The organism is Mesorhizobium sp. WSM4821, from assembly GCF_055901555.1.
The window spans coordinates 6625484-6856169 of the sequence record NZ_CM148371.1; the positions used below are offsets into that span (position 1 = coordinate 6625484).

Annotated in this window: 199 protein-coding genes, 7 pseudogenes and 1 riboswitch (2 of these 207 cut by a window edge); of the genes and pseudogenes, 113 read left to right on the forward strand and 93 right to left on the reverse strand. The window is 63.3% G+C overall.

Features of this window, described 5'->3' with window-relative positions:
* Both AC0NID_RS32405 and AC0NID_RS32410 read left to right on the forward strand, forming a co-directional pair.
* Positions 1–61: the 3' end of an SRPBCC family protein gene (locus AC0NID_RS32405; protein WP_473454286.1), read on the forward strand. Its footprint begins 425 nt before the window's first position; only the last 61 of its 486 coding nucleotides appear in the window; its start codon lies beyond the left edge, outside the window; its stop codon occupies positions 59–61.
* A 1027-nt stretch (positions 62–1088) separates the two neighbouring features.
* Positions 1089–1495: pseudogene (locus tag AC0NID_RS32410) on the forward strand (type II toxin-antitoxin system VapC family toxin).
* A 15-nt stretch (positions 1496–1510) separates the two neighbouring features.
* Here AC0NID_RS32410 and AC0NID_RS32415 read toward each other — a convergent pair.
* Genes AC0NID_RS32415 through AC0NID_RS32445 form a run of 7 tightly spaced genes read right to left on the reverse strand, consistent with a single transcriptional unit; the run spans position 1511 to position 8138 of the window.
* Positions 1511–2506, reverse strand: a complete 996-nt coding sequence (locus AC0NID_RS32415) for a 2-dehydropantoate 2-reductase (protein ID WP_473454287.1) — start codon at positions 2504–2506, stop codon at positions 1511–1513.
* 2 nt (positions 2507–2508) lie between these two features.
* Positions 2509–4041 (reverse strand): acyl--CoA ligase, encoded by a 1533-nt coding sequence (locus AC0NID_RS32420; protein WP_473454288.1) that lies wholly within the window; start codon positions 4039–4041, stop codon positions 2509–2511.
* Complete coding sequence (locus AC0NID_RS32425; protein ID WP_473454403.1) at positions 4034–4732, reverse strand: fumarylacetoacetate hydrolase family protein; 699 nt, start codon at positions 4730–4732, stop codon at positions 4034–4036. Before AC0NID_RS32425 ends, AC0NID_RS32420 begins: the two co-directional genes overlap by 8 nt.
* A 2-nt stretch (positions 4733–4734) precedes the next feature.
* The gene (locus AC0NID_RS32430) at positions 4735–5490 is read right to left on the reverse strand and encodes an ABC transporter permease (protein ID WP_473454289.1); all 756 of its coding nucleotides are present in this window, start codon (positions 5488–5490) and stop codon (positions 4735–4737) included.
* Positions 5491–5496: 6 nt separating this feature from the next.
* Positions 5497–6300: an ABC transporter ATP-binding protein gene (locus AC0NID_RS32435; protein ID WP_473454404.1), complete on the reverse strand. Its 804-nt coding sequence runs from the start codon at positions 6298–6300 to the stop codon at positions 5497–5499.
* 1 nt (position 6301) lies between these two features.
* Positions 6302–7129 (reverse strand): ABC transporter permease, encoded by an 828-nt coding sequence (locus AC0NID_RS32440; protein WP_473454290.1) that lies wholly within the window; start codon positions 7127–7129, stop codon positions 6302–6304.
* A 13-nt stretch (positions 7130–7142) separates the two neighbouring features.
* On the reverse strand, positions 7143–8138 hold the full coding sequence (locus AC0NID_RS32445) for an ABC transporter substrate-binding protein (RefSeq protein WP_473454291.1): 996 nt from the start codon (positions 8136–8138) through the stop codon (positions 7143–7145).
* Between the two features lie 177 nt (positions 8139–8315).
* Between AC0NID_RS32445 and AC0NID_RS32450 the strand changes: the two genes are divergently transcribed.
* The 7 genes from AC0NID_RS32450 to AC0NID_RS32480 all read left to right on the forward strand — a co-directional run bounded on the left by AC0NID_RS32450 (position 8316) and on the right by AC0NID_RS32480 (position 15414).
* Positions 8316–9008: a FadR/GntR family transcriptional regulator gene (locus AC0NID_RS32450; protein ID WP_473454405.1), complete on the forward strand. Its 693-nt coding sequence runs from the start codon at positions 8316–8318 to the stop codon at positions 9006–9008.
* A gap of 205 nt (positions 9009–9213) precedes the next feature.
* Entirely contained in the window at positions 9214–10371 is a 1158-nt protein-coding gene (locus AC0NID_RS32455; protein WP_473454292.1) for a fumarylacetoacetate hydrolase family protein, read from the forward strand.
* Between the two features lie 78 nt (positions 10372–10449).
* Positions 10450–11244 (forward strand): SDR family oxidoreductase, encoded by a 795-nt coding sequence (locus AC0NID_RS32460; protein WP_473454293.1) that lies wholly within the window; start codon positions 10450–10452, stop codon positions 11242–11244.
* A 239-nt stretch (positions 11245–11483) separates the two neighbouring features.
* Positions 11484–12416, forward strand: coding sequence for a substrate-binding domain-containing protein (locus AC0NID_RS32465; protein WP_473454294.1), 933 nt, complete (start codon positions 11484–11486; stop codon positions 12414–12416).
* Positions 12417–12540: 124 nt separating this feature from the next.
* Positions 12541–13527, forward strand: coding sequence for an ABC transporter permease (locus AC0NID_RS32470; protein ID WP_473454295.1), 987 nt, complete (start codon positions 12541–12543; stop codon positions 13525–13527).
* 3 nt (positions 13528–13530) lie between these two features.
* Entirely contained in the window at positions 13531–14325 is a 795-nt protein-coding gene (locus AC0NID_RS32475) for an ATP-binding cassette domain-containing protein (RefSeq protein WP_473454296.1), read from the forward strand.
* Positions 14326–14391: 66 nt separating this feature from the next.
* Positions 14392–15414, forward strand: coding sequence for a LacI family DNA-binding transcriptional regulator (locus tag AC0NID_RS32480; RefSeq protein WP_473454297.1), 1023 nt, complete (start codon positions 14392–14394; stop codon positions 15412–15414).
* 162 nt (positions 15415–15576) lie between these two features.
* Here AC0NID_RS32480 and AC0NID_RS32485 read toward each other — a convergent pair whose 3' ends face one another.
* Entirely contained in the window at positions 15577–15930 is a 354-nt protein-coding gene (locus AC0NID_RS32485; protein WP_473454298.1) for a hypothetical protein, read from the reverse strand.
* Between the two features lie 89 nt (positions 15931–16019).
* Here AC0NID_RS32485 and AC0NID_RS32490 point away from each other — a divergent pair, with 89 nt between their 5' ends.
* Positions 16020–17690, forward strand: coding sequence for a winged helix-turn-helix domain-containing protein (locus AC0NID_RS32490; protein WP_473454299.1), 1671 nt, complete (start codon positions 16020–16022; stop codon positions 17688–17690).
* 489 nt (positions 17691–18179) lie between these two features.
* Here AC0NID_RS32490 and AC0NID_RS32495 read toward each other — a convergent pair whose 3' ends face one another.
* Positions 18180–18770: a TetR/AcrR family transcriptional regulator gene (locus AC0NID_RS32495; protein ID WP_473454300.1), complete on the reverse strand. Its 591-nt coding sequence runs from the start codon at positions 18768–18770 to the stop codon at positions 18180–18182.
* A 256-nt stretch (positions 18771–19026) separates the two neighbouring features.
* On the opposite strand from AC0NID_RS32495, the gene AC0NID_RS32500 reads away from it, so the two are divergent.
* The 4 genes from AC0NID_RS32500 (at position 19027) to AC0NID_RS32515 (ending at position 24797) form a co-directional block, all read left to right on the forward strand.
* Positions 19027–19284 (forward strand): hypothetical protein, encoded by a 258-nt coding sequence (locus tag AC0NID_RS32500; RefSeq protein ID WP_473454301.1) that lies wholly within the window; start codon positions 19027–19029, stop codon positions 19282–19284.
* Complete coding sequence (locus AC0NID_RS32505; protein ID WP_473454302.1) at positions 19278–22454, forward strand: efflux RND transporter permease subunit; 3177 nt, start codon at positions 19278–19280, stop codon at positions 22452–22454. The genes AC0NID_RS32500 and AC0NID_RS32505 overlap by 7 nt, the downstream gene beginning before the upstream one ends.
* A gap of 16 nt (positions 22455–22470) precedes the next feature.
* On the forward strand, positions 22471–23628 hold the full coding sequence (locus AC0NID_RS32510) for an efflux RND transporter periplasmic adaptor subunit (RefSeq protein WP_473454303.1): 1158 nt from the start codon (positions 22471–22473) through the stop codon (positions 23626–23628).
* Between the two features lie 308 nt (positions 23629–23936).
* Positions 23937–24797: a DUF4118 domain-containing protein gene (locus AC0NID_RS32515; protein WP_473454304.1), complete on the forward strand. Its 861-nt coding sequence runs from the start codon at positions 23937–23939 to the stop codon at positions 24795–24797.
* 76 nt (positions 24798–24873) lie between these two features.
* Here the strand turns inward: AC0NID_RS32515 and AC0NID_RS32520 are convergent, their stop codons facing one another.
* Positions 24874–25776: a LysR substrate-binding domain-containing protein gene (locus tag AC0NID_RS32520; protein ID WP_473454305.1), complete on the reverse strand. Its 903-nt coding sequence runs from the start codon at positions 25774–25776 to the stop codon at positions 24874–24876.
* A 101-nt stretch (positions 25777–25877) separates the two neighbouring features.
* Here AC0NID_RS32520 and AC0NID_RS32525 point away from each other — a divergent pair, with 101 nt between their 5' ends.
* From AC0NID_RS32525 to AC0NID_RS32535, 3 genes are all read left to right on the forward strand, one after another.
* A complete protein-coding gene (locus AC0NID_RS32525) occupies positions 25878–26666 on the forward strand; it encodes a HalD/BesD family halogenase (protein WP_473454306.1) in 789 nt (262 codons plus the stop codon).
* Positions 26667–26770: 104 nt separating this feature from the next.
* Positions 26771–27508 carry a GntR family transcriptional regulator gene (locus tag AC0NID_RS32530; RefSeq protein WP_473454307.1) on the forward strand — a complete coding sequence of 246 codons (738 nt, stop codon included), beginning with the start codon at positions 26771–26773 and terminating at the stop codon, positions 27506–27508.
* Positions 27509–27583: 75 nt separating this feature from the next.
* Positions 27584–28690 carry a mandelate racemase/muconate lactonizing enzyme family protein gene (locus AC0NID_RS32535; RefSeq protein ID WP_473454308.1) on the forward strand — a complete coding sequence of 369 codons (1107 nt, stop codon included), beginning with the start codon at positions 27584–27586 and terminating at the stop codon, positions 28688–28690.
* A gap of 165 nt (positions 28691–28855) precedes the next feature.
* Here the strand turns inward: AC0NID_RS32535 and AC0NID_RS32540 are convergent, their stop codons facing one another.
* Positions 28856–29560 (reverse strand): GntR family transcriptional regulator, encoded by a 705-nt coding sequence (locus AC0NID_RS32540; RefSeq protein ID WP_473454309.1) that lies wholly within the window; start codon positions 29558–29560, stop codon positions 28856–28858.
* Between the two features lie 115 nt (positions 29561–29675).
* Between AC0NID_RS32540 and dctP (AC0NID_RS32545) the strand changes: the two genes are divergently transcribed.
* From dctP (AC0NID_RS32545) to AC0NID_RS32585, 9 genes are all read left to right on the forward strand, one after another.
* Positions 29676–30701, forward strand: a complete 1026-nt coding sequence (gene dctP, locus AC0NID_RS32545) for a TRAP transporter substrate-binding protein DctP (protein ID WP_473454310.1) — start codon at positions 29676–29678, stop codon at positions 30699–30701.
* Positions 30702–30850: 149 nt separating this feature from the next.
* Positions 30851–31939: an SMP-30/gluconolactonase/LRE family protein gene (locus AC0NID_RS32550; protein WP_473454311.1), complete on the forward strand. Its 1089-nt coding sequence runs from the start codon at positions 30851–30853 to the stop codon at positions 31937–31939.
* A gap of 97 nt (positions 31940–32036) precedes the next feature.
* Entirely contained in the window at positions 32037–32558 is a 522-nt protein-coding gene (locus AC0NID_RS32555) for a TRAP transporter small permease subunit (protein WP_473454312.1), read from the forward strand.
* A complete protein-coding gene (locus AC0NID_RS32560; RefSeq protein ID WP_473454313.1) occupies positions 32548–33864 on the forward strand; it encodes a TRAP transporter large permease in 1317 nt (438 codons plus the stop codon). Before AC0NID_RS32555 ends, AC0NID_RS32560 begins: the two co-directional genes overlap by 11 nt.
* A gap of 10 nt (positions 33865–33874) precedes the next feature.
* Positions 33875–34048, forward strand: a complete 174-nt coding sequence (locus tag AC0NID_RS32565; RefSeq protein ID WP_473454314.1) for a hypothetical protein — start codon at positions 33875–33877, stop codon at positions 34046–34048.
* Between the two features lies 1 nt (position 34049).
* Positions 34050–35786 carry an L-arabinonate dehydratase gene (araD, locus tag AC0NID_RS32570; RefSeq protein WP_473454406.1) on the forward strand — a complete coding sequence of 579 codons (1737 nt, stop codon included), beginning with the start codon at positions 34050–34052 and terminating at the stop codon, positions 35784–35786.
* Between the two features lie 63 nt (positions 35787–35849).
* Positions 35850–36575, forward strand: a complete 726-nt coding sequence (locus AC0NID_RS32575; RefSeq protein WP_473454315.1) for a ribonuclease activity regulator RraA — start codon at positions 35850–35852, stop codon at positions 36573–36575.
* A gap of 421 nt (positions 36576–36996) precedes the next feature.
* Entirely contained in the window at positions 36997–38319 is a 1323-nt protein-coding gene (locus AC0NID_RS32580) for an NAD(P)H-dependent oxidoreductase (protein ID WP_473454316.1), read from the forward strand.
* Between the two features lie 20 nt (positions 38320–38339).
* Positions 38340–39836, forward strand: coding sequence for a xylulokinase (locus tag AC0NID_RS32585; protein WP_473454317.1), 1497 nt, complete (start codon positions 38340–38342; stop codon positions 39834–39836).
* Here AC0NID_RS32585 and AC0NID_RS32590 read toward each other — a convergent pair.
* A complete protein-coding gene (locus AC0NID_RS32590) occupies positions 39833–40795 on the reverse strand; it encodes a sugar-binding transcriptional regulator (protein ID WP_473454318.1) in 963 nt (320 codons plus the stop codon). The genes AC0NID_RS32585 and AC0NID_RS32590 overlap by 4 nt on opposite strands.
* A 446-nt stretch (positions 40796–41241) precedes the next feature.
* Between AC0NID_RS32590 and AC0NID_RS32595 the strand changes: the two genes are divergently transcribed.
* The 8 genes from AC0NID_RS32595 to AC0NID_RS32630 all read left to right on the forward strand — a co-directional run bounded on the left by AC0NID_RS32595 (position 41242) and on the right by AC0NID_RS32630 (position 51218).
* Positions 41242–42225, forward strand: a complete 984-nt coding sequence (locus tag AC0NID_RS32595; protein WP_473454407.1) for an ABC transporter permease — start codon at positions 41242–41244, stop codon at positions 42223–42225.
* A gap of 151 nt (positions 42226–42376) precedes the next feature.
* A complete protein-coding gene (locus AC0NID_RS32600) occupies positions 42377–43315 on the forward strand; it encodes a sugar ABC transporter substrate-binding protein (protein WP_126039425.1) in 939 nt (312 codons plus the stop codon).
* A 40-nt stretch (positions 43316–43355) separates the two neighbouring features.
* Entirely contained in the window at positions 43356–44858 is a 1503-nt protein-coding gene (locus tag AC0NID_RS32605) for a sugar ABC transporter ATP-binding protein (RefSeq protein ID WP_473454319.1), read from the forward strand.
* Between the two features lie 149 nt (positions 44859–45007).
* Entirely contained in the window at positions 45008–45772 is a 765-nt protein-coding gene (locus AC0NID_RS32610) for an SDR family oxidoreductase (RefSeq protein ID WP_473454320.1), read from the forward strand.
* An 8-nt stretch (positions 45773–45780) separates the two neighbouring features.
* Positions 45781–46566, forward strand: a complete 786-nt coding sequence (locus AC0NID_RS32615; protein ID WP_473454321.1) for an SDR family oxidoreductase — start codon at positions 45781–45783, stop codon at positions 46564–46566.
* Positions 46567–47103: 537 nt separating this feature from the next.
* On the forward strand, positions 47104–48078 hold the full coding sequence (locus tag AC0NID_RS32620) for an ABC transporter substrate-binding protein (protein ID WP_473454322.1): 975 nt from the start codon (positions 47104–47106) through the stop codon (positions 48076–48078).
* A 75-nt stretch (positions 48079–48153) separates the two neighbouring features.
* On the forward strand, positions 48154–49239 hold the full coding sequence (locus AC0NID_RS32625) for a quaternary amine ABC transporter ATP-binding protein (RefSeq protein ID WP_473454323.1): 1086 nt from the start codon (positions 48154–48156) through the stop codon (positions 49237–49239).
* Complete coding sequence (locus AC0NID_RS32630) at positions 49236–51218, forward strand: ABC transporter permease (RefSeq protein WP_473454324.1); 1983 nt, start codon at positions 49236–49238, stop codon at positions 51216–51218. Before AC0NID_RS32625 ends, AC0NID_RS32630 begins: the two co-directional genes overlap by 4 nt.
* A gap of 353 nt (positions 51219–51571) precedes the next feature.
* Here the strand turns inward: AC0NID_RS32630 and AC0NID_RS32635 are convergent, their stop codons facing one another.
* From AC0NID_RS32635 to AC0NID_RS32645, 3 genes and pseudogenes are all read right to left on the reverse strand, one after another.
* Entirely contained in the window at positions 51572–52435 is an 864-nt protein-coding gene (locus AC0NID_RS32635) for a ferritin-like domain-containing protein (RefSeq protein WP_473454325.1), read from the reverse strand.
* 158 nt (positions 52436–52593) lie between these two features.
* The gene (locus AC0NID_RS32640) at positions 52594–53319 is read right to left on the reverse strand and encodes an RNA polymerase sigma factor (protein ID WP_473454326.1); all 726 of its coding nucleotides are present in this window, start codon (positions 53317–53319) and stop codon (positions 52594–52596) included.
* 51 nt (positions 53320–53370) lie between these two features.
* Positions 53371–53511, reverse strand: a pseudogene (locus AC0NID_RS32645) (mechanosensitive ion channel family protein); the annotation flags it as partial.
* A gap of 77 nt (positions 53512–53588) precedes the next feature.
* Between AC0NID_RS32645 and AC0NID_RS32650 the strand changes: the two are divergent.
* Positions 53589–54188 (forward strand): hypothetical protein, encoded by a 600-nt coding sequence (locus tag AC0NID_RS32650; RefSeq protein WP_473454327.1) that lies wholly within the window; start codon positions 53589–53591, stop codon positions 54186–54188.
* 667 nt (positions 54189–54855) lie between these two features.
* Here AC0NID_RS32650 and AC0NID_RS32655 read toward each other — a convergent pair.
* Entirely contained in the window at positions 54856–55677 is an 822-nt protein-coding gene (locus AC0NID_RS32655; RefSeq protein ID WP_473454328.1) for a class I SAM-dependent methyltransferase, read from the reverse strand.
* Between the two features lie 14 nt (positions 55678–55691).
* Positions 55692–56468 (reverse strand): methyltransferase domain-containing protein, encoded by a 777-nt coding sequence (locus AC0NID_RS32660; protein ID WP_473454329.1) that lies wholly within the window; start codon positions 56466–56468, stop codon positions 55692–55694.
* A gap of 199 nt (positions 56469–56667) precedes the next feature.
* Here AC0NID_RS32660 and AC0NID_RS32665 point away from each other — a divergent pair.
* Positions 56668–57123, forward strand: a pseudogene (locus AC0NID_RS32665) (LysR family transcriptional regulator); the annotation flags it as partial.
* Between the two features lie 25 nt (positions 57124–57148).
* A pseudogene (locus AC0NID_RS32670) lies at positions 57149–57598 on the forward strand (class I SAM-dependent methyltransferase); the annotation flags it as partial.
* A gap of 64 nt (positions 57599–57662) precedes the next feature.
* On the opposite strand, the gene AC0NID_RS32675 reads toward AC0NID_RS32670, so the two are convergent.
* The 7 genes and pseudogenes from AC0NID_RS32675 to AC0NID_RS32705 all read right to left on the reverse strand — a co-directional run bounded on the left by AC0NID_RS32675 (position 57663) and on the right by AC0NID_RS32705 (position 64754).
* Entirely contained in the window at positions 57663–59462 is a 1800-nt protein-coding gene (locus tag AC0NID_RS32675) for a cation:proton antiporter domain-containing protein (RefSeq protein WP_473454330.1), read from the reverse strand.
* A 982-nt stretch (positions 59463–60444) separates the two neighbouring features.
* Positions 60445–60549, reverse strand: a pseudogene (locus tag AC0NID_RS32680) (3-keto-5-aminohexanoate cleavage protein); the annotation flags it as partial.
* Positions 60550–60561: 12 nt separating this feature from the next.
* Positions 60562–60993: a type II 3-dehydroquinate dehydratase gene (locus AC0NID_RS32685; RefSeq protein ID WP_473454331.1), complete on the reverse strand. Its 432-nt coding sequence runs from the start codon at positions 60991–60993 to the stop codon at positions 60562–60564.
* Between the two features lie 4 nt (positions 60994–60997).
* Positions 60998–62299 carry a TRAP transporter large permease gene (locus tag AC0NID_RS32690; protein ID WP_473454332.1) on the reverse strand — a complete coding sequence of 434 codons (1302 nt, stop codon included), beginning with the start codon at positions 62297–62299 and terminating at the stop codon, positions 60998–61000.
* Entirely contained in the window at positions 62296–62814 is a 519-nt protein-coding gene (locus tag AC0NID_RS32695) for a TRAP transporter small permease (RefSeq protein ID WP_473454333.1), read from the reverse strand. Before AC0NID_RS32695 ends, AC0NID_RS32690 begins: the two co-directional genes overlap by 4 nt.
* Positions 62815–62891: 77 nt before the next feature.
* Entirely contained in the window at positions 62892–63878 is a 987-nt protein-coding gene (gene dctP, locus AC0NID_RS32700) for a TRAP transporter substrate-binding protein DctP (protein ID WP_473454334.1), read from the reverse strand.
* 48 nt (positions 63879–63926) lie between these two features.
* Entirely contained in the window at positions 63927–64754 is an 828-nt protein-coding gene (locus AC0NID_RS32705) for a shikimate dehydrogenase (protein WP_474033487.1), read from the reverse strand.
* Positions 64755–65010: 256 nt separating this feature from the next.
* Here AC0NID_RS32705 and AC0NID_RS32710 point away from each other — a divergent pair, with 256 nt between their 5' ends.
* The 3 genes from AC0NID_RS32710 to AC0NID_RS32720 all read left to right on the forward strand — a co-directional run bounded on the left by AC0NID_RS32710 (position 65011) and on the right by AC0NID_RS32720 (position 68911).
* On the forward strand, positions 65011–65697 hold the full coding sequence (locus tag AC0NID_RS32710; RefSeq protein ID WP_473454336.1) for a TetR/AcrR family transcriptional regulator: 687 nt from the start codon (positions 65011–65013) through the stop codon (positions 65695–65697).
* Between the two features lie 85 nt (positions 65698–65782).
* Positions 65783–67675: a bifunctional sugar phosphate isomerase/epimerase/4-hydroxyphenylpyruvate dioxygenase family protein gene (locus AC0NID_RS32715; protein WP_473454337.1), complete on the forward strand. Its 1893-nt coding sequence runs from the start codon at positions 65783–65785 to the stop codon at positions 67673–67675.
* Positions 67676–67882: 207 nt separating this feature from the next.
* Complete coding sequence (locus AC0NID_RS32720; RefSeq protein ID WP_473454338.1) at positions 67883–68911, forward strand: serine hydrolase domain-containing protein; 1029 nt, start codon at positions 67883–67885, stop codon at positions 68909–68911.
* 6 nt (positions 68912–68917) lie between these two features.
* Here AC0NID_RS32720 and AC0NID_RS32725 read toward each other — a convergent pair whose 3' ends face one another.
* Together AC0NID_RS32725 and AC0NID_RS32730 are read right to left on the reverse strand one after the other, a co-directional pair.
* On the reverse strand, positions 68918–69103 hold the full coding sequence (locus tag AC0NID_RS32725; RefSeq protein WP_473454339.1) for a hypothetical protein: 186 nt from the start codon (positions 69101–69103) through the stop codon (positions 68918–68920).
* Positions 69104–69512: 409 nt separating this feature from the next.
* A complete protein-coding gene (locus tag AC0NID_RS32730) occupies positions 69513–70022 on the reverse strand; it encodes a superoxide dismutase family protein (RefSeq protein WP_473454408.1) in 510 nt (169 codons plus the stop codon).
* A gap of 348 nt (positions 70023–70370) precedes the next feature.
* Here AC0NID_RS32730 and AC0NID_RS32735 point away from each other — a divergent pair, with 348 nt between their 5' ends.
* Complete coding sequence (locus AC0NID_RS32735) at positions 70371–70778, forward strand: VOC family protein (protein WP_473454340.1); 408 nt, start codon at positions 70371–70373, stop codon at positions 70776–70778.
* 68 nt (positions 70779–70846) lie between these two features.
* Here the strand turns inward: AC0NID_RS32735 and AC0NID_RS32740 are convergent, their stop codons facing one another.
* Positions 70847–71623, reverse strand: coding sequence for a sulfite exporter TauE/SafE family protein (locus AC0NID_RS32740; protein ID WP_473454341.1), 777 nt, complete (start codon positions 71621–71623; stop codon positions 70847–70849).
* Positions 71624–71995: 372 nt separating this feature from the next.
* Between AC0NID_RS32740 and AC0NID_RS32745 the strand changes: the two genes are divergently transcribed.
* Positions 71996–73144, forward strand: coding sequence for an alpha-hydroxy acid oxidase (locus AC0NID_RS32745; RefSeq protein WP_473454409.1), 1149 nt, complete (start codon positions 71996–71998; stop codon positions 73142–73144).
* An 85-nt stretch (positions 73145–73229) separates the two neighbouring features.
* Here AC0NID_RS32745 and AC0NID_RS32750 read toward each other — a convergent pair whose 3' ends face one another.
* From AC0NID_RS32750 to AC0NID_RS32770, 5 genes are all read right to left on the reverse strand, one after another.
* Positions 73230–74744, reverse strand: a complete 1515-nt coding sequence (locus tag AC0NID_RS32750) for a malonate--CoA ligase (RefSeq protein ID WP_473454342.1) — start codon at positions 74742–74744, stop codon at positions 73230–73232.
* Complete coding sequence (locus AC0NID_RS32755) at positions 74744–76165, reverse strand: malonyl-CoA decarboxylase (RefSeq protein WP_473454343.1); 1422 nt, start codon at positions 76163–76165, stop codon at positions 74744–74746. Before AC0NID_RS32755 ends, AC0NID_RS32750 begins: the two co-directional genes overlap by 1 nt.
* A complete protein-coding gene (locus tag AC0NID_RS32760) occupies positions 76162–77478 on the reverse strand; it encodes a TRAP transporter large permease (RefSeq protein WP_473454344.1) in 1317 nt (438 codons plus the stop codon). The genes AC0NID_RS32755 and AC0NID_RS32760 overlap by 4 nt, the downstream gene beginning before the upstream one ends.
* Positions 77475–78041, reverse strand: coding sequence for a TRAP transporter small permease subunit (locus tag AC0NID_RS32765; RefSeq protein ID WP_473454345.1), 567 nt, complete (start codon positions 78039–78041; stop codon positions 77475–77477). Before AC0NID_RS32765 ends, AC0NID_RS32760 begins: the two co-directional genes overlap by 4 nt.
* 70 nt (positions 78042–78111) lie before the next feature.
* Positions 78112–79059 (reverse strand): TRAP transporter substrate-binding protein, encoded by a 948-nt coding sequence (locus AC0NID_RS32770; protein ID WP_473454410.1) that lies wholly within the window; start codon positions 79057–79059, stop codon positions 78112–78114.
* A 173-nt stretch (positions 79060–79232) separates the two neighbouring features.
* Here AC0NID_RS32770 and AC0NID_RS32775 point away from each other — a divergent pair, with 173 nt between their 5' ends.
* Complete coding sequence (locus AC0NID_RS32775; RefSeq protein ID WP_473454346.1) at positions 79233–79907, forward strand: GntR family transcriptional regulator; 675 nt, start codon at positions 79233–79235, stop codon at positions 79905–79907.
* Positions 79908–80163: 256 nt separating this feature from the next.
* Here the strand turns inward: AC0NID_RS32775 and AC0NID_RS32780 are convergent, their stop codons facing one another.
* Positions 80164–80766, reverse strand: a complete 603-nt coding sequence (locus tag AC0NID_RS32780; RefSeq protein ID WP_473454347.1) for a TetR/AcrR family transcriptional regulator — start codon at positions 80764–80766, stop codon at positions 80164–80166.
* Between the two features lie 198 nt (positions 80767–80964).
* On the opposite strand from AC0NID_RS32780, the gene AC0NID_RS32785 reads away from it, so the two are divergent.
* The 3 genes from AC0NID_RS32785 (at position 80965) to AC0NID_RS32795 (ending at position 83779) form a co-directional block, all read left to right on the forward strand.
* A complete protein-coding gene (locus AC0NID_RS32785; RefSeq protein ID WP_473454348.1) occupies positions 80965–81678 on the forward strand; it encodes a response regulator in 714 nt (237 codons plus the stop codon).
* Positions 81679–81785: 107 nt separating this feature from the next.
* Complete coding sequence (locus AC0NID_RS32790) at positions 81786–83279, forward strand: ATP-binding protein (RefSeq protein WP_474033379.1); 1494 nt, start codon at positions 81786–81788, stop codon at positions 83277–83279.
* Positions 83280–83467: 188 nt separating this feature from the next.
* Entirely contained in the window at positions 83468–83779 is a 312-nt protein-coding gene (locus AC0NID_RS32795) for a hypothetical protein (protein ID WP_473454350.1), read from the forward strand.
* Positions 83780–84039: 260 nt separating this feature from the next.
* Here AC0NID_RS32795 and AC0NID_RS32800 read toward each other — a convergent pair whose 3' ends face one another.
* Positions 84040–85398 carry an NAD(P)-binding domain-containing protein gene (locus tag AC0NID_RS32800; protein ID WP_473454351.1) on the reverse strand — a complete coding sequence of 453 codons (1359 nt, stop codon included), beginning with the start codon at positions 85396–85398 and terminating at the stop codon, positions 84040–84042.
* Between the two features lie 258 nt (positions 85399–85656).
* On the opposite strand from AC0NID_RS32800, the gene AC0NID_RS32805 reads away from it, so the two are divergent.
* Entirely contained in the window at positions 85657–86379 is a 723-nt protein-coding gene (locus tag AC0NID_RS32805) for a helix-turn-helix domain-containing protein (protein ID WP_473454352.1), read from the forward strand.
* A gap of 149 nt (positions 86380–86528) precedes the next feature.
* On the opposite strand, the gene AC0NID_RS32810 is transcribed toward AC0NID_RS32805, so the two are convergent.
* From AC0NID_RS32810 to AC0NID_RS32835, 6 genes are all read right to left on the reverse strand, one after another.
* On the reverse strand, positions 86529–87566 hold the full coding sequence (locus AC0NID_RS32810) for an RNA polymerase subunit sigma-70 (protein WP_473454353.1): 1038 nt from the start codon (positions 87564–87566) through the stop codon (positions 86529–86531).
* 43 nt (positions 87567–87609) lie between these two features.
* Positions 87610–88290, reverse strand: a complete 681-nt coding sequence (locus AC0NID_RS32815) for an SDR family oxidoreductase (RefSeq protein WP_474033380.1) — start codon at positions 88288–88290, stop codon at positions 87610–87612.
* A gap of 196 nt (positions 88291–88486) precedes the next feature.
* Positions 88487–89527 (reverse strand): heme-dependent oxidative N-demethylase family protein, encoded by a 1041-nt coding sequence (locus tag AC0NID_RS32820; protein ID WP_473454354.1) that lies wholly within the window; start codon positions 89525–89527, stop codon positions 88487–88489.
* Positions 89528–89536: 9 nt separating this feature from the next.
* Positions 89537–90502, reverse strand: a complete 966-nt coding sequence (locus tag AC0NID_RS32825; RefSeq protein ID WP_473454355.1) for a PDR/VanB family oxidoreductase — start codon at positions 90500–90502, stop codon at positions 89537–89539.
* Complete coding sequence (locus AC0NID_RS32830) at positions 90499–91095, reverse strand: dimethylamine monooxygenase subunit DmmA family protein (protein WP_473454356.1); 597 nt, start codon at positions 91093–91095, stop codon at positions 90499–90501. The genes AC0NID_RS32825 and AC0NID_RS32830 overlap by 4 nt, the downstream gene beginning before the upstream one ends.
* Positions 91096–91109: 14 nt before the next feature.
* Positions 91110–92243: an aminomethyl transferase family protein gene (locus tag AC0NID_RS32835; RefSeq protein ID WP_473454357.1), complete on the reverse strand. Its 1134-nt coding sequence runs from the start codon at positions 92241–92243 to the stop codon at positions 91110–91112.
* Between the two features lie 168 nt (positions 92244–92411).
* Here AC0NID_RS32835 and AC0NID_RS32840 point away from each other — a divergent pair, with 168 nt between their 5' ends.
* From AC0NID_RS32840 to AC0NID_RS32895, 12 genes are all read left to right on the forward strand, one after another.
* Positions 92412–93809 carry an ammonium transporter gene (locus AC0NID_RS32840; protein WP_473454358.1) on the forward strand — a complete coding sequence of 466 codons (1398 nt, stop codon included), beginning with the start codon at positions 92412–92414 and terminating at the stop codon, positions 93807–93809.
* Positions 93810–93832: 23 nt separating this feature from the next.
* A complete protein-coding gene (locus AC0NID_RS32845) occupies positions 93833–94051 on the forward strand; it encodes a hypothetical protein (RefSeq protein ID WP_473454359.1) in 219 nt (72 codons plus the stop codon).
* Positions 94052–94183: 132 nt separating this feature from the next.
* Positions 94184–95080, forward strand: coding sequence for a class II glutamine amidotransferase (locus AC0NID_RS32850; protein WP_473454360.1), 897 nt, complete (start codon positions 94184–94186; stop codon positions 95078–95080).
* Positions 95081–95084: 4 nt separating this feature from the next.
* The gene (locus AC0NID_RS32855) at positions 95085–95828 is read left to right on the forward strand and encodes a GltB/FmdC/FwdC-like GXGXG domain-containing protein (protein ID WP_473454361.1); all 744 of its coding nucleotides are present in this window, start codon (positions 95085–95087) and stop codon (positions 95826–95828) included.
* Positions 95829–95834: 6 nt separating this feature from the next.
* Positions 95835–97163, forward strand: a complete 1329-nt coding sequence (locus tag AC0NID_RS32860; RefSeq protein ID WP_473454362.1) for an FMN-binding glutamate synthase family protein — start codon at positions 95835–95837, stop codon at positions 97161–97163.
* A 39-nt stretch (positions 97164–97202) separates the two neighbouring features.
* Positions 97203–98510 carry a type III glutamate--ammonia ligase gene (gene glnT / locus AC0NID_RS32865; protein ID WP_473454363.1) on the forward strand — a complete coding sequence of 436 codons (1308 nt, stop codon included), beginning with the start codon at positions 97203–97205 and terminating at the stop codon, positions 98508–98510.
* Positions 98511–98601: 91 nt separating this feature from the next.
* On the forward strand, positions 98602–99855 hold the full coding sequence (locus AC0NID_RS32870; protein ID WP_473454364.1) for a sarcosine oxidase subunit beta family protein: 1254 nt from the start codon (positions 98602–98604) through the stop codon (positions 99853–99855).
* A gap of 16 nt (positions 99856–99871) precedes the next feature.
* Entirely contained in the window at positions 99872–100147 is a 276-nt protein-coding gene (locus AC0NID_RS32875; RefSeq protein WP_473454365.1) for a sarcosine oxidase subunit delta, read from the forward strand.
* Positions 100147–103131, forward strand: a complete 2985-nt coding sequence (locus AC0NID_RS32880) for a sarcosine oxidase subunit alpha (RefSeq protein ID WP_473454366.1) — start codon at positions 100147–100149, stop codon at positions 103129–103131. Before AC0NID_RS32875 ends, AC0NID_RS32880 begins: the two co-directional genes overlap by 1 nt.
* Positions 103124–103750: a sarcosine oxidase subunit gamma gene (locus tag AC0NID_RS32885; protein ID WP_473454367.1), complete on the forward strand. Its 627-nt coding sequence runs from the start codon at positions 103124–103126 to the stop codon at positions 103748–103750. Before AC0NID_RS32880 ends, AC0NID_RS32885 begins: the two co-directional genes overlap by 8 nt.
* Before the next feature lie 126 nt (positions 103751–103876).
* A complete protein-coding gene (locus tag AC0NID_RS32890; RefSeq protein WP_473454368.1) occupies positions 103877–106246 on the forward strand; it encodes a DUF1989 domain-containing protein in 2370 nt (789 codons plus the stop codon).
* Positions 106247–106525: 279 nt separating this feature from the next.
* Entirely contained in the window at positions 106526–108235 is a 1710-nt protein-coding gene (locus tag AC0NID_RS32895; protein WP_473454369.1) for an APC family permease, read from the forward strand.
* A 160-nt stretch (positions 108236–108395) separates the two neighbouring features.
* On the opposite strand, the gene AC0NID_RS32900 is transcribed toward AC0NID_RS32895, so the two are convergent.
* The 4 genes from AC0NID_RS32900 to AC0NID_RS32915 all read right to left on the reverse strand — a co-directional run bounded on the left by AC0NID_RS32900 (position 108396) and on the right by AC0NID_RS32915 (position 115289).
* On the reverse strand, positions 108396–109889 hold the full coding sequence (locus tag AC0NID_RS32900; RefSeq protein ID WP_473454370.1) for an aldehyde dehydrogenase family protein: 1494 nt from the start codon (positions 109887–109889) through the stop codon (positions 108396–108398).
* 84 nt (positions 109890–109973) lie between these two features.
* Positions 109974–113120: an efflux RND transporter permease subunit gene (locus AC0NID_RS32905; protein WP_473454371.1), complete on the reverse strand. Its 3147-nt coding sequence runs from the start codon at positions 113118–113120 to the stop codon at positions 109974–109976.
* 353 nt (positions 113121–113473) lie between these two features.
* A complete protein-coding gene (locus AC0NID_RS32910) occupies positions 113474–114607 on the reverse strand; it encodes an efflux RND transporter periplasmic adaptor subunit (protein ID WP_473454372.1) in 1134 nt (377 codons plus the stop codon).
* A 73-nt stretch (positions 114608–114680) separates the two neighbouring features.
* A complete protein-coding gene (locus AC0NID_RS32915; protein WP_473454373.1) occupies positions 114681–115289 on the reverse strand; it encodes a TetR/AcrR family transcriptional regulator in 609 nt (202 codons plus the stop codon).
* 183 nt (positions 115290–115472) lie between these two features.
* Here AC0NID_RS32915 and AC0NID_RS32920 point away from each other — a divergent pair, with 183 nt between their 5' ends.
* Together AC0NID_RS32920 and AC0NID_RS32925 are read left to right on the forward strand one after the other, a co-directional pair.
* Positions 115473–115826 carry a VOC family protein gene (locus AC0NID_RS32920; protein WP_473454374.1) on the forward strand — a complete coding sequence of 118 codons (354 nt, stop codon included), beginning with the start codon at positions 115473–115475 and terminating at the stop codon, positions 115824–115826.
* Between the two features lie 206 nt (positions 115827–116032).
* Positions 116033–116887 (forward strand): PhzF family phenazine biosynthesis protein, encoded by an 855-nt coding sequence (locus tag AC0NID_RS32925; protein ID WP_474033381.1) that lies wholly within the window; start codon positions 116033–116035, stop codon positions 116885–116887.
* A 241-nt stretch (positions 116888–117128) separates the two neighbouring features.
* Here the strand turns inward: AC0NID_RS32925 and AC0NID_RS32930 are convergent, their stop codons facing one another.
* From AC0NID_RS32930 to AC0NID_RS32940, 3 genes are all read right to left on the reverse strand, one after another.
* Positions 117129–117737: a YkgB family protein gene (locus tag AC0NID_RS32930; protein ID WP_473454376.1), complete on the reverse strand. Its 609-nt coding sequence runs from the start codon at positions 117735–117737 to the stop codon at positions 117129–117131.
* Between the two features lie 26 nt (positions 117738–117763).
* Entirely contained in the window at positions 117764–118192 is a 429-nt protein-coding gene (locus tag AC0NID_RS32935) for a YybH family protein (RefSeq protein ID WP_473454377.1), read from the reverse strand.
* 306 nt (positions 118193–118498) lie between these two features.
* The gene (locus AC0NID_RS32940) at positions 118499–120139 is read right to left on the reverse strand and encodes an acyl-CoA synthetase (protein WP_473454378.1); all 1641 of its coding nucleotides are present in this window, start codon (positions 120137–120139) and stop codon (positions 118499–118501) included.
* Between the two features lie 291 nt (positions 120140–120430).
* Between AC0NID_RS32940 and AC0NID_RS32945 the strand changes: the two genes are divergently transcribed.
* The 3 genes from AC0NID_RS32945 to AC0NID_RS32955 all read left to right on the forward strand — a co-directional run bounded on the left by AC0NID_RS32945 (position 120431) and on the right by AC0NID_RS32955 (position 123878).
* A complete protein-coding gene (locus AC0NID_RS32945; RefSeq protein WP_473454379.1) occupies positions 120431–121396 on the forward strand; it encodes a sugar-binding transcriptional regulator in 966 nt (321 codons plus the stop codon).
* Positions 121397–121479: 83 nt separating this feature from the next.
* Entirely contained in the window at positions 121480–123534 is a 2055-nt protein-coding gene (locus tag AC0NID_RS32950) for a bifunctional aldolase/short-chain dehydrogenase (RefSeq protein WP_473454380.1), read from the forward strand.
* Positions 123535–123620: 86 nt separating this feature from the next.
* Entirely contained in the window at positions 123621–123878 is a 258-nt protein-coding gene (locus AC0NID_RS32955) for a type II toxin-antitoxin system RelB/DinJ family antitoxin (RefSeq protein WP_473454381.1), read from the forward strand.
* Positions 123879–123993: 115 nt separating this feature from the next.
* On the opposite strand, the gene AC0NID_RS32960 is transcribed toward AC0NID_RS32955, so the two are convergent.
* A protein-coding gene (locus AC0NID_RS32960) for an IS630 family transposase (RefSeq protein ID WP_474033382.1) occupies positions 123994–124937 on the reverse strand; the annotation gives its coding sequence in 2 pieces (ribosomal slippage) (positions 123994–124601 and positions 124601–124937; 945 coding nt in all).
* A gap of 42 nt (positions 124938–124979) precedes the next feature.
* On the opposite strand from AC0NID_RS32960, the pseudogene AC0NID_RS32965 reads away from it, so the two are divergent.
* A pseudogene (locus tag AC0NID_RS32965) lies at positions 124980–125105 on the forward strand (type II toxin-antitoxin system YafQ family toxin); the annotation flags it as partial.
* A 213-nt stretch (positions 125106–125318) separates the two neighbouring features.
* On the opposite strand, the gene AC0NID_RS32970 reads toward AC0NID_RS32965, so the two are convergent.
* The 3 genes from AC0NID_RS32970 to AC0NID_RS32980 all read right to left on the reverse strand — a co-directional run bounded on the left by AC0NID_RS32970 (position 125319) and on the right by AC0NID_RS32980 (position 129018).
* Positions 125319–126374 carry a substrate-binding domain-containing protein gene (locus AC0NID_RS32970; protein WP_473456620.1) on the reverse strand — a complete coding sequence of 352 codons (1056 nt, stop codon included), beginning with the start codon at positions 126372–126374 and terminating at the stop codon, positions 125319–125321.
* Positions 126375–126435: 61 nt separating this feature from the next.
* Positions 126436–127455 carry an ABC transporter permease gene (locus AC0NID_RS32975; protein ID WP_473456619.1) on the reverse strand — a complete coding sequence of 340 codons (1020 nt, stop codon included), beginning with the start codon at positions 127453–127455 and terminating at the stop codon, positions 126436–126438.
* A gap of 36 nt (positions 127456–127491) precedes the next feature.
* Positions 127492–129018: a sugar ABC transporter ATP-binding protein gene (locus AC0NID_RS32980; RefSeq protein WP_473456618.1), complete on the reverse strand. Its 1527-nt coding sequence runs from the start codon at positions 129016–129018 to the stop codon at positions 127492–127494.
* A 138-nt stretch (positions 129019–129156) separates the two neighbouring features.
* Here AC0NID_RS32980 and mtnK point away from each other — a divergent pair, with 138 nt between their 5' ends.
* The 3 genes from mtnK (at position 129157) to AC0NID_RS32995 (ending at position 132669) form a co-directional block, all read left to right on the forward strand.
* Positions 129157–130428 carry an S-methyl-5-thioribose kinase gene (gene mtnK / locus AC0NID_RS32985; RefSeq protein ID WP_473456617.1) on the forward strand — a complete coding sequence of 424 codons (1272 nt, stop codon included), beginning with the start codon at positions 129157–129159 and terminating at the stop codon, positions 130426–130428.
* Positions 130425–131519 carry an S-methyl-5-thioribose-1-phosphate isomerase gene (gene mtnA / locus AC0NID_RS32990; RefSeq protein ID WP_473456616.1) on the forward strand — a complete coding sequence of 365 codons (1095 nt, stop codon included), beginning with the start codon at positions 130425–130427 and terminating at the stop codon, positions 131517–131519. The genes mtnK and mtnA overlap by 4 nt, the downstream gene beginning before the upstream one ends.
* Positions 131520–131841: 322 nt before the next feature.
* Positions 131842–132669: a phosphogluconate dehydrogenase C-terminal domain-containing protein gene (locus AC0NID_RS32995; protein ID WP_473456615.1), complete on the forward strand. Its 828-nt coding sequence runs from the start codon at positions 131842–131844 to the stop codon at positions 132667–132669.
* A gap of 181 nt (positions 132670–132850) precedes the next feature.
* Here AC0NID_RS32995 and AC0NID_RS33000 read toward each other — a convergent pair whose 3' ends face one another.
* Entirely contained in the window at positions 132851–133591 is a 741-nt protein-coding gene (locus AC0NID_RS33000; RefSeq protein WP_473456614.1) for a hypothetical protein, read from the reverse strand.
* A gap of 61 nt (positions 133592–133652) precedes the next feature.
* Positions 133653–135398, reverse strand: coding sequence for a polysaccharide biosynthesis/export family protein (locus tag AC0NID_RS33005; protein WP_473456613.1), 1746 nt, complete (start codon positions 135396–135398; stop codon positions 133653–133655).
* A gap of 362 nt (positions 135399–135760) precedes the next feature.
* Between AC0NID_RS33005 and AC0NID_RS33010 the strand changes: the two genes are divergently transcribed.
* The 7 genes from AC0NID_RS33010 (at position 135761) to apnL (ending at position 143486) form a co-directional block, all read left to right on the forward strand.
* A complete protein-coding gene (locus AC0NID_RS33010; protein WP_473456612.1) occupies positions 135761–135916 on the forward strand; it encodes a hypothetical protein in 156 nt (51 codons plus the stop codon).
* 397 nt (positions 135917–136313) lie between these two features.
* Positions 136314–137255, forward strand: coding sequence for a substrate-binding domain-containing protein (locus tag AC0NID_RS33015; protein WP_473456611.1), 942 nt, complete (start codon positions 136314–136316; stop codon positions 137253–137255).
* A gap of 89 nt (positions 137256–137344) precedes the next feature.
* Entirely contained in the window at positions 137345–138004 is a 660-nt protein-coding gene (locus tag AC0NID_RS33020) for a DUF2291 family protein (RefSeq protein ID WP_473456610.1), read from the forward strand.
* Complete coding sequence (locus AC0NID_RS33025; RefSeq protein WP_473456609.1) at positions 138001–139557, forward strand: sugar ABC transporter ATP-binding protein; 1557 nt, start codon at positions 138001–138003, stop codon at positions 139555–139557. The genes AC0NID_RS33020 and AC0NID_RS33025 overlap by 4 nt, the downstream gene beginning before the upstream one ends.
* On the forward strand, positions 139550–140614 hold the full coding sequence (locus AC0NID_RS33030; protein ID WP_473456608.1) for an ABC transporter permease: 1065 nt from the start codon (positions 139550–139552) through the stop codon (positions 140612–140614). The genes AC0NID_RS33025 and AC0NID_RS33030 overlap by 8 nt, the downstream gene beginning before the upstream one ends.
* Positions 140614–141651: a Gfo/Idh/MocA family protein gene (locus AC0NID_RS33035; protein WP_473456607.1), complete on the forward strand. Its 1038-nt coding sequence runs from the start codon at positions 140614–140616 to the stop codon at positions 141649–141651. Before AC0NID_RS33030 ends, AC0NID_RS33035 begins: the two co-directional genes overlap by 1 nt.
* Positions 141648–143486, forward strand: coding sequence for a D-apionate lactonase (gene apnL, locus AC0NID_RS33040; RefSeq protein ID WP_473456606.1), 1839 nt, complete (start codon positions 141648–141650; stop codon positions 143484–143486). Before AC0NID_RS33035 ends, apnL begins: the two co-directional genes overlap by 4 nt.
* Here the strand turns inward: apnL and AC0NID_RS33045 are convergent, their stop codons facing one another.
* Complete coding sequence (locus AC0NID_RS33045) at positions 143487–144200, reverse strand: transcriptional regulator NanR (RefSeq protein ID WP_145713607.1); 714 nt, start codon at positions 144198–144200, stop codon at positions 143487–143489.
* Positions 144201–144342: 142 nt separating this feature from the next.
* On the opposite strand from AC0NID_RS33045, the gene oiaX reads away from it, so the two are divergent.
* The 9 genes from oiaX (at position 144343) to dhaL (ending at position 154643) form a co-directional block, all read left to right on the forward strand.
* A complete protein-coding gene (gene oiaX / locus AC0NID_RS33050) occupies positions 144343–145593 on the forward strand; it encodes a 3-oxo-isoapionate-4-phosphate decarboxylase OiaX (protein WP_473456605.1) in 1251 nt (416 codons plus the stop codon).
* 4 nt (positions 145594–145597) lie between these two features.
* Positions 145598–146932 carry a four-carbon acid sugar kinase family protein gene (locus AC0NID_RS33055; protein WP_473456604.1) on the forward strand — a complete coding sequence of 445 codons (1335 nt, stop codon included), beginning with the start codon at positions 145598–145600 and terminating at the stop codon, positions 146930–146932.
* A gap of 169 nt (positions 146933–147101) precedes the next feature.
* Complete coding sequence (locus AC0NID_RS33060; protein ID WP_473456603.1) at positions 147102–147986, forward strand: helix-turn-helix domain-containing protein; 885 nt, start codon at positions 147102–147104, stop codon at positions 147984–147986.
* 151 nt (positions 147987–148137) lie between these two features.
* A complete protein-coding gene (locus tag AC0NID_RS33065) occupies positions 148138–148797 on the forward strand; it encodes a 2Fe-2S iron-sulfur cluster-binding protein (RefSeq protein ID WP_473456601.1) in 660 nt (219 codons plus the stop codon).
* Between the two features lie 3 nt (positions 148798–148800).
* Entirely contained in the window at positions 148801–149787 is a 987-nt protein-coding gene (locus tag AC0NID_RS33070) for an FAD binding domain-containing protein (protein WP_473456600.1), read from the forward strand.
* 9 nt (positions 149788–149796) lie between these two features.
* Positions 149797–152085, forward strand: coding sequence for a xanthine dehydrogenase family protein molybdopterin-binding subunit (locus AC0NID_RS33075; protein WP_473456599.1), 2289 nt, complete (start codon positions 149797–149799; stop codon positions 152083–152085).
* Between the two features lie 128 nt (positions 152086–152213).
* A riboswitch (FMN riboswitch) is annotated at positions 152214–152360 on the forward strand.
* 76 nt (positions 152361–152436) lie between these two features.
* Positions 152437–152910 carry a 6,7-dimethyl-8-ribityllumazine synthase gene (locus AC0NID_RS33080; RefSeq protein ID WP_473456598.1) on the forward strand — a complete coding sequence of 158 codons (474 nt, stop codon included), beginning with the start codon at positions 152437–152439 and terminating at the stop codon, positions 152908–152910.
* Positions 152911–152979: 69 nt separating this feature from the next.
* On the forward strand, positions 152980–153993 hold the full coding sequence (locus AC0NID_RS33085) for a dihydroxyacetone kinase subunit DhaK (protein ID WP_473456597.1): 1014 nt from the start codon (positions 152980–152982) through the stop codon (positions 153991–153993).
* Positions 153994–154004: 11 nt separating this feature from the next.
* Entirely contained in the window at positions 154005–154643 is a 639-nt protein-coding gene (gene dhaL, locus AC0NID_RS33090) for a dihydroxyacetone kinase subunit DhaL (protein WP_473456596.1), read from the forward strand.
* Positions 154644–154741: 98 nt separating this feature from the next.
* Here dhaL and derI read toward each other — a convergent pair whose 3' ends face one another.
* The 3 genes from derI to AC0NID_RS33105 are packed head-to-tail and all read right to left on the reverse strand — an operon-like array spanning position 154742 to position 156750.
* Positions 154742–155185: a D-erythrulose-4-phosphate isomerase gene (derI, locus tag AC0NID_RS33095; protein ID WP_473456595.1), complete on the reverse strand. Its 444-nt coding sequence runs from the start codon at positions 155183–155185 to the stop codon at positions 154742–154744.
* A 29-nt stretch (positions 155186–155214) separates the two neighbouring features.
* Entirely contained in the window at positions 155215–155943 is a 729-nt protein-coding gene (locus tag AC0NID_RS33100; RefSeq protein ID WP_474033488.1) for a triose-phosphate isomerase, read from the reverse strand.
* A 39-nt stretch (positions 155944–155982) separates the two neighbouring features.
* Positions 155983–156750, reverse strand: a complete 768-nt coding sequence (locus AC0NID_RS33105) for a DeoR/GlpR family DNA-binding transcription regulator (protein WP_473456593.1) — start codon at positions 156748–156750, stop codon at positions 155983–155985.
* 278 nt (positions 156751–157028) lie between these two features.
* Here AC0NID_RS33105 and fba point away from each other — a divergent pair, with 278 nt between their 5' ends.
* A complete protein-coding gene (gene fba, locus AC0NID_RS33110) occupies positions 157029–158093 on the forward strand; it encodes a class II fructose-bisphosphate aldolase (protein ID WP_236387851.1) in 1065 nt (354 codons plus the stop codon).
* 44 nt (positions 158094–158137) lie between these two features.
* Here the strand turns inward: fba and AC0NID_RS33115 are convergent, their stop codons facing one another.
* The 10 genes from AC0NID_RS33115 to AC0NID_RS33160 all read right to left on the reverse strand — a co-directional run bounded on the left by AC0NID_RS33115 (position 158138) and on the right by AC0NID_RS33160 (position 169951).
* A complete protein-coding gene (locus AC0NID_RS33115) occupies positions 158138–159079 on the reverse strand; it encodes a sugar phosphate isomerase/epimerase family protein (RefSeq protein ID WP_473456592.1) in 942 nt (313 codons plus the stop codon).
* Positions 159079–160596: a glycerol-3-phosphate dehydrogenase gene (locus AC0NID_RS33120; RefSeq protein WP_473456591.1), complete on the reverse strand. Its 1518-nt coding sequence runs from the start codon at positions 160594–160596 to the stop codon at positions 159079–159081. The genes AC0NID_RS33115 and AC0NID_RS33120 overlap by 1 nt, the downstream gene beginning before the upstream one ends.
* A gap of 48 nt (positions 160597–160644) precedes the next feature.
* Positions 160645–161685 (reverse strand): 2-hydroxyacid dehydrogenase, encoded by a 1041-nt coding sequence (locus tag AC0NID_RS33125; RefSeq protein WP_473456590.1) that lies wholly within the window; start codon positions 161683–161685, stop codon positions 160645–160647.
* 10 nt (positions 161686–161695) lie between these two features.
* On the reverse strand, positions 161696–163249 hold the full coding sequence (locus tag AC0NID_RS33130; RefSeq protein ID WP_473456589.1) for an FGGY family carbohydrate kinase: 1554 nt from the start codon (positions 163247–163249) through the stop codon (positions 161696–161698).
* The gene (locus tag AC0NID_RS33135) at positions 163249–164373 is read right to left on the reverse strand and encodes an ABC transporter ATP-binding protein (protein WP_473456587.1); all 1125 of its coding nucleotides are present in this window, start codon (positions 164371–164373) and stop codon (positions 163249–163251) included. The genes AC0NID_RS33130 and AC0NID_RS33135 overlap by 1 nt, the downstream gene beginning before the upstream one ends.
* Complete coding sequence (locus AC0NID_RS33140) at positions 164370–165488, reverse strand: ABC transporter ATP-binding protein (protein WP_473456586.1); 1119 nt, start codon at positions 165486–165488, stop codon at positions 164370–164372. The genes AC0NID_RS33135 and AC0NID_RS33140 overlap by 4 nt, the downstream gene beginning before the upstream one ends.
* A gap of 5 nt (positions 165489–165493) precedes the next feature.
* Positions 165494–166351, reverse strand: coding sequence for a carbohydrate ABC transporter permease (locus AC0NID_RS33145; RefSeq protein WP_145713548.1), 858 nt, complete (start codon positions 166349–166351; stop codon positions 165494–165496).
* 9 nt (positions 166352–166360) lie between these two features.
* Positions 166361–167284, reverse strand: coding sequence for a carbohydrate ABC transporter permease (locus AC0NID_RS33150; RefSeq protein ID WP_145713545.1), 924 nt, complete (start codon positions 167282–167284; stop codon positions 166361–166363).
* A gap of 202 nt (positions 167285–167486) precedes the next feature.
* Positions 167487–168932, reverse strand: coding sequence for an ABC transporter substrate-binding protein (locus AC0NID_RS33155; RefSeq protein WP_473456585.1), 1446 nt, complete (start codon positions 168930–168932; stop codon positions 167487–167489).
* 44 nt (positions 168933–168976) lie between these two features.
* Positions 168977–169951 carry a sugar-binding transcriptional regulator gene (locus AC0NID_RS33160; protein WP_473456584.1) on the reverse strand — a complete coding sequence of 325 codons (975 nt, stop codon included), beginning with the start codon at positions 169949–169951 and terminating at the stop codon, positions 168977–168979.
* A gap of 287 nt (positions 169952–170238) precedes the next feature.
* On the opposite strand from AC0NID_RS33160, the gene AC0NID_RS33165 reads away from it, so the two are divergent.
* From AC0NID_RS33165 to AC0NID_RS33225, 13 genes are all read left to right on the forward strand, one after another.
* Entirely contained in the window at positions 170239–171282 is a 1044-nt protein-coding gene (locus AC0NID_RS33165; protein ID WP_473456583.1) for a substrate-binding domain-containing protein, read from the forward strand.
* A 37-nt stretch (positions 171283–171319) separates the two neighbouring features.
* On the forward strand, positions 171320–172585 hold the full coding sequence (locus AC0NID_RS33170) for an ABC transporter substrate-binding protein (protein ID WP_473456582.1): 1266 nt from the start codon (positions 171320–171322) through the stop codon (positions 172583–172585).
* 73 nt (positions 172586–172658) lie between these two features.
* The gene (locus tag AC0NID_RS33175) at positions 172659–173504 is read left to right on the forward strand and encodes a carbohydrate ABC transporter permease (RefSeq protein WP_473456581.1); all 846 of its coding nucleotides are present in this window, start codon (positions 172659–172661) and stop codon (positions 173502–173504) included.
* Positions 173501–174343 carry a carbohydrate ABC transporter permease gene (locus AC0NID_RS33180; protein WP_473456580.1) on the forward strand — a complete coding sequence of 281 codons (843 nt, stop codon included), beginning with the start codon at positions 173501–173503 and terminating at the stop codon, positions 174341–174343. The genes AC0NID_RS33175 and AC0NID_RS33180 overlap by 4 nt, the downstream gene beginning before the upstream one ends.
* 21 nt (positions 174344–174364) lie before the next feature.
* Complete coding sequence (locus AC0NID_RS33185; RefSeq protein ID WP_473456579.1) at positions 174365–175405, forward strand: ABC transporter ATP-binding protein; 1041 nt, start codon at positions 174365–174367, stop codon at positions 175403–175405.
* Between the two features lie 41 nt (positions 175406–175446).
* On the forward strand, positions 175447–176727 hold the full coding sequence (locus tag AC0NID_RS33190) for an amylo-alpha-1,6-glucosidase (protein WP_473456578.1): 1281 nt from the start codon (positions 175447–175449) through the stop codon (positions 176725–176727).
* Positions 176728–176979: 252 nt separating this feature from the next.
* A complete protein-coding gene (locus AC0NID_RS33195) occupies positions 176980–178380 on the forward strand; it encodes an SWIM zinc finger family protein (protein WP_473456577.1) in 1401 nt (466 codons plus the stop codon).
* 305 nt (positions 178381–178685) lie between these two features.
* Entirely contained in the window at positions 178686–179816 is a 1131-nt protein-coding gene (locus AC0NID_RS33200) for a DUF5691 domain-containing protein (RefSeq protein WP_473522295.1), read from the forward strand.
* A 20-nt stretch (positions 179817–179836) separates the two neighbouring features.
* Positions 179837–180916 (forward strand): ATP-binding protein, encoded by a 1080-nt coding sequence (locus tag AC0NID_RS33205; protein WP_473456576.1) that lies wholly within the window; start codon positions 179837–179839, stop codon positions 180914–180916.
* A 6-nt stretch (positions 180917–180922) separates the two neighbouring features.
* Positions 180923–183190 (forward strand): DUF5682 family protein, encoded by a 2268-nt coding sequence (locus tag AC0NID_RS33210; RefSeq protein ID WP_473456575.1) that lies wholly within the window; start codon positions 180923–180925, stop codon positions 183188–183190.
* Positions 183183–184421 carry a VWA domain-containing protein gene (locus AC0NID_RS33215; protein WP_473456573.1) on the forward strand — a complete coding sequence of 413 codons (1239 nt, stop codon included), beginning with the start codon at positions 183183–183185 and terminating at the stop codon, positions 184419–184421. Before AC0NID_RS33210 ends, AC0NID_RS33215 begins: the two co-directional genes overlap by 8 nt.
* Before the next feature lie 245 nt (positions 184422–184666).
* Positions 184667–186085, forward strand: a complete 1419-nt coding sequence (locus tag AC0NID_RS33220) for an FAD-binding oxidoreductase (protein WP_473456572.1) — start codon at positions 184667–184669, stop codon at positions 186083–186085.
* Entirely contained in the window at positions 186082–189552 is a 3471-nt protein-coding gene (locus tag AC0NID_RS33225; RefSeq protein WP_473456571.1) for an indolepyruvate ferredoxin oxidoreductase family protein, read from the forward strand. The genes AC0NID_RS33220 and AC0NID_RS33225 overlap by 4 nt, the downstream gene beginning before the upstream one ends.
* A gap of 22 nt (positions 189553–189574) precedes the next feature.
* Here AC0NID_RS33225 and AC0NID_RS33230 read toward each other — a convergent pair whose 3' ends face one another.
* From AC0NID_RS33230 to AC0NID_RS33245, 4 genes are all read right to left on the reverse strand, one after another.
* Entirely contained in the window at positions 189575–191734 is a 2160-nt protein-coding gene (locus AC0NID_RS33230; protein ID WP_473456570.1) for an acetate--CoA ligase family protein, read from the reverse strand.
* A gap of 3 nt (positions 191735–191737) precedes the next feature.
* Positions 191738–192559 carry an enoyl-CoA hydratase/isomerase family protein gene (locus tag AC0NID_RS33235; protein WP_473456568.1) on the reverse strand — a complete coding sequence of 274 codons (822 nt, stop codon included), beginning with the start codon at positions 192557–192559 and terminating at the stop codon, positions 191738–191740.
* Between the two features lie 69 nt (positions 192560–192628).
* The gene (locus AC0NID_RS33240; RefSeq protein WP_473456567.1) at positions 192629–193558 is read right to left on the reverse strand and encodes a pseudouridine-5'-phosphate glycosidase; all 930 of its coding nucleotides are present in this window, start codon (positions 193556–193558) and stop codon (positions 192629–192631) included.
* Between the two features lie 13 nt (positions 193559–193571).
* Complete coding sequence (locus AC0NID_RS33245) at positions 193572–194681, reverse strand: carbohydrate kinase (protein ID WP_473456566.1); 1110 nt, start codon at positions 194679–194681, stop codon at positions 193572–193574.
* 275 nt (positions 194682–194956) lie between these two features.
* Here AC0NID_RS33245 and AC0NID_RS33250 point away from each other — a divergent pair, with 275 nt between their 5' ends.
* The 5 genes from AC0NID_RS33250 to AC0NID_RS33270 all read left to right on the forward strand — a co-directional run bounded on the left by AC0NID_RS33250 (position 194957) and on the right by AC0NID_RS33270 (position 199831).
* Positions 194957–195922, forward strand: a complete 966-nt coding sequence (locus AC0NID_RS33250) for an isopenicillin N synthase family dioxygenase (RefSeq protein WP_473456565.1) — start codon at positions 194957–194959, stop codon at positions 195920–195922.
* A 66-nt stretch (positions 195923–195988) separates the two neighbouring features.
* Complete coding sequence (locus AC0NID_RS33255) at positions 195989–197026, forward strand: ABC transporter substrate-binding protein (RefSeq protein WP_473456564.1); 1038 nt, start codon at positions 195989–195991, stop codon at positions 197024–197026.
* A gap of 101 nt (positions 197027–197127) precedes the next feature.
* The gene (locus AC0NID_RS33260; protein WP_473456562.1) at positions 197128–198189 is read left to right on the forward strand and encodes an ABC transporter ATP-binding protein; all 1062 of its coding nucleotides are present in this window, start codon (positions 197128–197130) and stop codon (positions 198187–198189) included.
* Positions 198186–199052 (forward strand): ABC transporter permease, encoded by an 867-nt coding sequence (locus tag AC0NID_RS33265; protein WP_473456560.1) that lies wholly within the window; start codon positions 198186–198188, stop codon positions 199050–199052. Before AC0NID_RS33260 ends, AC0NID_RS33265 begins: the two co-directional genes overlap by 4 nt.
* Entirely contained in the window at positions 199049–199831 is a 783-nt protein-coding gene (locus tag AC0NID_RS33270) for an ABC transporter permease (protein ID WP_473456559.1), read from the forward strand. Before AC0NID_RS33265 ends, AC0NID_RS33270 begins: the two co-directional genes overlap by 4 nt.
* A 4-nt stretch (positions 199832–199835) precedes the next feature.
* Here AC0NID_RS33270 and AC0NID_RS33275 read toward each other — a convergent pair whose 3' ends face one another.
* The 11 genes from AC0NID_RS33275 to AC0NID_RS33325 all read right to left on the reverse strand — a co-directional run bounded on the left by AC0NID_RS33275 (position 199836) and on the right by AC0NID_RS33325 (position 213611).
* A complete protein-coding gene (locus tag AC0NID_RS33275; RefSeq protein ID WP_473456558.1) occupies positions 199836–201350 on the reverse strand; it encodes an SRPBCC family protein in 1515 nt (504 codons plus the stop codon).
* A 9-nt stretch (positions 201351–201359) separates the two neighbouring features.
* Positions 201360–201797, reverse strand: a complete 438-nt coding sequence (locus AC0NID_RS33280) for an SRPBCC family protein (protein ID WP_473456557.1) — start codon at positions 201795–201797, stop codon at positions 201360–201362.
* A gap of 77 nt (positions 201798–201874) precedes the next feature.
* Positions 201875–204061: a flotillin family protein gene (locus AC0NID_RS33285; protein ID WP_473456555.1), complete on the reverse strand. Its 2187-nt coding sequence runs from the start codon at positions 204059–204061 to the stop codon at positions 201875–201877.
* A 79-nt stretch (positions 204062–204140) separates the two neighbouring features.
* On the reverse strand, positions 204141–206369 hold the full coding sequence (locus AC0NID_RS33290) for a Tm-1-like ATP-binding domain-containing protein (protein WP_473456554.1): 2229 nt from the start codon (positions 206367–206369) through the stop codon (positions 204141–204143).
* Entirely contained in the window at positions 206362–207147 is a 786-nt protein-coding gene (locus AC0NID_RS33295; RefSeq protein WP_473456553.1) for an ABC transporter ATP-binding protein, read from the reverse strand. Before AC0NID_RS33295 ends, AC0NID_RS33290 begins: the two co-directional genes overlap by 8 nt.
* Before the next feature lie 27 nt (positions 207148–207174).
* Positions 207175–208419, reverse strand: a complete 1245-nt coding sequence (locus AC0NID_RS33300) for an ABC transporter substrate-binding protein (protein WP_473456552.1) — start codon at positions 208417–208419, stop codon at positions 207175–207177.
* A gap of 35 nt (positions 208420–208454) precedes the next feature.
* A complete protein-coding gene (locus AC0NID_RS33305; protein ID WP_473456550.1) occupies positions 208455–209501 on the reverse strand; it encodes a branched-chain amino acid ABC transporter permease in 1047 nt (348 codons plus the stop codon).
* Entirely contained in the window at positions 209498–210514 is a 1017-nt protein-coding gene (locus AC0NID_RS33310) for a branched-chain amino acid ABC transporter permease (RefSeq protein ID WP_473456624.1), read from the reverse strand. Before AC0NID_RS33310 ends, AC0NID_RS33305 begins: the two co-directional genes overlap by 4 nt.
* A 47-nt stretch (positions 210515–210561) precedes the next feature.
* Positions 210562–211902, reverse strand: a complete 1341-nt coding sequence (locus AC0NID_RS33315; protein ID WP_473456548.1) for a metal-dependent hydrolase family protein — start codon at positions 211900–211902, stop codon at positions 210562–210564.
* Between the two features lie 54 nt (positions 211903–211956).
* Positions 211957–212736 carry an alpha/beta fold hydrolase gene (locus AC0NID_RS33320; RefSeq protein ID WP_473456547.1) on the reverse strand — a complete coding sequence of 260 codons (780 nt, stop codon included), beginning with the start codon at positions 212734–212736 and terminating at the stop codon, positions 211957–211959.
* On the reverse strand, positions 212733–213611 hold the full coding sequence (locus tag AC0NID_RS33325) for a fumarylacetoacetate hydrolase family protein (protein WP_473456546.1): 879 nt from the start codon (positions 213609–213611) through the stop codon (positions 212733–212735). The genes AC0NID_RS33320 and AC0NID_RS33325 overlap by 4 nt, the downstream gene beginning before the upstream one ends.
* Positions 213612–213817: 206 nt before the next feature.
* On the opposite strand from AC0NID_RS33325, the gene AC0NID_RS33330 reads away from it, so the two are divergent.
* From AC0NID_RS33330 to AC0NID_RS33345, 4 genes and pseudogenes are all read left to right on the forward strand, one after another.
* On the forward strand, positions 213818–214489 hold the full coding sequence (locus AC0NID_RS33330) for a FadR/GntR family transcriptional regulator (protein ID WP_145713435.1): 672 nt from the start codon (positions 213818–213820) through the stop codon (positions 214487–214489).
* Between the two features lie 240 nt (positions 214490–214729).
* The gene (gene murQ, locus AC0NID_RS33335) at positions 214730–215653 is read left to right on the forward strand and encodes an N-acetylmuramic acid 6-phosphate etherase (protein WP_473456545.1); all 924 of its coding nucleotides are present in this window, start codon (positions 214730–214732) and stop codon (positions 215651–215653) included.
* Between the two features lie 10 nt (positions 215654–215663).
* Positions 215664–215848 (forward strand): annotated as a pseudogene (locus AC0NID_RS33340) (esterase); the annotation flags it as partial.
* A 27-nt stretch (positions 215849–215875) separates the two neighbouring features.
* Positions 215876–216991: an anhydro-N-acetylmuramic acid kinase gene (locus AC0NID_RS33345; RefSeq protein WP_473456543.1), complete on the forward strand. Its 1116-nt coding sequence runs from the start codon at positions 215876–215878 to the stop codon at positions 216989–216991.
* A gap of 52 nt (positions 216992–217043) precedes the next feature.
* Here the strand turns inward: AC0NID_RS33345 and AC0NID_RS33350 are convergent, their stop codons facing one another.
* Complete coding sequence (locus tag AC0NID_RS33350) at positions 217044–217469, reverse strand: GNAT family N-acetyltransferase (RefSeq protein ID WP_473456542.1); 426 nt, start codon at positions 217467–217469, stop codon at positions 217044–217046.
* A 156-nt stretch (positions 217470–217625) separates the two neighbouring features.
* Positions 217626–218810, reverse strand: coding sequence for an MFS transporter (locus AC0NID_RS33355; protein ID WP_473456541.1), 1185 nt, complete (start codon positions 218808–218810; stop codon positions 217626–217628).
* Positions 218811–218858: 48 nt separating this feature from the next.
* Between AC0NID_RS33355 and AC0NID_RS33360 the strand changes: the two genes are divergently transcribed.
* Positions 218859–219398, forward strand: a complete 540-nt coding sequence (locus tag AC0NID_RS33360) for an Lrp/AsnC family transcriptional regulator (RefSeq protein WP_473456540.1) — start codon at positions 218859–218861, stop codon at positions 219396–219398.
* Between the two features lie 69 nt (positions 219399–219467).
* Here the strand turns inward: AC0NID_RS33360 and AC0NID_RS33365 are convergent, their stop codons facing one another.
* Genes AC0NID_RS33365 through AC0NID_RS33390 form a run of 6 tightly spaced genes read right to left on the reverse strand, consistent with a single transcriptional unit; the run spans position 219468 to position 223840 of the window.
* Positions 219468–220727 carry an ABC transporter substrate-binding protein gene (locus AC0NID_RS33365; RefSeq protein WP_473456539.1) on the reverse strand — a complete coding sequence of 420 codons (1260 nt, stop codon included), beginning with the start codon at positions 220725–220727 and terminating at the stop codon, positions 219468–219470.
* Positions 220728–220780: 53 nt separating this feature from the next.
* Complete coding sequence (locus AC0NID_RS33370) at positions 220781–221209, reverse strand: DUF4440 domain-containing protein (protein WP_473456537.1); 429 nt, start codon at positions 221207–221209, stop codon at positions 220781–220783.
* A complete protein-coding gene (locus AC0NID_RS33375) occupies positions 221206–222261 on the reverse strand; it encodes an aldo/keto reductase (protein ID WP_473456536.1) in 1056 nt (351 codons plus the stop codon). The genes AC0NID_RS33370 and AC0NID_RS33375 overlap by 4 nt, the downstream gene beginning before the upstream one ends.
* The gene (locus AC0NID_RS33380; RefSeq protein WP_473456535.1) at positions 222258–222617 is read right to left on the reverse strand and encodes a TIGR04076 family protein; all 360 of its coding nucleotides are present in this window, start codon (positions 222615–222617) and stop codon (positions 222258–222260) included. The genes AC0NID_RS33375 and AC0NID_RS33380 overlap by 4 nt, the downstream gene beginning before the upstream one ends.
* Positions 222618–223106 carry a DUF3830 family protein gene (locus AC0NID_RS33385; protein ID WP_473456534.1) on the reverse strand — a complete coding sequence of 163 codons (489 nt, stop codon included), beginning with the start codon at positions 223104–223106 and terminating at the stop codon, positions 222618–222620.
* Complete coding sequence (locus AC0NID_RS33390) at positions 223103–223840, reverse strand: GntR family transcriptional regulator (protein ID WP_473456533.1); 738 nt, start codon at positions 223838–223840, stop codon at positions 223103–223105. The genes AC0NID_RS33385 and AC0NID_RS33390 overlap by 4 nt, the downstream gene beginning before the upstream one ends.
* 126 nt (positions 223841–223966) lie before the next feature.
* Here AC0NID_RS33390 and AC0NID_RS33395 point away from each other — a divergent pair, with 126 nt between their 5' ends.
* From AC0NID_RS33395 to AC0NID_RS33415, 5 genes are read left to right on the forward strand one after another with little or no spacing between them, the layout of a single operon-like run.
* Positions 223967–224767, forward strand: a complete 801-nt coding sequence (locus AC0NID_RS33395; RefSeq protein WP_473456532.1) for an ABC transporter ATP-binding protein — start codon at positions 223967–223969, stop codon at positions 224765–224767.
* Entirely contained in the window at positions 224764–225531 is a 768-nt protein-coding gene (locus AC0NID_RS33400; protein WP_473456531.1) for a branched-chain amino acid ABC transporter ATP-binding protein, read from the forward strand. The genes AC0NID_RS33395 and AC0NID_RS33400 overlap by 4 nt, the downstream gene beginning before the upstream one ends.
* Positions 225528–226436 carry a branched-chain amino acid ABC transporter permease gene (locus AC0NID_RS33405; protein ID WP_473456530.1) on the forward strand — a complete coding sequence of 303 codons (909 nt, stop codon included), beginning with the start codon at positions 225528–225530 and terminating at the stop codon, positions 226434–226436. Before AC0NID_RS33400 ends, AC0NID_RS33405 begins: the two co-directional genes overlap by 4 nt.
* Complete coding sequence (locus AC0NID_RS33410) at positions 226433–227416, forward strand: branched-chain amino acid ABC transporter permease (RefSeq protein WP_473456623.1); 984 nt, start codon at positions 226433–226435, stop codon at positions 227414–227416. The genes AC0NID_RS33405 and AC0NID_RS33410 overlap by 4 nt, the downstream gene beginning before the upstream one ends.
* Complete coding sequence (locus tag AC0NID_RS33415; protein WP_473456529.1) at positions 227413–228711, forward strand: NAD(P)/FAD-dependent oxidoreductase; 1299 nt, start codon at positions 227413–227415, stop codon at positions 228709–228711. Before AC0NID_RS33410 ends, AC0NID_RS33415 begins: the two co-directional genes overlap by 4 nt.
* Positions 228712–228776: 65 nt before the next feature.
* Here the strand turns inward: AC0NID_RS33415 and AC0NID_RS33420 are convergent, their stop codons facing one another.
* The 3 genes in view from AC0NID_RS33420 to AC0NID_RS33430 are tightly spaced (at most 8 nt apart) and all read right to left on the reverse strand, a layout consistent with a single transcriptional unit that may run on beyond the window.
* Positions 228777–229613 (reverse strand): GNAT family N-acetyltransferase, encoded by an 837-nt coding sequence (locus tag AC0NID_RS33420; RefSeq protein WP_473456528.1) that lies wholly within the window; start codon positions 229611–229613, stop codon positions 228777–228779.
* Positions 229614–229618: 5 nt separating this feature from the next.
* Positions 229619–230365 carry an aspartate/glutamate racemase family protein gene (locus AC0NID_RS33425; protein ID WP_473456527.1) on the reverse strand — a complete coding sequence of 249 codons (747 nt, stop codon included), beginning with the start codon at positions 230363–230365 and terminating at the stop codon, positions 229619–229621.
* Positions 230366–230373: 8 nt separating this feature from the next.
* Positions 230374–230686 carry the final stretch of an ABC transporter permease gene (locus tag AC0NID_RS33430; protein WP_473456525.1) on the reverse strand. 506 nt of this gene lie beyond the right edge of the window, so the window shows 313 of its 819 coding nt (coding positions 507–819); its start codon lies beyond the right edge, outside the window; the stop codon is at positions 230374–230376.

Consider the following 230686-nt stretch of genomic DNA (forward strand, 5'->3'; position numbering starts at 1 on the left):
CTTTTATGACGGCTGGGGCACCGTGGCCGACCAGCTTGCGGAATATGTCAGGACGATATGAGGCGGCGACCTCGCTTTCGTGGCCGTTCAGCCGCCAGCGCCCGAGCTTCTTATACAGATCCTGCCGGATAAGACTGTGGATCAGCACAAAATCACACACAGCCCAGCTGATCGGTTCGAGGATCCGTTCACGAACTCTGGGAACTCGACCTCGTCACGGAGCAGTGTAACGTGCGGCTCGATGGAATTCGTTACCAAAGGCTCAACGGGCTGTCGGCAATGACGGCGGTGAGGTTGCGTCAGAATGCCTGCAGCGACGGCGCGCCATGCTGCAGCGCAGAACCAACGCGCCACCTCCAAAAGCCGACAAGCGATCAAAACTCGCATTGAAAGGTTTTGCCGTGATCCTTGAGCCAATGCGGCAAGCGATTTCGACCAGGCAGCCCGGCAGCCCATGATCGCGGAGCCCAACACATATCCAAGCGTTCTGTTTGAAACAGTCTTCCTCGCAACCCAACGCTTGTCCGCCAGGAGGCGGCCCGGCGGCCAAGCGTGGCGGCGATCGCGCTTTCAACAGGGATGGCAAAAAAACCGGTCATTCCGATGCCGGTCCATCTCGTTCCAGCGGAAGAGGTCCAATTCCGAATTGCGGCAGCTCGTTCATAGCTATCCCTCTCCGGCATCAATCGGAAAATGCGCAAACGCCTGCAAACCGGTTCGTTGAGTGCAACCTGCCGGCCCCATGGGCGGATAGTCGGGGAAGTCCGGCGCTGGAACGTAATGCACTTTTGCATTACATTTCAGACACCCAACCAGGAGGTTCTGCCATGACGATACTGACCGTAACGGCACGAGGGCAGGTCACTTTCGGAAAGATGTGCTCCACACCTCGGCATCAAGCCGGGAGAAAAAATTGAACTGGATTTGCTACCGGATGGCCGGGCAGAGCTGAAGGCATCAAAGCCGAAGGGATCGTTTCGGGACCTTCATGGCTTCCTGAAAGGAAAGACGAATGGCCAAGTTCTCACTATTGAGGAAATCAATGAGGCAATCGCCGATTCCGGTGCGGCCGTCGGGGCCGGCAAGCAATGAAAATCACGGCTGATGCGAATGTTCTGCTCCGCGCCTATGTGGCTGACGATGCCAAGCAGGCGAGTGCCGCAATCGAGCTGCTGGCGCGTGCGGATATCGTGGCTGTAAGCTTACAATCACTCTGTGAATTCACGTGGGTCTTGGCCCGCCAATATAAGACTGCCTGTGAGGACATTTCCGCCGCGATCCGTGCCCTGCTGAATACGGAAAATGTCGTGGTCAATCGGCCCGCAGTTGAAGCTGGTCTATCGGTCTTGATGCTGGTGGTGATTTTGCTGATGGTGTGATTGCCTATGATGGTAGCTGGCTGGGCGGGGAAGTCTTCGTTTCCTTCGACAGAAAGGCTGTGAGGCTTCTTTCTTCACAAGGGCGTTCCGCCCGCCTCTTAAAGGCGAGCGCCTGACGACTCGTGTCTATATCAGATAGCAGCCGCGATCAGATAGCAGCCGCGCTCGATGGCGAGGCGGCGCACCAGCGCCAGCACGCTGTCGATGGTGGGCGTCGGCTGGCCGGTCAGCCGGCCAAGCTCCTGGACCGCCGTCACCAGTGCGTCGATCTCCATGGGACGGCCGCGCTCTAGATCCTGCAGCATCGACGTCTTGTGCTCGCCGACGTCGGCGGCACCCTTGATGCGGCGGTCGACCGCTATCGGGAAACGGACGCCGAGGCTTTCGCCGATCGCTTGCGCCTCCAGCATCATGGCGCGGGCAAGCGTGCGGGTTGCTTCGTCGGCTGCGATTGCCGCAAGCGTGCTGCCGGTCAGCGCGGAAATCGGGTTGAAGGAGAGGTTGCCCCAGAGCTTCACCCAGATTTCGCTGCGGATGTCGTCGCGAACCGGCGCCTGCAGCCCCGCCGCAACCATCTCCTCGGCAAGCCGCGTGACGCGTTCGCTCTTCTCGCCCGAAGGTTCGCCAAGCGAAAAACGCTTTCCCTCTATATGGCGGACCAGGCCGGGCGCATCCACCTCGGCCGCGGGATAGACGACCGAGCCGATGACGCGGTCAGGTCCAAGCCGGTCCCAGATGACGCCACCTGGATCCACTGCTTGCAACCGTGTGCCTTCGAGCGAGCCGCCGATCTTGTGGAAATACCACCACGGCACGCCGTTCTGCATGGTGACGACGGTCGTCCCCTCGCCCAGCAGCGGCGCGATCTGGTCGAGCGCTGGTGCAAGCGAATGGGCCTTGAGCGCCAGCACGACATAGTCCTGGACGCCTAGCTCCTGCGCCTGCGCGGCCGCCCTGACAGAGGCGATGGATTCATGACTGTCCTCGATCAGGCGAAGCCCGCCCGCCCTGATCGCGTCGAGATGCGCGCCGCGCGCCACGATCGACAGATCGACCCGGCCGGCCATGGCAAGTTTGGCCGCGAGATAGCCGCCGATCGCGCCGGCGCCAAAAATGGTGATTCGCATCACTATCCAAGCCCGGGTTTGGCAAGACCGAGTTTGGTCGCGAGACCGATGCGCTGCAGCTTGCCCGTCGCGCCCTTCGGGATTTCGTCCAGGATCAGGACAATGCGCGGCACCTTGAAGTCGGCAAGCCGCATCGCGGCAAAGCTGCGGATGTCGCCTTCGGTGGCGGCCATGCCCTCGCGCAGCACGATCGCAGCCGCGACCTCCTCGCCGAGCTTGTCATGCGGCGTGGCGAAGGTGACGACCTGCGCCACCGCCGGATGGTCCATCAGCACGTCATCGACCTCGAGCGGCGAGATCTTCTCGCCGCCGCGGTTGATGATCTCCTTGAGCCGGCCGGTGACGCGCAGATAGCCGTCTTCGTCGAGCACGCCCTGGTCGCCGGTATGAAACCAGCCATGGGCGAAGGCCGTGGCATTGGCGTCCGGATTCTTCTCGTACCCGGCGGTCACATTGGGCCCGCGAATGACGATCTCACCGGTCTCACCCGGCTTCAGCATTTGCCCGTCCGGCGCCATCACCGCCACCTCCGGCCCGGCGGCGCCACCGACGCTGCCCGGCTTGCGCAGGCCCGGCGGCAGCCGGTTCGAAGCCATCTGGTGCGCGGCCTCCGTCATGCCGTAGGATTCGATCACCGGGCAGGCGAAGGTCGCCTCGAGCTCTGCCATTACCTGCGGCGGCAGCGATGCCGAGGACGAGCGGATGAAGCGCAAAGGCGCCGCCGCCAGCGCATCGGCATTGCGCGCCGCGCGCGGCAGGATCGCCTGATGCATGGTCGGTACGGCCGTGTACCAGCTCGGCCGCGCCTCGCTGAGCCAATGGAAGAAGCGCAGCGCGTTGAAGCCCGGCGTGCAGAAGACGCTGCCGCCGGCAGCGAGCGAAGACAGCACCGCCGCGATCAACCCATGGATGTGGAACAGCGGCATGATGTTGAGGCAGCGATCGCCTGCCGTCAGGCCGAGTGTTGCGCCAATATGGGCGGCCGAGGCGGCAAGATTGGCATGGCTGAGCGGCACCAGCTTGGGCCGCGACGTGGTGCCGGACGTGTGCAGCAACAATGCAATGTCGCCATCCTCAGCCAGTCCGGACAAAACCGACGGGCCAACCGGTTTGCCCTCGATGCTGAAGGCGCCGGCCGGCGCGCCATCCTGCGCGACGAGCCTCAGCACTGCTATGCCCAGGCGCTCGGCAACAGCCACTGCGGGGCCAGTTTCGCCCTCGGCAACGAGGATCGCCTTCGCGCCGATATCGCTGAGATAAAAATCGAGCTCGTCGGCCCGATAGGCCGGGTTGAGCGGCGCCGTCGAAGCGGCGGCCGCCACGGCGACAAAGGCCGTCGCCATCTCCGGGCCGTTCGGCAAAACGATGGCGACGCGGTCGTCGCGGCCGAGGCCGAGCGCATTGAGCCGCGCAGCCGTTTCGAAGATCAGGCGGCGCAGTCCGCCGTGAGTAAGCGTGATCCGGTCGGGTGCCGAAATCGCCGGCGCGTCGTCCGCTCCGGCAGCAAGCCGTTCAACGATCGAGGCTTCAGACAACGCGAACCTCTATGTCGCCGACGCCATCGATATGACCGCGAAGAACATCACCGCGAGTGACCGCCCCGACGCCGGCCGGCGTGCCGGAAAGAATGATATCCCCCGGCATCAGCGTGAAAAGCCCTGACAGATAACTGATCATTTCCGAAACTTTCCAAATCATCTGGTTGAGGTCGCCGGTCTGTTTTCGCTCGCCATTGACGTCCAGCCAAATCGCTCCCTGGCCGGGATGGCCGATCGAGCTTGCCTGAACCAGTGGCGTGCATGGCGCCGATGCCTCGAAAGCCTTGCCGACCTCCCATGGACGGCCCATGTCCTTCGCCTTCGCTTGCAGGTCGCGCCGCGTCATGTCGAGACCTACGCCATAACCGAACACGCAGTCCAGAGCCTTTTCGACCGGGATATCCGTACCGCCGCTTTTCAGCGCCACGACCATTTCGATCTCGTGATGGACATCGGTGGAGGCTGGAGGATACGGAAATTTTCCTGTCGTATCGAGATTGTCGGGGTTCTTCTGGAAGAAGAACGGCGGCTCCTTGTTGGGGTCGTGTCCCATCTCGACTGCATGCGCGGCATAGTTCCGCCCGACGCAGTAGACCCGATGCACCGGGAACAACTTGTCGGTTCCAGCCACCGGGATGCCCGGGATCACAGTCGGTTCGATGACGTAGCTTGAGGTCGTGCCGTGCATGTTCACTGTCTTGCTCCTGCATAATATTCGACTTTGGCTTCGGCCCGTTCGATCAGTTCGGCAACCAGCAGGGCGAAGGCAAAAAGGATGATGGTAAGGGCCCAGAATTCGGCCATTCGGAAATTTCGCGAGAAGGTCTCGAACAGCGCGCCGTAGCCGACGATGGCGACGAGCAACTGGCCGATGACGACGCCCTTGACGCCGCGGATGAGGCCAAGGCGGATGCCGGCAAGGATCTCCGGAAGCGCTGCCCAAAGGATGATCTTGGTATAAAGCGCCGGGCGCGATGCGCCATAGGAACGCGCCATTTCGATCAGCGACGGCGAGATGTGGCGGACCCCGGCGCGGGTGTCGAGAACGATGATCCAGATCGCAAACAGGAACACCGCCGCAACGATCGTCTTCTCGCCGAAGCCGAACAGGATCATCAGCACCGGGACGATCGCCGAAAGCGGCGCGCTTGAAAAGATGTTGACCCACATGCCGAGCAGGTCGTCGGCGATCTTGACGCGTCCCATCAGGATGCCCAGCGGCACGCCGATCACGATCGACAGGGCCATGCCCATGGCGAAGGCGCGAAGGGTCGTGACCGTGGCGCTCTGCCAGGACGGGGTCTGCACGAGATCGACCGCCGCAGCCAGCACCTCGCTAAAGGGCGGCAGCATGAAGACAAGGTCCAGCCGGCCGACGATTTCCCATACGACGCACCAGACGAGCAGGGACGCCATCATCGGTATGCGGTATCCAAACAACGTCATGGCCGATCATTCCACATATTGCTTCAGCCCCTGCCATATCTCCTCGACGGTATCGAGATAGTGCCTGTCGCGGTGAATGCGCTCCGGATCGCCGGAGCGGTCGATTGCCGGTTCGATGATCTGCGAAACCCTGCCCGGCCGCGGCGACAGCAAGACGATGCGGTCGGAGATGTAGACCGCCTCCTCGATCGAGTGCGTGACGAAGATGAAGGTCTTGTTCTGGTTGGTGCGCAGCCGGATCAGGTCCTCCTGGAACTTGCGCCGGTTCTGCTCGTCGACTGCCGAAAACGGCTCATCGAGGAGCAGGACGTCGGCATCGACCGACAATGCCCGAGCCAGGCCGACGCGCTGGCGCATGCCGCCCGACAGTTCGTGGGGATATTTGTCCTCAAAGCCGGCGAGGCCCACCTCGGCGATATAGCGGCGGGCGGTCTCCTCGCGCTCGGCCTTGCTGGTGCCGCGCAGTTCGAGGCCGAAGGCGACGTTGCGCGTCACGGTCGCCCAAGGCATCAGCGCGAAGTCCTGGAACACGAAAGCGCGTTCGGGACCTGGTGCGCTGACGCGCTTGCCGTTGATCGCGACGGTTCCGCCATCGGCCCGTATCAGACCCGCTATGATCTTCAACAGCGTCGTCTTTCCGCAACCGCTGGGTCCGAGAAGGCTGGTCAGCTTGCCCCTTGGAAAGTCGAGGTCGATGCCGCGCAGGGCCTCGACGTTGCCGTAGGCCTTGGAAATTCCCCTCACCTCGACGATTGAATCGATCGGTGCGGGAACCGGAGACGGTCCGTTTCGCAATGCGGTCGCGCCCATATCAAGCACCTCTACTCTCCGGCCTGAAAACACGGACTTCCACCCACTGCAGAAAGACAAGCGTCAGGGTGGAAAGCGCAATGATCGAGGCAATTGTTGCGTACATCTCGGCATAATCTGCGCGCGAGCGGTGGAACGTGATGAGGTCGCCGATGCCGGTCGGGGTGATCAGCAGTTCGGCGAGCACCACGCCGACGAACCCGGCAGCGACACCGAGGCGCAAACCGGCAAAGATCACCGGGCTGGCGTCGGGAAGAATTATCTTGGCAACGGTCTGCCAACGTGTGCCCAGGAACGATCGGCACATGACGAGCAGCGACTCGTTGACATTGCGCACGGCCTTGTAGGTGTTGAGCACGATGACCGGCAGCGCCAGGATCATGACGGCGAGCGTCTTTGCGGTCATGCCGATCCCGTAGACGAAGGTGACCATCGGAATGAAGGCGGCGACGGGCGCGGCCTGAAGCACGATGAACACTGGGATCATCAGCCATTCACCGGTGCGCCACAGGCCACAGATCGTGCCGAGGCCGACACCGAGGAACGCCGACAGGACGACGCCAAGCACCAGCGGCTGCAGTGTCGAGAGATAGGCGGATGCCAAGCTCCCGTCGGCGAGCAGTCCGAAAAACGCGACGATCGTGTCGGAAAAGGTTGGGAAGGCGAAGCTGACGGGAATGCGACCGGCGACCTCCCAAATTCCCGCGAAAAGGGCGATCGACACAAGCCTGAGCAAGATTGGCTGGTCCCACAAAGCGCCCGTTGCACCGCGATTGGAAAGAGGAGCGAGGCCGGCAGCCTCGCCGTCGGTTCTGATGCTTAAGGCCATCCGGGCAGGCCGCCTATTTCTTGCCGAGCTTGGCGACAGCGCGGTCGAGTACCGAGACATCCCAGAAGTCCTCGACCTTGAGGCTCGCGGGATCGCCTTCGATCTGGCCGGCAACGCTGAAGAAGGCAAAGTCGTCGGCGGCCGCATCCGCTCCGCCGCCATTCAGCGCAAGACTGCCGGCTTCCGCGGTTTCCTTGTAGTATTCGGTGATTTCGCCATCCGCCTCCGCGCCGAGATCCGGCAGGAGTTTGTATTTGTTGCGGAATTCGACCGCCACGGTCGGGTTCTCGGTTATTTCGCGCGCGGTCTTCATCAGTTCCTCGACCAGGATGTCGACGTCGGCGGCATTGTTCTTCAGATAGTCCGCGGTCGCGAAAAGCGCTTCGTCCGAGGCGCCGAGATCCTCGACCGGCAAGACGATGAACTTGCCGGGGGCTTCGGCCTCGAGCGCACGTCTGTTGGCTGCATCGACGATCGACGCCTTCAGCGTCCCCTGGAGCAGCGCATTGCGGCGAACCTCGGAACCCGGGACATAGCTGATGTTGCCGAGCTTGATGCCGTGATTTTTGGCCATCAGGAGCATGACCGCCTCGGTGCCGGAGCCGCGCGCCTGAACGGCGACTTCCTGCCCGTCAAGATCCTTCCATTCCTTGTAGAACTCGCTGTTGACGACAGGAAAGAAACGCAGCGTCGATATCTGCGCGAAAATGCGGATCGGCACGCCCACTTTCTGGATCAGCGTATAGGGCGCGCCGATGCCGACATCGGCCTGGCCGCCGACAATCGCCTGCGCAGCCAGGTCCTCGTCGTTCAGCACGATGAGTTCGACATTCACGCCGCGCTCCTTGGCGCGCTCTATCGCGGCGAGTGTCTGGATGGATTCGATCCCGGGAAGGTCGCCGAATGCGATGCGCATGTCGCCGGCACTTGCGGCCGCAAAGGGCGCCGCACTTGCCAAAACCGCGGCGAAGGCGGCGGCAAAGATGGTACGTCTGGATACGCTGGCCATTTGTCATTCCTCCCGTTTCTTGTAACCATTGCCTTAATTGGTTAAGCTCACAGAGCAGATTGGTCAAGGAGAAACTGCGCTATGTCGGACGCCCGAGCCCGAAAACTCGGCAGTTGACGGTTTCCACTAATCGTTTTAACACCGACAAAGGGAAAACATATGCGAATTGGTTAAATGATGGACGATCCCGGCAATGGCGGCCACGCCGCCCTGGTTCAGCTTCAGGCCTACCTCGCCCAGATGGACCATTCCGGGGAAACGCGGCTGCCTGCCGAGCGGGAGCTGTCCGAGAGCCTCGGCGTTTCGCGCGGCGATCTGCGCAAGGCGCTGGCGGTGCTCGAGAAAGACGGTCGCATCTGGCGTCACGTCGGCAGGGGCACCTTCGTCGGCAGCGGACCGGTCGAGGAGACGATCGGCATTTCCGAAATCGCCGGGCGCACCAATCCGGCCGACGTGATGCGTGCGCGTCTCATCATCGAGCCCGAGATCGCACGCGAGGCGGCGCTGCACGCCACGCTGTCCGACATCGCTGCGATGCGGCAATCGCTGGTGCAGACGCGGGAAGCCGGCACATGGCGGCAGTATGAGAACATCGACAATCTGCTCCACCGGCAGATTGCGCAGGCGAGCCGCAACAATGTGCTGCTCGGGCTGTTCGATGTCCTGAACGCCGTGCGCCGGACCGTGGTCTGGGGACGCCTTCGCTCAGAGGGCGCCCGCCCGCCGGCAGACCATCACAGCTTCGGCGACCATGAACGGATCGTCGAAGCGATAGCCGAGCGCGACCTCGGCGGCGCTGCCGCGGCGATGCGTCTGCATCTCCAACAGGTCGAGCGGCGCCTGATCCCTGTCCGCGAAGCCGCCGAATAGTTTCGGACTGGCCACACTGCAGCGCCGCGGTCGTTTCGGTGCGGCCGGTGCGAAATGCAGCGGAGGGGCTCGACCTCAAGGAACGGGATAGACCTTTGGCGGGAATTTGTTGAAAGTGCCGCCGCCGCCGGCCAGCTTTTGGCGAGCCATGGGTCCGGCGGCGACGACCGTCGCAGCAGAACAAGACAGCAGAGGACCGCAAGCCATGACCAACACCACTCTCCTGCCCGATGAGGGCCTCTTCATCGGCCGCGCCAGGACAAGCGATACGTCCCATCCGCTGGTGGTCTCGGTGCGCGACGGGACGGTGTTCGACATCACGTCGAGCATGGCACCAACTGTGCGCGACGTCTGCGAAATGCCGGACCCGGCAGGTTACGTCCACGCTGCCGGGGGCGAACCGATCGGATCTCTTGACGCGATCGCCGCCAACAGTTTCCAGGCCGCGCGCGATCCGCAAAAACCATACCTGCTTTCTCCGGTCGACCTGCAGGCGGTCAAGGCGTCGGGCGTCACCTTCGTCGTCAGCCTGCTCGAACGGGTCATCGAGGAGCAGGCGCGCGGCTCGGCGGAGAAGGCGGACGCAATTCGCGCCGACATTGCCGGGCTGATCGGCCACGATCTGTCCAAGCTCAGGCCCGGCTCGCCGGAGGCGATGGAGATCAAGGCGAAGCTCATCCAGCGCGGCGCCTGGTCGCAATACCTGGAAGTGGGTATCGGCCCCGATGCCGAGATTTTCACCAAATGCCAACCGCTGGCATCGGTCGGCTTCGGCGCCGACGTCGGCTTGCATCCGGTTTCCACCTGGAACAACCCGGAGCCGGAGATCGCCATGATCGCCGCCAGCAGCGGCAGGATCGTCGGCGCGACGCTGGGCAACGACGTCAATCTGCGCGACGTCGAAGGGCGTTCGGCGCTGTTGCTCGGCAAGGCCAAGGACAATAACGCCTCGGCGGCGCTCGGCCCGTTCATCCGACTGTTCGATGCAACATTTTCCATCGATGACGTGAAGCAGGCCATCGTGCGCCTGAAGGTCGAGGGCGAGGACGGGTTTTCGCTGGAGGGCGCCAGCTCGATGGCCGAGATCAGCCGCTCGCCGGAAGAGCTGGTCGCCGCCGCCATGGGTCCGCATCACCAGTATCCGGACGGCCTGGCGCTCTATCTTGGCACCATGTTCGTGCCGTCGAAGGATCGCGGCGAAAAGGGCAAGGGTTTTACGCACAAGGTCGGCGACATCGTCACCATCTCGTCGGAGAAGTTCGGCGCCCTGGTCAATCGGGTGCGGCTGTCGCCCGACTGTCCCCATTGGACCTACGGCGCCAGCCATCTGATGCGCGACCTCGCCAGGGCCGACCTCATCTAGTCCCCCAGCCTAACATCCGATAGATTTCTAAAATTCCCTGATTGGAAATACCTGCTCGTCGGCATCCGGGAGAGTCCATTGATCGTCGCTCTTGAGGGCAAGACCCTTGTCGTTACCGGCGGAACGCAAGGGCTTGGAGAGACCATCGCCCGGCTGGCCTCAGCCGGCGGCAGCGAAGGGATCGCCATTGTCGGCCGCAATGCCGAGCGTGGCGGACGCATCGTCGACGAGCTTTCACGACCAGGCCGGCCCGTCGTCTTCATCCAGGCCGACCTTGCAGATCCGGCCGCGCCTGCAGCCGTCATGGCGGAAGCGATCAAAAGACTCGGCCGCATCGATTGTCTGGTGAACGCCGCCGCTCTCACCGACCGGGCCTCGCTGGAAACTGGCACAATCGACGACTGGGACAGGTTGTTTGCCGTCAATGCGCGTGCGCCGTTCTTCCTCATGCAGGCGGCCGTAGCCGACATGAAGACACGGCGGGCGGCGGGCGCTATCGTCAACATCCTGTCGGTGAATGCGCATTGCGGTGCGCCGGACCTTGCAATCTATTCCGCCACCAAGGGCGCGCTTTCGACCCTGACCAGAAACATTGCCAACGCGCATCTTTCCGATCGCATCCGCGTCAACGGCATCAACATGGGCTGGGTAGCGACACCGGCCGAACAAGAGATGCAGGCGCGCACGCTGGGCAAGGGCGAAAACTGGGCAAAGATCGCCGCTGCCGGCCTGCCGCTTGGTCGATTGCTGACCATGGACGAAGTCGCCCAGCTAACGCTGTTCCTGCTCAGCGACGTCTCCGGGCTGATGACCGGATCGCTGATCGACCTGGAGCAATCCGTGCTCGGCGCGCCGCCGCGCGGTATTGCATGACGGTTGCAATGCCGATCGTCAGCCTGACCGGAAAATTATCACCCAAACTGATGCAATCTGATGGGAGCGCTGATGGCGCCTCGGGTTGCGCCAACTACCACTGGCAGATGGAGGCTTGCCTTACGTCGAAAAAGCGGATGCTCTGACGCATCCAGATCGGCGCTGGCAAGAAATACGAACGGGGTTTGCCGTGATCGTCGTCCGAGGTGGAGGAGTTTTTTCAAATGGGAGGAAATCAAATGCTGACAAGGCTACGACTATTCGTATTCGGCCTGATCGTGGCGCTGGCCATTCCGGCGGCCGCACAGGCCAAGACCTTCTACTGGATTTCGCATGGCGGCCCGGCCGATCCGGTCTGGACCTACTTCCTCGCCGGCGCCAAGCAGTGGGCGACGGACACCGGCAACACCGTCAACACCTCGTTCCACAATGGCGACGTGGCGTCCCAGCAGGAAGCTGTCCGCGCGGCCATCGCCGCAAAGGCCGACGGCATCACCACCACCAGCCCCGACCCGGGCAGCCTTATCGAGATCGTCAAGGAGGCACGGGCGGCAAACATCCCGATCATCAACTTCAACACGCCCGATCCGAAGGCGGATTTCAACGCCTATGTCGGCGGCGACAACGTGACCTTCGGCAAGAACTGGGCGCAGTATCTGGTCGACAAGGGGCTGGTGAAGAAAGGCGATTTCGTCTGGATGCCGGTCGAAATCCCCGGCGCCACCTATGGCGTCCAGGAAGAAGAGGGCATCAAGAGCGTGTTCGAGCCGCTCGGCATCACCTATGAAATCACCGAAGCCACGCTCGACCAGGCCGAAGCGATCAACCGCATGGTCGACTACCTCACCGCCAACAGGGCCAAGGTCAAGGCAATCATCGGCCTCGGCGATCTGGTGACCGGCTCGATCAAGCGGGTGTTCGACCAGGCCGGCATTCAGCCAGGCGAAATCCCGGTCGTGGGCTGGGGCAACTCGCTCGACACCACCCAGGAGGTGCTGACCGGCTACGTCAATGCCGGGCAATGGCAGGATCCGCAGGCGACCAGCTATGTCGCGCTCTCGCTCGCCAATATGGCCGCCAGCGGCATTCCGCCCGGCTTCGACGTGATCACCGGCGCGCTCTACGAAAAGGACACCGCGCAGGTCTACGACGACATCTTGTCCGGCAAATAAAACCGCGATCGGGATGATTGCGGCGGTGCTGCCGCAGCGATCATCCCCATCAATCCGCCGAGCCTCGAAACCCGCTTGATGCGGCGCTGGGTTCCGGCCAATTCCATCCTATCGCGGGGTCAACGTGGAAAATCGCTCCATCATCCAACGCTCGATCGCGAGGCCGGAATTCGGGCCCTTCGTGCTGCTCGTTGTCGAACTCGCCGTGTTCTGGGGATTAAACCACGACTTCCTGTCGCCGCAGAACATCAGCAACATACTGGCCTTCACGGTCGAACTCGGCCTGATTGCGCTGGCGATGACGCTGTTGATGACATCAGGCGAATTCGATCTCTCGGTCGGATCGCTGTTCGGCTTCTCGCCGGTCTTGATGTGGACGCTCTTCAACAGCGGCCTCACCTCGCTGGAAGCCGGCTTCGTCGTGGCCTTGCTGACTGCCGCCTTCATCGGGCTGGTCAATGGCTGGTTCGTGACGCAGCTCAAGATCCCGTCCTTCCTGGTGACGCTCGGCATGCTGCTGGTGGTGCGCGGCACCGCTCTGTTCGTCACCAACGGATTTCCGCAGCGGACCTGGAGCGCCGAAGGCAGCTGGCTCGCCGAGGCGCTGGTCGGCGATTTCTTTATCGGGCCGTTCCGCATCTACATGTCGCTGTTCTGGTTCATCGCAGCCGCGATCGCCCTCGGCTACGTTCTGACGCAAAGCCGGACCGGCAACTGGATCCAGGCGGCCGGCGGCAACCCCAGCGCGGCAAGGGCGCGCGGCGTCAATGTCAGCGGCGTCAAGATCGGCCTGTTCATCCTGTCGTCGATCATGGCTTCGCTGGCCGGCATCATCAGTTCGCTGCGCACCTCGGCGGCCAACCCCAACAGCGGCACAGGTTACGAGCTCGAAGTCATCGCCATGGTGGTGATCGGCGGCACGGCACTGACCGGCGGTCGCGGCACCATCATCGGTACCGTACTCGGCATCCTTATCCTGCGCGTGATGCGCAACGGTATCGTGCTGATCGGCGTGCCCGGCCTTGCCTACAACATCTTCATCGGCGCGATCATTCTCGGCATGATGGCGCTCCATTCCTGGCTGGAACGCCGACATCAGGCGGGGACTTGAACCATGGCTGAACCGCTTGTCCGCATGAGAAACATCCGCAAGTCCTACGGGCGCGTGCAAGCGCTGGTGGACACCAATTTCCATGTCAACGAAAGGGAGATCGTCGGCCTGCTCGGCGACAATGGCGCCGGCAAGTCGACGCTGATCAAGGTGTTGTCGGGTGCAGTTCCACTGACCACCGGCGACATCTTCATCCGCGGCAGGAAGGTGGACTTCCGCAGCACCAGCGACGCCATCGCCCACGGCATCGAAACGATCTACCAGGACTCGGCACTGGTCACGCAATTGTCGATCGCGCGCAACCTGTTCCTCGGGCGTGAGCCGATCAAACCGCCGCGTTTCCTCAACCGGATGGACCAGGAGGCGATGAACGTCGTCGCCCGCGATCTGCTCAAGCAGGTCGGCATCTCGAAGAACATTCCGCCGACCACGCCGATCGGCTCACTCTCGGGCGGCGAGCGGCAGGCGGTGGCGATCGCGCGCGCCATGCATTTCGACAGCGACCTCATCATCCTTGACGAGCCGACCAACAATCTCGGCGTCGCCGAGACGCAAGGGGTGCTGAGCTTCGTGCGAAGCGCCCGCGATTCGGGCCATTCCTGCATCTTCATCGCCCACAACATCCACCACGTCTTCCAGGTGGTCGACCGCATCGTCGTCATGCGCCGCGGCAAGGTGGTGGCCGACGACATCGACCCGAAGAACACCAGCGTCGCCGAGGTCGAACGGATCATCACCGGCATGTCCGACGAGGAGATCCACGAGGCGATCGTGCAGGGCAAGCAATCGCAGGGCTGAGGGCGGGCGCAAGCCGGTTGGCCGCATGTCTGGCACAGGATCGCATCAGCTCCTATGACTGTGACAATGAAAGCCACCGTTGCGGACATCGCCAAAAGCTGCGGGCTGTCGACCGCGACGGTCGACCGGGTGCTGAACAACCGGCCGGGCGCAAGTGCGGCAAACCGGCAGCGGGTGATGGAGGCGGCCAAGCAGCTCGGCTATTTGCCGGTCGTGGATCAGGTTACGCTGCCCTCGCGGCCAGCGCATCTCGAGTTCTTCCTGCCGATCGGCTCCAATGCCTTCATGATGGACCTGGCAAATCATATCGAGGATTATGCGGCGCGCCTGCCGCTCGTCGCCTCCTGCCGGATCCACAAGCTCGCCGGCATCGCGCCGAGCGCGTTGCAGACGGCCGTCGAAAACCTCTCGCTCAAGGCAAACGGCGTCGGCGTCATCGCGATCGACCATCCAAGAACGCGCAACATCCTGCGCGAGATCGTCGAGGCCGGCATCCGCCTGGTCACGCTGGTGTCGGATGTTCCGGGCGCACCGCGATCGGCCTATGTCGGCATCGACAATCGCGTGGCCGGGCGCACCGCGGCCCTTTTGATGGGGCGCTTCCTGGGCGGACGCCCCGGCCATCTGGCAATGGTCGTCGGCTCACGCTCCTATCGCGGGCACGAGGAGCGCGAAATGGGCTTTCGCTCCGTGCTCAGCGAGGAGTTCCCCAAGCTGACCGTCACCAGCGCCGTCGAGATCAACGACGAGCCTGACATCAGCTACACGGCGACGATGCAGGCGCTGCACAACGAGCCGGAGCTGCTCGGCATCTATTGCGTCGGCGCCGGACGCTCCGGCGTGGCGAAAGCGCTGCTGGAAGCCAGGCCGCAAAGGAAGCCGGTGTTCATCTGCCATGACCTGACAAAGGCGACGCGCGGCTATCTCGTCGACGATCTGCTCGATGTCGTCATCGACCAGAATGCGCGGCTGATCGCCGAGCAGTCTGTCATTCGCCTGCTCGGCTCGATCGCATCCTCGGCGCCCTATTTGACGCGGAAATTCATCGAACCCCGCCTGATCTTTAGGGAAAACGTCCCGGTACAGTGATGCCGCGCAAAGGGACGTCACTCTGCCCCGCCTGGCCGGCGACGAGAACGACTGATTGCCGGCCAGTCCATCGAGATCAGTTGCACCGGCGTTAAATACTCAATTGGCGCGTCGGACTTAGGTTCGATCAGTGGCCAAACGCGCATTGCGGTTGGGCGGCGGTCAGGATGGTCCGCGTGTGTCACGCCGAATGACTGGCACGAAGAGGTACCCGACGGCGCGTTCGTGCATCAACAACAGCGCCTTCGTCGTGTCCATATCGGGGGTCGCGGCCGATCGCGTGCAGAGATAGAAGTCGTCACTAGTGCTCAGGATTATGCGAGGGTCGCCTTCGCTGACTTGCTCCCTGAGGCTGGTGACATAGAAACCGTCGGGATTGGGACGGACGTCATCTTCTGACGCAACCTCGTTGCCATGGTCTGGGCCACAGAACCTTGCGATGCGGGAATCCGCCTTTGCAACCGTTTGATTTGCTAAAAGAAGAGCGAGAGCGATGACGAGCTTGGTGCTTTTCATGTTATCCTCCTTTCCAATCCGGTGCTGTTGGGATCAGTTGGACGCGACGACCGAATTGGCTGCGCCAGGAAGCGCGCCAGGAGGGTGAAATGTCCCGAACGGCTTCTGAAATTGAGCCGAAATCTGCTGAAACGATCACGTTCGGCGGTTTTGTCTTTCTTGCGAAAAGCAGAGAACTCCGAACCGTCGAAGGCAAAGCGGTCAATCTGCGCAGCCAGACTGCCGAGGTGCTCTCCTTGCTCACTTCGCGACCGGGCGAGGTCGTGTCCAAGGATGCGCTGATGCAGGCGGTCTGGCCCGATACCTTCGTGACCGACGACAGCCTTACTCAATGCATTGCCGATATTCGCCGCGCGTTGGGGGACCACAGGCACGTGATCGTGGAGACCCTCCCAAAGAGAGGTTACCGGCTGAATGCCGATTCATCGGACTCAGCAGGGTCGACCACCATTGCCGGCGTAGGGCCTTCGCGAGTGCGATCCCCGCGCCGTAGCTTCGTCCTTGGGACACTCGTTCTCGTTGCGGCAGCGATCGGCGCATACTACGGCGCGGATATATGGCGAGCCACTCCAATTCCTTCGAGCGACATGTCGAGGATCGCGGTGCTTCCCTTCGAGGACTTCAGTACTGGTGAGGATAAGGGATATCTCAGCGATGCCGTCGCCGAAGGGATCATCACCGAGCTGGCACGGAGCAAGACTTACACCGTCATCGCCCGGAACTCGAGCTTCAGGTACCGCGGCCATCCGACTGATGCCAGGCAGATCGGAGAAGAACTCGGCGTCGACTACCTGCTCGAAGGCAGCCAGCAGAAGATCGGAGACCGGCTGAAAGTGACCGCCCAGTTGCTGAACGCGCATGACGGATCGCATGTCTGGGCCAACACCTACAACCAGGAGATTGGCGATCTTTTCGTGGTCCAGGAACTGATCATCCGCACTCTTGCGGATCGGGTCGGGCGCAGGATCGAGCGACCCTTGCCACAGAGCGATGCCGCGCAGGTCAGCGCGCTCCGCTATGTCATGATGGGGTTTGCCGAGCTCGAAAAAGATAACTCCGCCGCTGGGAACGAGCTACTGCGGCAGTTCAGCCTCAAGGCGATCGAAGCGGATCCGAACGCCCAGTTCGGCTATATCGGAATGGCCTTCCACTATCGCAATGACGCGGTTTTCTGGCACAAGCAGGAATACAACCCCGACGAGGCGTTGAAGCACGCCGCCGAATACGCCGACAAGGCTCTCCATCTCGCTCCGGACGATGCCAACGCGCATTATGCCCGCGCCAAAATCCATACCGAAGCCGGAGAGATCGAGCAGGCCATTGCGCGGTACGATCAGGCGATCGCCCTCAATCCCAGCGCCTCGAATGTCCTCGCCGCCAGTGCATCCCCGCTGCTGAATGTTGGCCGCACCGACGAAGCTATCGATCGGATCAAGCAGGCCATGGGCATCGATCCTTTCCACCCTGAATGGTACCACTGGGACATGGGCTGGGCGCTCTGGGAAAAGAACGATTGCGAGGCCGCGCTGACGGCGATGCGGAAAATGTCCAGAATCCCGAGCGGCGCACACCGAATGCTTGCGGGAATCCACGCTTGTCTGGGAAACAAGCGAGAGGCAAAGGAAGCGCTTGCGGTTTTTCTCAAAGACTCGCCCGGCGACTCCATCAGCAAGCAACGCAAGCAGTGGGGGAAGATGTGGGCCGCTCCCAGCCTCGAGCGCTGGATCGAACACATGCGTTTCGCCGGCTTGCCGGAGTGACGGCCGACCGTATGTCGCCGGGCAGAAGCCAAGTGGCGGCAAACAACCGTCGAGCCCTTTGTTTCATTGAGCGCTGGTGGCCCTCAAGTGTCATCTCCCGCAGGAAATCTCGAGGCCTTACGTCGGCGGGGCATTCTTGCGCCATGGTGCTCTCGGAGCCGAACTTCGCATGGCCGGGAGCCGAATTCAAACTGAGCACTACCTTAAAATCGGTTGATACCGCAAATCTGCACGTCTGCTATGCATCTTTCGCAGTTGCCGACTCATTGGGCAACCCGTAGTTTCGCAGGTGTCGGCCATCTACTCCTCCCAGATGCGATGCCGACGCTGAGTGCGGTACACCTCCTCCCGTGCCGTATTCGAAATCAAGCCCGCTGCCACCTCCTCCCGGCAGCGGGCTTTTTGTTTCATCGGATGACCGTTGGAAAGCGCCATGGCGATGGGCTAACGGGCAGCGCCGTGTCGCCACCCGTGCATCAACGGCGATATCTATCTGGCCGCAGCGCCCCTGAAGGACGCGATCAGGCCTTCCGCCATGCGGACGAATTGCGCGCTGGGGCCCTCGGCTCCGACGCTTTGAAGGCTGACGCGAGCGCCTTCAAGCAACAGCGACAATGTATCGGCGAGAAGTTCCGCCTGGCCGACGCCGGCCTCCCGACACAGATTCACCAGGCGGTCGCGCTGAGCCTCCTTGAGTTCCTTGATTACGCGCCTCGCCGGGTGATCGGTCTCGCTCAATTCGATGGCGGCATTGGCCATGTCGCAGCCACGACTGTCAGCATTGAGCATATCGGCAGCCTTGCGAACCCAGGCGTGCAATTGGGCGAGCTTGTCGCCAGGGTACTCAGCCTCAAATGCGTCCCACATCGCACCGGCCTTGCATGCGGTCGCTCGCAGGCACTCGATGACCAGATCGTCCTTGGACTCGAAATGACGGTAGAGCGTCATCTTGTTGGTGCCGGCGGCCTCGGTAATCGCATCGACGCCGACGCCCTTGATGCCATGCTTGTGAAACATATCCCGCGCCGTCTCCAGGATCCTATCCCGGGGGCGGATGCGTTCCACCGTGCCGTCTTCCATCGAAACCTCCTTGTTTTTCCGGTTTCCTGAAAAATCCCTGGGCACACCTCTTGACTAGGGTGTTACCGGTCTGTAACTTCCAGAATGTTACTTACTGGTAACACCTCTGTCGCCTCCCGTCAACGATTGGCATCGCCGTCAGGCCCTGCCGGAGCGGAATGGGCGAGAAAATTGCATGTCATGCGGCTTCGGCCGGTGAGAACGAAAAACGGTTCGCGATCATTTCGATGCGAATCGCAAGCCAGGAGCCGCTCCGATGTCGCAGCGCAAGGATTTGACGATCGACGAAGTTGTGAGGGATCCGATGATCCTGATGCTGATGAAGGCCGACGGCGTCGACCCGCGCTCGTTCGAGACGATGCTGCGTGGCCTGGCTGACGCGCAAGGTCGCGGCCGCAAGGCGCAGCCTCGTTTCCTGGAAGACCCGGGTCAAACTCGCAGCCGGCGGCTGTCCAGAGTGGCCAAGGCCTTTGGCGCGGCCAGAGCATCGGGCGAGGGGTACGTGTCATGGTGAATTTCTTCATCCAGCGGCCGATCTTCGCATCGTCGATCGCCATCATCATGGTGCTCGCCGGGGCGATCTGCTATTTCCTGCTGCCTGTCTCGCAGTTTCCCGACATCACCCCGCCTCAGGTCGTGGTCAGTGCCCAGTACCCGGGCGCAAGTGCGCAAGTCGTGGCCGACACCGTCACGACCCCGCTCGAACAGCAGATCAACGGCGTTGAAGGCATGACCTATATGTCGTCGTCGAGCTCGAACGACGGCTCGTCGACGATCACCATCACCTTCGAGGTCGGCTACCCCTTGAGCACGGCCGCCGTCGACGTCCAGAACCGCGTGTCGCAGGCGGCGTCCTCGCTGCCGGCAATCGTCAACCAGGGCGGCGTGACGATCAAGAAGCAGAATCCGAATTTCGTCCTGATCGTCAACCTCACCTCGCCCGACGGCTCGGTCGATCCGGTCGCGCTCAGCAACCTCGCCTACCTGCAGGTGGTCGACCCGCTGAAGCGCCTGCCCGGCGTCGGCGACGTGCAGATCTTCGGCGAACGCCGCTATTCGATGCGCGTATGGCTCGATCCCGACAGGCTCGCCAATCTGGGCATCACCGCTGTCGACGTCCAGAACGCGATCGCCGAACAGAATGTCCAGGTCGCGGCTGGCAAGATCGGGCAGTCGCCGGCGCCCGCCGGCACCGCTTTCGAAATGCAGGTCAACGCGGTCGGCCGGCTGAGCGACCCCAAGGAATTCGGCGACATCGTGGTGCGCGCCGATGCCGCGAACGGCTCGCTGGTGCGGTTGCGCGACGTTGCGCGCATCGAACTCGGCGCCCTGCAATATTCGTCGTCGGCGTTCTTCGGCGAGGACCCGACCGTGGTGCTGGCGGTCTACCAGATGCCGGGCTCGAACGCGCTCGATCTTCAGCAGCGCGTCAAGGACAAGATGCAGGAACTGTCGGCCCGCTTCCCGAAGGGCGTCAGCTACGCCATGCATTACGATACGACCCGTTTCGTTTCGGCATCGATGCACGACGTTCTGGTCACGCTCGGCGAGGCGCTGGTCCTGGTCGTCGCGGTGGTGTTCATCTTCCTGCAGAGCTGGCGCACCACGATCATCCCGACGATCGCGATTCCCGTGTCGCTGGTGGCCACGCTCGTCGTCATGTACATGTTCGGCTTCTCGCTGAACATGCTCAGCCTGCTCGGCATGGTGCTGGCGATAGGCCTCGTCGTCGACGACGCGATCGTCGTCGTCGAGAATGTCGAACGTCAGCTGGAGGCCGGCCTCAAACCGCTGCCCGCCACGCGCGCGGCGATGGCCGAGGTCACCGGTCCGATTATCGCAACGACCGCGGTGCTGATGGCCGTGTTTGTGCCGGTCGCCTTCATACCCGGCGTTTCCGGCAGGCTCTACAACCAGTTTGCCCTGACGGTCGCGATCTCGTTCGGCATCTCCGCCTTCGTCTCGCTGACGCTCACCCCGGCACTCAGCGCCGCCTTCCTGCGCCATCGCCCGGCAACGCAGTTCGTGTTGTTCCGCTGGTTCAACACGGGCTTCGAACGGCTGTCGCACGCATATGCCAATGGTGTGCGCATCCTCATCCGCCTGCGCTGGATCATGCTCGGGCTGTTCGCGGCCGGACTTGTCGCGACCTATTTCGTCTGGCAGCGCCTGCCCTCGACCTTCCTTCCTGTCGAGGACCAGGGCTATTTCTTCGTGGTCATCCAGTTGCCGGATGGAGCATCGCTGGAACGCACCGACGCGGTGGCCCGCAAGGCACGCGACATCCTGCAGAACACGCCCGGCGTCGATATCGTCGGCTCGATCAGCGGCTTGAACTTCCTCACCAATGCCGCCCAGTCGAACTCGGCGGTGGAATTCGCCATCCTGAAGCCATGGGACGAACGCGGCCCCGACCAGAGCGCCTCCAAGCTCGTCGCCGACGTGCGCTCGAAGCTCATGGAACTTCCCGAAGCCTTCGCGCTGAGCTTCGATCCGCCTTCGATCCCGGGCATCGGCACGACCGGCGGCTTCGAATTCCAGGTCGAGGATCTGACCGGCCGCGGCAGTGTTGCGCTCAACGACGCGACGCAAGCCGTGCTCGCCGAAGCGCGCAAGCAGCCCGAGCTCAATCCACAGCAATTGTTCTCGTCATTCTCGACCTCGACGCCGCAGTTCAACTACGACCTCAACCGCAACAAGGCGAAGCTGCTCGGCCTCAGCCTGCCCGACGTGTTCAACACGCTACAGATCTATCTCGGCTCGCTCTATGTGAACGACTTCAACCTGTTTGGCCGCACCTTCCGGGTGACGATCCAGGCCGACAAGGATGCGCGCGCGGGTGCTGCCGACATTTCGCGGCTTTATGTGCGCAATGCCTCCGGCGGCATGGTGCCGTTGAGCACGCTCGGCAAGCTGGTGCCTATCGTCGGTCCCGAAACGGTCCCGCATTACAACAACAATGCGTCGGCCCTGATCAATGGCGGTGCCGCACCCGGCTTCTCCTCGGGCCAGGCGGTCGCGGCAATGGAACGTGCGGCGGCCGTCGCACTGCCGAAGGATTTCGGCTACGAATGGACCGGGATCACCTATCAGGAGCTCAAGGCAGGATCGATCGCCTCTATTGTCTTCGGCCTCGCCATGGTGTTCGTCTTCCTGATCCTCGCCGCTCAATATGAGAGCTGGGCCATGCCCTTCATGGTTCTGCTTGCGGTGCCGCTTGCCCTGTTCGGTGCTTTTGTCGCCTTGTTGATGCGCGGCATGCAGATCGACGTCTATTCGCAGATCGGCTTCGTCATGCTGATCGGGCTGGCGGCGAAGAACGCCATTCTGATCGTGGAGTTTGCCCGGCGCCGGCGCGGGGAAGGCCTCAGCATCGTCGAAGCCGCAATGGAAGCGGCGCGCCTGCGGCTGCGGCCCATCCTGATGACCGCCTTCGCGTTCATCCTCGGCGTGGTGCCGCTGATGTTGTCCACGGGTGCTGGTGCAGCGAGCCGGCAGTCGATCGGCACCACCGTCTTTGGCGGCATGGTCGCGGCGACGATCCTGTCGCTGGTGTTCGTGCCGATCTTCTATGCGGTCATCGAACAACTGCGCGAGCGCGGCAGCAAGAGCGAGCCCGTTTCCGAACCAACTGAACCCGTTGCCGAACCTGCTTTCGAGCGATTGGCCGAAGCGGCCGAATAGGACTGGAGACTTGATCATGCGTAAATGGAAAATCGCGTTGGGAGCGGCTGTTGCCGTCGGGGCGATCTCGGTGGCCAGCGTCCACTTGCTCGACATGGGCAATTTCGGGCTCAATGCCGGCACGGCAGGGGCGGCGACGCCCGAACCCGCGGCGTTTGTCATGCCAGTGCCGGTGGTGAGCGTCGTCAAGAAGACGATCCCGATCTATCTCGATTACGCCGCCCGCACCGAGCCGATCCGCAGCATCACGCTGCAGGCGCGCGTGCCGGGTTATCTGCAGGAGCAGGTCGCGCCCGACGGCAGCGATGTCCAAAAAGGCGACCTTCTCTACAAGATCGCTCCGGAGGATTTCCACGCTGCCCTCGACCAGGCGAAGGCTCAGGTCCAGCGCGACGAAGCAACGCTCGAATATGCCCGTTCCAGCCTTGGCCGCGGCACCGAGCTCGCCAAGAGCGGATACATCGCCAAGGATGCGTTCGACCAGCGCACCAGCACATTGCGCGAGGCTCAGGCCTCGCTCGCCGTGAATCAGGCGGCTGTACGGACAGCCGAGCTCAATCTGAGTTATTCGGAAATCAAGGCGCCGTTCGCCGGGCGCGTCGGCCGCAACCAGGCCTCGATCGGAACGCTGGTCAGCGTCGCCGGCACGGTGCTCAACACGCTGGTGCAGCTCGATCCCATCTATGTCACCTTCAACCCGAGCGAAACGGATCTGGCCCAGATCGAGGAAGCCCGCGCGACCGGGCCCATCGATGTCGACGTCCTGCTTCCCGGCGAGACGGAACCGCGCCAGAGAGGTCAGCTCACCTTCATCGACAACACGGTCGATCATTCGACCGGCACCATCACGGCACGGGCGACCATCGGCAACGCCAAGTTCAGGCTGCTGCCGGGCCAATATGTTCGCGTGAGGCTGCACATCAAGCAGCAGCCCGATGCACTGATGGTGCCGCAGACGGCGTTGGGATCGAGCCAGCTCGGCAAGTACGTCTACGTCGTCGGCAAGGGCAACACCGTCGACCAGCGCATCGTTTCGCTCGGGCCGACCAATGGCGACCTGGTGGCCATCTCGAGCGGCGTATCGGAAGGCGACAAGGTGATCACCGGCAACCTGCAGAAGATCGGCCCGGGAATGCCGGTCTCGCCGCTGCCACAAGAGAAACCGGCAAGCTGATAACCCCCATCAGACCCGGTCCTGCGGCGCCCTCGGCTCCCACGCCAAGGGCGCCGTTTTGCTGAGCAGCGCGACGAGCCCGGCAATGTCGGCACGCTCGGCCTTAACTGACAGCATGAAGGCGCAATAGGGCTGGCCAAGACATCGGAGGGCGCTGCAGGGTTAATAAGATTCCTATTTCATGCAGCTCACGCACGAATGGAATTTTTATGCGCGTTGGCCCACATTTGCGTCATGCGGCGGCCCGCACAGCTTGCGCCAGCGAGCGGTCGCGTAGGATGGCACGCAATAGGCTGGGAGTTGCACCAATGGCCGATGTTAGATCGAAGCTGCAATGGGACACCACACTGTTGCCGGATGCCGGTCCGCGTTTGGGCTTGGCACCATTGGAGGCTCCAGCTGCGGTACGCTACCTTGCTGCGTTTGCATTGACCGCCTTCGCGGCGGTCGTGGCTGTCGGTGTCGACAGCCACGTGGCGATTCCGAACATCTCCCTCATATTTGTGGTGCCGGTGACCATAGCGGCCGTTGGCTTGGGCTTGGGGCCCTCCCTCTTTTCGGCGATACTTGGCGCTCTCGCCTACAATTTCTTTCTCACCGAGCCTCGCCATACGCTGATCGTCAACGACCCGGCGAACGTCTGGGCTATCGGACTGCTTTTTGTCATCGGGCTTATCGTGAGTGCCGTTGCCTTTACCTCCCAGCGCAGGGCCACTGATGCGGCGCTCCTGAGAAGGCAGGTGGCGGTGCTGCAAGGCTACAGCCGCGACGTCGTGGCGGCCGACGGTGCGAAAGCGATCGTCTCGATCACTGCCCAGGCACTTGCAGCACTCTTCCGGGTTCCTGTCGTCGTCATTCTCGTTATTGAGGGCAAGATGGTCTCCATCGAGAGAGTCGGCGACATAGAGCCCCAGGAGGCCGAGATCGAGGCAGCGCGATCATCGTTGGCCACGGGTCTTGTCTCGCCCGCCGGCGTCTACCCGGCGTTGGCCTCGCGCTTAGACTTTTGGCCTGTGACGACGGCAGTGGGCCCGGGTGCCGCCATTGGAGTCGCATTCGACCCCGATGAACGTCCGCCGGCGCCGGCCACCTTAGTCGACATCGTGGGGCGTTTTTTAGCCCTGGCTCTTGAACGAACGTCCCGGGGTGACCGCCATACCCGGCCGTAAGTTAAACCCATGGCTACAGCAAAAGCTCCGCAAACCTCCAGGCCATTGGTGCAGCCATTTGACCGATTTTTTGAACCTAGGGCGCCGTCCTGCCGAGGAGTTCGACAAGACCGGCCACATCGGCACGCTCGGCCTTTGCCGAAGGCATGAAGGCGCAATAGGGTTGCCCGAGCCGGACCGACACCGACGACAGCACGGTCAGCCGGCCCGCCTCCAGATCGGCGCGGGCCATGACTCTCTGGCCAAGGGCTATCCCAAGACCCAGCCGGGCCGATGTGATCGCCAGGCTGGATAGTCCGACGCGCCGCCCGTGCGACGGGTCGGGGGAGCGATTGTCGCCCGATGCCGCGAACCAGTCCGCCCATGTCGGATGCGAGGCATAGTTCGGACCCCAGTTGGTGTGGATGAACAGGCTCTCGTGCATCTCCGCCAAGCTGGACGCCCCATCGCCGTATCTCTGCCAGAAGTCCGGCGCGCAGACCGGCAGGACGTCGTCATGGACGAGACGGACCATCCTGAGCGTCGGATAGTGATAGTCGCCATAGGAGATGCGCAAGTCGATGTTCTGGCGCACGACATCGACCGGATCGTCCTCGACCCGGACGTCGATCGCCATTTGCGGGAAGGCATCGAGAAGAACGGCCAGCCTGGGCGCCAGCCACAATTCGGCCAACGAAAACGGCACGCTGACGACGAGACGCGTTCTCAGGCCGCCTTCCAGCATGCGCCGCCCGATCGCCGCGATGTCGCCCAGGGCACGCGCCGTCTGTGGATAGATTGCGTGGCCGGCATCGGTCAGCGCGATGCGGTTGCCGCTGCGCACGAACAGCTGCTTGCCGAACCAGGTTTCGAGATTGCGGACCTGCTGGCTGACCGCCGCTGACGAAACGCCGAGTTCGGTGGCGGCCAAGGTGAAGCTGCCGGCGCGCGCCGCGACCTCGAAGGCCCTGATCGCGTTCAGCGGAGGGAGCCGTTCCATGCGCGCTTTCCATAAGTTTTTCCTATGGAAGACTAATAATTTTCGGCGTTGAGAGAAAGATTTTTTTGCCGTCTTTTATGCTGCGAACCTGGGAGCATGAGATGAAAGACATTCTCGATCTGGACCGATACCCTCTCGACCGTGAAGGCAGCGCCGAATGGAAGCGCCTTGTGGAGACCTCGATTGCGGCGCTGGAAGCCGACGGCATGTTCAATCTCGAGGGTTTTCTGCGGCCCGGCGTGGCTGAACGGGCGGTGCGGGAAATCCAGCCCGTCATGGCGACGCGCTCGCACATGCACAAGCGGATGCACAACATCTACTTCAAGCCCGACATCCCGGAACTCGCTCCGGACCACCCTGCCCTGCGCAAGGTCGAGACCGTCAGCCATACGGTCTGCGCCGACCAGATTCCTGGCAGCCTCGTGCTCGCCATCTATGAGTACGAACCGCTGCTGCGCTTCCTGGCTGCGGCGATGGGAAAGACGCGGCTGCATGTCATGCAGGACCCGCTGGCGCGCACCAATGTGATGGCCTATCGCGCCGGCGAGGCGCTGAACTGGCATTTCGATCGCTCGGAATTCACCACGACGCTTCTGTTGCAGGCAGCGCAACGCGGCGGCGATCTCGAATACCGCACCGATCTCCGCTCGGACGACAATCCCAACTACGACGGCGTCGCGAGGCTGCTCGAAGGGCGCGATCCCGAGGCAAGGATCCTGCGCATGAAGGCAGGCACGCTCAACGTCTTCCGCGGCAAGAACACAGCGCATCGCGTCACCACTGTCGAAGGCGGGCGCGAACGCATGATCGCGGTGTTCTCCTACTACGAGAAATCAGGCGTGACGTTCAGCGACGAGGAGCGGGTCGGCTTCTACGGCCGGGCTGCCTGAGCCGGACCAACACTCCGCCCGGAAACTGGACGCCAGAAAACAAACCTCTTGTAAGATTGTCGACAATCTGCTTGTCTTGATCCGGTTCCTTGCGGAGTGGCCGAATGGGCAAGCTGGATTTCAGTCCGATCGCGGATACGACAAGGCGCGCCGAGATCGTGGCGCTGCTCAGGCGCGCGATTCTGACCGGCCAGCTGGAACCGGGGCAGAAGCTCAACGAACTCAGGATCGCCGAGCAGATGCGGGTGAGCCGCGCACCGCTGCGCGAGGCGATGCGCGAGCTGGTGCAGGAAGGCATCCTGACCAGCATCCCCTACGCCGGGACCTTCGTCATCGACGTGACCGCCAAGGACATCGACGACGCCTATTCACTCAACAAGGTGCTTGACGAGTTTGCCATCGAGCGGACGTGGCCGCTTCGCGGCCAGCGCTTCTTTGACGAGCTTGACCGGCGCCACGAGGCCGTGAAGCAGGCGACGCGGAACCTCGACACCACCCGCCAGATCGAAACGGCGCTGCAATTGCACGGCCTGATCCACGAATGGGCCGACAATTCGATGCTGCTGGAAACCTGGCAGCGCCTGGCCAGCCGGCTGCAAATGTACTTTGCCCTCCACCAGCGGGCGCGCAACGAACCGGTGCCTGCCGAAGACCTCCACGAGACCTATGTGCGCCTGCTGAAAGGCGCCGACAGGCGCGCCGCTCAGCGCCACGCCAGGGAGCATATCGACCTCGATTTCGAGGAACTGCTTGGCTATGCACGCAGCCGCGAACAGCGCGCTTCCAAAGGAGCCAAGGCAAATCGTGCCGGCCTGACGCGAAACCGGCCGGAAGGCGGCTGAACCGAAGGAGCCAAGCCGACAGAAGCCGCCAATTTGGCGGCTTCGTCGGGGCATCACAGACAACGGACAGAGAACGTGAAGATCAAAACCATCAAGGCCTATCATGTCGTGCAGCCCTTCGTGGACGGACCCTACCGCATGTCCAAGGGGCGTGTCGCCGACGCCTTCGACGCGGTGATCGTCGCCATCACCTCCGACAGCGGGCTGACCGGCTGGGGCGAGATGGCGCCGCTCGGCAATTTCTACTCCTCCGCCTTCGCGGCCGGCGTTCGTGCCGGCATCGTGGAAATTGCGCCGCATCTATTGGGCCAGGATCCGCGCGGGCTGGCCAGTATCGGCAGACTGATGGATACGGTGTTCAAGGGTCATCCCTACATCAAGTCGGCGCTCGACATGGCATGCTGGGATCTCGCGGCGCGCGCTGCAGACGTGCCGCTGGTCACGCTGCTCGGCGGACGCGAGGGCGAGACGGCGGAACTTTACAAGGTCGTCACCCATGGCACGGTCGACGCCATGGCGGCGCTTGCCAGGCGCATCGTCAAGGACGGGCTCCACCGGCTGCAGGTAAAGGTCGGCGGCAATGTCCATGACGACATCGAGCGCGTCACCGCAGTCGCCGCTTCGGTGCCGAAGGGCACGGTCATCTTCTGCGACGCCAATGCCGGCTGGACGCCCTATCAGGCACGCCAATTCGCCGACGCGACGCGTGCCGTCGACTACACGTTCGAGCAGCCCTGTACCACGATCGACGAATGCATGTCGGTGCGCCGCTCGCTCGACAAGCCGATGGTGCTCGACGAATCCGTTGCCTCGCTGGACGATATGCTCGACATCCACCGCAAGGGCGCGGCCGACGGGCTGACGCTGAAGATCTCGCGGCTCGGCGGCGTGACCAAGACGCGCCAGATCCGCGACCTTGCCGTCGATCTGGGCTTCATGATCACCGTCGAGGACACCGGCGGCGCCGAAATCGATACGGCAGCGATGGCGCATCTGTCGCTGTCGACGCCGGAGGAGCGCCGGCTGCACGCCATCGCCTTCCACGAATGGGTGACGGTGCGCACCGCATCGAACATGCCGCCGGTCTCGGGCAGCCACATGGGCGTCCCGGACGGGCCCGGCCTCGGCATCGACGTCGTTCCCGACCTGCTCGGCGCGCCATTCTTCGAGGTCGGCGGCTAAGATGGAGATCCGCCGCATTACCGTGGCCTAACGACGAGTACCAAGCGTCACGAAAACCTTGTCTGGCACTATCCCGAGCCGGTTCACGAGGCCGAGCGCATCAATTCACAGTCTCAGCAATGGTCAAATTCGCATAGCCGATTCGCACCTTGGCCAGCGGCAAGCTCAGAAGAACTGGCTGTGCGCCTGTCGGATCTCATCGACCTGTGCGAGGGTGCCCGAAAGATGCCGGCGGATGGCTGCCTGGGCTCCCGGCGCATCGAAGGCCTTCATCCGATCGAGGATCTCGCGATGCGCCGTGAGAATCGTTGCACCTTTGCCCGGATCCATGAGGTTGAGCTTTCGAAGCCTGTCGATATGGCCTGAGCGGGATTGGATGAGCGTCCATAAATCCGGCACGCCGGCGGCCTCGAACATCGATTGGTGGAACTGTCGGTCGAGCTGGCTGAAGCGCTCCAAATCCCCGTCGATCTTGAGAGCCGTTTCCTGCAATTGGACGATACGGCTGGCGTGGGCGACCACGCTCCGGCCCGCCTCGGTGCTCAATGATCGAACGACCTCAAGCTCGAGCGACATGCGCAGGAACTGGGTCTCCCGCGCTTGATGGAGATCGATGCGCGTCACCTCGGTGCGAGATTGCGGAACGACGGCAATCAGTCCCTCCTTTTCCAGCATCTGCAGAGCATCGCGCACCGGCGTTTGGCTGACACCATAGAACGCGGCGAGATCATTGCGCGACAACTGCATTCCCGGCCGCAGTTCCAGCGAGATGATCCGGTCGCGCAACAGGTCGTAGAGCTGATGTGACGTCGACGTCCGTTTCAGCGCACCACTGAGCGGCTGAGCGGGCAGGGCGGAAAGCAGTGTCATCTGGTCGTCCTCGATGTGGGATTCACTATAGCGCGGCGGTTGACTTGGTGAAACTAATATATTAGTGCATTTGAGAAGGAGATGGAGGTCTCCATATTTCCCATGGGAGGACAGAATGAACGTCAAACTCGCTCTTCTCGCCGGCTCTACCGCGCTCGCATTCGCGTCGACCGCACGCGCTGATCCGCTTTCAATTCAATCGTCGTTCAATGCGGGCGACTTCTCAATGCAATATCTGACCGAGACCTGGCTGCCCAAGGTTCCGGAGATGACAGGCGGCAGGATCGAAATCACGCTGACGCCGAACGCGTCGGTGGTTCCGGCGAAGGAAACGCCCGATGCGGTGGCTGCAGGGGTGATCGACGGCGACTTCACATCGGTCAACTATTTCTCTGGAATCGAGCCTGCCTTCGCGATCATGGCCGATCTTATCTCGGGTTATGACACGCCGGCACAGATGCTGGAATTCTGCAAGAATGATCGTGGCGAGGAGATCCAGCAGAAGATCCTCGACAGCGTGACCAACGGTGAGGTGAAGCTGATTGCCTGTGGCCCATACAGCCGCGAATCCCTGCCCGCGCGCATTCCAATCCGGACGTTCGAGGACTTGAAGGGCAAGAAGATCCGCGCGCCCGAGGGGCTGGCTTCCGCGATCTTCGCCTCCGCCGGCGCAAGTCCGGTTTCCATTCCCTTCTCGGAGGTCTACGGGGCGCTCGAAAAAGGGATCGTCGATGCGGCCGATGCTTCCGCCTATGTCAATAACGTCGCAACCGGTTTGCACGACGTAGCTCCCTATCCCCTCTACCCCGGCATTCATTCTATGCCGCTCATGCAGTTCACGATGAATCGCGAGCGCTGGGATGCACATTCGGCAGAAGACCAGAAGGCGCTCAAGGACTGGTGGTATGCAGCCATGGAGGACCTGACCAAGGTCGTGAACGAGCAGGACCAGGAGAAGGCTGCTGCAGATTCCAAAGGCGGGAAGATTGAGGTCATCAACTGGGCGCTGGAAGACCGCGACCAGCTGCGCGAGGTTGCCCGTGCCGAATGGCTCAAATTTGCAGAAAAGAGCGAGCTCGCCCGCGAAGCGCTGGACGCGAATCTGGCCTACATGAAAAAAATCGGCCTGCTCAAGGACTGAATGAGCAGCCTCTCCGGCCGCCCCTGGCGGCCGGAGAGGCAGCATAGGCGGCCACGCAATGGCTTTCCGTGTCTGTTGTTTCGCCGGCGGAATCTCCGAGCGGTGCGCAGGGATTCTCTCGCATGTCGAAACAGAGGAGGAAACTGGCTATGGGAATGACACGCCGGGATATTCTTTCCCTCGGCAGCGCGGGGCTCGTCGCCGTCGCTGCCGGCAACGCATGGGGGCAGTCTCTCTCATTCAAGCCGAATCTTCGCTATCCGGATCCTGCAATAGAGATCCTGGACCCAAGCTTCGCCAAGTATCGCATCTATGCATCCAGCGTGGAACAGCTCGCGTCCGGGATGCGATGGGCGGAAGGGCCGGTCTATTTCCCTAAGGGGCGTTATCTTCTTGTCTCCGACATTCCTAACAACCGCATCATGAAGTACGATGAGGTGAAGAACAGCTTCACCGTCTTCCGCTCTCCTGCCAATTTCGCCAATGGCAACACCCGCGACAAAGACGGTCGTTTGATCACTTGCGAGCATTCGGTGACGCGCCGCGTCGTGCGTACGGAAAAGGACGGCACGATCACGGTCCTGGCCGACCAGTTCGACGGCAAGCGGCTCAATGCGCCGAACGACGTGGTGGTCAAGTCGGACGGAACGATCTGGTTCACCGATCCGCTTTTTGGCATCAACGGCAACTATGAGGGTGAGCCCGCGAAGCCAGATCAGGCAACAACGAATGTCTACCGCGTCGGTGCCGATGGCAAGCTTGCCGCCATCATCACCGATCTGGTCAATCCGAACGGGCTCGCCTTCTCGCCGGATGAAAAGAAGCTCTATGTGGTGGAATGGAAGGGTACGCCCAATCGAAGCGTCTGGAGCTATGACATTTCAACCGACGGCGCGGCATCCAACAAGACGAAGGTGGTGGACGCCGCTGATTTCGGAGCGCTCGACGGAATCAAGGTGGACCGCGACGGCAACCTTTGGTGCGGCTATGGCAGCAATGGCGCTCTCAATGCGGAACCTTCCCAGGTCGACGGGCGCAAGATCTACACGCTGAAGGGCAACCCGGAACACCTCGACGGCGTGATGATCTTCAATCCGCAAGGCAAGCCGATCGGCTTCATCCACCTGCCGGAGCGCTGCGCCAATTTGACATTTGGCGGACCAAAAGGCAGCCGCCTCTACATGGCGAGCAGTCATTCGCTCTACGCGGTCTATGTCGAGACACAAGGCGCAGCATGACCAGCTCAACTGATCGTCCTGCTGGCGCGGTGAAAAGACCGACCAATCGCCCGCCGCTATGCGGCCACGCGCTACCATCGAGCGCACGGTAGGGATCATGAGACGTCTTCTTGCACGCTATGCCTCGATCATGGACCGCTTCAGCGTCTTCGTCGGGCACGGCTGCTCAATTCTGTTCTTCGCCTGCATCATCGCCTCGGCGCTCGAGGTCGCTATGCGCTATGGCTTTGATCGGCCGACCACGTGGTCGACCGAGCTTTCCATGACCCTTTGTGCGACCGCCTGGGTGCTTGCCGTCGGCTACGTGACGGAGCGCAACCGGCACATTTCGATCACCATGCTGGAGATCGTCGTCGGTCCTCGCGTCTGGCGCTTCTTTCGTCTGGTCCAGCTCCTGGCTGCCGTCGTCGCGGTGTTCTTCCTTGCGCGCGCGGTCTGGGCGCCGGCAATGAAAGTCATCGCCCGGCCCGAATATTCCGGCACGGCGATGAACTCCCTGCAGCCGAGCTACCTGAAGGTACTGCTGCTCGTGGGCTGCGTCTTCTATCTGATGCAGCTTGTCGCCAACATCATCCGCTGGTTCCAGTGCACCGAGAAGGGAACCTCCGGTGGGCATTGAATACATCACCCTGTTGATCGTCATTTCGCTGCTGGCGCTCATGGCGATCGGTATCCCGCTGGGGATCACCACGCTTCTCGTCTCGCTCGGCACGGCGATCCTTTATTTCGGCGAGCGCGCCGGCTTCTTCATCGTTTCAGCGAACGTCACCGAGGTGCTGCACAAATATGAGCTGATCTCGGTTCCGTTCTTCGTCTTCATGGCGAATATCCTGGAGCGATCCGGCATCGCGCATTCGCTGTTCGAATCGATGGCGATCATGGGGGGGCGTTTCCGCGGATCAGTCGGCGTCCAGACCTGTGTTGTCGCGGTGGTGCTGGCCGCCATGTCAGGCATTATGGGCGGCGAGATCGTGATGCTCGGCCTGATCGCACTGCCGCAGATGCTCCGGCTCGGCTACGACAAGAAGCTCGCGATCGGCATCATCTGTGCCGCCGGCGCACTGGCCACTCTGATCCCACCGTCGGTGGTGCTGATCGTCTATGGTCTTGCCGCGCAGGTTTCGATTACCAAGCTTTTTGCCGCTTCAATCGGCCCCGGATTGCTGCTTGCGTCGCTTTACATCATCTACATCCTGGTGCGCGTTCGTCTCAATCCGGCGCTTGCCCCGATCTACGACATTCCCGAGACAGGGCTACCCTTCGTAAAGCGATTGCCCTTTCTGAAAGGGGTGATCCTTCCGGCGATCCTGATCGGTGCGGTGCTGGGCGTGATCTATTCGGGGATTGCCACCGTCACGGAGGCTGCGGCCGTAGGCGCGGTGGGCGCGGTGGTGATTGCCGCAATCCGCGCGGAACTCTCCTGGATGAAGATGCGCGACGCGATGCGTCAGACCGTGCAGACGGTGGGCTCGATCATCTGGCTCGTGCTGGGCGCCGTCGCGCTCATCGGTATCTACAACCGCATCGGCGGCGGCGACTTCCTGCGCGGATTGCTGACCTCGCTCGACGTGTCGCCGATCTGGGTGATCGTGGTGATGATGCTGATCGTGATGGTGCTCGGCACCTTCCTGGAATGGATCGCGATCCTGTTCATCACGGTGCCGATTTTTGCCCCCGTCGTGGTGGATCTGGGCTTCGACCCGATCTGGTTCGGCGTGCTTTTCGCAATGAACATCCAGATCTACTACCTCTCGCCGCCTTTTGGCCCTGCCTGCTTCTTCCTGAAGTCGGTCGCCCCCAAAGAGATCAGTCTGCAGGATATCTTCGCCGCCGTGCTTCCCTTCATCGCGCTCCAGGCATTGGGTCTGATGCTGGTGCTGTTCTTCCCGCAAATCGCCCTCTTTATCCCGACATCCCTGAATTGAGGAGACCGTCATGAGCGATGAGCACGACGTCACCCGTGACCTAATGAAGGGAGACGAGGACATCTCACCTTCGGAGTTCGCTGCGGACGAAGCCATGGAGCCGGACTTCGGCAATTGGCCCGAAATCGTGGGAGTGGTCGGCACGGCCGTGCTGATCTGGTTTACTTTCGCCTTCACTGGATAGGATCATGACCCGCAGGACATACGATCAACTGCGCTCCGCGCGCTGGATGACGCCCGACGACCAGCGTTCGTTCGGGCACCGCTCACGGACCATGCAGATGGGCTACGATCCTATCGACTGGGAGGGCCGCCCGATCATCGCGGTCATCAACACCTGGTCCGACGCCCAACCTTGCCACATGCACTTCAAGGACCGGGTGGAATGGGTGAAGCGCGGCGTCCTGCAGGCGGGCGGCTTTCCGATGGAGCTCCCGGCGTTGTCGCTGTCGGAGAATTTCGTGAAGCCCACCACCATGCTCTACCGCAACCTGCTGGCGATGGAGACGGAGGAGCTTTTGCGCAGCCACCCCTTCGACGGCGCCGTGCTGATGGGCGGCTGCGACAAGACCACGCCGGGCCTCGTGATGGGCGCGCTCAGCATGGGACTGCCCTTCATCTACCTGCCCGCAGGGCCGATGCTGCGGGGCAACTACGCGGGCAAATATCTTGGTTCGGGCACCGACGGCTTCAAATACTGGGACGAACGCCGCGCGGGCACGATCAGCAAGGAGGAATGGCAGGGCATCGAGGGCGGCATCGCCCGGTCCTACGGCCACTGCATGACGATGGGCACGGCCTCGACCATGACGGCGATCGCCGAGGCTATGGGCCTGACACTGCCCGGCGCCTCCTCGATCCCCGCCGCCGACGCGAGCCATCAGCGGATGAGCACCCAATGCGGCCGCCGGATCGTCGACATGGTCTGGGAGGATCTGACGCCGACCCAGGTCGTCACCCCCGCCGCCGTGAACAATGCGGTGACGGTCGCCATGGCGACGGGGTGTTCGACCAACGCGATCATCCACCTGATCGCGATGAGCCGCCGCGCCGGGGTGCCGCTGGATCTCGATGACCTCGACCGGATCGGCCGCATCACGCCGGTCATCGCGAATATCCGTCCCTCGGGCACGTCCTACCTGATGGAGGATTTCTACTACGCCGGCGGCCTGCGCGCGCTGATGAAGCAACTGGGCGACAAGCTCGACAGCTCGGCCATCACCGTCACCGGCAAAGCGCTGACGGATGGTCTGGATCAGGTCAGGATCTGGAACGAAGACGTGATCCGGCCGCTGTCAAACCCGGTCTATCACGAAGGCTCGCTCGCAGTGCTGAGGGGCAACCTCGCGCCCGACGGGGCGGTGATCAAGCCCGCAGCCTGCGATCCGAAGTTCCATCGCCACTCGGGCCCCGCGCTGGTGGCCGACAGCTATGCCGAGTTGAAGAAAATCATCGACGACCCGGACTACCCGATAACGCCCGACACGGTGCTGGTGCTGCGAAACGCTGGGCCGCAAGGCGGCCCGGGGATGCCGGAATGGGGCATGATCCCGATGCCCAAGGCGCTTCTGAAGCTCGGCCTGCGCGACATGGTGCGCATTTCGGACGCGCGGATGTCCGGCACTTCTTTCGGGGCCTGTGTGCTGCACGTTTCCCCCGAGGCTTATGTCGGCGGTCCGCTGGCGCTTCTGGCGACCGGCGACATGGTTGAGCTCGACATTCCGAACCGCAGTCTGAACATGCTGGTCTCCGACGAGGAGCTTGCGGCCCGACGCAACGCCTGGACAGCGCCCACGCCACGCTACGAGCGGGGCTACGGGTTCATGTTCTCCAAGCACATTGAACAGGCCGACAAGGGCTGCGACTTCGATTTCCTCAGGACCGAATTCGGCCGGGTGGTCGATGAACCGGCGATCAACTGACACAACGCCGCTGTCCCCCGCCTGGGCTGCGGCTCCGGCTACATGAACGAAGCGAGGCCGATGATGACAGACTACGTCCTTTCCGATGAAACCCGCGCGAAGCTGATGAAGGTGTCCACTGCCTCAGTGGCGACGGCGCTCTACAAGAGGGGCCTTCGCAACCAGTTTATCCAGAACGTTCGGCCCGTGGCCTGGAAGGGCATCAACATGGTCGGTCAGGCCTTCACGCTGCGTTACATTCCGGCGCGCGAAGACCGCAACCCAATCGCCGTTTTTCGCAACGTCGACCATCCGCAGCGCGTTGCGGTAGAAACTTGCCCGTCCGGCTGGGTTCTGGTGATGGACAGCCGCAAGGATGCGCGCGCTGCCTCGGCCGGCTCCATTCTCGTCACCCGCCTTGCGGTTCGCGGCTGTGCGGGCGTGGTCTCGGATGGCGGGTTCCGGGATGCGGAAGGAATCGGCAGGCTCGACATGCCCGCTTATCACCAGCGCCCGTCCGCGCCCACTAATCTGACTCTGCACGAGGCGCTCGACATGAACCTGCCAATTTCCTGCGGCGATGCACCCGTCTTCCCGGGCGATGTGATGCTCGGCGACGGCGACGGCGTGATGGTCATCCCAGCCCATCTGGCAGACGAGATCGCCGAGGAATGCGCCGGCATGGAGAACTTTGAGGATTTCGTGCTCGAGCAGGTCCTGGACGGAGCCGCGATCATCGGCCTCTACCCGCCGACGACGCAGAAGGCGCAGGCGGACTATGCGGAATGGCGCAAGAAGACCAGCCGCTAAGCTGTTCCTGATCCCAGCGAGCATCGTGAGAATTCCGGTCCCGACGGTTGGCAAAAAGTGCCTCCTGAGGCAGCGGAGAGTTCCTTGAGAAACTTCTCTGCCTGCGGATCCGCTCCTTCAGGCTGGCTGACTAAGAAATCGCGGTCCAACCTGTAAGGGGCACAGGTCGAGCTGCCACGGTCGTCGTCAATGCCGCGGAACAGGCAGCTTTCGCCATGAGTTCGTGCGCTTCTCGTTTGGCTCGCCGGCTGCTTCGCGAACGCACCGTCCACCCACTGCCGCGTGCAGGACGATTGCATCAGAATCCGCAATTTGGATCGGGACTGCCGAATGTCGGGTTGAAATATTTTTCATTTAGAAATAGGAATGTTCAAAGTGATGGCTTCGACGCTGCGGCGCGTCAGGAACTGGAGGGAGCGACATGGCCCATCCGCAATTTGCAGCGGAACTATTGCAGCGCGCTGAAAAGCAGGGGCCGATCATCATCGGGCTTGCCGGCGCCGGGCAGATGGGCACCGACATCGTCGTCCAGGTCGCGCTGATGCCGGGCATGCGGATCGGCGCCATTTCCGAGGTCAGGCCGCAGGCGGCGATCGACGCGGCACTGCTCGCCGGCCACGACCGCTCGGACATCGTGCAGGCTGGCAACGTAGCGGCCATCGACCGCGCCATCGAGGCCGGCAAGATCGCCGTGACCGAGGATCTGCATGCGCTGGCGGCGGCCGGCCGCATCGACGTCATCATCGACGCGACGGGCAATCCCAACATCGGCACGCTGTTCGCGCTCGAAGTGATGAAGAACGGCAAGCATATCGTCATGCTCAATGTCGAAGCCGACATCACCATCGGCCGCTTCCTCAAGGAGGAGGCGCGCAAGGCCGGCGTCGTCTATACGGGCGCGGCCGGCGACGAGCCCGCCTGCACGCTGGAGATCATCGGCTTTGCCAGGAGCCTCGGCTTCAACATCATCGCCGCCGGCAAGGGCAAGAACAATCCGCTGAAGATCGACGCCATGCCCGCCGACTACGAGAAGGAGGCGGCAGAGCGCAACATGAATGCGCGCATGCTGGTCGAATTTGTCGACGGCTCGAAGACGGCGATCGAGATGGTGGCGATCGCCAACGCCACCGGCCTGGTGCCTGACGTGCCGGGCATGCACGGCCCGACCGCGACGCTGGAGGAACTGGCCAGCGTGCTTTGCCCGCGCGAGGATGGCGGCGTGCTGAATCGCAAGGGCATTGTCGATTATTCGATCGGCAAGGGCGTGGCGCCCGGCGTATTCTGTATCATCGAGACAAGGCATCCGCGCGTGCTGGAGCGGATGGTCGATCTCAAGGTCGGCAAGGGTCCGTATTTCACGATCTTCCGCCCCTATCATTTGACCAGCCTGGAAGTGCCGCTGTCGGCGGCGCGCGCCGTGGTCTATAAGCGCGCCGACATGGAGCCGCTCGACCATCCGGTCGCCGAGGCGGTGGCGGTCGCCAAGAGCGACCTTGGCCAGGGACAGTCGCTCGGCATGATCGGCGAGAACGACTATCGTGGCTTCGCCATGACCTGGGGGGATGCGCGCGCCAAGGGCGCGCTGCCGATCGGCCTTGCCGAACGCGCCAAGGTGGTCAAGCCGGTCAAATCAGGCGACTTCCTCACCTATGAAAATTGTGTACCCGACGATTCGATGGTGATAACCCAGATCCGCCGTCGTCTCGACCAGTCGGATGGACGGTTCGTTACGAACGCTGCCTGAACCGGCCGGATTTCCGCCTGATGGACGATGTCGTAATCGGGATCGACGCCTCGACGACAGCCGTGAAGGCAATTGCCTTCACGCGTGACGGCGAGGAGCTGTTCCAAGCGCGCGAGGCCTATCCACTTTCAAATCCCAGGCCCGGCCATTTCGAGCAGGATGCCGAACATTGGTGGGCGGCACTGCTTGGCGCGCTGAGCCAAATCGCCGACAAGGTCGGCGCACCACGGGTGGCAGCGATTTCCATCGCTCACCAGCGCGAGACGTTCACCCTGATCGATCATGCCGGCAAGCCGCTCATTCCCGCGATCCTTTGGCTGGACGAGCGCGCCCGTCCGCAAGTTGTCAGGCTTTCCGCCGAACTCGGCCGCGCGGCGATCCGCGACTGGAGCGGCAAGCCGCCGGACCCGACGCCGGCACTCTATGCTGTTCGCTGGCTTGCCGAACACCAGCCGCAAGCGCTCGCCGACGCCGCCGCACTCGTCGACGTGCATGGCTTCCTCGTCCACCGGCTGACCGGACGTCTCGTCACCAGCACGGCCAGCGCGGATCCGCTCGGGCTGCTCGACATCAAGACCAGCACCTGGCACCCTGAGCTCGTTGCGGCCGCGGGGCTGCGGCCGGAGCAGTTGCCGGAGTTGGTCGCGCCGGGCACGATCTGCGGCGGACTTGTCGAAAGTGCGGCACGGCTGACCGGCCTGAAGGCCGGCACGCCTGTCGTCGCCGGCGCCGGCGACGGCCAGGCGATGGGCCTCGGCATGGGCGTCCACGGCGAGGGCAAGAGCTATCTTTCGCTCGGCTCGGGCGTCGTCAGCGGCTGCTACTCCGGCAAGGTCAAAACCTCGGACGCGTTTCGGACGCTGATCTCGCCGACCGGCTCCGGCTTCATGCTGGAGACCGTGCTGCGCTCGGGCATGCAGTTGGTCGACTGGATCGTTCGCACCACCGGTTCGCCGTCGGCCGCAGCGCTGGAGAAAGCGGCGGTGGATGTTGCCGCCGGCAGCGAGGGCCTTCTGGCCATGCCCTATTGGGCCGGCGTCATGAGCCCCTATTGGGATGGTGCTGCGCGCGGCGCCATTGTCGGCCTGTCCCTCGACCACCGACCGGAGCATCTCTTCCGCGCGGTACTGGAAGGCATCGCCTTCGAGCAAGCCATCGCCAGCGAGGCGATGGAAACTCAAGTCGGCGGCAAACCGGCGGCGATGATCGCAGCCGGCGGCGGCACCAATTCGGCGCTGCTGATGCGGATCATGGCAAGCGTGCTCGAGCGGCCGCTCTCGGTGTCGCCGGTCAACGAAGCCGCAGCACTTGGCGCCGCCATGCTGGCGGCTTCGGCGATGGGATGGTTTGCCTCGCCCGAGACGGCGGCCGAGGCGATGACCGCGCCGCCGACCAGGCAGGTCGACCCGGTCGGCGAGTTGGTCGCCTGTTACCGCGTGCGCAAGGCGATCTACCGCGATCTCTATCAGGCGACGCGCGACATCCATGCTCGCCTCGAGGCGCTTGGCAAGGCTTAGCGGTTGAGCAGGCCCTTGGCCGCGTCCTCGTCGGTGACCAGGACCGAGACCCTGGTGCTGGCGAGCGCCGCCCGCATGACGGCGATCTTTTCCTGCCCCCCCGAAACCAGGACGATGTTCGGGATGTCGGACAGATCCTGCAGCGGATAGGCGCAGACCCGGCGGTTGACCTCATGGTCGACCGGGCGGCCTTCGGCGTTGATGAAATGACATAAGATATCGCCAACGGCTCCGGCCGTCTGCAATTCCTCGAGTTCGCTGGGTTTGATGAAGCCGTAATTGGCGATCGGACTGTCGTTTGAAAACGAGCCGACGCTGAGCACGGCGATGTTTGCACGCCGCGCGCGAAAAACGACGTCCTGAACACTGCGCTGGCTCATGAAGGCGTCGCGCTGCTCCGGCCTGTCGGCATAGACCGGCACCGGCAGCAGAAAGCACTCCGCACCGATTTTTTCGGCAAACTCCCAGGCGCTTTCGGTCGGATTGAGCGGCTGCGCGTGGGTGAGGCCGCCCAGCATGGAGACCACCGTCGTCCTGGCGATCGGCCGCCGCGGCAATTCGTTGATGGCGAATTTCAGCGTCCGCCCCCAGCCCAGCGCGACGACGTCGCCGGCATTCACATTGTCGGCCAGATAGGCACCCGCGGCATGGCCGATCATCAGCGGCGCGTTGCTTCGGTCGGCTGCCGACGGCACCACGACGGCCTGGCTGAGCCCGAAGCGTTGCTTCAGGGCCTCTTCCAGCACCATGCATTCGACGACGCTGTCACGAATGCGGAACTGGACGACGCCCTCCTCGCGCGCCGCGGATAAGATGCGATGCACCTTGATGCGACCAATGCCGAGGATTTCGGAAATCCTCTCCTGCGTCAGCCCCTCGACATAATAGTGCCACGCGGCACGGGCCTTCAGCTCGGCATCCGGGAAGCGCGAGGCCCTGTCATTCTCCGTCATCGCCATCTTTTGCCCTCCCGCAGTCGCCCGGATCCGTCAAGGCCATTCAGATGGCGTATCCGGCCGAGCGGTCCGAAATCGTTCTGCATGCCCAGGACTCAGGCCCAGGATAGCGTCCACAACGCGAGATGAAAGCCAAAATGGTCAACATTTACTTCGTCTTGGCCGTCTTGCCCTGCTCAAGCAGCCAAAATGAACTCGCAGGACGGGAACCGGACCTGAAACGCGGCAGTTCGTGTCTTCCGTAAGGCAAACCGCCTGGCGGCGCAAACCGGCTGGAATGATGCGGCGGGCCTTGACAATTTTCTGACGAACAGTTTAGCTGAACAAAATTGCTTATCAAAGATAAATTGTTCACAAGGGAGGCGCTTGGTGAACAAGAGTGAGCCGGCGACGCATCGCCGGACTGCTGGTGGAGGAGCAAAGTGGCTGTGAGCAACGATGCAAGCGAGTTGAAGGCCGGCCCGGGTGCTCAGGCCGCGGCGGGCGCGAAGCTTTCGGCCCTGTTCGCCGGGACCATGGGCCCGCTGATCGGGTTGGTGCTTTTGTGCCTGGTCCTGTCGCTGACCACCGACACGTTCCTGACCTTCCGCAACATCCTCAATGTGCTCGACCAGGTCACAGTGCTCGGCATCATGGCGATTGGCATGACGCTGGTCATTCTGATCGGCGGCATCGACCTGTCCGTCGGCTCCGTCCTGGCGCTCGCCGCCATGGTGATGGGCTTCGTCGCTCATCCGGACCATCTCAATCTCGGCATGTCCGCCGGCATCGTCACAGCGCTTGTCGTTGCCGGGCTTTGCGGGCTGGTTTCAGGCCTGCTGGTGACGGTCACCAAGCTGCCGCCCTTCATCGCGACGCTGGCCATGATGTCGGTGGCGCGCGGTCTCGCCAACATGATCACCGACGGCTCGCAGATCATCGGCTTTCCCGACTGGTTCACCAGCCTGTCGATCATCCGCCATTTCGGCTTCCTGTCGGTCACCGTCGGGCTGATGATCGTGCTGGCCATCATCTTCGCGATCTTCCTGAACTACCGCGCGACCGGCCGCAGCCTCTACGCGATCGGCGGCAGCGCCGAGGTCGCTCGGCTGTCCGGCATACCGGTCAAGTCGCTGACCAACTGGGTCTACGCGGCCTGCGGCGTACTGGCCGGGCTTGCCGGCATCGTGCTTGCGGCACGGCTCGATTCCGTCCAGCCGAGTTCCGGCTTCGGCTACGAACTGGACACGATCGCGGCGGTTGTGATCGGCGGCGCCAGCCTGTCGGGCGGCGTCGGTTCGATAGGCGGCACCGCGGTCGGCGTGCTCATCATCGGCGTGCTGCGCAACGGGCTGAACCTGCTCGGCGTGTCGCCCTTCGTCCAGCAGGTGGTGATCGGCGTCGTGATCGCGCTGGCGGTGGCCACCGATACATGGCGCCGGCGAGCGCAATGAAGGGTTGGGGCGCAATGGAGAGCGGGGCGCCATGAGATTCGCTTGGGATGTCCGGGCGAAAACGGATCGGTGATCCGAAACTGGGAGTTGTTCGGCCAGGGGGCGCCGCGATGCGCCGGCAGGACAGATTGAACATCAACGGAGGAAACACATGCTGACCAAACGTTCATTGCTGCTCGCTGCCGCAGCAATCATTCCGCTGCTCGGGCTGTCCGACATGGCCTCGGCCAAGGACGCCAAGAAGCTTGGCCTTGCCGTCGCCAATCTGCAGGCCGATTTCTTCAACCAGATCAAGCAGTCGGTCGAAGCCTACGGCAAGGAAAAGGGCATCGAAATCATCACCGTCGACGCCAAGGGCGATTCGGCGACCCAGGTCAGCCAGGTGCAGGACCTGATCACGCAGAACATCGATGCGCTGATCTACATCCCGGCCGGCGCCACCGCAGCCACCGTGCCGACCAAGACGGCCAAGGCTGCCGGCATCCCGGTCATCAATGTCGACCGCAACGCCGACGGCGCGCCCGGCGATACTTTCATCGCCACCAACAGCGTGGCATCGGCCAAGGCGGTGTGCGACTACATTGCCAAGCAGGCCGGCGGCAAGGGCGAGCTGATCATCATCCATGGCCAGAAAGGCACGACGCCCGAGGTCGACCGCTCGAAGGGCTGCGGCGAAGCGCTGAGCGCCTATCCCGACATCAAGGTGGTCGGCGAGCTGTGGAGCGAAGGCTGGCACCAGGACGAGGGCTTCAAGCTGACGCAGGACCTGCTGCAGTCGCATCCCGACGTGTCGATCGTCATCGGCCAGGCCGATGCGCTGGCGCTCGGCGCCGCGCAGGCGGTCAAGGTCGCCAATCCCGGCCACAAGGTCTGGGTTGCCGGCTTCGACGGCGACGTGGCGGCGCTCAAGGCGCTGAAGGGCGGCGTCTTCGACGTGACCGCGACGCAGCAGACACAAGGCATGGGCCGGCTTGCCGTCGATGCCGCGATCAAGCTGGTGGCCGGCGAAACCATTCCCGCGGAACAGCTGCAGGACGCGACGCTGACGACCAAGGACAATGTCGAGCAGTTCATCGCCAAGCACCCCTGACACCAGGCATCCCTGACGATTGACGAGCGGAACGATGTCGATGGATCCCAGCCATACGCAGACGTCCCATCCGGGGCTCTTCGTCAGCGGCCTCTGCAAGAGCTACGGACCGGTCCAGGTCCTGGCCGATGCGAGCTTCGAGGTGCGGCCGGGCGAGGTCGTGGCGCTGCTTGGAGAAAATGGCGCGGGCAAGTCGACCGTTTCGAACATCATCGCCGGCTCGACCAAACCGGATGCCGGCACCATCATCTGGCGGGGGAAGCCCTATTCCCCCGCCTCTCCCGCCGCCGCAATCGATGCCGGCGTCGGCATGATCCATCAGGAGCTGAAGCTGCTGCCGGATCTATCGGTCGCCGAGAACGTCTATGTCGGACGCCTGCCGATGCGCGCCGGCCGCATCGATCGCGCGGCCATGAATGCGCGGGCATCGGCGCAGTTGAAGCGGCTCGGCCTCGATGTCTCGCCGGAGCGCAAGGTGCGCACGCTGCGTATCGCCGCCCAGCAGCAGGTCGAGATCGCCAAGGCGCTGGCGCTCAATGCCGAGCTTCTGATCTTCGACGAACCGACGGCAGCGCTTGGCGGCGAGGAAACGGAACTGTTGTTCGAGCAGATCCGCAAGCTCAAGGCGGAAGGCATGTCGTTCATCTATATCAGCCACCGGCTGGACGAGATCGCCCAGATCGCTGACCGCGTGGTGGTGATGCGCGACGGGCGCATCGTCGCCCGGCATGAGCGCGCCGACATTCCGGTGCGCACGGTGGTCGAGCAGATGGTCGGCCGCAGCGTCGAGCGGATGTTCCCGCCGCTGGCGGAGCCGGGCAGCGAGACGTTGCTCGAGGTCGAGAACCTGTCCTCGCCGGAACGCAGTTTCCAGAATGTCAGTTTTTCGGTGCGGGCCGGCGAAATCCTTGGCATCGCCGGCCTGATCGGCGCCGGGCGCACGGAGCTGGTGCGGGCGATTGCCGGCGCCGATCCGATTTCGTCCGGCTCGGTGCGTGTCGGAGGCCAACCGGTGCACCTCAATGGCCCTGCGGCCGCGATCAAGGCCGGCGTGGTGCTGGTGCCGGAAGACCGCAAGGCGCAAGGCGTGGTGCTCGAGCAGACCATCGGCGAGAATCTGGCGATCGGCAATTTCGACCATGTGGCGCCCAACGGCTGGGTGTTTCCGAAGGCGGTGCAGAAGTTCGCCGAGGACGGCATCAGCCGGCTCGGCGTCAAGGGTCGGCCGAACCAGGCTATCAGCAAGCTTTCCGGCGGCAACCAGCAAAAGGTGATCATCGCCAAATGGATTTCGCGGCCGCCCAAGGTGTTCATCCTGGACGAGCCGACACGCGGCATCGATGTCGGCGCCCGCGCCGCGATCTACGATGTCATCGCCAATCTCGCCCGCTCGGGGATGGCGGTGGTGGTGGTGAGTTCCGACCTCGAGGAAGTGCTCGGCCTGTCGCATCGCGTGCTGGTGCTGAGCCGTGGCCGCCAGCGCGGAATTCTCGACCGCAGCGAAGCGAGCAACGTCGCCGTCATGGAACTTGCCACAAGCTAGGACAGTTCAGCGGAGCGGAAGCGGGGGAATCGGAACAAAGCGCAGCAGGTGATATCCTCCCAGGCACCGGACCGCGCGGGGGGGGCGCCAGCCAAGGCTGGCGCCCTTCATTCCCAGGCAGTACCGGCGGCTCAACAGGAAACACTTCGATGACACTATTCGAACTTCATGGGGACGTTGCCCTCGTCACCGGCGCGGGCAGCGGCATCGGGCAAGCAATCGCCATCGGCCTGGCCGAGGCCGGCGCCGACATCGCCTGTTTCGGCCATGCCTCCAAGGGCGGGCTGGACGAGACCGCGCACAGGATCTCGGCGCTTGGCCGCAAGGCACTGGTGCTCACCGGTACGGTGACTTCGGAAAGCGATCTCGCGGCGGCGGTCGAGCGCACGGAGGAGGAGCTTGGCGCGCTGAGCATCGCCGTCAACAATGCCGGGATCGCCGGAGCTGAGCCGGCCGAGACGCTGTCGCACGAAAAATGGCAGAAGCTCTACGACGTCAATGTCAGCGGCGTGTTCCTGTCCTGCCAGGCCGAAGCGCGCACAATGCTTAAGCGGCGCAAGGGCTCGATCATCAACATCGCCTCGATGTCGGGCTCGATCGTCAATCGCGGCCTAACCCAGGCGCACTACAATTCGTCGAAGGCCGCCGTCATCCACATGTCCAGGAGTCTGGCCATGGAATGGGCCGATCGCGGCCTGCGCGTCAACGTCGTCAGCCCCGGCTATACGCTGACGCCGATGAACAAGCGGCCGGAGGTCGCCGACCAGGTCAAAATCTTCGAGCGTGATACGCCAATGGGGCGCATGGCGGCGCCGGAGGAAATGGTCGGCCCGACCGTGTTCCTGGCCAGCCGCGCCTCGAGTTTCGTCACCGGCATCGACCTGATCGTCGACGGCGGCTTCGTCTGCTGGTAGGAGATAAAATGCAGAAGCGGTTCCTGGGCAAGACGGCGGTCATCACGGGCGCCAGCGGCGGCATCGGTGCGGCGATGGCCAGGCGCTTCGCGGCGGAAGGCGCGGCCGTCGTCGTCAGCGCCATCGACCCGCGCGTCGACGAGGTGGCCGCCGGCCTGAAGGCGGAAGGCGCCAAGGTCGCATCGCTGCGCATGGACGTGACGAAAAAGGACGAGGTCGCCGCCCTTTACGACCTTGCCGAACGGCAGTTCGGCCGCGTCGACATCTCCGTGCAGAATGCCGGCGTCATCACCATCGCCAGGATCGAGGCGATGACCGAGGCCGAATGGGACAAGGTGATGGCGGTGAACACCAAGGGCGTGTTCCTGTGCTGCCAGGAGGCGATCGCGCGCATCCGCAAGCATGGCGACGGCGGCAGGCTGATCAACACCGCATCCGGCCAGGCGCGCCAGGGCTTCATCTACACGCCGCACTATGCCGCTTCGAAATTCGGCGTCGTCGGCATCACCCAGAGCCTCGCCAAGGAAGTGGCCAAGGAGAAGATCACCGTCAACGCGATCTGCCCCGGCATCATCGACACGGACATGTGGGCCTACAACGACGCGGCATGGGGCAGACTGATGGGCGATTACAAGCCCGGCGAGCTGATGGCCGAATGGGTGAAGAATATCCCGATGGGCCGCGCCGGCACCGGCGAGGATGTTTCCGGCCTGGTCAGTTTCCTGGCCAGCAGCGACGCTGCCTACATCACCGGCCAGACGATCAATGTCGATGGCGGCCTGATCATGTCGTGAGAATACTCGGGCGACAGTGCGCCGTTCGAATTTCATGATGTCCCCTGTTTGAGCATCGATTATCCGAAAACCGCTTCACACTTTTCGGTCCGATCTGCTCCTAACCGAGCATCGGATTATTCGAAAACCGCTTCACGCTTTTCGGTCCGATGCTCTGGTCGCATTATCCGTTGCGCGACATGAATGTTGGTATATATAATTTCATCCCATGAAAATGGCTTCGGTGAGCCGCTGGCTTGCCCAAGCGACAGCCGAGATCATGGGAACCTTGATGGCTCGCACGTTCCTGAGCACCGCAAGACCGGCGATCGATACGCGGATCGCTGGTTGCGCGGCGACCCGTCGGCAGCCATGACGCAAACCTCCCGCATTACATTCTCATCGAATTGGGCATCGTCCCCTCTGCGCCGGCTTCAGCTCCGGCAGCATTGTTGCGCCAATGGCCTTGCGCAAAGACCGGCTTTTCCAACACAATCAAAAAAAGACGCCACAAGGGAACGACGATAACTTCCACCAGAGCTTGACAGGAGAACAGGCATGTCACTTCGGAGTATGATTTCGAGTTTATCAATGGGAGCCTTGGCGCTTGCCGCGGCAAGCGTACTGACGCCTTCGGCCCATGCGGCCGCGCCAGAATCCAACGACCCCATAAAGATCGCGCTGTTCGACTGGACCAGCGTCAATCTGAACGCAAAAATCCTCGGCGGCATTCTTGAAAAGCTCGGATACACGGTCGAGTACCCGACCGCCGATTATCTCTCGAGCCTGACCACAGGCCTCACCAATGGCGATCTCGCTGTCGCCATGGAGTTCTGGGACACGACCGCCGGCGAAGCCATGAAGGCCTCGGATGCGACCGGGCAGACCGAACGCCTCGGCGCGCTCGGGCCCAAGGCCAAGGAAGAGTGGTGGTATCCCGAATACATGAAGGAGAAATGCCCGGGCCTGCCGAACTGGGAGGCGTTGAAGGACCCGAAATGCGCCGAGGCCTTCTCGACTGCGGAAACAGCGCCGAACGGCCGCTATCTCGGTGGCCCAGTGACATGGGAAGGTTTTGACGACGAGCGTGCCGCGGCGTTGAAACTGCCCTTCACCGTCATCCATGCCGGCACCGACGCGGCGATGTTCGCCGAACTGGATTCGGCCTATCAGCGCAAGGCGCCGATCATGCTGTGGGTCTACTCGCCGCATTGGGCGCCGGCCAAGTACAAGGGCGAATGGGTCGAATTCCCCGACTATACGCCGGAGTGCTACAACGACCCGAAATGGGGTGTGAACCCCGATGAGAAGTATGACTGCGGCAAGCCGCATGGCGAGATCTGGAAGTATTCCTGGGCCGGCATGAAGGACAAGTGGCCGGTCGCCTACAAGGTGGCGAAAAACTACACGATCGATACCGATGAGCTCAACAAGATGAGCGGCGAGATCGATCTCGAAGGCAAGACGCCGGAAGACGTCGCGGCTGCCTGGATCACCGCCCACGAAGCCGACTGGAAAGCCTGGGCCGAGTGATCGTTCCGACTGGAAACAGCGAGACCCGGCCATTCATGGCCGGGTCTCTATCCAATATTCCAGAAGGACGACTGCATGGCCGATACGACTGAACAGGGGCAGCAAGCGGCAGGCACGCCAAAGGATGCCCGTCCGATAAAACTTGCCTGCCGCAACGTCTGGAAGCTGTTCGGGGCGAACGCGGCCAATTTCATCCGCCAGCGCGACGGCAAGGCCAGCATGGCGGACGTCGCTGCGGCCGGGCTGGTTGGCGCCGTGCGCGCCGTCGACCTCGAAATCCGCCAGGGCGAAATCTTCATCATCATGGGCCTGTCCGGCTCCGGCAAATCAACGCTGGTGCGCTGCATGTCGCGGCTGGTCGAGCCGACGCATGGCAAGGTCGAATTCGAGGGCAAGGATCTCCTCAAGATCTCCGATGCGGCGCTGATCGATCTGCGGCGCCACCGCATGGGCATGGTGTTCCAGAATTTTGCCCTGCTGCCGCATCTGAACGTGCTGGAGAACATCGCCTTTCCCCTAGGCATTCAGGGGCAGGACCGGCCGACGCGCGAAAAGCGGGCACGCGAGGTCATCGAGCTTGTCGGGTTGCGCGGCCGCGAGCATTTCTATCCGCGCGAGCTTTCCGGCGGCCAGCAGCAGCGCGTCGGCATCGCCCGCAGCCTCGCCACCAAACCGGAGATCTGGTTTCTCGACGAGCCGTTCTCGGCGCTCGATCCACTGATCCGCCGCGAAATGCAGGACGAGCTGATGCGGTTGCAGACCATGCTGCACAAGACCATCGTCTTCATCACCCATGATTTCGACGAGGCCATACGGCTGGCCGACCGCATCGCCATCATGAAGGACGGCGAGGTCATCCAGATCGGTACGCCGGAAGAGCTGGTGGTCAATCCGGCGACCGACTATGTCGCCGAATTCACCCGCGACGTCGACCGCGCCAAGGTGATCTCGGCGCGAAGCCTGATGCGCGCCTGCGACGCAACCGAGCATGGCGGCGTGGTCGCACCGGATGCCAAGATATCAAGTTTTTCGGCTGATATCGTCTCGGCCGGCAAGCCGTTCGCGGTGGTCAACGGCACCGGCAAGGCGATCGGCGAGGTCACGCCGCAAGCGGTGATCGATCTTCTGGCGGGCATCGAGCGCCATGGGACCAGCGCATGACGGTGACGGCAAGCACCAGCGCGGCGAGATCGCGGCCGGTTCAGATCTGGCTGGTGGTCTGGGCCTGCGCCCTTGCCGCCGTGCTTGCCGTGTTCCTGCTGCAGGACAACCTGCCCTGGGCTGTCAATTACCCGGCCGGCGCAATCGTTCCCGTCGCCGACTGGGTCAGCGCGCTGATGAACTGGGCGAAGCGAAACCTGTCCTGGCTGACGCGGTCGATCACCACGGTGCTCGGCGTGCCGCTCGACTTCGCGCTCAGCCTGCTGGCCAAGAATTTCAAGGTCGGCCATGGCGCGGACATGATCGTCTTGCCGCGCCTGTCCTGGGTCGGCGTCTGCATCGCCGCATTGCTGGCCGGACGCGCCGCCGGCGGCTGGAAGCTCGGCGCGCTGGTTGGCGGCTGTTTCCTCTACATCGCTTTGTTCGGCCAATGGACCAGCGCCATGCTGACGCTCGGGCTGATCTCCATCGCCGTGCCGTTCTGTATCATCACCGGCCTGTTCGTCGGCATCTGGGCGTGGCGCAAGCCATGGGCGGAGAGGCTGTTGATCTCCCCTGCCCTCGATCTGATGCAGACCATCCCGACCTTCGCCTATCTGATCCCGATGCTGCTTTTGTTCGGCAACAGCCCGGTGTCGGCGATGATGGCGACGGCCATTTTCGCGACGCCGCCAATGGTGCGCGCGACGATGCTGGGACTGTCGCGGGTGCCGTCCGAGATCGACGATTTCAGCGAGATGGCCGGCTGCACGGCGCGCCAGAAACTATGGCGCGTGCTTTTGCCGTCGGCGCGCCCGACGCTGATGGTCGGCGTCAACCAAGTGATCATGCTGGCGCTCAACATGGTCATCATCGCCTCGATGATCGGCGCCGGCGGCCTCGGCTACGACGTGCTTTTGGCGCTGCGCGCGCTGAAGGTCGGCGAGGCGATGGAAGCCGGCCTCGCCATCGTCGCGCTGGCGATCGCCCTCGACCGGCTGAGCCAGGCGATCGCGCGCAATCACGCGCAAGGCCATGTCTATCAGGAGGTGAGTCCGAGCTTCTGGCGCCGCTACCCCAATCTGACGCTGGCCATCGCCATCCTTGCAGCCACGACGCTCCTTGGCCTGTTCTTTCCGGCCTTGGCCGCGGTGCCGAAGGCGATGACCCTCACCACCGCGCCGCTGTGGAAGGCAGCGGTGAGCTGGATCACGATCAACTTTTTCGACACGATCGAAGCGTTCCGGGTGGCGCTGATCCTCAATGTGCTGAACCCGGTGCGCGCTTTCTGCGAGGGCTTTCCTTGGCTGGGCGCGGTGTTCCTGCTCGGCCTTGCCGGCTACCAGCTCGGCGGCCTGCGCCTGGCCGCACTGGTGGCGGCGCTGACCGTCTTCTGCGCGGTGACCGGGCTTTGGGAAAAGACCATGGCGACGGTCTATCTGTGCGGCATCTCGGCCTTCATCGCATGCCTGATAGGCATCCCGATCGGGCTGATGGCATCGCGCAGCGACCGTGTCGAGAAGATCGTCACGCCGGTGATCGACACCTTGCAGGTGCTGCCGTCATTCTGCTTCATCATTCCTGTGGTGATGCTGTTTCGGGTCGGCGACGTCACGGCGATGATCGCGACCGTCGCCTTCGCCGTGGTGCCGGCCATCCGCTACACCAATCACGGCCTCAGGCAGGTGCCGCCGGCGCTGATCGAGGCGGCAAAGGTGTCGGGCTGTACCAAGCGCCAGACGTTCCTGCGCGTGCAGCTGCCGCTGGCGCTGCCCGAGATCATGCTGGGCGTCAACCAGACGATCCTGATGGCGCTGGCGATGATCATCATCTGCGCCATGGTCGGCACGCGCGATCTCGGCCAGGAGGTGTTCATCGCGCTGTCCAAGGCCGATTCCGGCCGCGGTATCGTTGCCGGACTGGCCATCGCCTTCATCGGCATCATCGCCGACCGACTGTTCAACGCCTGGACGGCGAAAGCGCGGGCAAGGCTGGGATAGCCGGAGATGGAGGGGGGCGCGGCGAAATGTCAACGTCGCGCCAGCAGCGTCCTTGTGTGGCGCGAACGACTGGAACAGGTCAGAATCTCCGGTTCCTGGAGCTGCTGATGCTCGAAATAGCCGCTGGCTTGCCCCGGACGCTTGCCAAGCGGCCAGCCATGTCGACTGACCTTCTGCGAGACAGACGTCTCTGCCCGCCGCGTCACGTTTGTCCTGCCCGAAATGCGTCCCAAGCTGGCTTCATGCTGAAGCGCCCCATTGTGACTCTAGCTTTCTCCTCATCCTTTCCATCGCTGCAGCCGCTATAAGGCTGGTCGGGTTCCGGCGGCGCATCGTCACTCGTCGCAACTGGCTCAGGTGCTCTTGAGCGTGCCGTTCATCCCTTCCGGATGGAAGCCGCCCTTGCTCACTCCATCCTTGTCGGTGAGGTAGACGATCCGGAGCACCTCCCGCGGCGTTCTGGTGAACGCGATCGCATCGGGCGTCGACGGAACGATGTTGGCTTTGCTGTCCGCCTGAATACCTTGATCCTTATCGTCTGATCCGTCGATTTTGTCTCGGGCATCGGAGACAGCATTGGCGGCCTTCCAGGCTTCCTCTCCCTTCCGGTATAGCGTGGATCGCGCCATTCCCATGTGATAGGCCTCGACCGCCAGGATGCCTGCGGCGGCGGCGAGGAAGTCCTTGTTTTTCAGAACTGTCGCAGCACCGGCATAGGCGGTGACGCCGACATCCTCGAACAACATCCCGCCGAGAACGAAGTTCGTTTCGTTGCCGAATGGGTCGAAGTCCGCACCGAGACCAGCTGCCTCCGCAACCGCCTTGAACCCCGCATCGAAATCGATCACCGGCCGGTCGACGGCGTTGGCTCCAAGCGTCTTGCGGTAGAAGCGGACGTGCGCGAGTTCGTTTTCCGCGACTTCCTGCATGAATTCGCCGATGGCCGGCGTCTCGAACGAGACTTGCTTTCCACCGACGACCTCGCCGGGTTTCGAACCGACATCGGCTGCTTCGATGCCCGTTCCGGTGGTGCCGCGGAGGTAGTATTCAGCCTCCATGTATTCGAGGTTGAGCGCAAAGCGGAAAATGTCCTCGTCCGATATGTCCTGTGCCAATACCGGAGAAGGCCGTGCGATTCCGCCGATTGCCGCTCCGGCACCGAGTACGACGAGTCCCTGAAGCGACTGACGCCGGGATAGGTGAAGTGCGCCCTGCATGGCGGTCTCCTATGTTTTGTTGATTCAACTCCGCTGTCAGCACCGCGGCGCCGAAAGCATTTGCCTGACGATTAGATGCTGCGGGCCGCCAAAATATTCCCGCGTCCCCTACAAGAGCTCCGCGAAAGAAGCCGGCGTAATCTCGGCGTGGACGGCGTCTAGGTGCGTCGCTCAGTCGCCGCGTTCATCTGATGAGTATCTTTTCGAACCAAGCGGATCGCGAGCCGATCCAAGACTGATTGCGCGAGGCGGTCACAACGGGCGCCAGCGAAGAGAAACGTGTCCGTGAACACGGTGGCGAGCTCGTTCCGCAGCGCCTCGCGGAGCAGCCGGCGTGCGCGATAAAGGCGGGTGCTCACTGTCTGAGGTCGCAACGCCAAAAGAGAAGCCGTTTCCTCAATGCTCATTTCCTCGACATCGCGCATGACAAAGACGATGCGAAAGGGCTCTGGCAAGCCACCGACGGCTCGCTCCAGGAGGCTACGGATTTCAGCGAGAGCGGCCGCCTCTTCGGGATCAGGCTTGTGGACGCTGAACGGAGCGACCATACCTTCGATGGCTTTCACGTCGACGGTGGGCCGCCTTTTCCGGCGGCGTCCCAGCGCCTCATTCAGCGCGATCCGGGTGAGCCAGGTCGATAGCCGCGCCTCCGCGCGGAATTCGGCCAGATGGGTGAAGGCGTGGATATAGGTCTCCTGAAGGACGTCCTCCGCCTCGGTGTCGTCATTCAGGACGGCGCGGGCGACCCGGTGAAGCTGCTGATTGTGACGCTTGATGATTAACCAGAATGCGGCGGGGTCACGCTGTCGCGCGTGTTCAACCAGCCCCGCGTCGTCAAGGTCCTCGATCCTCACTGCCTCGGTGGATCCGGTCGGCTTCATCATAGGCGCTCCAGATGCATCAGCCTGCCGCTACGCGGGCGGGCGTGAGAAAGTTCACCTCAAGTTGCTCTTCGGAAACAGCACACGCCCGGGTCTCGCATTCATTCGCGCCAGCATTTCTTTGATCAAGCGTGTTTTGGTGCGCCCCGCTTCCTTCGGCGGCACGAGGTAACGCACGAGGGTCTCGAGCCAGGTGAGGACCCGGGACTAAACGAGGAGCCCCTGGACGCCTCCCCTAGTTGTGTCACTCGCGGGCGAGTCTCAGCACAAGCATGGCAAATTCGCGCGGCCGCCTTCGCCGCCCGACCCTGAACATGACGGGCGCAGGCACTCAGATCGGCTTCACTAAACTGATCGCCGATCTCGGCTGCCCGCGCCGCCGTGGCGAAGGCGGCGGCTGCGGCTCCGGATTCGATCTGCTGCTCCGCGGCTGGCAGCAGAAGACATCCTTCTTCGACGCAGGCTTTCCCTTCGCGCTGAAGCAGGCGACGGGCGCGGCCGAACCATCCGGTTGCCTGGTTTGCCTCGCCGCGAAAAGCCAAGCGGAGTCCAAGCCAGAATGCAGCTCTCGCAGCACGAACGCTGGCCCCCCGATCGATAAAGGCGTGATGGGCGCGCTCCAGAACACGAATGTAATCCTCGTCCCGGCCGACAAGGTAGGACGCCGTTGCCAGCCGTTCGAGGTCCACGACACCAAGCGAAGTCGCTTCGTCGGCAAGCGACAGGTGCCGGTAGGACTCATGCCAAGCCTTTCGACCGAAAGCCTCGCGACCAAGGGCGAGTTGATCCGACTCCTCCAAGAGGCTTCTTTTGTGCTGTCTTTGATCCGAGTCGGCCACCCGGTTTACCTCCCGAGAACGACAGAACTCTAATAGATATAGCGATCATTGGCTGCTATGGGACCTCGCAATATAGTATGCTCAAACGCCAATGACCGGAACTCACCGAAAGCGCTCAGAAGAGCGCTGTCAAAGTGGGAAATTTTCCGGACGACAGCCGTATTCGGTTGCTCTGATTGGGGGACGCTCGGCTGGACTGGTCGGCTAACTGAGTTCATCGAGCTAACTGAGTTCATCGAAAGGCCGAAACGAGGTGCCTGGGCGACAAGCGACCCACGGCAGCCAAGATGCGGCTTGGCCGTTACGCTGCCTTTGGGTCTGCGACGCGATAGCGACCATAGCCCACCTTCACGTGCAATCTCTCGTCGCACATGCGTGAGAGGTAGCAACGCGGAATTCCAATAGCGGTGAGTTCCACCGTGCGCACTTCGCCCCGCTCACGGGCCAGCGCGACAGCCCGTTCCCTCAGTGTTGGCTTATGCCCGTCAGCAAGAAGTATGGCTTCGGCGCGGCCAGGTCATTCTTGCGCATCCTCGGTACCGGAGGGGCATTCTGGCATTCTGGCGTACGGCAATCGCGAATTCATATTTCACCGTTTCATCGTACCCGGCGCGCCACCGGCTTTTCTACGGCGCGTAGGAGCCTTCGGAAACGCCCAAAGCTCTGCGAGGCAGCGAGGATCCAAGTAGCGGTGAACACTTTAATTTTTGGCGGTAACCAGGTTGGTGCTGAGCTCGAAGGCCAGTCCCGGTCCGTCGCTGTGAGACCGGACCACCAGCGCGCTGTCGCTCACGATCGCTTCGACAACGCGCTTACGCTCCTCGTCGTCTATCGTCTTGCCGGCAGCGCTCATGCCGACCAGCGCCATGGTGTTCAACTGCAGAAAAGGTTCGCCCTCCTCGAAGCGTATGGTGCGCGTGATCCTCTTCGACCGGACCTCACTAAAGCCGGCGTCGCGGAGCAGTGCCTCGATTGGGCCCGGCTCGCCAAAGCGATATCGCTGATCGGCAACCGGGCCAAGGTGTCGCTCCGCGACGCGACGGAGTTCTCGAAAGAAGGGGATTTCCTCATCGGAACGCCAGGTGGCAACCGCCAACCGGCCGCCCTGCGCCAGCGACCGCCGCATCTCTGACGCCGCAGCGGGCTTGTCGGGAAAGAACTGCAGCCCCTGCTGACAGACGACCACGTCGAACTGCTCTCCGTCACGGAGCGGCAGTGCGCCGGCATTGCCTTCGCGCCAGTCGATCTCCGGTACCGCTTTGCGCGCGACGGCAAGCATATCCGCACTGATGTCGATGCCGACGATGCATCCGGCGGCACCGAGCTGTTCCCTTGCAACGCGCGCAACGATTCCTGTGCCGCAGGCGATGTCGAGGACACGATGGCCTGGAGACAGGTTTACCACTTCGAAGGTGACTTCGGCCCAGGGCCGGAAGAGAGGACCCACGAGCCAGCGCTCGTACATCTCCGGAAAACTTGGCTGACCCATTGCGTAGCTGGGCAAGGTCGCTTTGGCTTCCATGGTCTTCTTCAATCTCAAATCGGCGCACGCAGCGGCTTGCGGGTGGTGAGGCCTGCGTAGGCGATGTGGCCAAAGAACGTTCCTGCTTCCACCCGGCGACGCGCTTCCGACTTCAATGCGGCCGCCGTCGCTTCACCGATCGTGCCTGACGAATTCAGAATATCGGCGCCTCGATCTATTACCGACAGCATATAGGCGCCGCCGCCGGTTTCCACATAGCCGTGGCTTCGGAAGTCCGCCCCTTCGAATCCGCTGGCGCGTATGAGCGATGGAAGTCGGCGCATCAGCCAGCGGTCGTTCACCGAGTTGGCCATCATGGCAGCGACGCAGGTCTGCAGCGGATCGTGATCGCCGAGCGCGACGGTCGTGGTCGCATAGTCGCCGTCAAACACCGCGAGCGAGCCGCCCGGCCGCAGCACACGGTGAGCCTCGGCGAGCGCTCGCTCTGGTCCCGGCACGTGGGAGAGAGTGGAATCGAAGATGACAACGTCGAACGTGTCATCGCCGAATGAGAGAGATCGTCCATCGGCTTCCTGGAAGGTCACGTTGGCAAGGTTGGAAGCCAATCTCTGCGCCTCCCGGATCAGCGATGCCGCCGGGTCTATGCCCACGACAGCTTTGACGTCGGGCCAGCCTGCAAGTACCCGAGTCAGCACGCCCGTTCCGCAGCCCACCTCCAGGACATGCGCCCCTGTGGGAAACTCAATGCTGGAAAGAAAGACGCGCCGCATGGCCTGTTGCTGCGGGTCGGCGCCTCGTGTCTCGAGGACGCCGGCAAGGCGCTCCTGCACTGAAGACTCAAGCTCGGCGACAGTGGCCCAGACGTCAGGCATCAGATCACCCTAACTAAATGCAAACCCCTTTGTGCCACGAGGGGGCGACCTACCCTCCGTGGTCCCAGGCAAGCATACCAACACCGCGCGCCCGCGAAAAATGCTATTGTCTCATCGGCTTGATGCCTGATGCGCATCAGAGGAATAGTCCATGGAGATGCATGAGGTCCGATACTTTCTTGCCGCGTGCGAGACCTTGAACTTCCACAAGGCCGCGGCGCGGTGCCATGTCACGCAATTGGCGCTCACAGGGGCGATCCAGAAACTGGAAGCGGAGCTTGCGTCGCATCTGTTCCGCCGGGAGCGTAATCATGTCCAGCTCACGGATTTTGGGCGTCTGATGCGACCGCATCTGGAAGCGGTCCTCGACCGCACCACAAACGCACAGCAGGTCGCGCGAAGCTTCCTCAAGCAGGAAGCCGCACCTCTGACTCTCGGTGTGATGTGCACGATCGGTCCACTCCGCTTTGTCGGGTTCCTGAACGAGTTTCGAGAGCATCATCCGGGAATCGAAGTGAGCGTCGTCGAGAGCGTTCCTTCCCGACTCAGCGAACTTCTCCTCGATGGTTCGCTCGATATCGGTCTCTTGGCGCAACCTGGCCCGTTCGATGCACGCCTAAATGCAGAGCCGATCTACCGGGAGCGGTTTGGGCTGGCCTTTCCACCCGCCACCGGTTCGAGCGGCGCACGCCTGCCCAGTCGATTTCATCGACGGATCGGCCGAGGAGATCTCGCTCGACGCCCACTCCGTCGATACCGTTGTTACAACCTGGACGCTTTGCTCGATCCAAGGCGCTGGACAGGCGCTGCGCGAGATGCGGCAGATACTCAGACAGGGCGGGCAGCTCCTCTTTATCGAGCACGGCCTATCGCCGGAGGAACCCGTTCAACGCTGGCAGCACCGACTGACGCCGATCTGGAAGCACATCGCCGGCGGCTGCCATCTCAATCGCCCGATCGGCAGGCTTGTTGAGACTGCCGGCTTTAGCATCTCGCGGCTCGAAACGGGCTATGCAAAAGGGCCTCGACCTATGGTGTACATGTATGAAGGCCGCGCCGTGCCGGAGAAGCCAAAGCGGCAACCGTAGCCGCAGGCGTTCCGTGTGTGGTCGGATTCTCTGCTAAGGGCAGAACTTCTTCATTTGACGTCTGCTAAGACCTGCCCGTCTTCCCGTTGCGGGAGGACAATCGGATCCCTCTGCGCTCTTTCCCTTCCCCATCCGGTCCTTGCAACATTCGCCGAAACTCGTCGCGCTTTTCATGGATCGAAGCAATTGCAATACCCGCCGGAACACCGATGTTGACCAGGAGAGCTTCCGATAACTGAAGGCTTGCCTCGGTCGTTTCGGGCACGGCGTCGGTGACGCCGATGCTGTAGAGCTTGGAGGCGTGTTCCGGGTCGCGCGCACGCGCGACGATGACCAGGTCTGGCCGTTCGGCGCGAGCGACGGCAACCACCGCCTCGACCGCGGTTGCGTTGTCCATGGTCACGACCAGGGCACGGGCAGAAGCGATCCCGCACCTGCGGAGCAATTCCACCTGGGTCGCATCGCCGTAATAGATCATTGCACCCCGGCTTCGTTCACGAGCGACGAGGGCTGCGTTGTTGTCTACCGTCAGATAAGTCGCCGCATGCCGGGTCAGCATCTGGCCAACAAGATCGCCCACGCGCCCGTATCCGGCGATGATTACCCTCTCGGTATTGTCCGGCACATCTGGAGCCAAGGCCGCAAGGCTCGCCTCTTCGCTTGCGCCTCTTGAGGACAGGCGTTCCGATATGCGTACCATGAGAGGGATCGCGAACATTGAAAGCGTGGTCGCGATCATTGCCGTCGCACCAGCCGACGCAGGCACGATTCCGGCAGCCATCGCGGTTCCGATTACTACAAGGGTAAATTCGCCGGCCGGGCTTAGGATGAGAGCGACCTCCCGTGCCAAATGCCGCGGAAGACCGAAGCTCAGCGCAATCGGCAAAAGCACCAGAGACTTGATCGCAATGAACGCACAAGCGGTCCCGAGCGCTGGAAACGGGTTATCGAGCAACTGAGTAAGGTCGAGTCTGGCTCCGACAGCCACGAAGAACAGCCCAAGCAGCAGGCTCTGGAAGGGCTGGATCGCTACTTCAACCTGGCGGCGATATTCCGTTTCGGCAAGGAGGAGCCCGGCAACGAACGCGCCGAGAGACATCGACAAACCACTAGCGACGGCGATCAGCCCCGTGCCGATTACGATCAGTAGACACGCGGCCAGGAAGAGCTCGTTGCTGCTTGTCGCGGCGACGAGTTTGAAGAATGGCCTTAAGACGAGGCGCCCAAGAACAATCAGTGCACCGAGGGAGGCAATTGCCGGAATGATGGCGTAAAGCGCTCCCAAGCCAACGGCGCCGTTACGCACATCAAGCAGAGCGACGGAGATTAGAAGCGGTGCGACCGCAAGATCCTGAAATAGAAGCACTGCAAATGAGGTGCGCCCCACAGCCGAGCTGAGTCGCTTGCGTTCCGCGAGCGACGGCAAAACCAAAGCGGTGGAAGAGAGGGCCAGTGAGGCGCCAAGAATAATTGAGGATACCGCCGTCTGGCCGAGCACAAATGCTATCAGACCAAGCACGATCGACGACAGCACAACCTGCGCAAGGCCCAGTCCAAATACGAGATTGCGCATTCGCGCCAGACGCTCCCACGACAGCTCCAGCCCCATCATGAAGAGGAGAAACGCTACGCCAAGTTCAGCGGGCCCAGCTATCTGTTCGGCATCGGCGATTGAAATCGCTGAAAGCCATGGTACCTCATGCGCAAGGGCCCCAAGCCCGAACGGCCCGAGAACTACCCCCGCAGTCAGGAACCCGAGCACCGGGCTTATTCTCAGGCGCATGAAAAGCGGCACGATCACACCGGCCGTCACAAGAAACAGCAGCAGATTCTTGTATGCGACGAAACTCTCGGCGTCTGTCATGAACCCTGCCCAAGAAGCCGCGAATGCGACCTGAGCCGGAAGTATCGCCTGACGCGGGCGTGAGGCAAGAGCTGCCGACCGGTACTGCTGGCCCCCGCCAGAGCACAAGTCCGCCTCTTCTGCGCCAGCGCACCTAATTCTACTCCTGTTCGCGTCGGCATCTTGTGCGTTCAAGAGCCATTCGTATCGTGCCATCAAGCCGCTTTGGGAACGGCCGCACGATAGCGGCCGTACCCACCTCACGACGATAGCGGCCGTACCCACCTCACGAGTAACCCTTCCTCGCATATGCAGGCGAGGTAGCAACGAGGAACGCCGATGTCGGTCAGGTGCTTTGTCCGGACTTAGCTCTTCTCAAGAGCGAGCCGGACGGCGCGTTCTCTCAATGTCGGCTTCGGACCACCGGCTATCGGATGCGCTCGGCACGCTCGCGGTCGCGCTTCCAAATCCTGATTTTGGGCCGTGGCGTAGTTTCGAGGGGAATCGGCAGCACATAGTTCGCGGTTTCGTTCAGCCCGGGGAGCCACCGTCCTTCCTACGCTAGGGCGCGATATCGCGCGCCAGCGTGCTAAATTTCAGGATGCGCGATCTGCTTCGCTCCGCTGCATAGGCCGGCAGGGACGCCTGCTCAAGTGCCTTCAATCACGGTCGGCAATGGCTACAGGCAGAAGCCGAAATCGAAAGAGAGGAAACTCTGCCTCAACCCCGCGAGATTGCCAGCACCGACGTTTTGACGGTCGAGGCATTGACGATGCGCACAGGCATAACCGCACAGGCCCAAGACCTCATTGACAGGCTTGGCAATGACCGCGCGGCAATGCGGGCGAGGGCAGCAACGAGGAACGGTCAGGTCTTTTGTCCGGACTTCGTCCTTCTCAAGAGCAAGCGAAATGGCTAGTTCCTCAACGTCGGGCTCGGACCCCCCGCAAGCCGGATCCGCTCGGCACGATCGCGATCACGCTTCCGAATGCTAATCTTGGGCTGTGGCTTCGATCTGTTCGGCCACGCTGATCGGCACCGCTGGATTGTCTTCCTTGCGCGGCAACGAGCTGGTGATCGCAACGGCGATGATACAGGGTTCAGACATGGCGATGCACTATCAGTCGACCTGGTCCGTGAGCCAGCGGATCGCAAGCGGATACCCCTTGGCACCAAGCCCCGCGATCACGCCGGTTGCGACCTTTGACACCAACGACCGGTGATAGATCTCCTCGCGGCGATGGATATTCGAGATATGCAGTTCAACGATCGGGCCCGGAAACATTTTGAGCGCGTCAAGCACCGGGATCGAAATAAAGCTTAAACCCGCGGGATTGATCAGAATGCCCGCGCCTTCGTCGATCGCCTCATGGACCCAGTTGACGATTTCGCCCTCAATGTTTGACTGGTGAAAACGGATCGGACGGTCGCCAGCGGCTTCACGGCACATCCCCTCGATTTCTGCGAGTGTCGTCCTCCCATAGATGTCCGGCTCGCGCATGCCGAGCCGGTTGAGATTTGGGCCGTTGAGAACGAAGATTGGCTTGGTCATGGTCCTATCCTTGATAGCCCAGCAGGCGCGGCAGCCACAGCACCAGCGATGGGAAGAAGGTGATCAGCATCAGGGCGGCAAGCATGGCGTAGAGAAACGGCATTACGTCGTGCACCAGGTCGCGCAGCGGCACCCCTGCAATGCGCGTCATGATGAACAGCAGCAGCCCGTAGGGCGGGGTGACGAGCCCGAGCATAATGTTGACGACGACCATGACGCCGAAATGCACCATGTCGACGCCGAGCACCTTCGCCGTCGGAATCAGCACCGGCACGATCACCAGCAGGATTGTCGTGCCCTCCAACACGCAGCCCAGTATCAGCAGCAGGATGTTGACGAGGATCAGGAAACTCATCGGCGAAAGATCCCAGGACTGCAGGATCACCGACAGGGACTGCGGAATGTTCTCAACAGTAACAACGTAGTTGAACACCAGGGCGCCGGCGATGAGCATGCCGATCGAGGCCGTGGTGCGGGCGCTGTTGAGGAGCGCATGGTAGAGCTGACCCAGCGTCACGCTGCGATAGATCGCGATCGAGATGAGCAGCGCATAGCCGGCGGCGACCGCCGCAGCCTCGGTCGGGGTCATCACGCCGCCCCTTATGCCAACGAGCAGAACGACCGGCAGCATCAGCGCCGGAAATGCGCGCAAGGTGATCCCCGGCAATTCCCTGAGCGGCACCGGCTTCTCGACCGGAAAGTTCTTCCGGCGCGCGTCGATGGCGACGATGATCATCTGCGTCAGGGCGAGAAGAAGGCCCGGCACGATACCCGCAATGAAGAGATAGCCGATGGATGCATCCGAGATTAGCGCATAGATGACCAGCGGAATTGACGGAGGAATGATCGGGCCAATGACGGAGGTGACGGCTGTCAGCGCAGCGGCATAGCTCGCCGGGTACTTGCCATCCTTCGTCATGAGTTGCTGCATCATCTTGCCGGTGCCGGCGGCGTCGGCGATGGCCGAGCCGGACATGCCGGCGAAGATGATCGACTGCAGCACGTTGACTTGCGCCAGGCCGCCGCGGAAACGGCCGACGACAGCGTTGCAGAATTGCAGCAGCCGGTCGGTCATTGTTCCGGCGTTCATTAACTCCGCGGCGAGAATGAACATCGGTACGGCAAGCAGAATGTAGCTCGTGTAGAGCCCGTTGAGGAGCTGCTCGGCGGACGTGCCCATGTCGAGCCCTGCAAGCCAGAGATAGAGGATCGACCCGGCGATCATCGAGTGACCGATCGGCAGGCCAAGCAAGGCCAGCGCTGTGATCGCAACGACTGATAGCGAAAAGGGACTCGCGAGATTCATACGCCGGAGCTCGCTTTCGTAGGGTCAAATTCCGCCGGTGCTTCGCCGCGGAGAGCACGCCACGCGAGCCACAGGTAGCGGGCGATCACGGCGACCACGAAAACGAGATAGATCGAGAAAAGCCAGTCGAAGCGTATCTTGAGGTAGGCGGTGCTCTCGACCTTCATGAAGGTCACGTAGTCGAAGACGGCCGGAAAGGACCGGCCGTAGAGCGCGACGAGAGCGATAGCGAAGGCGAGCGTCATTACTCGCCTTATGTCCTGGCCGACTGCGGCGTAGAGGAGATCAAAACGGATTTCCTCTTCTTCACGAACGACGAACGCTGCGCCGAACAACACAACCCAGATCCAGAGCACGACGGTGAGCTCGTTGCTCCAGCCCGTCGGCCAGTTGAGAAGGTAGCGAAAAGCAACCTGCAGCAGAAACGCGGCGAACATGGCGCCGATTGCGATGGCGATGGCGTTCTCGGCGCGCCGATAGAGCCAGCCGCTGACCTTTCTCAATCCCGGGTTCATTATGCCTCCCTGGCGGGCGTCTGGCTAAACCAGTGGGCCGGCCGGTCACAAGCGAACCGGCCGGCGAGTTGTCGCGTTCAAAGCGCGTTGATCTTGTCGAGCATCCCGGCCGGCCATTCCTTGGCCAGCTCGGAGGCAAGATATTGCTCCTGCACATGCTTGCGGAATGCTGCGACATCGGGCTCGTAGATCTTCAAGCCCTTGCCCTTCAATGTTTCAACGAGTTCTTCCTCGCGCGTCAGGTGTTTCTCGGTCGAGAAGTCGATCGCCTTGTCCGCCGCGGCCTGGACCTTTGCCTGCTTCTCGGCTCCCATCTCGTCCCACACCTTCTTCGAGATGCTGAGAAGGTCGAAACCGACGAGGTGCGAGGTGAGTACGATCTGCGACATGACCTCGTAGAACTTCATGTTCTCCACGTTGGGCAGAGGGTTGTCCTGCCCGTCGATCGCGCCTGTCTGCAAGCCGGTATAGACCTCGGCGTAGGCCATTGGCGTAGGATTTGCGCCGAGCGCCTGGCCGAGGAATTGCCAGGCGTCGCCACCCGGCATACGCAGCTTGATGCCGGCCAAGTCGGTGGGAGTCTTAATTTCCTTATCGGGCTTCAGACCGACCTGACGCATGCCGAAATAGGTGGGGCCGAGCACTCTCACGCCGAGCTGGTCCTCGGTCATCTTCTTCAGCTCCGCACCGACATCGCTGGCAAAGAACGCCTTGAGGTGCACGGCGTCACGGAACAGGTAGCCGGCGGTGACGATCGACCAGGCCGGAATCTGCTTGGAAATGTCCTGCGGCGCGATGTTGCCCATTTCGAGGTTGCCGCGCTGGATGGCGACAAGTTCGGTGCCCTGCTTGAACAGGTTGCCGCCGTAATAACCCTCGAAGGCAAATTCGTCCTTGATGGCGTCGGCGAACATTTTCATCATCTCGGCCCGGATGTCCTGTTCCGAGAACACAGCCGAGAAACGCAGCTTCGGTTTGTCCTGCGCGAACGCGGGAACGGCGGTCCCGGCGGCGAGTACGCCAGCGGCGGCCATAAACATGCGTCGGTTCATTTCAGCTTTCATGTCGATTTCCTCCCAGTGGTCTTCATGCAATTATAGGCGTCATCGCCTTCATGCGGCGGCCTCGAAGTGATCTGCCATAGCGCGGCGGTCGGCCTTGCGCCCGGTGAAGAGTTCGAACGCGCGGACGGCCTGATAGATCGCCATGCCAATGCCCGGCAGCGTTCTGCAGCCGATCGCACGGGCCGCGACCAACAACTCTGTTTCGGTCGGAAAATAGATTATGTCGGCGACCCATTTTTCGGCTGTCAAAAGAGCCGTGTCGAACGGTGTTCCGGGGTACTTCGCCATGCCCACCGGGGTCGTGTTGACGATGCCGTTTGCCATGCGCACGGCTGCGGCCGGATCCGGCCATGTCTCGACGCGACCGCCAGACAAGGCGCCCATGCGCAACGCAAGATCCAAGGCTCGACCGGGTTGGCTGTCGACGACGAACAGCCGGCCAACGCCCATTTCCATCAGCGCGTTTGCGACTGCGGCGCCGGCTCCGCCGGCGCCGAACATCACGACACTGCTCATCGATGCGCCGGCCATCGCTTCGCGAAAACTCTCCGCGAAACCCCAGCCATCGGTGTTGTGCCCTTCCTTGCGTCCGCCAGCAAACACGACCGTATTCACCGCGCCTATCGCGCGCGCTTCCGGCGACAACACATCTAGAACGGGAATGACAGCCTGTTTAAACGGATGAGTGACGTTGAGGCCCTGAAAGCCCGCAATTTGCGCCGCCGCGATCAAGTCGCCGATCGCCGCGTCCAGCAATCCGAGCCTGTCGAAATCGAGCAAAAGGTACGAATAGCCAATGCCAAGGCGCCGGGCTTCACGCTCGTGCATGCCGGGAGTGCGCGAGGACTGAATGCCGCGTCCGACAAGGCCAATCACGACCTTTTCGCTGTCGCTGCTGGCGGCGCCCTTATGCTCGTCCGCAAGACGGCAAAGGAGGTCGACAAGGCTGTCGCCCATCTCCTTAGATTCCTCCCTGTGCGGGCCGCCTCCTAGCCCACGTGCGGCAATTCTTGGATGGCCCTTGTGTTCACTCCAAGCACGCCGGTAAATGAGCCATCGTGATTTGCGAATGATGTACTAACTGGTTAGTTTAGTCAATTGCCGGCTGACGCCGGGGCGGGAACTCGACTGCATGGCCGTTATCAAGAAGGAACGAAAGCCGAAGCCGGACACGAGCACGACGCGTATCCAGGATCCTGAGGGCACGCGCCGCAACATCCTGGAGATCGCCTCCAAGGAATTTGCCCTGAACGGCTTGTCGGGCGCCCGCATAGACGAGATTGCGGCGCGTACACGCTTCAGCAAGCGCATGATCTACTACTACTTCGGCGACAAAGAGGGCCTTTACCTGCGCGCGCTCGAGAACGCGTATCGCCATGTGCGCGAGGGCGAAGCCCAACTTGATATCGAGGGCCTGCCCCCCGTGGCGGCACTGACACGCCTAGTGGAGTTCACGTTCGACCACCATCACCGACACGAGGAATTCATCCGCATGGTGATGATCGAGAACATCCATCATGGCCAATACCTCGAACAGTCGGATGCGATCCGCGACCTGAACGTAACTGCGATCGACCATATCTCTCGCATCTATTCACGCGGTGTCGAAGAAGGGGTCTTCCGGCCGGGGCTCGACGCGGTCGAACTGCATTGGCAGGTAAGCGCACTATGCTTCTTCAATGTTTCCAATCGCGCCACCTTTTCGATGATCTTCGGACGCGACTTCGGCGCGCCGGCACAACTTGAGCGGCTCAAACGCAACAGCGTAGAGATGCTGTTGCGTTTTGTCGCGAAGGACGGAGCTCCCTCAGAACGTTGAGCGTGCCGAAACTTGCGGCGCTGCCGCCGTTGCCTTAATTATGTACGAACTGGTTCGTTCATAACGGCCAGGGAGGAGAGGCGCTTTGAAGACTTCGATCGCGACGGTGTCGCTTGCCGGTGACCTGGCGGAGAAATTCGCGGCAATTTCCGCCGCGGGCTTCGACGGTGTTGAAATATTCGAGAACGATTTCCTCGCCTTTGATGGCTCACCGCGCGACGTCGGCCGTATGGCTGGTGACACAGGTCTGACCATAACGCTCTTCCAGCCGTTCAGGGACTTCGAGGGGTTGCCGGAGCCCCAGCGCAACCGCGCCTTTGATCGTGCCGAGCGCAAGTTCGACGTCATGCAGGAACTCGGCACCGACCTGATGCTGGTATGCTCGTCGGTGTCGCCGGTCTCGCTTGGCGGGATTGACCGGGCGGCCATGGACTTTCACGAGCTTGGCGAGCGCGCCGCCAAGCGCGGTCTGCGCGTCGGCTACGAGGCATTGGCCTGGGGGCGTCACGTCAACGATCATCGCGACGCGTGGGAAATCGTGCGCAGGACCGAGCATCCGAACATCGGGCTGGTTCTCGATTCTTTCCACACGCTAGCCCGCAGGATTGAACTCGGCTCCATCCGTTCGATACCCGCGGACAAGATCTTCATTGTTCAACTCGCCGACGCGCCGCTGATCGAAATGGACTTGCTCTATTGGAGCCGGCACTTCCGCAACATGCCAGGCGAGGGCGATCTGCCGGTGCGACAATTCATGCAGGCGGTCGCGGCAACCGGTTATGACGGCTATCTCTCGCTCGAGATTTTCAACGACCAGTTCCGTGGCGGGTCGGCAAAGGCGATCTCCGTCGACGGACGGCGTTCACTCGTGTGGTTGATGGATCAGGTGCGGCGTGAAGAACCGGCACTTGACATCGCTATCCCGCCAATGCCCGACCGCATCGGGGTCGGAGGAGTCGAGTTCATCGAGTTCGCGGCCGATCGCCAGGACGCCGGACAGCTTGGATCGCTGTTGTGCATGCTCGGCTTTGTCAAGGCCGGTCGGCACGTCTCGAAGGACGTCACGCTCTACCGCCAGGGCGAGATCAATATTGTCATCAATACCGAGCGGCAGGGCTTCGCCCATTCTTCCTTTGTTGTCCATGGCACGTCGGCATACGCGATGGGCCTGAAGGTCGAGGACGCCGCCGCCACGGTGGCGCGCGCCGAGGCGCTCGGCGCCGAGATCTTTCACCAGCCGGTCGGGCCGGGCGAGTTGCCGATCCCGGCGATCCGTGGCGTCGGCGGTGGACTGATCTACTTCCTCGATGCCAAGACCGACCTGGCGAAGGTCTGGGACATAGAGTTCACGCCGATTATGCCGAAAAGTTCCGGCAATGGCGTCGGCCTCACCCGCATCGATCATGTCGGGCAGACCATGGCACAGGAGGAGATGCCGAGCTGGCTGCTCTTCTATGTCTCGATCTTCAGGACGACCAAGACCCCCATGGTCGACATCGTCGATCCGGCCGGCCTCGTGCGCAGCCAGGTGATCGAAGGTCTGGACAAGCGCTTCCGCCTCACACTGAACGGCGCCGAGAGTCACCGCACGCTGGCTGGCCATTTCATCGCCGAAACCTTTGGTTCCGGCGTCCAGCATCTGGCACTCGCGACGGATGACATCTTTGCGACGGCGGCGAAGCTGCAGGCCAACGGCTTCGAACCGCTTCAGATATCGATGAACTACTACGACGACGTAGAAGCGCGCTTCGGTTTGGATCCGGAGGTAGCCGATCGCTTACGCTCAGCCAACATCCTTTATGACCGCGACGACAACGGCGAATTCTTCCAGCTCTATGCGCCGACATTCGGAGAGGGGTTCATTATCGAGTTCGTTGAACGGCGCGGCGCTTATGCAGGATATGGTGCGCTGAACGCACCATTCCGCATCGCCGCGCAAAAACGGCTGATGCGGCCCAAAGGAATGCCAAAGACATGACCGGTATGAGCTTTGCTCGCATTCATGGCGCGACGATCCACTACCGGCATCGTCCCGCAGTTGGCAGGCCGACGTCGTCTTCGCGAACTCGCTCGGCACCGATATGCGCATCTGGAATGAGGTTGAGCGAAAGCTCGCCGACGACTATAGGTTCGTTGCGTTTGACAAGCGCTATGTCTTGCCCGAAATGCGTCCCAAGCTGGGTTCATGCTGAAGCGCCCCATTTTGACTCTAGCCTTTCTCCTCAACCTTTCCGTGGCTGCTCTTGGTGCGGACGGCTTGGAGGAGCGGCTAGAAAAGCTCTTCGATGAGGCCGAGCAGCTGACGCCGCTGCACACAATTGTCGTCGCGCATGAGGGCTCGGTGGTGGCGGAGCGTGGCTATCGCGGCCACTCTCCGGCACGCCCTGCCAACATAAAATCCGCCTCCAAGTCGATCATATCCGCGCTCGTCGGCATCGCCATCGACAAGGGCGTGCTCCAAGGCACTGACCAGAAGATCGCTCCGCTTCTTCAAGTCGACCTGCCCGCAGACGCGGATCCGCGGCTCCAGGAGGTTACGATCGGCCACCTGCTTTCCATGCAGGCAGGGCTGGGTCGGACCTCCGGCCCAAACTACGGCCGCTGGGTGGCAAGCGACAATTGGGTGCGGGCAGCGCTCGCCATGCCCTTTGACGACGAACCGGGCGGTGCCATGCTCTATTCCACCGGCTCGACCCATCTCCTTTCGGCGATACTGACGCGCCGGACCGGCCGCTCAACGCTGGACCTGGCGCGGGAATGGCTGGGGCCGCAGGAGGGTTTTTCCGTCGCCGCCTGGGACCGCGACCGACAGGGCATATATATCGGCGGCAATCAGATGGCCATGAGCCCGCGCTCGCTGCTCGCTTTTGGCGAGCTCTACCGCAGCGGCGGGATGAGCCGCGGCGGACAGCAGCTCGTGCCGGCCAATTGGATCAAGCTCTCCTGGCAGCCACGCACCGCCTCCCGTTTCACCGGTGACGGCTACGGCTATGGCTGGTTCCTGCGTCAGATCGCGGGCGAAGCGGTCTTCTACGGCTGGGGGTATGGCGGGCAGATGGTCTATGTCGTGCCGGGGCGTGCGTTGACTGTGGTCATGACATCCGATGAAAACGGCCCCGCCGGCCGCAGCGGCCACCGCGACGAACTCCATGCGCTGCTCGAGCGGATCATAGAGGCGATGGAAAGCATGCGCGACGACGCGCTGGCTGACTAGAGCGAGTCAGCGGCCGGACCGCTGCCAGCCGGCGTGTTTTCCGCACAAGCCGTACTGCTTCTCGTAAAGCGGTCGCAGCAGCGACTGAATGTCGGGATCGGACACGGGCCTGCCTGCGGTTCTTGGCGATTCCTCGATCCGTCCATCGAGGGCTCGGCGCACTTCGTGCGGAAAGATGCCGTTCCGATACATCGCGCTCTCCTGGGAATGATTTCAAGGTGGAGGATTTGATTACAGTTGCAGCAACAGACCAGGCGTGGCGATCCGCTGCCGTGCCGGAATGGCTCACCTGATGAGGGCATTTTCGTCGGCAACCACAGGGCAAGCTGCGGGAAGATGATCAGCAGAATTGTTGTGTAATAGCCGAACAAGATCGCGCCGATCAGGACCAGGAAATCATGGCCGAGGTGCGAATCGCCGATGCATTTCAGCGCCTCCAACACGTCACGCGCCGGCTACCCGCCGAAAATACCGGACAGGTCCTTACCCAGTTCGCGTGCTGGAGCATCGGACCTAGAAGTGGGTACCGGCTTGGGGAAAACCGATGCTCGAACAAGAAGATTGAGCGGCGGTACGCTTCGACTTGAAAGTCCGCCGCTTCTCATTCGATAACGGCGCAGGCCTGACGTTTTCCGGCATCGCCGGCGGGTTGGCTCTTGTAGTCGTCCTGTCCGCCGTGGATCATCAACGCCTTGCCTCGTATCGCGGTTTCTCCATCATCCAGCTTGACCATGCTGTTGAAAGCCTGGGCACGCAAAACACCGTCGGCGCCGACCCGCTGATTTGGCATATCGCCTGCATGCGGGCCCTTCGCGGCGAGATATCCATGTTCGGCATCCGTCGGATTGAAGTGCCCACCTGCCGAGTCATGGCCGGTCTGATGATCGCACTTTCCAGTTTCATGAACATGGAACGCGACCCATTCGCCCGCTGGCAGTCCCGTGACCTCCAACGCTATCAGCACACCCTGCGCCGTCTCGGTCAGCGTCGCCGTTCCGTTCTTTTCGCCAGCCATGTTGACGAATTCGGCTTTCGCGGTCGCGCTGTCCTGAGCCGCTGCAGGCATCGCGACTGCCAGCGCCAAACCTGTCATTGCAAGCATTTTCCTCATCGACCTGGCCTCCGGTTGTCCAAGGAAGCCAAACAACAACGGGATCGCTTCGTTCCATTTGGGAACCGAGTTTATCTCCGGCCCGTTCCACGGATTGTAAGCGTCCGGTCTGTGCGCGTTGTTTCTGTAGTGCAAAATAGCAGCATGTCGTGTTGCTTCGTAGCTGGAGGATCTCCGGTGAATTCGAGACATTTCGAGAACACCGCGCGACGCCACCAGCAACAACCGGGCGGCCAAGACTGGTGACCAGCGGTCCTCCTTGTCGCTTGACCCGTATTGATCCTGCTCAATCCGTTCTTCAGCTGAATCGACTACAAAGCTGCGCGGGATTTGCCGAAGGACAGGGTCATGATCGATCACATGGGCATCAGTGCATGCGACTTCGAATCCTCCCGCCGTTTTTATGATGCCGCACTCACACCGCTCGGCGTCGCGACGATGATGGAAGTGACCCCCGAAGAAAGCGGCGGCTATCACGGCATAGGCTATGGGAAGAATGGTAAGCCTTTCTTCTGGCTGTCCAACGTCGTCCATCATGGTGCGACGGACGGCGCGCGCGGGACGGGCATCCACATCGCCTTTGCGGCCGAAAACCGGGCCGCCGTTGACGCCTATTACGCCGCCGCGATGGCGCATGGCGGACGTGACAACGGCCCGCCGGGCATCAGAGCACATTATCATCCAACCTATTACGCGGCGTTCGTGATCGATCCGGATGGCTTCAACGTCGAGGCGGTCTGCCACTTGCCAGAATAAGCGGGCGCTTGCGCCAAAGGATTGGCCCTCTCTGCCCGGTGCAGCAAAACCCTCAAACCCAGCAGCGTCTACACCAATTCGAAGAGTTCGGCGGTTTGCCAGCCTGCCAGCAGTATGATGAGAGCACCAACCAGCCTGAGAAGCGTCTTTTCCGCGATTGACTTCACGACCAATCCGGCAATCGGCGCTGCGATCACGCCTCCAAGGATCAAGCCGGCAACCGGGAACAGGTTTTCTGTCAGCTCTCCTGCGTCCTCCCAATGGCCCGTCAGCAACGCGAACAGGAAGGTCAGGGATACCGCGAGCGTGATGAGGAACTCGCTGGCATTTACCGTGCCGATGACGTAGCGCGGCGTCCCGCCAAAACCGAGAAGGCCCGTCGTCACCATGGGTCCCCATCCGCCACCCCCTGCGGCATCGAGAAATCCACCACCAAGTCCAAGCGGAGCTACCGCGCCTGCAGGGACCGGCTTGCTTGGGATCCGCCGGAACGAGCGGAACAGGAGCCAGGCTCCGACGAGCGCAAGGTAGGTGGTCACATACGGCCTCATGATGGCACCTTCAAACGACGTCAGCACAAAAGCGCCGAGAACGCCGCCGAGCACGCCAAACGGCATCAGCCGCCAGAAAAGTTTCCAGTCGATATTGCGGTGGTAGATGTGAGCCGAACCGGAGGCCGCGGTGGTAAACAGTTCAGCCGCGTGAACTGAAGCCGAAGCGTGTGCGGGAGACACGCCAAACCCCAGCAGCGTTGTCGAGCAAACCACGCCGTAGGCCATTCCGAGAGCCCCGTCCACGACTTGGGCTACAAACCCCACGACCGCAAAGAGAATGAAGTCTTGCATTCGGCTCTCCAACGAAAATGCCGGCCAACAAGATGCGGATCGTTTGGCGAAAGGGCGACCCGCTGCACGCAACGTATGCAATTCTGTCTTGATGCTTCAACAATTCACCAAACGCCCGTCACCAACAATGGTGGCGACGGCCGGAAAGCTGTCCGCTCGACCGACGCCTTTCCCCAAATCTTCAAGGCCATATGGTATCGTCAATTGCCGACCTTGCCACCACTTCTCCAGAGCTGGCCGACTTCCGCCCCGAGTCAACCGTTGCGGTGTCTGTCGTTTAACCAGCGTCTGTTAGCGAGAGGCATTGCGCTGCAGCCTACTATCGGGCAGGTGAGCCCCGGTCAACAGTGCCCGGGTCAACAGAGTGATGACATGCGTCTAAGGAACTGCCACAACTTCCATGACTTCCGCAGCATGGCCAAAGAGCGTCTTCCCCGACCGATCTTCAACTATATTGACGGTGCGGCCGATGACGAATTCACCTACCGGCGCAACAGGGCTGCTTTCGATGACTGCGACCTGGTGCCGAACGTCCTGCGCGGCGTGAACAACGTGGACATGTCGGTGACCGTCATGGGCCAGAAGCTGGCGATGCCGGTCTATTGCTCGCCAACGGCGCTGCAGCGCCTGTTCCACCATCAGGGCGAGCGCGCGGTGGCGGCAGCGGCGGCGAAATATGGCACGATGTTCGGCGTCTCCTCGCTCGGCACCGTCAGCCTGGAAGAGGCGCGCCAGATCAGCAATGGGCCGCAGGTCTACCAGTTCTACTTCCACAAGGACCGCGGATTGAATCGTGAGATGATGGCCCGGGCCAAGCAGGCGGGCGTGGAAGTGATGATGCTGACAGTGGACAGCATCACCGGTGGCAACCGCGAGCGCGACAAGCAAACAGGTTTCGCCATTCCCTTCAAGCTCAATCTCGCCGGCATCGCCCAGTTCGCGATCAAGCCGTCCTGGGCGATCAACTACTACACGCATGAGCAATTCCGGCTGCCGCAGCTCGACAGCCATGTCGACATGGGCGGCGGCGTGATGTCGATCAGCCGCTATTTCACGGAGATGTTGGACCCCTCGATGTCGTGGGACGACGTTGCCGAGATGGTGCAGCACTGGGGCGGACAATTCTGCCTGAAAGGCATCATGTCGGTCGAGGATGCCAGGCGTGCGGTCGAGATCGGCTGCAGCGGAATTGTCCTGTCCAATCACGGCGGTCGCCAACTCGACGGCTCGCGTACCGCGTTCGACCAGCTTGCCGAGATCGTCGATGCGGTGGGAGACAGAATCGATGTGATGATGGATGGCGGCGTGCAGCGCGGCACCCAGGTTCTCAAGGCGCTTTCGCTGGGCGCAAAGGCCGTCGGACTGGGCCGTTACTACCTCTTTCCATTGGCGGCCGCCGGCCAGGCAGGCGTCGAGCGCGCGCTGGAATTGATGCACATCGAGATCGAGCGCGGCATGAAGCTGATGGGCTGCAATTCGGTCAGCGAACTCACGCGACGGAACCTGCGCTTCCGTCAGTGACAAGCAGCTTCACCGCGCGCGCGTCCCGGCTCGTCGCAGCCGGTGAATGGGCTTGCCCAGCCGGCCGAGCTCTCCGAGAAAGGGGTCAGCCGCCGTAGAGATTCTTGTAGCGCTCGCGCAGCACGTTCTTCTGCACCTTGCCCATCGTGTTGCGCGGCAGGTCCTGGACGAACAGCACTTTCTTCGGCTGCTTGTAGCGCGCCAACCGCGACTTCAGCCCATCCAGCACCACCGCTTCATCGATCGCGGCGTCAGGCTGCTTGACGATCACGGCGGTGACGCCTTCGCCGAAATCGGGATGCGGCACGCCGATCACGGCGCTCTCGACCACGCCGGACAGCTGGTCGATCTCGGACTCGACCTCCTTGGGATAGATATTGTAGCCGCCGGAGATCACGAGGTCCTTGCCTCGGCCGACGATGTGGACATAGCCGCGATCGTCGACCAGACCGAGATCGCCGGTGATGAAAAAACCGTCGGAGCGGAACTCGGCGGCTGTCTTTTCCGGCATGCGCCAGTAGCCCTTGAACACGTTGGGGCCACGCACCTCGATCATCCCCGTCTCGCTTCGGGCCACGGTCGCGCCGGTCTCGGGGTCGACAATCCTCAGCTCGACGCCCGGAAGCGGGAAGCCGACCGTGCCGGCCACGCGCTCGCCATCATACGGGTTCGACGTGTTCATGTTCGTCTCGGTCATGCCGTAGCGTTCGAGGATGGCGTGGCCGGTCTTCTCGCTGAAAAGTCGGTGCGTCTCCGCGAGCAGCGGCGCCGAACCGGATACGAAGAGGCGCATCCCGGCGGTCGCCTCCCGCGTCAGGCCGGGATGCTGGACCAGCCGCACATAAAAGGTCGGCACGCCCATCATCGCCGTTGCGGTAGCCATCAGGCGCAACACTTCGTCGGCGTCGAACTTCGGCAGAAAAAACATCGATGCGCCGGCGAGCAGGACAACATTCGAGGCGACGAACAGTCCGTGGGTGTGAAAGATCGGCAGCGCGTGGATCAGCCGGTCGCGCCCTGTGAAGCGCCAATGGTCCCGCAGCGTCATCGCGTTCGACAGCAGATTGTCGTGCGTCAGCATGGCGCCCTTCGACCGGCCCGTCGTGCCAGACGTGTAGAGGATGGCGGCGAGGTCGTCGGGACCGCGCGCCACGTCGACGAAGCCCGCCGGCAATTCGTCGATGCCGTCGAGCAGCGAGCCGCCACCGCGACTGTCGAGCGTTTCGAGCTTCGCCCCGTGGGCTGCCGCCACCGGCCCCACGCCGGCGGCCGAGGTCGGCGGCACCACGACCAGGGCCGGTTCGGCGTCGCTGACGAAATAATCGAGCTCGGCGAGCGTGTAGGCTGTGTTGAGCGGCAGGTAGACCGCGCCGGCGCGCAGGCAGGCGAGATAGAGCATCAACGCCTCGGGACTTTTCTCGACCTGCACGGCGACCCGGTCGCCGGGTTTTATGCCCAACGCGAGAAGCCGGCCGGCAAGCCGGCCCGAGAAGTCGAGCATGTCGCCATAGGTCCACACGCTTCCGCCCGCCGTGGCGATAAAGGCCGCATCGCGCGCGGCGGCCGCGCTTTGCACGGCGTTGAACATGTGGTTGTTCATCACGTCAGTTCCCTGGTCCCCTTCCCCGCCGCCGTCCCGGCCGGCCGCTCGCGCGAAGGGGCGCGCAGCACAGCCAGCGCCCGTTGCGGCCTGTCCGCGCGCAACAGGCGGCGGATGCCCTGGGCCGCCACGACTTCGCCCCTGCCCGCGAAAGCCTCGTGATTGGTTTCGATATCATCGAGCTTGTAAAGATAGTTCACCATCAGCCCGTGTGCCTGGCGCATGCCGGAAGCCGATTTGTCGGCGAGCAAATTGATGCGCTCTAGGCGCGCGCCATTGCCGAGATGGAAGCGCGCCACCGGGTCGAGCGGCTTGCCCTGGGCGTTGCGGGCACGCAGGAAATACCAGGCGGCGGCGGCGGTAAGGACGGGCCGCACCGCCATGGTCGTGGCGGCAACCGAAGGCCAGTCCTGATCGTCCAGCGCCGCGAGCACCGCCCGATCTGTGCCATCGATCGCATCCGAGGCTTCCGCCCGCCGCTCGCGCGCCAGCCATTGCGCGAAGCCCGGAGCCGGCGACAGCGTGACGAAAGTGTCGAGCTTCGGCAGCTCCCGGCGCAGATCCTCGACCACCTGCTTGATCAGGAAGTTGCCGAAGGAAACGCCACGCAGCCCCTGCTGACAGTTGGAAATGGAGTAGAACACGGCAGTGGTGGCCTCGGCCGCGGCGATCGCCGCCCGGTCCTCGCGCAGAACGTCGGCGATCGCGGCTGGAGCGGAACGGGTGAGCGCCACTTCGACGAAGATCAGCGGCTCATCGACCAGTTGCGGATGAAAGAAAGCGAAGCAGCGGCGATCGTCGGGAGCCAGACGCCTGCGCAGCTCGTCCCAGCCGTCGATCTGATGCACCGCCTCGTAGCGGATGATCTTCTCCAGGATGTCGGCTGGCGTCGACCAGCTGATCGGACGCAGCACCAGAAAGCCGCGGTTGAACCATGACCCGAACAGATGCGCGAAATCGGCATCGACGGCGTCGAGATCCGTCTGGGCAGACTTCATCGCCAGGAGATTTTCGCGCATGCGCACCAGTGTCGCGATGCCGTTGGGAGCAAGATTGAGCCGGCGGATCAATTCCTGCCGCCTGGGCTCGGCCGCGGAATGCAGTTCCAGCAGCGCCTGCGGCGTCCTCAGGCCGCGGTAGTCGTCTATGGCCTTTTCGAGCCGCGCGGCGTCGGGCCCGAACCTTTCCAGCAGCATCACCATGAAGGCCCGGCGCTGCTCCTCGTCGAATCGCGACCAGCGGTCGAGGATGGTCTTCGCCAGAGCCATGCCTGACGCCTCGCCGTGGCTCGAAAGCAGCGTTTCGCAAATCGCCTCGACGCCGCCGGCGCCCGCCTCTTCCCTGCCGCTCGGCGACAGGAAACGGCGGCCGCGTTCGGCGATGGTCTGCAGCATGTCACCGAGAAATGAAACGCCGTTCATATCGCTGCCCCCATCATCTGGTTCGGAAGCCATGTGGCGAGGCCGGGGAAGATGCACAAGATCAGGATCGCCAGAAACATCACGAGCACATAGGGCAATGCGCCCCACAGGATCTGGCGCGTCGGAATGTCAGGCGCGATGGCGTTGATGACGAAGAGATTGAGGCCGATCGGCGGCGTGATCAGGCCGACCTCCATGTTGATGGTGAGGACGATCGCGAACCAGTACGGATCGAAGCCGGCCTGTGTGACGATCGGGAACAGCATCGGCGCCGTCATCACGATCACCGCGACAGGCGGCAGGAACATCCCGGCGACCAGCAGGAAGAGATTGATCACGCCCATCAGCACCCAACGATTGACCTCCAGATCAGCAATCGCGGCGGCGATCGACTGGGTGATGAACAGCGACGAAAGCGCGAAGGCGAACAGTTCGGCCGCCGCCATGATCATCATGATCATCACGCTCTCGCGCATCGCCGAGCCGAAGATGCCGGCGACCGGGCGGAAGCGGAACAGCCGATAGGCGACGATCACCACGACCAAGGTGAGCAGCGCGCCGGCGCCGGCCGCTTCCGACGGCGTCGCGAGGCCGCCGTAGAGCACGTAGAGCGTTCCCGCGATGATGAGCAGGAACGGCAATACGCGCGGCATACCCGACAGTTTCTCGCGCAGCGTGAACCGCATCGCGCGCGCGCCGAAGTCGTAGCCCTGGCGCTTGCAGTCGACTACCGCCCAGATCATGAACATGATTGTGAGCATCAGCCCGGGAATAACGCCGGCCATGAACAATCGTCCGATCGAGGTCTCGGTGGCGATGCCGTAGACGATCAGGGTCACGGATGGCGGAATGAGGATGCCGAGCGTGCCGCCGGCGGCGATCGAGCCGCTGGCGACAGAGGCCGGATAGCCGCGGCGGAGCATTTCGGGAATGCCCATCTTGCCGATGGCGGCGCAGGTCGCAGGCGACGAACCTGTCATGCCGGAGAAGATGGCGCAGGCGCCGATGTTGGACAGGACCAAACCGCCGGGCACGCGGTTCAGCCAGCGATCAAGCGCGGTATAGAGGTCAGCGCCGGCCGGCGACGACGCGACCGCCGCCCCCATCAGCACGAACATCGGGATCGAGACATAGGCGAGATTGGCGATGCCCGAGAACATCGTCTCGGACAGGACATAGATGACACCCGGGCCGCTCTGCAGGAACAGGGCGCAAACGGCGGCCAGGCCAAGGGCGAAGGCGATCGGCATACCCGTCCCCAGCAGCACGAACAAGGCGGCGATGATCGTCAGGCCGGCGAAAGTCGGGCTCATCGCGGGGTCTCCGTAGACGGCGAAACGGCGGCCGCGGCTTTGAGCGCCTCCGCGGGCACATGAGTTGGCGCGGGCGCAACACCGCCCGACAGCAGGACGAGGATCTGCGCCACATATTGCAGGCACAGCATGCCGAAACCTAGCGGAAGAGCCGACACCGGTATCCAAAGCGGCGGCGCCCAGACGCTGGAATGGCGCCAGCCGCCGGCCCAGGCCTCGTGGAACTGGAGCCAGCTCGCATACGCCATGATGGCGCAAAACAGCAGCCCGAGCAGGCTGGCCACGATGCGCATCGCGCGGCGGGTGCGCTCAGTGACCACCATCTCGACCACGTCGACCCCGACATGTCCGCCCTTGAGCAACACGTAAGGTGCGCCGAGGAACATCGCGCCGGTCGCGGCAAACACCACGAAGTCCGTCTGCCAGATCGTCGCGGCGCGGAACACATAACGGATGAAGATCATCTGACAGACGACGAGCATGGCGGCGATCAGCAGTAGCGTCGCGACGATCGCGAACGCCCGTGACAGACCACCGACCGACCTGATGTAGAGACGTACCATGCCAATCCTCCCAGCAATGCACGGGGCCGGCCATCCGCCGGAGAGGCGGCAGCCGGCGTGGATCGCGCTGTTACTGGACGGCAAGGGCCTTCTCGATCAGCTTGTCTCCGCCGGGGACTTTCTCGGCGAAGTTCTTGTATGAAGACTGTTTGGCGAGTTCGAGCCAGGCATCGTAGTCGGCCTTCGACATTTCAACGACTTCGACGCCCGCCTTCTTGTAGGTGTCGACCATGACCTGGTCGCCCTTGCGAACTTCCTCGTTGAAGAAGGCTTCCGCCTTCTCGCCCGCCGCGAGGATCGCCTTCTGCTGGTCGGCGTTGAGACCGTCGAATATCTTCTTCGAGATCAGCACCGGTTCGTACATGAACCACAGCGCGTTCTCACCGGGCGCCGTAAGGCATTTCGCGTGCTCATAGAGCCGATAGGATACGAAGCTAGCCGAAGAGGTGTTGGCCGCGTCGAGCACGCCGGTCTGCATGCCGGTGTAGATTTCGGATGAGGGCATGGACGAGATCGACGCGCCGGCGGCGACGAGCATCTGCTCGAAGGCCGGGCCGGCGGCGCGGATGACCTGGCCCTTGACCGTGTCTGGCGTGGTGATGCAGCCCTTCTTGGAAGCAAAAGCGCCGGACAGCCAGGCATCGGAAATCACCAGCGCCCCGGCGTCCTCGATGATCTTCTTGATGTCGGTCATGAACTCGGAATCGTTGAGCCGCGCGGCGCGGTCGAAATTGCCGACAAGGCCCGGCATCAGCGTCGCCGAGAATTCCGGATGGCGGCCGGACGCGTAGTCGAGCGGGAATGATGTCATTTCCAGCAGGCCGCGCGTGACGGCGTTCCACTGGTCATTGGGCTTGTAGAGCGAGGCGCCCGGATACACCTGGACCTCGAGCCCGACATTGGCGGCGGCCACCTCGCGGGCAATGATCTGAACCATCTCGTCGCGGATGTCGCCCTTGCCGCCTGGAAATTGATGCGAAGCCTTGAGGATCGTCTGGGCGGCGGCAACGCCGCCCATGAGGCAAGCGGCCGCGACGAGGCCCGAAATCTTCAGCACTTTCTTGATTTTCTTCACGACAACCTCCCTTGAATTCCGGACCTCCCGCCCGGTTGCGATGATTGTTTGTCGCTCTTGCGTGCAATGTCAACAGTCTTGTATACACAAACTGCTAACTGGACCCATTTATCCGCATGACCAGCAATACGTTCCACAAACTGCGCGACGAGATCGAGAATGGAATCCTCACCGGCGAATTCGCGCCCGGTGAACGCCTCGACGAGGTGCAACTCGCCACGCGTTTTGGTGTCTCGCGGACACCGATCCGGGAAGCGCTGATGCAGTTGAGCGCCATCGGCCTGGTCGAGGCCAGGCCACGGCGCGGCGCCGTCGTCGTCGACCCTGGGCCGAACCGAATTTACGAAATGTTCGAGGTGATGGCGGAACTTGAAGGCATGGCGGGAGCGATGGCTGCCCGGCGCCACACCGGGGAGGATCGCGCGGCGCTGCTGGCGAGCCATGAGCGGTGCGAGTTCTCGGCGGCGAGCGAGGACACCGATTCCTACTACTACGACAACGAAGTCTTCCACCACGCCATCTACGCGGCCAGCCACAGCACCTTCCTCGCCGAACAGTGCGCCGCGCTGCATCGGCGGCTGCGCCCTTACCGGCGCCTGCAGTTGCGCGTTCGCAACCGCGTCAAGGTGTCGATCGGCGAACATGCGGGCATCATCCAGGCGATCCTCGACGGCGACGAGGCCGCGGCGCGTCAGCGTCTACGCGACCATATCGCGGTTCAAGGCGACCGGTTCAGCGACCTCGTCTCCAATCTCAGTCGACGGGACAAGACAGCCCGGTCGCCTCAATGACGGGGTGGCCACGACCTCCCCGGATCGCCGACTGTCCGCCGAATACGGCGGGAGTGACAAGCGGCAAGCGCTTGTATGCCCAACTTCCCATGTGGCGTGAAATCGTTTGCAATACGTACAAAGGCGCCGGCGAGTGGTCGGCCGCGCTCCCAAAGTTGAGCTTCGTGCTGGCAAAGGAGACGTTGTGAAGGTCGTGAAATGGCCGATTGATAGCCAATTGGAGTTGAACCCGTCGGACGCCATTCAAGCGGTCAATCTAAAAATCCTTCGCCGCCTGCATCGCGCAGTGGATGAGCCTTGCGGTGAGTTCCCTGGATTTGCGGCCGGAAAGATCGAGTTGGCGGAAGCGCGACCATACCGGAAAGCTCATCAGCGCGGCGACGACCTCCACGGTACGCTTCGACGCCTTGGAAGGGGCCAGCGCCTCCCTGACATAGGCTTCGACGCCGGCCTCGACGGCCTTCAGGAAATAGTCGAGCGCCGGAATGAGATCGCGGTCGCGGCCTGCGAGGCCGAGTCGCAGCGCACCGCGCTGGTAGAAGGCGTCGATCTCCTCGATGAGCCTCGCTAGGCGCTCGTTGGTGCTCGTCAACCCGTCGAAGGCGGTTGCCGCGCTTTCGGGGGTCGGCGGGCGCATTTGCTGCCACACGTGACCGCCGCAGGCCTGCACGAGGTCGCCAAGCGTCGGGAAATGCCTGTAGAGCGTCGCCTGGCCGAGCCCCGCGCGTTTCGCGATGTCCGAGAAGGTCGTCGGTGCCACACCCTTCTCGTCGTGCAGTTGCATTGTGGCCCGGAGGATGCGCTCACGCGTATTGTGCCAGTCGTCGGCGCGCTTGCGCATCTTGTATTCGCGAGGCATTCGGCCCCCAATTTGACAAAAATGTAATTCCGTGAAATAGATAGTCCGCTAAATCTGCCGGGGCAACTCACTTTCTCTTGGGCCAGCAGCAAAGTTGGAAAGCAGGCGTGAACCGATCGCGGTTTTTTTCACGCACTCATGAAGCGAGCAAGGAGGATTGCCCCAGTGCTTCAGAATGCTTCCACAAGGATCGTGGTCGTGGACGACGAGCCTGACGTCCTTTCGATGGTGTCGGACTATCTCGGGCGCGGGGGCTGTCATGTGAGCCGCTGCGCGAACGGGGCCGAACTCGACCGGGCGATCGACATGGTGGCGCCGGACCTCGTGGTGCTCGACGTCAACCTGCCCGGCGAGGATGGCTTCTCGATCGCGCGCAGGCTGCGGGCGACGAAGCAGGTCCCGATCGTCATGCTGACCGCGCTGGCCGACACGATCGACAGGGTTGTGGGGCTCGAAGTCGGCGCCGACGACTATGTGACCAAGCCGTTCGACCTGCGCGAGCTCGCCGCGCGCGTGCACGGCGTGCTGCGCCGCGCACAGGCGGCCGGAGGCTGCCCGGCAGTGCCGCAGCGGCCCCAGTCAGCACGGGAGCGGCGGCAACGGAACGTCGCCTGCTTCGGCGAAGCCTTCCTCGACTTCGACGCGCGCCGCCTGATCGACCGGAACGGCGCCGACCTGCCGATCACCGCGACCGAATTCGAGATGTTGTCGACCTTCGCGCAGCACCCCAACAAGGTGCTGACGCGGGACCGCCTGCTCGGTGACTCGTTGGAGCACGGCTCAGGCTGCTGCGACCGGGCGATCGACATAAGGGTGACGCGCATCCGGAAAAGGATCGAGGTCAACCCGACCAGGCCGCAGGTCATCAGGACCGTGCGCAGCGTCGGCTACGTCTACGTTCCGCCAGCTTGAACGGCGCGAGGACAAAGCCTGCCCGCAAGCGAGGCGGCTCGCGCCTCAACGATCTCCAGCGCGACGCCGTCATCTATGCGGCGGTGGTCGATTCCGCTCTTGATGCGGTGATCGTCGTCGATGAGGAGGGGCGCGTCGTGACGATGAACGCGTCCGCCGAGACGACGTTCGGCTATTCGAAGAGCGAAGCGATCGGCCTCTCGATCAGCTCGCTGATCGTTCCCGACCACCACAAGGAGGCGCACGAGGCCGGCATGGCCCGCTACCGCGCCACCGGCGTACCGCATGTGCTCGGCCGCCGCGTGGAGATGGATGCGCGGCGCAAGGACGGCACGATCATCGCGGTCGAGCTGGCGATCACGGAAGTGAACCTACCGGACGGGCGCTATTTCACCGCCAATCTGCGCGATCTCTCCGCGGCTAAGGCGGCGGCCGCGGAAATCCAGCGACAGCGCGAGGCGCTTCACCAGAGCGAGAAGCTCGCCGCGATCGGTTCGCTGCTCGCCGGCGTCGCACATGAGTTGAACAACCCGCTGACGGTGGTGCTCGGGCAGGCGACGGTGCTGCAGGAGGAGCTTGAGGGCAACGGCTTTGCGGAATCGGCGGGCGAACGGGTCAAGCAAATCCAGGTAGCGGCGGAGCGCTGCGCACGCGTGATACGCTCCTTCATGGCGATCGCCCGCCAGCAAAAGGCAGAGAAGCGCGCGGTGGCGGTGGCGCCGCTGCTAGACAGCGCGATCGAGCTCTTGGCCTATGGGCTGAGGAGCAACGGCGTCGCGGTGTACCGTGACTATGACGAGGCGATGCCCGAGGTCTTCATCGACCCGAATCAGTTGCAGCAGATCGTCGTCAACCTGATCGTCAATGCGAACCAGGCGCTGCAGGAAGCCGCGGGCAGCCGCGCCATCGAAATTCGCACATTCGTAGGGCGCGAGGGCAAGGCAAGGATCGTCGTGGACGATAGCGGACCGGGAATTCCCGCGGCTATTCAGATGCAGATCTTCGAACCGTTCTTCACGACGAAACCTCTAGGGATCGGCACGGGCATCGGGCTTTCGATCTCGCGCGGCCTGGCCGAGTCGCAGGACGGCCAACTGGCGCTCACCGCCTCGTCGCTCGGCGGCGCGGCGTTCGAGCTGACGCTACCCCTGGCGACCGGTTCGGAGATGAAGGTCGAGGGTGTCGGCAAGGCGACGGATACGGTTTCGGATCGAGGTACCGTCGCGCTGCGGGCGATCGTCATCGACGACGAACCACAGATCGCGAAGCTGATCGCCGAGGCTCTCTCCCGCAAGGGCTTCCGTTCGGACATCGCCAGCAGCGGCGCGGAGGCGCAGGCGCTGATTGCGGACGCTGTCGGCGGCTACGACGCGGTGATCTGCGACCTGCGCATGCCGGACATGGACGGACCGGCCCTGTTCCAATGGATCAAAGCGTACCATGCCGCACTCGTCGAACGCACGTTGTTCGTGACCGGAGATGCGCTCGGCCCCGCGGCCGGGCGTTTTCTCGCCGAGTCCGGCCGTCCATTTCTCGAAAAACCGTTCACGCCGGCGGACGTCGCAAGACTCGTCACGGATTTTGGCCCGCGCGGCCGCTGAAACCATTCCGGAAACATTTGAAATGGGTCGGCCTGCGCGGCGCAATCCGCGCGATGTATTGCGGGTGCATCCTGTTTCCATCGTCAAACGACGGCGATGCGAGCGGAATGCACCGCGCACATCGAAGCTCATGGCGGATGCGAAACCTGATCCAGGCGACGTCCGCGAACCAACCAGAGGAGAATGAAATGAAACAGAGGGCCATTACTTTCCACAGCATAGGCGCTGCGATCGTCATGTCCGCGCTCGTCGCAGGTGCCGCCACCGCTGCCCAGATGAAGGCAGTCGGACCGCAGCCGGGCGACTGCAAGCGGGCCTACGAAGCCGTCAACGGCCCCTCGTTGCCCGTCGCCCAGGCCATGTGGGTCCAGTTGGTTGCCTCGAAGTACGGCAACAAGTGGGCCCAGTGGGCCGGCGCCAAGAACAAGTCGATCACGCCGCTTGGCGGTTCGCAGTTCCAGGCGCGAGCCATGCCATGCTTCTATCAGCCGGTTCCCTGAGCCTGAACGCGTGAGAATGATGGCGCGGTGAAAGCTGCGCCATCATCCATTTCGTCCAAAGGCGGTAGCGTAGCCGCTTACGCCGTCATGGGTTAAACGTGCGGCTCTACGGTCTTTTGGTATCCATCACGAACCCACGGCCATTGCGGTCGCTGTGGGTTGTTTCGCGGACCCATTGTTCCCGCAGGCCGTGCATGGCGAAGCGCCGCCATGGGTGGGTCGTGCGCTTGGCTGGAGCTCGCGGTGCGGCGAGGACGCCGCTACTCCGCCGCGACCCCCTTCACTTCGAGATAGCTCTCCATCGAATCGTCCATCGCCTGCAGCCAGGGCGTATGGTGCAGCGGCGCCATCGTGCCAGTCATCAGCGAACGGTAGGCGTTGTCGCGGAAGCCCATGATGTCTTCCACCTTGTGGTGCTCCCACTCCATGAAGGTCTGGTTGACAGCCTCGACGTCGAAGCCCGGATAGTCGGTCTGCTCCATCAGCTCCTTGGTGTAGTCGCCCTGGAACCAGATCATCTGCTCGGCGTCTTCCAGCGTTTCCTCACGCGCCCGCCATTTCCTGCCGTGTTCCGCCATCACTTCTGCCGAAGGCAGCTTTATGCGGTCCATGATGACGTCGCGCGCGAACCAGGCCTGCGCGTCGAACATGTTGAAGGTGTAGAACTGGTCCTGCATGCCGATATAGAACAGCTGCGGGTTCTTCTCCCAGACGACGCCCTCATAGAGCCCGTCCGGCCACATGCGGTTGGCGGTCTTGAGCTTCAGATCGTCGGTCAGGAACGGGAACGAGTGCAGATAGCCGGTACACAGGATGATGGCGTCGACATCCTTGGTGCTGCCGTCCTTGAAATGCGCGGTCTTGCCGACGACTTTCTGCAGCAGTGGCACTTCCTTCCAGTTGTCGGGCCATTTGAAGCCCATCGGCTTCGAGCGGTAGCTGGAGGTGATCGATCTGGCGCCGTATTTATAGCATTGCGAGCCGATATCCTCGGCCGAATAGGAGCGGCCGATGATCAGGATGTCCTTGTCCTTGAATTCCATGGCGTCGCGGAAATCGTGGCTGTGCAGGATGCGGCCGTTGAAGGTCGAAAAACCCTCGAAATAGGGAACGTTGGGCACGGAAAAATGCCCCGAGGCGACGACGACGTTGTCGAACTCTTCCGAATAGGTGACGTCGTTGGTGCGGTCATGCGCGGTGACGGTGAACTTTTTCGTCTCGTCGGAGAAGGTCACCATGCGCACCGGGCTGTTGAAGCGCACCCATTTGCGCACGCCGGATTTTTCGACGCGGCCCTTGATGTAGTCCCACAGCACGGCGCGTGGCGGATAGGAGCCGATCGGCCGCCCGAAATGCTCCTCGAACGTGTAGTCGGCGAATTCGAGGCACTCCTTCGGTCCGTTCGACCAGAGGTAACGGTACATCGAGCCATGCACCGGATCGCCATGCTCGTCGAGGCCGGTGCGCCAGGTGTAGTTCCACAGGCCACCCCAGTCGGACTGCTTTTCGAAGCAGACGACTTCCGGAATGTCCGCGCCATGGTCGGCAGCCGACTTGAAGGCTCGAAGCTGGGCCAGGCCGGACGGTCCGGCTCCGATGACGGCAACACGACTTTTCATTCCGGGCCTCCCGACCTCATTTCTCTAACGAAACAAATTTCACTGACAGGACAGTAATTCGCCGTTCAATGCTGTCAACAGCCCTTGTCGCGAAACCGCGTTTCATCAAGGTGATTTTCCAGCTAGGTCCACGGTAGCAGCCTGCGGAGCACACGAGAAATCAATCGTGGATGGCTTGCTGTGGCGGTTGCGCTTCTGTATCGGCACCGAATATGTTTACCGTGAGTGAAATAAATCCACAGAGTCCGGAGTAGCGACATGGCGAAAACAGCTTCAGACCTCAAGAATGGCGCCGGTGCCGCTCTGGCCAGGGCCAAACCGTCACCAAAGGCGGCCGAAGGACGGACGATTCGCACGCCGCTGACGCAGAACCCGCACGCCATCCGCGACACCCGCGAAAAAGTCCTCGAGGTCGCCATCGGCCGCGAGGTGCGGGCGTTCCGCAAGAAGCTCGGCATCACCGTCGCGGACCTGGCCGTCGCCACCGATATATCGCTCGGCATGCTGTCGAAGATCGAGAACGGCATCACCTCGCCATCGCTGACGACGCTGCAGGCCTTGTCGCGGGCGCTCGGCGTTCCCGTCACCGCCTTCTTCCGCCGTTTCGAGGAGGAGCGCAGCGCCGTGTTCGTCAAGGCCGGCGAAGGGCTCGATGTCGAGCGCCGCGGCACGCGAGCCGGCCACCAGTACAATCTGCTCGGCCATATCGGCTCCAACACCAGCGGCGTCGTCGTCGAACCCTATCTGATCACGCTGACCGAGGATTCAGACGTGTTTCCGACCTTCCAGCATGAGGGCATGGAGTTCCTCTATATGCTCGAAGGCGAAGTGGTTTACCGCCACGGCAGCAACCTCTATCCGATGAAGCCTGGTGACAGCCTGTTTTTCGACGCCGACGCGCCGCACGGGCCGGAAGTGCTGACAGTTCTGCCGATGCGCTATCTCTCGATCATCTGCTATCCGCAGAACAGCGCGGGTTGAGCGGATTCGGACGCAAGCGTATCCCCCTCGCCCGGCCTCCTCTTCGATCGGCTGGTCTCTTCTCGGGACGAGAAGAGCCCACCAGCGTCGATGCCTCTCTCCCGCCAGCGGGAGAAGGCGGAAGCGGCCGGATGAGGGGCATTCCAGTTCTAGAGGGCTGGCGGCAGGCCGAAGGCCGCAAACAAGCTGGGGCCGAGCGGCCCCACATAGATCGTCAGAGAAGCGATTCCACCCTCGGCGGGTTCGATCACGTGCAGAGAATGAGCTCGCCACGTAGGGTCCTGATGGGTGCGCACGTAGACTCCTACCGCCGGCTGGCCGTTGGCCCTGATGGCCACCGCGCGGAAGCCCGCAAAATTAGTCCAGATGGTCTCGAAGAAACCGCGTATCGCCCCGCGTCCTTGATACCATTCCCGCCAAGGCGGCATGCGATAGGTGGCGTCCTCACGCAAGAGATCGATCAGGCCGTCAAGATTGGCGGCATGCCAAGCCTGCATGTAACGTTCGAGCAGCAGGCCTTCTTCGGGGTTGGGCTGCGATCGACGCGTCGGACGTCCCTCAGGATATCGCGCCACGAGGGTTGCGCGAGCCCGCTGCAATGCGCTGTTGATCGAAGCTGTCGATCTGCCCAGCAATTGCGCGGTCTCGGCAGCCGACCACCCCAGGACGTCGGCAAGCAGCAGGGCGGCCCGCTGCCTGGGCGGCAGATCCTGGATCGCGGCGACGAAGGCGAGTTGCACGGCTTCGCGGGTCTCATACCGCGCTTCCGGACCTGGCTCGCTGTCTGCGAGGCCTGGAAGCTCCGCGTCCGGGTAAGGCTCCAGCCAGCCAAGCTCGGCTGCGGGCCCGCCTGCGGCCGAACCGTGGCAGGGCGACCGTCCGGGCTGCTGCAGAATTCGATGCGCCCTGGCCCGCGCCTTGAGGGCGTTGAGGCAAGTGTTGGTCGCGATTGTGTAGAGCCAACCACGAAGCGAACCCCGCCCGTCGAACTCCGACCTTGCACGCCAGGCGCGAAGAAGCGTGTCCTGGACGAGATCGTCCGCCTCGTGCAGCGAGCCCATCATGCGATAGCAGTGGAGCTTGAGCTCCCGGCGATGGGCCGCCGTGAGCTTCTCGAAGGCCAGCCGATCGAGGATCGGTTGGCCTTGCTGACGTGCCGGCTCGAGAGGTGCCTGAGCGTCTGTCATGCGGATTCTGCAGTTCCGGGTCTTGGTTTGCATTACGCGCGCCTCAGGCGGCCGGCGCAAGCCCGCTCCCGCTCACCGCGAAGGAACTGCCTTGCGATTTCCCGGTGGCGAGTGCGACCACCGCCCTTCCCACATCGGCCGGCGTCTGCATGTCGGTCATGCTCGCGAGGAAGTCCGCAGGGTGAATGCCCAGATAGGCCGCAAAGCTGTCGACGCCGGCCTTGCCCACGCCGGTCTCCGGCATGATGCGCATAGGCGCAAGCGCCATGAAGCGCAGGTCCAGGCCGAGCCGTTCCGATTCCTTCTGGCAATGACCGGCCATGAACATCTGCATGCGCTTTGCGCCGGCATAACCGCCGGCGAACGGTGGCCCCCCGGTCAAGGCTGCGCCACTGGAGATCAGAACGATCCGGGTCCCCGACTTGAGCGGACCCCGCAGAGCGGCTTTGCAAAACAGGAAAGACGCCTTGACGTCGGTTTCCCAGTTTGCGGAGAACGCCTCCCAGCTCAGTTCATGTACGGGCGCGGCGGGGGCGAAAGCGCCTGCACAGATCACCAGGACGTCCGGTTCAAGCGCGGCGAAGACCTGATCAGGCGCGGAGTCCACAGTTGCATTGACCGCGAATGTCTTCACGCCCGAAGTATCCTGAGCAAATTCCGCCAGGGCCTGTTCTCCGCGGGCGACGGCCAGGACCGTCGCTCCCTCGCTCAGCGCGGCTTCCACGATCGAGCGGCCGACACCCCGGCTCCCCCCAACGACGAAGACATTCTGACCTTGTAACGATCCCATGGACCACCTCGCTCTCCGGGCCGCTGGACCATCCAGGCGCGCCCATTGATCAGGACAACGCTGGCGGGCGGGAATCATCGGTGCGGGGTCAGAAATCCTCTCAGTTGATCGGAAGCGCCGTGCGAGCTCCTTACTCCGGCCCGAAACCGGGCGACGTCGGGCTGCCATCATCCAGCTTCGACAGCCATTCGACCAGCGTCGAGCGGTAGCGCGTCAGGCCCTTGTAGTTGGCGAGTTCCTCGGGCAGGTCGCGGATCACGCGGTGCAGGCGCCGCGCCCATTTCGGCTGCGTCACCAGTTCGTCCATCTTGATCAGATAGCAGCGGATCGGGAAGACGATGCCGTTCGAGCGCGGCAGCCGCCAGAAGCTTTGCAGCTCGACGCGCAGATGGACCTTTTCGCCGACATTTTCGGGCGTCACCGTGGTGCGGTCCGGACCCCATTTGTGATAGTTTTCCGGGCTGGTGTCGAGGCGCGGATTGATGGTCATCGTCCAGTTCAGGCGCCGCGCCGGCTTGCCTTGCTGGATGTTGGTGAGGAACTTCAGCGCCCGGATAAAAATCCCCTTCTCATGCGCCAGCGGCACCGGCGCGTGCCATTCGAAGAAGTTCATGCCGATGTCGAAATCGAGCGACCAGTCGGCCTGGGTGGTGACCATGCCGGCGTCCATCCACAGATTGCCGTCACGCTGGTCGAGGATGCAGAAATCGCCCTGGCTCTGGCGCGTGATGTATTCCATCGGCCCGTAAGGCAGCGTCGAGACATCGCCGAAGGTGAAAGTGTCGTCGATGCCGAGCGGCCGGTTGATCCAGCGCCAGCGGTCACCGTCGCGCGTCAGCGTGAAATGCTCGGGATAGCCGAGCGCCTGCTGCTCCATCAGGAGTTCGAGCAGGTCCCAGCCGGCCAGCGTCATGTGCGGCAGCGACTGGCAGCGCAGCGGATCCTCGGCAAGCACCAGGGCGCGGTCCTGCATCTCGGCGACATAGTGCTCGTCGACGTCGATCAGGTTTTCGAGCACGCTGCCCTTCGGCCCGACCACATGCGGCTCGATATTGACCGCATACATGTAGCTGTCTTCGTGGAACGGGAATGGGAACCGCCTGATGTGCTCCGGGCTGTTCCGGAATGTGAAGTCGTTACGGAACGTTTCGTTGCGAAAGGTGATCCCCAAGCTCGCCTCCTATCTTTCCAGCACCAGCGACCTGCCCTCGAAGCGCGAGACGCACGGCATGATCTTCCCGCAGGATCGATGCTCTTCCTCGCTCAGCCAGTGATCGTTGTGGATGAATTTGCCGTCATGCGAAATCACATTGGTCTCGCATTGGCCGCAGACGCCGCCGCGGCAGAGATAGGGCGGATCGACGCCGGCCGCCTCGATCGCCTCGAGCAGGCTCTGCTGCTCGCCGACGCGGATCGTCCTGCCGCTGAGGGCGAGCGTCACGTCGAACGGGGCGCCGGGCTGGGGGGCGGCGAAATGCTCGAAATGGACGGTTTCCGCCGGCCAGCCCAGGCTTGCTGCGCGATCGCGCACCCAACCGATCATGCCCGACGGGCCGCAGACGTAGAGATGCGTGCCGAGCGGCTGCGACGACAGGAGGCGATCAAGCTCGATGCGCTCGTCGCGGTCGTCGTGGTAGAGCCTGACCCGGCGGTCGTAGCGCTCCCTCAGCACATCGGCATAGGTGCCGAGCGAGGCGGTGCGGCAGGTGTAGTGCAGTTCGAAATTGCCGCCTTCCGCCGCCAGCTGCGCGGTCTGCGCCATGAACGGCGTGATGCCGATGCCGCCGGCCAGCATCAGGTGTTTTTTAGCGCGCAGATCGAGCGAAAACAGATTGACCGGGTAGCTGATCACCATTTCCAGCCCCGGCTTGACGCTCCGGTGCATGAACAGCGAGCCGCCGCGGCCGGCGTCGTCGCGGCGCACCGAAATCGTGTATTCGCCGGTATTGAGCGGCGAACCCATCAGCGAATAGGGATTGAGCCGAGTGCGATCGCCATCGCGCATCTCCACCACGACATGGGCGCCGCCGGAAAATGTCGGCAGCAGCGCTCCGTCGCGCCGGCGGAAGTGGAAGCGCGTGACCAATTCGTTGACCGGGACGACGTCGCTCACCACGACATCGAGCTTGGTGGTGCCGGTGCTCATCGAAAGATCTCCTCCGCGGGAGGAATTTCGCTGCGGTCCTCGGCGTTGATGCAGACACCCTGGAATGCCGCGAGGCGCCTGGAATAGTGGTCGCGTACCAGAAGAAGCAGGCCACAATGCGAACAGGTTGCCGGCTGCGTCGTCACGTTCTCGGTGATGCCCTTGCAGTGAACGCATTGGATGCGGCGCGCCAGCGAGCCGCGATGCTCGGTCTGAATCGAGGTATGGTCGATGCCGGCTTCGAGCGCCGCCTGCATGGCCTGGCCGATCAGCCCCTCGGTGCCGGCGAGATAGAGGCGCAGGCCCATATGCGCGTTGGCCAGCGTCTGCTTCAGCCGCGGCAAGGCGCTGGCGAAGGAAGGCCCCTGGTAGAACTGCGCCGGGTTCAGCGCTTCGAGCGTGGCGACATGTTTGCCGTCATGGTCGGGGATGAAGATGATGTGGGCGTCGGCGAAAAAGCCGGCGGGCGCCCTGGCGGCCAGGTCTGATATCGCCAGCGCTCCTTCCGCATCCGCTACGAAAAGATGGTGCTTGCCGGGCTGCGGAGACAGGGTTCCGTAGACCGGCCGGCTGATGATGCTCTTTGCTGCCATTCTCTCGGTTTGCCTCAGCCTTTCGCCGTGCGCTTGGTCTTCTTCGGATCGTCGAACGGAAGCGGCTCGGCGGTCGCGCCGATGGCGCCGCTCTGGTTGCGGATTTCGAGCCTGGTGCCCTGGACGGCACAGTCGACGTCGAGCCGGGCGATGCCCATCGACTTCTTGACCAGCGGCGAATACATGGCGCAGGTCACCACGCCGACCTTTTTGCCGTCGCGATAGACCGGCGCGCCCTCGTCGGCCGGTTCCTTGCCTTCGAGCAGCACGCCAAAGATCTTGAAGCGCTCCTTGCCCTTGAGGCGGTAGTGCTCCTCGGCGCCGCGAAAGCCTGTCTTGCCGGGGCTGACGGTGAAGTCGAGGCCGAGTTCCCACAGCGTGTCGCCGGGGCCTTCGTTCTCGAACGGATATTTCTGCGAATTGTCGTAGGGGTAGAACAAGAGGTAGCTCTCGACGCGCAGCATGTCGAGCGTGGTGAACCGGCACGGGATGATGCCGACGCTCTTGCCCTCTTCAAGGATGGTGTCCCAGATCGTGCCGGCATCCTGGCCGCGACAGAAGATCTCGTAACCGCGTTCGCCGGTATAGCCGGTGCGCGAGATCATCACCGGAAAGCCGAACAACCGCGTCTGCACGTGATGGAAATAGGCAAGTTCGCGAATGCCCGGCACATGCTTTGCCAGATAGTCGACGGCTATCGGCCCCTGCAGCGAAAGGTCATGCAGATTGTCGTCGAAGCGCAGCGAGACGTCGCGGCCCATGGCGGCGCGCTGCAACTCCTCATGGCCGGTCCCCGAACCGTGCACGACCATCCAGGCATTCGGACCGGTGCGGTAGAGGATGCAGTCGTCGGTGAATTTTCCCGCCTCGTTCAGCATGCAGGCATAGGCCGACTTGCCGGGATATATTTTCTCGACGTCGCGCGTCGTTGCCAGGTCGATCAGGTGCGAGGCATGCGGCCCGGTGATGTGCACCTTCTTCAGGCCGGATACGTCCATAAGCCCGGCCTTGGTGCGGATGGCGATGTATTCCTCGTCGGCGTCTTTGTCGTAGGTCCAGGCGGTGCCCATCCCGCTCCAGTCTTCGAGTTTCGAACCGAGCGCACGATGGCGATCCGCCAAGGTCGAAAATCTCCAGGATGCCGTCATGGACTTGCTTCTCCTCAACATGATTGCCGACGTTTCGCCGCTGCAGGGCACTGAGGGCCATGTGGCGGTCCGCGCCATATTGACTCAAAACTCCAAAAGCGCGCAATACTAAGATGCAAAAAGTTTTACTGAGAGGCAAGGAACGCAACTGAACGGAGGGGACATGAAATGGAAGGGAATCTCAACGCTCTAACGACCATTTTCACCGAATTCTACTACTGGGTGACCATCGTCATGATGTTTCTCATCCATGTCGGATTCTGCACCTACGAGGTCGGCGTGTCGCGCCGGCGCAATCACCTGAAGACGCTTATGAAGAACGCGATGGCGATCCCGCTCGTCACGGTCACGTTCTACTTTTTCGGTTGGTGGATCTATTTCGGCTTCCCCAACGGACCGGGCATCGCGGGCGGACTTGTCACGGCACCTTTCGCTGAAGCCTGGAATCCGCTGATGGGCACCCATCTGTCCGGCGTCAGTCCAGGCGAGACGGGAGTTACGCCTGCCGACGCCGCGCTGTGGCATCGACTCAACGGCGTATTCTGGGGCGCCTTCCTGCTGTTTTCCATCACGACGGCGTCGATCATCTCGGGTTCGATCATAGAACGCGCGCGTTCGGGCGCGTTCTGGATCGTCGCGGTGCTGGTCGGCTCGGTGCTGTGGATCCTCGACGCGTCCTGGGGATGGCATCCGCAAGGCTGGATGGTGAAGCTTTGGGGCTATCACGACGCCTACGCATCGGGCGTCGTGCATGCGATCGCCGGCGGAGCAGCGCTCGCCTTCCTCATCGTGCTCGGTCCGCGCATCGGCAAGTTCAAGCCCGACGGCACGCCGCGAGACATCCCGCCGCACAATGTGTGGCTGGTCACGATCGGCCTGTTCCTGATCTACACCGGATTCTGGGGTTTCTATGCCGCGTGCAACATTCCGCTGATCAGCCCGGCCACGATTGCCGGCCAGATCACCGGCGAGACCTGGACGGCGACCAACATATATCTCGCGCCAACGACGCTCTCGGCGATCACCTTCAACTTCCTGATGTCGCTGTCGGGCGGCATGATGGCCGGCTACCTCGTCTCGAAAGGCGACCCCTTCTGGACGTTCTCGATGGGGCTTTGCGGCGTCATCTCGGCCTCGGCCGGCAACGACCTTTATCACCCGATCCAGGCGCTGCTGATCGGCGCGATCGTCCCGACGATCTGCTACAGACTGCACTATTTCGTCGAACGCCGCTTCAAGATCGACGATGCGGTGGGCGCCGTTGCCGTGCACGGCTATGGCGGCTTCCTCGGGGTCGTGGTGGCGGGCTTCATGCTATGGGGACAGCCGTCCTCGCCCTATGAGGGCTTCGCGCATATCAATCCGCTCGGTAATTTCGCGGGCGCGGTGCTGATGTTCGTGCTCGGTTTCGTTCCCACCTTCGTCGTCTGCAAGATACTCAACAGCATGAACCTCCTGCGCGTACCGGCGAAGGTGGAACTCGAGGGCGTCGACTTTGCCCTCAACCATGCTTTCGAGGCGTCGGTCCGCGACGTGGGAGCCGCCGAAAAGGCCATGATGAAATAATCAACGGACAAGGAGAATTCGCAATGTCGACCAATGGAATGGAAAGCTGGGCCGTCGATCTCAAGGACGTCGGCGCGATCTACCCGTTTCAGGGCTCCGAGGTATTGATGGTCATCATCGGCCTCGTCTTCTGGATCGGCTGGCACGTCCTCCAGACGCGCCACGAGAACGCTGAAATCGAGGCCGATTTGGCCGCGGATCGCAGCGGGGAGGAAACGAGAGCGGCGATCGATCGCTATTAGATCGGAGCACGTCGCCCGGCGCCCTCGGTTACGCCGGGCGACTTGTTTAGTATGAAAAAAACTTTCATGTGAGTTGAATTTGATCCATGAAGCTGATAGCACCCAGATCATACCTCACCTCGGGAGCCTGACATGTGCGGAATCGTCGGACTTTTTTTGAAGGACAAGTCGCTTGAGCCCCAGCTCGGCTCGATGCTGTCGGAAATGCTGATCTCGCTCAGTGATCGCGGTCCCGACAGCGCCGGCATCGCCATCTATGGCGCGCCAACCGGCAACGAGGCCAAGATCACCATCCAGTCGGCAAGGCCGGAGCATGAATTCGGCAATCTTGATGCCGAACTCGCCAAGGCGATCGGAGCGCCGGTGACGGTCAGCGTGAAGTCGACGCATGCGGTCGTCAGGACCACGCCCGACAAGATCGATGAAGCGCGTGAGACCATCCAGGCGCTGCGCCCCGACATCCGTATCATGGGCGCCGGCGACGTTGTCGAAATCTACAAGGAAGTCGGCCTCCCGGAAGCCGTCGTCGATCGCTTCGACGTGCGCTCAATGACCGGCACGCATGGCATCGGCCATACCCGCATGGCGACGGAATCGGCGGTGACGACGATGGGCGCGCATCCGTTCTCGACCGGCGCCGACCAGTGCCTGGTGCACAATGGCTCGCTGTCCAATCACAACAATGTCCGCCGCGAGCTGATCCGCGAAGGCATGAAATTCGAAACCGAGAACGACACCGAGGTCGCGGCCGCCTATCTCTCCTCGCAGATGGCGCATGGCAAGAATCTCGGCGAAGCACTGGAGGGCACGCTGAGCGATCTCGACGGCTTCTTCACCTTCGTCGTCGGCACCAAGAACGGTTTCGGCGTGGTGCGCGATCCGATCGCCTGCAAGCCTGCCGTCATGGCCGAGACCGATCAGTATGTCGCCTTCGGCTCGGAATATCGCGCGCTCACCAAACTGCCCGGCATAGACAGTGCGAGGGTCTGGGAACCCGAGCCCGCAACCGTCTATTTCTGGGAGCATTGAGCTGATGCCGGCAATCAACGTTTCCAAGACCCTCGACCAGGGCCATGTCCAGAGTCAGGCGTCACGGGCCTTCGACCTGGCCGAGGTGCCGCTGCGCGAACTCAACCAGGCGCTTCACAATCTGACCCCCGGCTCGAACGAGACCGCCTGGGAAGTGCTCAACCCGAAAGGCAGCCATTCGGTCGCCGTCGGTGTCGACCAGCCGATCGCCATCGATGTCCGCGGCAGCGTCGGCTATTATTGCGGCGGCATGAACGACGGCAGCGCCATCACGGTGCACGGCTCGGCCGGGCCCGGCGTCGGTGAGAACATGATGTCGGGCTCGATAACGGTCAAAGGCGATGCGAGCCAGTATGCCGGCGCCACCGGCAGGGGCGGACTGCTGGTCATCGAGGGCAATGCGTCGTCGCGCTGCGGCATTTCGATGAAGGGCATCGACATCGTCGTCCATGGCAATATCGGCCACATGTCGGCCTTCATGGCGCAGTCCGGCAATCTGGTGGTGCTAGGCGATGCGGGTGACGCGCTCGGCGATTCCATCTACGAGGCGCGGCTGTTCGTGCGCGGCAAGGTCGGCAGCCTCGGCGCCGACTGCATCGCCAAGGAGATGCGGCCGGAGCATCTGGAACTGCTGCAGGGCCTGCTCGACCGTGCCGGCGTGACCGGCGTCAACGCGGCGGAATTCAAGCGTTACGGCTCGGCGCGCACGCTTTACAATTTCAACATCGACAACGCCGACTCGTATTGAGGCAGCATGACCTATCGCAACCCGCCGACGACGCCGCGCAAATCCGCGACCTTCGACGACTACACGCTTTCCGAGATCCGCCGCGCCGCGGCGACCGGCATCTATGACATCCGTGGCGGCGGCGCCAAGCGCAAGCTGCCGCATTTCGACGACCTTTTGGTCCTCGGCGCCTCGATCTCGCGCTATCCGCTCGAAGGCTACCGCGAGCGCTGCGACACTGGCGTCGTGCTCGGTTCGCGCCACGCCAAGAAGCCGATCGAGCTGAAAATCCCGATCACCATCGCCGGCATGAGTTTCGGGTCGCTGTCCGGTCCGGCCAAGGAAGCGCTCGGCCGCGGGGCAACGCTGTCCGGCACCTCGACGACCACCGGCGACGGCGGCATGACCGAGGAAGAGCGCGGTCATTCCAAGACGCTGGTCTACCAGTATCTGCCGTCGCGCTATGGCATGAACCCACGCGATTTGCGGCGCGCGGATGCGATCGAGATCGTCATTGGCCAGGGCGCCAAGCCCGGCGGCGGCGGCATGCTGCTCGGCCAGAAGATCTCCGACCGGGTCGCCGAAATGCGCACGCTGCCGAAGGGCATCGACCAGCGCTCGGCCTCGCGCCACCCCGACTGGACCGGGCCCGACGATCTCGAGATCAAGATCCTGGAACTGCGCGAAATCACCGACTGGGAAAAGCCGATCTACGTCAAGGTCGGCGGCGCGCGGCCCTACTACGATACAGCCTTGGCGGTGAAGTCAGGCGCCGATGTCGTCGTCATCGACGGCATGCAGGGCGGCACCGCCGCGACCCAGGAAGTGTTCATCGAGAATGTCGGCCAACCGACGCTTGCCTGCATCAGGCCGGCGGTGCAGGCGCTGCAGGATCTCGGCATGCATCGCAAGGTGCAGCTGATCATCTCCGGCGGCATCCGCAACGGCGCCGATGTCGCCAAGGCGCTGGCGCTCGGCGTCGATGCGGTGTCGATCGGCACGGCCGCACTTGTCGCGCTCGGCGACAACGATCCGCGATGGGAGGCGGACTACAACGCGCTCGACACCACCGCCGGCGCTTATGACGATTGGCATGAGGGGCGCGACCCGGCCGGCATCACGACGCAGGATCCCGAGCTTATGAAGCGGCTCGACCCGATCGCCGCCGGGCGCCGGTTGGCGAATTACCTGAAGGTGATGACGCTCGAGGCGCAGACGATTGCCCGCGCCTGTGGCAAGAACAGCCTGCACAATCTCGAACCCGAGGATCTCGTTGCGCTGACGATCGAAGCCGCCGCCATGGCCGGCGTGCCGCTGGCCGGCACCAACTGGATACCGGGGAAGAACGGCTTCTAGGATTCAAACCACCAAAAATACCGTAAGCGAGGAACTATAATGGGGAACGATCTCGCCGCATTCGCCAAAGAGAACGGCGTCAAATATTTCATGATTTCCTACACCGACCTGTTCGGTGGGCAGCGCGCCAAGCTGGTGCCGGCGCAAGCCATTGCCGACATGCAGAAGGACGGTGCGGGCTTTGCCGGCTTTGCCACCTGGCTCGACCTGACGCCGGCGCATCCCGACATGCTGGCGGTGCCGGATGCGGATTCGGTCATCCAGTTGCCGTGGAAGCCCGACGTCGCCTGGGTCGCCGCCAACTGCGTCATGGACGACAAGTCGGTCGCCCAGGCACCGCGCAACACGCTGAAGCGGCTGATCACCGAGGCGGCCGGCGACGGCATGCATGTCAAGACCGGTGTCGAGGCCGAGTTCTTCCTGATCTCGCCGGACGGCAAGGCGATTTCCGACGAATACGACACCGCGTCGAAGCCCTGCTACGACCAGCAGGCGGTGATGCGCCGCTACGACGTGATCGCCGAGATCTGCGACCATATGCTGGCGCTCGGCTGGGGTCCCTACCAGAACGACCATGAGGACGCCAACGGCCAGTTCGAGATGAACTGGGCTTTCGACGATGCGCTGGCGACCGCCGACAAGCACTCCTTCTTCAAGTTCATGGTGAGATCCGTCGCCGAAAAGCACGGACTGCGCGCGACCTTCATGCCGAAGCCATTCCCCGGCCTGACCGGCAATGGCTGCCACGCCCACATCTCGGTGTGGGACAGAGACGGCAAGACCAATGTCTTTGCCGACAACGCCATGGAACTCGGCCTGTCGGCGAAGGGCAGGAATTTTCTCGGCGGCATCATGAAGCATGCCTCGGCACTTGCGGCTATCACCAACCCGACGGTCAATTCCTACAAGCGGATCAATGCGCCGCGCACCATTTCGGGCGCCACCTGGGCGCCGAACTCGGTGACCTGGACCGGCAACAACCGCACCCATATGGTGCGCGTGCCCGGCCCCGGCCGTTTCGAGCTGCGCCTGCCCGACGGCGCGGCAAACCCCTATCTGCTGCAGGCTGTCATCATCGCCGCCGGCCTCGACGGCATCCGCTCGCAGGCCGATCCCGGCAAGCGCTACGACATCGACATGTACCAGTTCGGACACACGGTCGAGGGCGCGCCGAAGCTGCCGCTCAACCTGCTCGATGCCTTGCGCGAGTTCGACAACGACAAATCGCTCAAGGCGGCGCTGGGTGAGGAATTCTCGTCGGCCTACCTAAAGCTGAAGCACCAGGAATGGAATTCCTATGCTTCCCACTTCACCCAGTGGGAGCGCGACCACACGCTGGACATCTAGAGCATCGGACCGAAAGCGTGAAGCGGTTTTCGGATGAATCCGATGCGTCGAGAAAGGTCCTGCGTGGCGCGAGCGATCTCGGAACAGACTTATGAAATACTCGATCTTCTCGCTCGCCCGCGCCGCATTTTCCGGCCACAAGACCTGGCAGCGCACATGGCGCGACGCCAACCCGAAGGATCGCTATGACGTGGTGATCATCGGCGGCGGCGGTCATGGCCTGGCCACCGCATGGTTCCTGGCCAGTGAGTACGGCATCAGGAATGTCGCCGTGCTGGAGAAAGGCTGGATCGGCTCCGGCAATGCCGGCCGTAACACCACCATCATCCGCTCCAATTACGGGCTGCCCGGCAATACCGGCTTCTACGAGCTGTCGATGAAGCTGTGGGAGCGGATGGAGCAGGATCTCAACTACAACACGATGGTCAGCCAGCGCGGCGTCATCAACCTCTATCATTCCGACGCGCAGCGCGACGCCTATGCGCGGCGCGGCAACACGATGCGCATCAACGGCATCGACGCCGAGCTGCTCGACCTCGCCGCGGTCAGGAAGATGATGCCGTTCCTGAACTTCGACAATGCCCGCTTTCCCGTGCAGGGCGGGCTGCTGCAGCGGCGTGGCGGCACCGCGCGCCATGACGCGGTGGTCTGGGGCTATGCCCATGCGGCGAGCGCGCTTGGCGTCGACATCATCCAGAATTGCGAAGTGTCGGGCTTCGTGCGCGACGCCAACGGCAAGGTGACCGGCGTTGAGACGACGCGCGGCACAATCGGCGCCGGCAAGGTCGGCATGGCTGTCGCCGGCAGTTCGTCGCGCGTCGCTGCCATGGCGGGACTGCGCCTGCCGATCGAAAGCCATGTGCTGCAGGCCTTTGTCTCCGAGGCGATCAAGCCGCTCATTCCCGGTGTCATGACCTTCGGCGCCGGCCATTTCTATGTCAGCCAGTCCGACAAGGGCGGGCTGGTCTTCGGCGGCGACATAGACGGTTACAATTCCTACGCCCAGCGCGGCAACATGCCGGTCATGGAGGACGTCTGCGAGGGCGGCATGGCGCTGATGCCGATGATTGGCCGCGTGCGGCTTTTGCGCCAGTGGGGCGGCATCATGGACATGTCGATGGACGGTTCGCCGATCATCGACAAGACGCCGGTGGACGGGCTCTACCTCAATGCCGGCTGGTGCTATGGCGGCTTCAAGGCGACGCCGGGCTCCGGCTTTGTCTTTGCCCATCTTCTGGCGCGCGACGAACCGCATGAGGAGGCCGCAAGATTCCGCCTCGACCGGTTCCGGCGTGGCGCGATGATCGATGAAAAGGGCGTCGGCGCCCAACCAAACCTGCACTGAGGACGGCCCGGAAACCATGCGTATTGTCTGTCCCTTCTGCGGCGAACGCGAACTCGGCGAGTTCACCTGTCTGGGCGACGCCAAGCCGGTCCGTCCGGCAGCCGATGCCTCGGAAGACGAGGTATTCGACTACGTCTATCTGCGCGACAATGTCGCCGGCGAGACGAGCGAGCACTGGTATCATGGCGGCGGCTGCCGGGCCTGGCTGAAGATCGCCCGCAACACGCTGACGCATGAGATTTCCTCGGTCGAGGCGGCGGCGGGCGTTGGCGCCGCCAAGGTTGGCGCCTGATGGTTAGCCTCGCCCAGACACACCGGCTGGAGAGCGGCGGCTTTATCAATCGTTCGGCGCCGCTGAATTTCAGCTTCGACGGCAAGATCTTTGCCGGCTTCCAGGGCGATACGCTCGCCTCGGCGCTGATCGCCAACGGCGTCAAGCTGGTCGGCCGCTCGTTCAAATACCATCGGCCTCGCGGCATCCTGACCGCAGGCTCGGAAGAGCCCAACGCGCTGGTCGAACTGCGCAGCGGCGCCCGGCGCGAACCGAACACCAAGGCGACCACCACCGAACTTTATGACGGTCTCGAAGCCGCCAGCCAGAACCGCTGGCCGTCGCTGCGCCACGATCTGATGGCGGTGAACCAGCTGTTCGCGCCGATCTTCGTCGCCGGCTTCTACTACAAGACCTTCATGTGGCCGGCGAAGTTCTGGGAGGCGATCTACGAGCCGGCGATCCGCCGCGCCGCCGGCCTCGGGCGCGCGGCAGGCGTTGCCGATCCCGACCATTACGACAAGGCATGGGCGCATTGCGACGTGCTGATCGCCGGCTCCGGCCCGGCCGGGCTGGCGGCAGCGCTCGCCGCCGGTCGCAGCGGCGCCCGCGTCATCCTGTGCGAGGAGGATTTCGTCCTCGGCGGCCGCCTGCTTGCCGATGGCGGCACGATCGACGGCATGCCGGCAGCCGAATGGATTTCGCGCACGCTGGCCGAGCTCGCAGCACTGCCCGATGTCCGCATCATGACCCGCACGACGCTGTTCGGCGTCTATGACGGCGGCACCTATGGCGCGATCGAACGGGTCAACGATCACCTGCCGTCGCCGCCGGAGCACCAGGTGCGCCAGCGGCTGTGGCGGATCGTGGCCAAACGCTCGATCGTTGCGGCCGGCGCCATCGAACGGCCCATCGTCTTTGCCGGCAACGACACGCCCGGCGTGATGATGGCTTCGGCGATGCGGACCTATGTCGCGCGCTACGCGGCAACGCCGGCAAAGCGCCTCGCGCTGTTCACCAGCAATGAGGATGGCTGGCGCACGGTTGAGACAGCACTCGGTGCGGGATTGCAGGTCGCGGCGGTCGTCGATTCGCGTCCGGATGTGTCCTCCGCGCATCGCGCGCTTGCGATCAAAGCCGGCTTTCCCGTGCTGAACGGGTCCGTCGTCGGGGTCGAGGGCGGCAAGGACGGTGTCCGGAAAATAGCGGTCTCGTTGACCGGCGGGGCGCGCGCCGAGGTCGAAGCCGACGGGCTTGCCGTTTCGGGTGGCTGGAATCCGGCGGTCGGGCTGACCTCCTGTCATCGCGGCCGGCCGAAATGGCAGGACGATATTTCGGCCTTCGTGCCGGACAGTGCGCCTCCCGGCATGTTGGCCGCGGGCGCCGCCAACGGTACGTTTGTGCTTGGCGCCTGCCTGAGCCAAGGGTTTGCCGCCGGTGCGGCGGCGGCGCAGAGCGCCGGGCGCGCCGGCAATCCCGGCACGGCGCCGGTCGCCGACGACGAGACGTTTTCGCTGACCCCGCTCTGGCATGTAGCCGGCAAAGGAAAGGCCTTTGTCGATTACCAGCACGATGTCACCGCTTCGGACATCGAATTGGCACAGCGCGAAGGCTTCGAATCGGTCGAGCACCTGAAGCGCTACACGACGCTCGGCATGGCCACCGACCAGGGCAAGACCTCGAACGTCGCCGGCCTCGCCATCATGGCCGCGCTATCGGGCAAATCCATCCCCGAAACCGGCACGACGATCTACCGTCCGCCTTATGTGCCGGTCGCCATCGGCGCCTTCGCCGGGCATCACCGCGACGAGAATTTTCATGCGACAAGGCTGACGCCGTCGCATCACTGGGCCGCCGAACAGGGCGCGGTGTTCGTCGACACCGGCCTGTGGAAACGCGCGCAATGGTATCCGCGTTCCGGCGAGAAGGACTGGCTGGTCACGGTCACCCGCGAGGTCAAGGCGGTGCGCTCCGGCGTCGGCTTCTGCGACGTCTCGACGCTCGGCAAGATCGACGTGCACGGCCCGGACGCCGGCGCCTTCCTCGACCGCGTCTACATCAACACCTTCTCCAGCCTTGCCGTGGGAAAAGCGCGCTACGGCCTTATGCTGCGCGAGGACGGCATGGTCTATGACGACGGCACCACGTCGCGGCTGGCCGAGGACCACTATTTCCTGACCACCACCACCGCCAAGGCCGGCCCGGTGATGCAGCACCTCGAATTCTGCCGGCAGGTGCTGTTTCCCGAGCTCGACGTGCAACTGACGTCGGTCTCCGACCAGTGGGCGCAATTCTCGATTGCCGGGCCGAAGACCCGGGACCTGCTCAGGGAGATCGTCGATCCCGCCGAGGATTTGTCGAACGAGGGATTTCCGTTCATGGGGGCGCGGGAAGTCTCGCTTCGCGGCGGCCTCAAGGCACGGCTGTTCCGCATCTCGTTCTCCGGCGAGATGGCCTTCGAAATCTCCGTTCCGGCCCGCTACGGCGATGCGCTGGTGCGCAATCTGATGCTGGCCGGCAAACAATTCGGCGTCACACCCTACGGCACCGAGGCGCTCGGCGTCATGCGCATTGAAAAGGGCCATGTCGCCGGGCCGGAACTGAACGGCACGACGACGGCCGCCGATCTCGGCCTGGCCAAGATGATGTCGACCAAGAAGGATTTTGTCGGACGCGTCATGGCCGGACGCGAAGCGCTGGCGGCAGCGGATCGCCAGGTCGTGGTCGGCATCAAGCCGACCGACAAGACGCGCCGCTTGCGTTCAGGCGCGCATGTCATTCCGAAGGGCGAGATACCGGGTCCCGCCAACGACCAGGGCTATGTCACCTCGGTCTGCTTCTCGCCGACGCTCGACCAGTGGATCGGGCTCGCGCTTGTCGAGCGTGGCCGCGAACGCATCAGCGAGATCGTCCATGCGCACGATCCCTTGCGTGGCGAGGACTATGACGTCGAGCTGTGCAATCCCGTGTTCTACGATCCGGATGGAGGGCGCCAGCGTGGCTGAATTTTCCTGGATTTCCCGCAGTCCGCTGGAGCACGCGCTTGTTGCGGGAGCCTACGGCGCGCGTGACGTCGAGCCCGGCATTTCGCTCACGGAAGTTCGCAATTTCGACCTGATCCAGATCATGGCGCGACGCGGCAGATGGGCTGATTTGGCAAGCGCCGCCAAAGCGCGTTTCGGCGTGTCAGTTCCGGATGCGCCCTGGGTGGCCCAGGCTGAGGACGCCACGCTGATCTGGTCTGGGCCGGATCAGTTCCTCGTGCTGTCGAAGGACGGCAAACACATGGACATTTTGAGCCAGGCGTTTTCGCAATCCGCCTCGCTGTCGGACCAGTCGCATGCGCGTGCCCTGATCAGCGTCTCGGGCGCCAAGGCGCGCACCATGCTGGCCAAGCTGTCGTCGATCGACCTGCACCCGCACGCATTGCCGATCGGCGCCGCTGCCACGACCTTGATGGATCACACCAGCGTCACGCTCTGGCGCGGCAAAGACCGGACGGACGGACAGGCTGTGTTCAATCTCCTGGTTTTTGCGACCTTCGCGGAAAGCCTGTGGCACACGATGCTCGACGCGGCCGCCGAATATCGCGTCGATATCGGTCATTCCGAGGAATTCGCGTAGAGATCCGCCACGCCGGCGAGGTGCGTCACGCCGCTTCACCTTGCCAAATCCGGCCTCGCTGCCTATTCTTGCCGCTAAAATAATTTCACGTACAGGCAAACTTGTTTCTTCAGACACAGGGTCGAGATGAGCCAGTCGCCCTACCCCGCCGTCGCTGCCGGACCGCCTCGTCCGAGCCTGATCCTCAGGCCCGGCCAGATCGGGCTGCCGGCCGGCATGGAACGTTATACGATCCAGGGCAATGGCGCGGTGCTCATCGACGTCGAGGCCGGCGATACGATCAGCGTGCGCAATGTCGAAGGCGGCCAGGCTTGCGAACTTTTGGCATGGGACAAGAGCGGCACGACCGATCCCGGCATTCTCGGTGAGAAATCGAACAGCAACGCCGCCGGGATCAAGGCGCTGCTGGCCGAGGGTGACAACAGCCTCGCCGCGCTGCGCCGCGGACTGCAGCGCCGCCAGGTGCAGCTTGATCAGCCAAAGGCGGTTCGCGTGTTCGGCGGCGCAACCCCAGCCGGCACGGAACAGGGATTTAGCGTCGCCCGCGACGGCTCGATGATCATTGCCGCCCCGGGCGGGCCGATGCTGGTCGACGGCCACGACACGGCAACACCGATCAGCGTCATCGTCCGCCGTGCCACGATCCGACCCGCGGCGAAATCGCAATTGGGCGATCCGCTTGCCGATCCGGTTCTCGAATTGCGCGTCCGTTCGGCGACGGCGGAATCCTATTTCGTCAAGGCGGGCGATTATCTGCAGATCATCGATGTCGACGGACGCCAATGCACCGACTTCCAGTGTTTTTCGGCGCGCAAGCTGGACAAGGGGCGTGACCATCCGCTCGACGTGACGACAACCCGCACGCTGATGGGCTCGAGCTATCCGATGCCCGGCCTGCATTCGAAATACTACGACCAGGACATGGAGCCGCTGGTCGAAGTGGTCCAGGACACATGCGGTCGGCACGACGCATTCGCGCTCGCCTGCGCCGCCAAATATTACGACGACATCGGTTATCCCGGTCACCCCAACTGCTCGGAGAATTTCAACCGCGCGCTCTCGGACAAAGGCGTGAATCCCCGCGCGGGATGGATGGCGATCAACTTCTTCTTCAACACGGCGATCGACGCGCATGGCGTCATGGTTTCCGACGAGCCATGGTCGCGGCCGGGCGATTATGTGCTGCTGCGGGCGCTCACCGACATCGTCTGCGTCTCGTCCGCCTGCCCCGACGACACCACGCCCGCCAATGGCTGGAACCTGACCGACATCCACGTGCGGACCTATTCCGGCCAGCACAAATTCTCGCGAGCGATCGCCAGACGCATGACGCCCGATTCGGAACCGAAAATGACCCGCGAGACCGCCTTTCATTCGAGCTTTGCCAAGCACACCCGCAACTTCGTCGAGTACAGGGGCTATTGGCTGGCCAATTCATTCGCCAAAGAGGGCCCAATCGACGAATACTGGGCCTGCCGGCGGGATGCCGTCATCATGGACCTGTCGCCGCTGCGCAAGTTCGAGGTCACCGGCCCGGATTCCGAAGCACTGCTGCAATACACGCTGACCCGCGACGTGAAGAAGCTCGGCGTCGGCCAGGTCGTCTATTCCGCGATGTGCTACGAGCATGGCGGCATGATCGACGACGGCACGCTGCTCAGGCTCGGCAAGGACAATTTCCGCTGGGTCGGCGGCGATGATTTGTCCGGCGAATGGCTGCGTGAGACGGCGACAAGACTCGGCCTCAACGTGCTGGTGCGCTCGTCGACCGACCAGATGCACAATGTCGCCGTGCAGGGGCCGAAGAGCCGCGACATCCTCAAAGAGATCATCTGGACCTCGCCCCTGCAGCCGTCGATCGAGGAGCTCGAATGGTTCCGCTTCGCCGTGGCGCGCATCGGCGGCGGCAACGGCATTCCGGTCGTCGTCTCGCGCACCGGCTACACCGGCGAACTCGGCTACGAGATCTGGTGCCATCCGCGCGACGCCGAAAAGGTGTTCGACGCCATCTGGGAGGCCGGCCAGCCGCATGGCCTGAAGCCGATGGGGCTGCTAGCGCTTGACATGGTGCGCATCGAGGCCGGGCTGATCTTTGCCGGTTACGAGTTTTCCGACCAGACCGATCCCTTCGAGGCCGGCATCGGCTTCACCGTGCCGCTGAAGACCAAGACCGACGACTTCATCGGCCGCGAGGCGCTGATTCGGCGCAAGGAAAACCCGCAGAAGAAACTGGTCGGCCTCGACATCGACGCCAATGTCGCCCTCGGGCACGGCGACTGCGTCCATGTCGGCCGCGCCCAGATCGGCGAGGTCACTTCCGCCATGCGCTCGCCGCTGCTGAACAAGAACATCGCACTTGCCAGGCTTGACGTCACCCATGCCGCGACCGGCACCGAGGTCGAAATCGGCAAGCTCGACGGCCATGCCAAGCGGCTGCCGGCACGCGTCGTGCCCTTCGCCCACTACGATCCGCAAAAGACCAGACCGCGCTCCTGATCGCCACTTTCAAGAGGCATCGACCGACCTCGGCGACGGTGTCGGCTGACTGCTGACTGCTGACTGCTGACGAGTGTTTGACGCGTACGTTACAGACGTGATGTGCACAGCTTCACAAAAAGCTTGACGTGGAAGCGGGCCGAGTCAATCTTCACTGTTAAGAAAAAAAAACAACTGAGCGGAAACACCCGACGTCGGTCAAACCATGCGTCGGCGACAACGCCTTGCGAGATCGCGGCTGTCGCCGACGGGGAACATCAAAATGGGGAATGCACGCATATGAGCACGATAACCACTGTCCTGGAGCAACCTGCCGAAGGGCAGTTGCAGCGGAACATCGACTGGCGCGGCGCCTTCTGGGTGGCAAGCGGCGTACCCGCCCTTGTCCTGTTTTCGATCGGCGGCATTGCCGGCACGACCGGAACGCTGGCCTTCGCGATCTGGACCGCGTCCATGGTCATGGGCTTCCTGCAATCCTTCACCTATGCGGAGATCGCCGGCCTGTTCCCGAACAAATCCGGCGGCGCCTCGGTCTACGGCGCCACCGCATGGCTGCGTTACTCCAAGTTCATCGCGCCGCTCTCGGTCTGGTGCAACTGGTTCGCCTGGTCGCCGGTGCTGTCGCTCGGCTGTTCGATCGCCGCCGCCTACATCCTCAACGCATTGGCGCCGGTGCCGCTGTTTAGCGACGCCTCGCCGGAAGTCGCCACCTATATCGCGGCCCATGCCGGAACCAGTGCCGCCGACGCGATTGCCGCGGTGACAGCGGCCGCCACGCCGGCGATCCGCAACTGGACGCTCTACGGTCACACGCTGGGTCCGGTCTCCTTCACCTTCAACGCCACTTTCTTCATCGGCGCGGTGCTGATGCTGATCATCTTCTCCATCCAGCATCGCGGCATCCTGGGCACGGCCAATGTGCAGAAGTATATCGGCCTGTTCGTCATCATCCCGATGCTGATCGTCGGCGTCGTGCCGATCGTCACCGGCCAGATCAACTGGGCCAACTTTTCGCCGCTGGTGCCGCTGGCGGCCGCCTATGCGCCCGAGCCCGGCGCGTGGAACGTCGCCGGCTGGACGCTCGTCCTCGGCGGCATGTTCATCGCCGCCTGGTCGACCTACGGCTTCGAGACCGCCGTCTGCTACACGTCCGAGTTCAAGAATCCCGGCACCGACACATTCAAGGCGATTTTCTATTCCGGCCTGCTGTGCATGCTGCTGTTCATCCTGGTGCCGTTCACCTTCCAGGGCGTGCTCGGCTTGAACGGCATGTTGGCCACCCCGATCGTCGACGGCTCCGGCGTTGCCGATGCCTTGGCCGGCATGGTCGGCGGCGGACAGTTGATCCACAGCCTGCTGGTGATGCTGATGATCCTGGCACTGGTGCTGTGCATCATGACGGCGATGGCAGGTTCCTCGCGCACGCTCTATCAGGGCTCCGTCGATGGCTGGCTGCCGCGCTATCTCAGCCACGTCAACGAGCACGGCGCGCCGACCCGGGCGATGTGGACCGATCTGATCTTCAACCTGGTCGTGCTGGCCATCGCCTCGGCCGACGCGACGAGCTTCTTCTTCATCCTCGCCGTGTCGAATTGCGGCTACATCATCTTCAACTTCCTCAACCTCAATGCCGGCTGGATCCATCGCATCGACAACGGTCATATCGCGCGGCCGTGGAAAGCGCCGAGCTGGCTGCTCGGCCTCGGCGCCATCTTTGCCTATGTCAACATGATCTTCATGGGCGCCGGGGCAAAGGTCTGGAACCCGATGGCGCTATGGGCCGGGCTGATCACCGCTGCCCTGATCATCCCGGTGTTCTGCTTCCGGCATTACATCCAGGACGGCGGCAAGTTTCCCGATCATATGCTGGCCGATCTCGGCATGGAGGCGACCGATCTTACCGTCCGCAAGGCAGGAATCCTGCCCTATCTGACATTGATCGCCGGCGTGGTGGTGATGCTGCTGGCCAACTGGCTGTTCGTCATCTGACGTGCGCCTCCAGGGATCGAGCGCGCGATGCGCGCTCGATCCCTGGATGTTTGTTCTTGCTTTGTGCAGGCAGTTATCTATGGATTTAGGCATGGTGCTGATTTGCGCCGACGACCCGCCGCCGAGGCGGGTTTTTTGTTTCAGGGATCGGGCAGGCCACTCAATCGATCTTGATGAACACGCCCTTGATGTTGAGATACTCGTCGAGGTGCTCGGCACCGCCCTCGCGTCCGTAGCCGCTCATCTTGTAGCCGCCGAAGGGTACCGCGGGATCGATGGCGTGATAGGTATTCACCCAGACGGAGCCGGCGCGGATTTTTCGCGAGAGTTGGTGCGCCGTGGCGAGATTGCGGGTGAAGACCCCCGCCGCGAGACCATAGGGCGTGTTGTTGGCCCGCTCGACCGCCTCGTCGAGCGTATCGAAGGGCAGCACTGAGGCGACCGGTCCGAAGATTTCCTCGCGCGCGATCTTCATGTCGTCCGAAACGCCGGCAAAGACGGTCGGCGCGACGAAATTGCCGGCGGCCAGCGCATCCTCCATGAGGCGTGTGCCGCCGGTGACGAGGGTCGCGCCCTCCGCGGTGCCGGCCTTGAGGTACGAGGTGACCCGTTGCAGTTGCTTCTCCGAGACGAGTGGGCCGATCTCGGTCGCCGGGTCGATGCCGTCGCCGATCCTGAGACCCCTGGCATAGGCCGCCAGCCGCGCGACGAAGTCGTCATGGATGGAGCGTTCGACGAACAGGCGCGAGCCGGCGATGCAGATCTGGCCGGAATTGGCGAACACCGACATCGCCGCCACCGGCACCGCCTTGTCGAGGTCGGCGTCGGCGCAGACGATGACCGGCGACTTGCCGCCGAGCTCCAGCGAGACGCGCTTGAGGTTGCCGGCCGAGGCGCGGACGATCGACTGGCCGGTCGCCGTCGAGCCGGTGAAGACGATCTTGTCGACGCCCATATGCTCGGCAAGTGCGGCACCTGCTTCGGCGCCGGTGCCGGTCACGATGTTGACGACGCCTTTGGGAACGCCGGCCTCGTTCATGATGTCGGCGATCAGCAGCGGCGTCAGCGGCGCCACTTCCGAAGGTTTCAGCACGATGGTGCAGCCGGTCGCCAGCGCCGGCCCGATCTTCCAGACCGAAGCGGCCGTTGGTGCGTTCCAGGGGATGATGGCGCCGACGACGCCGACCGGCTCCTTGCGGGTGAAGGAGACGATTTCGCCGGGCAGCGAGTTCTCGATCGTCTCGCCATGCAGCGACGTCGCCATGCCAGCATAATAGCGCAGCATGCCGATGACGCGGGTGCGGTTGGCGCGGGTGCGCACGATCGGCATGCCCATGTCGGTCGTATCCGACCGACTGATCTCCTCCCAGTGCTTTTCGAAGAGGTCGGCGATCCTGAGGAGCAGCACCTGCCGCTCATAGGGCTTGAACCGGCTCCACGGGCCGTCGAAGGCCTTGCGCGCCGCAGTCACCGCCAGCTCGATATCCCCGCGGTCGCCGCGCGGCACCGTGGCGATGACCGCGCCGGTGGCCGGATTGCGGGTCTCCATGGTCCGGCCCGAGCAGGCATCGACCCAGGCGCCATCGACGAACATCTTGCGATGGCGTCCGTCGATCGGCTGGCGCGGCGCCACCGGTGCCTGAGCTATGGTCATGACGTCCTCCTCCAGCGCTCCTGCCGGTGGCGGATTTAACCCTTGGACATCACATCTGCCAACAACTCTGTTCGGCCAACAGCTCTATTCGGCCGCCAGCGGCAGTCGTGGCCTGTCGTCGTTTTCCGCCGGCTCCGGCTCGGCCGCCTGCTCCGCGTCCGCGGCCTTCTTGCGCTCCCTGCCGAAGAACAGGGCATAGCCCGCCGGAAGGACGAGGATGGTTAGCACCGTGGCGACGAGGATACCGCCCATCATGGCATAGGCGAGCGGACCCCAGAAGACGCCGCGCGAAATCGGGATCAGCGCCAGGACCGCCGTCAGCGCCGTCAGCATGATCGGCCGGAAGCGGCGGACGACCGAGCCGATGATCGCCTCGGAACGCTCCATGCCGGACGCGATGTCCTGGTCGATCTGGTCGACCAGGATGATCGAGTTGCGCATGATGATGCCGAGCAGCGCGATGACGCCGAGGATGGCGACGAAGCCGAAAGGCGCGCCGCTGATCAAAAGTGCCGCCGCCGCACCGATGATGCCGAGCGGACCGGTTGCCAGCACCAGCATCGCCTTGCCGAAATGCTGCAGCTGGATCATCAGCAGCACGACGATGACGGCCAGCATGATCGGCGCCTTGGCAGCGATAGAAGCCTGGCTTTCGGCTGAATCCTCGGCGCCGCCCTGGATCTCGATGTTGTAGCCGGGCGCCAGACCGTCGCGCAGGCCCTGCATCTCGCTGTACATCTTCATGACGACGTCGTTCGACTGCACGCCGTCCGGCAGCGTGGCGCGCACGCTGATGGTCGGTAGGCGGTTGCGCCGCCATTCGACGCCTTGCTCCAGCACAGGTACGACCTTGGCGACCTGCGACAGCGGCACGAAGCCACCGAAATCCGTCCGGATATAGACGGAGTCGACCGCCGACAGCAGGTGACGGCTCGCCTCCGGTTCGCGGGCGATGATCGAAATGGTCTCCTCGCCGTCGCGGAAATCGTCGAGCGGCGCTCCCGACATGGTCGCCTGCAGCATCTGGCGGATGCGCTGCGAGGTGACGCCGAGCGCACGGGCGCGATCCTGGTCGATCACCAGCTTCATCTCCGGCACCGGCTCCAGCCAGTCGTCGTGGACGGCGCCGAGCAGCGGATTTGCCTGGAACTTCGCCTTCACCTCGTCGGCGATGCGGCGCACCTCCTGGCGATCCGGGCCCATGACGCGCATCTGCACCGGCCAGCCCGTGGGCGGACCGAGGAACAGGCGATCGACCTTGGCGCGGATCGACGGGAAGTCCTCGGCCAGAATGGTGCGCAGCTTGACGATCAGCCGCTCGCGGGCCGGTTCGTCGTTGGCCATCACCAGAAGCTGGGCGAAGTTCGGATTGCTAAGCTGCTGGTCGAGCGGCAGGAAGAAGCGCGGCGCGCCCTCGCCGATATAGGTGGCGATGAAGCGCTTGTCGTGATCGTCCATCATCCTGGTTTCGAGCGCCTTGGCCTGCGTCTCGACTTCCTTGATGCTGGTGCCTTCCGGCAGCCAGAGGTCGACCAGGATTTCGGGACGCGACGACTGCGGGAAGAAGTTCTGCGGGATGAACTGGAACGCCCACAGGCTGGTGGCGAACGTCACCAGCGTCATGACCAGCACGATGATGCGGTGGCGCACCGACCAGCCGACGGTGGCGCGAAGCCGGCGATAGAAGCGCGTGTCGAAGACATCGTGATGGCTGCCGGCATGTTTTCGCTGCTTGAGGATCATATGACCGAGCCATGGGGTGAAATAGACCGCCACGAACCAGGACACGACCAGCGCGATGCCGACGACATAAAACAGCGTGCGCACATATTCACCGGCCGTCGAGGCCGCGAAGCCGACCGGGATGAAGCCGGCGGTGGTGATCAGCGTGCCGGTCAGCATCGGGAAGGCCGTCGAGGTGTAAGCGAAGCTCGCCGCCTCGATTTTGACCAGTCCCTCCTCGAGCTTGCGCTCCATCATTTCGACGACGATCATCGCATCGTCGACGAGCAGGCCGAGCGCAATGATCAGCGCGCCGAGCGAGATGCGCTGCAGATCGATGCCAATCTCGTACATGATGGCGAAGGTGGCGGCCAGAACGAGCGGAATGGTGATCGCGATCACCAGGCCCGAACGCCAGCCGATCGTCAGGAACGACACGACAAGCACGATCAGCAGCGCCTCGCCAAGCGCTTCCATGAACTCCGTCACCGCTTCCCTGACGACTTCCGGCTGGTCGGAAATCTGGTCGACCGAAACGCCGTGGGGCAGCGCCTCTTCGAAGCGGTGATAGGTCGCCTCGACGTCCTTGCCGACGTCGGTGACATTGAAGCCCTTGGCCATGACGACACCGACCTGGACGCTGTCGTTGCCGTTGAAACGGTATTTGCGCTGATAGGGGTCCTCGAGGCCGGAGGTCACGGTGGCGATGTCGCCCAGGCGCGTCACCTGGTTGCCGGCACGCAGGCGAAGTTCGCGGATGTCTGCCGCTTTCGTCACGTCGCCTTCGACCGAGATGCGCACCGAACGCTGGCCGGTATCGACCGAGCCCGCCGGATCGACATTGTTCTGGCCCCTGATCGCGTTCTGCAGATCGGTGAGCGTCAGGCCGCGCTGGGCAAGCGCCTTGGACGAAACGTCGATATAGATCTTTTCAGGCTGGTCGCCGATGATCACGGCCTTCTCGACGCCGGGCGTCGTCAGCAGCATGTCGCGCGCCTGGATGGCGAATTTCTTCAGCTCGGGATAGCTGTAGCCGTCGCCGCTGATCGAATGCAAGGTGATGAAAGTGTCGCCGAACTCATCGTTGAAATAGGGCCCAAGCAGCCCCTGAGGCAGCTCATTCGAGATGTCGCCGACCTTCTTGCGCACCTGGTAGAAGGCGTCCGCGACCTGCTCGGGGTTGGTGTCGCCCTTTACCTGCAAGGTGATGATGGCGCTGCCGGCGCGCGTGTAGGAACGGACGAAATCGAGATGCGGCGTTTCCTGCAGCTTGCGCTCGATCTTGTTGACGACCTGGTCCTCCATCTCCTGGATCGAGGCACCCGGCCAGACCGCCTGGACGACCATGACGCGGAAGGTGAAATCCGGGTCTTCCTTCTGGCCCATGCGCATCAGACCGAGCGCACCGGCAATGATGATCAGGCCGAACAGGAACCGCGCAATGCTCGGGTGCCCGATTGCCCAGCGCGAAAGATTGAAGGGCCGCTTTTCATTGGTGTCGGTGGTCATAGCGCCAGTCCATTTTTCTGATCGTCAGCGCACGCGCGTCGCATGCCCACGGAACTTCCGATGCTGGAGCCTTTTCCATCCCGACAGGATCGGGATGGGCTCCATCTTTCCTGTTCAAGCATGATCTTTTCCGAAAACCGGATTCCACTTTTCGGGATCATGCTCCAGGCTTCCGGGCGGCGAGGCTTTCCGAGCGGAGAGACACTCATCGCGGTGGGACGCGGGGATCGATGGCGGGGGGTTGCATCGACCTGGCGTCTCGACAATCGGCACCTGCCGCCCGGAAACCATGACCTGCTTGACCTCGCGGCTTGCGCCGATGCGATGAAAAGCCGGCTTTATTCGCTTGGCCGTCAGCGCATGCGCTTGGCGGCGTCGCCATCATCCTCCGCCGATGCGGACTGTTGCACCGCATCGCCGGTCAGCTTGACCTTCAGGTTCTCGGCCATGAATTGCGTGCCGGCGGCAACGACGATGTCGCCGGACTTCAATCCTTCGGCAACTTGCACGCCGTCGGCGGTGAACTCGGCGACCTTGATCGGACGCGCATGGACGGTCTCGCCGTTGCGGTCCACGGTCCAGACGATCTGCTGGCCATCCTTTTGAGCCAGCGCGCTCAACGGGATCGATACGCTTTGCGGATTGTTGTTGGCCGCCGAAGCTTCAATGGTCGCGGTCATGCCGAGAAGCACGCGCGGATCGTTGGGCAGGCTGACGCGAACGGCAAAGGTGCGCGACTGCTGATCGGCGCTGCCGGCGACTTCGCGGACCTTGCCGTCGAGCGTCAGCGCATCGTCGGACCAGAAGCCTGCCTTGACGTCCTTGCCCGGCTTGAACTGGGCGATATCCATTTCCGGAACGGCGATGAGCACTTCCTTTTCGCCATCGACGGCAACGGTCACAACCGGCGTGCCGGAGCCGACCACCTGACCGACATCGGCGGCGATTGATGTGACGATGCCGTTCCTGTCCGCCTTGAGGTCGGTGTAGAGGACCTGGTTTTTCGCCTGGTCAAGCGATGAGCGGGCGGAATTCCGGGTGGCGACGGCCTGATCGTAAGTGAGGGTCGCCTGTTCGAGCTGCGATTTCGACGCGAAGTGCTTGGCAAACAACTGTTCGGCGCGGCGGCGGGCAAGGTCTGTTGTCTCGACCTGCCGCTCGGCGGCCTCGAGAGCCGCCTCCGCGCTTTTGACCGAAAGGTCGTAGTCGGCGGGATCGATGCGGGCCAGAACTTCGCCCGGCTTCACGCGTTGGCCGATGTCGACCAGCCGCTCGGTGATCTTGCCGTTGATGCGGAACCCGAGATTCATCTCGGTGCGGGCGCGCACCGATCCGGAATAGGAGAGTTCACGGGTGTCATTCGCCTTGGTGATCTCGACGACCTTGACCGGCCGGACGATGTCCTTGACTTCCACTTTTTCCTGCGAGCATCCGGCGAGCCCGAGCGCCACGACGACGACCAGAGCCGGACCAACGGCCGTATTCATGATGGATTTGGACAAAGACACTTGTGTAATCCCGAAACTGGAGATGAATTGTCGAGGCCCGGCGGACCGCCGGTCATTTCTTCAAGGCCTTGATCGCAAATTCGATAAGCTCGCCCGGCATCGCCCGGTTCTCCTTGGCGAGACACTGGGCGACCATCTGCGGGTGACAGAGGGTAACGATGGCGGCGCCGAAACACCGCGAAGCGACTTCGGGGTCCTGATCGGCGAACTCGCCGGTTGCGATCCCCTCGCTGATGACCTCCGCCACCAGGCTACGGATCCTTTCGATATGCTTTTCGATGACGTGCCAATCGCGTTCGATGGCAACGACGACCATTTCGTGCACCTTCTCCTGGTCGAGCATGGTGTCGCGGGTCCACTGATGATGCGTTTGCACGTAGCGGCGAAGCCTTTCGCTGGCGGTTCCGGGACCATGGCAAGCGTCGTAGGTCAGTTGGTAGCAGGTGGCGAGCATGCGACCGCAAACGGCCTGGTGGATCTCGACCTTGGATGCAAAGAAACGATAGATATTGGCCGTCGACATGCCGAGTTCGCGCGCTATGTCGGCGACATTGGTTTTGCCGTAGCCGTAATGGCGGAACAGGCGCTCCGCGCAATCGAGGATGCGCGCTACATTCTCCTGCCGGGCCAAGTCGGCCACCGTCTCGAGGGTGTCATGCATGGTGTTTCAGTGGCTCATTACGAGTGACGAATTTTGAATTTCGTCATTCGTAATTAGAAATAAGCCTGCTGTCAACCTGTGATATGTCCGCCTGGGCGACTGGTGACATCTGTTGACACCGCTCGCCATGATCGGCTCACGGACGCCCTGCCGGGGACAGTGCATAGGGAAGGAGATCATGGGATGACCGTACTGCGCATCGTCACGAATATCGCAACGGACAGCATTCCGGATGTGCGGAAGTTCTATTCCGACCTGTTCGGGCTCGATGCCGTCATGGATCATGGGTGGCTCGTCACGCTGGCGTCCCACGAAACAACGACCCCCCAAATCAGCATCGCCAGCGAGGGCGGCTCAGGCACCCCCGTTCCCGATCTGTCGATCGAGGTCGACGACGTGGACGAGGCGTATCTTCGCGCAAACGAGATCGGTTGCAGAGTGGTCTACGATTTGACCGACGAACCGTGGGGCGTAAGACGTTTCTTCATCGCCGACCCGACCGGCAAGCTGCTCAACGTGCTCTCGCATCTTCGCTAAAGCCCGTCGGCTGAAAGGATTAATGCAACGGGCTTTGAATCTCTGTCTTTTATGCATGTCGTTGTCCCAAAACCGCTGCGCACTTTTGGGCGGCATGCATTAGAAACTGTCCAGATTTCAAGGCGAACGACTGAAACGGGCCAATTGCGGTCATCGGAGCAAACATGAGCAGAACAATCCCATTTCATTTCGTCGATGTCTTCGCGGTGGAGCCGCTGACGGGTAATTCACTTGCGGTGGTCGACGGCGGTGCCGAGTTGGCGCTTGAGCTCATGCAGAACATTGCACGTGAGTTCAACCAGTCCGAGACCACCTTCGTCCTACCGGCGACCCGGGCTGACGCCGACTGGAAGTTGCGCTCTTTCACGCCGAAAGGCGTAGAGGTTTTCGGTGCCGGCGGCCACAACACGTTAGGGGCTTGGTGGTGGCTGGCTGCAGCGGGGCGGCTCGATCTGGGCGATGGCCCAACACGGTTTCACCAACAGATCGGCGACTTGGTATATCCATTGGCCATCTGGCAAAGCCAAGGGCGACTGGAAAAGATCATTATGCAGCAAGAGGCCCCAGTGGCCGGCCGGCAGCTCTCAAATCTTGGCGCTCTTGCCAACGCACTCGGCCTTGATGCCGAAGAAATAGCGGCGGACGTCGTGCCTTGCCAGGTGGTCTCGACTGGTGCTGCCCATCTCCTGGTGCCAATCCGCGATCGCGAAGCAGTCGACCGGATTTCGCCTGATGCCAAACAGCTTTTCGACCTGCTAAACGAGGTGGGTGGGGAAGGCTGCTACGTCTTCTCGCTCGATCCACTGCAGCCCGGAACCACAGCGTATGCGCGGTTTTTCAACCCGACTGTCGGCATTTCCGAGGATCCGGCAACCGGTACGGCGGCCGGTCCGCTCGCCGCACATCTCGTTGCACACGGTCTTGCACAGCCCGGCGTAATCAAGGTCGAGCAAGGCACGGCTCTCGGACGTACCAGCATCATTGAGGTCAATGTAGATGCCGGCTCAGTGAGCGTTTCCGGGCGCGGCATTGTGGTGGCGAGCGGGGCGTTTTCGATCTAAAGGCGCGTCGCGTTTGAACGGATCCATGCAACGCGCCTTAAGTCCTTGTTTTAATGCATGTCGTTATCGCAAAACCGCTGCACACTTTTGCGCGACATGCATTAGTCGAAGGTTGCAGATCCGGTGGCCGCGCAGGCGGCGAACCTGTGCCCGTCCCACAAGGTCGCGGTAGGTGGAGCCCCGCCATTTGGCGCGGCTATGCGGATGACACGGTCTGCCGCTCGCCTTCGACTGGATTGGCTTAGGTAGCCGGTTTGTTTAACCTGTTCAGGCTTTCGCCCAGTACGACAAGCGCGATGCCGAGCAGCGCAATATCCTTGATCAGGAACTGACCGGCGGGACCGAGCGCAGGAAAGCCCAGCGCAGGCTCCCAGATCGGCAGGGCAACCATGATCGAACAGGTGACTAGGAAAATCAGGGCGGCCAATGCCCCGCCGGCCACACCGGCGCGCGCCGACCAGGGGCCGGCCATCAGGAGAAGCGCGGTCGCGATCTCCACGACGCCAAGCACATAAGAGGCACCGCCTTCACCAAATACCGGATACATCCAGGCGAGCCAAGGCGTGCCGCCGATCAGCGGCCTCAACGCCTCGATCTCAACAGAGGTGAACTTCATGCCGCCGATCATGAGAAGCGGCAGTATGACCCCGGTCAGGGCGACGATCCGTCCGGCTTTCCTGACCGCGGCGGCGTTTCGCGCCCATGGCCGAGGAAGGGTCTCGCCTTGACCTTCAGGCTCTGATGTTCTGAGAACCGGCATGAGTTTTCTCCTCCATCCGCCAATTGCACTACCCGCGTCGTAAATTGCGCCCGAACTTGTCCTTAGTGGCATGATCTGGCGGTTGGCCAATCGCCGCCGCTGTCACGGTCGCTCGATCACCCCGATTCGCTGCTCAGTCCGGCTTTGTAAGGGTACGAGTGATGCTCGTGAGCGATAATCCAAAGGTCACCTTCCTTGCGTAGTCCTGCGGTAAGCCGGAGGCGGGTTGCCGGGTCCTTTTCAAGCTCTTCGCTGGTGCCGCACCGCAGCAATGCGGTTGCAAAAGCAACCCGGTCGCCCGCCGTGACATCTAGCCGCTCGATCGCGAAAACGCCGCCCTGCTTGAAGTGCTCGAAGAACGGACCCCAGCTATCCCGGTAGGCCTCAATTCCAGTGAGTTCGTTCGGAGGTGGAACATCGAACATCAGAAAGTCCGTCGCATGATCCGCAACGATTTTCTCCAGGTCCTGCTGCTGCACAGCGTTCGCCCAACGCTCGATTAGCGCCTGGATGTGTGCCTCGGCGTCGCGCTCCGTGTTCTCCATTGGAATTCTCCTCCCGCTAGATATTCTTCCGTCGAGTTGGTTCTGTATCGAGGACGATCGGGAGGCGCTCGATCCGACACTGATTGATCTTTTTGTCCCTTCAGCCGATCCGGCTGCTGCGCGGCATGTGCTTGGACTGTCGGCTTGGGGGGAAGCGTCCAACTTCCCGTAGGTCGCGAGATCGAACGGGCGCACGCCGAATTCGGCCATGGCCCGAGCGGCTGATGCAGACACCGGCTACGGCTCCGCAGTCGACAAGTCCAAACGCAAGGGACGGAACCTTCTCGCGCGAGGATCCCGCCCGGTCTAGGCTTCCTTCGCCGTCTCCCTCAGCCTGAACTTCTGGATCTTGCCGGTCGAGGTCTTTGGGATCTCGGCGAAGATCACTGCTTTCGGCACCTTGAAGCGGGCGAGCAGCGCGCGGCAGTGCTCGATGATCCCGGCCTCGGTCGCCGTCTTGCCCGGCTTCAGTTCGACATAGGCGACCGGCACTTCGCCCCATTTGTCGTCGGGCCTGGCGACGACGCCGCAGGAGGCGACGGCTGGATGCTTGTAGAGCGCTTCCTCGACCTCGATCGAGGAGATGTTCTCGCCACCGGAAATGATGATGTCCTTGGAGCGGTCCTTGAGCTGGATGTAGCCATCGGCATGCATGACGCCGAGGTCGCCCGAGTGGAACCAGCCGCCGGCGAAGGCCTCGTCGCTCGCCTTGCGGTTCTTCAGATAGCCTTTCATGACGATGTTGCCGCGGAACATGACCTCGCCGAGCGTCTCGCCGTCGGCCGGCGTCCTCTGCATCGTCTCGGGGTCCATCACCGTCAGGTCTTCGAGCGCGGCATAGCGCACGCCTTGCCTGGCCTTCTTCGCCGCTTTCTGTCCCTTCTCCAGCCCGTCCCACTCGCCATGCCATTCGTTGACAACCGCCGGGCCGTAGGTCTCGGTCAGGCCATAAAGGTGGGTGACCGCAAAGCCCGCATCGGCCATGCCCGAGAGCACGGCTTCCGGCGGCGGCGCTGCGGCCGTGTTGAAGGTGACCGTCTGTGGAAATTGCCGCTTGTCCTCATCCCCGGCATTGATCAGCACCGACATCACCACCGGCGCGCCGCACAGATGCGTGACGCCTTGGTCGGCGATGGCATCGTAGATCGGCTTCGGCCGCACCCAGCGCAGGCAGACATGGGTGCCGGCCTGCACGGCCAGCGTCCAGGGAAAGCACCAGCCGTTGCAGTGGAACATCGGCAGCGTCCAAAGATAGACCGCGTGCTTGCCCATGCCGGCATGGATGGTGTTGGCGTAGGCCATCAGCGCCGCACCGCGATGGTGGTAGACGACGCCCTTGGGATTGCCTGTCGTGCCGGACGTATAGTTGAGCGAGATCGCGTCCCATTCGTCGTCGGGCATCGACCACGCGAAATCCTCGTCGCCGCCCGCGACAAAGTCCTCGTAGTCGAGGGTGCCGATCCGCTCGCCCTTGGGATAGGGAGCATCGGTGGCGTATTCGGGATCGTCATAATCGACGACCAGCGGCTTCACCTTGGCCAGCGCCAGCGCCTCGCTGACGATATTTGCGAATTCGCGATCGACGACAAGCACCTTGGTTTCGGTATGGTCGAGCTGGAAGGCGATGACCGCGGCATCGAGACGGGTGTTGAGCGAGTGCAGCACCGCCTTGGTCATCGGCACACCGAAATGCGCTTCCAGCATCGGCGGCGTGTTGGACAGCATGACGCTGACGGTGTCGCCCTTGCCGATGCCGCGCCTGGAGAGCGCCGAGGCAAGCTTCAGCGACCGCCGCCAGAAATCGCGATAGCTTGTGCGCTGGCGGCCATGGATGATGGCGACATGGTCCGGAAAGGTCTTTGCCGCCCGCTCCAGATAGGTGAGCGGCGTCAGCGGCTGGTGATTGGCCGCGTTCCTGTCGAGATCCTGTTCATAGGGATTGCCCATCCCGTCCTCCCCTGGCGCGTGACCCTGAAAATCGGAATCGATTTTCGGAAGGATCATGCGCAAAATCTAAGTGTTACAGCATCCTTTGCGCGTCCAAAAGGACGCGCGGCGCTGTAATGTCTGATCGGCAACTTCTGCCCACTGGCTCTCGGCCCGTCACCACCAACGATGCCACGATAGAGCGCATTTGGCACAGTGATGATCTGGATTCAGTGAGCGAAGGGGCATCGCTTGCCCTTGCCTGGTTTGACTTTTGTCGAGAGCCGTGAATAATGTCAGCAAGGAGATGGCATGGCGATCCGACCGGCAGAACAGCTTATTCACAAGGCCGCCTGGCTCTATTATGCCCACGGCCTGCGCCAGGACCAGGTTGCCAGCCAGCTCAAGATTTCGCGTGCCTCGGTCGCCATGTATCTGCGCAAGGCGCGCGAGACCGGCATCGTCAACATCTCGACCTCGACGCAGCTTTTCACCGACGATGTCATGGCGCGCAAGCTCGAAGACGCGCTGAACCTCGACACCGTCTGGATCGCGCCTGAAAACGGTCATGTCGCCGATCCGTCGATCGACATTGCGGTGCTGGCGGCCAGCGTTTTTCTCGAGCTGGTCAAGAAGGGCGACCGCATCGGCGTCGCCTGGGGCCGGACCATCTACACGATCGCCGACATCATGTCCTATGCCGATCTGCAGGATGTCACCGTGGTGCAGCTCTGCGGCAATCTTGGAGCCCCCTATTCCTACCGACCCGACCAATGCACCATGGAAATCGCGCGCCGGCTCAACGCCAAGGGGCTCAATTTCTATGCGCCGCTGGTGCTGACGACGGAAGAACTGGCGCGCGGCCTGCGCGCCGAGCCGGTGATCCGCGAGCAGTTGTCGGGTATCAGTGAATGCGACCTGGCGCTGTATTCGGTCGGCACCGTCGACGCCGACAGCCATGTCGTCAAATGCGGCGCGCTGACGACGAGCGAAATGGATGTGCTGCGCCGTGCCGGCGCTGCCGGCGTCATCGCTGGGCAGATCATCGACGCGCAAGGCAAGGCGCTCGACTGCAGCTACAACCGGCGGATCATTTCGGCGGAGCTGTCATCGCTGCGCAAGATCGAAAAGCGCCTCATGGTGGTGCAGGAGGACAGCAAGTTCGAACCGCTGGTGGCGGCGATCGCGGGCGGGCTGTGCACGCATCTCGTGGTCGGCGCACGGATGGCGCGACGGTTGCTCGACCATCCCGGACCGGCAGTGGAAAAGGTCGCCTAGAGGACACCGTTACCGCTGCGCCTTGTCATCAAGGCGTCGCGGCATTCCTGTTTCACAACAAAAGCAAATCGGACGAAACGAACATGAAGAACCTGTGGAATGACGGCGACGCGGAGAAGCTGGTTGCCGACTATGCAAAGAAGGGTGTGGCCCGCGACCTGGCGCTGCGCGTCTATACGACCAGGCTTCTGGGCGGTGAACCGCGGCTTGTCCTGCATGGCGGCGGCAACACCTCCTGCAAGACGAAAGCTGTCGACCTCGTCGGCGACGAATGGGACGTGCTCTGCGTCAAGGGCAGTGGCTGGGACATGGGCGTCATCGAGCCGCAAGGCCTGCCGGCGGTCAAGCTCGGCGCCCTGCTCAAGGCGCGGTCGCTCAAAAGGCTCTCCGACGAGGACATGGTCGCCCTGCAGCGGGTGAACCTCATCGACCCGTCTTCACCCAATCCTTCGGTCGAGACGCTGCTGCACGCCTTCCTGCCGCATAAATTTGTCGACCACACACACTCGACCGCCATTCTGGCCATCGTCGACCAGGACGACAGCGAAGCGCTGAGCAAGAAGGTCTTCGGCAGCAAGATGGGTTTCGTGTCCTACATCATGCCGGGCTTCGAGTTGGCGAAAGCGGCGGCCGATGTCTTCGATGCCGACCCGACGGTCGAAGGCCTGATCCTCGACAAGCATGGCATCTTCACCTTCGGCGACGATGCCAAGCAGGCCTACGACCGGATGATCCATTATGTGAACCTCGCCGAGGATTTCATCGCCAGCCACGGCAAGCCGCGCACCGAAAAAGTGGCCTTGCCGGCCAGGCTGGCGAAGCCGGCGGAGATTGCACCGATGCTGCGCGGCGCGGTGGCGGTCGCGCGCGGCGAAGGCCGCTTCGACCGCATGATCAGCGATTTCCGCACGTCGGACGCGATCGTCGATTTCATCAATTCGGCAAAAATCGCCGACTATGCCGGGCGCGGCGTGTCGACACCGGACCTGTCGATCCGTATCAAGACCGGACCGATGGCGCTGCCGGCACCCGACGCCGAGAAAATCGGCGACTATAAATCCGTCATCCGCAGCCACGTCGAACAATTCGTCAAGGATTACCGCGCCTACTTCGAAACCAACGACGCACTTGACGACGTGAAGCGCACGATGCTCGACCAGATGCCGCGGCTGACGCTGGTGCCGGGCCTCGGCATGTTCGGCCATGGCCGCACGCTGAAGGATGCGAGGATCGCCTCCGATGTCGGTGAAATGTGGATCGAGGCGGTGCGCGGTGCTGAAGCGGTCGGCGACTTCCGGCCGCTGTCGAAGGCCGATCTGTTCCCGCTCGAATACTGGTCGCTGGAACAGGCCAAGCTCGCCTCCAACAAGCCGAAACCGCTGACCGGCCAGGTGGTGCTGGTCACCGGCGGCGCCGGCGCGATCGGTGCCGCCACGGCAAAGCTGTTCGCCGACAATGGGGCGCACGCCGTCGTCGTCGACCTCGACGCGTCAAGGGCTGCCGAGGCGGCAAAAAAGGCCGGCAACGGTTCGATCGGCATCGGTGCCGACATCACCGATCCGGGTGAGATGCGCGCTGCGTTCGACAGGGCGGTCGCCGTCTACGGCGGCCTCGACATCCTCGTCTCGAATGCCGGTGCGGCCTGGGAAGGCCGGATCGGCGAGCTCGACGACGCCACCTTGCGCAAGAGCTTCGAGCTCAATTTCTTCGCCCACCAGTCGGCGGCGCAGAACGCGGTGCGTATCATGCTCGAACAGGGTACCGGCGGCGTGCTTCTGTTCAACACCTCCAAGCAGGCGATCAATCCGGGGCCGAAGTTCGGCGCCTATGGCATCCCGAAGGCGGCAACGCTGTTCCTGTCAAGGCAATATGCCCTCGACTACGGCGCGCATGGCATCCGCTCGAACGCCGTCAACGCCGATCGCATCCGTTCAGGGTTGCTGACCGACGCCATGATCGCCAGCCGTTCGGGCGCGCGCGGCGTATCGGAAAAGGAATACATGTCGGGCAACCTGCTCGGGCAGGAAGTGACGGCAGAGGACGTGGCACAGGCCTTCCTGCATCAGGCGCTGGCCGAGCGGACCACCGCCGATGTGACGACAGTGGACGGCGGCAACATCGCGGCGGCGCTGCGTTAATGCACGCGACGCAACTTGCCACATCAACCGCTTGCGAAATTGGCATTTCGTAGCTACATTGTGGCTCAATTTCAAGGAGTCACAACATGGCAACAGATACGGTGGTCCGCGCGCGGATCGATACGGCGACAAAGGCTCAGGCAACGGAAGCCTTGGCGGCGATGGGATTGTCCGTTTCCGACGCCATCCGCTTGCTGCTGGTCCGCGTCGCTGCCGACAAGGAGCTTCCGTTTCCGGTGAAAGTGCCGAACGCAACCACTCGAAAGGCGATGGCCGAGTTGGAACAAGGCAAGGGCAAGCGTTTCGCCTCGACCGATGAGTTGTTCAAGGATTTGGGAATCTGACGTGCTGACGCCCGTTCGCTCCGGGCAATTCCGCCGGGATGTAAAGCGTATGGAGAAGCGGGGCAAAGACCTTGGCAATTGGGCGAGCTTATACGCCTGCTAGAGCGGGATGAGATTACCTCCAGTCATATCCTGAGTTTGCGAAATAATTTGAGCACTCGACAGGTGTGACGCGGTTGAGAATCTGGCCGATGGCGTCGCAAACCGTTTCGACGGTCCGTTTTGCGGCCTTTCGCAGCCAGTGCTTGAGCTTGGCGAAGAGCTGTTCGATCGGATTGAGGTCGGGCGAGTATTTCGGCAGGAAGAAGAGCCTCGCGCCGGCGTTTCGGATCGCGCGGCGCACGGCCTTGCCTTTGTGACTGCCGAGATTGTCCAAGACGACGATGTCGCCCGGACGAAGGGTCGACGAGAGAACCTTCTCGACATAGAGGAGGAACCTCTCGCCGTTGATCGGCCCGTCGATGAGCCAAGGCGCGTCGACGCGATCCTGGCGTAGCGCTGCCAGGAAGGTCATTGTCTTCCAGTGGCCATTGGGAACTTTGGCCTTGATCCGCTGTCCGACCGGCGCCCAGCCCCTGAGCGGGGCCATGTTGGTCTTGGTCCAGGTCTCGTCGATGAACACCAGGCGGGCGGGGTCGATCCGGCCCTGATACTGAACCCACTGCGCCCGCCGGCGCGCCACATCGGGACGGTCCTGCTCGGCGGCGATCAGCGTCTTTTTTTATGCGACAGCCCCTCGGCGTGCACGAACTCCCACACCGAACGATAGTCGACCTTCAGGCCGCGCTCGCCAAGTTCGGCGACAAGCCCGCGCAAGGTGAAGGCCTTATCCCGGCAACGCTCGACCAGCCAGTCGCGCCACGCCCCCGATATCTTCTTCGGCTTATAGCCGCCGACCTGGCGGGGCTTGACGCTGCCGGTCTCCTCGAAAAGCTTCAGCCACTCGATCGCCGCGCTGTAGCTGACCCCAAAGCGAGCCGCCGCCGCACGCCGCGACATGCCCTCCTGCTTGACCGCTGCCACAACCCGTTCGCGAAGGTCCATCGAATATGATGCCATCCATGCTGGCCTCCTTCCCAGCATCGATGTTGAATCAGATCATTGCTGATTTGGGAATCCTACGACTCCTACAAATCCCATCCCGCTCTAGTCGCCGAACATGAGCTGCCGGCGACCTATAAGGATCACCCTCTGAAAGGCGACTGGAGAGGCTATCGTGACGCTCATGTGGAGCCGGACTGGCTCTTGATCTACCGCGTTGCCGGCGATGAACTACACTTGCTCGCACTGGCTCCCATTCCGATCTGTTCAACGAGTGAAGATATCTTCGGCGAAAAGTCGCCTGCAGCAATTTTGCTGCAAGCGCCTCTCAGTTCCAGTTTACGCCAATTCCACGCACCAGCTGGAGATTGGTTGGATTTGTCCGCTTATAGCAGACCGCTACTTCGCGTTCGGGTTCGGCATCCAGGCCGGCATCGCGACATCAGCATGGGCGAACTGCGGCAGCTTGGCCGAGAGGTCTTCCATGTTCTTGATGTCTTTGTCGATCAGATCCTTCTGGGTGATAAGTGTCGGCGGCACGATGACGTTGTGGCCGGGGTCTTCGCCGGCCAAGAGCTGTGCCAGAGCGCGCACCGAGACCTGGCCGACGACGGCCGGGTTGGTGGCGGCGGTTGCCGCCCAGGCGCTGTCGGGCTCGCGCATCGCTGCGATGTCGGAGGTCGAGATGTCGGCCGAATAGATCTTGATGTCCTTGTTGAATCCCGCCTCGTCGACGGCGATCTTCACGCCCTTGGCGAATTCGTCATAGGGCGCGAACATCACCTTGATGTCGGGGTTGGCGGAAAGCACCGAGCGGGCCTGGTTGGCGACGGAATTGGCGATCGGATTGTCGAGTGTGCCAAACATGGCGACTTCATTGATGCCGGCATACTTCTTCTTGACGTCGACCCAGGTCTCGTTGCGGCGGTCGAGCGGCGCGATGCCCGCGACATAGACGTAGCCGGCCTTCCAGCTCTCGCCATTGTCCTTGATCGCCTGTTCGAGCGCGAGGCGTGCAAGGTCGCGGTCGGACTGCTCGATCTGAGGGATTTTGGGGTTTTCGACATTGACGTCGAAGGCGACGACCTTGATGCCGGCGTCGACCGCGCGCTGCGCGGCTTCCTTCATCGATTCCGTCAGCCCGTGCTGGATGATGATGCCCTGGACACCGAGCGCGATGGCCTGGTCGACCATGTCTGCCTGGAGAGCTGCGTCCTGACGACTGTCGAGCACGCGCAGATCGACACCAAGCGCCTTGGCCTGCGCTTCGACGCCGGACAGATAGGCCTGGAAGAAGTCGCCGGTCGAAAGATAGCGCACCAGCGCGATCTTGACGGTGCCGGGTTTGTCGAACGGCGCCGGCTTGTCCTGCGCCATCGCCGGCACCTGCATCAGCAGCGCGGCGCCGGCAAGCCCGAGCGCTGTCTTCCCCAATAGTCTTCTTGTGATCTTCATGTCGTTTCCTCCACTTGTTGAACTCAAATTTCAGCCGGTCGAAATCCTATCTGTCGAAATCCTACCTCCTGCCCCTGCCGGAAAGGGCGAAGGTAAAGACGAGGGCAACCACGAGCACCACGCCCTTGATGAAATCCTGCGTGTAGTAGGGCGCGTTCATCATCGTCAGACCCTGCAGCAGCACGCCGACAAACACCGCGCCGACAGCCGTGCCGAAGGCGTTCGGCTTGGCGGCGCCGAGGACCGCGTAGCCGATGAGCGCCGCGGCCACTGCGTCGAGCAGGAGATTATTACCTGACGCGATATCGCCGCGTCCAAGCCGGGCCGCGAGCAAAATGCCGCCAATCGAGGCAAAAACCCCTGAAATAACGTAGGCCCAGATTTTGTATGCCTTGACAGGCGCGCCGGCGAGCTCGGCAGCCCGTTCGTTGCTGCCGACCGCATACATCATGCGTCCAAAACGCGTGTATTCGAGAAAGAACCAGATCAGCACCGCCAGCACGAGCAGGACGACGACCGATACCGGAATGAGATTGGGGATGAAGAAATCGAAGCGGTGACGGCCGAGTGCCAGGAAGGCGGCGCCGAACGTACCGTTGGCGACCGAGCCGTCGGGCATCGTCATGCCGGTGGCGATCGAGCGGCCTTCGGTCGGGATGCGCTGCAAGCCGACGAGCAGGAACATCATGCCGAGCGTCGCCAGAAGGTCCGGCACGCGCATATAGACGATCAGCCAGCCATTGATGAGCCCGACAACGGCGCCGATCAGGAGACAGGCGGCGACCGCGACGACGGCGTTCTGCTCCAGCACCACCATGACATAGGCGGCCGCCATCATGGCGCTGGTGGCGACGGAGCCGATCGACAGGTCGAAGCCGCCGACGACCAGGGTGGCGGTGACGCCGAGCGCCAGCACGCCGGTGATGGCAACCGACTGGAAGATGAAAACCGCACTCTGCGGCGAGACGAAACCGTCGGCGGCGATGGCGAAATAGCCGATCAACCCGAACAGCAGGACAATGAAGCCATAGCGGATGGCATGGTCGCGCGCGGCTGCCATCCTTACCCAACCCGAACTCATGCAATCTCCATTCCACGTCCCATTATCCGCCCGCCCTCATGCCGCGCTGTGCAGCGGCCCGCCCGCCACTTCGGCCAGCAGGCGCTCGAGATCGATGTCGGCGTTGCGATGTTCACCGACGATCGTCTGCTCCGACATCACCAGGATGCGGTCGGCGGTCTCCAGCGCTTCGTCCAGTTCGGTGACGAACAGCAGCGTCGCACGGCCGTTCGCGCTCGCCCGCAGCTTGGCTGCGATATCGCGCCTGGCGGAAATGTCGACGCCCTGGAACGGCTCGTCCAGAATGAACAGTTTCGCCGCCTGCGACATCCAGCGGGCGACCATCACCTTCTGCTGATTGCCGCCGGAAAGGGCCGACATTTCGTCCTTCTCCGAGCGGCAGACGATGCCCAGCTCCTGGATCTGCCGGCGGGCGGCGGCGCGCTCGATACGGCGCCTGAGAACGCCGAGACGCGACATCCGCTTGTGGAACGGCAGGCCGATGTTTTCCTGGATGTTGAAGTCGCCGACGATCCCGCTATCGGCCCGGTCCTTGGCGACGAGAAACACGCCGGCGGCGATCGCCTCGCCTGTCGATTCCGGAGCATAGGGCTTTCCGTTCAGCACCATGGTCCCGGACAGCGGCTTGCGCACGCCAAACAGCGTCTCGGCGAGCGCCGTCTTGCCGACGCCGACGAGGCCGGTGATGGCGACGACCTCGCCGTCGCCGAGCGTCAGCGAAATCGGCCGGGCGCCTTGTGCGATGCGCAACCCGTCGATCGTCATGACAGGCTTGGCCGAATTCCTGGCGACGATCCGGTCGAGGTGGATCTTGCGGCCGAGCATGGCGTTGACGGCGCCTTCATAATCGAGCGGCTTGCGGTCGAAAACACCTGAGATGACGCCGTCGCGCATCGAGACGATACGGTCGGCAAGCCGCCGGATGTCGGACATGCGATGCGAGATGTAGAGAATTGCGACGCCATGCTCGCGAAGCCTGTCGAGCAGCGCGAAAAGCCGGTCGGCCTCGACGCTGGACAATGAGGAGGTCGGCTCGTCGAGGATCAGCACTTTCGGCTGGTGCGCCATGGCGCGGGCTATCGCCACCATCTGGCGATCGGCCAGCGAGAGATCGCTGACCCGGGCCTTTAGGTCGATGGCCAGCCCCATGCGGTCGGCAACCGCCTTCGCCTCGCGGCGCACCCGGCCTGGATTGAACAGCGTCGGCGCGCCGCTCCCGCTCAGCCTGTCGAGCGTCAAATTGGTGGCGACGTCGAGATCGGCGACGACACCGTCATTGATGTTTTGATGGACGGTGACGACGCCGGCGCGGATCGCCTCCGCCGGCGTGTTTGGCACGAATTCCTGGGGCGCCAAGTCTTGGCCGACAAGCTGCATCGTGCCGCCGCCGCGCTCGTAGACGCCGCTGATGATCTTGACCAGGGTGGATTTGCCGGCGCCGTTCGCGCCCATCAGCACGGTCACTTCGCCGGCATGCAAATCGAGCGAGACGCCGCCAAGCACCTCGATGTGGCCAAAGGATTTCCTCAGGCCGTCCACGCGGAACACGGCATCATTGCCCATTCATTCCTCCCTGACCGTGACGCTATGGGCTATTTCAGCAATTGTCAATACGATTGACAATTGCCAGAGGGCTTCCTAGCTTGGCCCAACCGCCACGGCTCCACTATGATCGGCAGCGCAGAAGACGGGAGGGTGAGAATGAGTGGGAAATTGCCGTTCGAAGCACTGTCGGTCGAGACCTTGCCAGCACGTCTCGGCGCCAACGAGGCGCTGTGTTCGAGGATCGGCAAGGAGACAAGCCGCTGGAAGGTCCGCGAGGTCGGCGACGGCAATCTGAACTTGGTCTTCATCGTCGAGGGCGCAACGGATAATGCCATCGTCAAGCAGGCCCTGCCCTATGTTCGCCTGGTCGGCGACAGCTGGCCGCTGCCGCTGAAGCGCTCCTTCTTCGAGTATCACGCGCTGACACGGCAGGAGGCGCGGGCGCCCGGTTCGGTGCCGGCGATCTATCACTTCGACGAAGGCCAGGCGCTGATCATCATGGAGTATCTGTCGCCGCACATCATTCTGCGGCGGGCGCTGATCGAAGGTCGCCAGCTACCCAACATCGCCAGGGACATCGGCCTGTTCATGGCTCGCACCCTGTTCCGTGGCTCCGATCTGCATATGGCGACGAAGGACCGCAAGGCCGATCTGGCGCTCTTCGCCGACAATGTCGAGCTTTGCGACATCACCGAGAACCTGGTTTTCTCCGACCCCTATTTCGATGCCAAGATGAACCGGCATACCAGCCCGCAGCTCGATCGCATCGTCGCCGAGTTGCGCGCCGACCGCGACCTCAAGGTCGAGGCGCAGCGTCTGAAGCACATCTTCGCGGCCAATGCCGAGACGCTGCTGCATGGCGACCTGCATTCCGGCTCGATCATGGTCACCGACTCAGAAACGCGGATGATCGACCCCGAATTCGCCTTCTACGGCCCGATCGCCTTCGACGTCGGCATGCTGCTTGCCAATTTCTGGATGGCGTTCTTCTCGCAGCGTGGCCACGAGCAAACCGGAAAGCGCGACGCCATGCGCGCCTATCTGCTCGATGTGACCGTCGAGACGTGGTCGGTGTTCCGCACCGAGTTCTCGCATCTGTGGCGAACAGAGCGCACCGGCATGCTCTACCAGAAGAGCCTGTTCGAGGATCAGGGCGACAGGCTTGGCGCCGAACAGGCGCTCGACCACATGCTGCATTCGATCTGGACCGACATGCTGGGCTTTGCCGGCGTCGAGGTGCACCGGCGCATCCTTGGCCTCGCGCACAATGCCGATTTCGAGACCATTGCCGACGAGGATCTGCGCGCCACATGTGAGGCAAAGGCGTTGAAATTCGGCCGCCATATCGCCGTCAACCGGCGCCAGATTTACAGCATCGACGAGGTCAACACGCTGGCCGCGCTGATTGAACGGGAGAGCAGCATTTGAACGTCGGCGACCGCCACTATCGCACCATCTGGCTGAGCGACGACGAGCGTTCGGTGGAGATCATCGACCAGCGCTGGCTGCCGCATGATTTCCGCGTTGAAAAGGTCGGCACCGTAGCCGGCATCGCCACGGCGATCCGCGACATGTGGGTGCGCGGCGCGCCGCTGATCGGCGTCACCGCCGCCTATGGCGTTGCCATGCAGATGGCCGACGACCCTTCGGATGCAGCGCTCGATGCCGTCTGGGAGGTCTTGCACGAAACGCGCCCGACCGCGATCAACCTGCGCTGGGCGCTCGATGAGATGCGAAAGGTCCTGCGGCCGCTTCCGCCCGGGCAACGCACCGATGCCGCCTACCGGCGCGCCGGCGAAATCGCCGATGAGGATGTCGGCCTCAACCGCGCCATCGGCGTCAACGGGCTTGACATCATCAGGGAGATCGCGGCGCGCAAGCGGCCCGGGGAGCCGGTCAACATCCTGACCCACTGCAACGCCGGCTGGCTGGCCACCGTAGACTACGGCACCGCCACCGCGCCGATCTACCTGGCCGCTGAAGCGGGCATTCCCGTTCACGTCTATGTCGACGAAACCCGCCCGCGCAACCAGGGCGCCCAGTTGACCGCATGGGAGATGGCCGGCCACGGCGTGCCGCATACGCTGATCGTCGACAATGCCGGCGGCCATCTGATGCAGCGTGGCCAGGTCGACATGGTCATCGTCGGCACCGACCGCACCACCGCCGACGGCGACGTCTGCAACAAGATCGGCACCTATCTGAAGGCGCTGGCCGCCGCCGACAACGACGTGCCGTTCTATGTCGCGCTGCCCTCGCCGACCATCGACTGGACGGTGGGTGACGGTCTGGCCGAGATCCCGATCGAACAGCGCTCCAGCGACGAGGTCTCGCTGGTCTGGGGCAAGACCGCGAATGGCGAGATTGCGCAGGTCCGCATCTCGCCGGACACGACGCCCGCGGCAAACCCGGCCTTCGACGTGACGCCGGCGCGGCTGGTCACCGGATTGATCACGGAACGCGGCGTCGCCAGGGCGTCGCGCGACGGCCTGAAGGCGATGTTTCCCGGACGCGGCTGACCCGGCTCCCCGCATAACGTGAAACGGTAGCAGCGGACCACCGGCGAGACATCAAGACTGCCGGTCTTGCCGGTTCCCGGAAAGACCTGCCCTCACGGCTGCGCCTGCAAGACATGGGCACTCCGACCTCGATCCACGCTTATGATCCCGAAAGGCCGCTGCCAGCCGGGTGCAGCCAGCCGCGCGCCAGCGCCATGGAATTGGCCTTCTTGAACTGGTTCTCCGTCCCAATTCGGATTGCCAAGTCATGGTAGTGTGATTATACCAGTTGCTAAGGTGACGATCGGCAAGTCCGCCGTTCGAGGTCAGGAGTGACGACTAGATGACAACGATTGCGCTGTTTGGTGCCGGCGGAAAAATGGGTTACCGGTTGTCGACCAATTTTCGCGGCTCCCCCTACACGATACGCCATGTCGAGGTCAGCGAGGCCGGCCGCGAGCGGCTGAAAACGGGGCTGGGCATCGACGCGGTCAGCGCCGATGAGGCCCTGAATGGCGCCGAAGTGGTGATCCTGGCGGTTCCCGACACGCATATCGGCAAGGTGGCGGCCAGCATCGAGAGCAAGCTTGCTTCCGGTACCATGGTGGTCGTTCTCGACGCCGCGGCGCCTTTCGCCGGTCATTTGCCGAAGCGGCCGGACCTGACCTATTTCGTCACGCATCCGTGCCATCCGCCGATCTTCAACGACGAGACCGACATGGCGGCGAAGAAGGACTATTTCGGCGGCGTCAAGGCCAAGCAGCATATGGTCAGCGCGCTGATGCAAGGGCCGGAGGAAGATTTCACCAAGGGCGAAGCGATCGCCAAGATCATCTGGGCTCCGGTCATGCGGTCGCATCGCGTCACGGTCGAGCAGATGGCGCTGCTCGAGCCCGGCCTTTCCGAGACTGTCTGCGCATCGCTGCTCGTCGTCATGAAGGAGGCGGTCGACGAGGTCGTCGCGCGCGGGGTCGATCAACAGGCGGCGCTCGATTTCCTGCTTGGCCACATGAACGTGCTCGGCGCCGTCATCTTCGGCGAGACCAAGGGCGTTTTCTCGGATGCCTGCAACAAGGCCATCGAGTTCGGCAAGCCGGTGCTGATGCGCGACGACTGGAAGCGGGTCTTCGAGCCGGAAGAGATCGCGGCGAGCATCCAGCGTATCACCTGAGGCGGAAGCAACCGGAAATCATGGAAGTATTTTGAGCCGTCCGCCCCCGGGCGGCTTTTCATTTGATCGGTTTACAGCCTCAACAATGCGGTTGTGGCCCGGCATCGAGGACGGCAATCTCATGCAACGCCGGCTGATCCTGACTGATTTCTCGTGCTGGCCTTTGCGTGACCGGCGCGTCCTATGTCACCGCGGTGACCCTGCCCGCCGCATCGAGGCGACAGCCTACTCGCGCCTGCCGAACCTCGATGCCGCCCTGTCTTGCGTAGTGTATGCGCACCTCGATCCGCGCCGTGAGTGCGCCCCGACGTCGCTGGCGCAACGGACCTGCGCTTACCGCGTGAACACGTACGGCACCAAGGGGCTTCGCAGCCGACGCGATCGCCGTGCGGCAGGCGAGCACCACAGCGGGTGGGATACCGGGTTTCGCTTTCAGTGAAAGTCCCAACGGATAGCCATTGGTGATCGGCGCCAGCACGTCGCGACCAGTTTCGGAAGGCCTGAGGGCGCGTGGCAGGAAGGCGAATAGCCTCGCGGCCTTGGCCTTGGCAATGGCTGGCGTGATGCCGGCAGAACCTACGGACGGGTCGCCTGGCGTACTTCCTGGAGCGGTGCCCAATCCGGACGAATGGTCGCCCACACCGACACCTGCAGATAGGCCCCCGCTGGCGTCGCCGAGGCTGCCGCTGACGCCAAGTCCGGCGCCGAGTGATCCGCCGCCCGCGCTGACCGATCCGCCAAGGCTTGCTCCCCCTACTCCGCCGACGCTCGCACCACCCGTCACAGAGGCGCCGCTAGAGCCGACGCTCACACCAGCACTGACACCGACACCGCCAACTTTACCGCCAAGCCCCGCATCAAGAGCCGAGGCAGGGCCAATTGCCATCGCGATTGTCAATGCGGCTGCGACGTATTTATTCATTACCACTCCTCCTGCGCCATGTACTTCGGCTCACGGAAATTCCCTCAGCGATCAGCCTTCACTAGCGAGAGCCGGGCTTCGGCGGTCGCGTCGGGAGCAATGCGTCGGGAAGCGCGATGGTCGCCATTACAACAGGTCGCGACGGCTTTTTGACCTTCACTTTGTGGGTTTCCCGCAAGGGTTGACGGGCTGGTCGTGCCGCCGAGCGTGCAGACACATCTGTACGTGAAGTTGCGGTGGCCCGCGCTTTGGGAGTGCGCTTCATACGCTCGGTGCGACGCTCACCCTGGGCCTTGACGATGTCTATTGCCTTACGCGCGGCGCTGAGGTCGCGGGCCAGACCCATGGCCTTGTTGCGCTCCTGCTCCAACGCCGCGCTCAGTTTCATCGAGACGCGGCTCGCTTGCAGCTTTGCCGCGTCGCGTTCTTGGCGAACACTGTCGAGATCACGTGCGGCTGAATCTGCCCGTTCGCGTTCTAGTTCAAGTGCGTCGCCAGCTCGCTTTAAAGCCGCCTCGGCCACCTGTCGGTCCTTGATGGCCTCGGTCCGCGCGACCGCAGCCAGATTCGCGCTTGTCTTAAGAGCGTCGATAGTTTGGCGCGCCGCGCTGAGTTCGCGTTCGAAGCGCTCAGCCTTGTGCCGCTCCTCATCAAGCGCTCGCCGCGCCTCGGCCAGAGAGGCCTCCATGGAGCGACGCGCTTCAAGCACGGCGGCCTTCTCGCGGTCCGCGAGAATGGCGTTGGCCTTTAAGCCTTTGGTTTCGCGTTGCGCAACTTCCAGATCGAGCGCGAGACCTTCGGCTCTTCGCCGCTGCTCTTTTAGGGCTTGTCCTTGTCCAGCCATCATGTCGGCTACCGCACGTGCCTGCGCGCTGGCGTCGCGTGCGCCGCGCTGCATCGCGCCCAGTTCCGCTCGCGCCGCCGCCAATTCGCGGCCCAAAACCGCCTCATGGTCGCCGCCAGCCGGCTGCACGCTCTTCTTGAGCGCGTCGACTTCCCTGAGCGCCGCAAAGAGCTTCTGTTCCAGTAAGCCGCGGTCGGTCCGTACCGCAAAGAGCTTCTGTTCCAGTGCGCCACGGTCGGTCCGTACCGCATCGAGTTCCTGCATCAAGGTGGCGGCCCGTTGACGCTCCGTCGCAAGGTTCTGATTGTATCGGACGGTACCATTGCTAGCAGTCTGGCGAGCCGCAAGTGCTTCCCGGCGAGCTGCCGCAATTTCCAAACGAGCGGCCGACAGCTCGTTCAGCAGTGCATTCATCTTCAACCGTTCCCCTTCCAGAGCTTGCTGTCGCTCCGCTGCGGGCTCCGAAGTCATGTCGGAACCGCGCACGCTCGGTTGCGCCTCGACCTGGCCCTTCTCGACACCGGTGCGTTCCGAAGCCCCGGCCGAGGGGCTCTCATCGGCCGCGCCCGCCGGCGCTTCGGGCGCTTTTTGTTTGCCCGGGTGTTCCACCGAACCGGTTATGTCCGAGGACGGATCTTGAATGCGTTTGACGGTTGTATCCGCCCGTTCTTGACGGCCGCTCCTGGCTTGCAAGCGATCGGAAATCAGCTCTGCCAGCTCCTTCTCACGCAGACCTGCGGCGACAATGTTGCCGATCATTGGAAGGTCAAGCGTGCCGCTTGAGTCGATGGTGAAAGTATTGTTGAGCTGCAACGCCTCCAAAACGCCGTCGCGCAGGGCAGTCCACCGCCAAACGCGCAGTTCGATCGTGTCTCGCGGGGCAAGTTTTTCGACAGTCCTCGAGCGAGCGGTTGCCGGAGATTCCAGCATCAGGACGAGGCAGAACGAGATGAGGCATAGCATGGCGCTGCACCTCCCACCGCACATGCCATGGAATAAAGTCAGATGCCGTCGGTTACCAGAGTTTGGCGCGGGGCTGCAGGATGTCGGCTTGGCACTCTGCACATGATTCATAAATGAACCTCATCGGCAACGAGAGTCCTTGCCGCGAACGGATTCATAGCAAACCCGCGCACGCTGGCCGCGGGAAAAATGACACGGCCAAAGAGGAATACTAGCAAAGCCTGCGCGCAGCGCTGAGCACCGAATAAAGCTTAGGAGCATCTCCTCTTTTTTACTTATTTATTACGCTCCCGCCCGCGCGTTATACCTCTTACGGTGGTGGTTATCCGGCCTGGCCAGCCGCCGGCTCAGTGGACCGGCATATGGGCGACCTTCATCTAAATCGCATCCACGGGCGAAAAAGCGGCTTCGTGCTCCTCACAGGGATGCAAGCAGATGTGAAAATTGTCATCGCCAGACGGAATTACGAACCCAATATCGGTGTTGGTCGTGACTCGCTGATGGCCGCCTGGCCTTGAAATGACAACCGAGCCATCCGGGTCACCGTCGTGCTGAGAGACCCTACCCACATTCCCCACCACCAGCGCGTCGACATTCGTGATCGGCCACGTCAAGAACGAGGCAGGTATCAGGCGACGAGATCACTGTTCATCAGATACATATCATCTGAATTTGTGGTTGACTCATTATACCAGTTGGCTTAGCTGTTGAGATGGCTTTGGCCAGCCGAGGCCGGCGCGAAAATTGGGCAGGTGGCAGGTGGAGGGGCAGCCTGAGGACGGAACCGAACAGGACGATCCGCCAGGTGAGCCGGCAAATGACCGATCCGCCACACCGGACACGATCGCCTGACGAACTGGGATGCATTTCAGCCTGGCCGCGGAGGCACGGGCTTCTTTCAAAAGGGAGGACTTCATGAAACTCACTCGCAGAATGACACTTGCGGCTTTCGCCGGCATGCTGGCGCTTGGCACCGCCGTCCCCGCCTATGCGGCGGATCTCATTGCCATCATCACGCCTTCGCACGACAACCCGTTCTTCAAGGCGGAAGCCGTCGGCGCGGAAGCCAAGGCCAAGGAACTCGGCTATGAAACGCTGGTGCTGGTTCATGACGACGACGCCAACAAGCAGTCGGAACTGATCGACACGGCGATCGGCCGCGGCGCCAAGGCGATCATCCTCGACAATGCCGGCGCCGACGCCACGGTCGCCGCCGTGCAGAAGGCCAAGGACGCGGGAGTTCCGTCCTTCCTGATCGACCGCGAGATCAACGCCACCGGCGTCGCCGTCGCGCAGATCGTCTCCAACAACTACCAGGGCGCCCAGCTCGGCGCGCAGGAATTCGTCAAGCTGATGGGCGAGAAGGGCAATTTCGTCGAGCTGGTCGGCAAGGAATCCGACACCAATGCCGGCATTCGATCGAAGGGCTATCACGACGTCATCGACGACTATCCGGACCTGAAGATGGTGGCGCAGCAGTCGGCCAACTGGAGCCAGACCGAGGCCTATGCCAAGATGGAATCGATCCTTCAAGCCAATCCCGACATCAAGGGCGTGATCTCCGGCAACGACACGATGGCGATGGGCGCCCATGCAGCACTCGTCGCCGCCGGCCGCAAGGACGTCATCGTCGTCGGTTTCGACGGATCGAACGACGTGCGCGATTCGATCGCCTCAGGCGGCATCAAGGCGACCGTCCTGCAGCCGGCCTATGCGCAGGCGCAGATGGCTGTCGAGCAGGCCAACGACCTCATCAAGAACAGCAAGTCTCCGGCCGAGGAAAAGCAGCTGATGGACTGCGTCCTGATCAATGGCGACAATGCCGCCAAGCTGGAAACCTTCGCGCTCACCAACTGAGCCGGCGCGTGACATCAATCGCAAGGGACGAATCTCGGTTCGTCCCTTGCATCATTTCTCTGAGTGACCGCCATGCCGAACAAGCCGACATGCTGAACAAGCTGACGTGTCCGATCCCTGCCGTGCCGATCCTTGCGGCGGTGGTCGGCATCGGCCTGACCGCCTGCAAGATCCTGCCGACACCGTCAGCGGAAAATGGCGGCAATGCGACGGCCTTCAATGCGGACAAGATGGTCGGGGATATCTGGACCACGAAGGTCGTGCCCTATCTCCGGCAGAAGGCCGGACCATTTCCCGAGGTTCACGCCCTGGCGAAGGCCGATCCTGCCGCAGCCGGCGCCAAATACGGCAATCCAAGCAAGCAGGCGAATTCGCCGTGGACCTTCGCGGTGAGCCTGGAAGGCAAAGTGGTCGCCGCAAACACGCAATCGCGCGCGGCGACGGTCGATGTCGATGCCGACGGCGACGGCAAGGCGGATGCGCGGGTGCAGATCGGACCTGCGATGCGTGGGACCGCGCTGCGCGACAGCCTCGATTTCATCCAGTTCAACGATTTCACCAATCAGATCGACTTCGCCCAGTTCGGCAAGGCGTTCAACACCCATGCCGACAAGACGGTGCTTTCCAAGCTGCCGCGCGAAGGGCTGGAAGGCCGGAGCGCAAGGGTTGTCGGCGCCTATGCCGTGGGAAGCGGTCAGGACTTGCCGCTGGTGACGCCGGCGGAGGCAGAGATCGGGCCAAAGCCATGACTGCCGCCATCGATCACGACGTCATCCTGAAGCTGGAAGATGTCTCGAAGGTCTATTCTGGCACCGTCGCGGTCAAGCGCGCGAATTTCGAGGTGCGCAAGGGCGCGGTCAATGTGCTGGTCGGCGAGAACGGCGCCGGCAAATCGACGCTGATGAAGATCATCGCCGGCGTCGAGCAGCCGACGCTCGGCCGCATTCTCCTGGAGGGCGAGGAGGTTTCCTTCTCGTCATCAGGGGACGCGGTGAACCGCGGCATCGGCATGGTGTTCCAGGAGTTGAACCTGTTCGGCAACCTGACCGTCGCCGAGAACATCTTCGCCACGCGCGAGATCACCAACCGGTTCCGCAAGATCGACAGCAAGGAACAGGAGCGCCGCGCGGCGGAATTCCTGGAGCGGCTGGAAGCCGGCATCCGGCCCGACATGCTGGTCGAGGACCTGCGCATCGGCCAGCAGCAGCTTGTCGAGATCGCCAAGGCGGTTTCGCTCGATGCGCGCATCCTGATCATGGACGAACCGACGTCGGCGCTGAGTGCGGCGGAAGTCGAGATCCTGTTCAGGGTGATCGCCGACCTCAAGGCGCGCGGCGTGGCGATCGTCTACATCTCGCACCGGCTCGAGGAGCTGATCCGCATCGGCGACACCATCACCGTGCTGCGCGACGGGCGGATCACCGGTCAGGAGGAGATGAAAAACGTCGATACGCAGTGGATCGTGCGGGAGATGATCGGCTCGGACGCCAAGGACTTCGCCAAGGCCGACGGCCATGTTCCGGGCGAAGAGATATTCCGCGCCGAGGACATCTGCCTGCCGCGCGTCACCGGCGGGCTTGCGGTCGATCATGTCTCGCTGTCGCTGCGCGCCGGCGAGATCCTCGGCATATACGGCCTGATGGGCGCCGGGCGCAGCGAGCTGTTCGACTGCATCATGGGACGCCACGGCCATGCGACCGGAACGATCTTCATCGCCGGCAAGAAGGTCAGAGAACGCGACACGACGCGACGCATCCGGCGCGGGCTGGCGCTGATCCCCGAGGACCGCCAGCGCGAGGGGCTGGTGTCGATCCTCTCGGTTGCGAGCAATCTGACGCTGGCCAGCCTGTCGCGGTTTGTCCGTTTGTTCCACATAAGCGGTGCCAAGGAAAACCGGGCGGTGACGCAGATGGTGCGGGAACTGGCGATCAAGGTCGCCGACCCGGCACAGGAGGTCTCCTCGCTGTCGGGCGGCAACCAGCAGAAGGTGGTCATCGGCAAGGCGCTGCTCACCGGACCCAAGGTGCTTTTGATGGACGAGCCGAGCCGCGGCATCGACGTCGGCGCCAAGGCGGACGTCTTCCGCACCATGCGCAAACTGTCCCGCGACGGACTGGGCATTCTTTTCGCCACCTCCGACCTCGACGAGGTGATGGCGCTGTCCGACCGGATCGCGGTGATGAGCAATGGAAAACTGACCGGTATGTTCGATCGCGCCGAGGCGACGGAGGCGGCACTCGTCGCCGCATCGGCGCTTGGCCACGGACCGGTACCGCACACGGAGAGCCACGCCCATGACTGACATCCCGGCCAAGGCTGCTGTTGCCTCCGCCTCGAACGGCTCCGTCCTGCTGACGCTGATGAAGGCGAGAACGTTCATCGCGCTGATCGCCGTCCTGATCTTCTTCTCGATCGCGGCGCCCAACTTCCTGTCGGCCGCCAATCTGATCCTGATGTCGAAGCACGTGGCGCTGAACGCCTTCCTGGCGATGGGCATGACCTTCGTCATCATCACCGGCGGCATCGACCTCTCGGTCGGCTCGATCGTCGGCCTGTGCGGCATGGTGGCCGGCTATCTCGTGCTCAACGGGGTCGACCTGCAGATCGGCTACACGATCTATTTCAACGTGCTTGAGATCGCACTCATCACGCTGGCGGTCGGCATATTGATCGGCGCGGTCAACGGATTGCTGATCACCAAACTGAATGTCGCACCGTTCATCGCCACGCTCGGCGTGCTCTATGTCGCGCGCGGCCTGGCGCTCCTGTCGTCCGATGGCCGCACTTTCCCGAACCTCGTGGGCAAACCCGATCTGGGCACGACGGGGTTCGGCTTCCTCGGCGCCGGCCGGCTGCTCGGCCTGCCGGTCTCAATATGGATTCTGGTCGTCGTGGCACTTGGGGCGGCCTATCTGGCCAAATACACTCCGCTCGGCCGCCACATCTTCGCCGTCGGCGGCAACGAACGGGCGGCGCGGATTTCGGGCGTCAGGGTCAACATGGTGAAGATGTTCGTCTACATGTTCTCCGGCTTCTGCGCGGCGATCGTCGGCCTGATCATCTCGTCCGAACTGATGGCCTCGCACCCGGCGACCGGCGAAAGCTTCGAGCTCAACGCCATTGCCGCGGCGGTGCTCGGCGGCACCTCGATGTCGGGCGGCCGCGGCACGATCGGCGGCACCATAGTCGGCGCCTTCGTCATCGGCATTCTTTCCGACGGGCTGGTCATGATGGGGGTGAGCTCGTTCTGGCAGATGGTGATCAAGGGTCTCGTCATCATCGTCGCCGTCGTCGTCGACCAGGCGCAGCGCCGGCTGCAGAGTCGCGTGACGCTGATGCAGATGGCAAAGGCAGGCTGATGGCGGCGTCCTTCAGCGGAGCGCTGATTGGCTGCGGCTTCTTTGCCGTCAACCAGATGCACGCCTGGCGCGGCATTCCCGGTGCTGCAATCGTCGCCATCTGCGACCGCGACCCGGAACGGCTCAAGGTCGTCGGCGACCAGTTCAGCATTGCGCGGCGCTACACCGACGCGGCAGCACTTTTTGCCGGCGAGAAACTCGATTTCGTCGATATCGCCACCACCGCGCCGAGCCACCGTCTGCTTGTCGAGATGGCGGCGCGGCATCGCGTTCCGGCAATCTGCCAAAAACCGTTCGCGCCGACGCTTGCCGACGCCAAGGCCATGGTGAAGGCCTGCGCCGACGCCGGCGTGCCGTTGATGGTGCATGAGAATTTTCGCTGGCAGTCGCCCATCCAGGCGGTGCGTGCCGTGCTCGACAGCGGCGACATCGGCCCGCCCTTCTTCGGACGTATCTCGTTCCGCTCGGCCTATGACGTGTTTTCCGGCCAGCCCTATCTGGCGACAGGAAAGCGCTTCATCATCGAGGACCTCGGCATCCATAGTCTCGACATTGTCCGCTTTCTGCTGGGCGACGTTTCGGCTATTACTACGCGAACCGCTCGCATCAACCCTGACATCGCCGGCGAGGACGTCGCCACCATGCTGATAGACCACAAGAACGGCACGACGTCCGTGGTTGATTGCAGCTATGCGACCAAGCTTGCCACCGAGCCGTTTCCGGAGACGCTGGTCGAGATCGACGGCAGCGACGGCACGATCCGGCTCGAGCAGGGATATCGCCTTACCGTTACCAGCAAGAACGGCACGAGGATCAGCGACGTCTCGCCGCCGCTGCTGTCCTGGGCGTCGCGGCCATGGCACAACATCCAGGAAAGCGTCGCCGCCATTCAAAAGCACTGGGTCGATTGCCTTGCCACGGGCCGGGAGCCGGCGACCTCGGGTGCGGACAATCTCAAGACCCTGGCGCTGGTCGAAGCCGCCTATGCGGGTGCTGCGAGCCGGGAGCCGGTGCAGCTCGACGGGTTGCTGAGATGACAGCAGACGCCTTCCTCCTCTATGGCACGCCCGCGGTCGAGCCCCAACCGGTCAGGCTGCGCGCCGGCTCGCTGACCGCGGACTTCGTCAACGGCAATCTGCGCACCATCCGCCATGACGGCGTCGAAGTGCTGCGCGCCATCGCCTACATCGTCAGGGATCGCGACTGGGGCACCTACGAGCCGGCGCTCACAGACCTGACTATCGACCAGGGCGCCGAGACTTTCTCCGTCAGCTACTCGGCAAGCTGTGTCGGGCCAGAGGGAAGCCGGCTCAGCTTTCGCGCGACGATCGAGGGTTCCGCCGACGGCCAGCTGGTCTTCGACGTGAGCGCCCTGCCCGAAAGCGATTTCGAGACCAATCGCTGCGGCTTCTGCATCCTGCATCCGATCGCCGGGCTGGCCGGCAGCCCGGTGACGGTCGAGCACACCGACGGCAGCGTGGTGGAAACAAAGCTCCCGCATCTGATCGACCCCTGGCAGCCTTTCAAGGATTTGCGGGCGATCACCCATGAGGTCCGGCCTGGCGTCACCGCCGAATGCCGGATGGAAGGCGACGCGTTCGAAATGGAGGACCAGCGCAACTGGTCGGATGCGTCCTACAAGACCTATGTCCGGCCGCTCGCGCTGCCATGGCCCTATGTGCTGCCTGCCGGCGAGACGCTGCGCCAGACGATCCGCTTGCGCATCTCCGGCGAGGTGGAGGCTCCGGCTGCCGCGGCAACCGCCGAACCTGTCCGCGTCGAGCTCGGCGAAGCCGGGCCGGTGCTGCCGGATATCGGCGTGATCATCTACCCGGATGAGGCCGATGCAGCGCTTGCAAACCTGCCGATGCTGTCCGCGCTCGGCCCGCAGCAGCTGATGTTCCACTACGATCCAACACGCGGCCACGGGCTCGACGCCTTGCAGTCCTATGCCCGGCTCGCCGCCGCCTACCCGGGCGAGACGACCCTCGAATGCGTGGTTTCCGGCACGGGCGATCTCGATGCCGAGCTTTCCGGTGTCGCCGGCATGGTGCGTCAGGCCGGGCTGAAGCTTTCCGCCATCGCCGTGTCGCCTTCGGTCGACCGGCAGTCGACGCCGCCGGGCAGCGCATGGCCGCAATGCCCGCCGCTCGAAGACGTCTATGGCGCGGCGCGGCGCGCCTTTCCCGACATCCGCCTCGGCGGCGGCATGTTCAGCTATTTCACCGAACTCAACCGCAAGCGCGTTCCAAGCGGCCTGCTCGATTTCGTCACCCACTGCACCTGCCCGATCGTGCATGCCGCCGACGATCTCAGCGTCATGCAATCGCTGGAGGCGCTGCCTTTCATCACCGCTTCGGTACGGGCGATCTTCGGGGCAAAACCCTACCGGATCGGCCCATCGACGATTCCCATGCGACAGAACCCCTATGGCGGCGCGACCAAGGCCAATCCGCACAATCAGCGCATCGCCATGGCCAATCGGGATCCGCGCCATGCCGGCCAGTTCGCGGCAGCATGGACAATCGGCTATGCCGCGCGCGTCGCGCCGGCCGGGCTGGAGATGCTCACGCTTTCCAGCTTTACCGGACCGTTCGGCGTGCTGGCGTCGTCGGATGAACCGGCCGAAGAAGGTACGCCCCGGCCGATTTTCCATGCCGTGAAGGGGCTTTGCGAACTGGCCGGCCACCGGCATGTGGCGGCGAGCACAACCGACGAAGCGCGGTTGGCCGCAGTGGCCGCCCGTTCTCCCTCTGGCAAGACTGTCGTCTGGCTGGCGAACCTGACGGCGAGCGATGTGCCGGTCGATATTTCCAGGCTCGACCGACGCCAGTTTGTGATGGCACCTTACGCGATCACCCGGATCGGGTAATCAGTCGCCGGAATTCATCACATAGAGCGCGCGCGAGCGTTCGAGGTGCTTGATCATCGCCTTTTCGGCGCCTTCAGCATCCTTCTGCTCGATGCGCCCGATGATCTCTTCATGCTCGGTCAGCGTGAACTTTTCCTTGCCGGTCCAGATCAGCATTTCGGTGTGGTATTCCTTCAGCCAGCCAAGCATCGCCTCACTGACGGCAACATAGATAGGGTTGCCGGATATCGCCGCGATCTGGGTGTGAAACTTCATGTCGGCGGATATGAAGGCTTCGGAATCGCCGCGAAAGCTCCGCTGTTCGGCAACGGTCGCCCGCAGCCTCTGCACGTCTTCGGCGGTGGCCTTTTCGGCAGCTTCCCTGACCATGCCGCGCTCGAAGAAGATGCGCGCATTCTTGAGATGCTCCAACGTGTCCTTCGACGACGACAGGATGATCTTGGCCGCTCCGTCGACCTGCTTGATGATCGACTTGGCGGTCAGTTGCAGCACTTTCGCCCGCTCGCCATGCGAGATCGCGACGAGGCCCATATTGCTCAGCGCCTGCATCGCCTCGCGGATCGCCGGCCTGCCGACCTCGAAGCGCTCCATCAGTTCGCGCTCCGACGGCATGTCGTCGCCCGGCACCAATTCACCGCTGGTGATCAAGCGCTTCAACCTCAAAAACACTTCGTCGGAAAGCTTGCGCCGGACGATCGGCTCCGAACGGTTCATCGTCGCGAATCACTCCTTGGACCGAGGTCTATTTAGCATTGTCGCCATGATTCCCAGAATGCCTGCCCGAGCAGGATATTGCTTGCAATACTTATGTACTCATTATACCAGATTCTGGAGATCAGGGAATCTTTTTCGAGCTATGATCACCCTCACCTATCGCATTGAGACCTCGGCGAGCATCGAGGCGCTGGCGGCCAAGATCGCAAGCGACCAGTCGACCGGAACCTTCGTCGCGCTGGCCGGCGAGACCGAAGAGCTCAAGGCGCGGGTCGCAGCACGCGTCCTGGCGATACGGCAACTGCCGGATGCTGATCGTCCGTCTCTTCCGGAGGCCGGCGCCGGGCCCTTCAAGCGCGCGGATGTCGACATCGCGTTTCCGCTGGATGCCATCGGCACCGAACTGTCGGCGCTGTTGACCATCGCCATCGGCGGCGCCTATTCGATCAAGGGTCTGACCGGCATCCGGGTCGTCGACATGAAGCTGCCCGAGGAATATCGCGGCGCCCATCCGGGTCCGCAATTCGGCGTCGCCGGCAGCCGCCGGCTGACCGGTATAGAGGACCGCCCGATCATCGGAACGATCGTCAAGCCGGCACTAGGGCTGCGCCCGCATGAGACGGCCGCAATGGTGAGTGAGCTGATCGCCGCCGGCGTCGATTTCATCAAGGACGACGAGAAGCTGATGAGCCCGGCCTATTCGCCGCTGTCGGAACGGGTGAAGGCGATCATGCCGCTCGTGCTCGAGCATGAACAGAAGACCGGCAAAAAGGTGATGTATGCCTTCGGCATCTCGCATGCCGACCCTGACGAGATGATGCGCAACCACGATCTGGTGGCGAAAGCCGGCGGCAATTGCGCGGTGGTCAACATCAACTCCGTCGGTTTCGGCGGCATGGCTTTCCTCAGGAAGCGCTCCAGCCTGGTGATCCATGCGCACCGCAACGGCTGGGACATCCTCACCCGCCACCCCGGCCTCGGCATGGACTTCAAGGTCTGGCAGCAATTCTGGCGGCTGCTCGGCGTCGATCAGTTCCAGATCAACGGCATCGCCTCGAAATACTGGGAGCCGGACTGGTCCTTCGTCAGTTCCTTCAAGGCGGTGACCACGCCGATCTTTTCGCCTGACGATTGCGCATTGCCGGTCGCCGGCTCCGGCCAGTGGGGCGGACAAGCGCCCGAAACCTTTGCGCGAACAGGACGAACGGTCGATCTTCTCTATCTCTGCGGCGGCGGCATCGTCAGCCATCCGGACGGACCAGGTGCCGGTGTGCGCGCCGTGCAGCAAGCCTGGCAGGCGGCGGTCGATGGCGTTCCGCTGGCGGAGTTCGCCTTGAGCCACGCCGAATTGGCGCGGTCGATCGAGAAATTCGGCGACGGCAAAGCGGCCTGACGCCATGCAAAGCCTACTTCTGAGCTACTATGGCGACGACCTCACCGGCTCGACCGACGTCATGGAGGCGCTCGAGCTCGGCGGCGTGCCGACCGTGCTGTTCATACGTCAGCCGGACGAGGCCCTGCTGTCGCAATTCAGGCATTGCCGGGCCATCGGCCTGGCCGGCACCAGCCGCAGCGAGACGCCGCGGTGGATGGACACGCATCTGCGCGGCGCCTTCGGCTGGCTGAAGACACTGAACGCCGAGATCTGCCACTACAAGGTCTGCTCGACCTTCGATTCCAGCCCGACGATCGGCAGCATCGGCCGGGCCATCGAGATCGGCCGCTCGGTTTTCGGCCAAGATAGCGTGCCGCTGGTGCTCGGCGCGCCGCAGCTCAGGCGCTACACCGCCTTCGGCCATCTGTTCGCGGCCTACCGGGAAAAATATTACCGTATCGATCGCCATCCGGTGATGAGCCGCCATCCGACCACGCCGATGGATGAATCCGACCTGCTGATCCATCTGTCGCGCCAGACGGATCTCACCTTAGGGCTGATCGACCTGGCGACTCTGCAGTCGGCATCGCGATCGGCAGCGTTCGATCGCCTGATCGAAAATGGCAGCGACATCGTGCTTGTCGATGTCGACAGCCTGGAAACCCAGGCGCTTGCCGGCAAGGAGATATGGCGCGTTCACAAGCCGGACGGCACGTTCGTCGTTGGCTCTTCCGGGATCGAATATGCGCTGCTGGCCGAATGGGCGGCGAACCATGCCGTCCGTGCCGAGCCCAGCTTTTCGCCGCCGGGCGCAGCCGACCGGATCGCGGTGGTCTCGGGCAGCTGCTCGCCGACAACGGAACGACAGATCCGGCATGCTTTGACGGACGGTTTCGACGGGGTCGAGGTCGATCCGATCGGGCTGGTTTCCGAAGTCTCTGGTGAAGCAATCGCACGCGCGGTTGCCGCCGGTCGCGCCAGTCTGGAAGCCGGTCGCAGTGTCGTCCTTTACACCGCCCTCGGTCCCGCAGCCGATCGGGGCGCCGAAATCGATCGGCAGGTAGGCGCCCGCCACAAGCTTGGCCGCGGCCTCGGCGAACTTCTTCGCGCGCTGACGATCGAGCAGAAATTACAGCGCGTGATCATCGCCGGCGGCGATACATCCAGCCACGCGCTCGGCCAGATGGGCGTCGATGCGCTGACGGTGCGGATGCCACTGCCCGCCTCGCCGGGCTCTCCGCTTTGCGTCGCCCACTCGCGCATCAAGGCAATCGACGGGCTGGAGGTTGCGCTCAAGGGCGGGCAGGTCGGAACCGACCGCTATTTCTGCGCCATCCGCGATGGGCTCGGTGGTTGACCAAGAGGCGCGCTGGATTTGCCTGATCTCACGACTTCTTGAACACGGCGTCGGTTACCAATGCGCGCTACTTGTCCCACATAAACCGCCATATGCGTAGCGGCGGGGCAGCGCACAACGCTCGAGCGGGGCCGGCCGCGGCTCCGCGAGCGAACCAGCGGGTGCCGCGATGTCATTCAGACCGTTGCTTGGTGACGGACGGATTCGGAGCCAAGGGGAGAAGTCGGAACCCCTGCAATCCGCGTCGTGGGCCAGTTCCTCGATCGTTTTCGACAATCGGCGGTGGGCATGCCGGGAAGCGGAGCTCCGCTGGACAGCCCCTCACCATCTGGTCGTGCTGACCGAAGAAGGCGGAACCTCTCATACATCCATCCGGCACGAGGCAAGATCCCTCTACGACGGAATGGACCGACCCGGAGCCCTCACCTTCGTCCCCGCAGGCGCGGAAAGGCTGGGCTTCTATCGCGATGTAAACCTCTCCTATTCAGCCTTGTGGATCGATCCCGATATCAGGCTTCCTGAATGCGAGCGCCTGAAAGATTTGCCGATCCTGGTGAACAGGAAAGACGCGGTCATCGCCACGCTCCTGAGTTCGCTTCGCGACGAGATGGCACTTGGTCACAAGCCGGACACTGCCTATGTCGAGCATCTGGTCGCCCTCGTCAGCCTCCGCGTGGCGACCCTGAACCGGGAGCAACATCCGTCTCCCCGTTACGGCTGCCTCAGCCGTCGGGCGCTTGGCCGGGTTCGGGCTTACATCGATGCGCATATGAGTTCCGACATTTCGCTAAGCGAGCTGGCAGGCGTCGCGGACATGGCCGTCGACAGTTTCGCGCGTCGCTTCAAAGCGACAACCGGCCTTGCACCCTATGCCTATGTGATCGAGGAGCGCGTGCGGCGAGCGGAGGTGCTGCTGCGCGAAACCGGCTTGTCGATCGGTACCATTGCCTTTCGGCTCGGCTTTTCAAGTCAAAGCCATTTCACCACGACATTCCGGCGTCTCAGGAGCGTGACGCCTCGGGCCTATCGGGTGCATTTTTCTCCGGAATCCTGACATTGCCGCCGGTTTCTTGAAAGAAAGCCTGCGCGCGCACCCCCACCTCCCGTGTCGATGAGCGACAGCACCCGAGGGTCTGCCATCGGGTCAAGTTGCCGTTTTGCGTTCTTGTCATTGCGACTTTGTTACTGCGACCGGGAGATCATGCATGACCGAAACAGACAACAGGAGCGGGCCGACGCGTCGAACGGTTCTGGAAGGCGGGGTAGCGACCGGCGTGCTCCTGGCTACCGGTATACCGGTTGGCGCCGAGCCGGCCGACACCGTCACCGAGACCGCATTGCCCACACCGGCACCGACGATACCGATGTCCCTGCGGATCAACGCGAAGGACCTTGCCGTCGAGCTCGACCCGCGGACGACGCTGCTCGACGCCCTGCGCAACCATCTCGGCCTCACCGGCTCGAAGAAAGGCTGCGACCACGGCCAATGCGGCGCCTGCACGGTGCTCGTCGATGGACGCCGGATCAATTCCTGCCTGACGCTTGCCGCAATGCATGAAGGCGACGAGATCACCACGATCGAGGGCCTTGCCGAGGGTGACCGGCTGCATCCGATCCAGGCCGCCTTCGTCGCCCGCGATGGTTTCCAGTGCGGCTACTGCACCCCGGGCCAGATCTGCTCCGCGGTCGGTATGCTGGGCGAGGCCAGGGATGGCTGGCCGAGCCATGCCAGCGCCGACGTGGCGGCGGTTTCCGTCGCACTCACCGACGCCGAAATCCGCGAGCGGATGAGCGGCAATATCTGCCGTTGCGCCGCTTATCCGAACATTGTCGCTGCAATCCGCGACGCGACAGAGGACGCGTGAGCAATGCAACCCTTCAGTTATGAACGTGCGGCAAGTGCCGAGCAGGCAGCCGCCGCGGTCGCGGCCCGACCGGACGCGAAATTCATCAGCGGCGGCACCAACCTACTCGATCTGATGAAGCTCGAGATCGAGCGCCCTGCACATCTCGTCGACGTCAGTCGCCTGCCGCTCAATCGGGTCGAGGAGACGGCGGAAGGCGGGCTTCGGATCGGCGCCCAGGTCCGTAACAGCGACCTCGCCGCCGATCAGCGGGTGAGGTCACGTTATCCGATGCTCTCGCAAGCGCTGCTGGCAGGAGCGTCCGGCCAGATACGCAACAAGGCCTCGACCAGCGGCAATCTCCTGCAGCGCACGCGATGCCCCTACTTCTACGACCGCAACATGCCATGCAACAAGCGCGAACCCGGGGCCGGCTGCGCGGCGCTTCAGGGCTTCAATCGCATGCACGCCGTACTTGGCGCGAGCGAAGCCTGCATCGCGGTCCATCCCTCCGACATGGCGGTCGCCATGTCCGGGCTCGACGCCAGGATCGAGACCATATCTCCCGGCGGCGAGACCCGCACGATCCCGATCGGCGATTTCCATCGACTGCCCGAGGCGATGCCCCATGTGGAGACCGTGCTCGGCCACGGCGAGATGATCGCCGCGGTTACGCTGCCGCCCCCGCCACCCGGCCGGCAGGTTTACCGCAAGGTGCGCGACCGTGCCTCCTACGCCTTCGCGCTGGTGTCGGTGGCAGCAATCGTCGAGAAAAGCGGCGACCGTGTCCGAAGCGCTCGGATCGCCATGGGCGGCGTCGCCGCCAAGCCCTGGCGTGCGACGGAGGCGGAGCGCATGCTCGCAGTAGCGTCGGCGTCCGACGGCGCCTTTACCGACGCGGCCGAGGCCGCGCTCGACGGCGCAATCGGGCAGGGCGGCAATGATTTCAAGATCCCGCTGGCGAAACGGACGGTGCGGCACACGCTCGCTGCTGCCGTCGAGAGTGCGTGAGGTGACACTATGACAGAGACGAAGACCAGCGAGAACCGTCCTACCGAAACACGCAATGGCGTCATCGGGCGCCCAATCGACCGCATCGATGCTCCGCTCAAGGTGAGAGGCGATGCCACCTACGCCTACGAGAATGCGCTGGATGGCACAGCCTATGGCTATATTCTCGGCGCCGCCGTCGCCAAGGGGCGCATCGCCGAGATCGACACGGACGAAGCCGAACGGGCGCCGGCAGTGCTGCTCGTCATGACGCATCGGAATGCACCGGCCCAGCCGGATTTCGGCCCGGCGGTCACGCCGACAGTGCGCGAGGTCTTCACGCGCGCACGCCCCGCGCTCAACAGCGAGCGGGTGCGGTACTACGACGAGCCGGTCGCGCTCGTCGTTGCTGAGACGTTCGAGGCGGCACGCGCCGCCGCGGGCCTCATCAGGGTGCGCTACGACGAGGAGCCGGGCCTCTACGATTTACCAGGGCATGTCGCCGACGCCTACGCACCAAAGCGGACCAATGCCGGCTTCGAGACCGACAGCGTGGTCGGCGACTTCGAGAGCGCCTTTGCGGCGGCTCCGGTAAAGATCGATGCCACGTACCGGACGCCCTTCGAACATCACAATCCGATGGAGCCCCATGCGACGCTCGCCGCCTGGTCAGGTAACGAGCTGACGATCCATACATCGGCGCAGACCCTGGCGAACTTCCGGGCGGGGGTCGCTAGCACGCTTCGCATCCCGCCCGAGCGTGTGCGCATCGTGAGCCCCTTCATCGGCGGAGGCTTCGGTTCCAAGCTGATTGCCCATGCCGATACGATCCTGGCCGCGCTTGCGGCGCAGGTCCTGCAGCGTCCCGTGAAGATCGCGTTGACGCGACAACAGATGTTCGCCAATGCCGGTCACCGCGCGGAGATGATCCAACAGGTGCGGCTCGGCGCGGATACTGACGGGCGGCTCAACGGGATCGCACACGATGTCTGGTCGGCAACGTCCAGCTTCGAGGAGTACTGCGAGCAAACGGCAGTTTTTGCCCGCTCGCTCTACGCGGCGCCGAACCGTCTCACCCGCCATCGCCTGGTTCCGCTGGATATCAACCGCGGCGAATGGATGCGCTCGCCCGGTGAAGCTCCGGGCATGCTGGCTTTCGAATGCGCCATGGACGAGCTTGCCGAGCGGCTCGGCCTGGACCCGATCGAACTCAGGATCCGCAACGAACCGGCACAGGATCCCGAACGCGGCGTGCCGTTCTCCACCCGCAATCTCGTCGCCTGCATGGAGGACGGCGCCCGCCGTTTCGGCTGGGAGCGAAGGAACCCGACACCGGGCCGAGCCCGAGAGGGCCGGAAGCTCATCGGCTACGGCATGGCGGCGGCGATCCGTCCGAACTACATCGGCGCGGCGACGGCGCGGGTTGCGATCGACCGGGACGGTCGGGTGACGGCGCGGCTCGATATGACCGATATTGGTACCGGCTCTTATACGATCCTGACCCAGATCGCCGCGGAGGGCCTCGGCGTGCCGATCTCGTCGGTCAAAGTCGAGCTCGGCGACAGCCGCTTCCCGCGTACCGCCGGCTCCGGCGGGTCCTGGGGCGCGGCGAGCGCGGGTTCAGCGCTGCACAACGCGTGCAACGCCCTCAAGCAGCAGATCCTGGAGGCGGCGCGGTCGAGCGAGGCCTCGCCGTTGCGCGGCGCGAACACCACCGAGGCAAGCTTTGCCGACAGCCAGGTCAGGATCGGCCAGCGGTCGGCAAGCCTGGCCGATCTCACCCGGAGGATCGCTCCCAACGGGTTCGAGGCCGAAGGCTCCGTAGCCGCGGGCGCTGCCACAGAGTCATACAAGGCTTACTCGCAGCATTCCTATGGAGCGCATTTCGCCGAGGTCGCGGTCGATTGCGATACCGGCGAGATCCGCATGCGCCGGATGCTGGCCGTGATCGGTGCGGGCCGTATCCTCAATGCCAAGACCGCGCGCTCGCAAATTATCGGAGGCATGACCTGGGGGATCGGTGCGGCGCTGATGGAGCAGACGGTGCTCGACCCGCGCCACGGCCACTTCGTCAATCACGACCTTGCCGAGTATCATGTCCCGATCAACGGCGACGTTCCCGAGATGGAGGTTGTCTTCCTCGAGGAACACGACGATAAGGCCAATCCACTTGGCGCGAAGGGTCTCGGCGAGCTCGGCGTCTGCGGTGCGGGTGCGGCTGTCGCCAACGCCATTTACAACGCAACCGGGACACGAGTGCGGGAATTTCCCATCACCCTGGACAAGGTGCTGCCTGGCTTGCCCTTGATCGCCATTTGACGCTGCAAGTTGCCTCCCCTCCCTCCTTACCTCAAGGGTGACCAATGTCGGAACGGATCGCTACTTCCGCGCCATCCGCGACGGATCGGTGGTTGACAGCGCTATCCGGCGCTTCCATACAACGCCGTCAATGTTCTCAGGGCGGGGTGAAAGTCCCCACCGGCGGTAAGGGTCTTGGCCCGAGCCCGCGAGCGCTTTCCGGTTAGCCGGAGGGGTCAGCAGATCCGGTGTGATTCCGGAGCCGACGGTCACAGTCCGGATGGAAGAGAACGAACGTAAAACGGTCCGCTTTCGCGGTTCGGATTCCGTATCGTGCGTCCTGATTCTGGTTCGAAACGGAAGGATGGACCCATGAATCAGCATTCCCACAAAGATTATGAAACGATCCGCGTTGCCGTCATTCGCGCACGCTGGCACGCCGACATCGTCGACCAGTGCGTTGAAGCGTTCGAGGCGGAACTGGCGCTGCTCGGGGAGAAGCGCCTTTCCGTCGATGTCTTCGACGTGCCGGGCGCCTATGAGATTCCCCTGCATGCAAAGACGCTTGCCGAAACCGGTCGCTATGCAGCGATCCTCGGCACGGCGTTCGTCGTCAATGGCGGCATCTACCGGCACGAATTCGTCGCGGGCGCGGTCATCGACGGCATGATGAACGTACAACTGTCCACCGGCGTGCCGGTGCTTTCGGCAGTGCTCACCCCGCACAACTACCATGACAGCGCGGACCATCATCGCTTCTTCTTCGAGCACTTCAAGGTCAAGGGCAAGGAGGCAGCCAATGCCTGCGTGCAGATCCTGGCCGCGCGGGAGCGTATCGCAGCGTGAAATGTCCGTCCTTGGGTGGAAATCCCGGTAACACGCTGTACTATCTGCGGAAATAGTGAAATCGGGAGGATGCCGGTGCAGACCAAGAAGATCATCAACGACGGCAACAGAACCGTCGACGAGATGCTGGAAGGCATCCTGGCCGCGCATCCCCGCCACCTCAAAAGCACCGCGGGAAGCCCGCGCTCCATCATCGCCTGCGATGGACCGCGCCAAGGCAAGGTCGGCCTCGTCATTGGCGGAGGCTCGGGCCACGAGCCGACCTTCCTTGGTTTTGTCGGCAAGGGGCTGGCCGACGCGGCTGCCATCGGCAACGTCTTCGCCTCGCCGCCGCCGGACCCGATCCTCGAATGCGCCAAGGCAGTCAGCGGCGGCGCCGGCGTACTGTTCATGTATGGCAACTATGCCGGCGACGTGATGAATTTCGACATGGCCGCGGAAATGGCGGCGATGGATGACATCGAGGTGCGCACCGTGCTGACCACCGACGACGTCGCCTCGGCGCCGCGCGACCAGAGGCAAAAGCGGCGCGGCGTTGCCGGCAATTTCTTTATCTTCAAGGCCGCCGGCGCGGCCTGTGACCGGATGCTCTCGTTCGATGAATGCGAGCGCATCGCCAGGAAGGCCAACGCCCACACCTTCACCATGGGCGTGGCGCTGTCGCCCTGCTCTCTGCCGCAGACCCGCCGGCCGAATTTCGAGATCGGAGCGGACGAGATGGAGATCGGCATGGGCATCCATGGCGAGCCCGGCATCGCACGCGGAAAGCTGAAGACGGCCGACGAGATCACCGATGAGATGCTGGACAAGATCCTCGATGAGATGGCGCCGGCGCGTGGTGACAAGGTCGCCGTGCTCGTCAATTCGCTCGGCTCGACGCCGCTAATGGAGCTCTACATCATGAACCGCCGGGTCAAGCGAAGGCTCGATGACATCGGCGTTGCCGTCCACGCGACATGGGTCGGCAATTACTGCACCTCGCTGGAGATGGCCGGCGCCTCGGTGACGCTGATGCATCTCGACGACGAATTGCAGACGATGCTCGACCACCCTTGCGACTGCGCCATGTTCCGCGCCGGCTGAAAGCAGCATCCATGACATCCATCGACGCAGCCGATCTGAAAAGAATGTTCGATGCGATCGCGGTGGCGATCGAGGCCGACAAGGACAGGCTCTGTCAGCTCGACGGCGTCATCGGCGACGCCGATCATGGCATCGCCATGGCGCTCGGCTTCGGGGCGGTGCGCGATGCCCTGGCGCCGCTGGACCTAGCGGCGACCGAGCCGACGGTGCTCCTCAACACCGCGGCGAAATCGTTCCTCAATGCTGTCGGCGCCTCGTCAGGTCCGCTTTATGCGACGGCGTTCATGCGCGGTGCCGCCGCCGTCAAGGGCAAGGCGACCTTGGCGGGTGCCGACTTCATCGCCCTGTTCCAGGCGATGGCGCAAGGCATTCAGGATCGCGGCAAGGCCGAGATCGGCGAAAAGACGATGGTCGACGCCTGGCTGCCGGCGGCGCAAGCAGCCGCCGCTGCGCATGCCGACGGCAAGACCGTATCCGAAAGCCTCGCGGCCGCTGTTGAAGCGGCCGAACGGGGTGCCGAGGCGACCAAGGATATGGTGGCCGCCAAGGGCCGCTCGTCGCGGCTTGGCGAGCGGTCGCTCGGGCACATGGATCCTGGCGCCGCGTCGGCGGTCACCGTCATCAGTGCGATGCGGAAAAGCTTGGCTTAAAGCGCGTCGCGTCTGAATGGATTCATGCGACGTGCTTTAAGCTCTTGTTTATGCATGTCGTTATCCCAAAACCGCTGCGCACTTTTGGGCGACATGCATTAGCCCAGCTTCGCCGCATCGAGCCTGTCGATTGCCTGGACATTGCCGGCCGACGGTCCCTTCTCATCGAACTCCGATGCGAGCCATGCGTCGACGATCGACTTGGCCAGTTCCGGGCCGATGACGCGGGCGCCCATGGTGATGATCTGGGCATTGTTGGATTTGGCCGCGCGCTCTGCCGAATAGGTGTCATGGGTGAGCGCCGCGCGAATGCCGGGCACCTTGTTGGCCGAGATGGAAACGCCGATGCCGGTGCCGCAGAACAGGATGCCGCGATCGTTCTCGCCGTCGACGATCGTCTGGGCCAGCTTCTGCGACAGATCGGCATAGTAGCCCGCCTGGCTGAGGTCGCTGACAATGAGGCCGGGTTTGGTGGCCAGGTGAGCAGCGATGACGTCGAGCAGCGGCTTGCCGGCGCTGTCGGCTCCAATGGCTATTTTCATGGTCGTATCCTTTCCCTGTTCATTCGATTTCAGATCGCTGCCGAGGCGCGTTGGAGGATGTCGATATAGCCTTCCGACTGCCAAGCCGAACGACCGATGAAAAGGCCGTCGACATGCGGCTGGCCGATCAGTTCGGCGGCATTCTGCGGGTTGACGCTGCCGCCATAAAGCACCGGCGGCACGACCGGCAGGAGGTCGCCGGCGATTTTCTTAATCAGCGCCTGCTGCCGGTCGGCGTAGTCCGAGCTTGCCGGAATGCCCTTGTCGCCGATCGCCCAGACCGGTTCGTAAGCAAACAGGATCGTCGCCGACTTTGCTTCACCTTGGAGGTATTGCAGCGCACCGTGCACCTGCGCGGTCAGCACGACATCGGCCCTCCCGCTCTCGCGCTCGGCAAGCGTCTCGCCGACGCAGATCAGCGGCACCAGCCCGTGTCTCACCGCCGCTGCGGTCTTGAGGCCGACCGCCTGGTCAGTCTCGCCAAAGTGCTCACGCCGTTCGCTGTGGCCGAGCTCGACGAGGTCGAGGCCGCAATCCGTCAGCATCACGGGCGAAATCTCCCCGGTCCAGGCTCCAACGTCGGCCCAATGCATGTTCTGGGCACCGACTTTGACTCGCGTCGATGCCAACGCCTGCTTGACCTCGCGGAGCGCCGTGAAGGGCGGGATGACGAAGGGCTGGATGCGGTCGTCGAAACCGGGGACGAACGCTGCCAGCGCCTTGGCGAAGTCGATCGCCTCGGCAAGCGTCTTGTTCATTTTCCAGCTTGTACCGACCCAGTAAACCACGCGTCCTCCTCAATTCTTCTCGACCATCGTTAGCGAAACACCGGCGCCATCCAGCGCCTCGCGCATCTGCGGTTCCAGTTCCCGACCAGTGAAGACGGCATCGAACGCCTCGAGGCCGGTCAGGAAATGCAAGGCCGTGCGGCCGAACTTGCCGTGATCGACCAACAGATATTTGCGCGCCGCCGCGGCCATCATCAACCGCTTGGTATGGACCACTTCCTGATCCTGGTGGAAGGCGGAAACGCCGTGGATGGCAGACGACGACAGGAAGGCGACATCGGCGCGCAACGACCTCAGCGTGTCCTCGGCAAGCAGGCCGAAGAAGCCGTGGAATTTCTTGCTGTACTGACCACCGAGCGCGATCAGGGTTATCCCGCCAACGCCTGCCAGATCCTGGATGACGGCCAGATTGTTCGAGATCACCGTCAGCGGGCGCAGGTCGGCAAGGTGCCGTGCAATGCCGCCCGCCGTCGAGCCGTCGTCGATGATCACCGTCTGGCCCGGTTCGATCATCGCCACGGCCGCAGCCGCCAGGCGCTGCTTCTCCTCGCCGGCCTGCTTCTGACGGTAGCGGAAATCGCTCTCGAAATGCCCGCTCGGCTGGATCGAGGCGCCACCGCGCACCTTGCGCAGGAAGCCGCTTTGCTCAAGTTCGTCGAGGTCGCGATGAACGGTCATCTTCGACACGCCAAAGCGCGAGGCAAGGTCATCGACACTGGCCGTGCCAGTGTCCATCAGAAAGTCAATGATGCCCTGCCGCCGGCCGTCGCTTTTCATGGCTGACCAATACCCGTGAATTCCGGCCCTCTTCGAATCCGGGCCGCCACCGCCGTTATAACAGAGAAAATCGCACGAAAGCCAAATTTCTTGTGATAATGTTTCGTTTCGATGGGATATTATTCGCTTCCGATTGCTGTCCTGTAACAAGAATTGCTCCTGGCGGCATGACCAAAGGTTGCGGTTCTCTGGAAATCCGGCCAGAAGCATCGATGGGCTGAACGACGATCGGACGGCTCGCAACCATAGGCTTGAAACCAAATACGGGAGACCATTGGGTGGCTCGCATCACATTGAGACAATTGCTCGACCATGCCGCCGAACACGGCTATGGCGTGCCTGCGTTCAACATGAACAATATGGAACAGGGCCTCGCCATCATGGAGGCGGCCGAGGAGACCAAATCGCCTGTTATTCTGCAAGCGAGCCGCGGGGCGCGGGCCTATGCCAACGACGTCGTGCTGGCTAAGCTGATCGACGCGCTGGTCGAAATCCATCCCGATATCCCGGTCTGCATGCATCTCGACCACGGCAACAACGAAGCCACCTGCGTGACCGCGATCCAGTACGGCTTCACCTCGGTGATGATGGACGGGTCGCTGAAGGAGGACGGCAAGACGCCGGCCGACTACGATTATAATTCCGGCATCACGCGCCGCGTCGTCGACATGGCGCATTGGGGCGGCGTGTCGGTGGAAGGCGAGATCGGCGTTCTCGGATCGCTGGAGATGGGCGGCGGCGAACAGGAAGACGGCCACGGCGTCGAAGGCACAGTCAGCCACGACCAGTTGCTGACCGATCCGGAACAGGCGGTGCAGTTCGTCAAGGACACGCATGTCGACGCGCTGGCAGTCGCCATGGGCACCAGCCACGGCGCCTATAAATTCTCGCGCAAGCCGGACGGCGCGGTGCTGGCCATGAACGTGATCGAGGAGATCCACCGCCGCCTGCCGAACATGCACCTGGTCATGCACGGCTCCTCCTCGGTGCCGGAAGAGCTGCAGGAGATCATCAACAAATATGGCGGCCAGATGAAGCCGACTTGGGGCGTGCCGGTCGAGGAGATCCAGCGCGGCATCAAGCACGGCGTGCGCAAGATCAACATCGATACCGACAACCGCATGGCGTTGACCGGCGCGATCCGCAAGGTGCTGACCGAGAACCCGAGCGAATTCGACCCGCGCAAATACCTGACGCCGGCGATGGCCGCCATGAGGAAGCTCTGCAAGGAGCGCTTCGAGCAGTTCGGCACCGCCGGCAATGCGCCGAAGATCAAGCCGCTGCCGGTCTCGGAAATGGCCAAGCGCTACAAGTCGGGCAGTCTCGATCCGAAATTCGGCTGACGTACTCTGGTTCTGAGCAGGAGCCGCATCGGCTCCTGCTCATCTTATCCTGCTCGAGGCAGAAGTTCCGCCCTGCCGGTCTCGATGAACGGCGCCCAGTAGTCGACCGACTCGCGGATCATGGCGACGACCTGGTGGTCGACCGGCTCGCGCTCGCGAAACGACAGTTCGAGGCAGATCTCGTTGTCGACGCCGCCACCGCGGCGAACCGTCTCCAGGAATTTTTCCGGCGTGATGCGGCCGTCCTTATTGTAGGCGGCAATGAATGGCCAATGGCCGCCCTTGTTCATCGACGATTGCTTGACGTGGATGATCGGCGATGCCGTGGGAAAGGCTTCTGCCCAGGCATAGGGATCGATATCGGCCGGATTGCTCGAGGTCACGTCGCCATGGTCGATGTCGACCATCATTTTCATCGGGATGGCCATGCCGGTCGCGTCAATCCCGTTCTGCAGGACCCGGCAGCTCTCGATCGTGTGGCCGAATTCGCGCCCGACCGACATCGGCTCCCAGAACAGGTAGCTCAAACCGGCGGCTTTGGCGTGGTCGGCGACCTCGCGCCAGCATTCCAGCGCGATGTCGAAAAGCCGCGCGCGACGCTCCGGATCGTCATAGTCCTTGTGGGTGAAGATCGCGAACTGGGTGCCCATGCCGTTGGCGCCGAGTTCGGCCGAAATGTCGGCAAAGGTCTTGAACCAGTCGACATAGTAGCGTCGGACGTCGGCGTCCGGATGGCCAAAATGGTTGAGCCGCCCGTAGGGGCCGGTCATCCCGGATGTCACGCGCACGCCGGTGCGGTCGAGCGCGGTGCGGAACAGTCGAATGAATTTCGAGATCGTCGCCGCCGGCCAGCCGGGATTGACGAATTCATGCGTGAGTTGCACGTCCCTGATGCCGATGCCGTAGGCGATCGCGTCGACCAGATCGTCCGGTTCGGCGAAACGGTTGACCAGCGGATTGGTGTTGAGGGAAAGCGTAAAAGTCATCAACCTGCCTTTGCCAGTCGGGCCGAGCACCAGTCCTCGAAAGTGGCTCTTTCCGCGGCGGTCAGATGCAGCCCATGCTTGGTGCGCCGTTCAAGGATATCGGCTGGTGTCAGCGCCCATTCGTGCTCGGACAGATAATTGGCTTCGCGTTCGAAAAAATCCTTGCCGAAGCACCGCCCCAGATCGGCAAGCGCCGTTGCCGCGCCGACCAGAACCCGCGTCCTCGTGCCGTAGAGCCGCCCATAGTGCTTGAGCAGAGACGCCGGCATCCAGGGATATTCGCGGCCCAGATCGCCGAGAAACTGTTCGAAGTCGGCGTTGGCGATATCGCCACCCGGCAGATGCCCTTTCGATGTCCATGACTTGCCCATTCTCGGAAAGAAAGGAGCGATCTGGTCGAGCGCGTGCTCGGCCAGCTTGCGAAAGGTGGTGATCTTGCCGCCGAAGACGGAGAGCAGCGGCGCCTGCCCGGCCGACGCATCGAGTTCGAAGATATAGTCGCGGGTCACCGCGCTCGGGTTGTCGGCGTTGTCATCATAGAGCGGCCTGACGCCGGAAAACGAGTAGACGACATCGCTGCGGGCGAGTTCCCGCTTGAAGTAGCGGTTGACGACCTTGATCAGGTAGTCGATCTCGCTGGTATCGGCCGCTACGTCTTCCGGCCGCCCGTCATAGGGAATGTCGGTGGTGCCGATGAGGGCCAGATCGTTCTGGTAGGGGTTGATGAAAATGACGCGCTTGTCGCTGTTCTGGATGAGATAGGCTTGCCTCCCTTCCCAGAATTTCGGCACGACGATGTGGCTGCCCTTGACCAGGCGAACGTTCCGTTTGGAATTCTGGCCCGCCACCCGGTTGATGATGTCGTTGACCCAGGGACCGGCAGCGTTGATCAGCGCCCGTGCCCGAACCGTGGTCCTGACGCCGGTCCGGCCGTCGCGCATCTCGACCGACCACAAGCCGTTTTCACGGCGAGCGGCAGTGCAGGCGGTTCGGGTAAAGAGCCTGGCCCCGCGCTCCGCGGCGTCGAGCGCATTGAGGATGACGAGACGGGCATCGTCGACCCAGCAATCGGAATATTCGAAACCCCGCTTGAAGGCATCCTTGATCGGCGCGCCTTCGGGCGCCGTGTGCAGGTCGAGCGTGCGGGTGGCCGGCAGCCGCTTGCGGCCGCCGAGATGGTCGTAGAGGAACAGGCCGAGCCGGACCAGCCAGGCGGGCCGGTCGTCAGGGCTGTGCGGCAGCACGAAGCGCATCGGCCAGATGATGTGCGGCGCCGATTCGAGCAGCACTTCGCGCTCGATCAGCGCCTCGCGCACCAGCCGGAATTCGTAGTATTCGAGATAGCGCAGGCCGCCATGGACGAGCTTTCCCGACCGCGAACTGGTGCCTTCGGCCAGATCGCCCTTCTCGCAAAGGATGACGGAAAGGCCGCGGCCCGCTGCATCGCGCGCGATGCCGGCGCCGTTGACGCCGCCGCCGATGACGAAGAGATCGACGATTTCGGCGGCGCCGCTCATCTCGCCGGATCCTCAGCGCCTGGATTGTGCTTCATGGCTGCCGGACCTTCAGCATGGGTTGACCGGCGGGAGCCCGGCAATGAAGCGGCGCACCTCATCGGCCGCCTGCTCGGCCGCATAAGTCACCGTGCGCACCGACGCACCGGCGATGTGGGGCGTCAGCGTGACGTTCGCAAGCTGCAGCAGCGGCCAGTCGGCAGGCACCGGCTCGACCGCGAACGTCTCCAGCATCGCGCTGCCGATGTGTCCCGAAACGAGCGCATCGTAAAGCGCGTCGTAGTCGACCAGCGGCCCGCGTGCGGTGTTGACGAGGGTCACCCCCGGCTTCATCCGCGCGATGGTGTCCTTGCCGATCATGCCGCGGGTTTCCTCGGTCACCCGGGGATGAAGCGTGATCACGTCGGAGCGGGACAGAAGCTCGTCCAGCGCGACCAGTTCGACGCCGCCATTGCGATCGTCGGCGCTCAGTTGCACGTAGGGATCGGTGACCAGGATGCGGCAGCCGAAGGCGCGCAGCAGGCGGACAACCTTGGTGCCGATGTTGCCATAGCCGATGACGCCGACGGTCATTTCATTGAGCTCGCGGCCGGTGCGGTCGGCCCGGTAGAGATCGCCGCGCCATTCTCCCTTGCGCAGGGCCTCGTGTCCGATCCGGATCAGCCGCGTCTCGGCAAGGATGGCGCCGATGGCGAACTCGGCCACGGCGCTCGCATTGCGGCCCGGCACGTTGACCACGGTGATGCCTTGGGTTCTGGCGGCGGCCATGTCGATATTGATCGGCCCGCCGCGCGACACCGCAACCAGCTTGAGCGCTGGCAGACGCCGCATCATTGTCTCGGAGAGCGGCGCAAGCTGGGTGACGAAGATCTCGGCGTCGCCGATGAAATCGACCACCTCGTCCGGTTCGCCAAAATATTCCCTGACCTTGTCGAGGCCGAGCGCCGCATTGCCGAATTCCATCGGCTCGTCGGGCCATGCCGTCTCAAGCGTGCGGATGTCGAGGTTGTCGCCGCAGGCCTTCTCGATTTTTTCGCGAAACACCTCGGGAAGCATGAAGCGGTCGCCAATGATTGCAATTTTCTTACGCATGCTCGACTTCTCAGTTTGCCTTGAATGCGGCCATCGAACGCCAGACCGGTCGCAGCGCTTCATGCGCCAAAGTGTAGGACGGAACCGCCCGCTCGTAGATGGCGGCGAGTTTTCGGTCGCTCGGCTCCGCCGCGCCAAGCAGCGGCGTGACCCATTCGCCGACGCATTCATCCATCGACTTGTATTGGCCGACGCAGACCGCAGCGATCATCGCGGCGCCTGCCGCACCGGCCTCCTCGCGTTCACTGGTGCGAATGTCGGCGCCGACGACGGCACCCAGGATCTTGCGCAGCGCCGGGCTTCTGGCCGCACCGCCGGTCAGTCGGATTTCCCGGGGCAGCGGACCCATCGCCGCGTAACAGTCACGCGCGGCGAAGGCCAGCCCCTCGAAAACGGCGCGGACCATGTCGGCATAGCCATGCCGCGACGAGATGCCGACGAAGCCGGCCCTGGCGTTGGCATCGACGAATGGCCCCCGCTCGCCGGCCTCCGACACATAGGGCTGATAGAGCAGCGAGGCCGGCTCGGATACGGATATCCACTGATCGACCAGCGCGATCATCTCGCCATTGGTGCGCGTGATGCCCTGCGAAGCGAGAATGCCGGAGGCCAGGCCAAGGACCCAATCGATGTTGAGCGTCGCCGCCATGTTAGACTGCATTTGCGCAAAGACGCCGGGCGCCGGCATCGTCATCGTATAGCCGGTCGCGGCCTCGTTGAGCAGCACTTCGTCCGGCGTCTGCGCGAGCCGCATATGCATGCCGGTGGAACCGATGATGGAGCACCCGGGCTTGCGCTCGCGATCGAACAGGCCGGCGCCGAGCGCGGTGCAGACCACGTCGACATAGGACAGCACGACCGGCGTGCCGGCGAGCAGCCCGGTCGCTTCGGCTGCCGCCGCCGACAGGCCGGCGCTATGCCTGGTGCCGTCGACGATCGGCGGCAGCAGATGTCTGAGATCGGTGACGCCGAGCACCTCAAGCACATCGTCGCAATAGCCACGGGTGCGAAAGTCGCCGAAGGTGAAGGTGCCCTCGGACGGATCGGTGGCGCGTTCGCCGGTCAGCCTGAAATAGAGCCAATCCTTGCAATGGAACGCCGTCGCTGCCTTGCCAAGCATTTCGGGCATGTTGCGTTTCATGAAGCTGAACTGCGATCCCTGCTGGCAGGCGGCCAGACCGCTGCCGGTCTTTTCGAAGCGCAGCCGATCCTCCGGCCGCGCGCGGATCTCCTCAACGACCCCTGCAGCACGCGCGTCGAGCCACAGCCAGCCTTTGGCGACCGGCTCACCGTCCTTGTCGATCAGCCAGGTGCCATCGCCCTGTCCGGTCACGGCAATCGCAATGGCGCGGCCGGCGAGGTCCGGCACCTTGTCGGCAAGTTGGCGCAGGGTCGTCGCCGTGTCGACCCAAGTACGCGCCAGATCCTGCTCGGCGCCGCCGCCCGGCAAGGTCTCATACCGGTTCGGCACCGCAGCGGACGCGAGCTGCCGGCCCGCCGTGTCGAAGGCGACGGACTTGATGACAGACGTGCCGGCGTCGATGCCGATCAGCACATCCCGCATCAGGCAAGCTCCATGCCGTGCGAAATAGCCATGCCGCTGGACTGGTCGAAGACGTGCAGGTTTTTCGGATCGATGCTGATATTGATCGGCGCGCCAAGCTCCAGCCTGGTCCGGTCGTGCTCGACCAGGACCAGCGAGCCGCCGGCGAAATCCGCCGCGATATGCGTCTGGTCGCCGAGCCACTGGTTGGCCGAAACCGTGGCCGGTACGCCGTCCTTCGAGCGGCGGACCGCATAGGGCCTTATGCCGATGACGACCCGCTCCCGCTTGAGCAATTCGTCGCGAACCGAGCCGCTGAACGCGTCCTTGTCATAGGCGAGCGAAAGCCCGTCGGGCAGCCGCAGATTGATCTTGTCGGCAGCCATGCCGACATAGGCCTCGAAGACATTCATCGGCGGCTCGCCGACGAAGGTACCGGTGAACAGGTTGGCCGGTCGCTGCTTGATCATGTCTGATGTATCGAACTGCTGCAGCACGCCGCCTTCCATCACCGCGATCCGGTCGGCGAGCGCATTGGCCTCGGTCTGGTCGTGCGTGACGAGGATCGCGGTCAGGCCTTGTTCCTTGATGAAGTGCTTGATGCGGCCGCGCAGCACCGCGCGAAGCTGCGGTTCGAGCTGGCCCATCGGTTCGTCGAGCAAATGAAGATCGGCCTTGCGGATCAGCGCCCGGCCGAGGCTGGCGCGCTGCTGCTGGCCGCCGGAGATGGAGCTCGGATAGCGCTCCAGTATGTCCTCGATCTCGAGCAGCTTGGCGATGCTGGCGACCTTGGCGTCGACCTCGCTCTTCGGCAGCCTGGCCGCCTTCAGCGCGAAAGCCATGTTCTCGCGCACGGTCAGCGGCGGATAGAGCGAATAACCCTCGAACGCCATCGCCACATTGCGCTTGACCGGCGCCAGCCTGTGTACCTGGCGGCCGGCGACCGAGATGGTGCCGCGCGAGACCTCCTCGAAGCCGGCTATCATGCGCAATGTCGAGGTCTTGCCGCAGCCGGAAGACCCAAGAAGGGCAACGATCTCGCCTTTGCCGATTTCCATCGTCAGATTCTGGACGGCGTGCACGCCCCGGTCGATCGGGCCGTAGAACTTGTCGACGCCGGAAATGGTGAGTGCGCTTTGGCTCATGCCGCTTCTCCGCTGCGCAAATTGACGACGTTCCTGGCGCCGATACGGTCGCCGCTTGCCCGATCGAACAGCAGGGCGCTTTTGCCGTCGACGGCAATATGGGCCCTGCCCTCGGTTTGACCCGGTGTTCCGGCCGGCCGGGAGACCAGAATTTCGCGGCCGCGCACGGTGCGGACCAGCGTGACGATCTTTTCGTTAAGCGGCGTCTCGGCCTCGACGGTCACCGGAATGGCGGCCGGCGTGGCTTCGTCGACGAAGGCCAGCGCTTCGGGCCGCAGGCCGATCACGCAGTCGCGGCCGACCGCTGTATCGTAGCTGCCCGCCAGATGGACCTGGACGTTCGACAGGCCGATATAGATGCCCTTGGCATCGCGCGACGGCTTGACGTCGAGCAGGTTGATTGTCGGGTCGCCGAACAGCCGCGCGATCTCGATGTTCGCCGGCTCGCGGTAGATCTGCTCGGGCGTGCCGAGCTGTTTGATGACGCCTTGAGACATCACCGCGATGCGGTCGCCAAGCGCCATTGCCTCCTTGTAGTCCTGGGTGACGTAGACGACGGTCGCGCCGCGATCGGCCAGAAGCCTCGGCAGTTCGAGCCGCATTTCGAAGCGCAGTTTGGCATCGACGTTACGCAGGGGATCGTCGAGCAGGAGCACCGGCGGCGAGCCGACCAAAGCGCGGGCGAGCGCGGTGCGCTGCTTCTGGCCGTTGGACAGCGCCCGTGGCTTGTGGCTGAGCACATGGCCGATCTTGAGCAGCCTGGCGACGCTCTCGACGCCGGCCTTTATCGCACTTTGCGACGAGCGGCTGGCTTCCAGCGGTGTCGCAATGTTGTCGAAGGCGGTCATATGCGGAAACAGCGCGAAATTCTGGAACGCCATGCCGACGCCGCGGAACTCGGCGTCGACGTCGGTCATGTCCTCGCCGCCGATGAGGATATTTCCCTCATCGGGGTCGATGACGCCGGCGACGAGCCGCAGCAGCACCGTCTTGCCGGCGCCGGACGGTCCGAACAGGACGAGGGTTTCGCCGTCGGCGACGGTCAGCGACAGATTGTCGAGGACAGTCTGGGTCTTGTAGCGCTTGACGACATTCTTGAGTTCGAGGCTGGCCATGAGAACTATCCCTTTACCGCGCCGAGCGACAGGCCTTCGACGAGATAGCGCTGCGCATAGAGGGCGAGCGCCAGCGTCGGCGTGATCGAGAGCACGATCGCCGCCGAGATCTGGCCGTACTGGATGCCGGAGGAGGTGATGAAGGCCAGCGCGCCGACGGTCACCGGCTGCTTGTCGGCCGAGGCCAGCACGAGGGCGAAGACGAAATTGTTCCAGGCGAAGATGAAGGCGAGCAGGCCGGCAGCCGCAATGCCGGGGCCGGCGAGCGGCAGCGCGATCTTGCGGAAGGTGGCGAACCAGGAATGGCCGGCGATGCGATAGGCGTATTCGATGTCGGCCGGGATGTCCTCGAAATAGCCGCGCACGATCCACAGGATCAGCGGCAGGCAGATCAGCTGGTAGACCCAGATCAGCCCGATATAGGTGTTGGCGAGCCCGAGCTTCTGGAAATACAGGGTGAGCGGCAACAGCACCAGCAGCGCCGGCGCGAAGCGGAACGATAAAAGTGTGAAGGCGATGTCCTCGGAACCTCGGAATTTGTGCCGCGCAAAGGCGTAGGCCGCCGGGACGCCGAGCAGCAGCGCGACGGCGACCGAGGTGACGGACAGGAACACCGAGTTCCAGAGGTTGCGCATGAAGGCGATGTCGAGCGTGCCGGCTGCCGTGGTCAGCTTGCCGGTGATCAGCGCGGTGTAGTTGGCCAGCGTCGGCTTGAAGACGAGCTGCGGCGGAATCCTCAGGATGGTCTCGTTGGTCTGGAACGACATCATCAAGATCCAGACGATGGGGAACATGAAGAAGATCACGACCAGCGTCAGTGCTGTACCGCGCAGGATGCGTTCGAGAGGGGAGGTGTGTTCCATCCCGGCCTCCTATGCCTGGCCGCGGGCGCGTTCGCGCAGGCGCAGCCAGTTCTTTATGAAAATGTTGGAGAGGAAGTAGGTGATCGCCCACAGGATGATCATCAGCGCTGCCGAGCGGCCGACATTGGTCGACTGGAAGAAGTTGAGATAGGCCTCGACCTGGAACACGGTCAGCGTGTCGCCCGGACCGCCCTGGGTCATGGCATAGATGATGTCGAACTGCTGGATGGAATCGAGCAGGCGGAACAATGTCGCGGTCAGGATATAGGGCGTCAGCATCGGCAAGGTGATGCGGAAGAACACGAAACTCCGCGGCACGCCGTCGAGAGCCGCCGCCTCGAAGGGCTGCGTCGGCAGGCTGCGCAAGCCGGCAAGCAGCAGGATCATGATGAAGGGCGTGTAGACCCAGATGTCGACAAGGACCACCGTGAAAAGTGCGGTCGACGGCGACGAAGCCCAGCGGAAATCCTGAAGCCCGATCAGGCTGGCGAGATAGCTCAGCACGCCGAAGCCGGGATTGGTCATCAGCTTCCACATCAGCGCCGCCAGCGCCGGCGCCGTCATCAGCGGCATCAACAGCATGATCGAGATGAAGTTGTTCAGCGTCGAGCGCTTCTGCAGCAGCATGGCGATGCCGAGGCCGAGAAGCAGTTCGAGCAGAACGGTGATGCCCGCATAGAGCAGCGATATTTCAAGCGTGTTCCAGAACCTCGGGTCGGTGAAGAAGGAGATGTAATTGTCGCCCCAGTTGAACTGCCGCGCCCAGGGCTGGCTCAGCCGATAGCGCTGGAACGAATAGACGACCGACGTGAAGAACGGGATCAGGATGCCGATACAAACGAGCAAGGCCGGCAGGCTGAGTACATAAGGCAGCACCCGCTTGCTGATCCTGAAGCCGGAAGGCCTGTTTCTTTGCATTGTCGCCGCAGTCATCGTGGCTCACCCGTCATCTCTGTTGCTTAGCCCTGCCGGCCGCCCAGGGAGCAGGACGGCCGGTCGGGCGAGTGGCGGCACCGCCAGTGTTTGAGCATCGGACCCAAAACCGGTTTCCACTTTTGGGTCCGATGCTCCAGGCGCCGCTTCGCAGTGGAATGGCCGGCTGGCCCGCAGAAGCGGGCCAGCCGGCCGCCAGTACTTAGCCGAGCCCGGCTTCCTTGAGCTGGCCGTCGATGCTGGTGGCCAGCATGTCGAGGCCTTCATCGACCGGCACTTCCTTGGCCACCATCTTCTGCAGCGTCGCCGCCCATTCGGTGGTGAGGTCGAAGAACAGCGGCTGCGGGGTGAACTTGATGCTGGCGCCCGGGGCCGAAACGTCGAACATCTCGACATAGCCCGGATAGCTCTTGTTGAGCTTCTCGCGGAACATCTCGTCTTTCCAGACCGACTGGCGGACCGGATTGACGAAGTCCATCTTGGTCGCGCCGAACAGCGCATGCTCGGGCCCGGATGCCCATTGCATGAAGTACCAGGTGGCGTCCTTGTCCTTCGAGAAATTGGACATCGACAGCGACCAGATCCAGATGTTGGGCGTCGGCGCCTTGGCCGCCGGATTGGCCTTGAAGGCGGAGAAGGCGAGCTTGCCGGCCATCTTGTTGTCGCCGCCATTCATGAAGTAGCCGAGGATGTCGGCGTCGAAGATCATTGCCGAGGCGCCGGCGCCGAGGTCGGTGCCGACCTGATACCAGGTGTAGGTCGACCAGTCCTTGGGGCCGCTCTCCTGGATCATCTGCACCCACTGCTTGTGGAAGGCCTTGGATTCGGCGGTGTTCATCGCGGCCGACAATTTGCCGTCGGCCGAGACGTTGAGGTCCTTCTGGTCAAAGTTGGCGTAAGCCGACAGGAAGCCGGGATGGATCGTCGCCCAGGAGCGAGAGCCGCGCACGCCGATACCGTAGACGCCGCCACCGACATCCTTGGTGAGCTTGGCAGCCGCCGCGACCATCTCGTCCATGTTGCCGGGAACGGTCACACCGGCCGTGTCGAACATGCCCTTGTTGTAGGTGATGTTGTTCTGTTCGAAACCCCACGGAATGCACCACTGCTTGGCGTCGTCGGAGCCGAGCACTCCGCCAGGCTGGCCGTTCCAGGCGCAGGACTTCCTGACACCGGGCAGGAAGTCGTCCCAGGCATAGTTCGGGTTGGTCTTGGCCGGATCCTGGATCCACTCGTTGAGGTCGGTGATCCAGCCCGCCGGGCCGTAGGTCCAGGTCATGTAGGCGCCGGTCATGAAGGCATCGTATTCGGGCGAGCTGGCCGACAGCGCGGCGGTGACCTTGTCGAAATAGACGTCTTCCGGAAACACGTCATAGACGACTTCCATACCGGTCAACTTCTTGAAGTTTTCGAGGTTGGCGATCATCGCATCGGCGTAGGGGTGCTTGTTGAGCAAGAGCTTGATGGTCTTGCCCTTGTGCGCCTGCCAGTCGAAATCGGCCGCGAGCGCGCGGGTCTGCCCCAGATTGAGCAGCGTGCCGGCCGTGCCAGCGGCAAGGCCCATCGCGCCAAGGCCCTTGATCAGCCCACGACGATCAACTTGTCCGCGCAGGAACGCATCGATCAGGTCTTTCTCTTTCTCATGCATTTGTCTTCTCCTCCACAGGGTAGTTTCAATCGAATGGTTGCCGGCTACCCGACCGGCGTCTGCTCCACGAGTGATCGCGCCGTCCGCTCGTCGGTGACCAAGCCCTTGAGATAGCGGCCCTCCAACACCGATTTGATGGCACGAACCTTCACCTTGCCGCCGGCAACGGCGACAATCCTGCGATTGCTGATGTCTTCGCGCGCCAGCGCCAGCGCCCGGTTGGAAAGGGTCGTCTCGACCGCTTTTCCAGCGTCGTCGAAGAAATGGCCGAGCAGTTCGCCGACGCCGCCCTTGCGGCGGATCTCCTCCATCTCGCCCTTCTCGATCATGCCGGTGGCGACCAGCGACGCCTCGCGCTCGGCGGTGCCGATACCGGCAATGAGCAGGTTGGCGGCCTTGCCGAGATCGAAGACCTCGCTGATGCCTTTCTGCCCGAGCAGCACGGTTCGATCCTCGACCGTGTTGGCGAACATCGGCACCGGCATCACATAGGCTTCCGCACCTGTCCGTTCGGCCAGACGATGAATGACGTCGTGCGGATTGGCCGAGAACTTGCGCGTCAGACCACCGAGCAGAGAGACGAAGCGGGTCTTTTCGGCCGATATGCGCGGCAGATATTCCACGCAGGCGGCCAGCGTGCGGCCATGACCGACGCCGATCAGCGTGTCCTCGCCGCGTTCGATCTCACGTTTGAGAAACTGCGCGCCGGCGATGCCGAGCGCCTTGAGCGGCAGATCTTCCCCGTCAAAGTCGGGAACAACCTCGCAGTAATCGAGGCCGTAGCGGCTGGACAACTCGTCTTCGAGCGCGACGCACTCCGACACTTCGCCGTCGATATAGACTTTGACCAGCCCTTCCTGATTGGCCTTGGTGATAAGGCGATGCGCCTTGAGGCTGGTCAGCCCCAGCCGCTTGGCAACCTCCGACTGGGTCAGGCCGCCGGCATAATGAAGCCAGGCGGCACGTGTGGCCATGCTGGTTTCATCATCGCGCAGGAGGCCGTTTCCGAAGCCAACCATTTCCGCCCTTTGATATTTTTATCAGTTGTTGCAAAATTTTTCACAAGGCGCCGCAGGAGTCAAGCGCTGCATCGTTCAAATCACGCCAATGCGGACAAAGAGGCTTTGGCGCGCTGTTGGTGCCGATTCGAAGTGCCGACCTATCGACCTGCCGGAGCAGCGATCAGCCTGCCGACCTTCTCTGGCTGGACCCTGCATCTGAGCGCCGGGTCGAGCGTCGATTTAAAACGTTTGCATTTTATGCTGAGGCCATTACAAACGTTTCAAACGCTTTGTTCGGAGGAGCAGTGCCAGCCCGCGTCACCACGCTCAAGGAACTTGCAGCGCAGCTCGACCTGTCAATCACTACAGTGTCGCGGGCGCTTGCCGGCCATCAGCAGATCGCCTTGAAGACGCGCGAACGGGTCACTGAAGCCGCGCGCGAGGCCGGATACGTGCCCAACACTGCGGCCCGCACGCTGGTCTCCGGCCGCAGCGGCTTTGTCGGCATGGTGCTGCCGATCCGCGGCCCCAATTTGGTGGATTCCTTCCTCGGCGAATTCGTCACCGGGCTTGGCGAAGGGCTGGTTTCGCATGGTACCGATCTAATCCTCGCCGCCGTGCCGCAAGGCCAGTCGGAGCTTTCCGTGCTTCGCCATGTTGTCGAATCCGGACGCGCCGATGGCGTCGTTGTCACCCGCATCGCCGAGGTCGACGAACGGCTCGCCTACCTGCGTCAACGCAATTTCCCGTTCGTAGCCCATGGCCGGGTGCTCGACACCGACTTTGCCTACAACTGGCTCGACACCGATGGCGCGCACGCCTTCGGCGAAGCCTTCGACATGCTTTACGATCTCGGGCACCGCCATTTCGGCCTGGTGACGATTTCGGAGCCGATGACGTTTCGGCATCTGCGGCAAGACGGGCTCGCCGCAGCGATCGCCCGCCGAGGCGATCCGTCGGTCAGGCTCGACGTGGCGACCGCGCCGCGCTTCGATCGCGGCGCCCGCATCCAGGCCATCAACCGGCTGCTGCATGCTGTCGAGCGGCCGACGGCCATCATCGCGCTGTTCGACGAGCTCGCGCTCAGCGTCATGGAAGAGGCCGCCCGCGCCGGCCTGACCATCCCTCGCGACCTTTCCGTCATCGGCTTCGACAACATCGCCGCCTCGGCCTATGCGCCGCCGGGCCTGACCACATTCGATGCCTCGATCCGCCAGTGCGCGCGCGAGATCGGCGAGATGCTGTTGACCGTCATCGGCGGCAGACCCGCCGCTCCGCTGACGCGGCTGATCCGGCCAACGTTGGTTTCGCGGGCAAGCCACGGCCCAGCACTCACAGGAAAAAACTGACGCCAGGGCGGCGCACAACCAGGGAGGAAGACCCACGATGAATGCGTTGAAGACATTGGCAGGCGCCGCACTCGCACTGTCGATCGCGATGGGCGGTGCGCAAGCCCAGGTGCTGTTCTGGTCGACGCAGGCGCGGCCTGTGGAGGAGACGCAAAAAATGCGCAGCGAAGTGCTGAAGGCGTTTGACGGCCAGGTCGACTACCAAGTCGCCGAGGACGGGCCCTGGCTCACCCGCCTCCAAGCCGAACTGCAGGCCGGCTCCGGCACCATCGGCGTGCTCGGGGGCCTGCACGGAGACTTCTCCACGGTGGGTGCGGACCTTGTCGATCTGTCCGGCGTCGACGTCGGCGGCGCCAAGCTCAACGAAGCCTACAAGAAACTCGGCATGCTCGGTACCGGCGAGCAGAAGTACCTGCCGTGGATGCAGGCGACCTTCCTGATGGCGGCCAACAAGCAGGCGCTGCAATATCTGCCGGCAGACGTCGACCTCAACACCATCACCTATGACCAGCTCATCGAATGGTCGAAGAACATCGCCGAAAACACCGGTTCGCCGAAATTCGGCTTTCCGGCCGGACCGAAGGGGCTGAAGCACCGTTTCTTCGAAGGTTTTCTCTACCCATCCTACACCGGGTCGATGGCGACCAAGTTCCGCTCGGCGGAGGCCGAGACCGCGTGGAACAAGTTCAAGGAATTGTGGCAGTACACCAACCCGAATTCGACCAACTATGCCTTCATGCAGGAGCCACTGCTGACCGGCGAAGTGTGGGTGGCGTTCGACCACGTGGCGCGGCTTGCCGATGCGTTCAACCAGAAGCCCGACGAATTCGTCGCCTTCCCGGCGCCAGCCGGCCCGGCGGGTCGCGGCTACATGCCGGTGATCGCCGGCGTCGCCATTCCGAAGACCTCGCCGGACATGGACAAGGCCAAAGCGCTGGTCGCCTACATGCTGAAGCCGGAAACGCAGATCTCGACGCTCAGGGCCACCAACTTCTTCCCCGTCATCGACGTCAAGCTGCCCGACGACATGCCGGCCTCGGTGAAAGCCTTCAGCCCGGCGATCGCCACAATGACCGGTGCGCCGGATGCGCTGCCGGCGCTGCTGCCGATGGGGCTTGGCGATCTCGGCGGCAAGTTCAACCAGGTCTATGTCGACAGTTTCGAGCGCATCGTGCTCGGCGGCCAGGATGTGCATGGCGTGCTCGAAGAACAGGCGACGGCGCTCAAGGCGCTCATCGACCAGTCCAAGGCTCCGTGCTGGGCGCCCGACAAGCCATCCGCAGGCGCCTGTCCGGTCGATTAAGATATCCTCCCGAGGGGGGCGTCCGGGGTTTGTTGCGCTCCGGGCGCCCGCTGCACCACGCCAAGGACAAGTCATGCACGGCAAGGCCCTGCCCTATCTGCTGCTGATGCCGGCAACGCTGTTCCTCTGCGTCTTCTTCCTCTATCCGTTCGCGCTGGTCGCCTTCGAGGCTTTCACCCGCGACGGCGGCTTCACGCTGGATAATTTCCGCACCATGACCGGCAACTGGAAGTTTCCGGTCGCCTTCTGGAACACCATCCTGCTCGCCGCCATCGTGGTGCCGATCCAGCTGGTCATGGCGCTGCTGATGGCCACGGTCGTGTCCAGGCTCGAAACCGGGCGGGGTGCGGCGCTCTACATCTTTGCCATCCCGCTCGGCATCTCCGATCTCGCCGCCGGGCTGATCTGGCTTGCCATTTTCGACCAGTCCGGCTTCCTCAACACGCTGCTGTCGAACCTCGGCCTCGTCGACAGGCCTGTCATGTTTTTAGGCTACCAGAGCAAATTGACCATCTTCGTCGCCGTGGTGCTGGCCGAGATTTGGCGCGCGACCGCGATCATGATGGTCATCCTGGTCGCTGGCATGGGGCTCATCCCGCGGGAATATCACGAGGCGGCAGAAGTCTTTGGCGCGAGTCCGTGGAAGCGCTTCGTCAAGATCACGCTGCCCTTGCTGCGCCCCAGCCTGCAGACGGCGATCATCCTGCGCGTCATTCTCGCCTTCGAGGTTTTCGCCGTGGTGGCGGCGCTCGGCGGCACCAATTTGCCGGTGCTGATGGGCGAGACCTATAATTGGCAGTTCTCGTTGCAGGATCGCAACGTTGCCGCCGCTTTCGCCCTGCTCATCCTCGCCATCTCGGTCGGCCTCACGCTGTTCTTCCTGCGGGTGCTGCGCGTGCCGAAGGAAGCGCGCATATGAGCGCCGTCGCAGAGATACCGATCGCCGTGCCCGCGGTCCGCAAAGCCGGCAACTGGCTGCTGGTCGCCACCGTCATCCTGCTTTCGGTCTGGGTGCTGCTGCCGATCTATCTCCTGATCGTCAACGCCTTGTCGTCGCCGGAACAGGTCACTGCCTTTCCCAAGCGCTTCTTCCCTTCCTTCGATTTCGGCAGCCTGTCTTTCTTCATCAATTTTGCCGGCGTCGGCAGGGCGCTGTGGAACTCGGTGCTCGTCGCCACCCTGACGATGATCCTCTCGATCGGCTTTGGCGCGCCCGCCGGCTACGCGCTGTCGCGCTTCGATTTTCCGGGCAAGGGCACGTTCCGCTTCCTGGTACTGATGACCCGCGCCTTTCCGCTGCCGCTGCTGGCGCTGCCGCTTGCAGTGATGTTCATCCGCACCGGCCTCGACGACACCGCCATCGGGCTCGCGCTGGTCCATACCACGCTGGCGCTGCCCTTCGCGGTGCTGATCACCTTCTCGCTGTTCTCAGGCATCCCGGTGGAACTGGAGGAAGCGGCGTGGACGCTTGGCTGCACTCGCCTGCAGGCTTTTCGCAAGGTCGTACTGCCTCTGGCGCTGCCTGGCATCGCGGCCTCGGCGGTCTTTGCCTTCACCATCTCCTGGAACGAGGTGTTTGCCGCCGCCGTGCTCACCATAGAGAACCGGACGCTGACCGCCTTCCTGCTGCAGAGCCTTGGCGAGTCGCCGCTCTATCTCAAATTCGCCGGTGGGGCGGCACTGGTCATCCCGGCGCTGATCTTCATCTTCGCCGTGCGCAAGTACTTGTTCGCCATGTGGGGGATCGCCAACCGATGACGCGCGACTGGGAGAACGCTCATGGCTGATATCGCCATAAAACAGGTGGCCAAACGCTTCGGCGGCTTCACCGCGCTGCACCAGGTCGACCTCACCATCGCCGACCAGGAATTCATGGTGCTGCTCGGCGCCTCGGGCTGCGGCAAGACGACATTGCTGAGAATCGTCGCCGGGTTGGAAACGCCGAGCCAGGGCGAGGTCTGGATCGGCGGCCGTCGCGTCGATCATCTGCCGCCGCGCGACCGCGGCATCGCCATGGTGTTCCAGAACTACGCCGTCTTCCCGCATTTGACGGTGTTCGAAAATATCGCTTTCGGCCTGCGCATGAAGAAATTGCCACAGCAAGAGGTCGAACGTCGCGTCAACAGCACCGCCGAGCTCATGCATATCGAGCAATTGCTGAAACGCTATTCGGGCCAGCTCTCCGGCGGCCAACGCCAGCGCGTCGCCGTCGCCCGCGCGCTCGCCATGGAGCCAGACGTCATCCTGATGGACGAGCCGCTATCCAACCTCGACGCGCTGCTCAGGCTCGAAATGCGAGCCGAACTGAAGGGTGTGCTCGCCGCATCCAAGACCACCACCATCTACGTCACCCATGACCAGGTCGAGGCGATGAGCCTCGCCGACCGCATCGCCGTCATGCATCAGGGCCGCATTGTCCAGGCTGCCACGCCTGTCGAGGTCTATCGCAACCCGGCCGCACGCTTCGTCGGCTCCTTCATCGGCAATCCGCCGATGAATTTCATCCCCGCGACGAAGACCGCGAACGGAAGCTGGACCGTCGCCGGCCTGGCACTGCCCGGCCCTAAATCGGACAAACACAAAATTGAATTCGCCATTCGCCCCGAAGATGTCGACGCAGGTGACGAGGGGCTGCATGCCACCGTGCGCGTCGTCGAGCCGCTCGGGCCGCACACGCTGGTCACCTGCGATGTCGAGGGCGGACTGTTCCGCGCCATTCTCGAATCGAACGCCGCGATCGCCGTCGGCGACCACCTGCGGCTTGCGCCCAAAGCCGATCGCATCCGCTGGTTCGATCCTGAAACCACCAACGCCCTTTGATCCCGACAACGCTCTTCAGTCCCGAAAGTACGAACGCTTCAATGATCTCTCTTGCCGTCAACGAAACCATCGCCCGTGCCGTCGAGGTGCTCAGGGAAAACGACCACGGCGACTACACCATCCCGACCAAGGGCCTCTATCCGTTCCAATGGAACTGGGATTCCTGCCTTACCGCGCTCGGTCTTGCCCATTACGACGAGGCGCGCGCCTGGACCGAGATCGAGACACTGTTCGCCCATCAGTGGCCGGACGGCATGGTGCCGCATATCGTCTTCCACGTCCTGAACGACAGCTATTTCCCCGGCCCGGAGGTCTGGCTGACCAACCGCCCGACTGACACCTCCGGTATCACCCAGCCGGCGGTGGCCGGCTTTGCCGTGCGCCGCCTGTTCGACCGGGCCAAGGACAAGAAACTCGCGGCCGAGCGTGCCCGCGCGCTGCTGCCGAAGATCGACGCCTGGCACCGCTGGTTCTATGAAAACCGTGACCCGAAGGGCGAAGGATTGGTCGCGATCATTCATCCCTGGGAGTCCGGCCGCGACAACTCGATCGACTGGGACGACGCCTTCGAGCGCGTGCCGACCGAAGGCGTCGAGTCCTACACGCGCCGCGACACCCTGCATGCCGACCCGGCGCACCGGCCGACCAAGGCGCAATATGACCGCTACCTCTGGCTGGTGCAGCATTTTCGCGCACTGGGCTGGGACAATGCAAAGCTGCATGATGCCTCACCCTTCCAGATCGTCGACCCCGGCTTCAACGCCATCCTGATCCGCTCAGCGGCCGACCTTGCCGATCTTGCCGAGACGCTCGGCGAAACGGGGATCGCAAAAGCCAATCGCGCCCGCGCCGAAAAGGGGCTTTCGGCGATGGAACGGCTGTGGAGCGATGCGCACGGCCAATATCTCTGCCTCGACCGCGTCACCGGCAAGCTGGTCGACAGCGCCTCCGTCGGAGGCATCCTGCCGGTCTTCTCGGCCATCCCGAAACCCCGTGCCGCGGCAATCGCCGCCACCATCGAGCGTATCGCCGGCAAGGCACGCTACATCGTCCCCTCGCACGATCTCGACGATCCCCGCTTCGACGCCAAGCGTTATTGGCGCGGGCCGGTCTGGCTGGTGGTCAACTACATGATCGCCGACGGCCTTGCCGCCGCCGGCCATGGGCAAGTCTCCCAACGGATCACGCAATCCAGCCTTGACCTGATCGCCGAGAGCGGCTTTGCCGAATATTACGACCCGCTCACCGGCGAACCGCTTGGCGGCGACCGTTTCACCTGGACCGCGGCGATGGTGATCGAGTTCCTGAAGGGCAGAGGCTGACGCCCCTCTGGGCCGCCAAGGCCTGCTCCCATCCACGGAGCGAAACTGGTCTGCCGCCGCCAAACGCCGCGTTTTGCTGGAAATGCTCTGCCTGCCGAATGTTGACATCGCTTGCGGATCAGGCGGATTCGGGCACATAAGGACAGGAGTTCGAGAAGTTTCGGTCTTCCTTCTCGAGAGCTACAATAATTCTTCACAAACGGTTGCCTATCCCGGCGACAGGCGTTTGGTTCGGGTCACGAGAGGCGCGACTTGGAATTCGATTTGAAGACCATCGAGGCGCTTGCCCCCGATCAAGCGTCGCTGAGCGCTGCCTCCAAGCTGACCAAGCTATCGAACTGGCCGCGGCTCGAAAAGAATGAGCAGCAGGCGCTCATCTGGGGTGAATGCCAAGGCTCCGGCTCCAATCCCTATCGGGTGGTGGTCGACACCGGCGATCACGGCTACAAATGCACCTGCCCGTCGCGAAAATTCCCGTGCAAGCACACGCTGGCCCTGATGTGGATTGCCGCCACCGCGCCAGCCAGTTTTACCTCGGCCGAATCGACGCCGGAATGGGTGAATGACTGGCTTGGCCGGCGCAGGAAGACAACGCCACCACCAGCGCAGTCCACACCCGGCGCGGCAGCCAAGAGCATTGATGACGCCGCACGGCCGGACGAAAGCGCCGCCCTCGAGGACATTGCGACGATGGAGCGTCGCGAGGCGGCGCAGCGCAAGCGGGCGGAAGACACACGACAAGCGGTGTCGGCGGCGCTCGACGAACTCGATCAATGGATCGCCGACCAGTTGCGGCTTGGTCTTTCCGGGTTTGTCGATGCCAGCAGCGACCGTTGCCGCCGGATTGCCGCGCGGCTGGTCGACATGAAGGCAACCGCGCTTGCCGGGCGCATCGACGAGATTCCATCGCGGCTGATGGCGCTACGCAGCGAAGAAAGACCGGATGCGGCAATCCGCGAACTCGGCAAGCTTGTGCTGCTGGCCAAGGCGTGGCGGTCGACGCCCGACGACCCCGAGTTGAAGCGCCTCGTGTCGACGTCTGAAACCCGCGAACAGGTTCTGGCCAATCCCGATGCAAGACAGGTCGAAAGCTTGTGGGAAGTCCTGGGCGAGAAGATCGAGAGCCGCCGCGACGGTCTCGTCAGTCATTCGACCTGGCTGCTCGACCTGAAGTGCGCTACCCCGCAATTTGCCGTGCTGCTCGATTATTTTCCGGCTTCGGCCGGACGCCGCTCCAACGCTTTTGCTCCGGGCGATCGTTTCGATGCCCGGCTGGTCTTCTATCCATCACGCAAGCCGCTGCGCGCGCTGGTGGCGGAACGCATGGGCGAAGTGATGCCCGGCGCGTGGCCTGATTTTACCTTTGGCGCGGCAAAGGACCCACTCGCCACGCATGCTTCCCATCAGGACGCCGCGCCCTGGACTACCGATTGTCCTCTCATGCTGCCGCCCGGTGCGATTCTGGTCGACGACCGGGGCACGGCCTGGTGGCAGGCCGCGGATGATCCGCAAGGTATCGCCTTGCCGATCGCCGGCGCCGTCAATCAGACATTGCTCGGCCTCGACCTTGCCGCCACGGCAGCGCTCTGGGACGGCGCCCGGCTTGACCTTCTGGCTGCTCAAAGCCAATTCGGGAGGCTTGACCTGTCTTGAACGAGGGCGAGCAAACAGGCCTGGCGACAATGCGCGTTTGCTGGATCACCGGCGGAGCCACTTTCGAACTGGCTCCGTCCGCCTGGAAGGCAATCGCCGGCGGTTCAAGTCCCGACGAGCAGGAGCGCCGGCTGCTGGCGATCGCCGCACAAGCCCTCGACGTCGCCCTGCGGCCTGCGGCGCCGAAGACACTCAAACGCCGGCCGCCGCTGCCCAGGCTTGCGCTACCGATGCTGCCGGAGCGATTGCGGCCGTTGGTGAGAGTCGCTCTCAAACACGCCGTCGATGCGAGGCGCAAGACGCGCGTGGCGACGCTTGTCGCCAGCCGCGGCTTTGTGCTTCATCCCATGGACTGGATGCCCGCCGCGTCGGACCAGAACAGTCCGGACGTCTACGCTCCCTGGATCGACTGGCAGGCAAGCGTGGACGGGGAGAGACATGCCCCGCAAGAGAAACTGACGGCGGAAAATTGGGATGAGTTCTACCCCGCCGCGCGACGCATCGCGCTGGCGGACATGCGCCGCACTGAACCGGCTTCGGCTCGAATGCTGATCGAGGCCAAGGCATTGGGCGAGCCCGCCGAGGTCAGGCTTGCGCTCATCGAACTCATGCGCTTCGGCCTCAGTACCGAGGACGCGCCGTTCCTGAAAAGCCTGGCCACCGACCGTTCCGGCAAGGTGCGGGACCTGGCCGGCCGGATGCTGGCAAGGCTGGGGGAGCACGGCCGCTCAAGCAAAGGCGGGGCGGACGATCCCGCAGTCGAACTCGCCGCCTTCATCAGCGAAGGCAAATCCGGCTTCATCCGCCGCCGCAGCATCTACACGCCGGCGAAATTGAAATCGCCGGCGCAGGAAAAACGTCGCGCCGAGCTGTTCGAGACCTGCAATCTGGTCGACCTTGCCGCACGGTTCGGTGCTACCGAACCTGAATTCATAGGGGCTTGGCAATTCAGTGCCGACAACAATGCCGACATCCTGATCGCACGAATGGTCGCCGCTTCAGGGAGCGACGCTGCGGTGACGAATATGGCAGACGCACTTGTCGCCGACGGCGGCAAACCAGCGCTGCTCGTGTTGCACCTCATGCCGCGTCTGGACAGCCGCAGAAAGCGTGTCCTCATCAGGCTGATCCTGAAAGACTCCAAATATCTTGGTGCTCTCAACCTTGCCGAAGGCATTGAGGCAAGTTGGTTGGAATGGGGCGACCTGACGAACGGCCAGACCCTGCTGGCGTTGCGTTCCGCTGTTGCGGGAAACGACGACGCCGCGAAGCGAGGCGTCGACGAAATGCTGGAAACGATGGGCTTTCTCGCCACTGCGGCGACGGCGGATAAATTGATCGGGGATATTATTGCGGCCGGTATGCCCCCGGCGGCTCCTTCGCTCGGGTTTCTGCGTCTCAACGCATCACTGGCGGGGCCTGGAACCAACACATGACCAATCCGGAGAACAGCAAAATGAACGCAGCCATTCGCCTCCCGGTCGAGCAGGCCTTTGCCACTGAATTGCAGGCGCTGGCGCGCGGTGACGACAGGCAAAAGCCTGCCGGCTGGAGCCTCTCGCCGCAGGCTGTGCTGACCTATCTGCTGGGCGGGAAGGCCAGTGACGGCACCCTGATAACGCCGAAATATGTCGGTCGCCGCCGGTTGATGGAAACCGCGGTGGCGACGCTCGCCACCGACCGCGCGCTGTTGCTGCTGGGCGTTCCCGGAACGGCCAAGTCCTGGGTGTCTGAACATCTCGCCGCCGCCATCATGGGCGACTCGACGCTGATCGTGCAGTGCACGGCCGGCACCGACGAGAACCAGATCCGCTATGGCTGGAACTATGCGCAACTTCTGGCAAAGGGCCCGAGCCAGGAAGCGTTGGTGCCGACGCCGCTATATCGCGCCATGCAGACCGGCAAGCTGTGCCGGCTCGAGGAACTGACGCGCATGGGCTCGGACGTGCAGGACACGCTGATCACCGTGCTTTCCGAAAAGATGATGCCGATCCCGGAGTTGAACACATCGATCTATGCCCAGCGCGGCTTCAACATCATCGCCACGGCAAACAACCGGGACAAGGGCGTGAATGAGCTTTCCTCGGCCCTCAAGCGTCGCTTCAACGTCGTGGTGCTGCCCTTACCGGAAGACATGGCGGAAGAGGTGGCGATCGTCGCCAAACGGGTCAATGAGATGGCCGGCGGGCTCGACCTGCCGGTGCCGAAAAATGTCGGCGAGGAGATCGCTCGCGTGCTGACCATCTTCCGCGAATTGCGATCCGGTGCGACCGCCGACGGCAAGGTGACGCTGAAGACGCCTTCGGGCTCGCTGTCGACCGCAGAGGCGATCGCGACGATGGTTGGCGGCCTGAGCCAGGCGGCGTGGTTCGACAGCGGCAAGCTCGGCGCCGAAGGTCTCGCCGCCAGCCTCGTCGGCGCGATCGTGAAAGACCCGGTCCAGGACAAGGCAGTGCTGGAGGAATATCTGGAAACGGTGCTCAAGAAGCGGCCTGATTATGCCGGCTACTATGCGGCGTTGAACGCAGCGATCTGACGCGCCATGGGGCACAGCGACGTCGCCTATTTCGGCATACGCCATCACGGGCCGGGTTCCGCCGACAGCCTGGTGCAGGCGCTGCAGGACTTGCAGCCGGTCGCCGTGCTGATCGAGGGGCCGAGCGACGCGTCCGCGCTGCTGCCGTTGCTGGCGCGCCCTGAGATGCAGCCGCCGGTGGCGCTGCTTTGCTATCCCGAGGACGACCCGGCTTCGACAAGCTTCTGGCCCTTCGCCGAGTTCTCGCCCGAATACCAGGCGGCGCTGTGGGCGTTGGACCACAAGGCGGCCTTGCGGTTCATCGACCTGCCGTCAGCGGCGCGGTTCACGGCGGCGGTCGACGGCGCGGACAAGACGGGCGATGCCGACAAGGCCGAGCCTGCGGAAGAAGCCGGCGCGGACGGCGAGGCGGATCCGTATCGGCGCGATCCGATCGGCAAGCTGGCGCAGGCCGCTGGCTATGAGGACGGCGAGAGCTGGTGGTCGGACATCATCGAGCAGAACCCGGAACCAGGCCCTATATTCGCCGCCGTCGCCGATGCCATGGCGACGCTGCGAGACGGCGAGGACCCGATCGCTGAGTTCGAAGCTAAACGCGAGGCGCATATGCGGCTCGAAATCGCTGCGGCACGCAAGGAGTTCGACGGCCCGATCGCCGTCGTCTGCGGGGCATGGCATGTGCCGGCCTTGCAGGCCGCCCACACGCAGAAAAACGATCAGGCCCTGATCAAGGGAATTGCCCGGCGCAAGAGCACGATGACATGGGCGCCGTGGACGGGGCCGCGTCTGGCGTTGGGCTATGGCTATGGCGCGGGCGTCGTCGCACCCGGATGGTGCAAGCATCTCTGGCGCACGCGCGGCCGGCGCGATGCGGCAACGCTGTGGCTTGCAATGATCGCGATGGTAATGCGGGCGAAGGGTCACCTGGTCTCGACCGCTTCGCTGATCGAGGCGGAGCGGCTCGCCCGGACGCTCGCGGCGATTCGCGAACGACCGAAACCCGGGTTTGAGGAATTGCGCGACGCCGCGATTGCGGCCCTGTTCAATGGCGAAGCGTTGCTGTGGGCTCTGGTCGAGGCAGAGCTCCTTTTGGGTGCGGACGTCGGCGAAATCCCACCCGACACGCCGCTGGCGCCCCTTATCGAAGATCTGCAGCGCAACCAGAAGGCGGCGCGGCTGAAGCCTGAGGCGCTGGAGCGAGAGCTATCCGTCGACCTGCGAAGCGACAGCGGGCTGTTTCGCTCGACACTGCTGCATCGGCTGAACGTGCTCGGTGTGCATTGGGGCAAGTTGACGGACACCGGTCGCAGCCGCGGCACGTTCCGCGAGCGGTGGATCCTGGCTTGGGAGCCGGAATACGCCGTTCGCCTGGTCGAGAACCTGATTTACGGACCGACCATCGAAAAGGCAGCCAACGGCCGCCTGATCCAGATGATCGACGCTGCGGCCACCCTCGACACGCTTGCGGCACTGGTCCAGGGCGCCATTACGGCCGGCCTGTCGGAAGCATCGACTGCCGGTCTCGCGGCATTGGAGGCGCGGGCGGCGCGCAGCAGCGAATGCCTGGAGATCCTGGCCTCGGTGTCGCCGCTCGCCGACATCATCCGCTACGGCGAAGCCCGCAAAACGGAGACGAACCGGCTGTCCGGCCTCATGGAGCGGCTGATCGTCGAAGGTGCGATCGCGCTTCCCTATGCTGCGCGCGATCTGGATGAGCAGGCCGCCGCGACGTTGGTTGGCGCGATGCGCAAGGCCGATGAGGCGATCAGGCTGGTCGAGCCCGGGCAAGACGTGCTGAGCGGATGGCGCAACGGGCTGACTGCCGTGCTGGAGGGGTCGCGCTCGACGGCACTGCTGGCCGGATGCGCCGCGCACCTGCTCTACGAGGCCGGCCGCCTGTCCGCCGAGGCCGCAGCCGGGCTGTTCGGGCGACGCCTGTCGCCGGGCACGCCGGTCGCCCAGGCAGCAGGGTTTTTCGAGGGCTTCTTCAGCACCGCTGGTCAGCGGTTGATCTATGACGAAGATCTGCGTGGTGCAGTCGATGCGTGGCTCAAATCCCTCGACGAAGATGCTTTCATCGCGCATCTGCCGCTGCTGCGCCGCGTCTTTTCCAATCTGGACAGCATGGAGCGCCGCCGGTTGATCGAGGCAGTCCTCGGACGTGCCGCGCGCTTGCCGGCTGGCCTGACGCCGACGCCGGATGGCGGCGAGGCATGGCGCCGACACCTTGAGCTGCTTGGACCGTTGCTCACCGGAGGAGACGGCAATGGATGACGAGGGCGAAATGAACGAGCCCGGCCCGCTCACTGCCGATGGCGGAAGGGAGCGGCGCTGGCGGCTGGCGATCGGCGCCGATGACGAGACCTCTGCAGCGCTTTCCAGCGACGACAAACGGCTTTCGGCGGCACTCGATGCTCTCTACGGCGACGGCGCCAACGCCGCTGCCGATCCGCGCAAGCGGCGCGGCGGACTCGGCCGATCGGCGCCGCGCGTCGCGCAATGGATGGGCGACATCCGCTCCTTCTTTCCCGCGCAGGTCGTCCAGATCGTCCAGAAGGACGCTTTCGAACGGCTGGACCTGAAGCAGATGCTGATGGAGCCGGAATTCCTCAAAGCGATCGAGGCGGACGTCAATCTCGTCGCCGACCTGATTTCGCTGCGCTCGGTCATGCCGGCCAAGACCAAGGACATCGCCCGCACGATCATCGCCGACATCGTCGCCAAGCTGATGCAAAGGCTTGAACAGAAGACCGCCGAGGCGATACGCGGCGCGCTCGACCGGTCGAGGCGCACAAACCGGTTGCGTTCGCGCGACATCGACTGGCCGCGCACCATCTCGGCGAACCTTCGCCACTACCAGCCCGAGCACAAGACGATCGTGCCGGAGAAGCTGGTTGGTTTCATGCGCAAGCAGCGCCGGCTGGTCGATCTTGACGAAGTCGTTCTGTGCGTCGACCAGTCCGGCTCGATGGCAAGTTCGGTGATCTATGCCTCGATCTTCGCGGCGGTCATGGCCTCGCTGCCGGTCGTGCGCACCAAGCTCGTCTGTTTCGATACCGCCATCGTCGATCTCACCGAGGAACTCAGCGATCCAGTCGAAGTTCTGTTCGGCGTGCAGCTTGGCGGCGGCACCGACATCAACCAGGCCGTCGCCTATTGCGCCGACCGCATCGAGCGGCCAACCAAGTCGCACCTGTTGTTGATCACCGACCTTTACGAGGGCGGCAATGGCCAGGAATTGCTGCGGCGACTGGCGGCGCTGGTTCGATCCGGCGTCAATGTCGTCGTGCTTCTGGCGCTGACCGATCAGGGCCGGCCTGGCTACGATCCGGCGATGGCAGGTTCGGTCGCGGCACTTGCTATTCCGGTCTTCGCCTGCACGCCAGACCTGTTTCCGGACATGATGGCGGCGGCACTGCGCCGGGAAGATATCGGCGCGTGGGCGGCAGGGGCCGATATCAAGCTCATTCGCGCCGAGGCCGAAGCGTCTGGGACGGACGCATGAGCGTTTGCGTCGGTCCCAGAAATACCGGGCCGCCAGCAGATGGGCACTTCCCGTCATAGGTTTGACAAATAGCAGGCCGCGCCTATGGTCGACCTGTTACAGGAGCGACGCATGGCGAAAACAACCGGCTGTATCTTTGGCGGGTTTTCCACACGTTTACCGGACGACAGAAATCGGTCGCAGCCCTCGCCCTTCCCTCTTACGGCTGCACCGATGCGTCCGACCCATTCGCAGCCTTGAGCCTCATGTCCCAGAGGATTGCCGAGCTTCTGTCGCGGCTGGAAAAGCGGCTGGACAGATCCGCGATTGTCTGGGCCGACGAGGCTGGACCACGCTATCAAGAAGACCCCGACGGCAAGGACGGCGCGCCGCCGGCAATCGTCCTGCGTCCACGCACGGCCGGCGACGTGTCGGATATATTGCGCCTGTGTAACGAGGCCGGGCAGAGGCTTGTCGTCCAGGGTGGCCGCACCGGGCTTGCAGGCGCGGCGCGCATCCAGCCCGGCGAAGCGGTGCTGTCGCTGGAGCGCATGACGGCGGTCGCGGCTCCCGACCGCGAGGCGGCGACGATCATCGCCGAGGCCGGCGCGCCGCTGCAGATGGTGCAGGACGCGGCAGACGCTGCCGGCCTGCTGTTCGGCGTCGATATCGGCGCGCGCGGCACATCCACCATCGGCGGCAATATCGCCACCAATGCCGGCGGCATTCGCGTGCTGCGCTACGGCATGTACCGCGCGCAGGTGCTCGGCCTGGAAGCGGTGCTTGCCGACGGCAGCATCCTGACGTCGCTCAAAGGCTTGCCCAAGGACAATTCCGGCTATGACCTCAACCAGCTCTTCATCGGCAGCGAAGGCACGCTCGGTGTCGTCACGCGAGCCTGCCTGCGGCTGCATCCTAAACCGGCCACCGAGGTCAATGCCTTCTGCGCACTGGCCTCGCTCGATGCGGCCATCGCGCTGCTTGCGCTGCTCAGGCAGAAACTCGGGACGTTGCTGTCGGCCTATGAGGTGAATTTCGCGCCACTCTACGGCGCCATGGTCGTCGGCATGGACACGCCGGCGCCGCTGCCGGTCGGCTCACCCGTCTATGTGCTGGCCGAGATACAGGGCAACGAGCCCGACCGCGACGGCGACCGTTTTGCCGCGGTGCTGATGCAGGCGGTCGAGGACGGCGTGGTCGACGACGTGGTGGTCTCGCAGTCGCCGCGCGAATTCCGTGCGCTGTGGGCGGTGCGCGAGGACGCCAACCGCTTCCTGTTTTCGAAGCGAGGCCTGATCGGCGTCGACATCAGCATCCCGCTGGCCAGGATGGGGGCTTTCCTGCAGGACGCGGAAGCCGAGATCCGAGCTGTCGACTCCAATGCCGACATCTATGTCTTCGGCCATCTCGGCGACGGCAATCTGCACTATCAGGTCGGCACCGTGGATCCGGCCGCGGCGTATGACATCGTCTATCGTGGCGTCGCCGCCGCCGGCGGCGGCGTTTCGGCCGAACATGGCATCGGCCTCGACAAGAAGCAGTGGTTGCACCTGGCGCGCAGCGACGCCGAGATCGCCGCCATGCGGCGGTTGAAAGCAGCTTTCGACCCGAACAATATCCTCAATGCCGGTCGCGTCTTCGACCTCGCGCCGGCAGGTATTGTGCGTGAAGGAGTGACCCCATGACGGCCGCCGCTCTCCCGAAGGCCCGACAGGCGCATACGGTTCCGGCCAGTCTCGACGACCGCTATGTCCTGGAACGCGGCCGCATCCTGGTCTCGGGCACGCAGGCACTGGTGCGGCTGCCGCTGGTCCAGCGCCAGCGCGATCTTGCCGCTGGCCTCAACACCGCCGGCTATGTCTCGGGCTATCGCGGCTCGCCGCTGGCCGGTTTCGACCGCGAGATGCAGCGCGCCGGCAAATATCTCAGGGCGAACCATGTCGTCTTCCATCCCGGCCTCAACGAAGACATGGCAGCGACCGCGGTCTGGGGCACACAGCAGACTGGCATGTTCGCGGGTTCGCGCTACGACGGCGTGTTTTCCATGTGGTACGGCAAGGGTCCCGGCGTCGACCGGACCATGGACGTCATCCGTCACGCCAATGCCGTCGGCACCAATCGCCATGGCGGCGTGCTGCTTCTGGCCGGCGACGACCACGGCGCCGTCTCCTCGACGCTGCCGCACCAGAGCGAGCACAATCTGATCTCGGCCATGGTGCCGCTGCTGTCGCCGGGCGGTGTCGGCGAATATATCGACTATGGCCTGCTCGGCTGGGCGATGAGCCGTTATTCCGGCGCCTGGATTGGCTTCAAATGCCAGACCGAGATCGTCGAATGCACGGCGACTGTCGATGTCGATCCGGCGCGGCTGGCCATCGTCATGCCGGAGCTGGCACTGCCTGCCGACGGTCTGTCGCTGCGCTGGCCGGATGGTCCGCATGCGATGGAGCGCCGCATCGAACACAAGATGGCGGCGGTGCACGCCTTTGCCCGCGCCAACGCCATCGACCGTGTCGTGCATGGCGGCGGCAAGGCGCGACTCGGCATCGTTTCGACCGGCAAATCATGGCTCGACCTGCTCGGCGCGCTGTCGGCGCTCGGCATCGACGAGCGGCGCGCGGCCGAGCTCGGCATCCGGCTGTACAAGGTCGGCATGGTGTGGCCGCTCGAGCCGGAGGGGCTCAGGGCCTTCGCCGAAGGGCTGGAGGAAATCCTGGTCGTCGAGGAGAAGCGGCCGGTGATCGAGGACCAGATCAAGGCGCTGCTGTTCAACGCGCCCAATCGCCCGCGCGTCTTCGGCAAGACGGACGAGCGCGGCGCGCCGCTGCTGCCTTCGATCGGCGAGATCAGCGCTGTTTCGGTCGCCCGCGCCATCGTCTCGCGGCTCGGCGTGCCGGACGCGGAACTCGCCGCACATTTCAAGAAAATCGAGGCCATCGCGGCGTCAGCACAAGGCGAGGTGATCGCGCTGAAGCGCGAGCCCTATTTCTGCTCCGGCTGCCCGCACTCGATCTCCACCGTGGTGCCCGATGGCAGCCGCGCCTCGACCGGCATCGGCTGCCACATGATGGTCATCGGCATGGAGCGCGCGACCTCCACCTTCACCCAGATGGGCGGCGAAGGCGGCTCGTGGATCGGCCTGTCGCCGTTCACCGACGAGAAGCACATTTTCGTCAATATGGGTGACGGCACCTATTTCCATTCCGGCCTGCTGGCCATCCGCGCGGCGATCGCTGCCAGGGTCAGCGCCACCTACAAGATCCTTTACAACGACGCCGTCGCCATGACCGGCGGCCAGCGCCATGACGGCGAGGTTTCCGTGCCGTCGATCGTCGAACAGACGCTGGCGGAGGGTGCGAAACGCGTCGTCGTGGTGTCCGAAAAACCCGAGGCCTGGGCGGGTGTCCTGCCGCGGTCGGCGACCATCCACCATCGCGACGAGCTCGACGCCGTGCAGCGCGAGCTCAGGGAGATCGAGGGCGTAACGGTGCTGGTCTTCGACCAGGTCTGCGCCGCCGAAAAGCGCCGCCGTCGCAAGCGCGGCGCCTATCCGGTCTCGCCAAGGCGCGCCTTCATCAACGAACTGGTCTGCGAAGGCTGCGGCGATTGCTCGGCCGTCTCCAATTGCATTTCGATCGAGCCTGAGGAAACCGAGTTCGGCCGCAAGCGCAGGATCAACCAGTCGAGCTGCAACACCGACCTGTCCTGCATCAAGGGCTTTTGCCCGAGCTTCGTGACGGTGGAAGGCGGCACGATCCGCAAGCCGAAGGCGCGTGCGATGGCGGCGGGCTCCGACGAGCTGCCGCTGCCGGCGCTGCCGGCGCTCGAGCGTCCCTACAACATGCTGCTGGCCGGCATTGGCGGCACCGGCGTCATCACGGTCAGCGCCATCCTGTCCCAGGCAGCGCATCTCGACGGGCTCGGCCTGCTGACGCTCGACCAGACCGGACTGGCGCAAAAGAACGGCGCGGTGGTCTCGCATATCAGGCTGGCGCGCGACCTTGACCTGCTCAGTGCGGTCAGGATCGGCCCCGGCGAGGCCGATCTTGTGCTTGGCTTCGACATCGTCGTGTCGGCTGCGGCAGCTTCGCTTGCGACCTTCGCGCAGGGCCGCACGAGAGCCGTGCTCGACGATCATTTCGCGCCGACCGCGTCCTTCGTTCAGAACACCGCGATCGACTTCCGCCAGGAAGCGACGCTGAAGCAATTGCGCCACGCGGCCGGCGAAGAGGCGATCACGCTGATCCCGGCGACCAGGCTCGGCCTCGCGCTGATGGGCGACGCCATCGCCGCCAACATGTTCCTGCTCGGCAATGCCTGGCAGCGCGGACTGGTGCCGATCAGCCTGGAGTCGATTGACCGGTCGATCGAGATGAACGGCGCCGGCGTTGCCATGAACCGTGCCGCCTTCGGCTGGGGCCGTCGCGCGGCGATCGACCTTGCGGCGGTGCTGGAGGCTGCGCGGACAGACAGCCTAGAAGCACCGAAACCCGAGACGCTCGACTACATGGTTGCGCGCCGGATGGCATTTCTGACCGGCTACCAGAACCCCGCCTACGCAAGCCGCTACCGCAAGCTGGTGGACACCGCCCGCGCGGCCGAAGCCGGGATCTCGGCCGGCGCCGAGGACTTTACCAGGGCCGTGGCGATCGGCGCATTCAAGCTGATGGCCTACAAGGATGAATATGAAGTGGCGCGGCTGCATCGCGACCAATCCTTTGGGAAAAAACTGGCCGAACAGTTCGAGGGCGATTTCAGGATCAGGCATCATCTCGCCCCGCCGATGATCTCGCGCATCGACCCGCGCACCGGCCATCCCGGCAAGATCGCCTTCGGCGCCTGGATCAAGCCGGTGTTTGCGGTGCTGGCGCGATTGAAGGGCCTGCGTGGAACGCGCTTCGATCCGTTCGGACGCACCGAAGAGCGGCGGATGGAACGACGGATGATCGCCGATTATGAAAGGCTGGTCTCGGATCTTTCGGCGCGGCTGACGCAAGGCAACCATGCCGTGGCAACGGAGCTTGCTCGGCTGCCGGAAGAGGTACGCGGCTTCGGCCATATCAAGATGGCGGCGGTCGAACGCTTCGAGAAGAAGAAGGCGGCGCTGCTGGAAAAGCTGGGCAAGGAAAGCCGCCTGGAAACAGCGGCTTAGCGGTTACGCCTCAGAAGCAGATTCAAGGCGAGGCGATGCCCTTTGGGTGCCCAGCGGCGCTGTCGGCTACAATCACCAGCGCATCGAGCACGCAGGCGCCTCTCTCGAACACGACGACCGGATTGAGGTCGACGGCCTCGATCAAATGGCCGTAGCGGCCGGCGAAATCGGACAGCGCCACGATCGTCTCGACCAGTGCTTCCCGGTCGGCTGGCGGCGCGCCGCGATAGCCCTTGAGCAGAGCGGCCAAGCGCGTGCGGTCGATGAGTGCTTCGGCTGCGTCACGATCCACCGACAGCAGATCGAAAGCGGCGTCCTTGACCAGCTCGACCAGAACGCCGCCGATGCCGACAACAATTCCGAGGCCGAATGGTTCGTGCCTGATAAGGCCGACCAGCGCCTCGATGCCGCGCCCGGCCATTTCCTGCACCACTACGCCGCGCAGTTCCGCATCCGGCGCGTGAGCGCGAGCGCTTTGCATGATCGCCGTGAAGGCTTCGGCAGCTTCAGCCGGGCTGGTTATGCCGAGCCGTACGCCGCCGGCTTCGGTTTTGTGAGGAATGTCGGGCGACTCGATTTTCAGCACGACCGGAAAGCCGATCGCCTCGGCGGCCGCGACTGCCTCTTGCAGGGTAACGGCCAGACGCTCGCGCGTCACTCTCAGACCGTTCTCGGCCAGCAACTGCTTGACCTCCCGCTCGGTCAATTTTTCGCCAGTGGCGAGGCGCTTTACCCAGGGATCGTTTTCACCGGCCGGTTCGATCGCCGGGGTCTTGGTTGTCGTGGCGCCGGTCGCGTCGAGCAGCCGCCGCACGGCGCCGAGCGCAGCGCGCGTGCCGTTGAGCACCGGGACGCCGGCAAGTCGATCCCTGACTGCTTGATGGTGTCCGGACGACAGGTTGCTGACGAAGGCGACCGGAACGGTCGCGTCCTTTGCGTAGGCGGCAACGGCATCGGCAATGCCGGTATATTCGGCAGCAACCTCGGCGTCGAGGCCGACAGGCGCGTCCTGCGCGGCGACGATCAGGCCGACGGCGGGATCTTCCGCCAGGATGTCGAGCACGCCGCGATAGATAGCACCATCGGCGAAGGCCACGCCCGTGGTGTCGACCGGATTCTGCGGCGTCGCGAAAGGCGGCAGCAAGGCCTTCAGCCGCGCGATGGTGTCTTGCGAAAATTCCGGCAGGTCGATGCCGACCTGCTCGGCGATGTCGGAGACATGAGCCACCCCGCCACCGCTGACCCCAACGACCGCGACGCCCCTGCGCGTTGGCCTCGCCTTCAGTGACAGGCAAAGTGCTGCAGTCTCGACGAACTCGTCCATGTCGGCGACTTCGATGATACCGGTCCGCCGGAAGAAGGCTTCATAGGCTTCGTTCGCGGCGGCGAGCGAGCCGGTATGCGCTGCGGCGGCCTCCGCACCTTTGCTCGACTTGCCGGCGCGCAAGGCAATCACCTTCTTGCCGCAAGCGTGCACTGCCTGCATCGCCGAGGTAAAGGCAGCGGGATCGCGGATCGCTTCCACGACAAGTCCAATGACGCGCGTCGCCTCGTCGTCGGCGAGATAAGAGAGATAGTCGGGAAGATCGGTCGCCGCGCTGTTGCCGCAGGAGACGATATGGCTCAGGCCGAAGCGCCCGGAGTTGGCGAGCGCGATGGCGCTGGCGCCGGAATGCGACAGGATGGCCAGCGCACCCTTCTTCAGGTTCGGTGACAGCGTCGAGGAATAAAGGGCTGCACCGCTTTGCAAATTAAACAGGCCGAGGCAGTTCGGCCCGCAGATCGCCATGCCATATCGTCGCGCGATCCCGACCAGCGCCTGCTGGCGCGCCCTGCCTTCCTCATCGGTCTCGGCAAAGCCGCTGGCGAGCACGACGACCGCCTTGACGCCGGTCCTGCCGGCGTCTTCGAGCGCGCTCAGGACGTGAGCCGCGCCGATGCCGATCACCGCCACGTCAGCCGGCGCATCGAGCCGGTCGAGCGAAGGGATGGCCGCGATGCCGAATACCGTTTCGGCCTTGGGATGCACGGGGATGATGGCGCCCGAAAATCCGAACGCCATCAAATTGCGCATGACATAGCTAGACGACGCATCGGCGCGTTCGGTGGCGCCGATGACGGCGACCGAACGCGGCGCCATCAGCGCCCGCATCGCCTCACGCGAAGCGGCAAGGCCGGTCACGGCTCAGTCGAGGCCCTTGAAGGGGCCGTCGCGGAAAGCAAGGTATTCCTTGAGGCTCATCTTGGCGAGGTTGGCCATCCATTCGCGGCCCTGCTTGGTCACATGAAGTGCGGCGATCGCCTCGATATTGTATTGGAAGGACGGCAGCAGCCCGGCCACCATCTGCTGGTTGTTGATCGAGGCCTTGGTGAATTTCAACGCCGGCACCGGCATGCGCGCCAGCTTGCGGGCGAGGTTTTCGGTCTTTTCCTTCAACTGATCGGCCGGCACGATCCGGTTGATCAGATGCATGCGCAGCGCCTCCTCGGCGTCGACCAGATCGCCCGTATACATCAGCCAGCGCACGTCGCGGGTGGCGAGCAGCCAGGGCATCATCAGCGCCGGCGGGCCGGAATTGTGGCGCACCTCTGGTTCGCCGAATTTCGCATTGTCGGCGGCGATCGCCAGGTCGCAGCACATCATCAGCTCCAGCGCACCGGCCAGCGCATAGCCGTTGACGGAAGCGATGACCGGGATCGGCGCGCGCCAGATGTTGAGCAGCGCTTCGGCGTTCTCGCCCATGTCCGCGCGCCAGAAATCGATGTCGACATCGAAATCACCGCCCTGCAGATCATAGCCGGAGGAAAAGGCGCGGCCGGCGCCGGTGATCACCAGCGCGTTGACGTCCGGATCGGCGACGGCAGCGGCAAGGGCCCTGTCGATCTCGCGGATCACCGTCTTGTTCATCGCATTGAGCTTGTCGGGGCGATTGATGGTGATCGTCGCGAACTTGTCGGTCGCATCCTTCTCGTAAAGGATCGTCTCGTAAGTGGCCTGCGCGCTCATGCGGTTCTCCTGGGATGCCTTCGAATCAGAGGAACGTGTCGGCTAGCAAGTGCCAACTGGTCTTCACCTCTACGCTGCCTCGCGCTTCGATCCCGCATGCGCCACGGCGATGCGGGCGGCGAGTGCTGCGTTGTTGCGGACCAGCGCGATGTTGGCCTTCAGGCTGCGGCCTTGCGAAAGCTCGTTGATGCGAGCGAGCAGGAACGGCGTCAGATCCTTGCGGCCGATGCCGCGTTTGTCGGCCTCCGCCACTGCCGCCGCGATCGTGCCGTCGATGAAGGCCGGATCGAGCGCATCCGCTTGCGGAATCGGATTGGCGACGAGGATGCCGGTGCCCGAGCCGATCTGATCGTGCAGCAACATGGCCCCAGCAATGTCCTCCGGCGTGTCGAGGCGGTGGTCGGCTTTCAGGCCGCTGGAGCGGGTATAGAAGGCCGGAAAGTCGTCGCTCCGGTAGGCGATCACCGGCACGCGCTGGGTTTCCAGATATTCCAGCGTCTTGGCGATATCGAGGATCGATTTCACGCCGGCGCAGACGACGGTCGTGCCGGTCTGGCCGAGTTCGGTCAGGTCGGCCGAGATATCGAAGGTGGCTTCCGCGCCGCGATGCACGCCGCCAACGCCGCCAGTCGCGAAAATGCCGATGCCGGCAAGGGCGGCGATCCGCATCGTCGCCGAGACCGTGGTTCCGGCCGAGCCGCCGCGCACCATGATGGCGGCGAGGTCGCGCCCAGAGGCCTTGACCACGTCCTTTGCCGCTGCAAGCCGTTCCAGCTCAGTGTCGTCGAGTCCGACCTTGATCTTGCCCGCGACCACGGCGATCGTGGCCGGCACGGCGCCGTTCTCGCGCACCACGGTTTCGACGCCGCGGGCGGTCTCCAGATTGGCGGGATAAGGCATGCCGTGGGTGATGATGGTCGATTCCAGCGCCACCACCGCGCGGCCTTCCCGAAGCGCTGCCGCAACCTCGTCGTTCAGGTGGAGAAGGGAAGGTTTCATAATCGTCTCGCTTTCAGGCGGGAATGCGGTACATGCCGGCGGTGAGGAAGCGCGGCGACAGGTCGGGATGGACGCTGGATTCGCTCTCGGTGGTCAGCGTGGCGAGCAGCGCGCCGGTGCGCGCGGCATGAGGCACGGGATCCCCGGAAAGCACTTTGTACATGGTTCCGGCAATCATCGCGTCGCCGGCGCCGGTGATGTCGACGGCGCGGGCCGGAACGGACCGCATCGTCGCCACGCCGCTCTCGGTCGCCACCGCAAATCCATGCGCGCCCATGGTCACGATCACTTCGCTGGCCCCTGCCGCGCGCAAGGCTGCGGCAGCGTCTTTCGGCTTCAGCCGCTTGTCGGCATCGGTGATGTCAAGCATCGTATTGGCCTCGTCGTGATTGGTGAACAAAAGGTCGATGCCGGTCAGGTCCTTCGGCAGGCGCGCCGATTTCGGCGACGACACCGTGTCGACGGCAAGCTTGAAGCGCGCGCCCTGCTTGCGTGACATCAGCGCTGCGATTGTCGCGGCGGGCAGGTTACAGTCGATGAACACCCAGGTCGCCGAGGCCAGATGCGGCCAGAAGCGGTCGAGATAGGATGGCGAAAACAGATCGAAAATCTCCATGTCGGCAATGCCGAGCACGAGATCGTTGTTGAGATCGAGAATGGCCGCGTATTCGGCCGTCGGCCGCTCCGTGGTGGTGATGACCTGGCTGACATCGGCGCCGAGGTCGCGCAGATGCCGCACCAGCGAGCGGCCGGTTTCGTCGTCGCCGACAATTGAGACGAAGCTGACGTCGACGCCGAGGCGGACAAGGTTCTCGGCGACGTTGCGGGCGACACCGCCGAAGCTGCGATAGCCGTCGACAGGGTTCGACGTTTCGAAAATCAGATCCTTCTTGGCGTGGTATTTGCGGTCCAGAACTGCGCCGCCGATGCAGATCATGCGCTTGGAGGCCGGCAAGACATAGCCACGGCCGAGAATGTAGCCCTTGTTGACGAGCTGCACGATGTGGGCCGCGACGGTCGAGCGGGCAATGCCGAGCGCGGTCGCTATGTCCTGCTGACCGGCGAAGGGGTTCGCCGCGATGAGATCCAGAACCGCTTGTTCCTGTGCTCCAAGGTCGTCCATCTTCTCCACCCGGCCCCGTCCAATTCGCGGTTGGACATTTTCGATATGGACAACAACAGATGATCTTGTCAACATTCGTTTGTAGCTATAACGTTTCGTCCAATCGGCGTTTCCACCGCCTCTTTCGGGGCCGGACAATGCACAAGGGAAGGCATAGCGATGCGCATGCGAGATCATCCGCCCTGCCCGCTTTTACTGCTTCAACAGCCTGAAGCGGCCATGCCCGGTTTTCACCTTCTGCGTTTGACTGCTCCAGCAGGAAGGTGATCGCGATTATGCAGCCTGCGCCTCAAGTCGAAGCAACAGATCAGGGAATTCCCGTCGTCGATGTCGGGCCCTTCATCCGCAGCGAGGCCGGCGCCAGTGCCGTCGTTAGGGCTATCGAGACCGCCTGCCGGAATACCGGTTTCTTCCTCGTCACCGGCCATGGCGTATCGCCGGAAAGGACGATGCAGCTCTACAATCTGGCGCGCGCCTTTTTCGATCTTCCCGAGGACTACAAGCGCAGCCACGCACGCGGAACCACTCTGAACGGCGGGATGGCCTTCTCGCCGCTCGCCGACGAGGCGTTGGCCGCCACCAAGGGCATCAAGACGCCCGGCGACTATAAGGAAAGCCTGAATTTCGGCCTGCGCCTCAACGGCGACACCTGGCCGGATCGGCCCGAAGGTATCGAGAGCGCCTTTCACGACTATTTCTCCGAGATGGAGACGCTGGCCAGGCATTTGCGCCGCATCTTTTGCCAGGCGATCGGGCTCGAGCCCGACTATTTCGAGCCGGCCTTTGAGAACCATCTGTCGGCGCTCCGGGTCATCAACTATCCAGAGCAGGATGTGGATCCCCTGCCCGGCCAGCTTCGCGCCGGCGTTCACACCGACTATGGCTTCATGACCATCCTGCGTTCTGAGGCCTCGTCCGGTGGCTTGCAGGTGCAGACACGCGACGGCCGCTGGCTGGATGCGCCATCGATCGACGGCGCCTATGTCGTCAACATCGCCGACGCCTTCATGCGCTGGAGCAATGACGAATGGGTGTCGACGCCGCATCGCGTCGCCAATCCGGAGCGCAACAGGAAAGGCAGTTCGCGCCGCCAGTCGATCCCGTTCTTCGTCAATCCTGCCAAGGAGACGTTGATCTCCTGCCTGGAGCCGTTCTGCGCCAACGGCAAGCAGGCCAAATACGAGCCGATCACCTATGGAGACTATATCGAGCTGAAGACCCGACAGGCTTTCGGCCGCTGAACGATGGAGGGCTTCGGCCGTCCCAAGGAACGAATTGATTAAAAGAAATCAACAAGGGGAATTGTGATGACGAAACTGACCAGACGACAGACGCTTGCCGGAATGGGCGCGCTCAGTGCCGCCGGGCTGATCGGAATGCCTGCCATCGCCCAGGAAAAGACGCTGATCGTCCCGACGCTCGGCGGGGTCTGGGAGCAGTTCTGGCGCTCGTCCATCGCACCGGCCTTCGAAAAGGCCTCCGGCGCCAAGGTGACGCTCGATGTCGGCAATGGCCGCGTCTTCGGCGCCAATCTGCGCGCCGCCGGGGTCGACAAGCCCCCCTATTCGATCATCATGACCAACGAAGTCTTCGCCTCCGGCCTGCGCAAGGAGGGTTTCTTCGAAAAGCTCGACCTGGCGAAGCTGCCGAACTACAACGACCTCTATCCGCTGGCCAAGATCGCCGACGGTTTCGGCGCCACCGGCGCCATCTCGCCGATCGGCATCGGCTACCGCACCGATCTGGTGCAGACGCCGCCGAAGGCCTGGAAGGACCTTTGGAACAACGAGGAATTCAAGGGCAGGATCGGCCTCTACAATTTCGCCAACAGCGCCGGCAAGATGGAGCTCTTGCTGGCCTCGAAGATCTTCGGCAAGGACCAGTACGATGTCGACGCCGGCTTTGACGCGCTGGCCAAACTTGGTCAGGTGATCCAGGTCGACTTCAACCTTTCCACGGCCCTGTCGTCGGGCGAAATCGTCGTCGCGCCGTTCGACTTCGGCGAGATCGCGCGGCTGCGCAAGCAGGGCCTGCCGGTCGATTGCGTCGTTCCCGAGGAAGGCATGTTCATGTTCGACCAGACGGTCTCGATCCTGGCCAATGGACCGGAAAAGGAGTTGGCCTATCAATATGCTGATTTCCTGCTGTCGCCGGAAACCCAGATGCTGATGGCGAAGGAATTCTTCGTCTCGCCGACGAACTCGAAGGTGATCATTCCCGATGACCTCAAGGCCGACGTGCCGGTGTCGGGCGAGGCAATGACCAAGATTCTCACCTGGGACTGGGAGTTCGTCAACGAGAAACAGGGCGAGCTGGCCGAGCGCTGGGCCAAGACGATCCTTTAGCGCTGACATTGAACCGCGATGACGTCTCGGTTTCGGGCGCGCCTCCCGCCAGCCGCGCCGCATCTGCGGTGGCGGCCGATCGCCTGTGAAGTGGAGCATTCATGACCGAGGTTAGCATCGAGCGGCTGACCAAGACCTTCGGCAGCGCACGCGCGGTCGACGGCATCTCGATCCGCATCGCCGATGGCGAGTTCATTTCGCTGCTCGGTCCGTCAGGCTGCGGCAAGACGACGACGCTGAAGATGATCGCCGGCTTCGAGGAGGCGAGCGAAGGCGCGATCCGCTTCGACGGCAAGGATGTCGTCAACGTGCCGGCCGAAAAACGCGACATCGGCATGGTCTTCCAGAACTACGCGCTGTTTCCGCATATGACGGTGGACCAGAACCTCGCCTTCGGGCTGGAGATGCGCAAGATCGCCAGGCCCGAGATGCTGAGCCGCATCGCTGAGGTGCTCGACATGGTGCAGCTCGGCGGCTATTCCGACCGCTATCCGAACCAGCTTTCGGGCGGCCAGCAGCAGCGTGTGGCGCTTGCGCGCGCGCTGGTCATCGAGCCGAAGATCCTGCTGCTCGACGAGCCGCTCGCCAATCTTGACGCCAAGCTGCGCGAGGAAATGCGCGTCTTCATCCGCGACCTGCAGCGCCGCGTCGGCATCACCACCGTCTATGTCACGCATGACCAGGCCGAGGCGATGACCATGTCCGACCGGGTGGTGGTGATGTTCGGCGGCCGCATCGCCCAGATCGGCGCGCCGTCGGACATCTATGAGCGTCCCGAAAACCTCGAAGTGGCGCAGTTCGTCGGCCAGGTGAACCTGGTCAAGGGCACGATCACTGGGGCGGCCGGACCCGGCAAGAGCCGCGTCGCGTCCGGCTTTGGTGAAGTCGCCGTCGACAGCCGCGCGGACCACGCGCCGGGCACCTCTGTTACGCTGTCGCTTCGCCCGGAGGCGATCGAACTCAAACCCGCTGGCCAGGGCGGAGCGCAGGGCAAGGTCACGGCGCGCTATTATTCCGGCAGTATCATCGACTACCGCATCGCACTGGATTCGGGCGAGACGCTGCACGTCCAGACCTTTCCAAACATCAGGATTGCCGAAGGCGACCGCGTCAGCGTGCATGCGCCGGCGGACGGGTTCTGGCTGCTCGGGGCAGCAAAATGACGCCGGTGCGCCGCAAGCGCCTTGGGCCGCTGGTCCTGATCGCGCCGGCGGTGGTGCTGCTCGGCGTGTTTCTGGTCCTGCCCTATCTCAACATCGTGGTGATGAGTTTTCGCATGCCGGGGCAAGGCACGCCCTACGGTCCGGGCTTCACTACAGGCAATTACACGAAGTTCTTCGCCGACAGTTTCTATCTGCTCCAGGTCGCCAACACACTGTGGATCGGCCTCATCACCACCGCCATCTGCCTCGTCGTCGGCTTTCCCGTCGCCTGGCAATTGGCGCGCGGCGCCATGCGCTTTCGCGCCCTGGCCTATGGGCTGGTGCTGTCGCCACTGCTCGTCGGCATCGTTATCCGCTCCTATGGCTGGACGATCCTTCTGGGCAATGCCGGCCTCATCAACCGCACGCTGACTGGCATGGGCCTGATCGATCGCCCGCTGCCGCTGATGTACAACGCGCTCGGCATCGTCATCGCGCTCGTGCATGTCTTCCTGCCTTTCATGATCCTGCCGATCATGGCGGCGATCCAGGGCGTCGACCCATCGCTGGAATCGGCGGCGCGCTCGCTCGGCGCGTCGCGCTTCACCGCCTTCCGCCGCATCGTCCTGCCGCTGTGCACACCTGGCATCCAGGCCGGCTGCATCCTCGTCTTCGTCTTGTCGCTGAGCGCCTATGTCACGCCGTCGCTGATCGGCGGGCTGCGGGTCAAGACCATGGCCGTCACCGTCGTCGATGCGCTGATCGACACGTTCCAGTGGCCGTGGGGTTCGGCGCTGGCGCTGGCGCTGTCGGTCACCGGTGCGCTCTGCGTCGTCATCTTCGCGCGGCTGACGCGGATGAAATGGAAAGTGGCGCGACCATGAAGCGGCCGGTGCTCACGCTCTACTGCCTGCTGGTCTATGCCTTCCTGCTGGCGCCGATCCTGGTGGTCGTCGGCGCCTCGTTCAATGCCGGCAATTTCCTGACGTTCCCGCCACAGGGCCTGTCGCTGCGCTGGTATGTGACCTTCTTCCACAACGACGTGTTCATGCGCGCGATCCGCACCTCACTGTGGGTGGCAGCGGTGGCGACGGTGATTTCGGGAGTGATCGGCACCATGGCCGCGCTCTACTACGTCCAGCATGCCGGCCGCTGGAAGGAGGCGGTGCGCATCGCCATGCTGGCGCCGCTGCTGCTGCCGGAAGTGCTGACGGCGATCGCGCTGCTGTTCTTCGTCTATGCGATCGGCATCGGCACCACGACCATGATCGGCATGGTCGCCGGCCATGTGCTGATCACGCTGCCCTTCGTCTTCATCAACGTCTCGGCCTCGCTGGAAAGCTTCGATCCGTCCTGGGACATGGCGGCGCGCTCGCTGGGCGCCGGCCGCCTGACCAGGTTCCGGCGCATCATGCTGCCGCTGATCAAGCCCGGCGTCATCGGCGGCGCGCTGTTCGCCTTCATCATATCCTTCGACACCTTCACCATCTCGTTCATGCTGAAGGGGATCGGAACGTCGACGCTGCCGATCCAGCTCTTCGACTATCTGCGCACCAATTTCACGCCCGAAGCGGCAGCCGTCTCGACCGTATCAATCGTGCTGACGCTGATCGTGGTGATCGTCTCGGAGAAGGTATTGGGGCTGCGCATCCACCGCTTCTGAGGGGTTACGGCACCAGCACCAATGCACCCGTTGTCCGCCTGGATTCGAGGTCGCGGTGAGCATCGCCGGCGTTGGACAGGCTGTAGCGCCTGGGCGGTTCGATCTTGACGACGCCTTGCCGTAGCGCTGCGAAGAAACGTTCGACGTGCGGCGAAAGCTTTGCCGGCGTGTCGGTGTAATGTGCGTAGTTGGGACGCGATATGGTGATCGACTTTGACGCGAAGCGGCCAATGTCCCAATTTCCTACCGGTCCAGAGGCCTGGCCGAAACTGACGAGATGGCCGCGAATGCCGAGCGACGCCAGGGAACCGCCGAACGTGTCGTTGCCGACCGCATCATAGGCGACATCTGCCCCGGCGCCACCGGTCAGGCGCATGACGGCCTCGGCGAAATTCTCGCGCGAATAGACGATGACATGATGGGCGCCGAGACGTTCGGCGATCCGCGCCTTGTCGTCGGTGGATACGGTCGCAATGACCGTCGCGCCGAGATGGCGGGTCCATTGCACCAGAAGCTGACCGATACCGCCGGCGGCGGCGTGGATGAGGACGACGGAGCCCGGCTGCACCGCATGGACGTCGTGCAGCAAGAAACTTGCGCTGACGCCTTTGAGCAGACTGGCGGCGGCGGTCTCGTCTGGAATATCGTCAGAGAGGCGAACCAGCAGGTCAGGTGCCATGTTGCGCCGCTCGCAATAGGCGCCGACCGGCGGGCAGGCATAGGCGACACGGTCGCCGGCCGAAAGGCCCGAAGCCTCCGAACCAATCGCCTCGATGACGCCGGCGGCCTCCATGCCGGGAACGCCAGGCGGTCGCAGAAGGTCGAAATAGCCGGTGCGGCAGTAGACGTCGATGAAATTGACCCCGATCACCGTATGACGGATTTGCACCTCGTTCGGCGCGGGCGGTGGCAGAGCGATGTCCTTCAGCCGCAGCACCTCCGGCCCGCCATAGCGCTCGACCAGAATCGCCCGGGTTTTCGCTGTCTGGCCCGAAGACATGGTCGAAACGACCGGCGGCACGGCTGCCGCCGGTGCCGGAGCGACGACCGGCGATCTGGCCTGGAGAGGTGAGGCTGCGGGCCCTTCACGCAGAAGGTTGCGGATGGCTTCGAAGCCAGCCTGATAGATGCCCTCGGTGACAAGCTTGACCAATTCTTCGCGGCGATGCGCGGGTGGATTGAATTCGGAACGCCATTCCCAGAAAGTGGCGTTGCCGTCGGTCACCGGCTTCAACCGGATCGAAGCGACATAGTTCATCAGCGGCAGCGGTGCTTCGAGCAGGCAATAGCTCAACCGAAAGTCCTTGTCGGACAGCGCCAGAAGCTGTTCGCGCAATTCGCCGCCGTCTGCCAGCCGGAAATGACGCACCGACCCGACCGCATCTACCGGTTCGCCGCCATCGATTTCGCTGAACGCGATAGCCGGGTGCCAGCGGTCATGGCCATTGAAATCGCGCAGGATCGACCAGACCTGTTCGATCGGCGCGTCGATGACGGTACTTTGGCGGACCTGGACCATCCGCAGGCGTCAGCGCCCGAAGCGCTGCTTGAGCGCGCTGAGCGCCGCCTGGAACACGCCGGTGCCGATCTGATGTGTCAGCGCCGCCTCGCGTTCGGGCGCGCAGTCGAACTCCGCCTGCCACTCGGCCAGGGTCAAATTGCCGTCCGTGATCGGCGTCAGCGAGAACGTGGCGATGTAATTCTCCACCGCCATCGGGCTTTCCAGGATCGTGTAGCTGCAGGACAGGTCGTAGTCGGACAGCGCCAGCAATCTTTCGCGAATGCGGCCGCCATCCCTGAGCACGAAATTGCGTATGCAGCCGATCTGGTCGGATTGTGCATTCTGCTCGATGCGGCTCTCAGCGACGAACGGCGTCCAGCCCGGCAGCGCGTTGAAATCGCGGACCACTTTCCAGACCTCCACCGCCGGCGCGGGGATGACCGAGGAAACATACACCTTGGTCATTTCAGGCACCGTCGGCATGACACATGCGACCAAGGTATCGCGATTCACCTGCGAGCCGCATGGACTGCACGATCAAGTCAGCGGTCGCGATCGTCATCGTCATCCTTGCTGACCTTGGCTTTGCCTTTCTTGTCGCGGGTCAGGCTCGAAATGTCCTTGGCGTCGCGCAGCACGTCGGTCATCCGTCCGAGCGAACCGCCCTCGATGCCGATCTCCTTCATGAGGTTGTCGATCATCGGCGCCTGCACCCGGTAACGCAGCGCCGAATCGATCACTTCGTCGGTGACGTTGCGATTGCCGCCGGGACCACCATTGATGCCGTCGACATGCAGGATCTTGATACCCTCGATCTTCTCCATCGGCTTGACGCTTTCGCGGATGATGCCCTCCATGTGGTCCAGCAATTTGCCGCGCAGGCGCCCGGAGCGGGCCTCATTGGAAAGCAGGTTGTCGGCCTCGTTGAGCTGGCGATGGCCGGCGGCGTCGACCTGGTAGCGCTGGGCCGCGGCAAGGGCGTGGATTTTCTCCGCTTCCGCCGAGGCAACGGCGGCGATCTTCTGGGCTTCGGCAAGGCTCTTCGCCGCCTTCATCTCGGCATCGGCCGCCGCGGTAACGCGCAAGGCCTCGCGCTCGGCCTCCCGCGCCGCACCGATCAGGTCGGTCAGCTTGCGGCGCTCGGCGATCTCGCGCTCGCGGGCGGTGAAGGCCTGTTCCTCGGCCTGGATGGCCTTGGCGCGGACCGCTTCCGACGCCGCGATCGCCGAGGACCGCTCCTGCGTCTTCTTGGCGATGTCGATGGCCTTCTGGATTTCGGCGATCTCGATCTTCTGGTCACGGTCGACGCCAAGCTGACGCAGGTCGCGGTCCTTGATCAGCCGGGCCTCCTCGATGCCGCGCTCGGTGGTGATGCGGGCGCGCTCGACCTCTTCGCTGGCCGATATCTCGGCTTCCTCGAAAGCCTGGCGCTTGGCGATCTGCAGCGCTTCGAGATGGCGCTCCCGTGCAATCCTCACTTCGTCGATGGCACGCTCCTGCCCGATACGGGCCGTCTCGGTCGTCTGGTTCTCGACAATTTCGGCGCGGCGCCTTTCCGCCTCGGCCCTGGTGACCTCGAGCGCTTTTTCCGCCAAGGCGATCTGGCGCTCCAACTCGGCAATTTCGAGGGCCTTCTTGCGCTCGATTTCCAGTTGGCTCTGTGTGCCTTCGCGCTCTATGCGGGCCTTCTCCAAGGCAAGCTCGAGCGCGATCTGCTCGCGCTCGGTCAGTTCACGCATTTTCATTTCCGTCTCGTCGAGCGCGCGGCGCCGGGCAATCTCGCGGCGTTGCGTGTCCTCCTCGCTCTTGATCCGCTCCTCGGTGATGTTGCGCTCCTGGTTGAGGCGCGATTTCTCGACCGCTTCGCGCGAAGACAGTTGCGCCTGCTCCGACTCCTGGTCGCGCAGCGCGCGCTCGATGGCGAGTTCCGAGCGCTGCGAAGCGCGGCGGATCTCGACTTCGCGCTCCTGTTCGAGGCGGGCATATTCGGTGTCGCGGTCGATCTCCAGCACCTTGCGCTGGGTGTCGAGGTTCTGGTTGCGGATATCGACCAGCGTGCGCTGCTCGATCTCGTTGCGCATCCTGCGCCGCGTCTCGATCGATTCGGTGAGCTGGGTCAGGCCTTCGGCATCGAAGGCGTTGGACGGGTCGAAATATTCGAGGCTGGTCTGGTCGAGGTCGACGATGGCGACACTCTCCAGCTCGAGCCCGTTGGCGGCGAGTGATTCCGAGGCGAGCTGGCGGACCTTGGCGGCGTAGTCGCCACGCAGTTCGTGCATCTCCTCGAGCGTCATCTGCGCCGCGACGGTGCGCATGGCGCCGGCGAACTTGCCTTCCAAGAGTTCGCGGAGGCTGTCGGGCTGCAGCGTGCGGCGGCCAAGCGTCTGGGCGGCGGCCGCGACGAGTTCGCGGCTCGCTCCGACACGGACGAAGAATTCGGCGATCAGATCGACGCGCATACGGTTCTTGGTGATCAGTGCAAAACCATCTTCGCGGCGCACCTCGATGCGCAAGACGTTCATGTTGACCGGTGTGATCTCGTGCAACACCGGAATGACGAAGGCGCCGCCATTCACCACCACCTTCTCGCCCATGAAGCCGGTGCGCACGAAGGCCGTCTCCTTGGTCGACCGACGATAAAGCCATCTAAGAACATAGACGGCGATCACCACGACGATCGCGGCAATGATCAGCCACAAAAGGAAAGCGCCAAAGGTCTGCGCGGCCATTCTTTCTACCCTCCCAAACAGGATGCGGTCAGCCAAAGGCGACCGGCATCAATTCCATAAACCCGCCCACTCGAAGCCATCACGCCCGCCTTTGCAGTTTCGGCGTGATCGCGTGGAACGCATTGACCGCGGCGTCGACGAAAGACGTGTCGTTGATGTTCGATCGAACGCGATCGACATGGCGCAGCGCGGTCCGGCGAACGGTCTTCTCGATCGCCTCGAACAGCGCATTGTCGGCCTCCGGATCATGAAACGGCTGGCCCGGTGCGTCCAGCATCGACACACCGCCTTCCGGCAGCAGGAACCGCACCGGACCGTTCATTGCGTTGAGCCGCGCGCCGATCCATTCGCCGACGGCGCGGTTCTCGTCGCGCGTGGTCCGCATCAGGGTGACGTTCGGATTATGGATGACAAATCTGCGGCCTTTGAATTTCTCCGGCACGCTGTCGCGTGGGCCGAAATTGACCATGTCCAGCGCGCCGGTCGAGCCGACATAGGGCAAGCCGGTGCGGATCGCCGCGCCAAAGCGGTCTTCGGTCGCCGGGAACACGCCGCCGACAATCATGTCGGCCACTTCCGTCGTGGTCAGGTCGAGGAAGGCCGAAAGCTGCCGGGAATCGCCCAGGTTTTCCATGGCCCGCCCGCCGATGCCTGTGGCGTGGAAAACGAGACAGTCATAGTCCGCTTCAAGGCGCTTGCTCACCGCCTGCACAGCCGGCGTGGTGACGCCGAACATGGTGATGCCGACGGCCGGACGCGCCAGCTTGCGTTTGGCTTCCCACGCCTCGGCATTGGGAAGCTGTGCGACCATGCCCGCCATCGCATGCGCGGCATTCGAAAGCACCTGTTCGGTGATGGAGTTCAGCCCTTGAACGTCTGCCACCGAATGAAACATCATGATGTCGGCGCCGCCGACATATTTTGCGACGTCACCGGCGGCAACCGTCGAGACCATCAGTTTGGGGATGCCGACGGGCAGCGCGCGCATGCCTGATGTCGCCAGCGTGGTGCCGCCGGAACCTCCGGCCGAAATGACGCCGCCGATGCGCGGCTCGCGCTCGATCCAGCGCGCAAAGGCTTCCGCCATGGCGCTCACCGAGCCGCCGCGATCATTGGTAAAAACGGCCGGCGACCCTCGCGGGTGCAGGCCGGCAACCTGCATGGCGGGAACGTCGGCGCTCGACGGCTTTCCGGACGTCGACAGGTCGACGGTGCGGACCGGCACGCCCAGGGACTTCAGGCGGTCGGCAACGAAGCGCAATTCCTTTGCCTTGGTGTCGAAGGTGCCAGCGACCAGAACGGTCCTTCCGATGCGTTCGGCGAAGGGAATGGCGAAGACATTCTTCAAGTCGTCCTGTGGCGAAGCCTTCTCGATCGCCGCCTGCCGCATGGCTGTCACCGGCACATTCCAGCGGTTCGGCAATTCGGTCACCGGATGGTAGAGGCCGTCCTGCGGACCAGTGTTGCGCGAAGCACCTCTGTCGATGCGATAGACCTCGGCCAGTTGTTCTTGAGCCTGTGCCGCTGCCGCGGGCGTGACCGTGGGTTCGTCGGAATGGCGGCCCACGCCGAGCAGCCGCTGCTGCAGTTCGCGGTCGGCGGCAAGCGCCGCGGCGCCCATGACCCGGTTGATGCGCCCGTTGACCATGATGGCGACGCGATCGGACACGGCAGTGGCGACGCCGATATTCTGCTCGATGACGAGGATCGCCATCTCGCCTTCCTCGGCCAGCGTCACCAGCATACGCTCGACTTGCTCGACGATGACAGGAGCGAGCCCCTCCGTCGGCTCGTCCATGACCAGCAGTTTCGGATCGCTCAACAGCGCGCGCGAGATCGCCAGCATCTGCTGTTCGCCGCCCGACAGCTGCGAACCGCCATTGGCCCGGCGCTCGGCGAGACGCGGAAAAATCTGGTAGACGCGCTCGGCCGTCCAATTCGCATCACGGCGGTTGCCCGCCGCGAGGCGCAGGTGCTCGTCGACCGTCAGGCTGGGCCAGACGCGACGCCCCTGCGGCACATAGCCGACGCCGAGGCGATGGATCTCGTGCGGTTCGAGTGCGGAAACCTCGCGGCCGCCGACCCGGATCGAGCCCGAGCGCGCGCGCTTCAGCCCGGCGATGGTGTTGCAGAGCGTCGTCTTGCCCATGCCGTTGCGGCCGACGACCGACAGCACGCCGCTGTCCAGCGTCAGCGACACGCCCTGCAGCGCATGGCTTTCGCCGTAATAGACTTGCAGATCCTCTATTCTGAGGACCGCCTTGCCGGACGGAGATATTGGGGCGGGAGGAGCCGAGCGCTCAGCCATGCTTGCCTCCGAGATAGATTTCCTGGACCTCCGGGTCGGCCTCGATCTCCTGCGGCGTGCCTTCCTTGAACAGGCGGCCATTGTGCATCATCGAAACATACTCCGAGACACGCAGCGCAACGTCGAGATCGTGCTCGATGATAACATAGCCGATGTGCTTGGGCAGCCCGTTGAGGATCGCCACCAGATCGCGCCGCTCGGTCGGCGACAGTCCCGCCGCCGGTTCGTCGAACAGGATGAAGCGCGGCGCGCCGGCCAGCGCCAGTGCAATCTCCAACTGCCGCTGCTGGCCATGGCTGAGCGTCGCCACCAGAGCGTCGCGCCATGTTTCCAGATGCACCGCGTTCAGGATCGATTCCGCCTGCACCCTGTTGACGTCGGTGGCTTTTGGCCGAAGCAACGAGAACCGCCGGCGTGACACACCCCGGCATGCCAGGAAGATGGAATCGAGAACCGACAGGCCCTTGAACAGTTGCGAAATCTGGTAGGTCCGCCTCAGGCCGCGCCGGATGCGTTCATGCGGCGGCAGGTCGGTGATGTCCTCGCCGAAAAAGCGGATGCGGCCTGATGTCGGCAGAAAGTCGCCGGTCACGGCATTGAACAGCGTGGTCTTGCCGGCTCCGTTGGAGCCGAGGATCGCGCGCCGTTCGCCGGCCGCGATCCTCATATTGATGGCCGAGAGCGCCACCAGCGCACCGAAATGACGCGCAACGCCGTCCAGTTCCAGCGCATACGCACCGGTTCCTTGCAAACGGGCTGCCACGTCGTTTTCGGCCACTGTCGATCGCTCCCGCGTTACGGCCGATTACGGGCAGCTCGGATTGTCGCGGCTGACGGCACCAAGCTTCATGAACTCGTCTTCCGGAATGCCGAGCGTCTGATTGACCTGCGACACGACCTTGACGAGCTTGTTCAAGAGATTGCCGTCTGCCCCTTCCGTCACCTCGGTCAGGTAGATATCGGCGATCGCATTGCGGTTCTTGTCGAGCGAGACTTTGCCGGTCGGCGTGTCGAAGGACAGTTTCGAGAGTGCGTCGCGCAGCTTGGCACCGTCGGAGACATCGCCGCCGGCCTGTTCGAGGGCAAGCAAGGTCGCCTTCATGTTGACATAGTAGCCATGGGCGAAGAGCGAGGGCGAGGGAAAGGCGCCCGGCTGCTTCTTGTAGGCTTCGACAAACGCTTTCCATTCCGGCGCATCATTGGTGTCGGCGGTCGGGCCGGCGGACGGCGTGCCAACCAGCACGTCGCGCAGCTTGCCCTTCGACGTCAGCACCGTCTGGTCGACGGTGATCGAGCCGCCGATCAGCGGCGCGGAGCCGCCGCCCTGCTGATACTGGGTCAGGAAGTTGACCGCGTCGGCCCCGCCAAGCGCGACATAGATCGCATCGACATCGTCTGGAATGGCGGCAATGACCGAGGAGAAGTCCTTGTTGCCGATCGGCACCCAGGATTTCGACGGCACCTTGCCGCCCGCCTTGCAGAATTCTGCCATGAAGCCGAAGACCTGCGTGTAGGGAAACGAATAATCCTCGGCGACGGTGGCGACTTTCTTGTAGCCCTTGTCGTTGAACGCATACGTGCCGAGGCCGGCCATCCACTGCGCGCCGTCGGTCGAGAAGCGGAAGAAGTTTTCCGCCGGATTGCGCAGCGTCGTATCCTGCGCTGCCGACGTCCCGTTGATGAAGGTCACGGTCGGCTGGGTCTTGGCATAGTCCTTGACGGCCAGGCCCTCGTCACCCGAAAGCGGGCCGACCAGCACCTTGACGCCATCCTGCTCGACCAGCTTGCGCGCCGCGCGCACCGCGCTGTCGGGCGACGCGTCGGACGAACCCTTGACGATCTCGATTGTCTTGCCGGCGACCTTGCCTACGACTTCCTCGACCGCCGTCATCGCGCCGCGTTCGCCGTCCTCGCCGAGTACCGTGAATGGTCCCTCGAAGGTCGCGAGCACGCCGATCTTGATCGTGTCGTCGGCAGCGAGCGCCAGCGACGGCGCGGTCAGCCCGGTCGCAAGTGCCAGCGCAAGCAGTGTGCGTCGATGTATTCTCATGTTTTCCTCCCTTTGATTGACATTTTCGCAGTGGCTCATTCCATTCCGGTCGCTAGGGGGCCGGAACGCAAGGACTCCTGGGCAAGATGCGGTTTGATCCTCCCCCATAACCCAAGAATTCCATCCGGCGAGACGAAGACGATCACCAGAAACACCAGACCGATCAGCGTGTTGAAACGTTCGGCCCCGACAATATCGATGGCAAAGGTCTGCATCAGGACAACGACGAGCGCGCCGAGGAAAGGCCCGATCGGATGCCGCAAACCGCCGATCACGGCGATGATCAACACGTCGATCGCCACGTCCACGCCGATGGTGCCGGGCGAAACGCGACCGTTGAACCAGACCAGGAGCACGCCAGCCAGGCCGGCGATGATGCCGGCGAGAAACCAGGCAAAGACCTTGTGCGCGGTGACGTCATAGCCAAGCGCGCGCATCCGTCGCGGGTTGTCGCGAATCGCCTGCAAGGTCAAGCCGAAGGTGGAGCGGGCGCCGTAGAGTATGGCCGCATAGGACAGGACGGCAAAAACGAGACAGAGGTAATAGAAGGCTTTCGGATCGCGCCAGTTGACGCCCCAGAACGAAGGGGCATGGATGCCGGCGTAGCCGGAATGGCCATTGAAAATCGCGTAGTTCTGCTGGGCGAAATAGTAGGTGGCGGTGGCGATCGCCAGCGTGATCATGATGGTGTAGATGCCTTCGGTGCGCACCGAGATCCAGCCGATCAGCGCAGATGCCACCGCGGCCGCCAGCACGGCGAAGGGTACCGCGAGCCACCATGGCCAGCCCAGGCCGAGCACGTTCGAATTGTTGTTGCCGAGGATCGCGATGGCATAGGCGGCGATGCCGGCGACGGTGATCTGCGCCAGGCTGACCATGCCGCCATAGCCTGCCAGCATCATCAGCGACAAAGCGAGCATGCCGAAGATCAGCGAATAGCCGCCGATCTGCGTCAGGAAGAAATCCGATGCCACCAGCGGGTAGAGGACCAGGGCCACGGCGAGGATGATGTGACCTGGGCCAAGCCTTTCCAGCCATGTCTGTTGGGGCGCCGTCGCATCCGTGGCGAGGGTCAGGCTCATCGCGCTTTCCCCATGATGCCTTGCGGCCGGACCGCCAGCGCCACCACCATGATGACGAAGGTGAGAACGATGCCGTAGGTCGGGAAATAGACAAGGCCGATCTGCTCGGCGAGGCCGATCAGCAGCGCGCCAATGGCAGCGCCTGATATCGACCCCATGCCGCCGACGATGACAACGACGAGCGAGGCAAGCAAATAGCGGACGTCTTCGCCGGGCGCGACCGAAAGCGCCGAACCACCGACGACGCCGGCAAAGCCGGCAAGCCCGGCACCGACGGCAAAGACGATGGCAAAGACCGCATGCACATTGACGCCGGAGGCCGAGAGCATGGCGCGGTCGTCAACGCCGGCGCGGATCATCATGCCGACGCGCGTCTTGTTCAGCATCAGCCAGAGACCGACGCCGATGACGATCGCCGCCGCCAGCACGACAAGGCGGTAGAGTGGATAGGTGAGGAAAACCGATGCGCCGTTCGACCGCACCGCGGTGATCACCGGCAGCGTCAGTGCGCCATCCAGCCATTCAGGCACCGCGATCTGATAGGTGCCGCCTGCCCAGACCGCCAGCATCAGGTCGGCCGCGACGATCGAGATGCCGATGCTGACCAGGGTTTGGCGCAGATCGTCGCCTTCCAGGCGACGGAAGACGAAGATCTGCATGACGACGCCGACCGCCGCCAGAACGATGAAGCCGGCGGCGACGCCCAGCAGCCAATAGCCGGTGCGGTTCGCCACTTCGTAGCCGATATAGGCGCCAAGCAAATAGAGCGAGCCATGCGCAAGATTGACGTTGCGCATCAGCCCGAAGATCAGCGTAAAGCCGCTGGCAACCAGGAAATAGAGGCCGGCGAGCGTGATCCCGTTGAGGATGGCGCTGACGAACGCCTTCTTCGAGATCAGGATGGCGTTCAGCCAATCCGGCCAGACGGCGAAGACCAGCCATGCGACGAGCGCGGCGGCAAGCAGCCAGAAAAGGCCCCATGCCTGCCGGCGCGTCATGCCGCCGCCCGCCATTGACGAGGAGGATAGCTGGGACGTCGACGGTGGCTGGTCGAGGATGCTCATGCGGTCAGCCGGCGACGCTGCTCGTTCATGCGTGGCGCCTTGTGGAACTTGCCGTCCTTCATGATGGCGAGGATGCGGTTCTTGTCCTGCAGGATGCGCACATCGGAAATCGGGTCGCCGTCGATCAAAAGGATGTCGGCGAGGTAGCCTTCCTTGATCAGCCCGAGCTCGTCGCCCATGCCCATGATCTGGCCACCATACTTGGTTGCGGCCTGGATTGCCTCCATCGGCGAGAAGCCGAGCATCTCGACGAAAGTCTGGATGTCCTTGGCGTTGGTGCCTTGCGGCGTCCAGGCAAAACCGTAGTCGCCGCCGATGCAGACGCGGATGCCGCGCCGATGCATCTTCTTCATCGTGTCGATGCACATTTCGAGCTCGCGCTCGTATTCGAGCGACAGCGGCGATCCGGGCTTGATGCCCCATTGCTCGGCATGGCGCGCGGTGTTGATCAGCCAAGCGATGCCCGGCGCCACGAAATGCTTGTCCTTGGCCGCCTCGAGCATGTCGAGCGATTCTTCGTCGGCAAACGAGGCGTGGTAAATGTTCTGGATGCCGTGGCGGATGCACTGCTTGACCGAACCGGACGAGCGGGCATGGGCCGACAGCACCTTGTTGCGGCAGCGCGCCTCGGAGGCAGCCATGGCGACCTCTTCCTCCGACATCGGCGTCTCTTCGGCGCCCATGCCGGTGATGCTTTCGCCGGACAGGTTGAGCTTGATCGAATCGACGCCGTATTTGATCAGCTGGCGCACCGTGCGGCGGATTTCCTCAGGTCCCGAGACGACGATGCCGAGATTGAGACCTTCGTGGGGAATGTGCGAGGGCGCGGAATCGCCAAGGCCACCGACCGTGGTGATCTCCGGACCGGCGGCGAGGTAACGCGGCCCCGGGAAACGGCCCTGATTGATGAATTTCTTGGCGACAACGTCGAGGCGCGGCTTGGCGGCCGCCGCTCCCCTGCCCGCCGTGAATCCGGCATCGAGCACCAGCTTGGCCATCTCCATGGTGACCAGCATGTGCTCTTCGAGCTCCATCATCTGGATCGGGTCGATGCCGGGCGCGTTGTTCCAGGACAAATGCAGATGCGCGTCGATCATGCCCGGCATCAGCGTCGCGCCCATGCCGTCGATCGTCGTAACACCCCCGGACGCGCCAGCGTAGGACAACGACGCGGACGAGGAGCCAAAGCGCGACGAGCCCTTGGTGATCTGCTTGATGCGGTTACCCTGAACCAACACCTCGCCGGTGTAAGGATATTCCCCGGTTGCATCGAGCACACGCACATTGGTGAAAAGCGTGTTGCCCGAACCGTTTCCGTTCCAGCCGTCGTCTGCCATCAGAAAACCTCCCAAACTGGCGAGCGTACTGTTTTTACGCCCGAATTCCGATCCTCACCTATCAACGCGTCTCAAAAAATCGGCGAGCTTCTGGCTGCTTTCGCGGGGGCACTCCACCGTCGCCCAGTGTCCGCACCGATCGAGAGACGAGAATATGGCCCCCTTGATCCTGTCGGCAAGCGCCTGGCCGACGCTCATCGGGTTGACCGTGTCGGCGTCGCCGGTGACCAGCAAGGTCGGCGCCGAAATCCGTCTGCTGTCGACGGCTGTCGCCTTGGCCAGGGCTTCGCAGGTGCGGGCGTAGGATTCCGGATCCTGCCTGGTGATGGATTCGCGCACGAAGGCGACGGCTGCGGGCGAGGTTTGCCTGGTATGCGCCGACAGCGCATTGGCGACAATCTGGTCGGCGATGTCGGCGATACCGCCGGAGCGCGCAAGCCGCGCCCGGTTGGCAAGGCCTTGCCGCGTCGCCTCCGCCGGCTCGGCCAGTGCGCCGAACAGCGCCAGCGAACTCACCAGCGACGGCTGCGTTGCCGCAATCTGCTGGCAAACGATCGTGCCCATCGAATGGCCGACGAAATGGGCCCGCGTCACGCCGACGCCCTCCATTGCCCGTATGACGGCGTTGCTCATCGCCTCGATGGTGAGCGGTTCGAGCGGCCTTGCCGAGCGCCCGGAACCCGGCAGATCGAGGCGGATGACCCGGTAGGCCGAGAGCGCCTCCATCTGCGGCTGGAACATGTTCGACGTTCCACCGAGGCCGTGGATCATGACGACCGGGGGACCTTCGCCGGTGACTTCCGCAACAACCTGGCCGACGGTAACAGTCGTCATTGGACCCGCTCCACGATCCGGTTCTCCAGCGTGCCGATGCCGTCGATCTCGACCCGGACAAGGTCGCCGGCCTTGAGATATTTCGGCGGATCGAAGCCGATGCCGACGCCAACCGGCGTTCCGGTCGCGATGATGTCGCCCGGCTTCAAGGTGATGCCTTGCGACAGCGTCGAGATGATGGTTGGAATATCGAAGATGAGCAGCGATATTTTTGAGTTCTGGCGAAGGTCGTCATTGACGAAACAGCGCACCGAAGCGTTTTCCAGATCGAACTCGTCCTTGGTAATCGCCCACGGCCCCATCGGGCAAAACGTATCCTGCGACTTGCCGATCAGCCACTGGCTGTATTTTCCCTGCAGGTCGCGCGCGGTGACATCGTTGACGATGGTGTAGCCCCAGACGTGATCGTAAGCGTCCGCTTTCGAAATGCCGCGCCCACCTTTGCCGATGATGACGGCCAGTTCCGCCTCATAATCGATCGCTGTAGACACGGATGGGTCGATCAGCACGCTTGCATGCGTTGCAACGACCGATTCCGGAACTTTCGAGAAAATGATCGGGTGCTGCGGAATGGCGCCGGAACCGGCGCTTGAATCGAAACCGCTGCGCGCAAATTCATGCGCATGCTCGTAATAATTCTTGCCGACGCAGAAAATGTTGCGGGCAGGCAGCGGGATTGGCGCCTCGAGCTCGACCTGCGCCAACGGCAGCGGCGAAAGCGTCCGCGGCATCCCGGCCCCGTTCCGCCGCAACAGCGCCAACACTCCCGACAATGCCTGCTCGACGGGAATGTCGAAAGGAGCAACCGACTGGCTGTCGAGGTCGACAATTCCCACGCGACGTTCGCCTGCGATCGAAAATGTCGCGACCCTCATCCCGTCTCTCCCTGAACCTTTTATGAGCCAATAACCGCTCTTTCGTTACACGCTACTGCCGATTGGTTTAGGCTGCAAGAGCATTTTGTGAGATAATCCGGAGAAAGTCGACAGTTTTGCCGCCCGGATCTGTTCAGGCGCTAGACCAACTGTGCAGAGACTGATATTATTGGTCCAACATTGGATCAGATAAAGAGCGCTGCCGAATGCCCAAGCTCGTCGCCAACGACATCGCCGTCATGCTCAAGAAGCGGATTTCCTCCGGGGAATGGCTTGAGGACGGCCGGATGCCGCCCGAGCGCGACCTGGCGGTCGAATTCGGCGTGGCGCGCAATACAGTGCGTCGTGCCGTCGGTTTCCTGGAGGACGACGGCACGGTTGTGCGGCATGTCGGGCGCGGTACCTTCCTGACCGCAACCAATCCGGACTCCATCGCCGCGACCGTCGCGCGGATGGAGGGCACCAGCCCTGCCGACATGATGGAGATCAGGCAGTTGCTGGAACCGGCCGCGGCGGCCTTTGCCGCGACCAATGCCAGCATGGCGGAACTGAACGCGGTTCGTGAAGCCCATCAGACCGCATGCGAGGCCGAGGACATGCCGAACTTCGAACATTGGGACGCCGAGTTCCATCACCGCGTTTTCGCATGCTGCCGCAATGATTTCCTGAAAGAGATTCACAATCTCATGCGCACGATCCGCAACCAGTCGCCCTGGTTCGAAATGAAGAAACGTTCGTTTTCGGAGGAACGCCGGCAAACCTATTGCAGCGAGCATCAGACCATATTGGACGCATTGCTGCATCGTGATCCCGAAAGCGCCAACCAAGCGATGCTTGCCCACCTCAAAACGGTCGAACGCAACCTTCTTGGCCGGTAATTTCTGAAGGCCGTCCTTCTCCGCGCAAGTCCAGATAGCATTACCACGACCGAAGTCGACGGGGCCGAGCGACGAGGTACCGACTCCGGCCTGACGAATGCGACCGGCACGGTCCAGCATCAACAATGCAGAACCGGAATAGTAGCCGGAACGAACCAATGCCGACCGCCGGCACTGGTCGGCGCTTGGCGCGGCATCACATTATCTATTGCCGACAGCAAGAACGTTGAAAGCAGGCGGATGAGCGAACAAGGATTGATGTCGGAGCTGGAACGGTTGGTTTCCGAGGACCGGAACCCAAGGACGAGGGATATAGACCTGCTGCCGACCATCGATATCCTGCACAAGATCAATGACGAGGACAGCGGCGTTCCGGCCGCCATCGAGCAGGTCATCCCGGAAATCGCCGCCGCCGTAGACCGGATTGTGGGTGCTTTCCAAAAAGGCGCCCGGCTTGTCTATATGGGCGCCGGCACGAGCGGCCGGCTGGGGGTTCTCGACGCTACGGAGTGTCCGCCGACCTTCGGCGTGCCCGAGGGGATGGTGGTGGGCCTGATCGCTGGCGGTCCCGACGCGCTGGTGCGGGCAGCGGAAGGCGCCGAGGATGACCCCAAACAGGGCATGCAGGCCCTGCAGGACATCAAGTTGACTGCGGACGATGTGGTGATCGGCATCGCGGTCAGCGGGCGCACGCCCTATGTGGTCGGCGGCCTGACCTATGCAAGGCAGGTGGGAGCAGCCACCGTGGCGCTGTCCTGCAATCCCAGATCGGTCATCGCCGGCATGGCAGACATCGCCATCTCTCCGCTTGTCGGCCCCGAGGTTCTCGCCGGCTCGACCCGGCTGAAGTCAGGAACAGCGCAAAAGCTCGTCCTCAACATGCTGACGACCGCCAGCATGATCCGGATCGGCAAGAGCTATCAGAACCTTATGGTTGACCTTAACCCCAGCAACAGGAAGCTCCTCGCCAGGGCCGTCAGGATCGTGATGCAGACGACCGGTTGCTCAGCGCAACAGGCAAGACATGCATTGCACCAGACCGGCAATGACGTGAAGCTGGCAATACTGGTGACGATCACCGGCATGGGCGTGGAAGAGGCGCGCAAGGCACTCGGCAATGCGGGAGGGTTCCTGCGAAAGGCGATAGGCGAAAGGACGCTGTGAAGCCGGATAGCCCTACGAAGGCTCCTCCGGTGGCCGGTTATGCAGTCTACGATCGATCGGGCATACCGGCATTACCGGAACCGGGCTGTGGATCGACTTCGACAAACGCAGGGCGAGACCTTGCTCGTCAGCCGGATCCATCCGACACGTCATTTCAACCGCGGGATCGCAGCGCCTCGCCAATCGGTCGGCGATCCGTCAATGGAGCCTAGGAAATCGATCATGGAACCAATCTGGGCCGTCGGCCTGATGACCGGCACCGTCCTCGACGGCAATATCGACGTCGCGCTGATCAAGACCGACGGCGAGCGGATCGAGGATTTCGGCACCTACACGCTGGCGCCTTATCCGCAGTCGATCCGGACCCTGCTTGAGGAGACGCTGCGCCAGGCAAGAACCTGGAATTTCACCGGACCGGAGCCGGCGATCTTCCGCGAAGCCGAGGAAGCCCTGACTCGCGCCCAGTCGGCAGCCGTCAGGAACCTGGTCGAAAGCTACGGGCTTGCGATGGCCGATATCGGGGTGGTCGGCTTCCATGGCCAGACCGTGCTGCATCGTGCCCCGCAGGTCGGCCGGCTCGGCCAGACCCGCCAGCTCGGCGATGGTGCGTTGATGCATGCTATTCTGGGGACCAAGGTTGCCTACGACTTCCGCTCAGCCGACATGCGCGCCGGCGGGCAAGGGGCACCGCTGTCCGCCGCCTATCATGCTGCGTTGCTGCGCGAGGCCGACGCCAGCGGCGACACGGCGGTCCTCAATCTCGGCGGTGTCGGCAACATCACCTGGTGGGATGGCAAGGACAATGTCGTCGCTTTCGATACCGGACCGGCCAACGCGCCGCTCAACGATTTCGTCAAGGCGAAGGGGCTAGGCGAAATGGACCGCGACGGCGCGCTCGCGCGGACCGGCACCGTTGACGAAGCCAAGTTGGCCAAGCTCTTGCAGCATCCCTATCTGGCCAAGCCCTATCCAAAATCGCTGGACCGGTTCGATTTCGGCGCGGCCATGGCGGAGGGGATGAACGCTGAGGATGGCGCCGCACTGCTGACGGCATTCACCGTCGCCGCCGTCGGCAAGGCACTCGACCTGCTGCCGCGCCGGCCGAAGCGGCTGGTGGTCAGCGGTGGCGGCCGCCACAATCCGACGATCATGGCCATGCTTGCCAGCCGCGCCGGCGTCGAAGCCGTGCCGGCGGAGGCGCTCGGCTGGAAGGGTGACGCGGTGGAGGCGGAGTGCTTTGCCTTCCTTGCGGTTCGCGTGCTCAGGGGCCTGCCGATAAGCTTCCCGACCACCACCGGTGTGCCACAGCCGATGCGCGGCGGACGCCTTGCCGGCTGACTGATGCATATCGTCCAAAACTGCGCAGCGGTCCCTTCAGACGCGACGCGCTTTAAGCCAACAATTTCTTCTGCAGGAACACCCGGCTGCGGCCGACGGGAAAGTCGGGGAGAATGCCGGAGGGCCGATACCCCTGGCGCTCATAAGCCTTGACCGCCCTGGGATTGAACGTGTCGATCAAGGCGCCGTGGCAGCCGCGTGCGACGGCTTCCTGTTCGGCCGCGTCCAACATCCTGCCGGCCATGTGTTGGCCACGCAGTCGCTCGTCGACCCAGAGCCATTGCACATAGAGCCAGCCCCAGGCGGTGTATCCCGAGATGCCGGCGACAAGCGCACCGTGCTCGTCGCGCACGAACACGGCGAGCGCCTTCCTCCCGGCCGCACCGACGTCGCCGTCGTTGAACGCGCTGAGCCGTTCTCCCAGAAAAGCGATCTCCTTGGGCGAAGGGTCGGCGGTCGTTTCAAGCGTCGTGTTCATCGCATGTCCAGACAAGCTCGCGGCTGGATATCGGTATACAGCGCCGCGCGCCCGTCTGGACGCTGTGGCACTTTCAACTGCATTTATCGAAGGACAAGGACGGGGCGCAAGCTCTCCCGCCGCGTGGCTCAAGACGGCGCTTACGACAGTCCGCGGCTACACGGACCGCTGCGGACGCCACGCCGCCGCCGATGCCGCGACCAGCATGAGCAAGGCTGCGACGATCGCCGATGCCGCAAAACCAAAGCCGGAATAAAGCGGTCCGAAGGCCGTGGTGCCGCTAAACACCGCGAGATAGGTCACCGCGCTGTTCAAACCCATGATCGTGCCGCGCCGCGCCGGATCGAGCGCCGAGAGGCGCATCACCAGGACGTTCAGTCCAAAATGATTGGCAAGCCCCCAGACCGCGACCATCGCGATGGTCAGGCCAAAGCTGCCGCTTGATGCGGCAAGCGCGAGATAGACGACCGCGACGAGCAGATAGGCGAACGGCATGACGCGTCGCGCGCCCAGGCGATCGATCACACCGTCAAGAAGTGCCGCCATGCCGAAGCCTGCGCCATAGGCGAGCGCGGCCAGCCCGTTGGCACTGACCGGCTGTCCCAAGCCATTGTGAAGATGATCGCCAAGATAGCCATAGACGCCATAGAAGGCGGTCATGAAGGCGCCGCAGGCGATCAGAAGCGGCACTATGCCGGGCACGGCCAAGGCGCCGAGCGGCGTTGGCGCCGGGCCGCTTTTCCTGGCATCGCTCAGCGACGTCACCGTAAGGCCGGTCAACGCGAGCGCCGCAAGGACCGCGACCGCCGCGAAAACGGCGCGCCAATGCACCAGATCGGCAAGCACCGCCGACAATGAGACGCCGGCCACCATGCTGAGCGTCCATCCGGTCAGCACGACGCCTATCGTCCCGCTTTCGCGGCCAGGCGGCGCGATCGCAGCGGCGCTGGCATAGATTGCCGGCATGGCGACGCCGGCAGCAATGCCGGCGAGAAGCTGGGCCGCAACCAGCGCCGTCACCGTCGGCGCGGCGGCGCTGGCGACAAGCGCGACCGCCAGCAGCAGCAACGCGCCTTGCAGCATGCGGCGGGCGCCAAGCCGATCGATATAGCGCGCCAGGAACAAGGCGCTTGCCGATGTGCCAAGACCGAACGCGGCGGACGCGACCATGACGGCCGGCACGCTTGTCGCAAACGACGCGGCCACTGCCGGTGCTATCGGACCGAGAACCAGCGAGTTCGAGCCGATCACGGCGATGCATCCGGTCAGGAGATAGGCGAGCGCCGGGATAGGTGCCCTGGGCGTTGCGGCCAATGTTGCGACTTGATCACTGTTCGACATATGGCCATAATGGCCGTATTAAATTCTGTATCAATCAGGAATTTTAATATGGATGAAGAAACATATGGCATTCCGCAGAACAGGCCTGCTGCCCGCGATGTCGACGCAACCGACCGAAAGATATTAGGCGTTCTGGTCGATGACGCGACGGTCAGCTATGCCGAGCTCGGCGAGCGCATCGGCTTGTCGCCGCCGGCAGCCCATGAACGGGTGAAGCGCCTTCGGCGCAGCGGTGCCATCCGCAACACCGCGGCAATCATCGATCCCAAGGCGGTGCGCAAGCCGCTGCTTGCTTTCGTGCACATCGACACCAAGGGCTGGGGAAAGACACCCGAACTGATGGCGATTTCCGAGCATCCCGAAGTCGAGGAGATCCATTCGGTGGCGGGCGACACATGCATGCTGATCAAGGTCCGCACCGAAGACACTCGGGCGCTCGAAGGCCTGTTGTCGCGGCTGTACGAAACGCCTGGCGTCACCTCGACGCGAAGCTACGTGGTTCTGTCGACCTATCTCGAGCGGCCGGTGCAGCCCGGGATTACGACCGAATGGCCGACGCCCCGGCACATGGCCAAGCCGCTCTATTAGCCGGAGCGCGAGTCGGGACGGTGTCCAGCATCAACTCAATGAAACGGGATTGATGCCGGACAAGACGCCTTACTGAAGCTTCGCCCGCAGGGCGTTGACGTCATCCGTCGTCATTTCGCCGTCGGTGGTCACCTTGCCATCGACGATCTTCCAGAGCCGGAACGGGCCGGTGATGTCGCCATATTTGTCGAAAGCGACCGGACCGATGACGCCTTCGTAGCGGATCGGCTTGCCATCCTTGATCAGGCCGAGCGCCTTGGCGAACTCGTCCTTGCCGGCATGGATCGGCGTGCCGGCCGGATCGACGGCCTTGTAGATCGCGTCCTTGATCTTGGCCGGATCCTCGGAACCGGCAATGGCTATGGCCAAGCCGACGATGGCGCCGGCATCGTAGGAGCGGTCGGCCGCCGGGTTCGTCGGTTCGATGCCCGAAAACTCCTTGTAGTTCTTGGTGAAATACTCGGTCGATGCGGTCGGGCTGGTGCCCGACGAGGTGCCATAGGCGTCCTTTAGGTAATCGGCGCCGACGGATTCGATGAAGTCCGGGCTGTTCATGCCGTCATTGAGCAGGAATTTCGGGACACCGCCCTGCGAGATCCAGGTACGGGCGATGGTCGCGCCGTCGACAGGCGTGCTGACGAGATAAAGCCCGTCCGGCTCGCCGGCCATTGCCGCGGTGACTTCCGACGCATAGCTCGACTGCTTTTCATTGTAGGGCGTGTCGGAAACGATAGCGCCGCCGAGCGCCTTATAGGCGCGCGAGAATTCGGCCACCATGTTGACGCCGAAGTCGTTGTTGACGTGGATGACCGACAGCTTCTTGAAACCCTTGTCGATAGCGTATTTGGCGGCGGCGACGCCCTGCAGCGCATCCGAGGTGATAGTGCGGAAGAAGATGCCGTTGGTCTTGCCGTCGCGGCCGAGCGCCGTCAGCGTCGGCGAGGACGAAGCGGGCGACACCTGGACGATCTTGGCCGGCGCGGTGACTGAGGTCAGGATCGGAATCGACACCGAGGAGATAATGCCGCCGATGATCACCGGCACCTTCTTGACCTGCACGAGTTGGGTCGCGGCATCGACCGCGATGTTGCCCTGGCTCTGGCTGTCGCGAGTGTCGGTGGCGAGATCGCAACCGCGCACGCCGCCGGCGTCATTGATATCGCGGAAGGCCATTTCGACCGACTTGGCCCCCGCCTGGCCGTATTCGCCGGCCGGGCCGGTCAGTTCCATGACCAAGCCGACCGTGATCTTGCAATCGGCGGCTTGCGCTGCACCGGCCACGGTCATCAAAGCGAGAGCGGTGGTGATCCGAAGTATCGTCTTTGTCATTGTTGTTCCCCTTTCGTTACACGACTCTGAGTCAATTCATGTCTTGAGCCTGTTCAGCCTTCCGGCATCTGCAGCCAGGTTTCATGCAGATGTCGCCATTCGACGCCGTTGGGCGCCGATGAACTGGTGGTGAAAACGGCGCTCGAGCGACGGCGGCTGTGCTTGCCGGCGCGTTGCTGCGCCTCGACGTAGCAGACGACGATCGTATCGCCGGCCTGCCAGACGACCCGGATATCCTCGATGGCGATAGCGAAGTCGCTGTCAGAGCTGGCCCGGCTTGCCTTGATATGGTCGAGCACCGCGTTACGATCGAGGAGTTGGCCGTCCGGCGCGATCATCTCGAAGCTATCGCCCATGACGCGTTCGAAGCGGCTGAAATCCACCCTGTCGGCGCGCGCCGTGTCGAACCAGTCGACGAAGAAGCGATGCAGATCGACGATCTCGGCACTGGCGCGGGAAAACAGGGAGGGGTCGCCGCTCATATCCGACCTGCGTTCAGATTGTAGTGCATGATCGAGCCGTGGCGGCCGTGACGGTCGCGTTCCAGCGTATAGACGTCGCCCAGCGGTCCGCGACTTTGCGCGATTACGGCAGCGATCCGCGCCCGGTCCTCGGCATCGAGCGCGACGTCCATGATTTTGGCATTGGCAAGGGCGTGCGCCTGATTGCGGGCGCCGACGATGACGGCCGCCACTTGTGGCTGCTCCAGCACCCAGGCACTGGCGATGGTGGCGATGTCGACGCCATGGCGATCGGCGGCCGCATTCAGCGCCCTAAGCAACTCCTGGAAAAGCTCCCAGCCGCCGAAATCATCGATGATCAGCTTGTATTTGACCAGCGACCGGTTTTCGAGCGGCGTCTGCGGCTCGGCAGCATCGAGCCATCTTTCGCTCAGGAAGCCGCCCGCCACCGAACCGTAGCACATGAAACTGACGCCGTTCTGTCTGGCAAGTGCCGCAAGGCTGGTGGCCGGCCGCTGGTCGAGCACGGAGTATTGCAGCTGCTGGCTGACCAGTGGCACTCCTGCGGCCAATATCTCGGCCAAATGTGGCGTGTCGAAATTGGTGGTGCCGATGTTGCGCAGCTTGCCTTCCAGGCGAAGGTCATCGAGCCACCCCATCGCATCGACATAGCCTGGCAGCGCATAATCCCACCAGTGGAACTGCACGAGATCGAGCCGCTCGGTCTTCAGCCGCCGCAGCGACTGATCGACGATGCCCCTGACATAGTCGCGGCTGATGTTGGCAAGCCTTTCCAAGTCGGGCACCAGCTTGGTGTGAACTTTCATTTTGGCGGCGGCGTCAAGGCCGCGCTCGTTGGCAAGCCGCAGCCGCGCCGCGCCGATCAGCTCTTCGACACCGGTATAGATATCGGCGCAATCATAGGTCCTGATGCCGGCGTCGAAGGTGGCGATCAGATCGGTTACTGCCTGTTCGCAGTCGATCGCGCCATGCCCGCCGGCAAGCTGCCAGCCGCCGCGAATGACGCGCGAGATCGTGTAGCCGGGGCTGAGCTCGAAAGCCTTGGCGGTCATTTCTGGTCATTCTCCTTCGGCAGCGGCACCGCCGTGGTTTCGGCATGGCTGAACCGCCGCTTGCCCGTCCTGACGATCCTCAGCCGGCTGGCGCAATTCGGATCGGGACAGGCGATCTCGGCGTCCGACGTCATCCAGTCGTTCCTGTGGGTCGGGCGCTGCTTGGCCGCGAGCAGCGGCAGTACGGCTGATATCGAATAGATCGAGAATCCCTGTCCTGCCGGCATCGACAGCATCTCGCCCTTGAGCTCGAAATAATCGCCTGATTTGGCGCCGCAATAGATCGGCTTGCCCTCGGGGATAACCGCCTCGACGCGAAGGTCGAAGAGTTCGAAACTGTCGTCTGGTCCGGCCATTCAGATCTCCACCCGGGTGAAGGTGATTTCGCAGGCGCCGTTGCGGCGGATCACGCCGCAGGCGGCCGCAAACCGGTCGCGCTCCTCGGGACGCACCTGGGCGACCACGCTTCCGGCCAGCCAGCCGATCGGGAACAGCAGCCGCGCGCCCGCTCCATAAAACAGGCCGATGTCGAAAATCGGATTCGGATTGCCGCCCCACATGCGCGGCGGCACATAGGACAGCACGATATCGCCCGGCTGCGGCGTCAGCGTTGCATTCTCCGCCGACAAGGGCTTGGCATAGGCTTGGCCGTCCAGATCCGCTGATGGAACCGGGCAGGAGATTTCCGGCCCTGTCCACATCGCATGGATGCCGGCAACGACGCGCGGCTGCTCGAGATAAGCCAGCAGGAAGGCAGCGTTGTCGGGCGCCTTTTTCGGCAACAGCAGCGCCGTCACGGAAAGTTCCGAGCGCGGCTCGGTGATGCTAAAGGCAGGCGTCGTCATGCCCTCAATCCTTCCTTGCTTGCGGATTGAAGCTTGTCGCGCAGGAAGGCGAAGGGCCGGCTGATGTCGGCCACCAGCGCCTCGCGCGCTGCTTGCGCATCCTGCCTCGCGAGCGCTGCGACGATGCTGCGATGATAGTGGGCGGTATCGACCTCGCCGGCATCGGAAAAGGCGTAGATGGCAACGCGGATGCAGGGCCCGGATTGCAGCCACAGGCTCTCGATCATCGGGATCAGCACGGCGGAACCGCAGCAACGGTAGATCTCGAAGTGGAAGCTCTGGTTGAGCGTCGCCTCGCGGTCGATATCCTTCTTGTGCTTCAGCGCCCGCATCTCGTCCCACTCGCCGAGCATGGCCTCGACCGAAGCAATCTGGCGCGGGTTCATGCGGGTGGCGGCCAGCGCGATCGCTTCGCCTTCGATCAGGGAGCGGGCGCGCAGGAGATCGTCGATACGCTCCAGTGTGATCGGCGGTACGCGCACGGAGCGGTTGGGAAGCGCCTCCAGCGCCTTTTCGGTGATCAGCCGTCCCAGCGCCTCGCGCACCGGCATGGTGCTGGTGACCAGCGCGTCGGCGAGGCCACGAATGGTCAAAACCTGGCTCGGCTCGAAAAGGCCGCCGATCAAGGCGCGGCGCAGCTCCGCATAGACGCGATCCTGCACGGTCTCGCGGCCGACAGGCGTGAGCTGGGCCGCGATCACCTCATTGTTCTTTTCAATGACGGCCTTCTGCATGGCATCCCGGTCTTGGCCGTTTTCGGCTTGCGGAAGAAATTAAAGCCGAATAGCGTGATCAAAGCAAGTGTGATCACAAATCAATAACCAAAGGGCGGCGACGATCGCTTTCGGCCAGAGGGCTTAATGATTGACACGACCGCACGACAGCGGGCGGAAACCCGCACGCCGGTGCTGACGGCCAAAAATATCGTCAGGCGCTTCGGCGGCCTCGTCGCGGTCAACGATGTTTCGTTCGACGTCCGGCCGGGTGAAATACTCGGCCTTATCGGCCCCAACGGCGCCGGCAAGACGACGATGTTCGACCTGCTGGCCGGCAGCATCCTGCCGACCAGCGGCGAGATCCTGCTCAACGGCACACTCGTATCGGGAGAAGCAGCGCATCGCCGTATCGGCCGCGGCCTTGGCCGGACGTTCCAGATCCCCCGCCCTCTGCCCAACCTGACGCTGATCGAAAACGTCATGCTGGCCGCGCAGGGACAGGCCGGCGAAAGACTGCTCGCCAACTTCCTGATGCCCCGGCTGGTCGCCGCCGAAGAGCGGGCTGCCGAGACGAGAGCCATCGGGCTGCTCGAGCTCGTCAAGCTTGCCCACCTCGCACGCGAACCGGCGCGGGTGCTTTCCGGTGGCCAGCGCAAGCTGCTCGAACTCGCCCGCGTCATGATGGCCGACCCGGCGATCATCCTGCTCGACGAACCGGCGGCCGGTGTCAACGCGACGCTGCTCGAAGTCATCATCGATCGCATTCGCGACATCAACAGAAGCGGCATTACCTTCCTGCTGATCGAACACAATATCGACATGGTGACGCGGCTCTGCCATCGCGTGCTGGTCATGGCGAGCGGCCAGCTTCTGTGCGAAGGCACTCCGGACGAGGTGGCGCGCGATCCGCGCGTGATCGAGGCCTATCTTGGAGGCGCGGCATGAGCCAAACGGTTCTCGATGTCCGCAACCTCGAAGCCGGCTATGAGCCCGGCGTGCCGATCGTGCGCGGCGCCTCGATCACCGTCGACAAGAACGAGATCGTTGTCGTTCTCGGCCCCAACGGCGCCGGCAAGTCGACCTTGATCAAGGCGATCGCTGGCCTTGTCCCGATCACCGGCGGCACTGTCCTGCTGGACGGCAAGGACATCACCGCGGCGCCTGCCCACACCATGGTCCGCCTCGGCCTTGCCTTCGTGCCGCAGACCGAAAACATCTTCCCGCTGATGTCGGTCGAGGACAATCTGAAGGTCGCCTGCGGCATCCTGAAGCCGCGCGAGACCCCTGCCCGCATCGAGGAAATGTATGCGGCCTTTCCCGATCTCGCCCGTCAGCGCAACACCGCCGCCGGCAACCTTTCGGGCGGACAGCGGCAGATGCTGGCCGTCGCCCGGGCGTTGATCGTCCATCCCAAGGTGCTGGTGCTCGACGAACCGTCGGCAGGCCTGTCGCCGAAATTCGTGTCGATGGTCTTCGAGATGCTGGCCGGTATACGCATATCCGGCGTCACCATTCTCCTGGTCGAACAGAACGCCAAGGCGGCACTCGCCATCGGCGACCGCGCCTATGTGCTGGTCGAGGGCAAGGACCGGCACGAAGGCGTCGCCTCCGAGCTGTGGAACGATCCGGTCGTCGCCGAACTCTATCTTGGCCAGCGCCGCCTCGATCCTGAAGGAGACCGCCATTCCGGCAAGGCGGGTGCTGCATGAACCTGCAATTTGTCGTCGACGGATTGCTGGCGGGCTCGATGATCGGCCTCGGCGCCATCGGCGTGACGCTCACCTATTCGATCCTGCGCTTCTCGAACTTCGCGCATGGCGACTTCATGGCCTGGGGCGCCTATGCGACGCTCGCCGTCGTCGGCGCCATCGGCGCGATGTTCGGCACGGTCGCGCCGATGGCTCCCCTCTCCTTCGGTTGGCCGCTGGTCGCCGCGGTCGTCGTCGGCATGGCGATCACCGGCCTGCTGGCATTGCTGCTCGACATGGTGCTTTTCGCGCGGTTGCGGACGAAGGGTCACGCAATCATCGTGGTGATGGCGAGCTTCGGCGCCTCGATGGCGCTGAGAAGCCTCCTCGAATTCATCTTCACCTCGCGCCCGACTTACTTCAGCAGGGCCATCCAGATCGCCATGCCGGTCGGCTTCGGCATCCGCATCACCCCCGATCAGATCGCGCTGCTTTTGCTGACCGCCGTTCTCGTGCTTGGCGTGCATCTGTTGATGACGCGCACGCAGACCGGCCGTTCGATGCAGGCACTGAGCCAGAACGCGGCATTGGCGCGCATTGTTGGCATCGACGTCGCCAGGGTCGTGCGCGTCACCTGGATTGTCGGCGGGGCGCTTGCCTGCGTCGCCGGCGTCATGATCGGCATTCTCATCCAGATCCGCCCATTCATGGGTTTCGACATGCTGCTGCCGATGTTCGCGGCCGCTATCCTCGGCGGCATCGGCAGCGTGCCCGGCGCCGTTCTCGGCGGATTGATCATCGGCATGGCCGAAGCGGGCGCGGTGCAGCTGATCGGCGCCGAATGGCGCGCCGCTGTCTCTTTCATCATCCTGATGACCGTGCTGTTCGTGCGGCCTATCGGCCTTTTCGGAGTGAGAGAACGCTGATGGATCTGCTCGGCTACGGCGCTTTTTTCCTGACGACCGCGCTGATCTTTTCGCTCGTCACGCTCGGGCTCAATCTGCAATGGGGGCTCACCGGGCTTTTCAATGTCGGGCTCGCCGGCTTCGTCGCCATCGGCGCCTACACCTCGGCGCTGCTGACCACGCCCGACGATGCCGCGCGCCTCGGCGGCTTCGACCTGCCGATCCTTGCCGGCTGGCTCGGCGCCATGCTGGTAGGCGGCATCGCCGCCGCGATCACTGGCATCGCCACGCTGCGCCTGAGATCGGACTATCTGGCGATCACCACCTTTGGCGTCGCCGTCGTCGTGCAACTGGTGGCGCTCAACGCCCAGAAGCTGACCGGCGGGCCGTTCGGCATCGGCTTCATTCCGCGTCCTTTCGGCGGCCTTGCCGAAACGCCGTTGCTGTTCAACCTGTCGAACCTGGCCGTCGTCTCGGTGGTGACGCTGATCGTCTATCTCGGGCTGGAGCATCTGTCGCGCAGCCCGTGGGGACGCGTATTGAAGGCGCTTCGCGAGGATGAGCGGGCGGCGATATCCCTGGGCAAAAGCGCCCGTTTTTACCGCGTCCAGGCCTTTGCCCTCGGCGGTGGCATCATGGCGCTGGCCGGCGCCCTGCAGGCGCATTTCACAGGCTTCATCGCGCCCGACAATTATCTGCCGATCCTGACCTTCCAGGTCTGGGTGATGCTGATCGTCGGCGGCTCGGGCAGCAACAAGGGCGCCGTCGTCGGCAGCATCCTGGTCTGGGCGATATGGGCCGGATCGGGAAGCGTTACCAGTGTGCTGTTCCCGCCCGATCAGCAGGCCCGCGCCGCCTCGCTACAGATCGTCGCCATCGGCGTGATGCTGTGCATCATCCTTCTGGTCAGACCGAACGGCCTGTTTGGCGACAGGCCTCGGCGTCCAAGGTTCGGCAAGCGTGCCAAAGTGGCTACGGGTGAGAGCGGAACAACGTCATGATCGGCGCTGCCGGGCCTCCCGGCCTTTCCCTCTGGCACGCCGTCGGCCGCAATCGCGGCGAACGGCCCGCCCTTGAACGCGCGCTCGATGTCGATCTGGCAATTGTCGGCAGCGGATTTTCGGGCCTTTCAACCGCGCTGCACACCGCCGAAAAAGGCATCTCGGTCGCCGTCCTCGAAGCGGAAATCATCGCCTGGGGCGCAACCGGCAGGAATGCCGGCTTCATCGTGCCGAATTTCGCGAAAAGAGACCCCAACGATATCATTGCCCAGCTCGGCCCAGAGCGCGGCGAACGCCTTGTCGATTTCGCGGCCAGCAGCGCCGACCTCGTCTTCGACCTTATCAGGCGGCACGGCATCGAATGCGATGCCGTCCAGAGCGGATGGATACAACCGGCCCATTCACAGGCCGCTTTGGAAAAGACCAGATCGCGCGCCGAGCAATGGGCAAGGCGCGGGAAACCGACCGTTGCGCTGGACAGGCAGGCGATCGAGGAACTGACCGGCATTCGCGCCTATACCGGCGGCTGGATGGACCGGTCGGGCGGCGTCCTCAATCCGGTCGAATATGCACGCGGGCTCGCTGACGCCGCGGAGAAGGCCGGCGCACGCCTCTTCGAGCATACGCATGTTGCATCGATCGATCGCATGGCGGATGGCTGGACTTTGAAAACGGCCTCGGGCTCGGTGCGCGCCGGAAAGGTGCTGATCGCCACCAACGCCTATGGCGGGAAGCTGCACCGCACGCTGCAGCGAACCTATTTCCCGCTAAAAATCTTCCAGATCGCGACGGCGCCGCTGCCGCGCGAAATACGCACCCGCCTGCTTCCCGGCGGACAGGGCGTCGGCGACACCAGGCGCAATCTTTTCACCTTTCGCTTCGACAGCGAAAACCGGCTGATAACCGGCGGCATGCATAGTCTTGGTCCGGGCGCCGACGCCCGTGTGCCGCAGGCAATCCGGCGACGACTTGCCAGGCATCTCGAGCTTCCCGAACTGCCGCCGCTTGAATATAGTTGGTCGGGAATGGCCGCCGTCGAGCCCGATTTCCTGCCGCACCTCGTCGATCTCGGGCCAGGCCTGATCGCGGGCTTTGCCTGCAACGGGCGCGGCATCGCCATGACCATAGCCATGGGCAAGGTGCTTGCGGATTGGGCTGGTGGAGCGAAGCCTCAGGATTTACCGCTTCCGTTTGCGCCGCCGTCGCCCATCCCGTTCCACGGCCTGATGCGGCATGCGCCAAACGTGCTGCTTCCCCTAAGCATCCTGCGCGACCGGCTGGATGAGGGGCGCTAGTGCATGTCGCCCAAAAGTGCGGAGCGGTTTTTGGGGCAACGACATGCGTAAACAGAGATTGCGCCTCAACCAAGCTCCAGGGTCGTTATCGCAAAGACGCCGGACTGCGCGAACTGCGGCGCCTTTCCCTTATACATCCGCGCCGTTTCAAAGCCCGGTTGAAGCCCAGCCGACATCAGCCGGGCTGCAAAGTCCTCGCTGGTCTCGGGAACGTCGATATGAATGTTTCCGGATCCGGAGGCGCTGGCGAGCGCCGCGAAAAGACGGCTTGCCGCGTCGAGGCTGTCGGAAAAGAGTGGACCGATCTTGCAACCGTCCCTGCATCGGCGCGCGACGCCATATCCCTCGATTGCGCCGTCCCTGACGATCGCTAGCGCCATATGCGGCGGGCGCAGCCAGTGCTCCAGGAACAACCGCCTCGGAGCGGGAAAGAACCGGCTGTCGTAGTCCAGGACATCCGCCATGAGTTCCGGTTCTATGGCGCGGAGGTCGCTGCCGGCGCCTGCCGGAACATCCGGCGATCCGACGAACCGGATCGTCCGATAGGCCGGCGCAAAACCCATGCTGCGGTAATTGGCCTGCTGTTCGACGACGCCATCGAGGCCGATCGTGCGGTTGCCGAGCCGCGCCATGCCGGCATCCCAAACCGCCTTGCCATGGCCCTCGCTGCGCCTGTCCGGCCGACAGATATAGAGGCCAACGAAGCCGAAATCGTCGCCATAGGCGACGGCCGAAATACCGGCCACCATCTCGCCACCGACAAGGGCACCGATGAAGCCCTGGGGATCCGCTGCCTGGAACGCTGCGGCATCGCCGAGGCCGGGGTTCCAGCCCTCCGCTGCCGCCCAGTCGACAAGGGTTTCCACTTCGTCAAGTGCGAGCGTTCTGATCGTTCGGGGCATTGCGATCACTCGGCGGCAACAGGTCCGGGGGCGAAGGATTTCAATGCGCCACGATAAGGCTTTGCCAGTGGGCTTGCATAGGCACCGCGCTTGGATGTCGACAGGCCAAGCGCGATCAAGGCCTCGGCCTGCTTGACCGCCGCGCCGACACCATCGATGACCGGAACGCCGAATTCCCGCTGCAGCTCGGCCGCAAGGTCGGCCATGCCGGCGCAGCCGAGCACGATGGCCTCGGCGTGATCCTCCTCGAGGGCGCGCGCGATCTCGTTCCGCAGCTTCAGGAGCGCGTCCGATGCCGGATCTTCGAGGGCAAGGACCGGGATATCGGCAGCGCGCACGCGCGCCCGCGCAGCCATGCCATAGCGCTGCGCCAGCCCTTCGACCGGCACGCGCGAGCGTTCGGTCGTGGTGACGACGGTGAAGCGCTGCGCGATGAACGAGGCCGTGCTGAGCGCCGCCTCGCAAATGCCGATGACCGGAATGTTGGCCATGGCGCGCGCGGCGTCGAGGCCGGTGTCGTCGAAACAGGCGATGATCGTGGCCCGCGCACCTGAGCGCTCGCCAGCGGCGATCTCGACCAGCAAGCCCGGCACGGCAAGCGCCTCGTCATAATAGCCTTCGATCGAAACCGGACCCATGGACGAGGTGACGGCGACGATTTCCGTTCCGGCGCCGGCCACGAGCCGCGCCGCTGCTGCGATGGTTTCGGTCATGCTGGCGGTGGTGTTCGGATTGACAACGAGGATCTGCACTGCGGTTCTCATGCACGCGCCCGGCGGCGGCCGACATAGACGATTGCGCCGAGCGTCAGCAGGATCACCAGGAAGGAAAACACGGTGGTCACGGTGCCCAGCGCATAGAGAACCGGCGTCGTGACATTCGTCGTCATGCCGTAGATTTCGAGCGGCAGCGTGTTGAAGGTGCCTGAGGTCATCAGCGTGCGGGCGAACTCGTCATAAGACAGGGTGAAACCGAACAGGCCGACACCGATCAGGCTGGGTGCGATCATCGGCAGGACGACATGCGCGAATGTCTGCCAGGAGGTCGCGCCCAAGTCCCGCGCGGCCTCCTCA

Coding starts and splice junctions, on each gene's coding strand:
- AC0NID_RS32415 (WP_473454287.1), bottom strand. CDS start 2,506: ATGCGAATCACCATTTTTGGCGCCGGCGCGATCGGCGGCTATCTCGCG.
- AC0NID_RS32425 (WP_473454403.1), bottom strand. CDS start 4,732: ATGCACGGCACGACCTCAAGCTACGTCATCGAACCGACTGTGATCCCG.
- AC0NID_RS32430 (WP_473454289.1), bottom strand. CDS start 5,490: ATGACGTTGTTTGGATACCGCATACCGATGATGGCGTCCCTGCTCGTC.
- AC0NID_RS32435 (WP_473454404.1), bottom strand. CDS start 6,300: ATGGGCGCGACCGCATTGCGAAACGGACCGTCTCCGGTTCCCGCACCG.
- AC0NID_RS32440 (WP_473454290.1), bottom strand. CDS start 7,129: ATGGCCTTAAGCATCAGAACCGACGGCGAGGCTGCCGGCCTCGCTCCT.
- AC0NID_RS32445 (WP_473454291.1), bottom strand. CDS start 8,138: ATGGCCAGCGTATCCAGACGTACCATCTTTGCCGCCGCCTTCGCCGCG.
- AC0NID_RS32450 (WP_473454405.1), top strand. CDS start 8,316: ATGGACGATCCCGGCAATGGCGGCCACGCCGCCCTGGTTCAGCTTCAG.
- AC0NID_RS32455 (WP_473454292.1), top strand. CDS start 9,214: ATGACCAACACCACTCTCCTGCCCGATGAGGGCCTCTTCATCGGCCGC.
- AC0NID_RS32465 (WP_473454294.1), top strand. CDS start 11,484: ATGCTGACAAGGCTACGACTATTCGTATTCGGCCTGATCGTGGCGCTG.
- AC0NID_RS32475 (WP_473454296.1), top strand. CDS start 13,531: ATGGCTGAACCGCTTGTCCGCATGAGAAACATCCGCAAGTCCTACGGG.
- AC0NID_RS32480 (WP_473454297.1), top strand. CDS start 14,392: ATGAAAGCCACCGTTGCGGACATCGCCAAAAGCTGCGGGCTGTCGACC.
- AC0NID_RS32485 (WP_473454298.1), bottom strand. CDS start 15,930: ATGAAAAGCACCAAGCTCGTCATCGCTCTCGCTCTTCTTTTAGCAAAT.
- AC0NID_RS32490 (WP_473454299.1), top strand. CDS start 16,020: ATGTCCCGAACGGCTTCTGAAATTGAGCCGAAATCTGCTGAAACGATC.
- AC0NID_RS32495 (WP_473454300.1), bottom strand. CDS start 18,770: ATGGAAGACGGCACGGTGGAACGCATCCGCCCCCGGGATAGGATCCTG.
- AC0NID_RS32500 (WP_473454301.1), top strand. CDS start 19,027: ATGTCGCAGCGCAAGGATTTGACGATCGACGAAGTTGTGAGGGATCCG.
- AC0NID_RS32505 (WP_473454302.1), top strand. CDS start 19,278: ATGGTGAATTTCTTCATCCAGCGGCCGATCTTCGCATCGTCGATCGCC.
- AC0NID_RS32510 (WP_473454303.1), top strand. CDS start 22,471: ATGCGTAAATGGAAAATCGCGTTGGGAGCGGCTGTTGCCGTCGGGGCG.
- AC0NID_RS32515 (WP_473454304.1), top strand. CDS start 23,937: ATGGCCGATGTTAGATCGAAGCTGCAATGGGACACCACACTGTTGCCG.
- AC0NID_RS32520 (WP_473454305.1), bottom strand. CDS start 25,776: ATGGAACGGCTCCCTCCGCTGAACGCGATCAGGGCCTTCGAGGTCGCG.
- AC0NID_RS32525 (WP_473454306.1), top strand. CDS start 25,878: ATGAAAGACATTCTCGATCTGGACCGATACCCTCTCGACCGTGAAGGC.
- AC0NID_RS32530 (WP_473454307.1), top strand. CDS start 26,771: ATGGGCAAGCTGGATTTCAGTCCGATCGCGGATACGACAAGGCGCGCC.
- AC0NID_RS32540 (WP_473454309.1), bottom strand. CDS start 29,560: ATGACACTGCTTTCCGCCCTGCCCGCTCAGCCGCTCAGTGGTGCGCTG.
- dctP (WP_473454310.1), top strand. CDS start 29,676: ATGAACGTCAAACTCGCTCTTCTCGCCGGCTCTACCGCGCTCGCATTC.
- AC0NID_RS32550 (WP_473454311.1), top strand. CDS start 30,851: ATGGGAATGACACGCCGGGATATTCTTTCCCTCGGCAGCGCGGGGCTC.
- AC0NID_RS32555 (WP_473454312.1), top strand. CDS start 32,037: ATGAGACGTCTTCTTGCACGCTATGCCTCGATCATGGACCGCTTCAGC.
- AC0NID_RS32565 (WP_473454314.1), top strand. CDS start 33,875: ATGAGCGATGAGCACGACGTCACCCGTGACCTAATGAAGGGAGACGAG.
- AC0NID_RS32575 (WP_473454315.1), top strand. CDS start 35,850: ATGACAGACTACGTCCTTTCCGATGAAACCCGCGCGAAGCTGATGAAG.
- AC0NID_RS32580 (WP_473454316.1), top strand. CDS start 36,997: ATGGCCCATCCGCAATTTGCAGCGGAACTATTGCAGCGCGCTGAAAAG.
- AC0NID_RS32585 (WP_473454317.1), top strand. CDS start 38,340: ATGGACGATGTCGTAATCGGGATCGACGCCTCGACGACAGCCGTGAAG.
- AC0NID_RS32590 (WP_473454318.1), bottom strand. CDS start 40,795: ATGGCGATGACGGAGAATGACAGGGCCTCGCGCTTCCCGGATGCCGAG.
- AC0NID_RS32600 (WP_126039425.1), top strand. CDS start 42,377: ATGCTGACCAAACGTTCATTGCTGCTCGCTGCCGCAGCAATCATTCCG.
- AC0NID_RS32605 (WP_473454319.1), top strand. CDS start 43,356: ATGGATCCCAGCCATACGCAGACGTCCCATCCGGGGCTCTTCGTCAGC.
- AC0NID_RS32610 (WP_473454320.1), top strand. CDS start 45,008: ATGACACTATTCGAACTTCATGGGGACGTTGCCCTCGTCACCGGCGCG.
- AC0NID_RS32615 (WP_473454321.1), top strand. CDS start 45,781: ATGCAGAAGCGGTTCCTGGGCAAGACGGCGGTCATCACGGGCGCCAGC.
- AC0NID_RS32620 (WP_473454322.1), top strand. CDS start 47,104: ATGTCACTTCGGAGTATGATTTCGAGTTTATCAATGGGAGCCTTGGCG.
- AC0NID_RS32625 (WP_473454323.1), top strand. CDS start 48,154: ATGGCCGATACGACTGAACAGGGGCAGCAAGCGGCAGGCACGCCAAAG.
- AC0NID_RS32630 (WP_473454324.1), top strand. CDS start 49,236: ATGACGGTGACGGCAAGCACCAGCGCGGCGAGATCGCGGCCGGTTCAG.
- AC0NID_RS32635 (WP_473454325.1), bottom strand. CDS start 52,435: ATGCAGGGCGCACTTCACCTATCCCGGCGTCAGTCGCTTCAGGGACTC.
- AC0NID_RS32640 (WP_473454326.1), bottom strand. CDS start 53,319: ATGATGAAGCCGACCGGATCCACCGAGGCAGTGAGGATCGAGGACCTT.
- AC0NID_RS32650 (WP_473454327.1), top strand. CDS start 53,589: ATGGCAAATTCGCGCGGCCGCCTTCGCCGCCCGACCCTGAACATGACG.
- AC0NID_RS32655 (WP_473454328.1), bottom strand. CDS start 55,677: ATGGAAGCCAAAGCGACCTTGCCCAGCTACGCAATGGGTCAGCCAAGT.
- AC0NID_RS32675 (WP_473454330.1), bottom strand. CDS start 59,462: ATGACAGACGCCGAGAGTTTCGTCGCATACAAGAATCTGCTGCTGTTT.
- AC0NID_RS32685 (WP_473454331.1), bottom strand. CDS start 60,993: ATGACCAAGCCAATCTTCGTTCTCAACGGCCCAAATCTCAACCGGCTC.
- AC0NID_RS32690 (WP_473454332.1), bottom strand. CDS start 62,299: ATGAATCTCGCGAGTCCCTTTTCGCTATCAGTCGTTGCGATCACAGCG.
- AC0NID_RS32695 (WP_473454333.1), bottom strand. CDS start 62,814: ATGAACCCGGGATTGAGAAAGGTCAGCGGCTGGCTCTATCGGCGCGCC.
- dctP (WP_473454334.1), bottom strand. CDS start 63,878: ATGAAAGCTGAAATGAACCGACGCATGTTTATGGCCGCCGCTGGCGTA.
- AC0NID_RS32710 (WP_473454336.1), top strand. CDS start 65,011: ATGGCCGTTATCAAGAAGGAACGAAAGCCGAAGCCGGACACGAGCACG.
- AC0NID_RS32720 (WP_473454338.1), top strand. CDS start 67,883: ATGCTGAAGCGCCCCATTTTGACTCTAGCCTTTCTCCTCAACCTTTCC.
- AC0NID_RS32725 (WP_473454339.1), bottom strand. CDS start 69,103: ATGTATCGGAACGGCATCTTTCCGCACGAAGTGCGCCGAGCCCTCGAT.
- AC0NID_RS32730 (WP_473454408.1), bottom strand. CDS start 70,022: ATGAGGAAAATGCTTGCAATGACAGGTTTGGCGCTGGCAGTCGCGATG.
- AC0NID_RS32735 (WP_473454340.1), top strand. CDS start 70,371: ATGATCGATCACATGGGCATCAGTGCATGCGACTTCGAATCCTCCCGC.
- AC0NID_RS32740 (WP_473454341.1), bottom strand. CDS start 71,623: ATGCAAGACTTCATTCTCTTTGCGGTCGTGGGGTTTGTAGCCCAAGTC.
- AC0NID_RS32745 (WP_473454409.1), top strand. CDS start 71,996: ATGCGTCTAAGGAACTGCCACAACTTCCATGACTTCCGCAGCATGGCC.
- AC0NID_RS32750 (WP_473454342.1), bottom strand. CDS start 74,744: ATGAACAACCACATGTTCAACGCCGTGCAAAGCGCGGCCGCCGCGCGC.
- AC0NID_RS32755 (WP_473454343.1), bottom strand. CDS start 76,165: ATGAACGGCGTTTCATTTCTCGGTGACATGCTGCAGACCATCGCCGAA.
- AC0NID_RS32760 (WP_473454344.1), bottom strand. CDS start 77,478: ATGAGCCCGACTTTCGCCGGCCTGACGATCATCGCCGCCTTGTTCGTG.
- AC0NID_RS32765 (WP_473454345.1), bottom strand. CDS start 78,041: ATGGTACGTCTCTACATCAGGTCGGTCGGTGGTCTGTCACGGGCGTTC.
- AC0NID_RS32770 (WP_473454410.1), bottom strand. CDS start 79,059: ATGGGCGGCGTTGCCGCCGCCCAGACGATCCTCAAGGCTTCGCATCAA.
- AC0NID_RS32775 (WP_473454346.1), top strand. CDS start 79,233: ATGACCAGCAATACGTTCCACAAACTGCGCGACGAGATCGAGAATGGA.
- AC0NID_RS32780 (WP_473454347.1), bottom strand. CDS start 80,766: ATGCCTCGCGAATACAAGATGCGCAAGCGCGCCGACGACTGGCACAAT.
- AC0NID_RS32795 (WP_473454350.1), top strand. CDS start 83,468: ATGAAACAGAGGGCCATTACTTTCCACAGCATAGGCGCTGCGATCGTC.
- AC0NID_RS32800 (WP_473454351.1), bottom strand. CDS start 85,398: ATGAAAAGTCGTGTTGCCGTCATCGGAGCCGGACCGTCCGGCCTGGCC.
- AC0NID_RS32805 (WP_473454352.1), top strand. CDS start 85,657: ATGGCGAAAACAGCTTCAGACCTCAAGAATGGCGCCGGTGCCGCTCTG.
- AC0NID_RS32810 (WP_473454353.1), bottom strand. CDS start 87,566: ATGACAGACGCTCAGGCACCTCTCGAGCCGGCACGTCAGCAAGGCCAA.
- AC0NID_RS32825 (WP_473454355.1), bottom strand. CDS start 90,502: ATGAGCACCGGCACCACCAAGCTCGATGTCGTGGTGAGCGACGTCGTC.
- AC0NID_RS32830 (WP_473454356.1), bottom strand. CDS start 91,095: ATGGCAGCAAAGAGCATCATCAGCCGGCCGGTCTACGGAACCCTGTCT.
- AC0NID_RS32835 (WP_473454357.1), bottom strand. CDS start 92,243: ATGACGGCATCCTGGAGATTTTCGACCTTGGCGGATCGCCATCGTGCG.
- AC0NID_RS32840 (WP_473454358.1), top strand. CDS start 92,412: ATGGAAGGGAATCTCAACGCTCTAACGACCATTTTCACCGAATTCTAC.
- AC0NID_RS32845 (WP_473454359.1), top strand. CDS start 93,833: ATGTCGACCAATGGAATGGAAAGCTGGGCCGTCGATCTCAAGGACGTC.
- AC0NID_RS32850 (WP_473454360.1), top strand. CDS start 94,184: ATGTGCGGAATCGTCGGACTTTTTTTGAAGGACAAGTCGCTTGAGCCC.
- AC0NID_RS32855 (WP_473454361.1), top strand. CDS start 95,085: ATGCCGGCAATCAACGTTTCCAAGACCCTCGACCAGGGCCATGTCCAG.
- AC0NID_RS32860 (WP_473454362.1), top strand. CDS start 95,835: ATGACCTATCGCAACCCGCCGACGACGCCGCGCAAATCCGCGACCTTC.
- glnT (WP_473454363.1), top strand. CDS start 97,203: ATGGGGAACGATCTCGCCGCATTCGCCAAAGAGAACGGCGTCAAATAT.
- AC0NID_RS32870 (WP_473454364.1), top strand. CDS start 98,602: ATGAAATACTCGATCTTCTCGCTCGCCCGCGCCGCATTTTCCGGCCAC.
- AC0NID_RS32875 (WP_473454365.1), top strand. CDS start 99,872: ATGCGTATTGTCTGTCCCTTCTGCGGCGAACGCGAACTCGGCGAGTTC.
- AC0NID_RS32880 (WP_473454366.1), top strand. CDS start 100,147: ATGGTTAGCCTCGCCCAGACACACCGGCTGGAGAGCGGCGGCTTTATC.
- AC0NID_RS32890 (WP_473454368.1), top strand. CDS start 103,877: ATGAGCCAGTCGCCCTACCCCGCCGTCGCTGCCGGACCGCCTCGTCCG.
- AC0NID_RS32895 (WP_473454369.1), top strand. CDS start 106,526: ATGAGCACGATAACCACTGTCCTGGAGCAACCTGCCGAAGGGCAGTTG.
- AC0NID_RS32900 (WP_473454370.1), bottom strand. CDS start 109,889: ATGACCATAGCTCAGGCACCGGTGGCGCCGCGCCAGCCGATCGACGGA.
- AC0NID_RS32905 (WP_473454371.1), bottom strand. CDS start 113,120: ATGACCACCGACACCAATGAAAAGCGGCCCTTCAATCTTTCGCGCTGG.
- AC0NID_RS32910 (WP_473454372.1), bottom strand. CDS start 114,607: ATGAATACGGCCGTTGGTCCGGCTCTGGTCGTCGTCGTGGCGCTCGGG.
- AC0NID_RS32915 (WP_473454373.1), bottom strand. CDS start 115,289: ATGCATGACACCCTCGAGACGGTGGCCGACTTGGCCCGGCAGGAGAAT.
- AC0NID_RS32920 (WP_473454374.1), top strand. CDS start 115,473: ATGACCGTACTGCGCATCGTCACGAATATCGCAACGGACAGCATTCCG.
- AC0NID_RS32935 (WP_473454377.1), bottom strand. CDS start 118,192: ATGGAGAACACGGAGCGCGACGCCGAGGCACACATCCAGGCGCTAATC.
- AC0NID_RS32940 (WP_473454378.1), bottom strand. CDS start 120,139: ATGGGCAATCCCTATGAACAGGATCTCGACAGGAACGCGGCCAATCAC.
- AC0NID_RS32945 (WP_473454379.1), top strand. CDS start 120,431: ATGGCGATCCGACCGGCAGAACAGCTTATTCACAAGGCCGCCTGGCTC.
- AC0NID_RS32950 (WP_473454380.1), top strand. CDS start 121,480: ATGAAGAACCTGTGGAATGACGGCGACGCGGAGAAGCTGGTTGCCGAC.
- AC0NID_RS32955 (WP_473454381.1), top strand. CDS start 123,621: ATGGCAACAGATACGGTGGTCCGCGCGCGGATCGATACGGCGACAAAG.
- AC0NID_RS32970 (WP_473456620.1), bottom strand. CDS start 126,374: ATGAAGATCACAAGAAGACTATTGGGGAAGACAGCGCTCGGGCTTGCC.
- AC0NID_RS32975 (WP_473456619.1), bottom strand. CDS start 127,455: ATGAGTTCGGGTTGGGTAAGGATGGCAGCCGCGCGCGACCATGCCATC.
- AC0NID_RS32980 (WP_473456618.1), bottom strand. CDS start 129,018: ATGGGCAATGATGCCGTGTTCCGCGTGGACGGCCTGAGGAAATCCTTT.
- mtnK (WP_473456617.1), top strand. CDS start 129,157: ATGAGTGGGAAATTGCCGTTCGAAGCACTGTCGGTCGAGACCTTGCCA.
- AC0NID_RS32995 (WP_473456615.1), top strand. CDS start 131,842: ATGACAACGATTGCGCTGTTTGGTGCCGGCGGAAAAATGGGTTACCGG.
- AC0NID_RS33000 (WP_473456614.1), bottom strand. CDS start 133,591: ATGAATAAATACGTCGCAGCCGCATTGACAATCGCGATGGCAATTGGC.
- AC0NID_RS33005 (WP_473456613.1), bottom strand. CDS start 135,398: ATGCTATGCCTCATCTCGTTCTGCCTCGTCCTGATGCTGGAATCTCCG.
- AC0NID_RS33010 (WP_473456612.1), top strand. CDS start 135,761: ATGGGCGACCTTCATCTAAATCGCATCCACGGGCGAAAAAGCGGCTTC.
- AC0NID_RS33015 (WP_473456611.1), top strand. CDS start 136,314: ATGAAACTCACTCGCAGAATGACACTTGCGGCTTTCGCCGGCATGCTG.
- AC0NID_RS33020 (WP_473456610.1), top strand. CDS start 137,345: ATGCTGAACAAGCTGACGTGTCCGATCCCTGCCGTGCCGATCCTTGCG.
- AC0NID_RS33025 (WP_473456609.1), top strand. CDS start 138,001: ATGACTGCCGCCATCGATCACGACGTCATCCTGAAGCTGGAAGATGTC.
- AC0NID_RS33030 (WP_473456608.1), top strand. CDS start 139,550: ATGACTGACATCCCGGCCAAGGCTGCTGTTGCCTCCGCCTCGAACGGC.
- AC0NID_RS33035 (WP_473456607.1), top strand. CDS start 140,614: ATGGCGGCGTCCTTCAGCGGAGCGCTGATTGGCTGCGGCTTCTTTGCC.
- apnL (WP_473456606.1), top strand. CDS start 141,648: ATGACAGCAGACGCCTTCCTCCTCTATGGCACGCCCGCGGTCGAGCCC.
- AC0NID_RS33045 (WP_145713607.1), bottom strand. CDS start 144,200: ATGAACCGTTCGGAGCCGATCGTCCGGCGCAAGCTTTCCGACGAAGTG.
- oiaX (WP_473456605.1), top strand. CDS start 144,343: ATGATCACCCTCACCTATCGCATTGAGACCTCGGCGAGCATCGAGGCG.
- AC0NID_RS33055 (WP_473456604.1), top strand. CDS start 145,598: ATGCAAAGCCTACTTCTGAGCTACTATGGCGACGACCTCACCGGCTCG.
- AC0NID_RS33060 (WP_473456603.1), top strand. CDS start 147,102: ATGTCATTCAGACCGTTGCTTGGTGACGGACGGATTCGGAGCCAAGGG.
- AC0NID_RS33065 (WP_473456601.1), top strand. CDS start 148,138: ATGACCGAAACAGACAACAGGAGCGGGCCGACGCGTCGAACGGTTCTG.
- AC0NID_RS33070 (WP_473456600.1), top strand. CDS start 148,801: ATGCAACCCTTCAGTTATGAACGTGCGGCAAGTGCCGAGCAGGCAGCC.
- AC0NID_RS33075 (WP_473456599.1), top strand. CDS start 149,797: ATGACAGAGACGAAGACCAGCGAGAACCGTCCTACCGAAACACGCAAT.
- AC0NID_RS33080 (WP_473456598.1), top strand. CDS start 152,437: ATGAATCAGCATTCCCACAAAGATTATGAAACGATCCGCGTTGCCGTC.
- AC0NID_RS33085 (WP_473456597.1), top strand. CDS start 152,980: ATGCCGGTGCAGACCAAGAAGATCATCAACGACGGCAACAGAACCGTC.
- dhaL (WP_473456596.1), top strand. CDS start 154,005: ATGACATCCATCGACGCAGCCGATCTGAAAAGAATGTTCGATGCGATC.
- derI (WP_473456595.1), bottom strand. CDS start 155,185: ATGAAAATAGCCATTGGAGCCGACAGCGCCGGCAAGCCGCTGCTCGAC.
- AC0NID_RS33100 (WP_474033488.1), bottom strand. CDS start 155,943: ATGAACAAGACGCTTGCCGAGGCGATCGACTTCGCCAAGGCGCTGGCA.
- AC0NID_RS33105 (WP_473456593.1), bottom strand. CDS start 156,750: ATGAAAAGCGACGGCCGGCGGCAGGGCATCATTGACTTTCTGATGGAC.
- AC0NID_RS33115 (WP_473456592.1), bottom strand. CDS start 159,079: ATGACTTTTACGCTTTCCCTCAACACCAATCCGCTGGTCAACCGTTTC.
- AC0NID_RS33120 (WP_473456591.1), bottom strand. CDS start 160,596: ATGAGCGGCGCCGCCGAAATCGTCGATCTCTTCGTCATCGGCGGCGGC.
- AC0NID_RS33125 (WP_473456590.1), bottom strand. CDS start 161,685: ATGCGTAAGAAAATTGCAATCATTGGCGACCGCTTCATGCTTCCCGAG.
- AC0NID_RS33130 (WP_473456589.1), bottom strand. CDS start 163,249: ATGCGGGATGTGCTGATCGGCATCGACGCCGGCACGTCTGTCATCAAG.
- AC0NID_RS33135 (WP_473456587.1), bottom strand. CDS start 164,373: ATGAGCCAAAGCGCACTCACCATTTCCGGCGTCGACAAGTTCTACGGC.
- AC0NID_RS33140 (WP_473456586.1), bottom strand. CDS start 165,488: ATGGCCAGCCTCGAACTCAAGAATGTCGTCAAGCGCTACAAGACCCAG.
- AC0NID_RS33145 (WP_145713548.1), bottom strand. CDS start 166,351: ATGGAACACACCTCCCCTCTCGAACGCATCCTGCGCGGTACAGCACTG.
- AC0NID_RS33150 (WP_145713545.1), bottom strand. CDS start 167,284: ATGACTGCGGCGACAATGCAAAGAAACAGGCCTTCCGGCTTCAGGATC.
- AC0NID_RS33155 (WP_473456585.1), bottom strand. CDS start 168,932: ATGCATGAGAAAGAGAAAGACCTGATCGATGCGTTCCTGCGCGGACAA.
- AC0NID_RS33160 (WP_473456584.1), bottom strand. CDS start 169,951: ATGGTTGGCTTCGGAAACGGCCTCCTGCGCGATGATGAAACCAGCATG.
- AC0NID_RS33170 (WP_473456582.1), top strand. CDS start 171,320: ATGAATGCGTTGAAGACATTGGCAGGCGCCGCACTCGCACTGTCGATC.
- AC0NID_RS33175 (WP_473456581.1), top strand. CDS start 172,659: ATGCACGGCAAGGCCCTGCCCTATCTGCTGCTGATGCCGGCAACGCTG.
- AC0NID_RS33180 (WP_473456580.1), top strand. CDS start 173,501: ATGAGCGCCGTCGCAGAGATACCGATCGCCGTGCCCGCGGTCCGCAAA.
- AC0NID_RS33185 (WP_473456579.1), top strand. CDS start 174,365: ATGGCTGATATCGCCATAAAACAGGTGGCCAAACGCTTCGGCGGCTTC.
- AC0NID_RS33190 (WP_473456578.1), top strand. CDS start 175,447: ATGATCTCTCTTGCCGTCAACGAAACCATCGCCCGTGCCGTCGAGGTG.
- AC0NID_RS33205 (WP_473456576.1), top strand. CDS start 179,837: ATGAACGCAGCCATTCGCCTCCCGGTCGAGCAGGCCTTTGCCACTGAA.
- AC0NID_RS33210 (WP_473456575.1), top strand. CDS start 180,923: ATGGGGCACAGCGACGTCGCCTATTTCGGCATACGCCATCACGGGCCG.
- AC0NID_RS33215 (WP_473456573.1), top strand. CDS start 183,183: ATGGATGACGAGGGCGAAATGAACGAGCCCGGCCCGCTCACTGCCGAT.
- AC0NID_RS33220 (WP_473456572.1), top strand. CDS start 184,667: ATGTCCCAGAGGATTGCCGAGCTTCTGTCGCGGCTGGAAAAGCGGCTG.
- AC0NID_RS33225 (WP_473456571.1), top strand. CDS start 186,082: ATGACGGCCGCCGCTCTCCCGAAGGCCCGACAGGCGCATACGGTTCCG.
- AC0NID_RS33235 (WP_473456568.1), bottom strand. CDS start 192,559: ATGAGCGCGCAGGCCACTTACGAGACGATCCTTTACGAGAAGGATGCG.
- AC0NID_RS33240 (WP_473456567.1), bottom strand. CDS start 193,558: ATGAAACCTTCCCTTCTCCACCTGAACGACGAGGTTGCGGCAGCGCTT.
- AC0NID_RS33245 (WP_473456566.1), bottom strand. CDS start 194,681: ATGGACGACCTTGGAGCACAGGAACAAGCGGTTCTGGATCTCATCGCG.
- AC0NID_RS33250 (WP_473456565.1), top strand. CDS start 194,957: ATGCAGCCTGCGCCTCAAGTCGAAGCAACAGATCAGGGAATTCCCGTC.
- AC0NID_RS33255 (WP_473456564.1), top strand. CDS start 195,989: ATGACGAAACTGACCAGACGACAGACGCTTGCCGGAATGGGCGCGCTC.
- AC0NID_RS33260 (WP_473456562.1), top strand. CDS start 197,128: ATGACCGAGGTTAGCATCGAGCGGCTGACCAAGACCTTCGGCAGCGCA.
- AC0NID_RS33265 (WP_473456560.1), top strand. CDS start 198,186: ATGACGCCGGTGCGCCGCAAGCGCCTTGGGCCGCTGGTCCTGATCGCG.
- AC0NID_RS33270 (WP_473456559.1), top strand. CDS start 199,049: ATGAAGCGGCCGGTGCTCACGCTCTACTGCCTGCTGGTCTATGCCTTC.
- AC0NID_RS33275 (WP_473456558.1), bottom strand. CDS start 201,350: ATGGTCCAGGTCCGCCAAAGTACCGTCATCGACGCGCCGATCGAACAG.
- AC0NID_RS33280 (WP_473456557.1), bottom strand. CDS start 201,797: ATGACCAAGGTGTATGTTTCCTCGGTCATCCCCGCGCCGGCGGTGGAG.
- AC0NID_RS33285 (WP_473456555.1), bottom strand. CDS start 204,061: ATGGCCGCGCAGACCTTTGGCGCTTTCCTTTTGTGGCTGATCATTGCC.
- AC0NID_RS33290 (WP_473456554.1), bottom strand. CDS start 206,369: ATGGCTGAGCGCTCGGCTCCTCCCGCCCCAATATCTCCGTCCGGCAAG.
- AC0NID_RS33300 (WP_473456552.1), bottom strand. CDS start 208,419: ATGAGAATACATCGACGCACACTGCTTGCGCTGGCACTTGCGACCGGG.
- AC0NID_RS33305 (WP_473456550.1), bottom strand. CDS start 209,501: ATGAGCCTGACCCTCGCCACGGATGCGACGGCGCCCCAACAGACATGG.
- AC0NID_RS33310 (WP_473456624.1), bottom strand. CDS start 210,514: ATGGCGGGCGGCGGCATGACGCGCCGGCAGGCATGGGGCCTTTTCTGG.
- AC0NID_RS33315 (WP_473456548.1), bottom strand. CDS start 211,902: ATGGCAGACGACGGCTGGAACGGAAACGGTTCGGGCAACACGCTTTTC.
- AC0NID_RS33320 (WP_473456547.1), bottom strand. CDS start 212,736: ATGACGACTGTTACCGTCGGCCAGGTTGTTGCGGAAGTCACCGGCGAA.
- AC0NID_RS33325 (WP_473456546.1), bottom strand. CDS start 213,611: ATGAGGGTCGCGACATTTTCGATCGCAGGCGAACGTCGCGTGGGAATT.
- AC0NID_RS33330 (WP_145713435.1), top strand. CDS start 213,818: ATGCCCAAGCTCGTCGCCAACGACATCGCCGTCATGCTCAAGAAGCGG.
- murQ (WP_473456545.1), top strand. CDS start 214,730: ATGAGCGAACAAGGATTGATGTCGGAGCTGGAACGGTTGGTTTCCGAG.
- AC0NID_RS33345 (WP_473456543.1), top strand. CDS start 215,876: ATGGAACCAATCTGGGCCGTCGGCCTGATGACCGGCACCGTCCTCGAC.
- AC0NID_RS33350 (WP_473456542.1), bottom strand. CDS start 217,469: ATGAACACGACGCTTGAAACGACCGCCGACCCTTCGCCCAAGGAGATC.
- AC0NID_RS33355 (WP_473456541.1), bottom strand. CDS start 218,810: ATGTCGAACAGTGATCAAGTCGCAACATTGGCCGCAACGCCCAGGGCA.
- AC0NID_RS33360 (WP_473456540.1), top strand. CDS start 218,859: ATGGATGAAGAAACATATGGCATTCCGCAGAACAGGCCTGCTGCCCGC.
- AC0NID_RS33365 (WP_473456539.1), bottom strand. CDS start 220,727: ATGACAAAGACGATACTTCGGATCACCACCGCTCTCGCTTTGATGACC.
- AC0NID_RS33370 (WP_473456537.1), bottom strand. CDS start 221,209: ATGAGCGGCGACCCCTCCCTGTTTTCCCGCGCCAGTGCCGAGATCGTC.
- AC0NID_RS33375 (WP_473456536.1), bottom strand. CDS start 222,261: ATGACCGCCAAGGCTTTCGAGCTCAGCCCCGGCTACACGATCTCGCGC.
- AC0NID_RS33380 (WP_473456535.1), bottom strand. CDS start 222,617: ATGGCCGGACCAGACGACAGTTTCGAACTCTTCGACCTTCGCGTCGAG.
- AC0NID_RS33385 (WP_473456534.1), bottom strand. CDS start 223,106: ATGACGACGCCTGCCTTTAGCATCACCGAGCCGCGCTCGGAACTTTCC.
- AC0NID_RS33390 (WP_473456533.1), bottom strand. CDS start 223,840: ATGCAGAAGGCCGTCATTGAAAAGAACAATGAGGTGATCGCGGCCCAG.
- AC0NID_RS33395 (WP_473456532.1), top strand. CDS start 223,967: ATGATTGACACGACCGCACGACAGCGGGCGGAAACCCGCACGCCGGTG.
- AC0NID_RS33400 (WP_473456531.1), top strand. CDS start 224,764: ATGAGCCAAACGGTTCTCGATGTCCGCAACCTCGAAGCCGGCTATGAG.
- AC0NID_RS33405 (WP_473456530.1), top strand. CDS start 225,528: ATGAACCTGCAATTTGTCGTCGACGGATTGCTGGCGGGCTCGATGATC.
- AC0NID_RS33415 (WP_473456529.1), top strand. CDS start 227,413: ATGATCGGCGCTGCCGGGCCTCCCGGCCTTTCCCTCTGGCACGCCGTC.
- AC0NID_RS33420 (WP_473456528.1), bottom strand. CDS start 229,613: ATGCCCCGAACGATCAGAACGCTCGCACTTGACGAAGTGGAAACCCTT.